We start from the raw sequence: 230,686 nt of genomic DNA, 5'->3' as shown, positions 1-230,686 counted from the left end.
ACATCTTTTAGCAGCATATCGCCAATATCGTGCCCAAGTGAGTCATTCACCTCTTTGAATTTATCCAAATCTAAAAACATGAGCGTCACAATTTGCCCGGTGCGCTGAGCCTTCTTGATATCCTGCTTAAATCGATCAAGAAACAGTACGCGGTTAGGTAAACCTGTTAATTGGTCATAGTGCGCTAAATGGGTGACTTGTGCTTCTGATCTTTTGCGATTGGTAATATCGGTGTGGGTACCAATCATTCTCAGCGGTTTTCCATCTGCAGATTTGCTTACCGTCATGCCGCGCGCTAAAGTCCATTTCCAAGAACCGTCCTTGCAGCGTAGACGAAACTCTGAAATGTAGACGTTACTATTGCCGGCAAAGTAATTTTGTACATCGCTAATGAGGATAGCTAAGTCATCGGGGTGCACTAGCTCTCTTCCTGCGACAGCAGTGGCGATGATTTCATTTTCGGCATAGCCGTAAATTTCACTCCAGCGGGCAGAGCGGAACACATGGTCGCTTGGTATGTCCCAATCCCAAACGCCGTCACCAGAACCTTCTAGTGCAAATTTCCAGCGTTCTTCGCTGGCCTGTAGCGACTGTTCTATGGATTGTTGCTTTTTTAAGGTTCTGCGGAATAGTGAGTAGAGCAGCAGGGCAGTGACGAAAATAAAGGCGACACCTTTATAGGTGTTTAGTATCGAAAACTCTTCATAGCTTGAGATCAAGCTAAATAGCGCAGAGTCTGTTGCAAATATCCAAAGCAAGCCAAACGCAAGGTAAATGCCGACAATACGCAATACGATCAAATCTAATTTGGAGATTCTTTTACGGAAAAACTGGTTCACTGCATTATGCCTTTGCCCACATATGCAAGCATTGTAAAGCGATTTGATATAGATACAAGGTTTAATTATATGATTCTATGGTGATTTTGTGACACTGTCATGTTAGGCCGCGTCATGGCTAAATCAAGTTTATATGACATTTTAAAGTTGGATGTGGACGATGTGCCTAAAGTAGATTAGGCAGAGTGTGATTGTCGCTAGGACAGCTAAGGCAGTCGCTAAGATAATAGGTGCGCTTATGTGCATTGATATAAGCGCACCAAATTGATTATACAAACTCTTTTAGTAGGCTTTTCACAAAGTCAGCCCGTAGATTGATGGCTTCCAGAGCAACAGATACACGTAATTTGTCTGGTCCATTCATGCGGCATCGTTTATCGCGCTGTAGCAAGTTAATTAATTTTAACGGGTCAATATCAGCTCTAGGGTTGAACTGTAATTGAATCGCTGCGTCCGACGCATCAATCTTAATAATGCCTAAAGGTTTTGCTGCGATACGCAGGCGGTGACATGCCATCAACGCCTCACCTTGTTCAGGCAGTAGGCCAAAGCGGTCAATCAACTCTTCTTGCAGACTGTCCAGACTGTCATCATCGTTACAGTTGGCTAGGCGTTTATAAATCACCAAGCGTTCATGTACATCCGGGCAGTAGTCATTAGTGAGCAGTGCAGGGGTGTGCAGGTTAATTTCAGTGGTCACGCCTAGTGGCGCATTTAAGTCTGGCTCTTTGCCTGCTTTCAGTTGCTTCACGGCATGGTTGAGCATATCGGCATATAAGTTAAAGCCGATTTCCTGCATTTCACCGCTTTGTGAATCACCCAGCAGTTCACCAGCGCCGCGAATCTCTAAATCGTGCATCGCCAGGTGGAAACCTGCGCCTAGGTCTTCCATCAGTTGAATCGCATCCAAACGTTTTTGCGCTTGCACGGTAATTTTACGGCCAGCTTCGGTCAGCAGGTAAGCGTAAGCTTGGTGGTGTGAGCGCCCAACACGGCCACGCAGTTGGTGCATTTGCGCCAAGCCAAACATATCGGCTTTGTTCATGATAATCGTGTTGGCAGTCGGTACGTCAATACCGGTTTCAATAATGGTGGTACATAACAGTAAGTTATAGCGCTGGTGGTAAAAATCACGCATGACATGCTCTAGCTCGCGCTCGCGTAGCTGTCCGTGTGCCACGGCGATACGCGCATCCGGCAAGATGCGTTCCAGCTTTTCACGCATGGAGTGTATGGTGTCTACTTCATTGTGCAGGAAGTAGACCTGACCACCACGTTTAAACTCACGAGTCACCGCTTCGCGGATAATGCCCTCTGAATATTCGGTATGGAATGTTTTAATGCTTAAGCGTTTTTGTGGTGGGGTAGCAATCACGCTGAACTCGCGTAAACCTTCCATTGCCATGCTTAGTGTACGTGGAATCGGTGTTGCAGTAAGCGTGAGTACATCTACCTCTGCACGCAGTGCTTTGAGCTGTTCTTTTTGGCGTACGCCAAAGCGATGCTCTTCATCCAAAATTACTAGGCCAAGATTTTTAAAGCGTACGTCTTTTTGAATCAAGCGATGGGTGCCGATGATAATGTCAATCTCGCCCGCCTCTAAGCCACGCAGGGCTTCTGCTTGTTCTTTTGCGGTTCTGAAACGTGAGATTTCAGCGATTTTGATAGGCCACTCGGCAAAGCGGTCGCTAAAGTTGTTAAAGTGTTGCTCGGCAAGCAGGGTGGTTGGCACCAATACGGCCACCTGACGCCCGCCCATGACCGCCACAAAGGCCGCGCGTAATGCAACCTCGGTTTTACCAAAGCCAACGTCACCGCATACCAGCCTATCCATCGGGCGACCAGACTGCATATCTTTAATCACGTTTTCAATGGCTTCTAGCTGGTCTGCGGTTTCCTCAAACGGAAAGCCTTCGCAGAATGCCTCGTAATCCTGCAGACTTAGAGTAAAGGCATGGCCGCGTCTGGCGGCACGCTGTGCATAAAGGTTAAGCAACTCTGCTGCGGTATCGCGGATTTGCTTTAAGGCTTTTTTCTTGGCTTTTTCCCAGCTGCCGCTGCCTAAGCGGTGCAGCGGTGCAGATTCTGGCGGCCCACCTGAGTAGCGTGAGATAAGGAATAGCTGTGAAACAGGTACATACAGTTTGTCGTCACCGTAATACTCTAGCAGCAAGAACTCGGTTTCACCTTCACCTAGGTCTAGGTTAATCAAGCCTTTGTAACGGCCTACGCCGTGCTGTTCATGTACCACAGGGTCGTTAATGCGCAGCTCGGATAGATCTTTGAGCATGCCTTCTGTACTACGGGCTTTTTCTTTCTCGCGGCGGCGTTGCTGGCGCACGGTGGCGGCGTAGAGCTCTGCCTCGGTGATAACAGCAATAGACTGCGCATGGTTATCGTGAAATGCCATGCCTCGATGTAGCGTGCTGACGCCTAGCATGACGTGCGCGTCGCTGCTTTGGAACTCAGCCCAAGTCTCACAGATGGCGACTTTAAAACCATGCTCGGCAAATAACTGTGCCATGGTTTCGCGGCGGCCTAAGCTTTCAGCCACAATCAGGATACGGCCCTTAAATTCACTGATAAATGCGGTTAGTTTATTCAGTGGCTGCTCGGCGCGACGCTCAATATCAAGCGCAGGCAAGGTGGCTGTGGTCTTGTCGGTTTCTGCACTTGTGCTGAGTACTACTCTGGCAAAAGAGTGTGTGGCAGCGAAAAAGTCTTCGGTTTTAATCAGTAGTTTCTCTGGCTGCAGCAGCGGGCGTTCTGCATCATGAGCTAAAGTGCGATAGCGTGATTGCGCCTCACGCCAAAACTGCTGTGCGCTGAAGTCTAGGTCGCCATGCAGGCATAGCAGGCTATCTGCTGCTAGATAATCCAGTAAGGTGGCGGTTTGCTCGAAGAATAAAGGTAAATACCATTCAATGCCGCCGGAGGCGATGCCTTTGCTCACATCTTTGTAGATTTTGGCGCGTTGCGGGTCACCTTCGAACGCTTCACGGAACTGGCTACGGAATAAGGCGATACCGGTTTCATCCAGTGGAAACTCACGTGCGGGTAGAAGTCTGATTTCAGGTACTGGGTACAGACTGCGCTGCGTGTCTACATCAAAAGTGCGGATGGTTTCAATTTCATCATCGAACAAATCAATTCGGTAAGGTAGTGCAGAGCCCATCGGGAACAAATCAACTAAGCCACCCCGCACACTGAATTCGCCATGTGAAATTACCTGCGTTACATGATGGTAGCCAGCTTCTGCACATTGCAGTCGCAGCGCTTCAATATCTAGTGTCTGCCCTTTTTTGAGCATAAAGGTATTGGCGCTTAAATATGCCTTAGGACTTAAACGGATCAGCGCGGTGGCTAGTGGCACAATCACCACATCAAAGGCATTCTGCGCAATATGGTAGAGCGTTGTGAGGCGGTCTGAAATTAAGTCCGGGTGCGGTGAAAATTGGTCATAAGGCAGCGTTTCCCAGTCCGGTAATAAATGCACGGATAACTCAGGCGCAAAATACGGAATCTCTTCTAGCAGTCTTTGTGCATCAAAGCCGCCTGCGGTGATGATCACCAATGGTTGATGTGGTTTTTGTGCTTTTGATTGCTGTGCTAGTATCGCTAGGGCAAAAGCATCTTCGCCACTGCTAGCAAGCGTGAGCCGGTTGGCTTGGCCTTTATTGGGAATAGGCAGGGTGTTCTGCGTCATGAGCTTATGATTGTGTTGCGATGAAAAGGCAGATTATAACGGCTGTTAGGCACTCGCCGTTATAAAATCTGCGTTATTTAGGCGGTGCCGCCTACGGTTAAGCCGTCAATCTTAAGCGTGGGCTGCCCTACGCCAACCGGTACGCTTTGCCCCTCTTTGCCACAAGTACCTACACCTGAATCCAGTGCCATGTCATTGCCTATCATGGATACTCTTTTCAGCACTTCTGGACCATTGCCAATCAGCGTTGCGCCTTTTACCGGGTAGGTGATTTTGCCGTCTTCAATCATGTAGGCTTCTGCGGCGCTAAATACAAACTTTCCGCTGGTGATATCCACTTGGCCGCCACCGAAGTTTGCTGCGTACAAACCTTTTTTCACTGATTTGATGATTTCTTCAGGGGGTAATGTGCCGTTGAGCATATAGGTGTTGGTCATGCGCGGCATCGGCACATGGGCGTAACTTTCGCGGCGCGCATTGCCGGTTAGCGGCATGTTCATCAGGCGTGCGTTGAGCGTATCTTGAATATAGCCGCGTAAGATGCCATCTTCAATCAATACGGTTTTATTGGTCGGGTTGCCCTCATCATCTACGCTGAGTGAGCCACGGCGGTCGGCAATGGTGCCATCATCCACAATGGTGATGCCTTTTGCCGCCACTTGCTGCCCAATCATATTGCTAAATGCTGAGCTGCCTTTGCGGTTAAAGTCGCCTTCCAAGCCGTGGCCAATCGCCTCATGTAGTAGGATTCCAGGCCAGCCTGCACCTAATACCACGGTCATGCTACCAGCCGGCGCCGGGCGTGCATCTAGGTTAACAATGGCTTGGTGTACAGCTTTTTGAGCATACTCATGCAGGACTGCATCGGTGAAGTAGCTATAATCAAAACGACCGCCACCGCCAGCAGAGCCTTGTTCGCGGCGGCCATTGCTTTCGGCAATCACGTTAATGCCAACGCGCACTAAAGGACGAATGTCAGCCGCCATCACGCCGTCATGGCGTGCCACCATCACGACCTCATACTCACCGGCAATCGATGCCGTGACTTGGGTAATGCGTGGGTCTAGTTTTCTTGCGATTGATTCTAAATGCTCTAGCAGCTTTACTTTTGCATCTGCAGAGAGTGAAGCAATCGGGTCGTGTGGTAAATATAATTGTGGCGCTTGTGGCTTAATAATGGCGCCAGCAGTTTGCTCATTACCTAAGCTGGAGATAGATTTAGTCGCTTTAGCGGCTTCTAGCAGCGCTTTTAAATTAATATCATCTGAATAGGCAAAAGCAGTTTTCTCGCCACTCACCGCACGTACACCTACGCCCTGGTCTATAGAAAAGTTACCTGATTTAACCTGGCCTTCTTCCAGCCCCCAGCTTTCACTGCGACTGTATTGAAAGTACAAGTCAGCATAGTCGATTTGATGCGACATCATATCGGCGAGCACGTTTTGCAGCTTTGCTACGTCTAGGTTGGCAGGTGCAAGCAACGCCTCTGTAGCTGCATCAAAATGCGTGCCTTTAATAGATTGGGCGTTAGTGTTTGGTTCTTGCGTTTTCATGGGTTTCTTTTCAAAAAGAACTTGGTAAATACCAAAACTTACATTGCAATAAGCGATTAACATTACTAGCTAATACACATGGCTGCCTAATGACCATGTCTAGCAATCTAACTGGGGCAAAAGGCCACTAACTTAGCTAGCTTAATATTGTTAGCATCTATTGAACGCAACGTTGTAATGAGGATGCCTTTTCAACGTTGCGTTATGGGTAACGCTGGATATGTAAAGCTATTGTTGTCCGACAACCTTAATAGTGCGATGTTTCAATGCCGGTAAACTTTTTCTTAAGCTATCTTGATAGGTTGGGTTCATGGTTGCCATTACTACTCCAGAGCCACGAGGTAACCTGTCCAGCACGACGCCCCATGGGTCTACAATCATACTGTTACCGTGAGTTTCACGCCCTGAAATATGATAGCCACCTTGTGCCGGTGCAATTACATAACTTAAATTTTCAATCGCACGTGCGCGGATCAAGCTTTCCCAGTGTGCTTTACCGGTTGTGTCGGTAAATGCTGAAGGCACCACAATAATATTCACCTCACCCATCGCTCTATATAGCTCAGGGAAGCGCAGGTCGTAGCAAATGGATAGGCCGATTTTGCCAAATGGGCTATCTATCACTTTGACTGTATCGCCTGCTTCAATTGTTTTTTCTTCGGTGTAATGCTCGTTGCCTAGCTTTAAGCCAAACAGATGGATTTTATCGTAGCGCGCAACTTGCTTGCCTTTATCGTCAAATACTAAACAGCTATTTCGTACTTTATTGGGAACGCTGCTAACCAATGGCACTGAGCCACCAATTAGCCAGATTTTATGTTTTTTTGCAGTTTTGCTTAAAAAATCCTGAATCGGGCCTGTGCCTTCTTCTTCACGTGCGTTCACTTTGTCTGACTCTTTCAAGCCCATGATGGCAAAGTATTCAGGCAGCGCAATTAGCTTGGCACCTTGGTTGGCGGCAATTTCAATTAGGCGCTCGGCTTCACTTAAATTAGCACTAACATGAGGGCCTGACGCCATTTGAATTGCGGCCATTTTAATCATGCCTTTGGCGGTATTTTGGCTGCTGAGTTTTGCTTTAGTAGTTGTAACGCGAGAGGTGATCGCCATGTAATATCCAAATAGTTTTAAATTATTCTTAAAGCCGATGTGCTGGCCTGTTTATTAACTAATTAATGAGTGGGTTACTTTGATTTTTTTTCGACTCATCTTCAGGCTTCACTTCCTGTGGGGTATCCCAAGTCCCAATGATTTCATAATCAGTCGATGCAATTTTATTTAAAGGGTCTTTCAACACTTTTTGAGCCAAAAAAGCGACGGCGCCAACTAATGGCCCGCCAGCCAATGCAGCAAGCGAAATGCTATCACTAATCCTCGGTGACACGTTAACAAAAAGATGTTGCGTCTCTTTCGGGATACTGATTTCACCTTTGATGCGTACATCAGCTGCTGGGCCAGCCATTCTAAAGTTGTCGCTGCGCATGGTGCCTTGGTCAATTTTAACGGTTGCATTGATTTTGTCAAAAGCAAAGCCATTGCTGAATAAGTCTCTAAAATCCAAGGTCAGGCGCCGTGGCAAACTTTGCAGGCTGAGTAAGCCTAATAGGCGACCTACACCTGGTTGCACTTGTAAAATCTGACCTTTACGTACTTCAAATTTCAGTTCGCCGCTTAAGCGTGTGGTATCAAATTGGTGCGGGCTGCCAGGCCAGCGCAATTGACCGGTGAGCTTGCCTTCACCCTCCATAATTGTATCGGCATAGCCTAGCCGCGCCAGTGTTTGCCCCAAGTCTTTAATGTCCCAACGCACGTTAAGCGAAGTGTTGGCGTTTCTTACCCAGTTGTTCCATTGGCCCTCTGCACTAATCGTGCCTTCTGGCGTGTTGAACTTGATTTTCTGAATATCCCAGTTGTCATTCTCAGGGTAAGCAATCAGCTCTAGGCTACCCAGATTTTTCTTCTGAAATACAAAATTATCGGCAGTAATGTCTAGTGCTGGGTAGTCTTGGGCTAACTTGGTAAATTGTTTTAAGCTTTTATTATCCGTTGCACTGCTCGCAGCAGAGAGTTGATCTGGGGCAGTTTCTGGGATAGTAAAGTTGCTTAGGCGCGCGATCAGCTTGCCATTTTTATGGTCTATCCACTGTAAGTTGCCGGTAATCTCTTTGCTTTGCAGCGTGAGGCGTAAATTATCCTCGGTATTGAGCTCGCTGATATTTACTTGGTTAATACGTCGGTTAAAAATATCGAGCGCTTTAATCGTGACAGCTACTTTTTGAATAGGTAACTTCACCGATTGGCTAGACGGGTCTACCAAGTTCTTCGCGACAAAACGCCATGCATCAGCGTTCAGGTAGTCTAAATTACCGCTTATCGCAATACCAGGCGGCTTGCCCGCATCATTATTGGCGGCAGGGTCTAGTTTTATATCACCGCCAAGCTGAATATTGGCATTATTCAGCGCAAATTTACCATCCTTCAATATGCTGGTGATTTTTGCGCCAGCCTTATTGCCTAGATTGACGAAAAGGTAGCTAGTATTGCCGTCTATTTTTTTATCAACACGTAGGCTGAGTGGCTGATTTGCATTTTTATCAAACGGTATGGGTAGGGTGGAGGTAATGCCGACCAAATCAGAGCGTATGCCAATGTTGACGCGTGGTTTTTGAATCAGTATATCGCCTAGCCATTCAGCACTACCGCTGATGTAATCACTCGCTTTAGGCAGTGATTGGTCTTTTAGCATCTGTTTGATGCTGCTGTCGCTGAGTTTGCCTTTTACCTGTACTCGTATGGATTTGTCTTTGGCTGAACTCAAGTTAAATGCAAGCGGGGAGCCGAATGCGTAGGCTTTAATGTTTTTAGCGCTAAGGCTGGCTTCCGTAAATTCCAAATTGCCGTTAATTTGCGTCAAGGTTGGAATGTCATCGCTTTCCATCTTACCGTTAGTAATCTGGTAAATGCCTTTGTATTTAGAGGCGTCTACGTCTGCCAGTGGGATGCTTAGGCCTAAACCAAGTTTGCCGCTACCGCTGGTTTTAAGCGTATCGGTAAAGCCTTCGGTTAGTGTGTGTACCGGGCTTTTGTTCACAAACACAATGCCTTCGCTCACCGGGCCTTGTAGTTCGGATTGCACGTTAAGAATAGGGTAGTCCGCATCCAATTGTGCGATGGTGGTTTTATTCTTAATAATTTGGTTACCAAATATGTGCCCGCTATGTGCATTGAGCTCCATGCGGTTGCCTTCAAACAGTAAGTCTAAGCCTAGTTTTTCAATCACTGGCCAATCTGTACCGTACTCTAACAGTGCATCGCTCACCTTGGCGGTGACTCTAAATAAACCGAGCTTGGGGTCTAGGTGGTTTTTACTATCCACAAATGGGAAATCTGCCAATCTGCCTTTCACCGTGACGTTAATATCGTTGGCTTTGCCTTCTAAAATAGAGGTATCCAGCCAGTTGATGGTGGTTTCCCCCAGCATGGTTGGGTAATAAAATTTGGCATATTTAGCATTGCCGTTATTAAACTTACCTTTTAAATCTAGATGGCCCCCTTTTTTGCCGTCCATCAGGTAGCTTGCATCCAGCGTGCCGGATAGGTGAGGGCTGCTCATGCTTAATGCGTTAACGTTGATTTTGGTGTTGCTGGGCTTGATGTCCCATGTGATTTTTCCCTCAAGCGTATCAAAAGGGATGGGCCAGCGTAATGTGCCTTTTGCGTCGACATATGCTTGTTTGCTATCCAGTGATAGTACGCCTGATTTTTGATTCGCTTTCAGCTCACCGGATAAATTGCTAACGCCTGGGATGTGTTGATAGGCGCTGGTTGTTAATTGGTTAAACTTGGTCGCCACTTGGTAGCTTTGGGTGACGGTGTTTTGTGCTTGCCACACCACGTCGAGGTCTTTTAACTCACCTTGCGGATTAATTGCGCTGATGGGCGTAACGAGTGGCTCAGGCAGTGGCAATTGCGACAAGCTGGCCTGAACGTTAGCTAAACTCAAGTTAGGTACGCTTAAGTTAAAATCTTGCTTGCCGTCTATCGTTTGCGTGTAGTTGGCTTTTACGTCTTTCAGATTAAGGCCATTAAGCGCGCTGGCATTAAATTCAGTCACACTGAGAGATTGGCCAAATTTAGTCTCAGATTTCGATAGTGCGCTCAGCAGTGAAGTTTTGCTAAGGTTTTTCCAAACAATATTGCCTGATAGCTTGTCTAGCATCAGTGGCGCAAGGTGTGGCTTGGTTAATAGCTGAATATTGGCTAACGCCACGTGACTATTGATGGATTGCACCTCATGCTGTGCGAAATCGATTATAAGATTGGTGCTGCCGATGCCAGATTTAAGGTCAACAGGGTAGTCTACCCAGGTTTTATAGGCGGCTAGGTCAGCACTTTTGAGTTGTAAATGAATATTTCCATGCCAGTTCTGCGTTTGGCGCACATCATTACCATAGAAGCTACCAGTGATTTGTATTGGGTAACGGCTGCCGGTAGATGGCAGTGCGCTGACCGTGAAGCTGTGATTTCTGACCAAACTTCTCCACGGCGGGCTGAGTAACTCTACATTCAGTTGGTTGAGGCTTAGTTCTGGGGCATGTTTCAGCTCGTCCAGCCACAGCACTTTGGCGTTGGTAATGGCTAATTTATTTTGCCTTAACAGCCAATTAGCTAAATCAGGGTTGGACTCCCCAGCCATGCTGATGCCAGCTACAAAAATCTCACCATCCGTGGTGCGGCGTATAGTAAGCGCTGGGTCGCGAATAACAAGCTCGGCTAAATGGGGCTCCAATAACGGTACGCTTAGCCATGATAAACGTACATCAATCGTTTTTAACTTTAGGGCGACACGGTCTTGTGCATCGAAAAGGTCAACATTGTTGAGTAGCAAGTGCGGGTTGATCCCTTGCCAATCGGCTTGAATATCGCCGATGGTGATTTTTTGCTTGGCAGATTGACTGGCAAAACTGGCGATTTGATTTTTGAGTTCGCCAATATTTGGCATTAGCCAAAAATGAATGGTGAGCGCAACAGCCACCATGATGATGGCTGTAATGCCTGTCAGCCAAAGCAGTGTGCGATAAACCCAAAGTAGAGATTTTTTAACCATTGATTATGTGGGTTTTATTGTTAAATGTTTAGACCGCACATTTTACTAGAATATTGACCGTCATTGATTGATATTCAAGCGCTTGCAGTGGTAAAACTAAGTAAATATTTATAAATCAGGCTTAAAAGCAAAAGAGAGTTTAAGACTATGCACGTTAATCATTTAGAATAGCGGGTTTAGTGGGTTAGCGGTCATGAATATTCATGTTTTGCTGCTCCCTTGTAGTCAGTATTTCGCCATGTCAGCTGCACATTGACCGGCTTGGCTCAATTTAATTCAATATGGTTATCACTTGATTCAATTTAAACAACTTACATTAGCGCGCGGCCTTAAAGTTTTAGTGCAAGGCGCATCCATGCAGTTGCATCCTGGGCATAAGGTGGGCTTAACCGGTGCGAACGGCGCTGGTAAATCTTCGTTATTTGCCATGCTGCGCGGTGAAGTGCATCCCGAACATGGCGATTTGGAAATACCAGCCAGCTGGGTAGTGGCGCATGTAGCGCAGGAAACGCCAGCGCTTGCCATACCGGCAATTGAGTTTGTGCTGGATGGTGATGTTGAGTTACGTGAAATTGAAGCTGCTTTGGTTGCCGCAGAGGCTAACCATCAAGGCGAACTGATTGCCGAGCTACACCAACGTTTAACTGATATCGAAGGTTACAGCGCTAAAGCGCGTGCAGCCGAGCTGCTCAACGGTTTGGGTTTTAGCCAAGCTGCATTGCAGCAAGCTGTTTCTACGTTTTCTGGCGGTTGGCGTGTACGTTTGAACTTGGCGCGCGCGTTAATGTGTCGCTCAGATTTGCTATTGCTAGATGAACCGACTAACCATTTGGATTTGGATGCGGTGATTTGGCTAGAAGGCTGGTTGCAGAGCTACCGCGGTACGTTATTGCTGATTTCTCACGATAGGGATTTCTTAGATGCGATTGTGAACCACATTGCGCACATTGAGCAGCAAACACTTACGCTTTATCGCGGTGGTTATTCTGATTTTGAGCGGCAGCGTGCAGAGAAGCTAGCGTTGCAACAAGCCATGTTCGAAAAGCAGCAGCGTAAAGTGGCACATTTGCAAAGCTATATTGACCGTTTCCGCGTACAGGCTACCAAGGCGCGTCAGGCGCAGAGCCGTATTAAAGCACTTGAGCGCATGGAAATGATTTCTGCTGCGCACATAGATTCACAATTCAGTTTTGAATTTAGGGCGCCGATTGCCGCGCCAGATCCTTTACTGGTGTTGGATGGCATGAGCGTGGGTTACCAAGATAAGCCCTTGATCAGCAACATTGAGTTGGCGATCAGGCCAGGTGAGCGTATCGGTTTACTGGGTAAGAATGGCGCAGGTAAAACCACGCTGATTAAATTATTAGCGCATGAACTGGCGCCGTTAAGCGGTAAGCGTGTAGAAGGAAAAGACCTCAATATCGGTTATTTTGCGCAACATCAGCTTGAGCAATTACGCCCGGATGAGTCACCACTGCAGCACATGATGAAGCTGGATCCGCTGACACGTGAGCAAGAACATCTTAATTATTTAGGCGGCTTTGATTTTAAAGGTGATATGGCAAGGTCACCTTGTGCTAATTTTTCGGGCGGTGAAAAATCCCGTCTGGCATTAGCTTTATTGATTTGGACTCGCCCGAATTTACTATTGCTCGATGAGCCGACCAACCACTTGGATCTGGAAATGCGTCACGCACTCACGTTAGCCTTACAAGACTTTGAAGGTGGCGTGATTTTGGTTTCGCATGATCGCGCCTTGTTGCGTGCGACCTGTGATGAGTTTGTGTTAGTGGCAGATGGCAAGGCCATGCAATTTGATGGGGATTTAGACGATTACAGTCAATGGCTGAATGAGCAGCGCTTAAAGGAAAAGCAAGCGAATCAAGTGGTTGCCAGCGATAAACCGAATAAAAACGACCGTGCGCAGAATAAGGCTGAGCGTCAGGCCAGAATCGCGGAGCGTCGCCCACTGCTGAAAGAGCTTGAGCAAATTGAGCGCAATATGGCACAGTGGCAAACGGATAAAAAAGCCTGTGATGAACAGTTGAATGATACAGACCTTTATACCAGTGCAGATAAGTCAGTATTGCAAGCGTTATTAAAAACACAAGCAACATTAACCCAGCAATTAGAAACCGCAGAAGAGCGCTGGCTGGAACTGCATGAAATGCTAGAAGCAATGCCGACACTAGATTAATGTGCTATAGATTTTTTAAGTGATTTTATTTAAGAGTTTTGTTTAAGATGATTAAGGATCCCAAATGGAAATAACGTATTCACAACGCTTAAAGCTGATGCATGCATTATGCTTGGCGGCAACGCATCGCGATGACGAAACACCTAATACCAACTTAGATGAATACGATGCATTGAATGCAGCTGATTACTTGAGCTGCTATGTGACGTTTAAGGCGATACAATCTGCTGACCGCTCACCTTTAGCTGAGCGCAGTGACAATTTTGATATGCTGAGCGTGTATCAGGCATTTGCATTATTGAGTTATGCATTCTTTACAGCACCGCTCGTGCAAGAAGATATCAAACCTGATTTTTCAACCGCACAAATTACCATTGCAAAAACACTCTTTGCAGGCTTGCCTGATGCTGAGCTGGTTGAGATTGTAGAGTCTGGTCTTAATAAGTTCCAGCTAATTGCAGATGCAGAGGCTGAGCACTGGACACAATTTAGAGAGAATGTCGATAAATTGGTGATTGCCTTGATTGTCGCTGGTACTGATGACGATAGCCCGCATGATGTGGAAGAAATTTTACCGATTTTCGGTCAGTTGCTTAGCCAATTATGTGAGGCATTTGAAGGCGCTTAACTCATCATGGCCTGTTTGGCTTATGGTTTATTAGCGTGCTTCCGCAGTAGTTAATGCTGGGGTTGCGCGCTGCTTGTGGCGTCAATGATATTGCCCTCTAGTGTCTGATGTATCTGCTCCATTAAGAAACTGGCAGATTCTCGCCCGAGTTTAGATTCACGCATTGCCATATGCCAGCTTGAGATGCATTGTCTTAAGCTGGTTTCATTTTCGCAGTTTTCGATTTTAGTTTTAATGCTGCGTCCCATCATGCCGAGGTAGTCGTCCGTTGCTTCTATCAATATGCTTTTTACTGAGGCTAATTTTGTAGGGCAGATTGGTGCTGCTTGGTCTGTCGTTTCTAGCAAAGTTATTGTAACCGGAGGCGTGTGCGTAGCTGCTAGTATCGTTTTCTGTTCCTGTGGGCGTTGAATGTAGCCCTCGGACTCCAGTTTTTTAATCGTGTCTAGCAGTTGGTCTTGCTTAAAAAACTTGTTCAGGTCGTCTAGATTGCGTACACCATTTACCAGCAATAATACCTGACGCTCGCGCACGCTTAATGTGCGTTGGTTATTGGCAAACTCATTTAAGCCACGCGTGGATTTTTCATACACCATGATGTTGATCTCATGTGGGCTCTGCCATTGCTTTAAATGGGGTAAGAGCTGATGTGGTGCATCTTAGTGTGGGAATATGAAGCTGGGGTGACGCTTTTATGTCACGTTAATGACGGTTGTGTGACTTTGATAAGGTGTTGTTAGCTTCAGCAAGCTGGATTTAGCAGTGATACTCAAGTGCGCTGCGCGTTCTAGCTTACTGATAATCACCGTCCAGATAAAACCAGCAATTTTCAATACGTTTAAAACGGCTGGTTTCCTGCAGCCTTTCTGCTTTGCCGCCTAGATTGTTGGCATATTTATAGCGTGCAACGAAGCTGACTATTGCATTGTCTACATCTATGGTTTGATGACTTTTTACTTGCAAGCCCAGCCATTTTATAGCGTCTTCACCCTCTAAGTTCAGCTGTGCAGGCCGCGTATCTGGGTGCCAAGTTTGCAGTAGGTAATCTCTTAAGTTGGCATGCTGCGTTGCAAGTGCATAAGCGCTGTAACGTGAGCGCATCAGTGCTTCTGCATTGGGGGCAGGGGTGCCAAGATGATAAATCTCACAGCAGTGCTGATAAGGTTTCCCGCTATCGCATGGGCACAATGTCATGAGCTTGCACTTTCCTATAGAGCTACAATCAATGATGAGATGGCGCTTATTTATATCATCGCTATCTCATCGCTATCTCATCGTTAAACTATTGTTTTGTTATCAGCTAATACGTTTGCGATTAGGCTATTTCACGCGTTTCCAAGAATTGAATATCTGGGTAGCGCTCTTGTGCCATTTGCAGATTAACGCGGTTAGGCGCTAAGTACACATAATCATCAGCACCATCTAAAGCTACGTTAAAGCCATATTTATCTGCAATTGCTTTTAAATCTGCATCAGAGCCGCGTAACCAGCGTGCTGTGTAGCAATCGTATGGTTCAAACACCATATCCACGCTATATTCATGCTCTAAACGATGGGCAACCACTTCAAACTGCAACATACCAACCGCACCTAAAATCAGGTCGTTTGACAGCAGCGGGCGGAACAACTGAGCAGCGCCTTCTTCTGCTAACTGTTTTAGACCGATTTGCAACTGTTTCATCTTCATCGGGTTTTTAATGCGCGCGCGGCGGAAAAACTCTGGTGCAAATGATGGAATGCCAGTGAATTTAAGGTTCTCGCCTTCAGTAAAGGTGTCGCCTAATTTCACTGTGCCATGGTTAGGAATGCCGATAATGTCGCCAGAGTAGGCTTCATCCATGGTGGTGCGGTCTTGTGCCATAAAAGTGATGGCGTTATTCACGCTCAATGTTTTGCCGGTGGCAACCTGTTTGACCTTCATGCCACGCTCAAAGCGGCCTGAACACACGCGTAAAAACGCAATGCGGTCACGGTGTTTCGGGTCCATATTCGCCTGAATTTTGAATACAAAGCCAGAAAACTTGCCTTCATTGGCTTCTACCGGACGGCTAGCCGTATTGCGTGATTGTGGTGCTGGCGATAAATCTACCACTGCATCCAGCAATGATTGCACACCAAAGTTGTTAATGGCAGAGCCAAAGAACACTGGTGTTTGTTTACCATCTAGGTAACGATCTTTATTAAACTCATGAGATGCACCACGCACCAATTCAATATCAATGCGTAGCTCTTCAGCCTGTAGGCCTAGCAGCTCATCAAGGCGTGGGTTATCTAGGCCTTTGATGGTTTCAGATGTGCCTTTTTCTGCGCGTGGGTCAAAGAATGAGATTTCATCATTGTACAAATGATAAACGCCACGGAAAGTTTTACCCATGCCGATAGGCCATGTCATCGGCGCACACTCCATGCCTAGCGTAGTTTCAATTTCATCTAGTAATTCAATCGGGGCGCGGCTTTCACGGTCTAGCTTATTGATAAAGGTGACGATAGGCGTATCACGCATACGGCACACGTTTAATAGCTTAATGGTTTGTGCTTCTACACCGTTGACGGAGTCAATTACCATCACCGCAGAATCCACTGCGGTTAATGTACGATAAGTATCTTCAGAGAAGTCATCATGGCCAGGGGTATCGAGCAAGTTAATCATGTGCTCGCGGTAAGGGAACTGCATCACAGATGAGGTGACGGAAATACCACGTTGCTTCTCAAGTTCCATCCAGTCAGATGTTGCATGACGAGCTGCCTTGCGGCCGCGTACCTCGCCTGCTACCTGAATCGCACCACCGAACCAAAGCAGTTTTTCGGTGAGTGTGGTTTTACCAGCATCGGGGTGGGAAATAATCGCAAAAGTACGGCGGCGGGAGATTTCGTCTTGAAGCAATGACATGTTTTGTTCGGTTTGATTTTTAAAGGCGCTATTTTACCTTAAATCTGCGTGAACTCGTTAAAACGGATATCTGCTCAGCCATAATATGCCGTGCAAACTGGTGCTTGTGACTTCCTAGATTAGGGCCGGCTAACGTCTAGTTGAGGCCTCATTTTTAAGTTCGCGTGAGATGAGTTTGGTGAGTGTTCCCATTTCTTTTGAGAGTAATACCAATAAATCATCTAGCGTGACGATACCAGTGAGTACACCTGTGCCGTCCACAGTCGGCAGTCTTCTTACGCCTTTTGATGTCATGGATTGTATGGTTTCAAATACGCTAGCACTTTCTTCTACAACGGATAGGTGCCTAACCATAATATCACTCACGGTGATCACTTTGCAGTCCAACGCGGTTGCCACTACCTCTATCACTAAGTCCCTGTCGGTCACGATGCCAACTGGGATTAATTTTCCCTGATTTTCTTCGACTACAACTACATCACCCACATGATGATTGCGCATTAATTGCGCTGCTTCAAATACCGTTGCATCTTCTTTTACTGTGATGACTTCATGGTTGCAAATGGCACGGATAGTCATGATAGATTCCTTTATTTTAAGTATTTTTAAAGGTTAAATCGGCTATATATTTGTTTTAATTTATGTGTCTTTTTCAGCTACGTATTTGTTTTAACCAGTAGTACCGGTACATGACTTTGCTTAACCACGGCATCGGCATCGCTGCCCATCATAAAGCGTGCAAAACCGCGTAACCCGTGCGTCCCCATCACGATTAAATCTGCCGGCCACTCTTCTACTTGTTTAATAATCAGTGTTGATACACGTTCGCCTATGCTTTCTACGATGACACTTTCAACTGATACTTCAGATTGGAGTGCGATATCTTCAGCGGCTTTCAGTATCTTTTCACCTTGGCTACGCTGAATGTCGGCTAGGTAAAGTACATTGAAGTCGCCATTGGCATCTAAAATGGGGAAGTAGGTATCAACTACATGAAAAAACCTAACTTTTGCATGATGGACTTTGGCAATATTAATTGCCTCCAGCATGCCATAGTTTGAGGTTTTGCTTCCATCTACCGGGCAGAGAATTTGTTTGTACATTGTTATTCACATCCTCTCCATTCGCATCAAGTATGGTAAATATGAGTTACTCACCATGTAGAATAAATTTTATATACTTAGTTGGTTTGAATATTGGATAAAACCTTAGGGTGTTTACGTGGGCTGCGCACTGGCGTGTCGCTAGGGTGGCCAACAATAATGGGGGCAACCACTGTAAACTCACTAGCAATTCCTAGCTTAGTTTTGATCTCAGATAAATTTAAAACAGGTGCAGCACAGCCAATGATGCAAGTACCTAGCCCCATGGCACATGCTGCTAAAATAAGGTTCTCAGCTGCTAACCAACAGTCTGCTTCAGATGCAGTTAAACTAGTGTTACTGCAAATTAAAATTAACGTGCTAGCGTTATAGAAAATATTAAAATCTTGTTTAATTAATTGCTCAAAAAACTTAACTGAGGGCTGTTGTTGTTCTGATTGTGTGTGTGTGACTAGCATTACTTTGATTTGATCAGATAGTTCTTTCAGTATCTTTTTACCTTGTATGATGACAAAAGCCCAAGGCTCTATATGCATAGCTGTAGGCGCACGTATGGCTGCTTCAAGTAAGCTTGGAATCGTTTCCTTATCTAGCTTTTGTGTGGTGAAGCTACGTACGGAGCGCCTAGCTAATATGGCTTCGTAAAGGCTCATTTCTACTTCGAGCACTGCCATTTTACATACTCCCAATAATCATTCTGATATTCTGTGTTTTAGTGTTTGTTCGAACACATTACCAAGAATAAATGCATTAAGTAATCCGCGCGAACACGTATAAAATAAGTGGTAGGAGCGCACTTAGATGTCTATTGTTGTGCCTACATAGGTAGCGACTTAAATTGCGGAGCGTAAGCCTAAAATTTAAGGACTAAAATTAAAGTGTCAACTTAAGTAGAAAACAAGCCTGGACTCACTCTTTTAGGCCGCTTTTATGGGCGATGCGCGCTAAGTCCAGCACGTGATTTGCCCCAGTTTTATGCATGATATTAGATTTGTGGATTTCTACAGTGCGGTGACTAATCCCAAGCTGACGTGCTATATCTTTGTTGTGGTGCCCTTGAATCGCCAGCAGCATAACGTCGTACTCTCGCTCGGTTAGGCTTGCTATGCATTTTACTGCCTCTTTGTAGCTGGCGTTTTCGGCGTGTGTTTTTTCTGACTCGATCATGGCGGCCATCACCACGCTGATTAGTTTTTCACGTCGGACCGGCTTGGTTAGAAAATCAATGGCGCCAGCTTTCATTGCTTTTACACTGGTTGGAATATTGCCATGGCCTGTTAAAAAGATAATGGGCAGGTTAATGTCGCGCTTAGCTAGTTCAGCTTGCAGTTCTAGCCCATCCATTTCCGGCATTCTGTAATCAACAATTGCGCAGCCTGAACACTCTTGTGGGCAAACATTTAAAAAGGACTGTGCGTTTTCAAATGCCATGACGGGAATGTTCTCTTGCGCAATCATTAGCGTCAATGAGTCACGAATCGCATGCTCGTCATCAATAATATACACGGTAGGAGGTGTGGTTTTCATGGTGCGAATGGGAGTGTGAAGTGAAAAGTTGCGCCTAGTTTTGCATCAGGATCCAACCAGAGCTGTCCGCCATTAGCTTCCGCCAGACTTCGGCTAATGGCAAGCCCCATACCAATTCCTTTAGGTTTTGTTGTAAAAAATGGCTCAAAAATATGTTTCGCAACTTCATAGTTTAAGCCCGGCCCAACATCCTGTACCGACACATGCGCCATATTGATATTTGCGTTAGTGCGCACAGTAATGCTGATTTCAGAGGATGCTATTTCTGCCTCACGCATTGCTTCTACAGCGTTTCTTAATAGGTTGACCAGTATTTTTAGCACTTGTGTTTTGTTACCTAACACGGGTTTTATATTACTTTCTAATTCCAGTACGGGATGGAAATCAGAGTAACCGTAACTTTTTGCTATGACAAGCGCCTCTTTGACGACATTGTTAACATCCAACTGCTCTCGTGTCATCTCACCTTTATGCAGAAATGAAAGTAGCTCATGCAGGCTGCTGCCAGCACGCTGTGCTTGTGCCACACAGCCCTCAAGTGCACGTTTCAGGCTGACTGAGTCGATGACTTTTTGTTTTAATGCGTGCAATGCAACTTCGCTGTAAGCCGAAATGGCTGTTAATGGCTGGTTTATTTCATGTGCAATGGCGGAGGCGGTTTGTGTTGCCACCTCTTTGGCAAACAGTGTTTCGGTTTCTGCGTGCTGGTCTTGTAGTTTTTTTTCGAGTATTTTTTGCTCAGTAATATCTCTTACTACGCCTAGTAGTCTGGTAGCGTGCCCATCCCTAAAGTGCGCACGCCCTGTGGCTGATACCCAACGCAAGTCACCAGTAACCGGGTTAATGATACGGTACTCTACCTTGAGTTCACCATTGCCTCCTGGGTCTGTCGCGTGGCGGATAGCTGATGCTCTAATCGCACTGTCCTCTGGATGAATGATAGGTACAGCAACGATATCGATTTTTTCTGATTTTTGCTCTATGTTGGCTTGCTCTGCGCCCCAATATGCGAGCAATTGTTCATTTGTGTCACGCATTTTAAGATCAGCATCAAAATCAAAAGCAACAAGTCCAGCTGCTTTTTTTGCTAGCCTTAAGCTTTCTTCACTAATCCGTAGGGCTTGCTCTACGCTTTTGCGCTTAGCTACCGTGTAAAAAGTGACTAATGTGTAGGATTTTTCTTGATAGCTGATTGGACTAAGGCCGATATCTACCTCTAGTTCTTTACCGTCTTTCGTTAATACAGAAAGTTCGTTACCACTACCCATAGGGCGTTTTTCAGGGTTTCGTATGAATTTTGTTCGGTGTTTAAGATGCTGGGCTCGATAGCGCTCGGGCACGAGCACTTCAACTTTGAGGCCGGCAATCTCTTTAGCTGTGTAGCCTAAGAGTGAGAGTGCTGCTGCGTTGGCTTCAGTAATTATGCCAGTGTCAGTAATGAGCAACATAGCGTCTGCTACTGCATCAAACAGCGATTGAAAGCTTAAGCTTTGTAATGGATGCGCCAAGAAAAGTCCTTTAACAAGACAAATTTAACACGGCTATGTCAACGATTATAGATTAAAAGTAAACGGGTGTGTGTGCCTCTAATACTCCCAATAGACTAAGGGTTCGCTCGTATATAAGTCGTCAATTAATTGCAGTAGATTACGCATATCGGCAAAGGAATCAAGCTGATAAAAGAATAATAAGCACTAAGGGAATCGACCCGCAAGGTGAAAAAACGCAAGAGCAGTAAGCGATTGTAGTTTTGTACAAGGTGTTTTTCAATAACAAGGAGTTTTAAAATGAAAAAGCTATATTTAGGTGTACAGCGTTTTATTAACGATGAAGAGGGCGTTACTGCTATTGAGTATGCATTGATTGCGGCATTGATTGCAGTCGTGATTATCGCTGCAGTGACCACAACAGGTACTCGTGTTTGTGAAACCTTCAGATCTGTTGCAACTGCCCTAGGTGGTGCTCCTGTTGCTTGTCCTTAGTGGATAACAGTATAGGAAGGCGATTGTGGTCTTGATGTGCTGTCTGGCTTGCTTGCTATTAACAGCTACAAGGGTGATAGCCGACATTAATCAAGACCACGGTTGCTGACCGCTATCGGTTGTTTGCACGACTTAACGAAAGAGAAATAAAAATGACGCCGAAACTAATGGGATTATTAGCGTTAGCACCAATGTTGGTGTTGCTGTTGTTGGCAGCTAAACAAGATGTTAATAGCCATCGTATCTCAAACAAATTAGTGCTAGTTGGCGTGTTTATAGGATTAGTTCTAAATGGATTATTACCTGAAGGCTTGGGATTTAACTCACAGGTTCCAGGGGCTTTGGGTTGGTTGGCGGCACTAAAAGGATTGGCTGTAGCAATGGCGGTGTTTTTACCACTGTATCTATTGAGAGCCATGGGTGCTGGCGATGTTAAGTTGATGGGGATGGTGGGGACTTTTATTGGTCCCAATGATGTATTGGGTGCTGTGTTAGCTACATTAGTTGCTGGTGGAGTAATGGCGTTATTGGTGACAATGTGGTCAAAACAGCTCGGCGCTATGTTGCAAAACGTTAAGCTCATTTTTTACGGTAGTGCTGTTAAGTTAAGTATAGGACAAGCACCGTTGATGAACGATTTACCAGTTTCAGTAAGAAAGTTGCCTTATGCGTTGGCGATTACTTTAGGCACCTTTACTTACTTGATTTGGCAGCGCTTGTACTTGTAGTGGTGGTATTGATTATGGGTAGGTGTTCATGAGTCAGTTTCATGGAGAGTGAATAAGCGCTATTTATGTAAGTTTACGTATTGGTTAAGTGAGGGTGTAAACCCTAGTAAGAAAAAGATAATACAAGAATAAACAAATAAAACTAACCGAAAAAGTGAATTGAATCATGACAATAGGCATGACAGAATATAAGAAAGAAGCGCATGAGGAACGCCGCCATACCTTGGTGCCTATGCAGCCGAGTACTATTGAAGAAACAGGCCTGGGTTTCCAATTCATCGTAGAGCTATTAACAAAAGCGCTATTCTTACGCGGCCAGATGCGATTGATGGATCTGGTTTCTTACGCAAAACTTCCAGTTGCAGTACTTGAGCCATTGCTTGCCTTTATGCGGACAGAGCGCATGTGCGAGGCTGTACGTAGTAGCGAGGCAGAAACTGCGATTGCCTATAATCTAACTGAGTTAGGCAGATTGCGGGCTGAAGATTACCTACGTAAAAATCAATATGTAGGCGCTGCTCCAGTCAGTCTGCTGGCTTACATCAAGCAAGTGCGTCAGCAGTCCATTACCAATATGCATGTGACTAGGCCACAGTTATTAGAAATTTTTGATGGCTTAGTGATTAAAGAAGGGCTGCTCAAACAGTTTGGCGCTGCCATGAACTCAGGTCGAGCAATCTTTGTATATGGGCCTGCTGGCAGCGGTAAAACATTTATTGCTGAGCATCTAGCTAAGTTGCTTTCTGGTGATGTGGCGATACCACATGCCATCGTGGTGGATAACGAAGTGATACAGGTGTTTGATCCGCTTACTCATCGCCCGTCTGTGCCAGCCGATGAAGTTGGTGGGCTGGGGTTGGATCGTCGGGTATTGTCTGATCAGCGGTGGGTAACATGCCACCGCCCTGTGATTAAAACCGGCGGTGAATTGACGCTATCCATGCTGGATTTGGATTTTGACGAGAGCGCTCGCTTTTATCAGGCCCCACCACAAGTAAAAGCCAATAACGGGTTATTGATTATTGATGACCTTGGTCGTCAATTGACACCTGCTGTCGATATTATGAATCGCTGGATTGTGCCGTTAGACCGCCATGTGGACTACCTAGCCCTGCATACCGGCAAAAAATTCATGTTGCCATTTGATGTGATTGTGGTGTTCTCCACTAATTTAGCCCCCAGCAAACTGACCGATGAGGCGTTTTTACGCAGGCTTGGTTACAAAATTTATGTTGGGCCATTAAGTGAAGATGAATATCGCGTAATTGCACAACAGGTTTGCGAAGAAATTAATATTCCTTTCAGTGAAGAAGGCTTTAATTACCTGTTGCACGAACATCATTACAAAACAGGTAGACCGCTGTTTGCCTGTATTCCTAGAGATATATTGGAGCAGCTAAGAGATATCGCACGATATGAAGGTAAACCGGCAATTATGAGTAGAGAGTTGCTGGATTGGGCTTGGAACAATTATTTTGCCCACGATTAATAGTGGAATGCGTCACGATATGTTGATGAGAATAAAAGATAAAGGGGATGACAGATGAAAAATCCAAGAGCATTTTTGATGATTGTGGTTTCAGTCGGCATAGGCTTAGGTGCTGTAGTGTTAGCCTCACGCTGGATCTCTCAACAAGCTGCTACGGTAGCTTCTAGCAAGGTGGTTGTGGCTGCCATCAACATTGATTTGGGCACACCGCTTACACCGCAAATGCTTAAAGTGGCAGATTGGCCAAGAGGCAGCGTACCGGTGGGTGCGACTGATGATATTAAAACTTTAGATGCGAGGGTAGTAAAAACAAGCTTATTACAAGGTGAGCCTGTGCTGGAGTCTAAATTAGCTCCGCTTGGCGCAACCGGTGGTTTATCTGCGGTGATTGCTGAGGGAAACCGAGCAATGACCGTTAGGGTGAATGATGTGGTGGGGGTGGCAGGTTTTGCATTGCCTGGTAACTATGTAGATATTGTAGTGAATACCGAAGATGAAAGCGTGAAAGCGGAAAATGTGAACAAGAGCATTTCAAAAATTGTACTTGAGCACATTATGGTGTTGGCCGTAGCGCAAGAGCAGAACCGTGATGAAACAAAACCAAAAGTGGTGAACGCTGTAACGCTTGAGGTAACACCAGCACAAGCTGAAAAATTAGATTTGGCACGTAGTGTTGGTACTTTGTCATTGGTGTTGCGTAATCAGATCGATAAAAACGTAGTGACTACAGAAGGCTCAACCAAGAAAAACTTGCTTAATCGTGTAGATGAGCCACCTGCTCCAGTCATGGCTGCGGCTGCACAACAACCTGTTGCTAAGACTGAGGTTAAACATGTTGTTAAGAAATCTGCAGCACGTAAACCTGTGGTGCAAAGAGAAAGTTATGAGCAGGTTGAGGTAGTGCGCGGCGCTACCAAGACAGTTGAGGAGTTTAAACCATCTGTTCAGTAAAACTGTGAATGTAGTCAGTGTAAGTAAATAGAGCATCTTCGAATTGAAGCGCTTAGTTTCAACAGATAGCGAGATAGAGCAAATGGCGATGTGTAGTAGTGATGAGTTAAGTCACAACCCAAGCAAAACCTAGTTCGTATCGAAATTTGAAAGAGAAACGGCATATTGTCAGGGAGAAATGAGATGAACAAGCACAAGATCAAACGTGATCAGTTTTTACACAGTCAATTAAGGTACTGTGTCAGTAATCTTCTGGCGGCTATGCTAGGCGTGACGCTACTTTCAATAGCACCGCTACATGCAGCTGAGCCGCAAGCGAATATGCAGAATATCTTGGTAGCTGCGGTAACGCCTAAAAAAGTAGCAGCAAGACCTACACCGTCTTCTACGGAGATTGTGCCTAGCGTTGAGCTCTCTTTAGGGCAGTCGCATCTGGTGAGGTTGCCTGCCGGCGTGAACTTGCAACGCGTGAAAGTAGATGATGACAAGATTGTACAGGTAGATGTGACCAGCCCTCGAGAGGTGGTGCTGCATGCTAAAACCATCGGCTCGACTATGGTGATTATCTTGGATAAATCTGGTCAGTCTGCGGTGATGGATGTGAGGGTGGTTGCTGCGGCCACAGCGATGGATGCGGCATCATTGCAAACTAAACTGCAACAAATCATGCCTAATGAAAAAGGTATTAAAGTCAGTACTGCGGCCGAGTCATTAGTGCTGAGTGGTACCGTGAGTGATGCGGTGAAAGCCGATAAAGCCATGGCGCTAGCGGAAGCATATGGCGGCAAAGATAAAGACAAGAAAGTCATTAATATGCTTCAAGTAGCAGCACCGCAACAGGTGATGCTTGAGGTGAAAATGGCTGAAGTGTCAAAAAATCTGTTAGATAAGCTAGGTGCATCGTTTGGCGCATCTCGTAGTAATGGCGGTGTAGCCTATGCAATTGCTTCCGGCTTTTTGAGTTTGACAGGGGCAGATCCATTGTCACCAGGTGGTTTGTTGACTATTACCAAGGGCAATACGGCGATTAAGGTTGACGCCGAAAATAAAGATGGTGTCGTTAAGATTTTAGCTGAACCAAATATTATTGCCATTAGTGGTCAAGAGGGCAGCTTTTTAGCTGGCGGTAAAATCTTTATTCCTGTGCCACAGAGTAATACAGGTGGTGGTTCTAATGTGCTTACCTTAGAAGAGCGTGATTTTGGTGTTGGTCTTAAATTCACGCCTACCGTGCTAGAAGAGGGAATGATTAACTTAAGAGTGGCGCCTGAGGTTTCTGAGCTTAATCAAGGCGGTACTACAGTGGGTGGTAGTGTGTTTCCATCCTTTACGGTTAGACGTGTCGCTACTACTGTGCAACTCCGTGATGGTCAAAGTTTTGCCATTGCCGGTTTAATCAAAAACAACGTGACAGAAAACGTTCGCCGCTTCCCAATATTAGGGGAGATTCCAATTCTTGGGGCATTGTTCCGTAGCAGTTCGTTCCAGGAAGATAAGACTGAACTGTTATTCGTGATAACACCACGTTTGGTTAAACCACTACCACCTGACTTTGCGTTACCTACTGATAAATTTACCCCACCAAGCAAAGCAGAGTTTTTCTTGAACGGTAAGTTAGAAGGTAAACCAGCAGAGCCAGCAACAGAGGAAAGCCCAGCACAAAGTCAGCCTAATACTGCAGCGCCGGAACAAAGTGGTGCTAAAGATGGCTTTGAAATGAAATAAGGAGATAGTCATGCACACTTTAACAATCAAATACATTCTATCTGCCTTGATTGCATCCTCCGTTCTGGCAGGTTGTGCAACTAGCAAGACACCTGTGTTGGATGAGCATTTTGGGGAAGCGGTGAAGGCGGCAAGAGCGCAGCAGACAATTAACCCTGATGCATCAACAACTAATGAAGCAGTGTTTGGTGTGGATGGTGCGGCTGCAGATGCTGCGATAGATCGCTACCACAAATCCTTTTCTCAACCACCTGTCACTACCAACGTGTTTACGATTGGCGTTGGCAATAGCGGTGGTACGGGTTCTGGAACAGGTAGTACAAGTAATAGCGGGACAAGGTAAGGCTTTGGCGCCTACTGGGCAACGAAGGAGAGTCACATGAGCAAGCATATAAAATGTAATACGCACGGCATGCAACGTCAGCGAGGTGCGGTAGCGTTAATCGTTGCAATCTGCTTGGTGTTGCTCGTCGGTATGTTGGGTTTGGTGTTGGATTTAGGTCATCTTTATGTGACTAAAACTGAACTACAAAATGCAGCAGACTCCTCTTCGCTCAGTGGTGCCAGAGAGCTTAATGGAAAGGTAACAGGCATTAATAGCGCGATTACCAGAGCGATTGAAGCAGCAGGTAAAAATAACTTCAATCTGAATAGTACTGCAGTTACTGTTAATGCCAGCAATATGTGGGTAGGTAGTTGCCCAAGCGATGGCTGTATGGTGCCAATTAGCTCGGTTACCACAGATGCCTTGGCTGGGGATAAGACGTTTTTAAAAGTAGATACAGGCTTACGCACGATCAATACTTGGTTTATTCAGGTATTGCCTGGAGTGGCAAATACTACACAGACATTCGGTATGGCAGTTGCTGGTAAGTATGCCGTAGACATTACCCCGATTGCTATCTGTGAGCAGCCAGATCCGGGTACTGTGCATGAGTTAGGGTTTGAGCGCGGTGTTTCTTATAATGTCCAATACGCTAACCCGCTTGGCCCAGGTACCTTGTTTTGGATTGATCCTGAGTCAAATGCCCCTGGGGTATGCCCTGTAATCAGTACCAATGCAACGTTGCCATACGTGTGTACAGGCAAAGTTGGTTTTACACCGATTATTGGCGATACAGTAAACACCAATACTGGGGTATCTGTTCCACAATTGGCCGCACTTAACTCAAGGTTTGGTGATTACACACCTCAAAACAAATGTGACGTAGCTACTGCTCCGCCTGATACCAATGTCAAAGAGTATATTTATAGCAATACAGGAGTGGGTGCACCTAGGGATTGGATGGGAACAGACCCCGACAAACAAAGCATTTTGTTTGTGGACAGAGCGACCAATGGTGCATGTAAACCAAGCGCCCCATGTAAACCAGTACCTTACAGTTTAAGAGCAGCATCAGGCACAGATTACGGTGTGCTGTGGTCTGGCTTTCGCAGAGCTGGTGCAACGGTAGCACAGTGGCCAACTTTATACCCAGGTAATACGGCTACGTCTTACCCAGAGCCATCGCCCTATGCACAAGGGAGCGGAAACTTCTTTACAGCGCCGCCTGTGTCTGTCCAACCGGGTAAACAAGGACGTAGGGTGCTGAATATGGTGATTATTGACTGCACTACTGCCGGCGGTGTTTGTAGGCCAGCTACCGTGCTGGGGGTAGGCCGCTTTCTGATGCAGACAAGGTCTGTTCCGACGGCGAAAGATGTTTTCGTTGAGTTTGGTGGATTGTTACCAACTCCTTTACCAACGAGTGATATTAAGCTTTACAGATAATCATGAAAATCACACAACTAAAATTTAACAGTAGGCTGGGGCTAGCAAGGCAGCAAGGCGCTGCAGCTATAGAGTTTGCCCTGCTATTGGTGTTATTGCTGATGTTTGTGGCAGGGATTGTGGAGTTTGGCCGAGCTTTCTGGTACTACGATGCTTTAACCAAAGCCACGCGTGACGGGGCGAGATACCTATCTAATACTAGAGTCAGTGCTTTGGTTGCGCTTGATACTGCAACGCAAGATCAAGCAAAAACTATGGTGGTGAACGCGGCAACACAGGCACAAGTGCCAAGCTTTACATCAGCAGACGTAACAGTGACCTGCGAGCCAAATTGCGACACACCAGTGTATGTCATCGTTGCGATTAATGCTTACCCCATTACGATTGGTGGGTTAATTCCAATCTTTCTGCCAGTTGGGTCAACGACCTGGGCTACAACGCTATCGCCTTTTACTGCTATGCGGTACATGCATTGAAGGGAATTGATGATGCTTAAGATGATGAAAAGTTACAGCAAACGACAACGGCAGCAAGGCGCTGCAGCGGTTGAGTTTGCGATTATTGCCCTACTGTTATTTACCATACTGTTTGGCATTTTGGAGTTTGGGCGTCTGTTTTATGTCTATAACACCGTGCAGGAGGTGACGCGTCATGCAGCACGTGAGGCAGTGGTTAGATGGGTGGATAACTCCAACACTAGTCCAGCAAAAATATTGGCACTCTTTGGTGGCGCATCAGTACCAGCCGGTGCGGAGATTACGGCAGCTAATATTGATATTCAATATTTGACCGCCAGTGGTGCTGTGCCTAGCCCATTTCCTTTAAGTGCCTCAGACAATATTTCGGCTTGCTTAACAGGTCCAGCAGGCTGTATTGCATTAGTACAGGTTTCTATTATTGGCGCAAATTATGCACCAATGGTTGGGCTGTTTCCGTTTCTGAATTTGCCGATTCCGGCATCTACAGTCACGATGCCAGCTGAGAGTTTAGGTTATACCGGTTCATAAAATAAGAATGGCGGCAGAAAAATGAAAATAATAGTGATTTCGCCTAACAAGGTGTTGCGAGAAGAGGTTCTACTAAGCATTAAGGGGATAGATTCGTCTAAACACGCCTTGGTCTTTGGAGATGGGTTTAGTAATTTAGGGCAAATGGTAGAGGTTGAGCGCCCAGACCTAATGATTATTGACAGTATTTGTGTAGAGAACGGCAACCTTAGTATTTTAGAGGGCATCAGTCTTCGCTCTAATCATATGGCTATTATCCTTTTATCGCAAAATGCATCATCAGAGTTTTTAATGACTGCAATGCGCAGCGGGGTGAAAGATGTACTTAGTCTGCCGTTGCAGACCAGTGATTTACAAGCGGCTGTGAATAGGGTTGAGCTTAAGCTTAGTCAATCTTCACAAAAAAACAAAAAAGGTAAGGTTATTGCATTTGTTGGCAGTAAAGGGGGGAGTGGGGCTACTTTTCTAGCGTGTAATCTAGCTTATATTTTGGCTGAAACCAGCAACGTTAAAGTGGCATTGCTCGATTTAAATTTACAGTTTGGTGATGCTGTATTGTTTGTTAATGATCATGTTCCATCCAATACGCTCGCAGATGTAGCCAAGAATATCAGGCGCTTAGATGCTTCATTTCTTAAATCTTCTATGGTACATATTTTGCCAAACTTTAGTGTGTTGGCTGCACCAGAAGATGCTGAGTCAGCACAAGATGTGAAGCCAGAACATATTGATGCGTTACTTAAATTGACAACGTCAGAGTTTGACTTTGTTGTAATGGATATAGGTAGAACGTTGAATGCCACTGGGGTTAAAGCATTAGATTATGCAGATTTGATATTTATCGTATTGCAAGAAACATTGCCTTTTATCCGTGATTCAAAACGGCTACTACATGCTTTTCACTCACTGGGTTATGCAAAAGAAAAAATTAATATCATGCTTAATCGGCATGAAAAAGGTGGTGATATCCGATTAATTGATGTAGAAACCGCGCTAGGTATGAAAGTCTATAAAACCATACCGAACAGCTATTTAGCAGTATCTGCATCTGTTAACCAAGGAGTTCCTATCTTAAAAATAGCTAAGCATGATGCTGTGACTAAAGCTTTACAGGAGGTTGCAGAAAGCTTAGTCGAAGTTTCTAAAGCCAAAAAGTCTGGCTGGCTAGACAATTTACTACATCATGCATCACTTTGAACGAGGTTGCGGCATGCACGATTGACGGGATGTTGATAAGAATAAATGCTGAATTAAGGAAGGAATTTAATTATGTCATTACGTGATCGATTAGAAGATGTAAAAAAAGATGCGGTGTTGGAACCGCAGGGCAACCAGACCGATGGTTTGATGGGTAATAAAATGTATCAGGAGTTGAGGTCAAGAATTCATCGTAAGCTGCTTGATCGCGTTGACCTTTCTATGATGGAAAACATGCCACCCGAGCTGCTAACGGCCGAGCTTAAAACGCTAGTGGAGCGGCTGCTTACAGAAGAGGCTGTGGCCATTAATGATATAGAGCGCATGAATCTAGTGCGTGATATCCAACATGAAGTACTTGGGTTAGGGCCGTTGGAAATTTTGATGGTTGATCCAACTATCTCCGACATATTAGTTAACACTTATAACCAGATTTACATTGAACGCAAAGGTAAGCTGGAACTGAGTGATGTCCGTTTTGAAAGCGAGGCACACTTACTGAAAATTATCGATAAGATTGTTTCAGGCGTGGGGCGGCGGGTGGATGAATCTAGCCCGATGGTCGATGCACGCTTACCAGATGGCTCTCGTGTGAACGCAGTGATTCCGCCTTTGGCGGTAGATGGTGCGATTCTTTCGATTCGTCGTTTTGCAATCACACCATTGATGATGAACGACCTGTTACGCAACAGAAGCCTCACACCAGAAATGGCAGAGGTGCTTGAGGGTTTAGTCAAAGCTAAAGTGAACATCTTGATCTCTGGTGGTACTGGTACAGGTAAAACAACCTTGCTTAATGTGCTGTCTGGCTATATTCCAGAAACTGAACGCATTATCACCATTGAAGATGCGGCTGAGTTACAACTGCAACAGCCACATGTCGTGCGCTTAGAGATTCGCCCCCCCAACATTGAAGGTAAAGGTGAAGTAACACCACGTATGCTGGTGAGAAACAGTTTGCGGATGCGTCCTGACCGTATTATCGTCGGTGAGGTGCGTGGCCCCGAAGTGGTAGATATGTTGCAGGCGATGAATACCGGCCATGAAGGCTCAATGGCGACTGTACACGCCAACACGCCACGTGATGCTTTAACTCGTTTGGAGAACATGATGGGGATGGCTGGGTTTAACCTGCCAACCAAAGCGATGCGCGAGCAAATTAGCTCTGCGCTGACTGCCGTTATTCACATCACCAGATTGAGCGATGGTCAGCGTAAGGTTACCAGTGTGAAAGAAATTACCGGCATGGAAAGTGAAGTGATTACCATGCAGGATATTTTTGTTTACGAGCAAACTGGTGTGTCTGAAAAAGGGGTGGTGCAAGGCCATTTTAAAGCGACAGGTATACGGCCAAAATTCATTGAGCGTTTGCGGGTGCATGGTGTGCAAATTTCTGACAACCTGTTCGACCCGACAAAACTGTATGAGTAGGAGCTTAATATGGACTATCTCTACTATTTATTTGCAATATTAGCGTTTTTGGCGGTAGTGCTATTTTTAGAAGGCGCGTACTTGGCTTGGAACGCTTACAAGGGGCCAGAAGCAAAACGCATTGAAAGACGCTTAGAGGCAATGACGCTTGGCAAAGAGCACGAAAGCACCTTAGTTAAACAACGCATGCTTGCCAATACACCAGGTGTTGCCAGTATGTTGCAACAAGTGCCACGGATACAACAGCTAGATAAAGCACTTTTACAGTCAGGGCTTCAATATAGTGTGGCAAAGTTTCTGGGTATTTGTCTGATGTTCGCAGTAGTTGGTTTCGCAATAGCGTTGTATTTTGGTGCGAATGTATTGGTGTCTATCATCGTTGCGGCCGTTGCAGCATGCTTGCCGCTGCTTCACATGTTCAGTGCTAAGCAAAAACGCATTAATACGATAGAACAGCAATTGCCAAGTGCGCTGGATTTAATGGGGCGTGCGATGGTGGCTGGGCATGCTTTTCCTAGTGCATTGCAGATGGTAGGTACTGAAATGCCAGAGCCGATTGCTTCTGAGTTCCGCATTGTGTTTGATGAAATCAATTACGGTATTCCAACATCAGAGGCGTTGATGAACTTAATCCAACGTGTACCAAGTACCGATGTCAGTTATTTTGTGATTGCAGTGCTGATACAACGTGAAACTGGTGGTAACTTGGCCGAGCTCTTGGGGAATATCAGTGAGTTGATTCGAGCTCGTTTGAAACTACTGGGTTCTGTGCGTGTGTTGTCAGCGGAGGGGCGTTTGTCGGCTTGGATTCTAACATTGTTGCCATTTGCATTAGGTGCGGTACTGCAGCTAGTGAATCCTAAATTTCTGAGCATACTATGGACAGATCCGAATGGTCTGAAAATGGTCATCATAGCGCTAATATTGATGGTTTTTGGTATTTTTGTGATGTGGCGGATTATCAAAATTAGGGTCTGATACAGATTAAATAAGTGAGAACATCATGAACACAATTCAAATAATTTATCTGGTTCTTATTTTTATCACAGTATTTGTTGTAGCGATGGTCATTATTGGCCAGTTTAGTACCAGCCCTTTAGGGGCCAGATTGAAGGTATTAAAAGATGATAAGCCAGACGAAAACGATGATGAACCAGTCTGGATCAGTCGTATTGTTAAATTAACTGGGCCAATTGCCAAGCTGTCTTTGCCTAAGGAAGGGTGGGAGCATTCACAGCTTCGCATTCGTTTTATGAATGCAGGCTTACGTAGCCCCAGCGTGCCTATCTTGTTTTTTGCGGCTAAAACTATCTTGACCTTAGCATTGCCAAGTTTGTTTCTTTTATACACTGTTATTTCCGGCTCTGTAGTTAAGCCTAATAATCTGATGATGATGCTGATTCTATTAGCAGCGATTGGTTATTTTCTGCCAAACGCCGTGTTGTCACATCGTATTGATAGCCGCAAACGTGAAATATTCGAGAGCTTTCCTGATGCGCTTGACTTGATTATTGTGTGCGTTGAATCAGGTTTGGGGTTAGATGCTGCGCTCGCTAGGGTAGGGGAAGAAATGCACGTAAGAAGTCCGACACTTGGAGAAGAGCTGCATTTAATTAATCTGGAGTTGCGCGCCGGTAGCTCACGTGAAAGGGCCTTGCGTAATCTGGCCTTGCGTACTGGTGTAGAGGAAGTTGATACCTTAGTTGCGATGCTGGTTCAGTCAGATCGTTTTGGTACCAATATTTCAGATTCATTAAGGGTTCACGCGGATAGCTTACGCACCAAACGCCGCTTGTTAGCCGAAGAGGCTGCGGCAAAAATTGCAGTTAAGTTATTGTTTCCGCTTATTTTCTTTATTTTCCCGTCGATGTTGCTAGTGTTGTTGGGACCTGCATTTATTAACATACACAATATTTTGTTACCAACGCTCGCCGGGCAGTAAGTTGATCAGACGATCAACCTATAAGTAGGATAAGTTAGGTTAATTATAGTCAGTTAAGTTATTCATTGAAGTTTTAGCTTAAGTAGCGGTTGGAGGTGAATGATGAAAAGCAAACGCAAAATCTTACCTATGGCATGCTGTGTTGCAATACTCAGTGCATGTGCGTCTAACCAGCAGGTAAGTGAGGCACCATCTTGGGCGATTAGCCCTAATGTTAAAACAAGCAACGCGCAAGCCAGTGCAAATGCGATGTACAAGCTAGGCCGATATTACCAGGGGCAGCGACGTGATGAACTGGCGATAGAGGCTTATCAGAAGTCCATTTATGCTGATGCAAGCTTTGTTGAGGCTTACAACGGATTAGGTGTGATTTATGCAAAACATGGTAAGTACCAAAAGGCCATCGAGGCATTTAAGTCAGCACTCAATTATGCACCAGCCGCCGCGCATTTATATAGCAATATGGGCTATGCCTATTACTTACAGGGACAATACGCCGAAGCGGTTGCTACACTAAAACAAGCCACTACGCTGGACCCAACTAATCTCCGTGCACTTAATAATTTAGGCATGGCCTATGCTAAATCAGGTAGTCAGGGTGAGTCTGTTCAGGCCTTTACTCAGGCAATCAGTGTAGAAGCTAAAGCTGCTGATGCTGAGGCTCCTGTACAAAATGCATTAGCACAAGAACATGCCGCCGACCAAAGCGAGGCAAAACCCACCAATGTTTCTGAGATTTTTACTGCAAAAGTGAGCACGCCCAAAGTGATCGCACCTCAGGCTGATGTACAAGAGCTTGTGCTTCCTAAAAACCAAGGGGTTGTCCGGTCAGCACCACTACCTGGAGCAGTGCCAGTAGTAGATAGCAGTGTTACCTTAGTGCAGGTGGCGCCCAATGTGTTTGAGCTACAGTCACAACAATTGAGCGCGATGCCTATGCAACAAGCTGAGGAAGCTGTGGTGGTAAATTGGAAACAAGCACACGTAGAGGTTTCTAATGGTAATGGTGTGACAGGGATGGCTGGCCAAGTAGGTAAATTCTTATTAGGGCAAGGCTACCAAGTGACAAGGTTAACTAACCAAAAACCGTTTAACGTGAAAAGATCACAAATTCAGTATCGAGATGGGCACCATGATGAAGCTAAAGTTTTGAAAGATAGCTTACCTGACTCTCCAGACTTAGTTCAGCGTAATGATCTACGTGCGGATGTTGGCGTGAGAGTAGTGCTAGGTAATGATATGCGTACACATGTTGCATATTTTGGCACTAAACAAGATAAAACTCAGTTGGCTTTAACATTGAACAAGCCTAAAACTTAACGGGCGTGTGATATCAATGTTGCTGTAGTAGTTGGTTGTGTAGTGCAGGGCAGGTGTTATGTTGTTTAACTTGATAACTTAAGGGAGTGAAACATGGCTAATATGGACAATATGATTGAACCAGGAAGACAAGGCACCTGGATTGCTGCAGCTTTTGTGATAGCGTTATTGGCATTAGTGGTGGCGATTGTCGGCGTTAAGCGAAATAGTGAACTGCTGTACATGACGCAAACGGAGCTTTTGTTGGTGAATCAAAAAATTGAGGCGCTACAAGGCGGCAAGGCACCCCCAGCCGTACCTGCAGCGCCAGCCGCACCTGCGGCAGCAGCTGAATAATTATTTTTAGCTGTGCTGTGTCACTATTTGGCGTGTTCTGAAATATTGGCGACAAGTCAGTATTTTAGAGCATGCTGATTGTGTCATCTCGATGTGCCTTATCCCTCTAGAGGGTATGTTTTAAGTGTCTAGATGATAGTCTAAGTTGTAGTGCAGATAGATACGATAAGAGAGATAGGAGGTTTGTGATGAAAGTGTCTGTTTTAAAACTAAGTGATGCCCTTAATATTTTATTACTGGGCGTCGTCCTTTCTGTTGCTGTACTTCACCCTCAACCTGCATTTGCAAGAAAGCAATCTCAAAGTTATGAGGAGCAAGATAGAGATTACGGCGATGATCGCTATGAGCGCCGCGACCGTGGCTACAATGATGGTCGTGATACCAATGTGAGTGTCAGCCTACGTTTTGGCGATAGGCAGCGCACTGTTGTACATGACTATTATGATGGTAATCGCCGGTCAGGATTTTGTCCGCCAGGGTTAGCTAAAAAGCACAACGGGTGCATGCCGCCAGGGCAGGCCAAGAAGTGGAGGGTAGGTTCTCCTCTGCCTAGAGACGTTGTATATTATGATTTGCCGCCAAGGCTCGTGGTTGAACTGGGAGTTCCACCTGCTGGCCATCGCTATGTCAGAGTGGCTGCAGATATTCTATTAATTGCGGTGGGCACTGGTATGGTGATTGATGCAATTGACGATTTAGGTGATTAACCATAGCGTTTTTACTCTTACTTACCTTGTAGGCTTAATACTTACGTGTTTACCCGTATGTACCAAATATCTGAATCGGGTTAAATTAGCACACGTACAGAGGCAACACTAAATAAGTGATTGGTTGCAACATTTAATTTAGTGGTGCCTTTGATTTTTTTAACGCTTTTAAATCTAGGGGCTTATGGTGCTTATAAAAGAAACCATTAAAGTAAGGATAACGCCCCTACTCAGCAAATTATCAAAGCTAGATACTCAATATACATTTCAAACATCTATAGATGGAACTTTATCTATAGAAAAAACATCACACAAAACAGATAAGCAGCACGTATTGCCGTGATTGCACGTTTCACGACGGAGCTTCATGGGTTTGGACTTGGGCGCAAGGTAATGACTTGGTAGCACTACAAACGGAGACGATACAATGAATACATCATCCAATGTATATCAGCTGAAAAACATGATGCCTAGTGATCTTTTAAACAAACATGAGGATTATGAGAACACTGGGTTGAATCTGCCGGAGTTGACTGTTTACGATAACGGTATGATTAGGAGTTGTAGTAAGGATGCTACAAAGCTGCTTGGATGCTCGGTAGATAAACTCAGATGGCGTCACGTATCTACGATACTGCCGCAATTGTCAGGGATGGCAATTACAGAAGGTGGCCAGATTAACCAGAATTTACGCTACTTATCGCACATTGGATATCACTTTGATGTTGTCGATATGCAGGGCGAGCATATAGCGTGTGCCTTATTTTTTAATGAGGTAGAGTGTTATGGTAAGCATTATTTAAGAGTGATATTTCGCCCGGCTGGGACTCAATATTCTGTCGTTTAACTGGGTTTGACCTTATTGATCGTGTTGCGGCAAACATGTCATCTTAAAGGCATGTGCCTATGATATAAATTGTTGTAAGCTCTAATTGCTTTTAATATTAATAAGGAGAACATCAATGAGCTATTTAAAGCATATTCTGATTGCTGCCGCTGTGCTGGTAAGCATATTAACCGCTACGACTACATATGCTTACACGACCGTGCCGGAAGAAATGATTCCTGAAGACGCCGCAGAGCCTGATATGAGTGCGGTGACCCCTGTTACTGAAGGTGATGTTACTTACCTCACGGGTGGTATCGGCAAGGCCGAGTCTGTTGCCATGCGCGGTAACGCAAAGAATTACGCACTAGAAATCGTCTTTGTGGAAAAATCTGGCGCCTTAGAAGAGTATTTATCCGAGGTGAAGCTACAGATTATTGATAGCAGCAAAAATACCGTGCTGGATATTGATACGCAAGGCCCTTATTTTTTAGCAAATCTACCGCAAGGCAAATATCAAGTAAGTGCTGAGTATAACGGCGTGGTTAAAACGCAATTAGTTAGCGTCAGCAAAAAGAAACACTCCAAACTAATATTTTGGTGGCGCATGGCAGAGTAGTTCCATCACCGCGGCAGTTCGCATATCACGTAAGCTGAGCTGATTCCCTCCATGGCCGTGGCTTTGAGGCTAGCCCTTAAAGTTGTGGCTATGCGAGCTAAATGTGTTCTGCGCCTCTAGTTATTGCTTACCGGGGCGTCCTTCGATCTTACAGTGCGCGTCTTTGTATGGCCCACTGGTTAGTACCCAGCCATCACCGGGGCTGATTTGCGTACACCACACTTCACTATTTAACCTGCTTTTCCACTTGTACCAAGCTGCGGGTGCAGCTAGTGCGGTGAGCGATACCAATACTCCAGCGGCTAACAATATAATACTTTTTTTCATGGTTCAGGCGTGCCTGTATCTTGCTTGCCGCGTATTAGCTCAGCGCGGTCTGTGGTTGCAAGTGTTTCATACTTCATCTTAAATGCATTCAGGTTTTCTTCTTGAATTGATTCTAAAAGTCCATCTCTGAGTTGTTGGTAAGATACAAGGGGCAGCCTTTAGGCTGCCCCGCTTGGATAATGGGTTAGCGAAAATTATAGCCATCTCGGAACCATAGATTTGTACTCTAGGTACGCTTGACCAAACTGTTTTGCCAAATAACGTTCTTCTCTAAAAATAACGCCCCAATGCATGACAGAGAGGAGTGGCACCAACAACACCAAAGACCATAAAGAGTTGGTGAAAAATGATATTCCTAGATACATTCCTGTCATTGCCAAATAAATTGGATTCCGAGATATGCGGAATGGCCCGTTAATCGCTAGTGCTGTTGAAGTTTCGCGAGGATTGCCAGATGTCCCAATCTTACGCATTGTAATAAACGACCAGCGAGCTAAAAAACTGCTTAAGACAAACAGAAGCACTCCGACCTCTCGGCAGACAAGAGTTGATGAGAGAATTGGCTGAGGCAAAAAAACTTGAAAAACGAACCCAATAAAAAGGGTAGTGAGATATAGAAACGGGGGAGGGGCAATGATTTCTGCAGTTTTTGGTGAATCGCTATTCATAGATATGTCGCTAACGTTTGAATTAAGGGGCGCCGTTAGGCGTCCCGCTTGAATGATGGGTTAGGAATCTTTTTCATTACTTTTCTCGGATGGAGGAAGCTTTGAACCAAAATTAACTGACATGCCATATGTATTTACTCCAGCGACTGACAATAATGTTACCCATAATATGAGTTCACTCATAGCTCCTGATGAGCCGCCTGCACCGCCAGTAATTAAGTAACCAAAACCAAAAACTGGAATTGATATCAGTGACCTTGGTAATCCTAATATTCCGCTCACGAAAATGTAAATAACTAAAGCAGTACCCAAGTCGATTCCTAACGTTTGACATAAGGGGCATGCTTTAGCGTGTCCCGCTTGATGGATGGGTTGGGCATGGATTGTAAATACGGCCCTTTTATTACCATGCTACAAACCCTAAGGCTTTCTTTACCCATAGCAATGCTATTAAAAACAATAAGAAGCCAATAAAACTAGCATGTGCAATTTTGATTACAACGTATATGTAACCTAAAAATTTTTTAGAGCGTGTTATGTTGCTGTTAATCTTTGTAAGGAAATAAGTATCCTTGACTACCCACCCAGAATTAGTTGTAGGTAAATATTTACGCCCCAACTCATATTTTTCATAAAAACATCTGGTAATAGGATAATAAGCAATTAGTGTAAAAACTCCTGCGTAACCTATTTTTTTGAGCCAAATTTTATGGATCTGAGGGTCTGCTATATATGTATAAAGAGCTGCTGTTAGTGAACCGATAACAAGTATATAAGTTACTGCATGAATTTTTGCCAATACTGCAAAAAATTTATTGATTTCGGCAATTATGAATTGAGAGCTGTTTAGTTCACTCATGATTTATTTGTAATGCCCAACGTTTGAATTAAGGGGCGCCGTTAGGCGTCCCGCTTGAATGATGGGTTAGAGCCTATTAGACGCATTTTTGAGTGTTTCATCAATAGCGACAATAAGCTTGCTGAAGCTAGAAGAAACATCATTTCTTGCTTCCTCAAATTCAGTTTTAGTTTCATGTTTCATATCTTTAGCTATGTACCAACCCGCTGAGTGGTTTATTTCTCGAAGAGCAGCCGCAATTTTTGGATAGCGAAGAAAGCGCCCAGTTGCTCCACGCAACACATGGAGTTTTTCAAGAGCCTCTGAGCGCTCTTGTTCTGTACGAATGTTGAAAGAAAGTAAATCTTCAACAAGTCTACCTGCAGTATCTTCAAGCTCTGAAAAGCGATTAAGTTCTCTTTCCCAGAGGACTTTCCGTCGGTCACGCCCTTCATTAAGACGAGTGCTCCACACTAAGCTCACAATAGATACAGATGCTGCAACACAGGCAACAACTATTGCAGTGTAATCTTTCATAATAGTTAGCAATTGTTCCATGGCTCTAACGTTTGAAATAACTGGCTGGCTTTAGCCAGTCCATGTTGATTGATGGGTTGTGCATAGCAACCTTAAATAAAACTACAGATGGGGCGAGGAATAAACCCCGCCACACTATAGTTAGGTGAGTAGCAACAGTACTAACAACTGAACCAAAACTTTGCAAAGCTTGATTAGTTGCTTTGTGCTGATTTTCACCGAAAACGCAAACTCTATCATTGGATGTACCTTTGAAAGAGCGAGCGCCGAGCGCCCAGCACTCGCCATTAAGGGAGTGTTGGTTGGTGGTTACGAGGTCTTTTCTCGGTTTACGTCCGATAACGGCTTGCCCCTCTTGACCACCTGCCACGAAGTAGCAAGCTTCGTGGGGTTTGCGTTGCTCTACTCTGCGCAGAGTATTGTTTGTGGCGGTGAACCCACATACAACCAAAGAGCAACGCTTACCAATTCTTTGATGCACAACGTATGACATAAAGGGCGCGCTTTAGCGCGTCCAACTTGAATGAGGGGTTGTGCAAACACATTACTTATTACCTGCAAAGGATAAAAGTTTGGAGACGTTAGCATGAAATGTTTTATTTCTTCTAGCCGTTGCAATTTCTTGAGTATCAACGCTTGGGTCAAAACTTGCCATGTAATGGTGATAGCACTCTTCCTTGCGTTCGGGATAGGCACAGTAGTAGCGCAGCCAAGCATTATCAAAAGCCCTGCGGCGATAGCAGGGGACGAAATGACGAAACTCAGTAACGGCGGCTTGCATGTTAGGGAAAGCGGCTTTGAAGAAAGCGTCCTCGTTTTTAGGCCAGTTAGTAGCGATAGGGTAGAGAGTGCCAAGCTCGGCAATGATAGCGGAGCGGAACTTGGCGGAAGCGGTGTTAAATTCATTGAGCCTGAAGTTAAGGTAAGCCACGTAGCCGACAAAACAGGCAAGCAAAATAGAGCCGATAACGATGTAGCGGTTAGTAATAATGTAGGTGATAAATTCTGGCATTGGATTGTAATTTTTCTTATTTGTATATCGCCTTATATTGGATATGCACAACGTGAAGTAGACACCAATTTAGGTGTATAACTTGGTGAAGTTTTGTATTTATATTTAATCATTATATTTTTTAAGTTATTAATTATTATTAGATTAATTACGTAATTTAAAATTATTACTCGTTTGAAAAATACACCTACATGGATAAACCATCAATACAGCTTAGGCTAGTTCAAAAAAGTGATTAAATTATGATGATAATAGGCGGATACAGCAAAGCATCCACCCATCTTTATTACTTAACGACTTCTTTTAATTGCTCCAAAATAGCCGGGTTATCTAGTGTTGAGATATCTGAGGTAATCTCTTCACCTTTTGCAAGTGTGCGCAATAGTCTGCGCATGATTTTTCCTGAGCGGGTTTTTGGTAGGTTGTCACCAAAGCGGATTTCATCTGGTTTGGCGATAGGGCCAATTTCTTTACCTACCCATTCGCGCAGTTCTGCAACGATTTTTTTCGCTTCGTCACCCTCTGGGCGTGGGCCTTTTAGCACAACGTAGGCAACAACAGACTCACCTTTTACATCGTGAGGTTTGCCTACTACAGCAGCTTCTGCAACCAAGTGGTTAGCCACTAATGCAGATTCAATTTCCATAGTGCCTAAGCGGTGGCCAGATACATTGAGCACGTCATCAATGCGGCCCATGATGGTGAAGTTACCGGTTTTGGCATCGCGGATCGCGCCATCGCCAGCTAGGTAAATCTTACCGCCTAAGTCTACTGGGTAGTAGCTGGTTTTGTAGCGTTCTGGGTCGTTGTAAATAGTGCGAATCATTGATGGCCATGGCTTTTTAATCACCAATAAGCCACCAGTGCCCCAAGGCACGTTTTTACCAGTTTCATCTACTACATCAATATCAATACCGGGGAACGGCAGGGTGCATGAACCCGGTACTAGCGGTGTGACGCCTGGTAGCGGTGTAATGACATGGCCGCCGGTTTCTGTTTGCCAGAAGGTGTCGGCAATTGGGCAGCGGCCGCCGCCTACGTTTTCAAAGTACCACATCCAAGCTTCAGGGTTGATTGGTTCACCTACTGAACCAAGCAGGCGCAAGCTGGATAAGTTGTAATTTTTTGGGGCTACTTCTGGTGTAGTTTCAGAAGCTTTAATCAATGAACGAATTGCGGTTGGCGCAGTGTAAAAGATAGAGACTTTGTGTTTTTCTATCATTTGCCAGAAGCGGCCAGCATTAGGGTAGGTTGGGATGCCTTCAAAAATAATTTGTGTAGCACCCATCGCCAGTGGGCCGTAAGCTACGTAAGAGTGGCCGGTAATCCAGCCCACATCTGCTGTACACCAGAACACATCATTTTCATGAATATCAAAAGTCCAGCGCATGGTGTTCATGGCATGGAGCAAGTAACCAGCTGAGCTATGCTGTACGCCTTTTGGCTTGCCTGTTGAGCCGGAGGTATAGAGTAAAAATAATGGATGCTCTGCGCTTACCATCACTGGTTCGCAGGTGTCAGTCACGTCTGCAATCAGGTCATGCCACCAGATGTTATTGCTGTTCCATGCAATGTCTAGTCCGGTTTTTTTTAGTACTACTACTTTTTCGATCACATCACAGCCGCCCATGGTAATGCCTTCATCGACGGCTGATTTTAATGGTAGTGTTTTGCCACCGCGGAACTGCCCGTCAGAGGTGATTACTGCTTTTGCACCGGCATCAATAATCCGCTCGTTTAAGCTTTTGGCTGAAAAGCCGCCAAATACCACAGAGTGAATCAAGCCGATACGCGCACAGGCTTGCATGGCGACTACGGCTTCAATGCCCATCGGCAAGTAGATAATGACGCGGTCACCTACGCTAAGGTTTAGCTTTTTTAAGCCGTTTGCAAACTGGCAAACGCGGTGGTATAAATCTTTATAGGTGACTTCTTGCGTGTTGCCATCATCGCCTTCAAAAATAATGGCGACTTTGTTCGGAATTGTGTTTAAGTGTTTATCTAAACAGTTGGCAGAAACATTAAGCTCGCCATCTTCAAACCATTTGTAGAAAGGGGCGTTATCTTGATTAAGGGTTTTGGTGAAAGGTTTGTTCCAGACCAGTAGTTCCCGTGCGAGCTTTGCCCAGAAACCTTCATAATCAGCGGCGGCTTCTGCGCAGAGCTGATTGTAAGCCACCATGCCTGAGACATTCGCATTTTTAACAAATTCTGCGCTTGGCTCAAATACACGGTTTTCGTGAAGAACTGATTCGATTGACATGCTTAAAATCCCCTTAAATCTTTGTGACCCGTTTATAATTTGGTTCAAAGTTATATAACTTATAAAAGATAGATAACCATTAAAAGTAAGTTAGTTACGTATGTGTAACTATGCCATATTACATGAAAAAATCTTATGCTAACACTCGATAATTTATTATCCATAAACCGCGCCCCTGCTAGTGATGAGGCTTATGTATTGCATGCAGTCGCTTGTAGTCCATTTGTAGAAAGATTGTTTAGGAAAGATGCGCTTTTACTGCAAGATTCGTTACAAAATCATCAGCAAATGTACCTGTTGGAAGAGATGCAGAATTTTTTAGCGGCACAGCAAATTGTTGATGAAAATAGTTTAAAAAAGTCTCTACGCTTACTGCGTAGCCGGGTTATGGCTCGGATGATAGTGAGAGATTTGAATGGTTTAGCAGACTTGCAAGAAGTGATGACGACCACCTCGCAGTTGGCTGAATGTGCGATTAATACCGCAATTAAATATCTGCATGAATGGCAGGCCGCCACTTACGGTCAGCCTGTTGATGCACAAGGCAAACAACAGCAATTGATTGTGATTGGGATGGGTAAGCTAGGCGGTGGCGAGCTTAACGTGTCATCTGATATTGATTTGATTTTTGCATATGAGTCAGACGGAGCAACACAGGGCGCCAAATCAATCAGTAATCAGGACTTTTTTGCACGCTTGGCCAAAAAATTAATTGCCGCGATTGATGAAATTACCGAGGATGGTTTTGTGTTTCGCGTAGATATGCGTTTGCGGCCATTTGGTTCAGAAGGCGCCATAGTCTGCAATCTAGATGCGCTAGAAGATTACTATCAGAACAATGGGCGCGAGTGGGAGCGCTACGCTTGGATTAAAGGGCGTGAAGTGACGGGTGGGGATGCCGTGTCGCGCTTATTAAAACCATTTGTGTTCCGCAAATATTTGGATTTTGGCGCGTTTGCCAGCATGCGCGACTTGAAAATACAGATTCAACGTGACGTGAACAGCAAAGGTATGCATGACAATATCAAGCTAGGACGTGGCGGCATTCGCGAGATTGAGTTTATTGCGCAGGTGTTTCAGTTGATACGCGGTGGGCGAGATGTCAGTTTGCAAATCAAGCCTACATTGTCTGTGCTGCGCTTATTAAGCAACAAAGGGCTGCTCCCTGAGCAAACGGTAGCCGAGTTGAGCGAAGCCTACGTGTTTTTAAGAAACCTAGAGCATCGCTTAATGTATGTGGATGATGTGCAAACACAAGAACTGCCTAAGTCAGACGAAGCTAAGGCACGTGTTGCCAAGGCTATGAATTATGAAAACTGGTCAGTATTCTTGCATCAGTTAGACCATTATCGCGCACAAGTGCAGCAACATTTTGACGCTACGTTTAATGACGCAGAGGCCGCTGATGATGTGCTAGAAGCAGAAAAATCTGTTTGGAATGCATCAGTGGGGGAGGCTGAAGCCGTTGAGAGCTTGTATCAAATAGGCTTTACCGAGGCCGGTGAAACTTATCGCCGATTAAATATTTTGCATCAAAGCAGCCGGTACAAACAATTGCCAGAGCTAAGCCGCCAGCGTTTTGATGCGGTGATGCCGCATGTGATTTCACAGGCTGGCAAGGTGAACAATGCAGATATCACGTTAACGCGTGTAATGGATCTACTAGAGAGCATTTGTCGGCGCGCCAGCTATTTAGCGCTGTTGGCTGAGCATCCGCAAGCGATGCAGTTGTTGGTTAAATTGTGCAGCAGTAGCCCGTGGCTTGCGAACTACTTAACCAGTCACCCCATATTGTTGGATGAGTTGCTGGATGACCGCACATTGCATGCTGCGCCTGACTTTGTGGCGATGCGTACTGAACTGTTGCAAAGATTGGCAGAGGTAACAGGCGATGTGGAGCGACAAATGGATGTGATGCGCCATTTTAAGCATGCTTATATCTTTCGCTTTGCGGTGCAGGATATTAATGGTGAGCTCCAGTTAGAAACTATTTCAGACTATCTAAGTGCATTAGCTGACTTGATTCTGAGTGTAGCCTTAGAGGTGATATGGCCTAACGTGCGTGGCAAACATTTAGATGTGCCTAAGTTTGCGGTGATTGGTTATGGAAAGCTGGGGGGTAAAGAGTTAGGTTACGCCTCAGATTTAGACATTATATTTTTATATGATGACGAAGCCCCAGAAGCCAGCGAGGCCTACGCTCGCTTTGCGCAGCGTATCAATAACTGGTTTAACAGTTTAACTTCGGCTGGGCTGCTTTATGAAACCGATTTACAACTGCGCCCGGATGGTAATAGTGGTTTGCTAGTGAGTAGAGTCGATGCTTTTAGAGACTATCAACTGAACAAAGCCTGGGTATGGGAGCATCAAGCCTTAACGCGCGCGCGCTTTGTTGCTGGTGACGCTGCAATTGGCCAAGTTTTTGATGCCATTCGTGCCGAGGTCATGACGCAAGCACGAGATGCATCTGTACTTAAGGCTGAAGTGTTGTCTATGCGCCAAAGAATGCGTAAAGCCCAGCATGCGAGCGAAGGCATGTTTGATTTAAAACATGGCATTGGCGGCATTATTGATGTGGAGTTTTTGGTGCAGTATCTGGTGCTATTGCATGCGCCTAGTTACCCAGTGCTGACGGTAAATATCGGCAATATTGGTTTGCTAAAGCAGATGGGAGCGCTAAACATTATAGATACGGCATTAGCAGAAAGTGTAGCCGCTGCGTATAGAGAGTACCGCCATTTACAGCACATGCTTAAATTACAGGGCGCTAGTCAGCTTAATATTCAAGAGGGTGAGATTGCTGCACAAATAGCTAATGTTACGGCGTTATGGCATCAGGTATTCGGCAATTAGGTGTTGGTAAGCGAAGTTTCTGCTTAATGCGGCGCTGAGCTATTAAGTAAACTGTAACAAGTGGAAGTGGTAAGAATAAAACTACTCACCTGAGTAGGTTTTAGGTAGGTTGTGTTTGTGCAGAGTTTTATATCAACCTGAACACTTTTAGACTAAGCTAGAACAGCTCGATTTCGCCTTCTTTTTTATTGTCTTGTAAGCTGCCATTGGCGATCAGCAGCTCGTAAGAATCTACGCGGTTGCGGCCATGATTTTTGGCGTAATAGAGTGCGGTATCGGCACGATCTATAATCTGGCTTGAGGTGTCAAATGGAGATATCTCGGTAAAGCCGGCACTGACGGATACTTTGCCCACTTGTGGAAACTCGAAGTTGGCGACTTTTTGTTTAAAGCGCTCAAAAATATTCTGAATATCAGGAGTGCTGTTGCATTCAAAAAAGCCAACAAACTCTTCTCCACCAAAACGGAATAGCGGGTCTGCCTCTCGAAAACTCTGGCGCATTAACTGAGAAAACATGAGCAGCACTTCATCGCCAATCAAGTGACCGAACTGATCGTTAATCCTCTTAAAGTGATCAATATCAAAAATCGCTAAAAAGTATTTTTGATTAGCTTTATCGTCTTTGCGATTAGTGCCGCTGTGCATTTGTGCAAGAATTTTGCTGATTTTAAAATCAAAGGTTTTACGGTTGAGTAAACCAGTCAGCGTATCACACTCATTTTCGTTATTGAGCAAAATGAAATTTTGGTAAATATCTAATATCATACAAACGGGGTTGTATAAGTGCTCATTGGTATGATCGGCATCAATCGCAATCACGCTGTCTACGTGCCCCATGGTGCCTGTAATTGGGTGAAGTTTGATTGCATGCTGTGCGTTCACTTGGTACGTGTGCGCAGCGCCAGCTTGCAAGCAGTTGAGGATAGCCCGTTTAAAGTCGGCAGGAATTTCTGCATTATTGGTGTTGCCATCATCCGTTAGCGCGGTGATGACTTGCTTTTTTACGTCAACCACATGATAGATAACGACGATACGTTTTGACTCGTTATGGTTGAAGTTAATGAAGTCTGTGAGCGTTTTGATGAGTGCAACTTGCAGCGATAGGTCATCGCGCTCTTTTGTGAGTGTTACTAACTTACCCAATAACGAATTGATGCAGTACGTTTGCAAAGTTTTATTTGATATTCGCGATTAAATGGCTAAAAATCTAATCAGTAATCAAGCTGTTTGATGACCGATTTTTTCTCATACTATCATAACTTTTCACGTTGCAATGCTTAAGTAAATGCCATTGTGAGAAGTGCGGTGAAATAATGTTTTAGCATAACCCTTTCGGGTGGTAACGTCTTGTCAAAATTGTTTTTTTCTAGGTTTATGCGTGGTGCTTAGCGTCCCCACCTTAGGGCGGCAGTATGAACTGGGCTATCCCAATGTTGTTTGATTTCGTCATCCAGTATGCATAGCGTAATAGATGCGCCTGCCATATCTAATGCCGTGGTGTAATTACCGACTAAAGAGCGCGAAATTTTAATGCCGTGTTCCGTGAATAGTTTAGCCGCTGTGTTGTAAATGAGGTATAGCTCCATTAATGGGGTGGCGCCAAAGCCGTTAATCAAGAGCAGCGCTTCGCTGTTTGCGGTTGGCTTTAACGCATCCAGTATAGCATTCACTACATCTTGCACAATGGTATCGGCTTCACGCATGGTTTCGCGTTTTCGGCCTGGTTCTCCATGAATGCCCACACCCATTTCAAGCTCGTTATCGTTAATATCAAAAGTAGGGCGGCCAGCGGCAGGCACAGTGCAGCTAGTGAGCGCAACGCCCATACTGGCAGTGCGGCTGTTGACTTTGTCTCCCAATGCTTTGCATGTCTGTAAGTCCGCGCCAGTCTCAGCTAAGCTGCCTACACATTTTTCTACAATTACAGTGCCAGCCACGCCACGTCGCCCCGTAGTGTAGGTGCTGTTAATCACTGCGCAGTCATCACTGGTGAGTACGGTGGCAGATTCAAATGGCAACATTTCTGCTGCCATTTCAAAGTTCATTACATCGCCTGCGTAATTTTTAACAATAAACAAAACGCCTTTATCTGCATGCACCGCTTCTGCAGCTGCTAGCATTTGATCAGGCGTTGGTGAGGTAAATACATGCCCGGGGCAGGCAGCATCTAACATACCATAACCAATATAACCCGTATGTAGCGGCTCGTGCCCGGAGCCGCCGCCCGAGATGATGGCGACTTTATTCGTGGCTTTTTGCTGACGGATTAAAAAATTAGGGTCGAGATTTAGCTTAACCAAATCATGGTGGGCTGAGGCAAAACCACTGAGACTTTCAACTAATACATCGTCAACTTTATTGATAAACTTTTTCATCTCATGCCCTTTTTGCTGTTGGCTAGATTGTCGCTGGCTAATTTAAAGTTGGCTTGCCAGCACTTGATTACAAACGGCGTTAATCATTAATTGGCAGCTTTTGGCACCTGGGTCTATATGCCCAATCGCACGTTCACCCAAGCTGGCCGCACGCCCCTTGGTGGCAATCAGCGCTTTAGTTGCAAGCATGCCTTCTTCAGCAGTTTGCATCAATGCCTGGCAGGTTGTTTTGATATCGGCATTTGATGCAGCCAGTGCAGAAAATTGCTGCGCTACGGGAATAAGCACATCGAGCATGGTTTTTTCACCCAAGCCAGCCTTGCCGCGTTGCTGAACTGCCTCGACTCCAGCGGTAAACGCCGCAGCATAAGTAGTGATGGTATCGTCGTTTTTTTCTTTGAGTATTTTGGCCATGCTCATGAAAAAACTTGCCAGTAGTGGGCCGGAGGCGCCGCCTATGGTGCTGAGTAATTTAAGGCCAATTTTGTTGAGGGCCGCATCAGCGGAGAGTGCGGCAAGCTCTGCATGTAGCTCAACAATTGCGCCAGCACCGCGTTTCATATTGATATAGTGGTCACCATCTCCAATCGCGCGGTCTAGTGATTCTAGCTCTGACTCGTGGTCGAGAATGGCGTCACGTATTGATTCTGCCGCGGATAAGATAAATGATGTTTTCATGAATAACACTATATAGCGAATTGATTAAAGTTGTTAAACTCTACACATGTCATAAAGTGATTTCAACTCATGAGCTTACGTTTTCGTTTAAATTTACTGATCACCTTATTGTCGCTGGCATTCATCTTGGTGGTAGGGTCAATCTTAGTGACAGATACCAGAATTTCAATTCGCGAACGCGTTGAAGCTGCCAGCCGCGTTACTGTGCAGTTGCTGGATACGGTGATTATCAGCTCGACGTTAAATCCGGAAATGGGGCCTACACACGTGGTGCTACAGGGTTTTTTAGCTTCTTTGGGTTATGTGCGCAGCAGCCATATTACACTCTATGATTATCGTGGTTATGAGCTGTACCGCTCGCCTGAGTCTACCTTTAAAAGTGATGTAGTCCCGCCACAATGGTTTGTAAAATTAGTACAGCCCAAAGTTGAAACAGTAGAGCGCAGGATTCGTTACGGTACTTTAGTGGTGCAATCCAGCGCGGCAGGTTCTATCCGTGAAGCATGGGCTGGTTTTAATCAGCTGATGTGGGTTGGTCTGGCGTTTTTTATTATTCTGAATACCTTGGTGTATTTGCTGCTAAGCCATTCACTTAAGCCGATTGGGCGCATTCTTGGCGCAATTAACCGTATTGAACAAGGTGATTTAACCACACGCTTGCCGACTTTTCCCTTGCCAGAGTTTGATACCATAGGCCACAGCCTGAACCGTATGGCAGAGTCGCTAACTGCAGAGAGATTGCTGGAAGAGAATAGGCAGCTCACACATTTGATACAGAAGCATATTGAAGATGAGCGCCGTAGCTTAGCACGCGAACTGCATGACGAGCTTGGGCAGTACGTGACAGCGATTAAAACTTTTGCGGTAAGCATCGCTAATAAAGCCAAGGCTAATAGTAGTGGTGCCGGAATGACGGAGATTGCATCCAGCGCGCAGGTGATTGTGTCGGCCGCCAATCAAATTTATGATGGTATGCATAATATTGTGCGCCAATTGCGGCCTGGGGCGTTGGATAATCTGGGCCTGGCGGAAACGTTGAAAGATTTGGTGAGCAGCCACCAGGTGCAACACCCTAAACTTAATATTCAGCTCTATTTGTCTGAAAATCTGCAGTCGGGCAACCTGCAAAGCCTGGGTGAAACTATCAGTATTAATCTGTATCGAATAGTGCAGGAGTCGCTGAATAACGCTTTAAAATATGCAGAGGCCGCTACAATAGAAATACGGCTGGTAAAAATGTCTGATGGCGAACTGCAGTTAAGTATTAAAGACGACGGTGTCGGTATGGATATTGGTGCCGTTGACCAAAGCAGCCACTTTGGGTTGCTTGGGATGCGCGAGCGCGTGCAAGCCTTGCATGGCACTTTTGCCATAGAGTCTGCGCCTAAGCAGGGCACTACAATTACTATTCGCGTGCCGCCTGCTGGCACTGTGAACTAGTGCGTGTTTAGCGCCATGAATTAAAGCTAGGAATTAATGTAATTTATATGCCCAAGGGTAGAAGGTCAGTCAATGAGTCAGATTAATGTGATGTTGGTAGATGATCACGCGGTGGTTCGTATGGGATTCAAAATGCTGCTTGAATCTGATGTCGATATGAAAGTAGTGGCAGAGGCCGAGAGCGGTGAACAGGCGATTCAACGTTATGTAGAGCATAAGCCTGATGTGGTGGTGATGGATATCACGATGCCCGGTATTGGTGGTCTGGAAGCCATTGAACGTATTCTGGCAAAAGACAGTAATGCTAAGATTTTAGTGTTGTCTGCGCACGAAGACTCTGTACACCCCAAACGTGTACTTAATGCTGGAGCCATGGGTTATCTCACCAAGCGCAGCGCAGCTGAGGAACTGATTAAGGCGATTAGGACGGTAGCTGGCGGTAAGAAATATCTGGAGGCCAGTGTTGCGCAGCAAATGGCGATTCAGCAACTATCCGGCGACCAAAATCCGGTAGATGTACTTTCACCGCGCGAGTTTGAGGTGTTTATGGCGCTGGCTAAGGGTAAAACTACCAATGAAATCGCTGAAACCCTGTTTTTAAGCCCGCGCACAGTAGGTACGCATTTGTACAATATCAAACAGAAGCTTAATGCCAACAACTCGGCTGAAATCGCTTTAATTGCGATGCGTAGTGGTTTGCTCGATGCCTAGCCTATTAAATACCTAGCTTGCTAGATGCTTGGGTTTGCCAAGTACTTAGGTTTGCTCGGTATTTGGTTCACTGCTATTGCTTTGTATGTAGTAGGCTGCTTTAAGTGCTAGCGGCCGCTACGTATGCTGATAATGCCGCTGGCGATAATCAAACCGATTGCCAGCCATGCGTCTACGCTTAGGTGCTCATGCCACCAAATGACGCCAAATATACTGGCTAATAAAATCGTAACATAGGCGAGACTCGCCACTACCAAGGTATCGCCGGTGCGGTATGCACGTGTAAGTGCAAGCTGAGCAATGGTGGCAGAAACGCCTAAGCCTATCAAAACAGGTAAGTCTGACCAAGTGATGGCGTGAAAGCGGTCAAACAGCATCCATGCACCAGCACACACGGAAGACACTAAGGTAAAGTAAAACACAGTGCGCCAATCAGGTTCATTGGCTTGCCCCAGCTGTTTAACGTGAATGTAAGCCAGTGCTGCGCCTATCCCCGATAATAAGCCTAAGGAACCAGCCAGCCATTGTGATTGGCTGATGGTGGGTTTTAAGAGCAAGCTTACCCCAGCAAAGCCAATTGCCAGTGCGATCAATAGTATTCTTTTAGGCTTTTCATTCAGCAGTAATGGCGTGAGCAACGCCAAAAAGAGTGGTGAGGTATAGTTGAGTGTGATGGCGGTGGCCAGCGGTAAATGCGCAATGGCATAGAAAAACAAAATCAGTGCAGTGAAGCCAACGGCAGCACGTGACATTTGTTTGCGCATGACGGGGGTGGCTAGCGGTAATTTGTGGTGCACAATAAACAAGCCTATAAATACCAAGCCGAATAACGAACGGTAAAACACTAGCTCGGCACTGCTAAATTTTTGGGCGCCAAGTTTAACTAGCGCGCCCATGATGGCAAAACCTAACGCGGCCACTAGCATCCATAAACTACCTAGATTGGGCAGACTGAAGCTGGCTTTTTTCATGCGCCGTGCTCAGGTGGCATCAGGTTGACGGGTAGCATCAGATTTAAATCGGTGCGAGGTGCTGCTGCATTTGCTGACGATACCACTGATGAAAATGCTCCATGCCAGTTTCCATCGGATGCTGATATGGGCCGCGTTCATCAATGCCTTGCGCAAATAGCGCATGGCGTCCATCGTGCATGCGTTGGCAGATATCATTGTCTTCAACGGCGGTTTCATCATAAGCGGCTTGTTGTGCCGCCACGTATTCGCGCTCGAATAAGGCAATGTCTTCCGGATAATAGAACTCCACCACGTTGGTACACGCGTTAACGCCGCGCGGGATAATGTGCGATACCACTAATACGTTGGGATACCATTCAATCATCAGGAACGGGTAGTACACCATCCAGATTGCGCCGTATTTAGGTGTTTTTTCGCCGTGGTATTGCGCAACTTGCTGTTGCCATGCCTGATAGGTAGGCGAGCCTGCTTTGTTCACGGACGGTTTAAAACCCACGGTCTGTACGCTGTAATTAGCGCCGAACTCCCAGTTCAGCTGCTCACAATTTACAAATTGGTTAAGGCCTGGGTGGAAAGGGCCAACGTGGTAGTCCTCTAAATACACTTCAATAAAGGTTTTCCAGTTAAAGCTGTACTCTTCAACAGCTACGCGGTCCAGCATGTAGCCAGTAAAGTCGAAATCTTGCTTGCAGCCTAAGTTGGCTAGATCTTTTGCAATGTCGCGTTTGGTATCAAACAATAAACCTTGCCAATTTTGTAAGGTTTTTTTATCCAGATTCAAGCAAGGATTTTGCTCAAAATGCGGCGCACCAAGTAGTTTGCCTTCTAGATCATAAGTCCAGCGATGCAGAGGGCAAACGATGTTTTTCGCTTGACCGCGGCCTTTAAGCATTAAGGCTTGCCTGTGCCTGCACACATTGCTCAGCACGTTAATGCCGTCCTGTTGGCGTACTAAGCTTTTCGCTTGTCCCATCCAGTCTAGTACATGGTAATCACCAACGTTAGGCACCATGAGTTCGTGGCCAAGATAATGTGGCGCATGGGCGAACAAATGCTGTTGCTCTAAGGCGTAAGTATTTTCATCAACATACCATGAGACAGGTAGTTGGAATGCGGTGTCTTGTTGGGAAGCTAAAGTCAAAGATGCCATAAGAAAAAATGATTGGCAGTTAAAATTTCAGGGATGGCGATTTTTGCCTAAATTGCTATTTTTATCAAGTCATTATTATATAATTATCTGTAAGTTTTGTGCGGTAAAACTTGCCAATAGTGAGGTTTTCGGCTACTCTCGTGAGAGTTTCTTTACCCTTCAATTAAAATTTAACTACCATCTTTTTAAATTAAATAAAGCAAAGATGTTGTCGCGATTCTTCATTAACTGACGAGTTGCGGGATTTTTATTTTTGTAGGTTTCCTACATCGCAGAGAATGTAGGATTTGCATTGCCTAATAATTAGTACGTCTAAATAACTTGTATTTGAGTAAATAAAAAAATGTCAGACCATTTAATGAATACCTATATGCGTCAGCCGGTTACCTTCACCAAAGGTAACGGCGTTTGGCTATGGGATAACAACAATGAACAATATCTTGATGCACTGTCAGGCGTTGCGGTAAATGGCTTGGGTCATGCGCATCCTAAATTGGTAGACGCTATTGCCAAACAAGCCGCTAATTTGATTCATGTCTCTAATATCTATCAAATTGCCGAGCAATCAGCACTGGCTGATAAGTTGTGTGAAGTGTCTGGCATGGATAAAGTGTTTTTCTGTAACTCTGGCTGTGAGGCCAATGAAGCGGCAATTAAAATTGCGCGCTTATACGGAAACAATAAAGGGATTCATAACCCTGAAATTATTGTGATGGACCAATCTTTCCACGGACGTACTTTAGCTACGCTATCTGCAACAGGTAACCGCAAAGTGCAGGCAGGCTTTGAGCCATTGGTAAGCGGCTTTATTCGCGTGCCGTATGATGATGTAGAGGCTGTAAAACAAGTAGCTTTGCACAACCCAAATGTGGTAGCCGTACTAGTGGAGCCAGTGCAAGGCGAGGGCGGTGTGAATATCCCTAAAGATGCCAGTGGCTATTTAGAGCAACTGCGCCAGATATGTGATGCCAATGATTGGCTATTAATGTTAGATGAAGTGCAAACGGGGATCGCGCGCACAGGTACTTGGTTTGCATTCCAACATACCAGCATTAAACCTGATGTGATGAGCTTGGCTAAAGGCCTGGGTTCTGGCGTGCCAATTGGCGCTTGTGTTGCCAGCGGTAAAGCTGCTGAGGTGTTTACCTACGGCAAGCACGGCTCCACTTTTGGTGGTAACCCGTTAGCGACGGCTGCAGGTTTGGCTACACTGAATATTATTGAAGAAGAAAAGCTGCGTGAAAATGCTGAGAAAATTGGCAATTTGATTCGCGAAGGTTTTACAGCAGAGCTGAAAGGTACGCCAGGTGTGGTAACCGTGCGTAATGCTGGCATGCTGATCGGTATTGAGTTGGATCGTCCATGCGGTGACTTGGTTAAAATGGCATTAGAAGCCAAGTTGCTGATTAATGTGACGGCAGACAAGGTGGTGCGTTTATTACCTCCGCTTGTGATGAGTGAAGCTGAGGCAAAAGAGTTGGTGCAACGCTTATCTGCCTTAATCAAAACATTTTTATCACAATAAATCATTTATAACATAACTAACTGTAGTCGGTTTTAATAAAACTTGAACTACCAAAGATGATGGCAATAAAACACTTTTTACAATTTAATGATTTAAACCGTGACGAGCTTGAGTATGTGTTCGAGCGTACTCGTTGGATCAAAAGCCAATTCAAGGATTATCAGCAATATTGGCCTTTACAAGACCGTACATTGGTAATGATTTTTGAAAAAGCCAGCACACGTACACGCTTGTCATTTGAAGCTGGTATGCAGCAGCTAGGCGGTTCTGCGATTTACTTAAATACTAGGGATTCGCAATTGGGTCGTGGTGAGCCGGTGGAAGATGCCGCACAAGTGATCTCGCGTATGAGCGACCTGGTGATGATTCGTACCTTTGAGCAGGAAATCATCGAGCGCTTTGCTGCCAACTCACGCGTGCCGGTGATTAACGGTTTAACCAATGAGTATCATCCGTGTCAGATTTTGGCGGATATTTTTACTTATATTGAGCACCGCGGCTCAATTAAAGGCAAAACCGTGGCTTGGATTGGTGACAGTAATAATATGTGTCATACATGGCTACAGGCTGCCGAATTATTAGACTTTAATGTGCATGTATCTACGCCACCAGGATATGAAGTTGAGCCTGAGCGCGCTAATTTGTATGGCACAGATCACTTTGAAGTATTTGCTGACCCAATGGATGCCGCGCGCGGTGCTGACTTGGTGACCACTGATGTGTGGACCAGCATGGGTTTTGAGGCAGAGAACGAAGAGCGTATGCGCGACTTTGCAGATTGGCAAGTAGATAGCGACATGATGCGTGTTGCGGCCAAAGATGCCTTATTTATGCATTGCTTGCCGGCGCACAGAGGCGAAGAAGTTTCTGCTGAAGTGATTGATGGCATGCAAAGTGTGGTGTGGGATGAAGCTGAGAATAGGCTGCATACTCAAAAAGCACTGATGGAATATTTGTTGTTAGGAAAAATTTAGTTAGCAGCAAACATGCTGTTTGTTGAGAGCTGTGTTTGCAAGCATTGACCTTGACCTTCAGTAGTGAATTGCGAAATATCTATAGATAGAAAGAGATCATGAGTAACGTAAATAAAGTAGTGTTGGCCTATTCAGGCGGTTTAGATACCTCAGTTATTTTGAAATGGCTGCAAGATGAATATAAATGTGAGGTTGTGACTTACACGGCTGACTTAGGTCAAGGTGAAGAGTTGGAGCCAGCGCGTGCCAAAGCTAAGGCGGCTGGTGTTAAAGAGATTTTTATTGATGACGTGCGTGAAGAGTTTGTGCGTGATTTTGTATTCCCAATGTTCCGCGCCAACACCGTGTACGAAGGCGAGTATTTATTAGGTACGTCTATTGCACGCCCATTGATTGCCAAACGTTTGATTGAGGTAGCTCGTGATACTAAAGCCGATGCAATCTCTCATGGCGCAACAGGTAAAGGTAACGACCAAGTGCGTTTTGAGCTAGGTGCTTATGCGTTAAATCCTAACATTCAAATCATTGCTCCATGGCGCGAGTGGGATTTACTCAGCCGTGAAAAACTGATGGCATACGCTGAAAAACACGGTATTCCTGTGGACATGAAGCATAAGCAAGGCGGTAGCCCATACAGCATGGATGCAAACTTGCTGCATATTTCTTATGAAGGTCGTCATCTAGAGAACCCAGCTGCAGAAGCTGAAGACTCAATGTGGCGTTGGAGCGTAAGCCCAGAAAAGGCACCAGATGCAGCGGAGTATTTAGACATTGAATACGTAAACGGCGACCCAGTCAGCTTAAATGGCGTGGCAATGAAAGCACACGAGTTGCTGGCACAGCTTAACCAAATTGGTGGTAAGCATGGTGTAGGCCGTTTAGATTTGGTTGAAAACCGTTATGTGGGTATGAAGTCACGTGGTTGCTACGAAACCCCAGGCGGTACTATTTTGCTTAAAGCGCACCGCGCGATTGAGTCTATTACACTAGACCGTGAAGTGGCACACCTAAAAGATGATTTAATGCCGCGTTACGCTAGCATGATTTACAACGGCTACTGGTGGAGTCCTGAGCGTATTGCGTTGCAAACCTTGATTGATCACACACAAAAAACAGTCAATGGCTGGGTGCGCGTGAAGCTGTATAAAGGCAATGTGATTGTGACTGGTCGTGATAGTAAAACTAATTCACTATTTGACCCTAACATCGCTACTTTTGAAGACGACAAAGGTGCTTACGATCAAAAAGATGCAGGCGGTTTTATTAAGCTTAATGCATTGAGAATGCGTATTGCAGCAAATTTAAGAGATAAAAAATAAGCGCTAAAATAGCTGCAACATTAAGTGCAGGTGCTTCAGTTGTGGTTGGCCGATGGTGACCAAAAATTGAAGTTCCTGTTGGCGTTGGAGCAGTCTGCTTAATGAGATAGCTTTGATTACATAGTGCAGTAGATAAAAGCACCTAGTGTTAACTAGGTGCTTTTTTTGTTTGTGGGGGGGTAGTAAGCGTATCCGATGCTTAATCAACAATTAGGCGGCCATTCAGCGGTTGTACTGGACGGTTGTTGTTTTGTGTCAGTGCTGATAATGCCTCAATTTGCTCTTTGCTCGCAGTCATTGGTGTTTTAATCAATATCCAGCGTACGCCTTCAGTACACGGTGGGGTGGTGAGTGAGCCGCTAAAGCGGTAGTAGTCCTGATTGCTCGGCATCAATTCACTTGCCAGCAGCCTTGATTTGAGTGTCACTGCATTGTTACTCTCGTTAGGTAACTGTTTTAGCAGTTTGTCTAAGGCAGTGTTAGGCTTACCTTCCCTGAATAAAACGGCAACGATTGCAGTGCTGCCTTTAACGTCGGTGTGTAAAAATTGCGCTTCCAACGGGAAGGATTTGCCTTTAAAAGTATGTTCGCTAGGCGTGCGAAAATTGGCTTGTTTCAGCTTGAATGTGATGTTGTCTATAGCGACAAGATTACCATCTCTAAAGTTTAGCTGTATTGAATGATTGGTTTGTAATACTTCTTTGGCCGGAAACTTCTGCAACAATTTTAATGGTTTTAAATTTGCATCCAGACTTTCGTCGATATCAATCGGTGATTGTGTGCTGCCGGCACTGCACATGGAGAACTCGTCACTTAGCTTAGCCCAATGCTCAGGGCCTTCTTTGCCATCATAACCCCAAGCGACAGGTTTTTTGGCTTCTTCAGTTTTCTTGTTATTGGGTTTGGCTGGCGTTTTGCCAGCGGGCTTTGCATCTACCGGTTTAGCCTCTGTTGGCTTAGCGTCTGTAGGCTTGGTTTCAGCGGGTTTACTATCTGTATCTGCAGGTTTAGCAGTTGCGTTGGTTTCGGCTTTAGGGTCTGAAGGCGCTTTGCTTGGTGCTGTTGTTTTAGGTGTTACGCTCTTATGGCTTGTGCATACATACTGCATGGCTCGATCAAAGTCTGACTCCGGCACCGGTTCAATAAATTTAGCATTCTTTACATTATCAATCCCAGCCGAATGCACAAGCTCACCATTTAAGTATTGGAACACTTGGGTCGCCGCAGATTTTTGTGATGGGCAATCAAAATACCAGAGTAGTTTTGAAAGGTTATATTGCGTATCGGGTGACTCTATATTTTTCTGAATAGTTTTATATTCAATTTTTACCCAGGCACGCTTTAGTTTGTCTTTCTCTAGGATAGATTGTTTGTCTATCATCAATTTCGAGGAGCTGCTCTCATTCAGTTTTGCCCAATTGGCGGCCGAGCATATGCTGATGCTCATGAAAAAAGAAACGAGAAATAGGGCTAAATAAATTACCGCTTTTTGCATATTGCGTTCCGACTTTATTGTTAATGCCTAGCGTTAATTAGCTTTTAACGTAAATTTGGCACTTATTTAGTATTGATGAAAGTGGTATTAAATTCATATATATTTAGTTAACGGCTGAATTGCGCATTTGTTTAATAAAATTGCACATCTTTTCTATACAGATTTAGGTACAGACTTTTTATGTTGAAATCATGTTGGCGATATGAATATTTATCTGCTTTAGCCATGCTAGGCGCTGCGATGTTCTATAATCACCATTAATTCAAAGTAAAGTGAAATTTGATTGATGACGACAGCAGTGGCAAGCCCTCTCGTGGAAATTTATGCCGATGGTGCATGTAAAGGGAATCCTGGCCCGGGCGGCTGGGGAGCATGGATTAGCTATGAGGGGCATGAAAAAGAATTGTTTGGCGGTGAGTTAGTTACCACCAATAACCGTATGGAGCTCACAGCCGTGATTCGGGCGCTAGAAGCCTTGAAGCGTACATGTCATGCAAAAGTGTTTACGGATTCTGTTTACGTACAAAAGGGAATTTCTGAGTGGATTATTGGCTGGAAAGCGCGTAACTGGCGCACTGCTGATAAAAAACCTGTCAAGAATGATGATTTATGGCGCGTGTTGGATGTGTTGGCGCAGCAGCATACAGTTGAGTGGATATGGGTTAAAGGGCATGCTGGTAACGTAGGCAACGAGCGTGCGGATTTGCTGGCAAATAAAGGTGTAGAGCAAGTGTTGCAAAAAGGGAGGGGTGCATAATGAGGCAAATCTTTTTAGATACGGAAACCACAGGTTTGTACCATGCCCAAGGGCATCGTGTGATTGAAATTGCGGCAGTTGAGGTGGTAAACAGACGCTTAACCAAGCACCATTTTCATTATTATTTAAACCCAGATCGTGACATAGACCCCGGCGCTCAAGAGGTGCATGGTATTTCCCTAGAGTTCTTGCAAGATAAACCCCGCTTTGCTGATATTGCTAATGAGCTGATTACGTTTATTGCCGATGCTGAACTTATTATGCATAACGCGCCATTTGACGTGGGCTTCTTAAACTGTGAGCTTGGACTGATTGGTCAGAAGAAAGTGGAGGAAATTTCCGCTAAAGTGACCGACACCCTCAAAATTGCAAAAGAAATGCGCCCTGGTCAGCGTAATAACCTAGATGCGCTATGTAAGTATTTTGGCATAGATAACTCTAAGCGCACGCTGCATGGCGCATTGCTGGATGCCGAGTTGCTCGCAGATGTATACATGGCAATGACCCGTGGCCAAGATAGTTTGATGATTGCATTGGATCAACCTAGCCATGAAACTGTAGAGGTAAGCGCCGTGAGCCATGCACCCTTACAAGTAAAACTGGCGAATAGTACCGAGCTTGCCGATCATGAGGCATATTTGGCTGGTTTGGCGAAGTCAGGTAACTGCGTCTGGAATAGTTAATGTTGAGTTTAGGTTAATGTTTAGTTTTAAAGAGCTAGTGATTAGTTAATTGAAGAAAGTAGCAAATAATGAATAACACAATTCTTGTAACAGGTGGCGCTGGCTTTATCGGCTCTAATTTTGTGCTAGCTTGGGTGAAGCAGGGCTTAGGCACTGTAGTCAATTTAGACAAACTGACCTATGCCGGTAATTTGGACAACTTAGTTAGCCTAGAACATAGTGCGCACCATGTATTTGTGCACGGCGACATTGGCGATCAGCATTTGGTTGCTAAATTATTAGCTGAGCACAAGCCGCGTGCAGTGGTAAACTTTGCGGCAGAAAGTCACGTAGACCGTTCTATCCACGGCCCGGAAGACTTTATTCAAACCAATATTGTGGGTACGTTTCATTTGTTAGAGGCAGTACGTGCTTATTGGGGAGAGTTAAATACGGCGGATAAAGAAAATTTCCGTTTTTTGCATGTCTCTACCGATGAAGTTTATGGCTCATTAGGTAAAAATGACCCTGCATTTACAGAAACTACGCCATACGCACCGAATAGCCCTTACTCTGCATCTAAAGCATCTTCAGACCATTTGGTACGTTCTTATCATCACACGTATGGTTTGCCAACGTTAACTACAAATTGTTCAAACAACTACGGGCCTTATCACTTCCCTGAAAAACTAATTCCATTGGTGATTCATAATGCTTTAGCTGGTAAGCCTTTACCTGTGTATGGCAATGGTTTGCAAGTGCGTGACTGGCTGTACGTAGAAGATCATTGTGCGGCAATTAGGCGTGTGCTGGAAGCGGGTAAGGTGGGTGAGGTTTATAACGTCGGTGGTTGGAACGAGAAAACCAATATTGATATCGTCAGAACACTGTGCCGTATGCTGGATGCGAAGCAACCACGTGCTGACGGACAGTCTTACGCCGATCTCATTACCTATGTCGCTGATCGTCCAGGCCATGACATACGCTATGCGATTGATGCAACCAAAATTGCAACAGAGCTAGGCTGGAAACCAGCAGAGACTTTTGAAACTGGCATAGAAAAAACTGTGAACTGGTATTTGGCGCATCAAGATTGGGTTAATAATATTACCAGCGGTGATTACCGCAATTGGATTCAAACACACTATTCAGAACGCGGTGAGGAAATGGCATGAAGGGAATTATTTTAGCAGGTGGTTCTGGTACGCGTCTGCATCCAGTCACCCAAGTGGTGTCTAAGCAACTGTTACCGGTTTATGATAAACCGATGATTTATTACCCGTTAACGACGCTGATGTTGGCTGGGATTCGGGAGATTTTGGTGATTTCAACACCGGAAGACACACCACGTTTTCAGCAGTTGCTGGGTGATGGTAGCCAATGGGGGATATCCATTCAATTTGCGGTGCAGCCTTCTCCAGACGGTTTAGCCCAAGCTTTTATTATCGGTAAGTCGTTTATCGGCAATGATAGTTGTGCGTTGGTACTTGGCGATAATATTTTCTACGGGCATGAGCTAGCGATTAAAACGCAAGCGGCATCAACGCTCAATAAAGGCGCCACTGTCTTTGCTTACCCAGTGAGCGACCCGGAGCGTTATGGCGTGGTTGAGTTCAATGCCCAAGGGCAGGCCGTGAGTTTGGAAGAAAAGCCAACTCAGCCTAAATCTAGATACGCGGTTACAGGTTTGTATTTCTATGACAACGATGTGATTCGTATTGCTGAACAATTAAAACCATCCCCGCGTGGTGAACTGGAAATTACGGATGTGAACCGTGCTTATCTTGAGCGTGGTGATTTGCAAGTAGAAGTCATGGGGCGCGGCATTGCGTGGCTAGATACTGGTACGCATGAGTCGCTGCTAGAGGCTTCAATGTTTATTGAAACCATAGAAAAGCGTCAGGGCTTGAAAGTAGCTAGTCCTGAAGAAGTGGCTTATCGTATGCAATATATCGATGCCGCGGCGCTAGATAAGCTGGCTAATCGTTATATTAAGAACGCCTACGGACAATATTTGAAAATGCTACTGACGGAGCAGGTGTACTAAATGCAAGTGATTAAGACAACAATTCCTGATGTACTGATACTGGAACCTCAAGTATATGGCGACGAAAGAGGTTTTTTTTTCGAAAGCTTTAATCAGCAAAAGTTTGAGCAGCTAACCGGCGTTAAAACACAGTTTGTACAAGATAACCATTCTAAATCTGCAGCCAACGTATTACGTGGCTTGCATTACCAAATCTCACAGCCGCAGGGTAAGTTAGTACGCGTAGTGGCTGGTGAAGTGTTCGATGTTGCGGTAGATTTGCGCAAGCATTCCCAAACCTTTGGGCAATGGGTTGGTGCAATATTGTCTTCGGATAATAAACGTCAGATGTGGGTGCCAGAGGGTTTTGCGCATGGCTTTCTAGTGTTGAAAGATAATACTGAGTTTTTGTATAAGACCACAGATTATTACGCGCCGCAGCATGAGCGCTGCATTCGTTGGGATGATGCCGATATCGGCATTGAGTGGCCCACCGCTAGCTTGGCTGCGCATGCTATCCCAGTCCTTTCCGCTAAAGATCAGCTAGGTTTGCGTCTTGTGGATGCTGATGTGTTTGTATAAGGCCCACAATCGTAATGCAAATACCTAAAGTAAACCAAACTCCTAAAGTAATCCAAACACCAAAGTATAAAAAAATATTATTGACTGGCGTGAATGGTCAGGTCGGGCATGCCTTGCAGTTAGCATTAGCAAATCAGTCTGGCTTGTTTGCCGAGCTGGTTTGTCTGGATAGAAGCCAGCTCGACTTATCCAATCCGCAGGCCATACGTGATGTGGTGCAGGCCATACAGCCTGACTTGATTATCAATCCGGCAGCTTACACTGCAGTAGATAAAGCAGAGTCAGAGCCTGATTTAGCCTATGCGATTAACGCGACGGCACCCGGAGTGTTAGCTGAGGAGGCGGCAAAGCTGGGGGCTAAATTTATCCATTTTTCTACTGATTATGTATATGCCGGTAATAAAATTGGGGTGTATGTAGAAGATGATGCCACTGCACCGTTAAGCATATATGGGAAGTCTAAATTAGCCGGTGAAGAGGCGGTTCGTGCGGTCGGGCTACCATCTCTGATTTTTAGAACATCATGGGTCTACGGGGCTTACGGCAAGAACTTTTTGCATACGATTCTGCGTTTAGCAAAAGAGCGTGAGCAGTTGCGCATCGTGGCTGATCAGATAGGTGCGCCAACCAGTAGCCATAGTATTGCGCAAGCGGTAGTGGAGGTGTTGGCGCGCTGGGATGGTGAGCATTCTGGCGTGTATCATTTGGTGAATGCTGGACGTACAACATGGCACGGTTTTGCAACAGCGATTGTGGATGCCTATGCGCAGTTGCAACCAGCACGTGACTGGCCAATGCTAAAAGCCAAGGTTGCCAATATTGGGCCAATCACAACTGCAGATTATCCAACGCCTGCGGCGCGCCCTGCTAACTCTTGTTTGGATTGCACGAAGTTAAGTAGCGATTTCTCAGTGCAGTTGCCAGATTGGCGTGATGCATTAATGGCCGAGCTTGAAGCGTTGCCAACTAACTAATTGGTCTAGGGTTTTTAACCTAGACTAGCTCAGGGTTAGCCTAGGGCATCAGCCCAGCTGTTAGGTGTTTCATATAAGCGTACTTTTTCTAGCTTGAGGTGGTTACCGTAAGTATCTTGGTAGCGCGCCTTTAAAATTCTGAAAGCCTCTGCCGCCATGTTTTCTGCCGTGGGCACAGTCGGGAACACTACTGTTTTATGGTTGGGCAGGGTGTTCAAGAAGTTTAAGACGTCCGTATCGTGCTCGTATACCAAGAACGCATGATCCCAAACGTTGACCACTGCTTCTTTTGCAATCGTTTTTACATCAGAAAAATCCATCACCATCCCGTTATCTGAGCTATTTTCAGCAGTGATAATGTCACCAGATAGCGTGATTTCGATTGCATAGCGATGCCCATGCAAGTTTTTGCATTGGCTCTTATGGTGTGGAATCCGGTGGCCTGCGTCAAATTCAAGGCGGGTAGTAATGTGCATATTGATGTCATCAAAGAGTGATTTTAACAGCACGTTCAAACATGTTGAACGTAACAAACTAGCGCCATTATACCCTCACTCCGTAGAGTTGTCGGTGAGAGATGCGGGCTTAAAATTGCATCGGCAATTATTCATGTTTATGTGACTATTCATGTTTATGTGTAAGTGGCGTGTATTGATTCTGAAAGTTAGCCAGCCATACATTGAAGTCATTGAGCGACATGGATTTTGAGTAGTAATATCCTTGTATTTTGTCGCATTGCATTTCGGTCAGTATGTTAAGGCAGCTTAAATCTTCCACACCTTCTGCGACTACGGTTTTACCTAGGCTATGTGCGAGTTGGATAATGGAGAGCACAATTTCTCTGTCTTGCGTGGATTTATCGATTTGCTTCACAAAAGATTGGTCAATTTTAACCAAACTAATCGGCATGTTGCGTAGCCTGGTCATGGATGAATAGCCGGTGCCAAAATCATCCAGCGCAAATGAGCAGCCCAGTTGTGAAATACGGTTAATCACCGACATGGCTTTTTTCTCATCCAGCAGCAAATCACTTTCAGTGATTTCAATCACCAATGATTTAGCTGGGATATCCCATAAGGCAATGGATTGTGCAATTAGCTCGGGCAGGTCAGCATCCAGCAAATCTGGTGAGGATAGGTTTACGGTCAAGGCAAAGTCATTTTGGTTAGTTGCGATAACCTCAGCGATACGCTGGCAGGCAGTGTTAATAAGCCAGCGGATGAATATCTTACCAAAGCCTTTTTTGTAGATGGTGTCGATCAGGCGCATCGGCGAAATGCCTACCCATTCTTCGTTATGCCAACGTAATAGCATTTCGGCGCTGACGCAAGTGGCGTGGCCTAGTTCATGCTTAGGCAAGCTGACAATCGGCTGTAAATACACCTCCAGCTCATTGTTTTGCAAAGCCTCGATAATGGCTTCCTCTAGCGAATGGGTGCTGGAGAAGACGCTGGTAATGTGCTGATCATACATTTCAATCTGATAGTGATTGATCATTGCATGATGTAACGCTAATTTAGCGCATTCATATAGTGAGTGCGCTTTAGAGGTGTGTTTAAATGTTGTCACGCCACCAAAATAGGGTTTCACAATTAGGCTGTTATTCACGAGCGGCAATGATGACTCAAAAGCATGAATCAGCTCTGATGCAATCAGATTGAGCTGTGCTGGGAAGTGTAAGTCTTCGATAATAATCGCAAACTCATTGGGACTAATGTGAAATAGCCTAGTGTCTTTACTCAGGTGCTGCTGGATAAGGTCAACCGCAGCCAATTCTAGTGTTGGTTGATCTGTACTTATTTTTCTTTCTTTATCTGGATTGATATTTAAATTAAGTAAAAGCAAACCCAGATTGATATTTTCGGCCTCTGCTTTTTTAATCAGCTTATGCATGAGCTGATGATTGGGTAGACCAGTAGTTAAATCAAAGCTCTTTGAATAGTTATACCGATACTGATCAAATTGGTTGGTTGCGAGCGACAATAAATGCGTTAGCACTAGGTGAAACTGAGGGTTGTATAGAGACAACGCGCTATCCGTATGCGTTGCTGTCTGCAACTGTATGCATTGCGTCAGCATCAGCGCATGGCCTAGATCCCCCCCCGCTTTGTAATCCAGCAACCAATGGTGTAGCAGTTCGTCTATGGCTTGATTAAGCTGTGACCAATTTAACTGTTGAGGCCAATCTTGCAATACTTGCAGCATATTGTTAGGCGTAGTATCGGGGTTGGCTGCTGCTAATTGTGGGTTGTAGTGATAAGGCCCAGCTAGATCTTTGGGGCTTAGTTGATAAGCCTGCATAATGGTTAGTAGCTCATTGGGCGATGTATTCAGTGTAAATTCATGATCTATTAAACTGTAGATTTCTTCTTGGATTTTCATCATCGGGCGGTGATCGTTTAGCTAAAGTAAGTGTTGATATTGAGGCCATAGCTGTCAGGCGGTAGACCCCTGACTATTTTGTATGGCTCACCGCTGGGTGTTAGTGGCGCATTGATTAAATTAAGTGTGGGTGGAAATTCGTTTTTTGTTTTATCGGGGTTGAGTAAAATCATTAGCTTGGGCTGCAGGCGGCGTACGCTATTTTGCTGAATCACTACGCCAACTTCTCCAGAGTTGAGTTCAACTAACGAACTGACCGGATACATTCCTAAAAACTGTACCAACTGATCAATTAAATGCCCATCAAACTTAGTGTCCCGCAGCGCATGTATTTTTTCTAGTGCAAACTGATTGTAAACACTTTTAGCATAAGCTTTGTTCGTAGTGAGTGCACAGTATGTGTCAATTAGCCCAGCCATTTGCCCAGCTAGGCTAATTTGCTTACCTTTAAGCTCATAAGGGTAGCCGCTACCATCAATGCGCTCATGGTGCTGGGTGACTGCAATCATTGTGGTGCTGGAGATGTTGTCGGTGACTTCTAATAACGCTAAAGCGTAATCTACGTGTTTTTTAAAGATTTCATATTCTTCTGCAGAGATTTTTTCTTTTTTTTGCAGTAGTTCTTTAGGAATTTTCACCTTGCCTATATCTTGCAGCAAACCGGCCATGCCTAGGTCTTTAATCTGCTTTTTGGGCAGTGCCATAAAGTTGGCAAGTGCCATCAGCATGATGGAAACATTGAGCGCATGGTTGTATGAGTAGTCATCCGTTTGTTTTAAGCGTGCCAGCCACAACAGTGCGTCAGAGTTACGCTCAATGCTGTCTACCATATCATTCAGGGTTTCATCTACTTTGGTTAAGTCTACCAACTGGCCTTCTGCCATGGCATTAAAGAACTCACGCGTGACTAGCTGTGTTCTCTCGTAACTAGGATAAATGGTACTAATTTCCTGCTCTACCGGATACTTTTCTTCTAATAATGCCTGGTGCAGATGTGTCGCTGTGTCGGCAAATGCTTTATCGTGGTTCTGCTGTGCAGAAGTGTTGTGCGACCCTTTTCTCATGCCTGGTCGCCAGCTTTTTAAGCCGGATACAAAGCGTGATAAATCAGCCTTAATTAGCTTTGATAAAGGCAGGCTAGCCATTGTGTCTTCTGCACTCAGATCAGCTTCTTGGCTCAGGTAGCTTAGATTGAGGTTGGGGTTGTTGTGGTTAACCGCTTGCTGCGTATGTTGATTGAAGTCCCGAATTTCCCTTACCACATTAAAAAATGAGCGTTGTTCTTTGCTCTCGCTAGATTTAGTTTCTGCTGGGCGTACACTCGGTGTGGACGGTCTGGATGCTACTGAGTGATTGATAGTATTAGAGGCCTGACGATTAACGGCAATCGACTTTTTCTCCGCTGCCAGATAATACTGACCAAGTGATACGGTACGATCTACATAGACAAACTCGCACAAACTAGCCAGCGTGGTGATTTGCTCTTCGTCTTCAATTAATAAGCCTTCCAGCAAGAAGGGCGTCCCAAGCCAAGGCCGATCCAGCTCACATACAAACATGCCAATTGCCAGTGCATGTACAGGGGTCTGCTCTTTGCGAATATCAGTCAATTGATAAGGTCCTGAGTATTGTTTTCTTACACGGCTTGGTAGTGATTACTTGAGGCTTGATACATAGCTAGTATTATCGTTTCATTCTTCGCATGATTCAATGTCTTATTTATGTTTGCATCATTACGCTAATGTGCGTACTAGCGGCTTGCGCTAATGCTGGCAGGTGATAGCCGCCCTCTAGTAAGGAGACTGTTCTGCCTTGCGCATGCTGCTTAGCCACTTGTTTAATAAAGCTGGTGATCCATGCATAGTCTTGGTTAACTAACTGCATGCCTGCCAGCGGGTCGTCAATGTGTGCGTCAAATCCTGCTGATACATAAATAATCTCAGGCTTAAATTGGTTAAGTGCAGGTAAAAACTCCTGATTGAACGCTTGCTGGTATTGCTTACCTTCTGCGTTGGCAGCCAACGGTACGTTAATCATGGTGGCGGTGCGGGTATCAAAGCCACGGTGCGGATAAAATGGGTGCTGAAATGTTGAGCAGAGCATGACTTGTGGATTGCTTTTAAAAATATCTTCTGTACCGTCACCATGGTGCACATCAAAGTCAATAATCGCAACGCGTTGGACTTTGTATTGGGCTAAAGCATGGGCAACGCCAACTGCTATATGGTTGAAAATGCAGAATCCTGCGCTATTGGCACGGCCAGCATGGTGGCCTGGCGGTCTAACGCAGCAGAAGGCATTGTCTGCTTTGCCTTGCATGACGAGATCAGTGGCTAGCACCGCGGCACCGCTGGCATGCAGGGTTGCGGATAAGCTCATGGGGCCCATGGCGGTGTCCGCATCCAGCCGTACTAAGCCAGCCTTGGGTGACAGCGCACGAATGTGCTGGATGTAATCTGAGTGGTGAACGCGTGCCAATTGTGCGCCGGTTGCAGCCGGTGCTTCATACACGGCTAGATGCTGGTAGATGCCTTGCTTTATCAGTGCGTTTTTAATGGCAGTGATGCGCGCTGGCGATTCTGGATGGTTGCCATCCATGATGTGCAATAAAGTGTCAGGGTGAGTAATGAAAGCGGTTGTCATACTATACCTGTGGCTGATTGCTGTAATTTGGTTAATGCTGTATCTGGTGAGAAATCTCAGTACGTAACATCTTATAAATCGCTAATCTCTCTGCCGATATTTTATCCTGTGATAGCGCTTCGGTAATCGCACAATCCGGCTCTTGCAGGTGCTTGCAGTTGTTGAATCTGCATTTTCCTAAAAATGGCCTAAATTCAATAAAGGCATGTTCCAGCTCATCTGTGTTCAAATGGTGTAAGCCAAATTCTTGCAAGCCCGGGGAGTCAATCAGTTGGCTGCTTGCGTCTAAGTGATATAAATGCGCAGCTGTCGTGGTGTGTTTGCCGCTATCCAGTACATGGCTCACTTCCTGTGTACGCACAGCCTCAGATGGCAATAGCGCATTAATAATAGTGGATTTTCCCATGCCGGATTGTCCGACTAGTATACTTACTTCATCTTGCAGATATGGTCTCAGACTAGAGATGTCTAGTTTTGCCGATAACGGCAATACCTGATAACCCAGCTTGCTGTACAGCTCCAGTTTTCTCAGTGCATCATGATTGTCTGTCAGGTCGCATTTGTTAAGTACAATCAGTGCTTTAATGCCAGCTGCTTCTGCCGCAATTAGGCAGCGGTTGAGGAGAGCCTCATAAAAGCTGGGCTGCGTCGCTAGTACGATAATAATTTGCGTGACATTAGCTGCCAACATCTTGCTTTTAAACGCATTGCTACGAAACAGTAGTGTCTTGCGGGGCAGGGTAGACTCCACCACGCCTTCTTCTTTATCTGTAAGTTTGACTAAAACAAAATCACCGCAGGCAAGGTCGGTCTTTTTGCCACGAGTAACACAGCTGATACGCTGTTTGGTGTCGGTGAGTTCTACTTGGTAGCGTTTGCCGTAAGCGGCCACTACTGTGCCTTGCAAGCCTGTTTCATCTTGCGCATTAATTGAGATACCCACGTGCTCGCTATTCTGTAAATTTGTAGTATTGTTGATTGAGGTATTTTGCAACGTTAAGCTCTTCATCTTCAAACCATTTCAGGCCTAACATGGTGTTGCAATTACGGACTTGCGCGGCAAGCGCACTTGAGCTCTTTACTTTACGAAACTCTCGTGTGTAAATGCCCGAGCCATCACCACCAAAGCTAGCCGCATGGCAGCGGATGCAGTGTTGGTTAACCAGCACTTTACCCGCAACTGCATCTGCAGCTTGAAAAGGTTCGGCATGCGCGTTGCAACTGATGAACAGCAATACTAAATATCGCAACAGTTTCATCTTGCTCACCTTTTTAAAGAGGATGTTAGCTAGTATACGCCGCTAATTTTGAAATTCGTATACTTGCCGGTGGATGTGAATCATAAAAAGCCGAATGTAGCGGATCTGGCGTTAATGTAGACGCGTTGTCGCGATACAGCTTCACTAGTGCTTCGATTAAATATTTGGCATTGGCGTGTTTAGCAGCGTAGCTGTCAGCTTCAAACTCATTTTTGCGTGAATAGCTTGCCATGATAGGCCTTAAAATGAATAAGAACACCGGTGATACCAGCAAAAATAATACGAGTGCCATGTGGTTGCTTACTTCGCTTACACCAAGTCCGGTGTAGAACCAATCCTGTTTCATGAGCCAGCCTAGTAATGCTAAGCCAACGAAGCTAATAAAGAACATCATGGCAATACGTTTAATTACATGGTGGTGCTTAAAGTGGCCAAGCTCATGTGCCAATACCGCTTCAATTTCATCTGCATTTAATCTAGCGAGTAAGGTGTCAAAAAACACCACACGTTTGGATGCTCCAAAGCCGGTAAAGTAAGCGTTGCCGTGGCTGCTACGTGCAGAGCCGTCCATTACAAATAGACCTTGAGATTTAAAACCGCATTTGGTTAGCAATGATTCAATTCTTTGTTTTAGCGCTTGGTCTTCTAACGGCGTGAATTTGTTGAAAAATGGCGCGATAAAGGTTGGATAAACTGCGAGCATCATTAAATTAAACGCACTCCATACAATCCACAGGTAAAGCCACCAGTAGTCGCCGGCACCTTGCATTAACCATAAAGCTGCAAATAGGATAGGTGCGCCTAAAACGATGCCCACGATGCTTTGTTTTACCAAGTCGCTAAAAAACATGGCTGGCGTCATTTTGTTGAAGCCAAATTTTTCATCCACCACAAACGTTTTATAGTATTCAAATGGCAAATCTATCATGCTGCTCACCAGCATGGCACTCACAATCACAACTGCACCACGTGCAATGTCATGGTTCACAATTAGGTTGTGCCATAAGTCGTCTATCCATTGCAAACCACCACCTATGGTTAATGCTGCCAATAACACAGCCTGCACTGTAGTTTCCAGTAACGCTAATTTGGTTTTGTCTGTAGAGTAATCCGCAGCTTTCTGATGCGCTTCCAATGCGATATTTTCGCTAAAAGCTTGAGGCACTTGGTTGCGATGAGATTGCACATGCGCAATATGGCGTCTGCCAAGCCAAATACGCACAAATGTAGTGATAACCAGCAAGCTAATGAAAGTAATGGTGAGAGTTTGAGCCATTTTATCGTTCGTTTTAAGAATTGAATTAAGTTAATATACGTATTGTGAAGCATTTTAGATGTGATGGTTCACACTGTTTACTTAACAATACTCATTTTAATGGAAATCATGATGGCAGCTGCAGACAATACGACGAATCAGAATAATTTAATTTGGCTTGATATGGAAATGAGCGGTTTACTGCCAGATTCTGACCGTGTTTTAGAGTTGGCAGCGGTGGTGACCGATGCAGATTTAAACGTATTAGCTGAGTCACCGGTGTTTGTCGTGCATCAATCTGATGAAGTGTTAGACGGCATGGATGCTTGGAACAAGGGTGCACATGGCCGCTCTGGCTTGATTGATAAAGTAAAGGCGTCTACATTAAGTGAGGCTGAAGCTTCAGCACAAATGATAGAGTTTCTTAAAGCGCATGTGCCATCAGGTAAGTCACCGATGTGTGGTAACTCCATCTGTCAGGACAGACGCTTTATGGCGCGCTATATGCCTGAACTGGAAAGCTTTTTCCATTACCGCAATTTAGATGTCAGCGTATTTAAAGAGTTAGCACGCAGATGGAAACCAGAAATTTACTCAGGTTTCAAAAAGGCAAGCCGTCACGAGGCATTGGCTGATATTTATGAGTCTATTGACGAGCTTAAATATTATCGCGAACACTTTATTGTTAAGTAATGCAGCTTAGCCATTAAGTACGATTAGTAGTTAATGGCTCAATGTGTAGATGTTCAATCTACAGATATACAGCATTTAGATAAAAAAAGGCGCCAACTAAGGGCGCCTGAAGGGGAGAAAATCGGCTTAGGAGATATATGTAAGCTTGATTTTATATAAGCATCAAGCATGCCAACTTTTCACCCCTTTTTCTTTTCAATTGTTTTAAACGAGAGATTGGTACAAAGCCAAGTACTCTTGCGCGCTTTTAGCCCAGCTTAAATCCTGTGACATCCCCGTGGTTTGCAGCTGCTTCCATAGCTTAGGATTGGTTCTGAACATTTCTAACGCACGTTGAATGCTGGCAATTAAACCATCTGCACTGGCTTCTACCATGACAAAACCATTGGCTGTTTTATTTGCCAAGTGCGTTGCATCTGCGTCAATAATAGAGTCCGCAAGGCCGCCAGTGGCGTTAACAATGGGTGGCGTGCCATAAGCTAAACCGTAGAGTTGGTTCAGGCCGCAAGGCTCAAAACGAGAAGGCATCACAAACATATCGCAGCCCGCCATGATTTGGTGGGAGAGTGATTCGTTATAACCTATGGTCACGCTGGCGCGGTTAGGGTTTTGTGCTGCAATCTCTAAAAATGCTGATTCCAGCGCCGTTTCACCACCACCTAATAAAGCAAATTGGCAACCTTGGTTGATCAGGCTTTGCAGATGGGGCAGCAGCATGTCCAAACCTTTTTGGTGGGTAAGGCGGCTGACTACGCCCAATAATGGTGCATCTGCATCGATATCGAGCCCAAACTGCTGTTGTAGCGCCTTTTTAACTTGCTTCTTGCCTGCTAGTTTACTTGCGCTGTAATGTTTGGTTAGATATTGATCGGTTGCAGGATTCCATTCATCGGTTTCAATGCCATTCAGTATGCCTTTGATTTCATGACCGCGTTTGCTGAGCAGGCCTTCTAAGCCAAAGCCAAACGCTGTGGTTTGAATTTCTTGTGCATAGCGCGGGCTCACGGTAGAAATTGCATCCGCATAGAAGATGCCTGCCTTTAAGAATGACAGTTGATTGTGATATTCAAAGCCTTCAATCGTAAAGTTTGTGCTAGGTAAACCCAAGCTGGCTACCCACTGTTGTGGGTAGCAGCCCTGAAACGCCATGTTATGCAGGCTAATAATGGATTTAGCGCGTGAATGCTCGGTGAGCTTCATGTAGGCAGGGGTTAAGCCTGTTTGCCAGTCATTGCAATGAACAATATCTGGCCGCCAATTCTGGATAGGGGAGTTGTCGCTGGCTAATATCGCTGCAACTTTGGACAATACACCAAAACGCGCTGGGTTATCCTGCCACTCCAACCCTTGCGGGTCTGCATATGGCCCACCATCACGCTCATATAAATCGGGCGCTTTAATGACCAGTATTTTAACTTGTGTGCTCTCTATGGTGCCAAGTTGCAATTCAGCTTGGCCTATTTGTGGCAGATAATCTAGCGATGCAACGGTTGTTAAGTCTTTTAATGCGGCTAATACGGCATTGTAGCCCGGTACCAGTATCCGAATATCAACTCCTAACCCCTGTAAGGCCGTGGGTAGAGAGCCGCTAACATCAGCTAATCCACCGGTCTTGATCAGTGGAAAAACCTCAGAGCTCACAAATAACACTTTCATTGCCATGATTTTCTCGCTAAAGTTCTTATGTTTATTTTAGTATTGGCTAAATCTGATGAAAAGATTTTACTATACGATGCTGCTAATCTGGGTTTAAGAATATGAATTCCGCGATAAATTTTACAAATACGCTAGCGGTTGGTGCAGGCGCGGCATTAGGCGCATGGAGTCGCTGGGGCTTAGGTATTGCCTTTAACGTTATTATGCCTAACCTGCCGTTGGGCACGCTTATTGCTAATCTCGGTGGGGGGCTGTTAATGGGGGTAGCAATGGGCTTGATTGGGCTAGGCGGGTTGGATAACCCAAGTTTGCGCCTATTTATTACCACAGGTTTTTTAGGTGGGTTGACCACATTCTCAGCCTTTACCGGCGAGAGTTTATCTTTGTTACACCGCCATGATTATTATCTAGCTGCATTGCACGCATTTACCCACATGTTTGGCGCATTGCTGATGGCAGCGCTTGGGGTTGCCGCTGTACAGTACATTAAGCAATAGGAGGCACGATGGAATTTAATATAAAAAGCCTAGTCACAGTATCATCTATATTATTGATAGTTAAGTGAGTGGAAATGTACTTTTCATCTAGCGCTTCAAAAATTGGCTTATCAGCATTACTTTCAATACTTATGTTATCAACGACCAATATGGCAAATGCTGCTTGTTCTGCGTTGTACAACCATCAGTTTTCCACTTTGCAGGGTGGAAAAATCAACCTGTGTGATTATCAGGATAAACCCATCTTAGTGGTGAATACTGCCAGCAAATGTGGCTTTACGCCGCAGTTTGAGGCGCTAGAGAGCTTGTATAGCCAGTACAAAAAGCAAGGTTTGCTAGTGATTGGTTTTCCATCCAATGATTTTAAGCAAGAGTTAAGTGACGATAAGCAAATTAATGATTTTTGTAAGTTAACCTATTCGGTGAAGTTCCCAATGATTAGCAAGTCTTCCGTCAGCGGTAAAACTGCCAATCCATTTTATCAGCAGTTGATTGCCAAAACCGGACAGTCCCCAAGCTGGAATTTCTTCAAATATGTGATTTTGCCAGGTGGTAATGATGTATATGCATACAGTAGCGATGTAAAGCCGAACGCGGCAGAAATTTTGAGTAAGATTAAGCCCAGCTTGAAGTAGGGGCGACAGGTAAGAGAAAACTCAATAGGTAAGCGCAAATCTGATACTTAAGTGCAAATTTAGTAATGCAAAATAAAAAAAGGTGCTGATTCAGCACCTTTTTTATTTGTTTTTTGTAAAGCTCAAACGATTATTTGCTACTGGCTGGATGTCGCATTTTTTCCAGAATAATGGCAGATAGTTCTTCTACTGAGCGGCTGGTTGAGTCTGCCCAGGTGATGCCTGCATTACGCATAAGTGTTTCAGCAGTTGCAATTTCCTGACGGCAATTATCCAATGAGGCATAGAAGCTACCAGCTCTGCGCTCATTGCGTACTGCATGTAGGCGTTCGGCTTTAATGGTTAAGCCAAAAATCTTACCTAAATGTTTATTGAGTACTGCCGGTAGGGTGCCGCGCTCAAAGTCTTCAGGAATCAGTGGGTAGTTTGCAGCTTTTACGCCAAATTGCATCGCGAGGTAAACGCTGGTTGGCGTTTTGCCACAGCGAGATACGCCGACTAGAATGACTTCGGCTTCTTCTAAGCCGTTGTTGGTCATCCCATCGTCATGGTTGAGTGTGAAGTTAATCGCCTCCATACGCTCATTGTAGCTACTGCCCATCACGCTATGGGCAATGCCTGCACCGGTCAGTGGCTTTTGTTCAAGTTCCAAGCCCAACGGGTCAATAAAGGTGTTGAATAGGTCAATAAAGTAGGCGTTACATTGTTTGAGCGAGTTACGCAAAGCAATGTCGCCCAAGGTCATAATCACGACTGGGCGACCGCCGTCTTCTTCTGTGGCATGCACGATTGCTTCTTGCGCTAGCTTGATCTTCTCTAGCGTGTTGGTGAACGGTAAGCGCACTTGGGTAAAGTGAGTGCTGGGGAAATGCTCCAGTAACTTACCCAATGCGCCTGCCGTAATGCCAGTGCCGTCAGAAATGAAGAATGCGGTACGCTTAATCATGACAGTCTGCTTATGTTATTGACTATTTTGTAAGACGTTGCCAAGTTGCTACCACGGTATCAGGGTTAAGTGATACAGATTGGATACCTTCTTCAACCAGCCATTCCGCAAAGTCAGGATGGTCTGATGGGCCTTGACCGCAAATACCCACGTATTTACCTAAGCGATTTGCAGTGGTGATTGCCATTTTCAGCAATACTTTTACCGCATCGTTACGCTCATCAAAGCCATCAGCAAGGATGCCTGAGTCACGGTCCATACCTAAGGTTAGTTGGGTAAGGTCGTTTGAGCCAATTGAGAAGCCGTCAAAGTAAGCCAAGAACTGCTCAGCAAGCAATGCGTTAGATGGAATCTCACACATCATGATTAGACGTAAGCCATTCTCACCTCGTTTCAGGCCGTTTGCAGCCATAATCTCAGTCACTGCTTTCGCTTCAGCTAAGGTGCGAACGAAAGGAATCATCAACTCAACGTTGGTTAAGCCCATTTCATCACGTACTTTTTTCATAGCGATACATTCCATCGCAAAACACTCTTTGAAGTCTTCTGCCATGTAACGCGCTGCACCACGGAAACCGATCATTGGGTTTTCTTCATCTGGCTCGTAGATCTCGCCACCCACCAATTTTTTATACTCGTTTGATTTGAAATCAGAAGTACGCACAATCACTGGTTTTGGATAGAACGCCGCTGCAATGGTTGCAACGCCTTCTGCCACTTTGTCGATATAGAACTGTTTAGGTGAAGCATAGCCGCGTGAACGGTTTTTAATGGTGGTTTGAATCGCACTTGGCATGGCTTCCATATTCAAAATTGCTTTTGGATGGATGCCGACCATGTTGTTGATTACGAACTCTAAACGAGCCAAGCCTACGCCATCGTTAGGTGTATTAGCAAAGCTAAATGCCATGTCCGGGTTGCCAACGTTCATCATGATTTTGCATGGTGCAGGTTTCAGTGCCGCTGCCGCTTGTGTGCTTACGTCATACTCGATTTCACCGTGGTAAACAAAGCCTGATTCGCCTTCTGCACATGACACGGTAACTACTTCGCCTTCACGCAATACATCAGTCGCGTTTACCGCACCAACAATCGCAGGAATACCTAATTCACGCGCAATAATTGCTGCGTGGCAAGTGCGGCCGCCACGGTTGGTGACCAAAGCGCTAGCACGCTTCATCACTGGCTCCCAGTTAGGGTCTGTCATATCAGCAACTAATACGTCACCAGGCTGTACCAAGTGCATATCTGCTGGGTCTAACACGATACGTACTGGGCCTACGCCTACTTTTTGTGTCACAGCGCGGCCTACCACTAGTGGTTTTTCGCTGTGTTTGTTAAGTTTGAATGTCTCAGTAACGTTGCTTGCTGCTTCTTGTGATTTAACAGTTTCAGGGCGCGCTTGCAGGATGTAGAGTTTGTTGTCTACGCCGTTTTTACCCCACTCGATATCCATTGGACAGCCGTAGTGCGCTTCAATAATCATCGCATAGCGTGCTAGTTCTAGCACGTCATCATTTGATAATGAGTAGCGGTCGCTATCAGCTGGGTCAACCTCTACGGTGTGTGTACTTTTGCCTGCGCGAGTTGCATCACTGAACACCATTTTGATCAGTTTAGAACCCATCGTGCGTCGCACGATAGATGGTTTGCCTTGTGCAAGTGTAGGTTTGTGTACATAGAACTCATCAGGGTTCACCGCACCTTGCACCACTGTTTCACCTAGACCGTAAGATGATGTGATAAACACCACGTCTTTAAAGCCAGATTCAGTATCAATGGTGAACATCACGCCAGCACAGCCAATGTCGCTACGTACCATTTGCTGTACGCCTGCTGACAATGCTACATCTGCGTGTACAAAGCCTTTGTGTACACGGTATGAGATTGCGCGGTCGTTATATAAAGAAGCAAATACTTCTTTGATAGCGTGCAAGATGTTATCTAAACCGTGGATGTTAAGGAATGATTCTTGTTGGCCAGCAAATGATGCGTCCGGTAGATCTTCTGCCGTTGCAGATGAGCGAACTGCAAATGTAGCGCCGTTACCTGATTTAGCAATCAACGTTTCATAGTTTTCAGCAATTGCTTTTTCCAGTGCGGCAGGAAATGGTGCAGCCATAATCCATTCACGTACTTGTTTACCACAAGTAGCAAGGGCTTGTGTGTCGTCTACGTTCAGTTTATCAAGCTCAGCATTGATTTTGGCATCTAAGCCATCTTGAGCTAAAAATTCACGATACGCATCTGCTGTAGTAGCAAAACCAGTAGGGACGCGTACTCCTTTTGCAGACAGTTGAGAAATCATTTCGCCTAGCGATGCATTTTTGCCGCCGACTGAAGGGACGTCTACGTTGCGTAAATTTTCAAATGGAATAACGTGGGCTGACATGATAGTTCCTTAGTTCAAACAAATGATTAATTTTCTAACTATATACTCGACACTCGCGCTTCATTTTAAAGCTAATTGACCCGTTTGGGTGATGCCTTGTGCGTAGAAGGGGAGGTGAACGCGTTAGATTATTTTAATAATCCCTCATTTTGCCTAATTATGTTGGGGTTGTCACCTGAAAAACTACAGATTGAATAAAATCTTTGGTTTTTTAAACTAGCTCTAACACTAAAATTATTAGGGCAAGAATGTTTTGCGTATGAAAATTGCTTAGCCTAAGTTAAAATAAATTAAAGAAGCTAAATTATCACCATTAATACGATTATCACTATGCAATGTTACACCCATGCAATGTTACACAGAGCGAAGCGTTCGCATCAAGCCGGATTGCTAAAAATTAGTTCAGCAGGAATGATCAATGGCCACTAGCGTTGAGGTGTCAACTAGCGGTCGCTTGCATATGGGTTTTTTCGATTTGCATGGTGGGCTTGGGCGCAAGTTTGGTAGTATAGGCTTGAGCCTGAGTGAGCCCAATTTGGTGCTCACTGCCAAGCGATCAAAATCGCTTCAGGTGTCAGCTGCGAGTGTTGTGCCGGAGTCGGTCGTTGCGCGGATTGCTAAAGTTTCGCAGCAGATTTTAAATGCAATGAACATTACAGATGCTGTTGAAGTTAATATTAGCGAGGCTGTGCCTGAGCACTCAGGCTTAGGGTCTGGTACCCAAATGGCACTGGCGGCTGGTGCTGCGATAAGTCATTTGTACCAGCTTAATTTAACTAGCATGCAAATAGCCACATTAACAGGACGCGGTAGGCGTTCTGGGGTTGGTATTTCTGCTTTTGATTACGGTGGTTTACTGGTGGATGGCGGACGAGTAGTTTCTGCTGTAAATGCTAGCCCACCACCAATGCTGGCGAGGTATGACTTCCCTGAAGAGTGGGCTATCTTGTTAATTTTTGATGCAAGTGAGCCAGGTATTCACGGCGAGCAGGAGAAGATAGCGTTTAACGAATTGCCGACTTTTCCGGAAAGCTTGGCCGCCCAGTTGTGTAGGCATGTGCTGATGCAGGCGCTGCCCGCATTAGTTGAGCGAGATTTGCTCGCTTTTGGCCAAAGCATTCAAGTGCTGCAGCAGCATGTAGGCGATTACTTTTTACCGGTGCAAGGTGGCAGGTATGCCAGCCGATTGGTAAGCGCGGTGCTGGAGCGCCTTGAGCTGATGGGCGTGCCATGTTTTGGCCAAAGTTCTTGGGGGCCAACTGGTTTTGCTATATTTGCGAATAAAAACCAGGCAGAGCTGCATTTGCAGCAGCTAAAAACAAGTTTCACCGATAGTGCACTTTCATGGAAAATTTGCAGTGCGTGCAATCATGGTGCAAAATTCAATAAATTCGACGTAACCGTATAAATTTACAATGGTTAGGTTAGTGAAAATTAACACAAACAAACTAAAATTAAGGAAAGTAACAATGGAAAAAGCTAGCATTTTGCATGTATTCACGGCCGCTAAGAACGCAAGTCCGTTCGATGTCAACATGGCGTTTGACGCTGGTTTTGATAAAGTTGTACCGTATACGAATGTTGAACTCTCTGAGGTAACTGGTTTAACGCAAGATGCAATTTTCTCACGTGGCCTTTCAGGTGTTAAGCGTGAAGCAATTTTTATTGGTGGTCGTGATATCGATTTGGCGATGGATATGCTAAATACTGCTAAGAAAGCAATGTTTGCACCTTTTGCCTGTTCAGCATTTGCTGACCCATCAGGCGCGTTCACTACTGCAGCAGCAATGATTGCAAAAGTAGAAGCTAGCCTTAAAGAAAACTTTGGTGAGAGCCTAGCTGGCAAAACTTTGAGCGTATTTGGTTCTACTGGCCCAGTTGGTAGCTGTGCATCAATTATTGCAGCACAGCAAGGTGCTAACGTACAAATGGTTGCACATAGCTCAGTAGAAGCAGTAGTACCTAAGGCTACTGCTTGGAATGAAAAATACCAAGTAAGCATGAAAGTAGTTGATGGTACAACTGAAGCGAAAAAAGAAGAGATTTTAGCTGAATCTGACATCGTGATTTGTTCAGCTGCTGCTGGTATTCAAGTGATTAGCAAAGAACAGTTAGCCATTGCGAAAAAACTAAAAGTTGTTGCTGACGTAAATGCAGTTGCACCACTTGGCGTGCAAGGCGTGAGTGTAAGTGATGACAGCGTGCAAATTGAAGGTACCAACATTTACGGTATTGGCGCGATTGCTGTTGGTCAGTTGAAATACAACACGCAACATCAATTGCTAAAACAAATGTTGCCATCAGACCAACCGTTTGAAAAACCAAAATATTTGGAATTCTCAGCTGCATTTAAGTTGGCGCGTGATCTATTAAAAGTTCACTCTTAATCATCGCATTATCAGCGCGGCCTTATGTTGAGGCCGCGGTCAGCGCTCGCTATAGGGTTGTAGCGATTGATGCATTTTCTGATGCGCAAACGGTTGCTTTGGTAGAGAAAGCGCTGATAGTAAAGCATGATGCTTTTGGATTTGATGCAGAAGACTTGCTACAAACGTTGAATGCACTAGATGTCGAAAATTTAGATGGTGGCTTGCAGCTTTGTCAGTTTGCAGGCGTTGTGTATGGTAGTGGGTTTGAAGCGCAACCAGATTTGTTACAAAAGGTGGCTGCGTTAATTCCAGTAGTTGGTAATGCTCCTGCCACTTTGGCCTCAGCCAAAGATATGAACGTGTTTTTTGCAGTGATGCAAAAGCTAAATATCCAGCATCCTGAAACTTTTGAGCAGTTGCCTGCTGATGTCGATTTAGATTTGTATGTAAGTAAACTCTCTGGCGGTAGCGGTGGTGTACATATCAAACCCGCCGCGTCGACACCGGGTCGTGCACTAGCGCATCATTATTTTCAACGCAAGCTTGCAGGTATGCCAGTTTCGCTATTGTTTATTGCCAATGGCACTGATGTTGAAGTGGTGGGTTTTAATGAGCAATGGATCTGTGCCAGTGCGCAGTTGCCGTTTCGGTATGGCGGTGCAGTGAGTCATGCTGTGTTATCTGCTAAGGTACAGCAGCAATTGTTAGATGCAGCTAGGCAGTTAACTTTGGCATTTGGACTGCTCGGTTTAAATAGTTTGGATGCCATTGTGCATCAAACAGGGACTGGTGTAGAGCAGGTATATGTATTGGAAATTAACCCGCGGTTAAGCGCCACGATTGATTTATACGATAATGGTGGTGTTTTGTTTGAACGCCATGTGCAGGCGTGTATGCATAGGCGATTAGCTGGTGTGTATGCGTGGCAGCATGAGTATAAAACGGTATCTAAAGCGCATGCGATTGTGTATGCCGATATTGATGTTACATTAAATACAGAAATGGTTTGGCCTGACTGGGTGACGGATACGCCTGTCCAGTTGGATGCACCATTAAAGATTGTAGCTGGTGCTCCAGTTTGCAGTGTGCTGGCGTATGCAGATAGTGCGGACGCGGCAAAAAAAGAAGTGCTGACTAGAGTGCAGCAGATTAAAAATTTATTACAATCTACTCATTAAACAAACCTTGCTTCCACGAGGCTGGTGAGTAGTGCAAAGGAAAAAAAATGCAAAATACCTCTTCAACCCAAACATCGGCGACAGCGCCTAGTGTTAATCAGCTTAGTGCGCCGTTGGTAAAAAGGCTAATAGAGCAAGCGGAGACTTTGCACGTTGGTGTATCTCAACACGCTTCTGGCTGTACCATCGTGGATGCTGGCATCCAGTTTCCTGGCTGTGCAGAGGCTGGTCGTTTAATCGCTGAGATTTGCATGGGTGGTTTAGGCGAAGTTAGTTTGCAAGCGGATGAACGCTTCGCTGACTGGCATGACGCAATTGCCGTGAGTTCAACACAGCCTGTGCACGCTTGCTTGGCCAGCCAATACGCAGGTTGGGCGCTCAGCCATGAGAAGTTCTTTTCATTAGGTTCAGGGCCTGCACGTGCTTTGGCACAGCGTGAAGAGTTATTTAAAGAGCTAGCTTACGTAGATAGCGGCACCAGCACTTGTATCGTGTTGGAAACAGACAAAGTCCCGCCAGTGGAAGTGATTGAAAAAATCTTGCGTGACACCAAAATGTCTGCAGAGCAGTTAACCATTATCTTGACGCCAACTACCAGTGTGGCTGGCGTGGTACAGATTGTAGGCCGCGTATTGGAAGTTGCGTTGCACAAAGCGCACACCTTGCACTTCCCATTAGAAAATATCGTGAGTGGCACAGGCTTGGCGGTATTGCCGCCAGTGGCAAGTGACTTTATGACCGGTATGGGTCGTACTAACGACGCTATTTTGTTTGGCGGTTTTGTAAGCCTGCAAGTGAAAGGTGACGATGCAGCGGCAGCGAAATTAGCGCAAGATTTGCCAAGTAGCGCATCTAAAGATTACGGCAAAACATTTGCTGAAGTATTTAAATTCTACGAGATGGATTTCTACAAAATTGACCCAATGTTGTTTAGCCCAGCTAAAGTAAAGGTAACCAACGTTGATACTGGCAATGTGTTTGAAGCTGGTCAGTTAAATGCAGATTTGATCAACATCTCATTCCGCTAATTCTTCGCGTGTGAATTAAACCCTGAATCATATTAATTATTAGTTTTACGCACACTTGAAAATACCTATTTTTACCGATGATGCTGGTTGGCAGGGCAACCAGCTCAAGCTTGCCTTCGCAAAGCGTGGGGTTGAAACCAGCTTTGTATCACTGCAGGACTGTGTGATTGACCTTTCACAGCCACGTTCGCAGATCCATATTCCAGGTTTTGATAGTAACCCGCGTGCAGCTTTTGTACGTGGTGTGGCCGGTGGTACTTTGCAGCAGGTGATTACACGTTTGAATGTACTGCATCTGTTAACTGTGCAAGGCGTACGCATTTACAATCAAGCGCGTGCCATTGAGCGCACCGTAGATAAAGCCATGACCAGTTTTTTGCTGCGTGAGCATCAGGTGAGGACGCCAGCTACTTGGGTGTGCGAATCAAGACAGCAGGCGGCAATAGTGCGTCAGCAAGCTGCGAAAAATCATCAGCAGCTGGTATTGAAACCATTGTTCGGCTCACAAGGGCAGGGTGTGCGTAAACTGGAGGCATATGAGCCTTTACCTGTGCCCATGCAGCAGTACGTAGATGGCATTTATTACTTTCAGGAATTTATAGAAACCGCCGATGCGCCACATGATTACCGTGTGTTTGTGGTGGCTGGCAAAGTGATCTCTACGATGCGCAGATTAGGTGATGGCTTTGTGAATAACGTTGCCGCTGGCGGGCGCTGTGAAGCAGTAGAAGCTGATGATGCTATGGTGGAAATCGCGCTAAAAGCAACTAAGGCGGTTGATATAGATTATTGTGGTGTTGATGTGATTCAAGCTGCGAGTGGTGAATATTACGTGTTGGAAGTGAACAGCATCCCTGCATGGCGCGGTTTGCAAAGCGTAACCAATTTTAATATTGCGGAAGTGTTGGTGGATGACTTTTTGCATAAATTAAACGGGCCTGTTGAATAATGGCTAGTCAATTCACACCTACGCAATTGGCTCTAGCCTATAAAAATTCATGTATGGGAGAATTGCAGGCATTGAAGCCTGGCAATGTGCATGCATTCTCTGATGGTCACGGCATGACTATTCAAGACTTTATTCAAAGCGCGGATGTGTCGGCAGAGCCGATTGCTAAGGCGAGTCTTTCTGTAGGTGAACGCGTTTTTTATGCGGTAGAAGCTACGCAAAAAGCGGTAGGGCAAAACACCAATTTAGGCATGCTTTTATTATGCGCACCTTTGCTTCATGCAGCTTCAAACTTGCAAGCTAACCAATCTTTATGGGGCCAGTTGTACCAAACGCTAAATCAACTGAGCTTAGATGATGCAGTTTGGGTTGCCAAGGCGATTGTGCTGGCAAATCCGGGTGGATTGGGTGCATCTAGTCAGCATGATGTTCATGAGTCGCCTAGTGTTAGTCTTCTTGAAATGATGCGTTCAGCACAAGATAAAGACCGCGTTTCTTGGCAGTATTCAAATTGCTTTCAGGATATAGTGGATTTTGGTGTTAATTTATACGCTGATGCATTACTCAAATGGGAGAATGCGGCTTGGGCAACAACGGCTTTGTATTTGGGATTTTTAACTAAACATGCCGATACGCACGTGGTACGTAAGCACGGAGAAGGTGTTGCCAATATCCTGATGCAGGAAGCGAAAGAAATGCAGTCTAACTATTGGGCAACACACAATCCCAAACTAATGCAGAAGCAATTGCTTGTGTGGGATGCCTCTCTTAAAGCAAGAAAAATCAACCCTGGTACTAGTGCAGACTTAACTGTGGCTACTTTGCTAGCGAGTGAATTGGCGTTTGCAATATAACAAGTATTTCACTACCTCACTCTAACTCAGCGATTGACTCCTAGGCATTCCTTGAGTGCTATAAACAGTTCGGTGTAATTGGGTAGTAAGCATCAACAATTCGGAATAAAAATATAAATGAAAATTGCATTGTTGGAAGATGACTTGGCCTTTGCCGATGTGCTGATTGAGTGGTTGCAGCAAGATAATTTTGAGGTGGATCACTTTAAAACTGGATTGGATTTCTTACGTCAGTTTTCACACGGGCAATATGATTTATGTGTGTTTGATTGGGCTTTACCTGATATGGAAGGGCCGGATGTCATGGTGAGCATCAAGCTTAGAGCTAAAAAGTTACCCCCAATTATTTTTTTTACTGGCAGGTCTGAAGAACAGGATATTGTTCGTGTGATTGAAGCCGGTGCCGATGATTATGTTGTTAAACCAGCCAGTCGACCTCTACTAATGGCGCGCATCCATGCACTACTAAGGCGCACATCGAATCAGCTTGTTGATAAAACTAATTATGAGTTCTATGCGCTGAGGTTTGACACTAAACTGAGAGTCGCAACACTTGCCGGAGAGGCGGTAAGGCTAACCGATAAAGAGTTTGATTTGGCATTGTATTTTTTGAAAAATGAAGGTGTTTTGTTATCAAGAGTACACTTAATGAATGTGGTGTGGGGTGCTACGTCAGAAGTAGAAACGCGCAAGGTTGATGTGCATATTAGTCACTTACGTACTAAACTAAAACTGACGTCAGAATATGGTTGGAGATTAACTTCAATTTACCAGCAAGGCTACCGCCTAGAGCGCAATCGCTAGCGATTTACTATTGTCAGTTGCTGACAATTTACAAAACTTAACAAATCAGTGCGGCTTGATATTGAAAAAAATAGGGTTGTTCGTGGTACTTTGTGTGTCAGTTCCAGTTTGAAAAAATGACTTGCATGAACACCATTAAAATAACAAAAATTTCGTGCTGTACATTAGGTTTGCTACTAAATTTGGCAAATATTGCCATTGCCGATGATTTGGTCCAATCTTGCAATTTAGTGCCCAATTTACATAAACCCTATCAACTAGTAAACGATTTATGCAAATAAATGATAGATTGTTTACTGCCATTGCCCTAGCCCTTATAGCTTGTGCATTTACTTTAAGTGAGGTTTTAGTTCGGTTTGATCATTTTTATTATGATCTAGGGCAGCGCCTAAGTTTCAAAAATGCACCAGATAATATAGTGATTGTTGCAGTTGATGAGGCGAGTATTAATGCCATTGGTAAATGGCCTTGGTCTAAGCGATTCCATACGGAGCTTATTAATCATTTAGTCGGTCAGCAACCGAAGGTAATAGGTTTTGGTGTCGTATTTTCTGAGCCAGAGCGCGATGCTGAAGAAGTAGACTATGCTTTTGCGCAAGCGATTAGACGTGCCGGTAATGTTGTTTTACCTGTTTTGCTTGAGGCGCCTTATGTTGGTGCTGCTGTTAAGCAGAGTTTACCTATTCCGCCATTAGTTGGATCAGTTGCTGGTTTTGGTCGACTTAACGTTTTGCTTGATTCTGATGGCGTCGCACGTAGCTTTTACCTATGGGAAGGTTTGTCGTCATCAGCCCTCACCTCAGTAGGACTGCCACATTTTTCACAATCGGTATTGCAGGTTGCTCATATGCTTCCTGCCTATGTGAATACTGTTGCTCCAGTTATTCATCCATCGAACCCGAGTGCGCTAAATTATGCCGGAGATGCTGCGCAGCGCTTGATTTCATATTCACCGCGGAAAGTTGATTTCTTTGGACCACCTAGACACTTTAATCAGATCTCCTATGTGGATGTTTTGGCTAATAAGTATTCATCTGATTTTTTCAGGGACAAAATTGTACTGGTTGGTGTGACAGCATTAGGAGGCGGTGATGTGCTGTATACGCCAGTTTCAAGCTACTCGCAACCAATGCCGGGGATAGAGTTTCACGCTAATGCGATTGCCGCGATGCAAGATGCATCATTGGTCGTGGATGCGCCAGGTTGGCTCGTCAGTTTGCTATGTGCGCTATTGGCAATGTTTCCATTGTTATGGTTGCCTAGGATGCAGCCTTTGAAATCTGTGGTGATGATTGCAGTATATTTCCCCATGATTATCTTAGCTTCACTTTCTATTGTGCACTGGTGGCAAGTTTGGATCCCTGTTTCAGGTGCTTTAGCGGCTATCTTGTTAGCTTATCCAATCTGGAGTTGGCGTAAGCTTAATTCTGCCCAACTGTCCTTAGATAAAGAGTTGCAAAGGTTGCGTGATGAGTTGGCTGCCTTGGGTATGGTGACAGAAGACAGTTTAGATGAGTCTAATGTTGATCCGTTGCAGTCAAGAATTTTAAAGGTGAATTTAACAGCGCAGCACTTACGAAACTTACATAAGAGTAGAAATGATACTTTAGCGTTCATCACACATGATATTCGAGCCCCCCTTGGCGCAGCAATGATGTTGTTGGACAAGTTTGAGGCCAATAAATACTCCCAGCGTATGAGCAAAATGTTAATTCGTGCGCATAGTATGGCGGAAGGATTTTTGCAGGCATCGCGAGCGGAGATGGCAAATGTGAATAGATTTCATGAGCTTGATATGGTTAGCCTCACGCAGCAGGCGATTGATGATGTGTATGAAATATCTGTGGCAAAAAGACTAAAGTTGCATAAAGATTTTCCAGAGGAGTGTGTATGGGTAAGGGGGGATTTTGGTTTGCTACTTAGGGCAGTTTCAAACATTTTGCTCAATGCTGTTAAGTACTCACCAGAGCGCGGTGTGATCAGTGTAATCATAGAAAATAATCAGCAATCAATCGTGCTAAAAGTGATCGACCAGGGACCGGGAATACCAGCAAAAAAAATTGCCAAAGTGTTTAAACGTTTTAGCAGGGCTGAAGGCGAACATCAGGCGCAGGAAGGCAGTGGTTTAGGTTTATATTTTGTGAGTGTGACTATTAAAAAGCATCGTGGCAGCGTATCTGTTCATAGCGAAGAGGGGCGTGGAGCCACCTTTATTGTTTCACTACCGTTGGAGCGACGCAAAACTCATCAACCTGTTGAATCTGACCGCAGAAAGCATTATGTGTCGCCATTTAATGACACCATATAGTTTTTAACATCATCACTTTTAAGATATAATCTTGCACTTGATTTTGTACAAGAGTTGTATTCAGATAATTTTTTAGGAGGCAGTAATGGCTAATTTGTTAGAGCAATTAAAATCTATGACCACTATCGTGGCGGATACTGGTGACGTTGAAGCGATCAAGGCAGTTAAGCCTGTTGACGCAACAACAAACCCATCATTAGTGCTAAAAGCAAGCCAATTGCCACAATACGCGCCTTTAATCGAAGCTGCGGTTGCTTACGCAAAAGCACAAGGCGGTACTAAGGCTGAACAAATTGATAACGCTGCTGACAAATTAGCAGTGTTGATTGGTGCAGAAATCACTAAAGAAGTGCCAGGTCGTATCTCAACAGAGGTTGATGCACGTCTATCTTTCAATTTAGATGCAATGGTGGCTAAAGGCCGTAAATTGATCAAACTATACGAAGAGTCAGGCATCAGCAAAGACCGCGTGTTGATCAAACTAGCATCAACATGGGAAGGCATCAAAGCCGGCGAAATCCTAGAAAAAGAAGGCATCCAATGTAACCTGACATTGTTATTCGGTTTCGGCCAAGCACGTGCATGTGCTGAAGCTGGTGTATTCTTGATCTCTCCATTTGTTGGCCGTATCTTAGACTGGTACAAAGCTAAAAACCCAACAACAGAATACACACAAGAAACTGACCCAGGTGTGGTTTCAGTACGTGCTATTTACCAATACTACAAAGAGCATGGCTACAAAACAGTGGTAATGGGCGCTTCATTCCGTAACACAGGCGAGTTGGTTGCTTTAGCTGGTTGTGACCGTTTGACAGTTTCACCAAACTTGTTGCAAGACCTGGCTGCTACTGAAGGCACATTGACCCAAGTATTGAAAGACACTGGCGCAACTAAACCAGCACCGGCAAAAATGACAGAAGCTGAGTTCCGTTTTGAATTGAACCAAGACCCAATGGCAACAGAAAAACTTGCTGAAGGTATCCGTGGTTTCGTAGTTGACCAAAACAAACTTGAAGCAGCATTAAGCGAAAAACTGTAATACTTTGGTATTATTTTTGTAATTAAAGCGTAATCGTTGCGCTTTAGAATTGACATAAATTAGCTGGGCATTTACCATGAGTGTCCAGTTTTTTATGAGGCCGAATTTAGGCACTTAAATTCGAACGAGTGAAAGTCGAAGCGCAGTTATTTTTAGTTAATTATTTCGTAATTTATTGCGGATAAAATTAGCTAAACTTGATGTGAGTCGAGTTTCGCAAAATAGTAATAAATGTAATTCTTAAAATTATTAAACGGAGAAACACCATGGCATTAACACAAATGGCATTAGATTCATTAGATTTCGACGCAACAGTTGCATTAGCAACAACAGTTGCTCCACACGTGGACATCCTTGAAATCGGTACACCATGCATCAAGCACAACGGTATCAAATTGCTTGAAACATTACGTGCTAAATTCCCAAACAACAAAATCTTAGTTGACTTGAAAACAGCTGACGCTGGTTTCTACGAAGCTGAGCCATTCTACAAAGCTGGTGCTGACATCGTTACTGTATTAGGTATTTCTGATATGGGTACAATCAAAGGTGTAATCGATGCTGCTAACAAATACGGCAAAAAAGCACAAATCGACTTGATCAACGTTGCTGACAAAGCTGCTGTTACTAAAGCTGCTGCTGCTGCTGGCGCACACATCATTGGCGTGCACACTGGTCTTGACCAACAAGCTGCTGGTCAAACTCCATTTGCTGACTTAGCATTGGTTGCTGCTTTGAACCTAGGCGTTGAAATCTCTGTTGCTGGTGGCGTTAAAGCTGCTACAGCTAAACAAGTTAAAGACGCTGGCGCAACAATCATCGTTGCTGGTGCTGCTATCTACGGCGCTGCTGATCCTGCTGCTGCTGCTGCAGAAATCACATCTATCGTTCACGCTTAATTTAAGCTCTTTTCAATAAGTTTTTTATTGAAATGAACGGTTAAAAAATCCTGACTCAGTAATGGGTCGGGATTTTTTTTGGGATTTTAAGTATTCACTAAAATCATTGATTCGATAAGGAAATATCATGAGTAGTAGTCAAAAACTAATTTTAGACAAGTTAACAAGTATCTTGGCTGAAACAGACAATTCTAAATCAGCTGAGTTGTTAAAACTGGTTGAAGGTGCAGGCCGTACATTTATCGGTGGCGCTGGCCGTTCATTGTTAGTATCACGTTTCTTCGCTATGCGTTTAGTACACGCTGGTTACAATGTAAGCATGATCGGTGAAGTGGTTACACCAGCAATCAAAGCTGGCGACTTGCTAGTTTTGGTTTCAGGTTCAGGCGGTACAGAAACACTATTGCCATTCGTGAAAAAAGCAAAATCTGTTGGTGCTAAATTGGTAGTGATTTCTATGAAGAAAACTTCACCAATGGCTGATGCAGCTGACTTAACCATCCAAATTGGTAACGACAGCAGCTTCCCGTTAACTAACGGTATGCCTATGGGTTCACAATTTGAACTTTCAACATTGCTATTCTTAGAAGCTACTATTGCTGATTTGATTTTTGCAAAAGGCCTAACTGAAGAAGGTATGCGCGCTATCCACGCAAACCTAGAGTAGTCGAAAGCTTGCGGTGTAATCGCCGAAAAATTGCAGTATAGTCACAAGCTGCTATAGCCATACGCTATAGTCGTTAGTTAAAAAAAGCCCGATGATTCGGGCTTTTTTTATTGCTGCTGAAGTAACGTGAGTTGTTGCTGTGTTAACTGCTTGCTATGTATAGCTGTGGCAATGAGTGCGCCATGGATACCTAAAGATTTTAGTGTATTTAAATCTGCTATATCTCTAACGCCACCAGCCGCATATAAGTTAAAATCGCCAGCCTTTGCTTGAGTTTGTGTAAGCAACTGCAGATTAACCCCTTGATTGGCGCCTACATGTGCAAGTGACATGATAATCACCGCTTGTGGCCAGTAAGCAGTGCTCTCTAGTAAGGCTTGTGGGCCCTGGTAGCCTGTAGGCATAAAGTCCAGTGAGAGTATGGTTTGCTCACTTATTACATGATAGATAGCCAGATACTGTTCCATACTTACAAAGTTCTCACTACCTAGAATGAGCTTTACACCTGCTTGTGACGATAAATCTGGTTGTGAGGATAAGTTTAGTTGTGACCATAAATCAAGCTCGGTTAAATTGCTGATACCGGCATCCACCCAAAGCGTTAGGTTGGGATAGTGTTGCGCGATAGATGCAATCACGTCAAAGTTGTTGCTTTGAGTGCAGTCCTGAGTGTTGCCAAGTTTTTGTATAGCATTTAGATCTGCAATGTATAGTTGCTGAAAAGGATGTAAAGCAAGCAGGGCGGCAACAATCGCTAAAGGTTCGCTTGAGGGGGTAAGTGCTGATGTGATTGCCTGATAGCGGTGGCGCTCACCTTTTTTTGCGTGAACGACAATGCCGTTAAGTAGATCAATCACTGGAATTATTTGCATGAGTATCTCAAGAAAGGTAATGGCTGCTTTGTTTAATTGGCATCTTAGCCTACACTTTCAATGGCTATAAAGATTGGTTGACTAGGACGTATTATCCCAGCTTCTGTGTGCTTTGGCATGCATCTCGTTAGGGCGGCTTTGGGTTGAGCGTATCAGCGTGATGCGTCGCATAATGTAATTAAAGAGGAATATTCATCATCGAAGCATTAAAAAAAATATTAGTCTGTGAATATATTACCGGCGGTGGTTTGGGCACAGAAGCGTTACCTGAGTCTTTGGTGAATGAGGGTTCGTTGATGCGGGATGCTTTACTGCGTAATCTGACAGAGATGAGTCAATTTGAAATCGTGACATTGCACGATGCCAGGCTTACTCCCTCACCATTGGCGAATCATAGTATTGCAGTGGAGTCTGGGCAGTTTAATCGCATTTTTGCTGAAACACTGCCTAGCGTGGAGTTGGTATGGCTCATTGCGCCGGAAAGCAATGGTGTTTTGTTAGAGCTGAGCGAGTTATGTTATGCAAGCCACGATAAAGGTGCATTATTTTTAGGTTGCGGGTTTGATGCTACTTTAATTGGCACCAGCAAGACTTTGTGTTTTGAGGCTTTGCGTGATGCAAATATCTATACCTTGCCAGTGTATGCGGGGGAAGATCTCGTAGCGGGCAAATGTGAGCAGCTAAGTACAGAACATGTTAGCACTTGGGTTGCTAAACCAGAGGATGGCGCTGGCTGTGAGGGTATTAACTTGTTTGATTCTATCGATGACTTAACGCATTGGGTTAAGCAGGGTGAGCGTTATCTGACCTATTTGGCTCAACCCTATCAAGCTGGTGTGGCGGCCAGTTTTTCGATGTTGTGCCGCAATGGCAAGGCATGGCTGTTAAGTTGTAATGAGCAGCATATCACGCGTGACGGCAACCATTTTAAGTTGTCTGGCATCACAATTAACGGCATGTCAGCTTATTGGCAGCGTTTTGAAACCATCGCCAGAAAAGTTGCCAAAATGCTACCAGACGCGCTGGGTTATGTCGGTGTTGATGTGATTGTGGATACCGAGCATGACCATAAGATTTATGTGATTGAAATTAATCCGCGCTTGACCACCAGCTACGTAGGGCTGGAGCAGGCCTTAGATTATAATCCTGCTAAATTAATCATGGATTGTGTGTTGACCGATAAGTTTGTTATGCCGAATCTAGCCAAAAAACAGGTATTTATCCCACTATGAGTCAGCAAGATATTATTGGTTGGGATGTCGGTGGCGCGCACCTGAAAGCGGTATTAATCAATACGCAGGGACAAGTGCTGCATGCAAAGCAGGTCTATTGCCCTTTGTGGCGTGGGCTAAACGAGTTGGAATCAGCGATTGATGCTATTTTGTCTGAAATGCAGGCTGAGTCGCACATGGTGACTATGACCGGTGAGCTGGCTGATATTTTTGCAGATAGGCATAGCGGTGTGTTAGCTATTGCGCAAACCATGCAGCGCAAACTCAATACAGCTAACCGTGTCGTTCAGCTTAAGTTTTTTGCAGGAAATAAGGGCCTCATAGCGCCAGATGCTGTTGCGCAGGTGACGAGTGAGATAGCATCGATGAACTGGCTAGCCAGCATGCAGTATTTGGCGCAGCAATTACCGCAAGCGATTTTTCTTGATATTGGCAGTACTACCACGGATATTGCGTTGTTAAGTGATGGTAAGCCAGATGTGCAGGGTTTTACCGATGCAGCACGTATGAGGTTTGATGAGTTGGTTTATACTGGGGTTGTGCGAACACCATTAATGGCGTTGGCGCAAAAAATCCCGCTCGCAGGGCAATTAGTGAATGTGGCTGCCGAGCATTTTGCGACCACAGCCGATGTTTACACCCTAACTGGTGAGTTGGCGCCAGAAGATAATATGGCTGATACGGCAGATGGTGCCGATAAAAGCGTAGCATCCAGCGCACGCCGTATCGCCAGAATGGTCGGGTGGGATGCGCATGACGCGCCTTTAGCTGCCTGGATAGGGCTTGCCCATGCATTCAAACATGCGCAGCTCAACATGGTGCGACAGGCTGTATTAAGCAAGCTATCATCTCAACAAGATGCTGTGGCTTCGTTACAGTTGATAGGCGCAGGTGCCGGTGAGTTTTTAACGGCATCTCTTGCCCAGCAGTTAGGGCTTCCATATCGCTCGGTGAGCGAGTTTATTAGTGCAGAAAGTAGTGTAATCAAAAATATGGCGAAGGTTTGTTTTCCAGCTTTTGCAGTTGCTTCACTGGGGCTGTCTGGATGAGTTTTTTAAAGCATGAGTTGCATTACCTAGCGGATAGTGCGCAATATTTTGCACGGATCGCACAGATGCCATGGGCAATGTTTTTGGATAGCGGCCAACTACTGAATCCGCTAACAGGCAAGGCTGGCAGCCAATATGGCCATTATGATATTTTGGTGGCGAAACCGTTTATTACGTTCACTAGCAATGGTCAGCACACCGAAGTGGTGAGTAGAGATGGAAAGCATACTTCACTTGAGGACCCCTTCAAGTTGGTAAATGATGCCTTACAGCCACTGCGTGCCGCTCAATCAGCGTGGCCATTTACCGGAGGTGCGGTTGGTTATTTTGGCTATGATTTAGCCAGACGGTTGGAAAAGCTAGAAAGTACCGCTGTGGATGATGGATTGGTTCCGCAACTGCAAGTCGGCATTTACGATTGGGCGGTGATCGTGGACCACCGCGCGAAAACTACGCATTTGGTTTCTAATGGCTTTGATCGCCAAACGCATGATGATTGGCAGTCGTTATGTGAACTGTTTGATGGGGTAGGACAAAGTGAGGCAGCACAGACTGCTGACTTTGAAATCACATCGGCGGTACGCTCTAACATGGATAAGGCGGCTTATAGCGCGGCTTTTAACGCGATTAAAACCTATATTCATGAAGGCGACTGTTATCAGGTCAATCTGGCGCAGCGATTTTCCGCTACGGCGCACGGTGATGCCTGGGCTTTTTATCAAAAGCTAAGAGAAATTAGCCCTGCACCATTTATGGCATATATGAATTTAGGGCATATGCATGTGGTTTCCGGCTCACCTGAGCGGTTTTTGCAAGTGGTCAATGGGTATGTGGAGACGCGACCAATTAAAGGCACTAGGCCGCGCGCTGCAGATGCGGAGCAAGATGCAGAGTATGCGCAGGACTTGCTTGAAAGCCTGAAAGATCGTGCAGAGAACCTGATGATCGTGGATTTGCTGCGTAATGACATCAGTAAAAACTGTAAAACAGGTTCAGTTAAGGCAGATAAGCTATTTCAATTACAAAGCTTTGCCAACGTGCATCACTTGGTGAGCATCGTAACGGGGGAGTTACTGGCAGATAAATCTGCCATAGATTTATTGCGTGGTTGTTTCCCAGGTGGTTCAATTACTGGCGCGCCTAAACTACGCGCCATGCAAATTATTGAAGAGTTAGAACCGCATCGGCGTGGTGTATATTGCGGCGCGATTGGTTATATCGGCTTTGATGGCAATATGGATACGAATATTGCGATACGCACTGCGGTTTATGTAGAAAAGAAAAATGGCGAAGGTGAAGTCAGCTTTTATGCCGGCGGCGGTATTGTTGCAGATTCAGATGTTGAAAAAGAGTATGTGGAAACTTGGGATAAAGCCTCCAGTATGCTAAAAGTAGTAGAGTGTTTTAGCCGCAAGCCTGAGTAGTTTTAAATAAGCCCTAGTTTTAGATATGAGCGTTAAACCATCGCTTTAAACAGTAGTTTTAAACTTTAGCTTTAGACTTTAGCTTTTAAACCAAGGGGTCGCCTATGTGGGTAGTAAAATTAGGGGGTAGCTTGCTGGGCTCACCAGAGCTGCCGCGTTGGCTGGAAATGTTGGTTAAAATCAGCGATGGCAAAGTCATTATCGTACCCGGTGGCAGTGTATTTGCTGACGCTGTGCGTGTGGCGCAGCAGCGCTCCGGCGTGAGTGATGCCATGGCGCATCACTTGGCATTGCTGGCTATGGACCAGTTTGGTTTATTACTGACTGGCATTAACCCTCATTTGGTCACCGCTAGCAGTGAGTTAGAGCTTGCCGAACGCGGCTGGCAGCATAGGGCTATTGTCTGGTTACCTAGCAAGATGGTATTGGCTGATGATGCCATTGCCAAGAATTGGCAAGTAACCTCCGATAGCTTAAGTGCATGGCTGGCACATAAAATAGGAGCGGAGCGCTTGCTGCTGGTGAAGTCCAAGCCGCTGAGTGACTATGCAAACTCAACATCAGTGTTACTGCAAACCTTGGTACAAGATGAGCTAGTGGACAGTGCCTTTAGTGATTATTGTCTGCAACAGCGCTTCCAAACTTATGTAGTACATAAAGCCAATTATGCCGCGGTTGAACCTATATTAAGTAAGCGCCGTATGGAAGATGTGAGCGTTGCCACCGATCATGTGCTGCTGGTTGATTATTAAATTGGCTTATTAAAAGAAAGTTTTATTATGTCTACAACCCCTGTATTTTCTGAGCAAGAAGTCGAAGCAAGATTAGCGGCAGAACTCCCGCATTGGTATCTGGAAAATGGCTGGATACGCCGCAAGTATAAAACCAGTGGCTGGAAAGCCACGCTGATGGTGGTGAACACGGTAGGGCATTTGGCCGAGGCAGCGTGGCATCATCCTGACTTAACCGTGTCTTATGCGTTTGTTATCGTTAAATTGTGCACACATGACGCAAAAGGCATTACCGAAAAAGACTTTGAGTTAGCGAAAAAGATTGAATCTGTGATTGCTTGGCAGCCCGCTAAGGAAGGTGGTGCCTTAACGGGAACGCCAAACGAAGACGTGCGCTTCAAATACATCAAATACGACGATAAATAGCATTCAGCCTGCTGGCTGTGCTGCTGTTGGTAGTGCTTTAGCCTGCGTGTGGCTCAAACTTGACGCTACGCTCAAATTTACCAAAATGCAGCATAATTGTTGGCAATATCAGCAAGTTAAGTATCGTAGAGGTCACCAATCCACCGACAATAATGGTGGCCATTGGCCCTTCAATCTCTCGACCAGGCTCACCACTGCCAACCGCCAGTGGTAATAAGCCCAAAGCAGTTACCAGCGCCGTCATCAAGATAGAAGGCAGGCGCTCCGATGCTCCGCGGATGCATGTTTCCAGGCACCATACGCAGTTTTCCTCATCCACCAGATGCTGAAAATGTGAGGCCATCATAATTGAGTTGCGCAGGGTAATACCAAACAGCGTCACAAAGCCTACTAGTGAGCCTAATGAAATCCATCCCCCTGTGAGCATCACCGCAATTACGCCGCCTATTAGGGCAAATGGCAAGTTGGCAAAGGTCAGCAGTAGGTTACGTAAGCGCCCAAATGCGATATACAACATTAACAATACACTCACGCCGGCGATTGCCGATTGTAAAATCAGTTTTTCCCTAGATTTGGCATTGGCCTCTGCTGCGCCGGTAAACTCCAAATAGGTGCCTGGGCTCAGCGTTAGTTCGGAGTTCAAGCGAGTTTTTAATTCACTGGTGAACGAGTCAATGTCACGCCCTGAAACATTGGCAGTGACAGTCTGAATGCGTTTGGCACCGGCATGCAGTATTTTTGAGCGGCCGTTTTCTTGCACGATGTCTGCCACATCGCGTAATCTAAATAACTTACCTTCAGCATTGAATAGCGGTAGGCTGCCTGCTTCCTGTACGTCATCCCTAGCCTCCAAGTCCAGCAGCACACTAACGCCAATGACGCGGTTACCTTCATAAACTTGTGTGACAGGTACGCCTTCATAAGCCGCGCGAATATTGTCCAATACATCTGTCGGGTACAAGCCCAGTTGTGCCATTTTCTCTGGGCGTAAGCGCACAACCAGTTGCGGCGTGCCTGGAGGTGATTGCACGGTAACATCTGCCGCGCCTTTAATATCATTCAGGATTCTGGCTATGTTATTTGCATCGCTATCTAACGCGTCTAGGTTTTGTCCATAGATGTTAATCACTGTGCTGGCTGCGTAACCCGAGATGGTTTCTTCAATGCGCTCGGTTAAAAAGGTATTAATGGCAAAGTTGACGCCTACAAAGCCGGTTTCGGCCACACCATCACCGTCGCGATCAACATCTTCACCAGAAAGTTCTTCTCTGATATCAGCTAAAATGCGGCGTTGTTCCTCTCCCGAAATAGCACCAATTTCAATCTCAAACTCGCTATAGTGCGTGCCAAAAGTATCTGCGGCATTAGGTGCGCGGCCTACCCATTGGGTAACGGATTTAACGCCATCAATTTTGCGAATGGTCTCTGAGACTTTTTTACCGATACGCAACGACTCTTGCTCTGAGGTGCCAGGTACCGCTGTCATATGCATGATGTAATGGCCTTCATGAAGTGCAGGGATAAACTGGCTTTTAAATAACGGTAGGGTACCTAAGCCAATGGCAATTAGGATAAAACTGGTGGCAATCACTACTTTGTAATGCGCATCCACCTTCATCAGCACTTTTACATAGATTCTTTTGAAAAATTGAATCAATGGTGGGTCTGTATCGTCAAGTTTGGCATTACCTAGCATGATGTAGCACAGCGCAGGGGTTAGCGTTAGTGCAACAAACAATGAGGCCATAATCGCAGCAATGTAAGCCAGGCCTAACGGCGCGAATAGTTTGCCGGCAACGCCACCTAAGGTGAGTAATGGTAAAAATACTAATGCCACAATAAAGGTTGCATAGACCACAGAGGTACGCACCTCCATCGATGCATTAAACACCACCTGATAGGTAGGTAAGGGTTGTGCCAGCAAACGGTTTTCACGCAGGCGTCTAAAGATGTTTTCGGTATCGATAATTGCATCGTCCACCACTTCGCCAAGTGCAATGGCAAGGCCACCCAGTACCATGATATTCAAGCCAATATTAAAGTAGCTCATGACTACAATCGCGGTGAGTAGTGATAGTGGGATGGCGGTTGCAGAGATAAATGCGGTACGTACATTAAACAAAAATAGAAATAGAATGGTAATCACCAGTACTGAGCCGATAAGAATATCCGCTCGCACACCGCTGATTGCTACTTCAATAAAGTTAGCTGGCCGGAACAAACCTTGATGCAGCTTGATATGTTCAGCGGTCAGGTTAGGTTCCAGTTCTTTTAATGCGCGCTCTACTGCAAGCGTTACACCATGCGTGTTGGCGCCCAGCTGACCTTGTACGGAAAGGTAAACGCCGCTTTCTTCATTAATGGCTGCTGCGCTGATAGAGGGTGCTGCTCCATATGCAACCTTACCTATATCGCCTAGTCTGATGGTTTGCCCATTTTTATGGAGCAGCGTAACTAGTGCCAATTTTTCTGGCGTCGTGGATTGCCCTTCGGTGTTAATCACGATGCGCTGGTTTTTATTCTCAATATAGCCACCACCACGCACCCCTGTGGCTTTTCTCACGGCATCCTCTACTTGCAGTAGTGAGATGCCGTAGCGGATCATTTTTTCAGGGTCAACTTGCACTTGTAGCTGCTTGACTTTGCCGCCAAACACATTGACATCTGCTACGCCGGGTATCGCCAGCAAATGCGGCACGATGGTCCAATCTACCATGGTGCGAAGTTCTGTAAGCGAGCGTGTTTTTGATGTTAAGCCAAAGCCTAATACCGTGCTGGCAGAGGAGGTAAGTGGCGTGATGTTAGGGGTAATACCTTGCGGCAGTTTATTGCCCAAGGTGGAAAGGCGCTCTGCAATGACTTGGCGATTACGATAGATATCGGTCGATTCATTAAAAATAATGGTGACGATAGAAAGGCCAGGAATGGACTGTGAGCGCATGCTTTTAATGCCAACAGTACCGGCAGCGCTGGTTTCAATAGGTTGCGTAACCAGACTTTCCACCAGCTCTGCAGATAGGCCGGGTGACTCAGTTTGAATGATAATCTGGGTGGGTGCAAACTCAGGAAACACATCAAGATTGCTGCGCGTCAGGCTAAACAAGCCATAAACAATAATGAGTGAGGCTAAACCAATAATCACGCCACTAAAGCGGATGGAGAAGCGAACCAAGGCTTGCATCATAGTGAGCGAGCCTCGAGTGATGTTTGGATGCAGTCTGTATGATGGAAGCGATGAACTGAAATAATTGTTCGCATTGCTAGTCCCTTGTTTTGCGGCATGATGGTGTGCCGCATTATTTTTTATCTAAATGCGCTTAAAGCAGCGTGCTAGTCATCGTTCTCGTTCATGATTTGTGATTTGAACTCTTCTGATAGCAATAACTGCGCGCCGCTAACCACCACCTCATCATTGGCTTTTAGGTTACCTTGGTAAAACCAGCCATTTTCCACCTCAATGTCGGTTTGTATCGGCTTGCGTTTAAATGCAGCATCTCCGGTTTTTTGGTATACCCACGGCTTTCCTGCATACCAAATAATAGCGTTGTTAGGGATCACCACGCCGCTGCTCTTCTTGTTAGATGTGGCGGTCACGGCATTGATTTGCATGCCGGTACGCAACTCATTGGTCACCGCGTGGTAAAAGTAGGTTTTACCTTGTATCGTGCTATTGGTGATAGGGGCAGGGGAGATGTAGTCAGCGCGCATGGTGTGTGACGGCGCGGCGGTTGGCGCAATGGTGATGCTGCTATTGGCTTGCGGCTCAGCAGCGTCAAACGGCAGTGTGGTTTGAATCAGCACTTTTTTATTGGAGATAAGCGCTTGCAGCAACTCACTGGCTTGCGGTTTGGTTGCCTGTTGTGCCAGTGTGTCGCCCCACAGTTGGCGCATGCTGTCTACAATATTTCTGGCGTTGGACTCTGCTGCGGTGATTTTTGTCTCATCCGCTTTTGCAGTGGCTGCGGCATTAGCTACTACTTTATCGGATATGTTTTTGTTGTCTTGATTCAGCGCTCTAAAGCGTTCTAACTCATTTTTATTATGGTTAAACGATGCTTTTAACACGTCAATTTCAGACTTCACTGCCAAATAACGATTGCGCAGTTCGATCAGACCGTCAATGCTCACTACATTACCATATGTACTGATGCTGGCCTGATGCGAGCTGGCCTTGAGTTGCGCCGTGAATATATCGCTTTGCTTTTGCGCGGCAGGGCTCACGCTGACAACGGCTATGCCATCTTTATTGGCAACACGGCTGATGGTTTCAATTTCTTCTTCCGTTTGTTCAGAAATAGTCTCAAATTCATCTTTGCCATAAAAGACTAATAGCCAGAACAACAAAACAATTAAAAAAGCTTGTAAGCCTATAATAATGGCAAGTTTACGATTCATTCAGTTTTTCTCCATCATGCGGCTAGGATTTAGCGCCTCAGCTTATCAATCGGTGCGCACAGCATTTAAAGCGTTAGGTTGGTTGCCCAGTTCATGCAAAGGGTGCTGTAAGGTGTTTTCCAGATTGTTAATGGAGCTGTACAGTTGGAAGTTGGCAAGCAAGACGCTTTTCTCAGACATTAAGTCTTCAAGCTTTGCCATGGTGAGTTCTAGTCTATCAATTTCACCACCTGCAAATAAGTGTTGCATACGATTGGTATTATCTTGCTGCAGGGCGTACAGTCTTTTGTAATCAGCCAGTGACTGCTGGGTTTGTGTCAATTTAGCCCGCGCTGCATGTGTCTCGCTAATCACACGGCTTTGTAAAGCTTCGAACTGCGCGGCCTCTACTTCACGCAGTTGCGTAGCCTCAGCAATTGCGTACTTGTTTTTATTCAGTATGGTCATCAAACCGGATAAGCCTAATGACCACACCTGACTGCCAAACTCATAGGTGTAGGACGGGCTGAAAGTAAGGTCGGGGTATTGCTTTGCGATCTCCAGTTTGAGCTTGCCTTCTGCAACTGCGTAGCGCTCTAGTGCCGCACGTAAATCCAAGCGGTTTAATAAAGCGGCGGATTGTGCGTTAGCTAGCAAGTCTGAAGGCGCGTTCTCGATGATGCTTTCCGCGCTATGTGTTTCAGCAAATGTCATTTGCTGCACCAAACTTAACGGCAAGCCTAGATTGCTGGCCAGCTTGGTGGTGAGCACCAGTTTGTTTTGTTGTTGCGTGTTTAAGTCTGTATTGGTGGTTTGCAGCAAAAGTTTGGCATGACTTAATTCAACTTTAGAAGCTAAGCCTAAGTCTTGACGCTTTTGGTACACAGCAACAATGTCTTGGCGGTAGGCTAGCTCTTGCGATAGCGCCCGTATTTGCGCTTGGTTAAATTGCAGTTCGTAATAAGTGGTGGCCACTTGTGCACGCAGACTCCATGCTGTTTGCGCCACATCCAACTTGGCGGCCTCAGACAAGTGCTGTGCATTTTCAATGCGAATGTGGAGCTTATTGGCTGTGATAACCGGGATGTCTATGCTTAAGCCGTAAGTGTAAGGGCTAATATCACCGTTGACATTGTCGCTTTTGCCATAGTTGCCACTAAGCGTGGGCAATGGCCTAGCACCTGCAGTGGTTTGCGCTGCTTCAGCGGCACGCCATTGCGCACGTGCCAGGTCTAAATTCGGGTGGAAAAACAGTGCGCAATAGATGAGTTCATCTAAATTCCACTGCTTAATCGGGAAAGTGCTCGGTGTGTAGTTGTTGTCAGCTAAATACTGCTTAAATTCCGCATTGTCAGGATGCTTGCTTTCAATCTTGTGAATCAGCGCTTGCTGGTCAATCGGCTTGGCAAAGTACTCCACAAAGCCGCATGCTGATAATGTCAGCGGCAGGCATGCTAGCCAGAGACTAGTGTGCAGAAATTGAAATCTAACTTTGCAAGAGATTAAATGCATGCGCCGATTGGGTTAGTCGTGCTTTAAAGCTAACTTACAATTTCTGCATGTACTGCATCTAATGCATCCTGTAGCGTTTCTTCACTTAATTGATTGATGGAGGTTGCAAGAATATCCGCTGCTTCAACGGTGGCAATAGGTAAGTTATGACTATCCATTTCAGCAATTAACCCAGCAGCAACGCCAGCAATCTTTAATAAAGCTTGTCGCTCGCGCATAAGGAGCTCAAGCTCGGTGCGCAGCATGTTGATTTCGTTTTGATTGATTGTGTTTGGCATAATGGAATAACTTTTATTTATAAGTTGAGTATAGTACTAAGTGTATTTTCTCACAATCATTAGCCGTACTGCTAGATATTCCAAGCTTAAACAGATTATTCATGATTCAAAATGGTCTAAAAATGGCAATCTGAAAATAAATAGCATATTTTTTGTATTATCCCTTTTCGGAATGGGATAACTTGATATACAATGGCGTCCTTGTTTGAACGACAGCACTTAAACGTTATTCAAACACTACCTTGCGAGAGTGGCGGAATTGGTAGACGCACTGGATTTAGGTTCCAGCGCCGTGAGGCGTGAGAGTTCGAGTCTCTCCTTTCGCACCAGAATTTAGCAGTAAATTGGAACCCCATTTATTTGTGACTTTGGTCATTGAATAGTGGGGTTTTCTTATTTCTAGGTTAACTTTCTAGCTCAACAATTTTCCAGGCTAATAATTGCTTTGCCACTGGCACGATTGCTGAGCAATAGCTCGCTGGCGTCAATTGGACTGCTCGCTTAGCGGTGATTTCTCCTTAACTTAGTCGTGTCTGAGCTTAGCCGGGTAGAGCGATCTCAATTCTAAAGCCATTCGGGCTGAGATTGTCTGCACGTACATGTCCGCCATGCGCTTCAATTACTTGCTTGGTGATGGCCAGCCCAACGCCATGCCCTACGGTTTGGCTGCCGGAAACGCCCCTCACAAACGGTTTGAATATATCCTCCAGTTCTAGTGCGTCAACACCAGCGCCTTCGTCTGTTACTGTGATGTGAAGGCAGTCATCTGTCGCGTCTTGATGGCAGTTGATGTCAATCGCGCTGTGCTCAGGGCTATACTTAATGGCATTGCGCACTACGTTTTCAATTGCTCGATATAGCAGGTCTGGCTGTCCTTGCAGCGAATATTCACGCGCTAAGTTCATGCCTAGCTTGATATCTTTAGATGCTGCCTCAAATTGGGCGTCTTCCACTATGCTATGCAGAAGCTGATTTAACGCCAGCGTTTCCTTTTTAATTTGCACGGCACCTGACTCTAGCCTTGAGAGTGTGAGTAGTTCTCCGATTAATCCATCCATACGGTTGGCTTCTAGCGTGATGCGGTCAATAAATTCGGTAATCTTGTGTGGTGCTTGTGTTACTAGCCCTAGCGCCATTTGGATTCTGGCAAGCGGCGAGCGCAGCTCATGAGAAACATGGTGCAGTAGCTTGGTCTGACTTTGCAGTAAGCTTTCCAGGCGCGATGCCATTGCGTCAAAATCATGGCCTAGGTCTGAAAGCTCATCGCGCCGCCCACCCATCGCGTTGGCGACGCGCACATCCAGTTTGCCATGGGACGCCTGCTCAAATGCACTACGTAAAATGTTAATCGGCTTAGAAAAATACCAAGCCAGCAGTGCTGCAAATAAAAAGCTTACAACAACACCGCCTAATAATGGCATTAACGGAAAGCGTACCGGCGGCCTGTGCGGTGCGCTTCTGTATTGTTCCATATTGTCCGCGGCTGGCATGCGTGCATCGCTTACAGGGCTCCGGTGATTGTGGCTACGCTCGGTAGGAGCTGGTGCAACGACGGAGGGGCGCCCATTGTCCGGTACAAACAGCAAAAATGATTGCCCATTGTTCAGTTTTATCTGTTTTACATGACGTTGACGCTGGTCTTCGCGCACTAATGCAATGGCCGTATCAAAGCTTGCCTTGGTGTAGCTGCGCTGTAATAGTTCTTGCCCTTTGTTATCTATCGCCAGTAGCTGCGGCATTGGGCGTTTTTGCCAGCTTTGCAATAAATGCCTGAGTGCTTCTACACCGCCAAATTGCAGTGTGGAGGCTGAAGCTTCCACCAATGAACGTGCTGGCGGTGACATTTCCACCCCAGTACTTTGCAAGGCCTCATGGCGATGTTGTAGCCAGATTGCAACACTGACCCCAGTGACCGCGGTGAGCTGAGCCACCAGCAGGAACATAAAGAACTTCCAGAATAGCCTGTTCATGATGATTTAATCGGTAGTGTTTTAATGAGCTGATAGCCCATGCGATACACGGTTTGGATACAGTCTCTACCATCTTTCAGTGTGCCAATTTTTTGCCTAATACTGCTCATGTGTACGTCTATGCTGCGATCAAATCTTGCCAGCGGTTTGCCCATGCCTAGTTTGGCCAGTTCTTTCTTACTTACGACATGACCGGCATTCTTAGCCAGTACTTCTAGCAAGTTAAATTCGGTGCTGGTGAGGTTGATGGTATTGCCGTCTAACTCTACGCGGCGTTGTTCCGGCCAAATGGTGAGGTCGCCGACAGTGAGCTGGCTCTCGGTTTGTAAGCTTTCTTGCGTTGGTTTTGCGCGCCTCAATATCGCACGAATGCGCGCAGTGAGCTCACGCGGTGTGCATGGCTTAGGTACATAATCATCCGCACCTAGCTCTAGGCCAAAGAACCGATCAGACTCGTCTCCTCTGGCAGTGAGCATGATTACCGGAATTTGGCTGCTTTTTCGGATGAGGCCTAGCGTTTCAATGCCATTCATTTTAGGCATCATGACATCTAGCACCGCGAGGTCAAATTGATTGCTAAGGGCAAGCTGCGCACCGCTAACGCCATCGCTAGCGGTGGTTACGTCAAAACCCTCCGTGCATAAAAACTCTTTAAGCATTGCGGTGAGCTCAATATCATCATCAATTAGCAGTATTTTGTGCATGGCGGCATGGAAAATCATTATAAAGATACAACATCATAACGACGACACTAAGCTCGCGACAATAGTGTTGCTGGACATTTACCTAACTTTACTATTGCTTAACCTGCATTTACAAGCGACCAAGGCAAAATGCAACTGTCATTTGATTGGTCATGTTCCAACCATGATACTTAATTTATTCATCAGGAGACTGTAAATGAAAATCGCAACCCCAATTTTAGTATTAGCATTAGCCACAATGGCTATTCCTTTAGCTTCGCAGGCTGATCCAGTGAAGCGTGACCGTTGTGAGCATGCGCTAAAATCACATGGTGCAGGAAGACTCCCGCATGATGCATTTGGCGCAAGAGGCTTGCCACCGCACTTGTCTGCGTTGAACTTGTCTGATAGCCAGCAAGATAAAGTGTTCGAAATTGTTTATCCGCAAGTGCCAAAAATCAGACAATCTGAGAAGCAGCGTGAGCAGTTAATGACTGAGCTAAGAGCGCTGTCCAACTCTGCTACGTTTGATAGCGATAAAGCCAAGCAGCTTACAGAAAAGTTAGCAGAAATTGAGCAGGAGTCTATGTTTAATCGTGCTTCTACAGATAATCAGATCTTTTTGATTTTGAGCCCAGAGCAACGTAAACAGCTGGCTGAAATGAGACAGCATCATGCTGAAGGCTTTAGCAAAAGCAGATTTCATCACGGCTCAGATCAAACCAAAAAGCTAGAGCGCTTGCTGTAAGCTAGGCGTGATACAAAGCAGCGGATACTAATCGGTGCTATGAATAACTGCAGCTAGTGGTTGGCTAGGGTGCATCCAATCTAGCTACTAGCTGCATTATATAGATGAGGTTGCGTTATAGCCGGCTTAAGCTTTCGTATCAATTACATTGCCAGCTGAGCCCTGGCCTGATAACTTGCTTGATAGTGCTTGTAAAAACGCTTCCAAATCACTGCTGGTGGAAGATTGTTTGCCCAATGCACTCATTAGGTCGCTAAAACTGGTGCTTAATGCATCACTGCCTGTATCGGTGCTATTACTGGATGTGATGCTGCTTGCATTGTTTAGTTGTGCAATCAAGCTTTGCAGTTTGTCTTCTATATCACCTTTACCCATGCCCATTGGTGGAGGAGGTGGCGGTGGCATATCGCTGGTTTCTGACGAAGCATCAACGCTTTTGCCATTTTGTGACTGTAACGCTGCCATCAGATTGGCCATAAATTCACTTAGCGCAGAACTAGCATCGGTTGTGGAGGCTGTGTCTGTGCTTGATTCAGTATTGCTGGTAGATGATGTACTTGTACTGTCAGTTTCTTTTAATATAGATGAAAGACCGCCGCTGATGCCGGCAGCTTTAAGGGCGCTATCAATAGCGCCTAGCAATACACCGCCATCTTTACCGTGATGCGACGCATCGTCTGGTTTGAATCGTGCCGCTGTAGTGCCAGAGCTCACTTGTGAGGTTTGGTATATGTTGCTTGAGGATGAAATACTATTAATACTGGTCATCTTAATCGCTCCTAAATAAATGAAACTTTAAAAACGCTACCTGTACTAATCAAACAGCATGCGATGCTTAGTCTTTTGCTTTATGAAGCGCAAACCTGTTCAATTTGCCATCGGTAACTATGTCGCTACTGGCTATGTCAGCATGTTTAATGTGTGCGGCTCTAAACTCAAGTCTTGTTTAGTTTCAGTGGTTTGGGTTAAGTTAAAAGTGCTGTGCTTGTTTTTAGTTACTGTTTTTTAGCCGCAATTTTCAACGCAGTATCGACAAATAGTATGTTATTGAAATAGATGTAAACTTTTGTAAGGTTGTGTAAAGGTTCGCATCATGGCGGTTGTGATTAGGTTGTGATTAGATAGTGTTGATTGTTTGTATGGCGCTAAGACCGTAGTGAGGGGTCAAATCCATGATTAAGTGACTGTTTTGCAAAAACTGATTCGCGCTATGCATCAATTTTTATAAATAGGCCTAATCCCTATATTTATATATGTTTTTTACTTGCTTTATTCATCTAGACTTCATGGGTTTTCTTGTGTAACATCCACAGTCTTTCAACCTTAATTGTTGAGTAAGGTTTTGAATTTTTCAGGTAATCTACCTGAGTCTATTAAAACATTAAGTGACAAAATAGGTTGTAGGCGTTAAAGACTAGTTTGATATCTAGATACCATCTGGTGTGATAGCAAACGATAACTTTTTCGTCCCCACTTTACTTTATAAATAGCATGATTGTAGATAGCGCTTCATAACGGACGCTTATTTGTGATGTGCAGTTAAGAATTTAGGAATGACAGCATGGCTCTGAATGTTGAAACCCTCAGCAATCTTGAACGTAGAATTTCTATCAGCGTTCCTTTGCAACCGCTAGAGGCGCAAATTAAACAAAGATTAAATCAAGTTGCACGTACTGCAAAATTTTCTGGTTTTAGACCAGGTAAAGCGCCTATGGGCTTGGTTAACCAACATTACGGCAATCAAGTACGTGATGAGGTTTACTCAGCAGCAGTAGAAAAAAGCTTTGGTGAAGCTGTAGATGAAGCAAAGTTGCGTGTTGCCGGCTTCCCTAATATTCAACACAAACCATTTGATGCTGCATCAGAAACACTAGAATACACAGCAACATTTGAAGTATTCCCAGAAGTTGTGTTGGGTGATTTGTCAAAAGTTAAAATCGAACGCCCAGTGCTTGAAGTTGGCGAAGCTGACGTGAAAAAAACTTTAGACGTGTTAGTAAAACAACGCGTTAAGTTTGAGCCAGTAAAACGCGCAGCTAAAAAAGGTGACCGCGTTAACGTAACGTTAAAAGCCTTTATGGATGGCGAAGAAGTTGAGTCTACCGGTGATAACGGTATTGATTTAGTGCTAGGTGAAGCTGGCCGTATGTCTGCATTTGACGACGAGTTAATCGGTGGTAAAACTGGCGCAACTAAGAAGTTCGACATTACTTACCCTGAAGACCACAACCCAGCACAATTAGCTGGTAAAACAGTTGGTTATGAAGTGACTTTTGTTTCTGTTTCTCAGCCAGTATTGCCAGAAGTGGATGCGGAATTTGCAAAGAGCTTAGGCGTTGAAGATGGCGACGTTGAAAAAATGAAAGCAGAAGTTGCTGAAAGCCTAAAGCAAGAAGTAGCTAAACGTGTAAGCGCAAAATTAAAAGAGCAAGTATTCCAAGCGTTAGTGGAATCAGCAGATTTTGATATTCCACGTATTTTGCTAGAAACTGAAATCAATCGCATGATGCAAACAACGCAGCAAAATCTGAAACAACGTGGTGCAGATTTAGCTAACATCCAGTTAGAGCCTGCAATGTTTGAAGATCAAGCAAAACGCAGCACTAAACTACGCTTGCTACTAGGTGAGTTGATTAACACAAATGGCCTGCATGCAAATGCAGACCAAGTGCGTGCAATGGTAGATGTATTCTCACAAAGCTTTGAGCGTCCAGCGGATGTAGTAACTTGGTACTATGCGGACCACAAACGTTTAGACGAACCTGCTGCATTAGCAACTGAAGAGAACGCAGTGAGCTGGGTGTTGTCTCAAGCTAAAGTGACTGATAAAAAAGTTAAATTTGATGATCTAATGGGAAACGCGTAAATGAATAAGCACCTGCAACCTCAAGCTCAATCTGAGTTAATCACCACTGGTTTGGGCTACATCCCAATGGTGATTGAGCAAAGTGGTCGCGGTGAGCGTTCATTTGATATCTACTCGCGCTTGTTAAAAGAGCGCGTGATTTTCTTGGTTGGCCCTGTGAACGATATGTCTGCGAACTTAGTGGTTGCGCAGCTATTGTTCCTGGAGGCAGAAAACCCAGATAAAGATATCTCGCTCTACATTAACTCACCAGGCGGTTCAGTAACAGCGGGTATGTCTATCTACGACACAATGCAGTTCATCAAACCAGACGTGAGCACTTTATGTATTGGCCAAGCGGCGAGTATGGGTGCGTTTTTATTAGCGGCTGGGGCAAAAGATAAACGTTACAGTTTGCCAAACTCTCGCATTATGATCCATCAGCCTTCTGGTGGGTTTCAAGGACAGTCTTCAGATATCGAGATTCACGCGAAAGAAATTCTTTACTTACGTGCGAAACTGAATGATATCTTAGCCCATCATACAGGTAGAACAGCAGAAGAAATCGACCGCGATACAGAGCGCGATAACTTTATGAGCGCAGAGCAATCTGTCGCTTATGGATTAATCGACAAAGTCATCGGTAGCCGTAACGAAGCTGTTTAAACTATTAATTTGATTATAGGCGACTATGCTCATTGAAGAGATTCAGTGGGCTAGACGCCTGTCAATCAGCGCGCAACACTACTTTAGGAAATACTAAATGGCGACTAAAGCCGACGACGATAAATTACTTTATTGCTCATTTTGTGGCAAAAGCCAACATGAAGTAAAAAAGCTGATAGCAGGCCCATCTGTATTCATTTGTAATGAATGCGTAGATTTGTGCAATGACATCATCAAAGAAGAAATTCAAAATTCAGATGGATTGAAATCCACTGACACCAGCCTGCCTACCCCGCAGGAAATTTGCAAAATATTAGATCAGTACGTGATTGGTCAAACGCAAGCCAAGAAGAACTTAGCGGTTGCTGTTTATAATCATTACAAACGCCTTGGTCATAACAACCTTGCTAACGGTGGTCAAAAAGATGAAGTGGAAATTGCAAAAAGCAATATTCTGCTGATTGGGCCTACGGGTTCAGGTAAAACCTTATTGGCGCAAACACTGGCAAGACTGCTAGATGTGCCGTTTGTCATGGCTGACGCCACTACGTTAACCGAAGCTGGTTATGTCGGTGAAGACGTAGAAAACATCATGCAAAAACTGCTGCAAAAGTGTGATTACGATACTGAAAAAGCGCAGCGCGGCATTGTGTATATTGACGAAGTAGACAAGATTTCACGTAAATCAGACAACCCATCCATCACGCGCGATGTGTCTGGTGAGGGTGTGCAACAAGCGTTGTTGAAATTGATTGAAGGTACGGTTGCTTCAATCCCGCCACAAGGTGGTCGCAAGCATCCTAATCAAGAGTTTGTGCAGTTAGACACTACCAATATCTTGTTTATTTGCGGTGGCGCATTTGATGGTTTGGAAAAAGTCATTCGCCTACGCTCTGAAAAAGGTGGTATTGGTTTTGGCGCAGAAGTGAAAAGCAAAGCTGATGTGCGTGAAGTTGGCGCGGTATTACGCGATGTAGAGCCAGAAGATCTTATTAAATTTGGTTTAATTCCTGAGTTTATCGGCCGCTTGCCGGTAGTTGCTACATTAGAGTCACTCGATGAAGCAGCTTTAATGACGATTCTCACTGAGCCAAAAAATGCACTGACTAAACAATATATCAAGTTGTTTAAAATGGAAGGTGTTGATTTAGAGTTCAGAGAGTCTGCTTTATTACTAATTGCGAAAAAAGCATTAGAACGTAAAACTGGCGCACGTGGTCTGCGTTCTATCATGGAACATTCGCTACTGGAAGTGATGTACGAATTACCATCATTGAAGAACTTGAGTAAAGTGGTGATTGATGACGGTGTAATTCGAGGTGATAGCCCACCGCTGTTAATTTATGAGGACAAGCCAGCCGACGAGGCTTCAGCTTAACTAAAAAGCCAGCAACTTAAATTGCTGGCTTTTTAGTTTTTTTGGGGTCTAGTTTTTTTGTGGCTCAGTTTTGTATGTATTAGCTTTCTAGGGCATGTCTTTCAAATTTAACGTACTTAATTCATATTACACTTAAATGCTCTCGTTTTACACTTGTGGTGCATTGACTGCGCTCATTAGTCTAGATGCGACCATGATGCTCATCAATCTAGCTATATCAACCTAGTAATTTAGTATCTATGTCTAGCTGGATTTTGCTATGCAACCATCAAATTTCTTTAAACTTTTTACAATTACTTGCTAAATTTAGTGTTAAATACTAATAAATACTTGAACTGTTAATAGTTATCCCCATCAATCAGTATATAAGCTCACTTGGGCTTAACTCTTAGCTTAATTTTGGAAGTTTACACATGGCACAATCATTACCTTCATACAATCCAGATAGTGGCTTATTGCCATTATTACCTTTGCGTGATGTCGTTGTATATCCGCACTTGGTTATCCCTCTTTTTGTTGGGCGCACGAAGTCTGTTAAAGCCCTTGAGATTGCGTCAGAAGGCAATAAGCAAATTTTATTGGTTGCGCAAAAGTCTGCCAATAAAGATGACCCTGAGGCCAGCGACTTACATGAGGTTGGCACAGTAGCGACTGTGCTGCAAATGCTTAAGCTGCCAGACGGCACAGTAAAAGTGCTGGTTGAGGGCGTACAGCGTGCACGTGTCAGCGAATTCACAGAAACTGATGAATGCTTTGCCGCACGTGCAGAGTTAATCGCAGAGTCTGTAAGCGATGTGGAAATCCAAGCATTGATGCGCACCGTGTTTGCGCAGTTTGACCAGTACGTTAAGCTGAATAAAAAAATTCCACCAGAGATTCTCACTTCACTTGCCAGCATTGATGAGGCGAGCCGCCTAGCCGATACTATCGCTGCGCATCTCACCTTGAAGCTGGAAGAAAAGCAAAAAATCCTGGAGATGATTGATGTTGCCGAGCGCTTGGAGCACTTGCTACGCCTGATGGAGGGTGAAATTGACATCCTTCAGGTAGAAAAGCGTATCCGTGGCCGTGTAAAACGCCAGATGGAAAAAACACAGCGTGAATACTATTTGAATGAGCAAGTGAAAGCGATTCAAAAAGAGTTAGGCGAGCAAGACGAAAACGCCGAAATGGATGAGCTTGAAAAGCGCATTGATGAAGCTCGTATGCCTAAAGAAGCACTGGCTAAAGTGTCTAGTGAGCTTAAAAAGCTAAAACTGATGTCGCCTATGTCTGCAGAGGCTTCTGTGGTGCGTAACTACATTGACACCTTGATCAACTTGCCTTGGAAGAAAAAAACCAAAATCAGCAAAGATTTAGTCAAAGCCGAAGCAGTATTGGACGATGACCATTTTGGTCTGGAAAAAGTGAAAGAGCGTATCGTTGAGTACCTCGCAGTACAACAACGTGTAGACAAAATTAAAGCACCTATTCTGTGCTTGGTGGGGCCTCCTGGTGTTGGTAAAACTTCATTAGGACAAAGCATTGCTAAAGCGGTGAATAGAAAGTTCATTCGCATGGCGCTGGGCGGCGTGCGCGATGAATCTGAGATTCGCGGCCATAGACGTACTTACATTGGCTCTATGCCAGGCAAAATTCTGCAAAGCATGTCCAAGGTAGGCGTGAAAAACCCATTATTCCTGTTGGATGAAGTGGATAAGTTGGGCCAAGACTTTAGAGGTGACCCATCTTCAGCCTTGTTAGAGGTGCTGGATCCAGAGCAAAACCATACATTTGCGGATCACTACATAGAGGTTGAGTACGATTTGTCCGATGTGATGTTTGTGGCGACAGCAAACTCAATGAATATTCCTGCGCCTTTGCTGGATCGTATGGAAATCATTAATCTTTCTGGTTACACCGAAGATGAAAAAGTAAATATCGCGATGCGTTATTTGTTACCTAAACAGCTTAAATCACATGGTCTGAATGAACTGGAAGTGCATATTTCAGAACCCGCGATTCGTGACATCGTACGTTTTTATACACGCGAAGCTGGTGTGCGTAGATTAGAGCAAGAAGTGGCGAAAGTTTGCCGCAAAGTGGTAAAGGAATTGCTCACGACTAAAGCGAAGCAGGGCGCAAAAGCACCTAAAAAGATTAATGTGACACCGAAAAATCTGGATAAATATTTAGGTGTGCAGCGTTACGACTTTGGTGTTGCAGCCAAAGAGAACCAAGTGGGCCAAGTAACAGGCCTGGCGTGGACTTCTGTAGGTGGCGAATTGCTAACTATTGAAGCAGTACTGTTACCAGGTAAAGGTAAAACCACAACTACAGGTAAGCTTGGTGATGTGATGAAAGAATCTACCCAGGCCGCGATGAGTGTAGTGCGTAGTCGCGCTGAACGCTTAGGTATAGAGGGTAATTTTTACGAAGAGCATGACATTCATATCCACTTCCCAGAGGGTGCTACGCCAAAAGACGGACCAAGTGCAGGTATTGCCATTACTACCGCGCTGGTTTCAATTTTGACTGGTATTCCTGTGCGTGCTGATGTGGCGATGACGGGTGAGATTACCTTGCGTGGTGAAGTATTACCAATTGGCGGCTTGAAAGAAAAACTGTTGGCTGCGCATCGTGGTGGTATTAAAACCGTGTTGATTCCACAACAAAACGTGAAAGACTTGGCTGATATACCGGAAAACATTAAAAACCATCTGGATATCCACCCTGTGCAATGGATCGATGACGTATTAGCGCTAGCTTTAGCTGCAAAACCGGTGCCGCGTTCAGAGGCGGTTGGTGTTGCGAATGAGGTTCAAGCTACTGATAACGCTAAGGAAAAATCAGAGCTTGCACTAGAAACCACTAAACATTAAAAAATAAGTGTGTTTTAACCCGTATTAACGCTTGACACGGCCTTTGTTGGCTTGATATAAAGTTGATACGGGTAGTTTGTTACCTAAGACTGTCTGCCGAAGTTGTTATTTTATTTAATAAACCTTGAGAGGGGATTACACGTGAATAAATCAGAACTAATTGACGAGATTGCTAGTGCCGCAGGTATTTCAAAAGCTGCTGCTGGTCGTGCGCTAGATGCAACAACTGCTGCAATAACAAAAGCAATTAAAAAAGGTGATCTAGTAACATTGATTGGCTTTGGTACGTTTTATGTAGGTAAACGCGAGGCTCGTAATGGCCGTAATCCACGCACAGGCGAGACAATTAAAATACAAGCTGCAAATTCTCCTAAATTTAGGGCTGGTAAAGCGCTTAAAGATGCTGTAAACTAGCGTTTTCGTTGGTTAGGCAGGGTGCTTAGCTCAGTTGGTAGAGCGTCGCCCTTACAAGGCGAATGTCAGCGGTTCGACCCCGTTAGCACCCACCAAAAAACCAGCTATAATGTGACTAAGCCGTTTCTAATTTTATAAATTCAGAGTGCTGGTAATTTAGGCGCTCTTTATTTTGTAAAAAATTTGTAGTGTTAATCACTGCAATAATTAGAAGCGCAAATTTTTAGGTATGTTATTAAAATAATATACTGAGTTATGGAGTGGTAGTTCAGTTGGTTAGAATACCGGCCTGTCACGCCGGGGGTCGCGGGTTCGAGTCCCGTCCACTCCGCCAAATAAAAAAGCGAGCCATTAGGCTCGCTTTTTTATTTCTATCTTACCTAATGCTTTTTTCTAGGCATCTCAATTCCCTAGCATCTCTTTTTTATGTGTTAAGTCTGATGATTAGTCATCATAACTTGTTGTGCTAATCTCTTGTTATTACTCACTCTAATCATGTTTCAACTATAACTTGTGATATATTAATGACCCTTGGCTTGTGGTTGATTTTCGATTGTAAGCTTTTACATTTTTAATGATTTTTCAGCATATTTTAAGAAGAGAACTTTATGTTAGATGGTATCCGTTCTGTAGCTAAAGGCTGGGTAGGGAAAGCTATATTAGCTTTCATTACTGTGCCTTTTGCTTTATTTGGGATTGACTCTTATTTGAGCCAAGCCGGTAATAATGCGGCAATTGCAAAAGTTGATGGTAGCGAAATCTCTGTGCAAGCATATGCAAATGCAATGCAGAATTTACGTAGTCGGATGCAGGCTGAAGGGAAAGCAGATCAGGCGCAATTGGACAACCCTGAAGTGAAAGCAATGGTGTTGGATCAGTTGATTAATGAACAATTGCTAGAAAAAGAAATTCAACGCGCTAACTATAAAATTAGCGATGCACAGTTAGCAACTTATATTACGGCGATGCCATCTTTCCAAAAAGACGGTAAATTTTCACAAGAGTTGTACGATGAGCTGTTGCAGCAAAACAGATATACCCCGAAAAAATTTGAGGCGGAGATTCGCGCGACTTTATTAGCGCAGCAAGCGCAGGATGGTATCGCTAAGCTTGGTTTTATCTCTACCGCGCGTGCAGACAAAACATTAAAACTGTTAAATCAAAAACGTGTAGTTACTGTGTCTGAGCTTAAAACTAAGGACTATTTAGACCAAGTTAAAGTATCTCCAGAAGAGGTAAAAGCTTACTACGATAAGCATAAAGACAAGCTACGTGACCCTGAGCAAGTGAAAATTGAGTTCTTGTTATTATCTGCAAGCAGCTTGGTGCCGGGTATTAAAGTAGACGATGCTGAAGTGAAGCGTTATTACGATGAAAACTCAGCTAAATTCAAAGGCAATGAGCAAAGACGTGCTAGTCATATCTTGATTGGTTTTGGTGTGAATGCCACACCAGAGCAAAAACAAGAGGCTAAAAATAAAGCGCAGGCTTTGTTAGATACTATTAAAAAGAATCCTAAGTCTTTTGAAGAGTTAGCGATTAAAAACTCACAAGACCCTGGCTCTGCTACTAAAGGCGGTGATTTGGGTAGTTTTGGCCGTGGCGCAATGGTAAAACCATTTGAAGAAGCTGCGTTCAAAATGAAGGTGAATGAAGTTAGTGATTTAGTGGAGTCTGAATTTGGTTACCACATTATCAAAGTAACGGAAATTACCGGTCAAGGCTCTGATTTTGAGTCATTGAAAGCGCAAATTAAAGGTGATTTGATTTTCCAAAAAGCGCAGGCTGAGTTTGTGGAAAAAGCAGAAAGCTTTAGCAATGCAGTTTATGAGCAATCGGATAGCTTAGCGCCTGTTGCTAAAATGTTTGGCGGCCAGTTACAGCTTTCAGGTTGGACTTCACGTGAAGAAGCGGCTAAGTTCTTTAAGAACGATAAAATTGTTAGTTTGATTTTCTCACCAGAGTCTATCAAAGAACACCGTAACACCGAGGCTGTTGAGATTTCACCTAACAACTTGGTTTCAGCTCGTGTGCTAGAGTACAAACCTGCAGCGACAAAAACATTTGATGCGGTAAAAGCAGGTATTGAAGACTTGCTTAAACTGGAAGCTGCTTCAAAATTGGCAATTGCTAAGGGTGAGGAAGCGTTGAAAACCTTACGTGCTGGCGGTTCAGTAGCGAATTTAGACTGGATCCCAGAGGTGAAGGTTGACCGTAAAAATGCACAAGGCCTGACACAATTAGCGATGACGCAAGTATTTAAAACTGATGTGAGCAAGTTGCCAGCTTATTCTGGCTTGGCGGACAGCAAACTTGGCTACTTGATTGTAAAAATCATTGCAGTGGATACAGAGAGTATTGCTGATGCTGAATCAGTGAAAACAGCTAAAGGTGAGCTGAGCCAAGTGTTAGTAGATGAATACTTGTCAGCGTATAAGCAATCGTTGCGTGAAAAAGCTAAAGTGACGGTTAACCAACGTTTGCTGTTAGAAAATACTAGTCACTAATGATATTGATGGCCTCGGGATGAGGCCATTCTACCAATGGTGGTGCCAGTGTTTAGCTGGTGTCATAAGTTTAAGCTGTAAAAACAGGGATATTATTTAAAAATAATATCCCTGTTTTTTTATTCTAGCTCAACTATCTATTTACCTTCATTATTCGTCTTGTATTACTTTATCTAGAAGACTTATCTTACTAATTACTCAAGCTTCATTTAACGCGGCCAAGCATTAAGTGCTAAGTTAGCTATTTCTATCAGTTCATCTTTAGATGCGCCACTGGTGGCTTGTACCGACATGCCCTGATGCAATGCTGCAAGGTACTTTGCCAAACACTTAGAGTTGGCATCGTTGGTTAAGTCTCCATCTATTTTTGCTTTTTCAAAACGTTCTGTTAATAAACTCTCATACGAGGCTCTATATTGTATGAGTATAGCTTTCACCAACTCTGCACCTTCGCCGCTAGATAGTGCACCTTGTACAATCATGCATCCCTTGGGGTGTGATGAGTCGGTTAAAAACTCAGCAGCCTGATATAAGAAACTCTGCGCTACTTCATAGGCGGTAGGCATTTTGATGACCTCTCTTACAAATGCGACGTGATATGTTGTATATCTTGTCAGCGCCTTTTTGAACAGCTCTTCTTTATTACCAAATGCGGCATACATGCTCGGCTTATTAATGCCTAAAACTTCTGTTAGTTCTGCCAAAGAGGCGCCTTCATAGCCTCTATTCCAAAAGATTTGCAATGCTTTTTCTAGCGCTTCATCCGTATCAAATACTCTAGGGCGGCCGCGTGTTTTTTTGGTTTCAATGGTCATGATTAAACTGTTCATTAAATAATATACCAATTGTTACAAAAAAAGATTGACAAAGCAAGTGCGATTAAATACTATTTATTTACCAATCGGTATTTAAATATAAATTTCACAGGAGTTAGGATATGAATAAGGCAGTAAAACAAGGGAAAGCCCTAGTAACAGGAGCATCAACTGGTATGGGTGCTATCTATGCTGACCGTATTGCTCAGCGCGGTTATGACTTGATTTTAGTTGCACGCGATGAGGCTAAGCTTACTCAAGTGGCAGATGATCTAAAGAGCAAATATAAAGTTGGAGTAGAGATTGTTCCAGCCGATTTAACCAATAAAGTGCAGTTAATCCAGGTGGAAAATATTTTGCGCTCAGATGAAAACATTTCTCTATTAGTGAATAACGCTGGTCTGGGTGCGGTCACTACGCTAGCAGAATCAAACATGAATGCAATCGAAGCTATGATAGATTTAAATGTGATTGCATTGACTAGGTTATCTGCCGCTGTTGTGCCTAGCTTCATTGCGCGTGGTAATGGTGCAATTATCAATATTGCATCAATCGTTGCGCTGGCACCTGAGCTGCTGAATGGTGCATATAGCGGGTCAAAAGCTTATGTCGTTAACTTCACGCAGTCAATGCATCATGAGTTATCTGATAAGGGTATTAGAGTGCAAGCCGTGTTGCCTGGTGCGATTGACACTCCATTCTGGGATAAAGGGGGGTTACCTATTAGCAATCTTCCATCACAAATAGTGATGCAGCCGGAAACGTTGGTAGATGCTGCGCTAGCCGGGTTTGATTTAGGTGAAGTGGTTACGATCCCATCACTACCTAATATTGCAGATTGGCAAGCGCTAGAGGCTGCCCGTAAAAACTTGGCGCCTAACTTATCTCATACCACGCCCGCAACACGCTATATCAACTAAAAATTAAATACACTTTTTTCAAAAATATACATTCAATATAAAAGAGATAAACATGACTAAATTATTAAAGTCACTATTATTAATCACTGCTGCATTTTCTATTATTGAGCCTAGCATTGCCTTGGCATCAGAAAAGTTAGAAGATGTGCCCACACGATATATAGAAGCCAATGGTATTAAGTTCTCATATCGTACTTTAGGGCCAACGTCAGGTACGCCTTTGGTGTTTTTGCAGCACTTTACGGGAACAATGGATGCGTGGGATCCGGCTGTTGTAAATACTTTAGCAAAAACCCGCCCTGTAGTGGTATTTAACAACAGAGGTGTTGGTGCTACAAACGGTGTGGTCGCTGACAATATCGGTCAAATGACAACTGATGCTTATGCCTTTATTCAAGCACTTGGTTATAAGCAAGTCGATTTATTAGGTTTCTCTATGGGTGGTTTTATTGCACAGGAGTTGGCAGCTCAACATCCTAAGTTAGTCCATAAGGTGATTCTTGCAGGAACGACCTATCAAGGCGGCGGCAACAATTTAATGCAGGTACTTGGCGAGGCTTTCTCTAGGGCCAATGCACCTGATCCACGTGATTATTTATTTTTCTCCCAAACAGATGCAGGCAAAAAAGCCGGCGCAGAGTTTTTGTCTAGAGTCTATGCAAGAACCAAAGATCGGGATCCGGAAAGTGGTAAAGAAATAGCAGATGCGCATGGCAAGGCTTTGATTATGTGGACCAGTACGCCTGATCATTACAAAACACTTAAAGCAATTCATCAGCCTGTATTAGTGGTAACAGGCAGTAATGACACAATGCTGAATACTGAAGGGTCCATCACCATGTACAAGCAATTAGAAAATGCGCAATTGGTGCTGTACCCAGATTCAAATCATGGCTCTATTTTTCAGTATCACGATGCATTCGTCAATACGACTAACTATTTTTTAGACCATTAATTTTAGTTGCTTATTTAAGGCTGGCCACATCTAGTAAAGATTGTGGCCAATAACATTTTCTATTTACCCGAGATAAAACATGGCACTAGTTGATGCGACATATATTACTAACGATAAAGTAATGGCAAACGCATGGCGTGTATTTGCGATTACCTGTATTGCGATTTTTATGGTGTCGCTCGATACCACGGTACTATACGCAGGGTTTAACAATATCTTGCACAGTTTTCCTACATCGACAGCGGCTGACTTATCGTGGGCGATGAATGCATATTCAATTGTCTATGCGGCTATGCTGATTCCTGCCGGAGGTATTGCCGACAAGTATGGCAGAAAAAAGGTATTCCTCGTTGGTGTGCTACTTTTTGTGACAGCTTCCTTTGCTTGCGGCGCTTCACCTAGTGTATTTTGGTTGATCGTGGCTAGGGTTGTTCAATCGATAGGAGCATGTTTACTATCGCCTGCGGCATTGGCAATAGTGCTGGAAGCCTTCCCTAGAGAAAAGCGTATGGTGGTGATGGGAGCTTGGGGTGCCGTGGGTGCATTGGCTGCAGCTTTAGGACCCGGTATTGGATCACTGATTATTGAGTTGGGTGGATGGCAGTGGGCATTCTTTATCAACATTCCGATTGGCTTGTTTTGTATTTGGCAAAGCGTAGCTACGCTTCAGGAGTCTGTACAACTAAGAGATAAAATGCGCTTAGACTGGGTTGGCGTATTGCAGCTCATGATTGGTGTTGGTGCGGTTGCATTTAGCATTGTTGAGCTTAATTCTGTTAGTTGGTCAAAATTGGAGCTAACCAGCATTGCCGTTGTGGGATTGGTTATTTTGCTGAGCTATATTCCTTGGGCAAATGCGAATGCTGAACCACTGTTTGAACTTAGTTTGTTTAAGCACAAAACGTTTTTATTTTCCAATGTGGCAGGGTTTGTATTTGCGATTGCATTCGCCATTATGTTTTTTTCATTCTTTTTCTGGATGAAAAATATTTGGCACTTTAGTCAGTTTCTGGCAGGGGCTTCCATTATGCCTGGCCCGTTAACCGTGGTGCCTACAGCAATTATCTCAGGCAAGATCGCTTCAAAAATAGGGCATCGACCATTACTCATTACAGGCACCATCACTTATGCATTAAGTAGCTTGTGGTTTATGACGGTGCCAGACGCCAGCCCTAATTATGTAACAGAGTGGCTACCAGGCTTGCTATTGAGTGGATTGTCGGTAGGGTTAGTATTGCCTTCATTATCTGCGGCTTCTGTGTTCGGGCTACCTACAAAAGATTACGCGGTGGGCAGCGCAATCAATCACGCCGTGCGTCAGATTGGTACAGTCATTGGCGTTTCTATCACCGTATTGTTGTTAGCAAAATATGATTTACAAATTGCTGACTTTCATCGCATGTACTCTATACACATTATGTTGGCGCTCACCAGCATGCTATTGTGCATTCCAATCAATACGCACCCTAAAGCAGTGACTCACTAAGCCTTAATGTTATGAATTAAAAGATAGAGATATGAAAATCATTATTACTGTACTACACACGGTGTGATAGATATATAGCCTTGTTTATACCATGCTTATCGCAGCACTGACGGACTCATTCAGCTATACGCTATAGTTTAACTTAGTACTGTTTAGCTAGACCTACTGATCGAAGACAACAAAAAAGGCACCTAGGTGCCTTTTTTGTTGAGCGTGAATCTCTTATTACTTAATCAATGCTGCCAGCAGCAGTGATGTTCATGCCGCCGTCTACATAGGTGATTTCGCCAGTGATACCAGAAGCTAGATCGCTGCATAAGAAAGCTGACGCGTTACCTACTTCTTCGATAGTAACGTTTCTGCGTAATGCTGCGTGTTTCTCGTTAAAGCCAATCATCTTGTCAAAGTCTGCAATACCAGACGCTGCAAGCGTTTTAATCGGGCCTGCAGACACTGCATTTACACGGATGCCACGTGGGCCTAGGCTTTGTGCTAAATAGCGTACATTCGCTTCTAAACTCGCTTTAGCCAAGCCCATTACGTTGTAGTTAGGCATGGTGCGCTCTGCGCCAAGATAGCTCAATGTTAATAAACTGCCTTTACGGCCTTCCATCATTGGGTAAGCGGCTTTAGCTAGTGCAGAAAAACTGTAAGAGCTAATGTCGTGCGCAATGCGGAAGTACTCGCGGTCAACAGCTTCCAAGTAGTCACCAGCAAGTGCGACTTTAGGTACAAATGCAACAGAGTGTACCAATGAATCTAAGCCATCCCAGTGTTTGGCTAGTGCAGGGAACAGTGCGTCTATTTGTGCATCTTCTGCAACATCACATGGCAACACAATTTTTGAGTCAAAATCTGCGGCTAAGTCTGCAACGCGTTTTTCATGTTTGTCCACTTGATAAGTGAAAGCAAGTTCAGCGCCTTCTCGTTTCATTGCTGCAGCAATGCCGTAAGCGATTGAGCGGTTACTTAATAAGCCCGCGATGAGTACTTTTTTACCAGCTAAGAATCCCATAGTTATTTCCTATTTACTTGTCATTAGAGGAAGGGGTGGTTTAGCGTCCGCTAAACTCGATAGCTGCGTGATCATGTAGATTCGATAGACGTGTGGAACTAACGATTACTTCCACTTCGTGGGTCTAGTGCATCACGCAAACCCTCACCGAGCAGATTATAACCTAACACGGTAATTAAAATCGCTAATCCTGGAAACAAGGATAGCCACCATGCAAACTGTATGTATTCTTTGCCATCGGTGAGAATATTGCCCCATGATGCTTGCGGCGCTTGCACACCTAAGCCTAAAAAGCTGAGGCCTGACTCCATGAGGACGGCACCAGCTACGCCTAATACTGCGCTGACAATGATAGGGGTCAGGCTATTAGGCAATAAGTGAGTGAAGATTAGCCTTGCGTTTTTTGCACCTAAAGTACGTGAAGCCATGACAAATTCACGTTCATTCAAGCTTAAGAACTCCGCACGTACCAGTCTGGTCACCCCCATCCATGAGGTGAGACCGATCACAATCATGATGTTAATGATAGAGGGCGTTAAGAATGCAATGACCGCCAGTATCAGAAAGAAGCTGGGGATAGAGAGCATGACGTCTACGATGCGCATGATGAGTGTATCTACCCAGCCGCGGTAGAAGCCAGCAAGTGCACCAAGTAATATGCCAATGGCGGTGGATATGCCGACAGCTACCAGTCCCACCAGCAATGAGATACGGCCGCCGTAAAGCATGCGGCTCAGAACGTCGCGTCCTAATCCATCTGTACCCATCCAGTGCTGCATAGAGGGCTGTAATAAGATGGCTTTCACATCAATATAGTTAGGGTCGTAGGGTGCCATGACGGGGGCGAGCATGGATAATACGAACACGCACATAATAATAATGAAGCCCGCTAGTGAGAGTGGGTTGGCTAATGCTTTTTTCATCAGGCTAGTCTGCATATTCATTGGCTTATGTCCTTGCCACGCCACGACGTACACGCGGGTCTGCCCATGCGTATGCAACATCGGCCAGCAAGTTTCCGATAAGCGTTAATGCTGAGCCTATGGTCAATATGCCCATCACCACCGGGAAATCACGCATCAGGACTGCATCGTAAAATAATTTACCCATGCCCGGAATGGCAAAAATGGTTTCTGCAATGACTGAACCGCCGATCAGGCCGGGGATGGATAAGCCTACAATGGTAATCAGCGGCAACAGCGCGTTACGTAAGGCGTGCGTGTATACCACTTTGCGCTCACCTAGACCTTTGGCGCGTGCGGTGGTGATGTAGTCTTGCTGCAGTACGTCTAGCATACCGTTTTTTACAAACAGGGTAATGCCTGCTAACCCTGTGATAGACGGTATCACAACGGGCAGCCATAAGTGGCTGAATGAGTCTTTGATTTTGTGCCAAGTGTCCATCGACTCATAATTGAGGCTGTGTAACCCTGAAATAGGAAACCAGTTGTGCACCACGCCTAACCAGTACATAAGCAGTAACGATAGCCAGAAGCTAGGGATAGAAAAACCGATAAAGTTAAAAAGGGTGATAGATCTGTCCTGCCAGCCTTGATATTTACGCGCGGCAATAATGCCCAGCGGTATGGCCAAAAGTAAGGTAATACCTAGCCCGAGCAGGTTGATCATCAGGGTAATAGGTAGGGCCTGCTGAATCATGCCTTCGGTCACGTTGCCATCTGCATCTACAGTTTGCCAAAACACCGGTTTCTGGTGAGATGCAAACGAATTGCCAAAATCTAATGTGGCCATGCGCTTTAACCATAAGCCATACTGCACGATGACGGGCTTATCTAAATGATACATCTCACGTAGTTTTTGCCTGGACTCTTCGCTCGCTTTGGGGTTGAACGCGGCTTCATTATTAGTAATGTCACCAGGCGCCAGATGCATGATAAAAAATGAGATCAGGCTGATGCCTATCAGCATCGGTATCATCCACAACACACGTTTGACTAGATATTTAAACATAATAGTTATTGAGTGCTAATTTCATTTCTTCTTAATGATTGTGGAATATACCAATCTTGTGAGTTGTGGCCTATACCAGCCGGTGGTGCGGGGTCATCAATGCCTTTGACGCGTTTATGGATAGCAGTCAAGCCGTAGCCAGCAGAGAGGTAGATGATAGGGCTGTCTTCCAGCAATATTTCTGCGAACTTGTGATAAATTTCCATGCGTTTATCAGGGTTGAGTTCTAAGCGCCCTTGTTCTAGTAGTGCATCCACTTTAGGGTTGTTGTAGCCAATAAAGTTAAACTGGCCTGGCGCCTGCTGGCTGGAATGCCAGATATTGTATTGATCAGGGTCTAAGCCCAAGCCCCAACCTAAGACGACCACATCAAAGTCACCGGTTTTGATAAAGCGACTGATAAAGCTTGCCCATTCAATAGCGCGGATTTTGACATCAATCCCCACTTCTTTCAGCCTGCGTTGAATCAGCACGGCAGATTTTTCACGCTCTTTGTTTTGGTTGGTGATGATTTCAAAACTGAATGGTTTGCCATCACGTTCCAGGATGCCGTCGCCATTGCTGTCGCTAAAGCCTGCTTCTTTGAGTAAGGCGCGTGCTTTAGCTGGATCATAAGGGTAAGGTTTGAGGCTAGGGTTGCTCCAACGCGTGCCGGGCTTGTATGGGGAGGCGATGTTAATGCCTAGGCCTAGATAAACACCGTCTATGATTTCTTGCTTGTCGATAGCATAGTTGATGGCACGGCGTACGCGCACGTCGTCAAATGGTTTGTGTTTGAGGTTAAACCCCATATAGGTGTAGCTGTTGCCCAGCTCTTTATACAGGGCGAGTTTTTTGAGTAATTCAGGACGAGCAGGGATGATGCGCGAATATTTAATCGGGTCTAAACCCATGAGGTCGATATTATCCGCCATTAACTCTAAAAACTGTGCAGAGTTATCAGGAATGATGCGTGTAATCAGGCGGTCGATTTGCGCTTGGCCCAGCACGGAGTTTGCGTTTCTGGAGAGTATCAGGTGTTCACCGTGCTTCCAGCTATCCAATTTGTAATAGTGACTGCCTACCGGGTTGCGCGCGAACGCGGTAGTGTGCAGGTCTTTGCCTGCAAGCAAGTGTTTTGGCAGTATTTGCAGGCCTGCCCAGCTATCTAAGGCTGGTGCATAGGCTTGCTCGTAAGTGACGCGAAAGGTCTGCGGGTCCGGCGTTTCTGCTTTTTTTACCAGTAAGAAATCTGAAGCATAGGGGCTGGCATTTTTTTCATTGGTTACCGCTTGCCATGTAAATAGTACATCTGCGCTGGTGAGTGGCTGATTGTCTGCCCATTTCAGATTGGATTTAAGCTTGAAAGTAATGGTTTTTTGGTCGGCGGAAATTTGCCAGCTTTGGGTTAAATCACCCTCTAGTTCCAAGTTCTTGTCGTACTTGAGCAAACTATTGAAAATGTTGCTGCTGATGGCAGAAGATGCTGACTCCCCGGCAATCATTGAGATCAAGCCACTAGGCTCACCGGTCATGGCATTAATTAATGTGCCGCCTGATTCTTTAGGAGAGCTGACGTTGTAATCAATCTGGTTGGCTTGGTCTGCCGGCGCACCACACCCAGCAATAAGCAAGGTGAGTGACAGGCTGATTGCAGTTTGTAAACGAAAGAGTGGGGGCATCGGCAGTATGATAGCTTAAACGTTATGCAGTTATTGAATGATCAGTTTGGCACCAGGTTTAATATGGGCGGATGACTTTTTGTTCCAGCGTTTTAGGTCTACCACCGCTACATCAAATTTATCTGCAATGCTGTGTAGGGTATCACCACGTTTCACGATATAAGTTTGCTTCTTCTCTACAGATTTGCTCTTATCTAGCGGCTTGCTCTTGTTTGCAGATTTTTTAGCGTCAGCTGCCTCTTTTGCGCTAGAAACATTGATGTTTAAGATTTGGCCAGTTTTTAATTTGCCATTACGCAGCGCATTGGCCGCCAATATTTGTTTAACACTCACGCCGTAATACTTGGCGATAGATTGCATCACTTCACCTTTTTTCACCTTGTGCGTGATGGTTTGCTCTTGCGGCGCAGTTTCTTTTTCTACTGCTGGCTCTTCAATCACCGTGAGTGGTGCATCGTCATTGCCATCCGCTTTAGGTACCAAGATGGTGGTGCTCTTTTTCATTTTGGCTTGCGCAGACAAATCATTGACGTCTCTGAGTTGCGCTAGATTCATCCCGAACTTGTTGGCGATTTTATCCATGCTCTCGCCGCGCTTTGCCTGGTAAGTTTGCCAGTTCACTAGCGGCTTTTCATAGTTAGCCAAGTTGGTTCTAAAAGTCTGTGCCGCCATGATAGGCAGCAATAGTTCAAGATTGCCGTTATCGCTATTAATGAGTGGGCGGTCATAGCTTGGATTAAGCGCCAGAAACTCTTCATGGTTAATCTCTGCCAGTTTTGCAACCAAGTGCGTATCAATACGTGCCGGTGCGCTCACTTTGGCAAAGTAGGGTGTGTTGGCGATGGTCGGTATTTTTAACCCATAATTGCCAGGGTCGGTCATCAGGTTCTTTACTGCCTGTAATTTAGGTACGTAGTTCTTGGTTTCATCTGATAAGTTGAGGCTTTCGTAGTCTGTCGGCAAGCCGAGTTTACGATTACGCTCGATGGCGCGACCTACGGTGCCTTCACCGGCATTGTAAGCAGCCAATGCTAAATCCCACGCGCCAAACATGGCGTGCAATTTCTGCAGGTAAGTCAGCGCGGCGTCGGTTGCCATGGTGATGTTGCGTCTATTATCTACCCACCAGTTTTGTTTTAAGCCAAAATGTTTACCGGTAGATGGAATAAATTGCCAGATGCCGGATGCACTGCTTTTGGAATAAGCCTTAGGGTTGTATGCGCTTTCAATCATTGGTAATAGCGCGATTTCGGTTGGCATGCCGCGTTTTTCAACTTCTTCAACGATATGAAATAGATAGCGCTGGCTACGTTCTACCATGCGTTGCACATAGTCTGGGCGTGAGCTGTACCACTCTTCATGTTTGGTGGTGAGTGCGGAGGTTGACTCCGGCATCGCGTAGCCGTTTTTAATGCGTTGCCACAGGTCATCATGCTGTGGGTTAGACTGGTCTGAATTGGCTGTGTTGGTTTCGCTACCAGCGTTGGTTTTGTTATCTTTGATATTGATTTCAAAGCTATCGGCCAGGCGCCCGCCACGAGTGCTTTTCTGGCTTTGCAGATCTTTGCTCGCTTCCGGTTTGCTGCCTAAATCACGGATGGCTGGTTTAAACGAGTCGTCTGAGAAGATAATAATCTCATCGCCAGCTACGTTGGAAATGGTGTTGGTTTCTGCCTGTAATGCAGGGCTGAACAATACACCTGCAGAGGCTAAGCTGATGAACAGTGTGGCATGAAATGTGCGCACGAAATTAACAGTGTTTTGGGCAGGGGTTTGGATGGATTGACCAATGCGTAAGAAAAATTGAATACCCATAGAAACGCTCTTGTTCATCATAATGCAACATAGTAACGAACGTGCGTTCGGTAAGTCAAGTTAAAATCACCGTAAATTACTTTATAAATATTGCCTATCTTCATGATTAATATGAGTTTCTAAGCCCTCTCATTGCGCTGAATGTTTGTAGTAAATTAGTGTTTTCTGTATGCAGGGATGCTTGAATTTCAGGCATATGGCAACGCAGAAATGGATTGGTTGCAAGTTCTAAGGCAAGATTAGATGGGAGCGTAGGCTGACCAGAGGTAATGCGTGCTTTCGCATCCTGCTGGCGCTTGATTAGTGACGCGTTGCCAGGCTCAAGCGTGAGTGCAAAGCTGATGTTATGCAATGTGTATTCATGTGTGCAGTACACTTGGGTGCTGGCAGGCAGGGCTGTAAGCTTTTGCAGAGATGCCTGCATTTGCGCCGGTGTGCCTTCAAACAATCTGCCGCAACCGGCGCCAAACATAGTGTCACCGCAAAATAGCCACTGTTGTGCGTCATGCTCAATGTAATAAGCAATATGTCCAAGCGTATGCCCTGGTACGTCTATCACTTTGGCGCTACTGACCCAGTCACCCAGATACACCTGCTGTGGTTCGCCCACCGGAGTGTGCTTAAATGGGTAGTGTTCCAATTTAGGGGCAAAAACTTCTGCATTCGGATATGTTCTTAGTAATAACTCCACTCCACCGATATGGTCTTGGTGATGGTGGGTAATTAAGATGGTTTGTAAATCCAGATTAAGTTTTTTTAGCGTATTAATCACAGGCGCAGCATCGCCTGGGTCTACCACAATTGCCTTGCGCTGGTTATGAATCAACCACAGGTAATTGTCGTTAAACGCCGGAATTGGAATAATTTGTACGGGATGTTGCATATCGTCTATCATCTGTTTCTAAGTATATTGCCTGACAAAGTTTATTTTAATTCAATTTAAAGTGATATCAACGCTATGAGCCAGCTATTGAATACAACAGCGTCGCAGCATCCAGAGCATCAATGGCTAAATTCCGCACTAGGTCGTTACTTACGACAAGAGGAGCAAGTGCTGTACGATCAGGCTGTGGTCGATTTGTTTGGGTTTAATGCATTGCAAATTGGCTGTTTGCAAATGGACTTGCTGCGTAATTCACGCATTGCACACCGTTACAGCTCTACAGAGTACGCTAACGTGGCAGAGTTCCCACATTTGTACTGCTGTGATGACTTTTTGCCTATTGCAGACGCAAGCCTAGACTTGTTGATTTTGCCACATCGGCTTGAGTTTAGTGAACGTCCCCACCAAACCCTACGTGAGGCAGAGCGTGTAATGATGCCGGAAGGGCATTTATTGATCTCCGGCTTTAATCCCTTGAGCTTGTGGGGTATGGCGTTATTTCTGAGAAACTTACTGCACAGCAATGATGCTGCTGCGAAATCTTTTCCGTGGACAGGTAGTTTTATCGGCTTAGGCCGCCTGAAGGATTGGCTGGCTTTGCTGGGTTTTGAAGTGGTTTCCGTGCAAATGTGCTGCCATATTCCGCCGTTTGAACAGGAATCCTGGCATCGCCGTTTTGGTTTTATGGGTAAGCTGGGCGCAAAATGGCTATCGGCTATCGGCGGGGTGTATTTTATTGTGGCCAAAAAACGCGTGGTAGGCATGACCCCCCTGAAGCCTAGCTGGAAAGCGCAGCCTGTTACATCCCCACTAGTGGTGCGGCCTACACAACGCAAGCCAAGTCAGCGTGAGCGTGCCGAGTGATTTATGTTGTAAGGCCTTTGTGCTCGCTATCAGCGTGCTCAGTTGCTGTTGGCTAAATCTGCATCAATGCTTTTCTGATTTCAGCTTCATCAATATCTTTACCAATAATCACGATGCGCGACATGGCTTCTTCTTCATCCCAGCCCTCAAGCAGCGTTGGCGGGTAAGGGGTAAAGTGCACAGCATGAATAGCGAGCGGTGCCGGCTGGTCTTCTGCGTGAATAATGCCTTTTAGGCGCAATAGTTTTGCGCCATGGGTTTGGCATAGCTTCAAAATCACAGGTTTCAAATCGCGCCAGTTGAGTGGCTTGGGCATGGTGACGGTAAAGCTGGTGATGCCATCCTGATGTGGTTTTTGCGGTAACGTACCTTTAGGCGTGCTAGCTTTGCCTGGTGTGCGTAGCCAGCGCTGAGGCGTTGCCGTTTTGCCGGTAGGGTCAAATAAGCCAACATCAATAATGCTATCCGGGTTGATTTCACCATGCTGAATCAAATGCTGGGTGGCTCCTGGGTTAATTTCTGCGAGTTTTTCCTGCAGCGCCTGTGTTGTCTCTGGGCTTGCGATGTCGGTTTTGGTGAGCAGTAATACATCGGCCACCGCTGCCTGCTTGAGTGCCTCGGGATTGCTCTCCAATTGTGTTAAGCCATAAACGCTGTCAATGGTGACCACAACTGCATCTAACCTGAAGGTTGACTCAATCACTGGCTCATTCATTAAATTGCCTAAAATCGGGCCAGGGTCAGCCATGCCGGTGGTTTCTATCACTAAGCGATTAAATTGCGGAATCGCCTGTAGCGCGCGCTTAAAGAATAAATCGCGCATCGTGTCTGCCAGCTCATTTTTTAGGCTACAGCAGATGCAGCCTGAGTTTAATAGCACTGTATTGTCTGCAATATGTTCACTATCTACCTGCATGGCTAAAATATGGTCCAAGCCTGTTTCGCCGAGTTCGTTGATGATGACGGCTGAATCATGCATTTTGGCGTCACTTAGCAGTTTGTTAAGTAAAGTGGTTTTGCCTGAACCTAAAAAGCCTGTGAGCAGCGTAACGGGGATGCGTTTATCCATAGTTTGAGATTGGTCTTAATGTTGGGTTAATCTGGTGTTCGAGTTGATTAAGCGTTGCTTCAGTTTGCAAATCAGTGTGTCTGTGTGGACGTATTGCAGTGTTGGCACAAGCCTTTGATATTAATGTCAATCGATTCCACATGGTAAAGCTTGAGCACCTGTTCCGGAAACTGCGGTTTTACTTCATGTATGCATGTTACTGCACCGCAGGCTGTGCAGTGCAAATGGGCATGCTGGTGTGCATTAGGCAATAACTGTTTTTGGTCAGTGCTTGCTTCGCTACCTTTACTATGTGTATAGGTGTTGCGTGAGTACTGGAATTTCCATGCGCGATTTTCACCTGAAATTTTATGGATCAGATGATGCTCGGTGAGCCAATCGAGCACGCGATAGATGGTGACACGGTCAAACTCTTTTTGGCTGGCCATTTGCTCTAAAATTTCAGAGTGGCTGAGCGCGTTGCGCGTGCTGATTAGCACAGTTAAAACGGCAAGGCGTGCTTTGGTAGGGCGCAGGCCAGCATCAATAAAAATTTGTTGTGTGTTCATAAGTAACTATGATGAATTAGGGGCGGATTATGAACTACACGAGAGCATGGAGCAACCCGCCTTATGCCTTGCCCAGTCTGGGCGTTTATCTTCAAATTTCTCCATGCCCGCTTGTTGGGTGTATGGGTTTTTTAATAACTTAAGCAGGGTTTCAATCATGCTGGAGTCACCTTGCTCTGCTAAATCAATCGCTTCTTGAGCTAAGTAATTACGCAAAACATAACGCGGATTATGGCTAGCCATGCGTGCCTGCCTAGCAGCAATTGATTCTGTGCTTTGCAATATGCGCTTGGCATACTGGGCTAGCCAAGCGTTAAAGTCGCTCTCGAAATTGGTGTAACCTTGCTCGGTGTAAAACGCGATTTTTAAATCTGCGATATTAGGTGAGGCTAAATTGATATGTGATAAATGGGTGAAGAATAATGTCATGTCCACTTCGGCACGGGTCATCAGCTCAAAGCAGCGGTTAATTAATTCACCATCGTCATCTTGCCATGTGTCTAAGCCAAACTTGCCTACAAGTGCATCAATGAGGCTTTGCGTGTAAACGGTTTCATACTGGTCTAAAGCGTGATTTAAGCCAACAGCATCTGGCAAAATAGTGGATAGTGCATCAGCAAGACGTTCCAGATTCCAGCGCCCAATATCATGCTGCCTGCCGAAGCAGTAGCGCCTGCCTTGTGCGTCGGTAGTGTTTGGGGTCCAGCCTGGGTCAAAATTATCTACCCAGCCATAAGGGCCATAATCAATGGTGAGGCCGATAATCGACATATTGTCTGTGTTCATCACGCCATGTACAAAGCCGACGCGCATCCAGTGGGCGATCATGCGTGCTGTGCGTTCGCAAATCTCGGTAAACCATGCTTCAATCAGTGCTGTAGAGGGTTCGTCTTTGGATAAGGTATGGTTTTGTTGTTGAAGCCAGTCGCTAAAGTCGCGGTCTATCGTAAAACCAATCATTTGTTTTAAAAGTGCTAGGTTGCCACGGCTGGCTAGTAGCTCAAAATGTCCAAAGCGCGTAAACGAAGGTGCCACACGGCATACAATTGCGCCTTGTTCCATTTGTGGGTTGCCGTCGTAAAACATGTCACGTACTACTTGGTCGCCGGTGCAAACTAAGCTTAGCGCGCGAGTGGTGGGTACGCCTAAGTAGTACATCGCTTCACTGCATAAAAACTCACGTAATGATGAGCGTAAGACCGCACGCCCATCGGCACGGCGCGAGTAGGGGGTCTCGCCAGCGCCTTTAAGCTGCAATTCAAAGCGCTGGTTGTTGTGTACCAGTTCGCCTAGGTAAATGGCTCGGCCATCACCTAATTGGCCTGCCCAATTACCAAACTGATGGCCGCCATAGCAGGTCGCGTAAGGCTGCATACCCGGCAGTAGTTGATTGCCACCTAAAGCGTTCACCATGTCTGGGTCGTGCATGTCTGCATCTGAAAGCCCCAGCATCTCCGCCACATCACTTGAGTAAGCCATTAGAGAAGGAGCTTTAACCGGTGTGGGCATGACGCTAGACCAAAGTGCGTCTTTTACCTGGCGTGTGTAGTTGTCTGTGATGGCATCGCCAGGAAGTTCTCTGTAAAAGCGATTATCAAAATTAAGTGTTCTCATACCTGCATTTTAGATGGTTTGGCTTACTTAAAGTTACAATTTTTTGCAGTGAATCATAGGCCGGCTCATGTATCATTGCGGTTATATTGGAAATAGAAAAAACGGAATGAACGTATTTTACGAAGAAGACGGTAACTTTAAGGTTGCCAGCATCATGAGCGAGGCTGAAAGCTCGATGCAAATTGAATCAATTAGCGGCAAACGCAGCAAAATAAAAGCGGCTAATGTGTTGTTACGCTTTGACGCGCCATTGTCTGGCTTTTTAGAAACCGCACAAGCTGAGGCCGATAAGCTTGAGCTTGATTTTCTGTGGGAGTGTTGCGGCGAGGACGAGTTTAACTTTGAAGATTTTGCACAAGAATATTACGGTAAAAAACCTACAAATCTAGAGGCTGCAGCCGTTGCTATTCGCCTGCATAGTGCACCGGTTTACTTTAACCGCAAAGGCAAAGGCCGTTACAAGGCTGCGCCAGCAGATATTTTAAAAGCAGCATTAGCCGGGCTAGAGAAAAAGCGTTTGCTGGCAGAAAAAATGGCAGGCTATGTGGAGCAGCTAAAGGCGCTCACCATGCCAGATGAAATCATGCAAAAGCGCGATATGCTGCTGTACGAGCCTGATAAAAACGCATTTGAATATAAAGTGGTAGATACCGCTGCCGGCGCCTTGCATTTAAGCCACCTTAAATTGTTGCATGCTTGTGGCGCGATTCCCTCTGTGCACGACTACCACCTAGGCGCTTTTTTACGCGAGTATTTTGCCAAAGGTACTGCGTTTACGGATGAGCAAATCTCGGCAGTGTCTAGTGATATCAGTTTCGATTTACCTATGGCCGAAGCTGAGGCGTTTAGTATTGATGACAGCACCACGACTGAGATTGATGATGCATTCTCCATCCGCGAGCTAGAGGATGGTGTGATATGCGTAGGTATCCATATTGCAGCGCCAGCATTAGGCATTAATGTGGATAGCCCTTTAGATCTTGCTGCGATGCACCGTTTATCTACGGTCTATATGCCTGGTCATAAAATCACCATGTTGCCTGAGTCTGCGATACGTCCGTTCAGCCTAGATGAGGGGCAGATTAAACCAGTGCTGTCGATGTATCTGCACGTGAATCCTGACCTGACGATTGCTCAGCGCCATAGCAAAGTGGAGCTGATTAAGGTGGCAGAAAATCTGCGACATGATGCGCTGGAGCCATACTTTAATGAAACAACGCTGGCGGCAGATAGTGGTCACCCGTATTGGTCTAAGTTATTGTTTTTATTTAACTTGGCCGAGTCTTTGGAAAAAGCGCGCGGCAAGTATGACCCGACTAAACCGCCACAAGTAGATTACAATTTCTACGTGAATGATGGCAAAGTCAGCATAGTAGGGCGCCACCGCGGTTCGCCGATGGATAAGTTAGTGGCGGAGTTGATGATTGAAGCCAATGGCCAGTGGGGTGCGCTCTTAGCTAGCCACCAAGTGCCGGGTTTATACCGCGCGCAAATGGGCGGTAAGGTGTATATGACCACCAAAGCTGAGCCGCATCAGGGCTTAGGTGTTGCACAATACTCGTGGAGCACATCACCATTACGTCGTGCGGTCGATTTGATCAATCAAAGGCAAATTATCAGCGTGGTGCAAAATCAGCCACCGGTTTATCCGCAAAATAGTGATGCGCTCACCACGCACATGCGTAATTTTGAGCTTACCTATAAGGCGTATAGTGAGTTTCAGATACGGATGGAGCGCTATTGGTGCTTGCAGTATCTAATTCAGGAAAATATCCAAGAAGTACACGCGACTGTATGGCGCGAAAACCTAGTGCGCTTAGACAACTTGCCGTATATGGCCAAAGTTTATGGTCTGCCAGAGTTAAAGGTCGGTACCCGTGTCAGCCTGCAAGTGCAGGAGGTGGATACGCTAATGATGGAGCTGAAAACTAAGTTCCTACATGTGTTAGAGAATGAAGCCGTTGTCACTGAAATGCCTGCTGAGGATGAGGCTAACGAAGTGGAGGCGGCTTAGTGTTCACTGCAGCTAAAAAGATGCTAAGAGGGCTGGCAAACGCTGCTTTGAATGAAGCTGTCGATGTCAGTGAAATTAATGGTGTACGTGCGCTGCATTTAGGTTCAGCCACGGTACAAAGCGCGATGCGGATTAGAGAGCCGTTTGAACTTGAGCTCACTTACACGCGCGCCATTATGTGTTTTTTATTGTTTCACAACAATATTAAACACATGCTGACAATAGGCTTGGGTGGCGGCTCAGTTGCCAAATATGTGTATGCGCATTGTCCGGAGATTAAAGGCACTGTCGTTGAGATAAACCCAAGAATCATTCAAGTGGCTAAAAATCAGTTTTTTGTGCCAGAAAATGACGAAAAACTTGAAGTGATCGAAGGCGATGGCTTGGCTTATTTGGCTGAGCATACCGAAGTTGCTGATGTCTTATTTATTGATGCTTTTGATAGCAATGGCATTCCCCCTGATTTTTGCAGCCAGGACTTTTTTGACCAATGTGCCAATACCTTAAAAGAGGAAGGCATATTTGTGATTAATCTCTGGGGCAGTGATAAAAAGTTTGATGTGTATCTGGCCAGAATCGAACAAAGCTTTAATCAGCGCGTATTGATATTGCGTACGGGTAAACCGGGCAATATCGCCGTATTTGGCTTTAAGCAAGGCATTGCAGACTTAAGGCTCAATAGCCTGCGTGAGCGTGCCAAATCGCTAGAACAAACACACAAAATTGAATTTATGCAGTTTGTAGAAAAACTGGCAGACAATAACAACAGCAGTAATAACCGAATATTTATGAAAAGCGATCGTTAATTTATGGCATTTGATACCAACAAACCACGCGTTCAAAACAATACGCGTGAGCAACACAATCAGCGCGCACCACAAGGCCAGCAAAGCAGACCACCACAAGCCAGTAGACAAGCACCTAACCGCTATTTTGCAACCTGCCCACGTGGTTTAGAGCAGCTACTGGCAGATGAGTTGAAGCAAATCAGCGCAAAAGTGGTGAATGTGACGGATGGTGGTGTGAGCTTTGATGGGGATTGGTCAATTTGCTATGCGGCTAACTTACACTCACGCCTTGCTACCCGTATTTTGTGGCAAGTGGGTCGCGGTAAGTATTTGAATGAAGAAGATTTGTTCAATGCGGCTTACAAAATGAACTGGCCGCAATGGTTTGATGTAAAGCATGACTTTATGGTGAAAGTTACCGGCGTAAAGTGCCCGTTAAAAAGCTTAGAGTTTGCCACGTTAAAAATCAAAGATGCGGTGTGTGATAAATTCAGGCAAGCCGTTGGTAGCCGCCCTTACATTGATACTAAAACACCAAGCGTGCGTATTCATGCCTACCTCACTACTGATGAGTATCAATACTACGTGGATACCTCAGGCGCAGCGCTATACCAGCGCGGCAACCGTGGTGCCAGTATTGAAGCGCCGCTCCGTGAGAACTTGGCCGCTGGTATTTTAAAACTCACAGGCTGGCAAGTAGGGCAACCGCTGTTAGACCCAATGTGCGGTAGCGGTACCTTCTTATTAGAAGCCGCTATGGTGGCACTAGACATGGCGCCAGGTATTAAACGTGAATTTGGTTTTGAGAAACTGAAAACGTTTGAATCAGATACTTGGAAAAAGATTAAAAACCAAGCGCTGAGCAAAGTTAAAAAAGTCAGTTTTCAAAAAATCTATGGCTCAGATATGGATTTACGCGCAGTACGCGTGACTAAACAAAATTTGGAAGCCGCGGGTTTGTTGGAGGCTGTACAAGTATCGCACGTAGATATGCTGAATGTAATTCCGCCAGTTGATCATGGCGTGTTAGTCGCCAACCCACCTTACGGTGTGCGTATTGGTGAAGATGAAGTGCTCACCTTGCTCTACCCAAAAATGGGCGAAACGCTTAAACATAAATTTGCGGGCTGGAACACTTACTTCCTCACCAACGATTTACGCATGCCTAAGCTGATGCGCCTTTCACCAAGCAAAAAAACACCGCTGTTTAATGGTCCGCTAGAGTGCCGCTTGTTTGAAATTAAAATGGTGGCAGGGTCTAATCGTAAAGATAAACCAGAGGTATAAGGAAACCACATGGCAGACTCATTGGATGCACTCATAGCCCGCGTTAATGCCTTTGTCACTGAGCGTGATTGGGCACAGTTTCACTCACCCAAAAACCTCGCCATGGCCATGATCGTAGAGGCGGGCGAGGTGGTAGAGCACTTTCAGTGGATGACCGAAGACGAAAGCCGCAATTTGGATACAGAGACTAGAGAGCAAGTCGGGCAGGAGCTGTCTGATACTTTGGTTTATTTGCTGCGGATTGCCGAAGTTTGCGGCATTGATTTAATTGAAGCAGCGAATAAAAAAATAGACTTAAACGCGCAAAAATATCCAGTAGATAAATGCAAAGGCAGTAACGCTAAATATAGCGCGTACGAATAACCAACTAGGCTATTAGTCCAACACTAGTTAGCCCTATATTAGCCAGCGTTATTGTTGTGAGGAGCAAAAGATGAGTGATGTAATTCAATCTCCAGTGACCCAGTTGCTTCAACAGCAGGCCATTCCTTTTGACGTTATTGAAATCCCCTTAAGTGAAGATAAAAAACCAATTCGCAGCTTAGAGGAACTACTCACTAGCAAAAGCTTAAACCTAAATGCAGTCGTACGCAGTGTGGTGTTTAAAGCGGACTCTGGTAGTTACACTTTACTCGCGACAGCAGGCGGTGGTCGTGCCGATTGGGGTATATTACGCAAACACCTAAACGAGCGTAAATTACGCATGGCGGAGTATGACGAAGTGCCTGAAGCTACGGGCTATGTGGTTGGTGCAGTGCCGCCGATAGCACTGCCAGAAACTGTGCGTGTCTTGGTAGATAAAAGTGTCCGCCAATATGAAACAGTGGTGATAGGCAGTGGCGTGTTAGGCTATGCCATCGCACTTAAATGCAAAGATCTACTCACTTTATTAGCTGGTGCAGATGAAAGTGAGTTCGTAAAGGTTTAAGCTAGCCTAGAAGCTGCTATGCTTCTTTAAAGCATCGGCTTAGTTGGAATGTCCCTAAGGGTCACGTTAGTGAGGGAGGGCAAAGGTACATTAGATCTTCACTACTAATGTCGATGCCATAAAATCACCCAACCTACGATGCGACCCGAAAAAAATAAATACCCAGTCAAAAATTCCTAGCGGAAAAGTAATGTTTCTTAAAAATGACTGGACGCATGAGCAGGGTTGCATTGTTAAGTGATCAATAACCTTTATTTTTAAGAGTTTTTTACCAATACTTTGACCATTTGGCAGTGCATCTGAAAAAAGAAAGTATGTTAGACCAATGATGACTGCCAAAAAGAGCGCAGCATCCTTGCCGATGGTGGTATGCAATAAGTAAAAGGTAAAAATGCTCAAAGAATAGGTGATTAAACCATCAATAAATTGACCTAGAAATCGCTTGCCTGGGTGCGCTAATTTTATTGTTGTATCTTGCAAATCCAACTCTCCTTATATGCATCAAGCTCTACTATGGCTGCTTAGTTCTATACTGATAAACTGATTGGTATTAAATAAAAAAAGCCCAGCAAACTAATCTGCTGGGCTTTGATTATTCAAGCTTACAACTTATAAAACAGCTAAAGCTGCTTCGTAGTTTGGCTCGTCTGCAATTTCAGCTACTAACTCGCTGTGTAGTACTTTGTTGTGCTCATCCAGCACTACTACTGCGCGTGCTGTTAGGCCAGCTAGGCTGCTGTCTGTGATGAATACGCCGTAATCTGTTGCAAATTTAGCGGTGTTGCGGAATGTAGATAGTGTTACTACATTTTCAATGCCTTCTGCACCGCAAAAACGGCTTTGTGCGAAAGGTAAGTCTGCAGAGATGCATAGCACTACTGTGTTAGCTACGCTGCTGGCTTTTTGGTTGAATGTGCGTACAGAAGTTGCGCAAGTTGGTGTGTCGATACTTGGGAAAATGTTTAACACTTTGCGTTTGCCAGAGAATGCGTCGAGTGATTGTGTCACGCGCTTTGCATCGGCTAGTTCAAAGTTTGGGGCTGTTTGGCCTACTTGTGGCAGGTTACCGCCTACGTTAACTGGGCCGCCTTTGAGGGTCACTGTTGCCATGCTTAATTCTCCTTATGTTTAAAGTGGCTAACTTTATCGTTTATAGTTAAACCAATCAACCATAAATTCATTGTGGGTTAGTAACAGGCTAGGTATCTTACTAGCCGTTTACACACTTGTTTGATTGGTTTTTTGAGCTTATTACGCGAGTAGGTCTTCGCTCAAGTAACCAATCGTCATGGTTTGATTATGTAATACGCTATCGTTAGTGTCTGGTCTTGGCGCAAATTCGCCGTATGAATAAAAACCGGTGATTGCTGTTTGGTTGCCTAAAATTTGCTGGACTAGTTTAACCTCGTCCGCCACTAGGTCTGCCATTACACCTTTACGGCCAACACAGCTTACACAGATAGCTAGCCCTGTTTGGTTTACATTCGCATGACTAGATACTAAATGCGCAGCATCGCCAGCGCCTTCTACTAAGCGGTCGTGCGTAGATTGGCATAAGCGCACGGTTTCACCTTCATCTACGTTGCCAGCAAAGGTCAGGCTGTTGGTTTTCGGGTCAATAGCGAGCAGGGTGCGAATCTTCTCAATGTCGCGTTTACCTTCCTCAATCACAGCAAACGGGAATTTTAGGCCGCTACCTGGCAGCTCTTTAGCAGAGTGTGCACCGATGTACATGTTGTACAGCGGCAATGCAGGCTTGCCATCTAACTCAAGCACCACGTTTTTATCGGATTTAGTTACTTTGCGTGGAGGGCCGTAAGGTTTCCAGCCTCTGCCTACGCCTGTGGCGGCAATTAAGCTGTTGCCGTATAAGCCCACGGCAATCACCAGCCCATCAGATGATGTGTCGTTAAATAACTGTACGGTTTTGTTAAAGTTAAAGCCATCACCAGCCATGCCGCCCATAATTGGCGTTTCACCGAGTTCACTTTTAAAGCCTTCTAGCAACTCAGAGCCGTTGACGTTTAAACCATCAGAATACACAAGCACTGCTTTTAGACTGTCTGATTTTAATTGTTTTGCCAGGGTCACTGCGGTTTCAAATGAGTTTTGCATGCCGGTCATTTTGGTGTGGGTAACACGCTGTACCGCTTTTTCCCACAAGATTGCAGTGATTTGCAAGCTATCATCGTAAACACCTGTAGCGGTGATTTCACCAGAGGTAGAACAGCCTATGATTTGCGCTGCTGGGTAACGTGCTTTTAATGTGCTCTGAAGCTTGGCTTCACTAAAGCGCTTTACTGACCCGAATACCAATACCAAGTTAGCGGATGGTAGAGGTGAAGTGGCGGCTAAATCTTTGAGTGACATTTTAGCTGTTAATGATTCTTGTCTGATTATCATGCTTATCCCTTGGTGACCTGCATCGACCTTTAAAAATATTTATTACCGCTTAAGATTTTTATTGTATTCTGCCAAATGTAATAAATTGTAATGAATTGTAACTTTCTTCATTATAGATTACCCTTTAGAGGGATTGAAATAGATATTATTATTTTTTTTGATTATAGAATAATGGTATTGCTTATTAAGACATACTGTATATAAAATGAAATATAACAAGTGCAGAATTGATACTTAAGTAGCAATGCATACAAAATAAAGGAGCTTACTGGTGAGCCAGGAAAAGCCGTTTCAGGAAAAGCTGACATTAGATCAGCTCTCAACAATCAAAGTGATGGTGATAGATGATAGCAATACGATTCGTCGTAGTGCTGAGATATTTCTTAAAGCATCTGGCTGCGAAGTGATTCTCGCGGAGGATGGTTTTGATGCATTGGCAAAGATATCGAATGAGCATCCCGACCTGATTTTTGTTGATATCATGATGCCGAGATTAGACGGCTATCAAACTTGTTCCCTCATTAAAAGAAACGCACGCTACAAGGCAACACCTGTGATTATGCTGTCTAGCAAAGATGGCTTGTTTGACCGTGCGCGTGGCCGCATGGTCGGTTCCGACCAATACCTTACCAAACCCTTCACTCAAGAAACACTGATAGAAGCAGTGCAAATCTATGGTGCCAAGGCTAAAAGTTATCAAAAAGAGGTGGATTGAATATGGCAATACAAACTATTTTAGTTGTCGATGATTCTGCAACAGATCGTTTTTTTCTGACTGAAATGTTGGAAACTGCGGGCTACCGAGTAATAGGGGCAGAAAGCGGCGAGGAGTGTTTAACTAAAGTGACTGCTAGTCCGCCTGATCTTGTGTTATGTGACGTAGTGATGCCTGGCTTAACTGGTTTTCAGGTGACGCGCACACTGACTAAGAATCCTGCCACTGCACATATTCCGGTTGTACTGTGTACAGGTAAGTCACAGGCTACAGATTTAGCTTGGGCGCTGAAAATGGGCGCTAAAGCCTGTGTTACCAAGCCAGTGGTGGAGTCTGATTTACTGGCAATCATTAAAACACTAGAGTAATAAATTTTTAAAGTAAGTGGTTCACCATACGCTTTTCTTTTAATGGTAATGACTAGGACTAATAATTAATCGTGGCGCAAACTTCTAATTTACGTGAGTTTCAAGAGGCGATTCTTTCTAAGCTGAAAGATGCCGCTAGCCAAGTTGGAGGTGAGTCTTCGTCTCGTTTAGGCGTTGTGGTCGGCGGTAAGAGATTTTTAATCAATTTGCAGGATGTAAAAGAGGTGCTGCCAGTGCCGCCAATGCAATTAGTGCCATTTACGCAGCCATGGTTTTTGGGTGTTGCAAACGTTCGCGGTAATTTATACAGCATCTCAGATTTGGCGCAGTTCATGGGTATGCCAGCGACGCCTAAATCGGTTAATAATCGAATTTTATTGCTTAGCACAGAATCTACGGTGCAGGTGGCGTTGCTAGTGGAAAGCTTGATTGGTCTGCGTAGCGTTCAAGGGATGCAGTTGCAATCTGCAGAAGTCGATGCAGGTTTCTTTAGCATGAATGCTTATCAGGATGCTGAGGGTGGGGATTGGCTGGAGCTTGATGTGGAAGCGCTGGTGCAAAATAAGAGTTTTGTACAGCCAACTTAAGATATAACCAGCATGCGGATGTAGCTCACAGTTGGCAGAGTTCAATGATTATCTTGGTGAAGTGTGCGCACTGCAAGTGAGGCTGCTGTAATCGCGCTGAGTTATGTTGATGCTGTATTAGTGCCGTGGTTAAATGCAGAACAGTAGTGAAGTGTAGATATTTTAAGTGTAGATATTTAGTGATTGAATAGTGGTTTAGTTAAGCATAATAAATTTAGAAATCGGGGTTCATAATGGCATTAAATATTGCAGCTATCAAAAGCCTGCCACCGCAAATAGGGTCGTTGATGGGTGGGTTCTTGACGAACGTTAAGGAAAAAATTTCTAACTCAACCATCGTCAAAAAGACTAATTCTGATGGCGGTAGCATGAGTGCTGGTTATCGCCAGCTTTTCCTGCAGATTGTTGCATTTATTTTGTTTGCTTTGCTGAGCTTCTGGGTAATTAATCAGGTGCGTGTGAACGGCCCTATTTATAATATTCTAGATACTTATGATCGATTAACGGCAGATACGAATCCGCCGCCGATGTTCCCGTTAGACGCTTTTGCTTCTTATAACGAGGCTTATGTTGCTTCTACCAGCTTTAATAATCAGAAGCGTGATAATGCCTTGGCCAATGCTGCAAAAAGTGAGGCCATGTTTAAAGAGCGTTCTGAATACTGGCGTAAGAACTTAAGCAATAAGAAACTGGCCGCGCCTTTAGAAGCAGTGATTAGCGCTGGTGCTAACTTTTTTGAGGTGGCCAATAAGCGATATATTCCGGCATTACCATTAGGCACCGTAGCAGCATCTGCGCCATTGCTGGAATTGACGGCTGCTTTTGAAGCCTCGAAACAAGCGGGTAATACCTTTACCCAAATGATTGTTCAAGAAAACAAATCATTGATTGAGTCGCAAACCAGATTTATTCAGTTGGTATTGTTAGGTTTGTTGTTACTGGGTCTGGTGTTGTTAGCCTTGATGTATTTTTACGGTAAGAAACAGGCTGTGCAGTCAGTAACTTTGACCAGCCAACTTGCTAAAGAAGGTCAAGAGAACCAAGAGGCAGTATTGCAGTTGCTTGATGAGATGGGTGACTTGGCCGATGGTGACTTAACGGTAAAGGCGGAAGTGCGCGATAACATTGCCGGCGCGATTGCTGACTCTATTAACTATACAATTGATAGTTTGCGAGACCTTGTTGTTGAGATTAACCGTGCAACGGAGCAGGTGACTTCGGCGACCTCTGTGGCGCAAGGTACTTCGGAACAATTGCTAACTGCTGCTGAGACACAAGCAGCTCAGATTACGCAAACAACACAAGCGGTTAACGATATGACCCGCTCTATCTTGCAAGTGTCCAGCAATGCGGAACAGGCTTCTCAAGTGGCGCAGCGCTCACTAGAAGCGGCGATTCAGGGTTCGCAAGCGGTGCAGAATACGATTTCGGGGATGAACGAGATTCGTACTCAGATCCAGGAAACTTCTAAGCGTATTAAACGTTTGGGTGAAAGCTCACAAGAGATTAGTGAGATCGTGGAGCTGATTTCAGACATTACTGAACAAACTAATATTTTGGCGTTGAACGCGGCAATTCAGGCGGCGTCTGCCGGTGAAGCGGGTCGAGGCTTTACTGTGGTTGCGGAGGAGGTTCAGCGTCTGGCAGAGCGTTCATCTGAGGCGACTAAACAAATTAGTGCGATTGTGAAAACGATTCAGACCGATACCCACGGCGCGGTGGCAGCGATGGAAAAATCAACAGAGGGTGTAGTTGAAGGGGCGCGAGTTGCGGATGCTGCCGGGCAGGCACTGAACGAGATCGAGTCTGTTACGACTAATCTTGCGCGCTTGATTCAATCTATTTCTACTGCAACTAATGCGCAAACAGAGTCAGCGACCACTGTGGCAAATAACATGCAGATGATTCAAGAGATTACAACGCAGACTACAGAGGGTACTAAGCTGACTGCAGAGTCTGTAGGTCAACTCACCTCATTGGCGGAAGAGTTACGTGATTCAGTAGCTGGTTTTAAACTTTAAGACATGGACTATTTTGCATAGAAGTTTAATTGTTAGCATAAGACACATAAAAAGCCATGAAAAACTACACACCGAAAATGGAAGTAAATAATGCCTGAAGCATTTGATACTGGCCCGTTGTCTTGGGTTAAAGATGAGATTGATCAGTCACTGCAAAAAGTGCTGGAAAGCTTTAATGAGGTAAATCAGAATCCAAGTGAGTTTGCCAACTTGAGGTTTACCATTGCCCACCTGTATCAGGTGAGCGGTGCGTTGGATATGGTTGGATTGGAAGGCTGCAAACGTTACTGTAACGAGCTGGAAAAACTGGCTGACAGTTTAGCCAAACAGCAAATTGCAGTCAGCCAAGAGTTGATGGAGCATTTGATTGGTGCGGTTGAGGCATTATCCAAGTACCTGCAAGATTTGTTGAATGGGCAGCCTGATCAGCCCATTCGTCTATACAAAGCGTTAAAACCTATCGTAGAAGCGCAAGGCGAGACTCTGGATGAAAGTGAGTTGTTCTTCCCAGATGTAGACAATAGCGCACCTAAGGATTTACCAAGTAATCCGATTGAAGAGTCTTCAATCCCGATTTTTGTCTCAGAGCAAAGAGCTGCTTTTCAAAAATCTTTACTGGACTGGTTACGTACTAAAGATGCGGTGGCGCTAGAGGGCATGCGCGTTGCGGTTGCCCAAGTGCAGCAGGTGCAATCAAAAAGCGCGCCGAGAACGCTTTGGTGGGCTGCATCAGCCTTTACTGATGCACTTGCGCAGCAGAAGTTAGCAGATAATCCCGGCGCAAAAAAACTGTGCAGTAAGCTAGATCGTCAATTACGCAATGTAGCGATGGGTGATGCTAAGGTTCCATCTCGTTTGCTGCGAGATTTACTGTATTACGTTGCGATTAGTGATAGAAGCACGGACACGATTTCAGCAGTTAAAAACACCTTTGAGCTTGATGCTGCCTTGCCTTCAGCAGCGCAAGTGGTGGAAGCCGCTAGCTCCAGTGCGGCTGAGCAGGCAGCATTGGCTCAGCTGATTGCAGATATTCCAACGCTAAAAGATTTATGGGCAAACATTAGTGTGAATGATGCACTCACTAGCGCGCTTGATTTAGCTACCTTGGTTAATAAGTTTGAACATATCCTGAACACGGTGCAGCAGGGCATTAACCATGAGGGTGTGGTTAATTTATTTAACGTAAGCTATCAAACAGTGCAAGATTTGCAAAATGATGCAGCCAAGCTGAATGATGTGGCCTTTATTGAGATTGCAGCTTCGTTGAACTTACTGGAGTCTAGCTGCGATCATTATCAGCAGCTAGATGCTGAAGCTAACCAGAAAATCAATACGCAAATTTCACGCTTACAAGCGGTAATGCGCGGCGAGACACTGGCTCCTGCTGTGGATGCGTTTGCGCAGGCACAGCATGACGCTACCTTGGTGGAAGCGGTTGCTAAACAAGTGTTGGCAGCTCTGGCTATTGTTGAGAAAGCATTAGATAGCTTCTTCAGAAATCCAGAAAACACGAATGAGTTAGAAGAAGCCAGCAAACCATTGCAACAAATTGCAGCCGCATTTGATATGTTGGAAATGCCGGTGCCGACATCTATTGCTCAGTTGAGTGCAAACTTCGTTGAACACTTTAAAGATCACGACAGTACAGGTCACTTATCGATATTTGAATTGATTGCTGAAAACCTGAGTATGTTAGGGTTGTATGCAGAAGAATTGCCGCACGTGCATACCGAAGCTGAACGTGCGCTGGCTGATGCACTGTTACGTTTGGAAGATGCAGCTGCAATGTTAGGCCTTGCGCCTGCGGGGCTAGTTCAAGCGGAGTCCACTGCGTCTGAGCTTGCTTCATCTGCGCCTGATCGCATTGAGGATGTGTTGCCAATTGATTTGTCAGCGATTGATTTAAACCTGGGTGACGCAAACGATATCGCTGAGGCACAAGCCAAAACACCGGCGGTACCTGATGCAGGCGAAGCACTAGATCAAGCCTTTGATCCTGAGTTGCTGGATATATTCTTGGCGGAAGCTGAAGAAGTGCTTGCTACGTTAGCGCAGAACTTGCAGGCGTTGCGTGTTAACGCAACGGATAGCGAGGCTTTTGTCGAGGTGCGTCGTTCTTATCACACACTGAAAGGTAGTGGGCGTACAGTTGGCTTGGTGACAATGGGCGAAGTGGCTTGGGCTGTAGAGCATTTACTTAATGTTGTGTTGGATCGTAAGACTTTTCCTACACCGGCTATTTTGGCTTTTGTCGAGAAGGTAAGTGCGGCGTTTGCTAATTGGATAGCAGAGCTGCAACAAGCACAAAAAGTTAGTCTAAACCCAACTCCATTCCAACAGCAGGCCTCAGCACTGATTAACGAGCTTGAGCAGAATTTAGCCACGGTTCAACCTACCGTGCAAAAAGAAGAGGTGCTGATCGGCGGCACACGTAAATTAAGCAAGGCCTTCTTTAATATATTCTTGGGTGAAGCACAGCAGCACTTGCTGGCATTGCAGGAAGCACATGCGGCATTGGTTGTGGATTCTACCGATTTGCCTACAGCGGAAAGCTGCCGTGCTGCGCACACCCTAGGCAGTAATGCACTTACCGCAGGCTTTAAAGCAATTGGCGAGCTTGCTAGGGCTCTAGAGCATTGGTTGGATGAGCACCATAGTACTTGGACCGAGCAGCATATTGCACTGTATGGCAATGTGGTCAAGGCATTGGCAGATGGCTTAGAAAAAGCCAAGGCGCTTAAAAACCCAAGATCATCACGCGCACTGATTTTAGCTTTGGGTGAATCCACTGCTGCAATGCAGGCATCTGCGGCGAAAGAGGCAGAAGCCGCTGTGCTTGAAATTGAGCGTGCAGAAAAATCCAAGAAAAAATCCAAATCTAAAGTTAAGGCAGCAGCAGAGCCGGCTGAGACTGAGCTCGCGCCAACTGCCATGGTTGAGCCTGATCTTATCCAAGCCGCAACTACACAGGTTGAGCCGTTGACCGAGCTATCTGGTGAGTCCTCTGTTGAGCTTGCTCAGTTGCCAGTGGAAACTGACGTGTTACTAGCTGCAGAGCAGGCGTTGCAACGTAAAGATGCTATCGTCAATGACGAGTTACTTGCTTTGTTTGTAGAAGAGGCACGTGAGCTGATTCCGCAAATCGGTAAAGATTTAAGAGGTTGGCGCATCAATCCTAAGGAGGCTGAGTATCCAGACTCTTTACAGCGTGCACTGCATACACTGAAAGGCAGTGCGCGTATGGCTGGGCAAGCCGCAATTGGCGATAGCGTGCATGGCATGGAAGATCACGTGATTCGCGCGTTAAGGCATCAAGTAACCATGGATGATTTTGATGCCATGTTTGTTGAGTTCGACCGTATCGGTTACATGCTGGAAGACGTAGTAGGTGATATGAGTAGCGCTGTAGTGAGCGACACACCAGCACAAGCTAAAGTAAAAGCGGCTACACCAAAATCAACCAGACAGAGCGAGCGTAAAACGCAGTTCCTGCGTATGCGTGCCGATGTACTGGATAGGTTGATTAACGAGGCTGGTGAAGTTTCGATTATGCGTTCTCGTATGGATAGGGAAATGCAGAACTTCAAGCAGTCTTCTACTGATTTGACCGATAGTATTAGTCGGTTGCGCACTTATCTGCGTGAGCTGGAAATTGAGGCGGAAACACAGCTGCAATCTCGTATGAGCTTGCTGCAGGAAGCCAATGAAACGTTTGATCCGCTAGAGTTTGACCGCTTTACACGTTTGCAAGAACTGACTCGCATGATGGCCGAAAGCGTAAACGACGTGGCCACCATTCAACATGGTTTGCTGCTGAACCTTGACCAGACTGATGCTGCATTACAACAGCAAAACCGCATGAACCGTGAGTTGCAACAAGGTTTGATGACGGTACGTATGTTGCCATTCTCGACTATATCTGAGCGTTTGCAGCGTATTGTGCGCCAAACGGCTAGGGAGTTGAATAAACGCGTTGAAATGACCATCGAGGGCGAGAACATCGAGCTTGATCGTGGCGTGCTTGATAAAATGGGTGCCCCTCTGGAGCACTTGCTGCGTAATGCGGTGGCGCACGGGCTGGAGTCTGCCAGTGAGCGCGTGAAGCTAGGTAAATCTGAGGTTGGTCATATCAAGCTTAAAGTGAGCTTGGAAAATGACGAAATTACCTTAGTGATTACCGACGATGGCGCAGGTGTGAATTTAGCTAAGGTCAAACAGAAAGCTGTTGAGAAAGGTTTATTTGGCGCAGATCAGGAAGTTTCTGATCAGGCGCTGATGACCATTATTTTTGAGCCAGGGTTCTCTACTGCTGATAGCGTTTCTCAAATTGCAGGGCGTGGGGTAGGGCTGGATGCGGTGCGTAGCGATATTGCTGCGTTAGGTGGCCGTATTGATGTAAGCAATGCATCAGGTTTGGGTGCAATGTTTAACATTTACCTGCCGGTGACATTGTCTGTCGCACAAGTGGTACTGGCACGTGTCGGTACGCAAACTTATGCGATTCCATCTGTAATGGTGGAGCAGGTGCAAAAGCTTAAATCATTAAACTTAAGCGATGCCTATAATGCGGGCAAAGTCAGTTGGGCTGGGCGCGAATATCCATTGCATTTCTTATCTAAATTGGTGGGCGATGTTGACCATATTGCTCAGGCGCATACCTATACCCCGGTAGTGTTGCTACGCAGTGGTGCTTATCGTACTGCGCTGCATGTAGATGAATTGATTGGTAACCAAGAGGTGGTGATGAAGCCGATGGGCACCCAGCTCTCGCATGTGCCGGGCATGATTGGCGCGACGGTAATGGGTGACGGAGCCATTATTTTGGTGATTAACCCTGTGTTGCTGGCAAACAGAGAAGAACTGTCCAGCGGCGCAATTAAGGTTACTAATGTCGCACCTATTGTGGAAAAACTGAAAAAAGTAGCTTTGGTGGTGGATGACTCACTCACCATGCGCAAGGTGCTATCACGTGTATTGGAACGTGATGGATTTGAAGTGGTGACGGCTAATGACGGTATGGATGCGATCCAGAAGTTACAGCAGATCTCCCCAGCGATAATTCTGTCCGACATCGAGATGCCGCGTATGGATGGTTTTGAGTTCTCGCGCTATGTGCGCGATAACGCACAGACCTCGCATACACCATTGATTATCATCAGCTCACGTACCGCAGAAAAACACCGTAATGTGGCAGCTGAAATCGGCGTGAATGCGTTTTTGGGTAAGCCAGTGCAGGATGAGGTGTTGATTGAGCAAGTGCATGCCTTGCTTAACCATTAATAGCCGATGTGTATAAATCAGGTGCCGGCATCAGGTGTTTTTCACCTTATGCTGGTACCTGTATCGTGTGCTACCCATCATTAAAAAGTATGATTTAGCAAGCCTTAAATCATACAAAACATATGGTTTTGAGTAAATATTTTTGTCGAGTTAACGCCATACATTGCCGACAACGCTATCCGTAATAAGGTAAAATTACCTTATGTTAGAAACAACACCCACCCCTCCAGCTTCTCCAAGTTTTGTCCATTTGCGCTGCCATAGTGAGTATTCTGTGGTGGATGGTATCGTGCGCATAGACGACTACGTGAAACAGGCGGTGAGTGACAAAATGCCAGCGCTGGCATTGACCGATTTGAGTAACTTATTCGGTGCAGTCAAATTTTACAAGGCTGCGCGAGGTAAGGGTGTCAAGCCTATCATCGGTTGCGATATCTGGCTGGAAAACACTGAAAATCGTGAGCTTCCTTCGCGCTTATTATTGCTGTGCCAAAGCCATACTGGTTACTTAACTTTATGTCATTTGCTAAGCCGCGCTTATTTAACTAATCAATATCGTGGCCGTGCTGAGTTTAAGCGCGCATGGTTTGCAGAGGCTGGTACTGAAGGTTTGCTGTTGTTATCTGGAGGTCTTGCTGGCGACGTAGGGCAAGCTTGTGCCCAAGGTAATGTGGTTTTAGCTAAAAAACTTGCCAACGAATGGCAGCAGCTATTTCCAGAGCGCTTTTATCTAGAAGTGCAACGCATTGCAACCGATGCAGGCAAAGCTAGTGAAGAAATGTATATTCAACATGTGCGCCATATTGCGCATGAGTTGAGTTTGCCTATTGTTGCAACGCACCCTATACAATTTACCTCTCCAGATGATTACCGCGCACACGAGGCCAGAACTTGTATTGCAGAGGGCTATGTACTCGCGGATAAGCGACGTCCGCAGAATTTTACTACTGAGCAGTATTTTAAAACACAGGCAGATATTGCCGCGTTGTTTGCCGATATGCCAGAGGCACTTGCCAATAGTGTAGAAATTGCCAAGCGCTGCAATTTAAGTCTCACTTTGGGTAAAAACTATTTACCGCAGTTTCCTACGCCTAATAATGAAAGCCTGAACGATTACTTAATCTCAGAGGCACGCCTAGGGCTGGCTAAGCGCCTGGAGGTGTTGTTTCCGAATGAAGAGGTGCGTGCCAGTAAGCAAGATGTCTACGCTGCACGCTTGGATTTTGAAACCAACGTGATTAACCAGATGGGCTTTGCCGGCTACTTTTTAATCGTTGCTGACTTCATTAACTGGGCGAAAAATAATGGTGTGCCGGTAGGCCCTGGCCGGGGCTCGGGTGCGGGCTCTGTAGTTGCCTATAGCTTGGGCATTACCGATTTGGATCCGCTGGAATATAACCTGCTGTTTGAGCGCTTCTTAAACCCAGACCGCGTATCCATGCCTGACTTCGATATTGACTTCTGTCAGGAAGGGCGCGACCGCGTCATTGACTATGTAAAACAAAAGTACGGGATAGATGCTGTTTCACAGATCGCCACCTTCGGTACCATGGCGGCAAAGGCCGTGATTCGAGACGTAGGGCGCGTGCTGGACTTGCCGTTTAATTTTGTCGATGGTATCGCAAAGCTTATTCCGTTAGAGCTGGGGATTACCTTATCCGATGCACTGGAAAAAGAGCCGCAGCTAGCCGAGCGCCGTGAAAACGAAGAGGAAGTAAAAGAACTGCTAGAGCTGGCATTACGCTTAGAGGGCTTGGTGCGTAATATCGGCATGCACGCGGGCGGCGTATTGATTTCACCCAGCAAGATTGCTGATTTTTCACCGGTGTATTGCCAACCTGATGGCGCCAGTTTGGTCAGTCAGTATGACAAGGACGATGTTGAAGCGGTCGGCTTGGTTAAGTTCGACTTTTTGGGCTTACGCACGCTGACGATTTTAGATATGGCGTTGGAAAATGCGAATAAACAACGTGCTGAGCGTGAGCTACCACCGCTGTTTTTTGAAACCTTGCCGATTGATGATAAACCCACTTTTCAGTTGTTAAAGACCGCTAATACCACAGCAGTGTTCCAGCTGGAGTCGCGTGGTATGAAGGACATGCTGAAACAGGCGATGCCCGACTGCTTTGAGGACATTATTGCGCTGGTGGCTTTGTATCGCCCAGGTCCGATGGATTTGATTCCGGATTATTGCCGCCGTAAGCATGGTAAGCAGCGCGTGGAGTACCCACACCCACTGACAGAGCCGATTCTAAAAGAAACTTACGGTATTGCGGTTTACCAAGAGCAGGTGATGCAGATTGCACAGGTAGTGGCCGGCTATAGCTTAGGCGGTGCTGACTTGCTACGCCGTGCGATGGGTAAAAAGAAAAAAGAAGAGATGGATGCCCAGCGTAAGATATTTACCGAGGGCGCAACCAAAAACAACATGACTGAGCAGCAAGCCAGTGATTTGTTTGACTTGCTGGAAAAGTTTGCCGGCTATGGTTTTAACAAGTCGCATGCTGCGGCTTATGCACTGGTTGCTTACCATACAGCGTACCTGAAAACGCATTATCCAGCAGCGTTCTTGGCTGCGACCATGTCTGCCGATATGAACAACACAGACAGTGTGCATATCTTCTATGACGATTGCGCACCAAATCAGGTGGAAGTGCTGCCGCCTGATGTGAATGAAAGCGAGTTTAAGTTCAAGCCTGTGAGCAAGAATCAAATCCTTTATGGGTTGGGTGCTGTGAAGGGAACAGGCTCAGCCGCGATTGATGTGATTTTGCAGGCGCGCGCTAAAGACGGCCCGTTTACCAGTTTATTTGATTTTTGTAGCCGTTTAGATTTGCGCAAGGTGAATAGGCGCGTGATTGAGTCACTGATACGTGCCGGTGCGTTTGATAAGCTGGAGCCTAACCGCCATGCCTTATTGGCGGGGGTGGCCTTAGCGATCAGTGCGGCTGAACAAACTAATGCCAATAGTAATCAAAATAGTCTATTCGGTGAGGCGTCAGACCAATCTGTACATGTGCTGCCTAACGTTACACCTTGGCCGGAGCAGCAGCGGCTGCAAGAAGAGAAAATCGCCTTAGGCTTTTACTTTAGCGGTCACCCATACTGGTCTTACCAAAAAGATTTAAGCCAGTTTATCAGTACTACACTAGCCAATTTGGCGCCTAAAGAGCAGCCGCAGTTATTGGCCGGTATTGTTTCTGGTGTACGTGTCCGTATGACTGCCCGTGGCAAAATGGCCATCGTCGGTTTAGATGATGGCACCACTAGAATTGAGGTGGTGGTGGGCAATGACTTGTTAAACCAATCGCAGCAGCTGCTGAAAGATGACCAGTTGGTGATTGTGGAAGGGCGTGTAAGCCATGATGAGTTTTCTGGCGGGGTGCGCGTGAATGCACGCAAGATGTATGATCTTTCTGCGTTAAGAAACACCCGTGCTAGCTTTCTGAAGATTATGTGCAATGGCCAGTCTGATGCTGCGAAGTTAAAGACTTTATTAAAACCTTACTGCGTAGGACTCTCTGAGGAAGTGCGCGGTTGCCCGATTAAAATTGAGTACCATAATCAAACCAGCAAAGTTGAACTGATGCTAGGGAATGATTGGCGCGTGGATTTGCATGATGAGCTGATTGCGAGTTTAAGCGAATGGTTGAGTAAGAATAATGTAAAAATCCTATATAATTAGCGCATTGTGGATACAGCTATCTAAGTGGTAACGCCGCTGATAATACGGATTTATGCAAACTTAACGTTTCTTTAATGGGCTTGTGTTGAGTGCAAGCCTGCACCTGGCAATAAATTCAGGCATTAATAGAATCAGATTATTTGAGACAAAACATAACGATATGAAAATTACTTATTTAGATTTTGAACAGCCAATCGCTCAATTAGAAGCGAAAATTGAAAGCTTGCGCTCATCACATGATGACCACGATAACTTGGATATCTCAAAAGAATTGGCAGCATTAGAAAAGAAAAGCAAAAAACTGTCTGAAGATACTTATGGTAATTTAACTGCTTGGCAGATTTCCCAAGTGGCGCGCCATCCACAGCGCCCATACACGCTGGATTATATTCAGGCTTTATTTACAGATTTTGAAGAGTTGCACGGTGACCGTGCATATGCGGATGACCCAGCTATTGTGGGCGGTATCGCTAGATTTGAAGGTCAACCAGTCATGGTGATTGGTCACCAAAAAGGCCGCGATATCAAAGAGCGCCAGTATCGTAATTTCGGTATGCCACGTCCTGAAGGTTATCGTAAAGCTTTGCGCTTATTCCGCTTGGCTGAAAAATTTAACATGCCGATTGTGACGTTTATCGATACCCCAGGTGCATACCCAGGCATTGGTGCTGAAGAGCGTGGTCAATCCGAAGCGATTGCACGAAACCTATACGTGATGGCTGAGTTGAAAACGCCTATCATCGGTGTGATTATCGGTGAGGGTGGCTCTGGCGGTGCATTGGCATTAGGCGTTGTAGACCAATTGTTGATGCTGCAATACGGTACTTATTCAGTGATTTCACCAGAAGGTTGTGCTTCTATTTTATACAAGAGTGCAGATAAAGCCTCTGTGGCGGCCGAAGCATTAGGCATTACGGCAGATAAGCTCAAAGCACTAGGTTTAGTGGATAAGATTCTTCCAGAGCCTTTGGGCGGCGCGCACCGTGCCCCTGATGAGATGATGGCGACATTAAAAGCTGCGTTAAAAGAAGAACTGACGCGTTATAAATCTAAATCAATTAAAACTTTATTAGTGAGCCGTTACGAGCGCTTAATGAGCTATGGTAAATTCAAAGAAGTTGCTGAAAAATAAAGCAGCTGCCCAACGGGCTGGTAAGCAAACTCAAGCCAGCCAGCCTGTTTCCGCTTTACCTCATCCCGTATTATCCGAGTTACATTCTTTTCTAAGCCAGCATTTATTTTCAAGTCATCACTTACTTGCAAATCCTGACTTATTTCCAAACCCTCATTTGACACCTGATACAGGTCTGCCTGCGTTGGCAGCACCGCCCAGACTGTTGCTTGCCTTGAGTGGCGGTTTAGATTCCGCCGTATTACTACACTTATTGGCTGGACTTAGGTCATCGCTTGGCTTTGAGTTGTACGCTTTACACGTGCACCATGGCTTAAGCCCCAATGCCGACGCTTGGGCAGCTTGGTGTGAGCAGCAATGTCAATTGTTACAAGTGCCTATCAGTATTAGTCGAGTCAAGGTTAATCAGGCAAGCGGCTTAGGCATCGAAGCGGCGGCGCGCCTGTTACGCTATCAAGCTTTGTTTGATGCGCGGCAGGCACTTGAGGCCGACTTTGTGGTCACCGCCCATCATCAGGATGATCAGGCAGAAACGTTGCTTTTGCAGCTCTTTAGGGGCAGCGGGGTGAAGGGGCTGAGCAGTATGGCGGCTGTAGACCATACGCGTAGCCTGATGCGACCATTGCTAGGTGTTTCCAGGCAATCGCTTCATGCCTATGCAATACAGCATGCGCTTACATGGTGTGATGACGAGAGTAATGACAACACTAGGTATGAGCGTAACTTTATACGCCATGATGTGATGCCTATTTTGCAGGAACGTTACCCTAGCGTGCAGTCCGTTATTGCAAGAACAGCCTCGCACTTAGCCGAAGCAAGCACATTGTTGGAACAGTTGGCTGAAATTGACGCACAGGTTTTAGTCGCTAACGATAGCCTCTGTTTGCAGGGTTTAGCGTTGCTAAGCCAGGCGCGTGCCAAGAACTTGCTGAGGTGGTGGCTGGCGCAACATAAGCTTGTTATGCCTACATCGGAGCATCTTGGCGAAATGTTGCAGCAGTTACTTAACGCGAGGGCGGATGCAGAGTTGAGCATCCAGATTCAACATTACACCTTAAGGCGTTATCAGCAGCGCGCTTATCTTTGTGTAGTGCAGGTCTGCGAGCCGTTTGATTTGGTGTGGAATGGTGAGGCGACATTGATGATGCCCGATGGCGGTTTGCTCACATTTAAGCAGGTGCAAGGCGCTGGCTTAGCACTTAAGTTTGGCATGACTAGGCTTAGAATTACTAATCGCAGTGGCGGCGAGCGTTTTAAACCCGATGCTGCCAGACCAACCCGGACATTAAAGCATCTATTGCAAGCCGCTAATATCCCACCGTGGCAGCGTGACCATTTACCGCTAATATACTGGCAGGACAGCCTTGCCTGCGTGCCGGGCGTCGGTATTGCGCATGAGCTCAAAGCCGCAGGCGGGGAGCCGGGGATAGCCGTTACCTGGCAACCTGCTACAGATGCAATGCATCAATGATTGGCTTAGTAGCTAGTTGTTTACTGAGCTTATTTATAGAGATTACTTTTTAAGTAGCTGCTTAAGATGTGGCCAAATATTATCCAGTACTAATGGCTGTGCAATGGCGTTGGGGTGTAGTCCATCATCCTGAATCAAATTGGCTTTAGCGGCGATGTTTTCCAGCATAAAGGGTACCAGCGGTACATTGTGTTCTTGACTGAGCTTGAGGTAGCTCTGGCTAAATCGCTTCGTGTATTGCGGTCCGTAATTGGGCGGTATTCTCATCCCCACCAATAATATTTTGGCGCCAGATTTTTTACTTTGCTCAATCATGATGTTGAGGTTGGCGGTCATGTCTTGGATAGGTAAACCACGCAGACCGTCATTCGCGCCTAGTTCGATAATTACAATATTGGGTTTAGTTTGGTTAAGTGCTTGCTGAATGCGGCTGACCCCGCCACTGGTAGTTTCACCGCTAATGCTGGTATTGATGACTTGGTATTGATAGCGCTCCGCATTCAACTTTTTTTGTAGCAAGGATGCCCAGCCTTGTTGCTGTGGGATGCCATACGCCGCAGATAAGCTATCGCCGTACACCATGATTTTTGCGTTTTCTGCAAAAACCGGGCTAGACCATGCAACGAAATGCAAAAAGGACAAACTAAGCAATACGGTTTTAAATACTAACAATAAACGGAACAACATGAATGCAACAGCCTCCTATGATACAAGCGCAAGATTTACATTACGAAATTACCAACCATGATAACCAAATTCGCATACTCAGTGGTTTAAATCTCAGCGTGGCGCAGGGCGATCAGGTAGCAATCATTGGTAGCTCAGGTTCAGGTAAGTCAACATTGCTTAGCATGCTTGCAGGATTGGATATCCCAAGTAGCGGAAGCGTTCAAATTAGAGGCAAGGCATTTAGCGCGTTAAATGAAGATAGCCGTGCGGCAGTGCGTGCTGCGGATATGGGTTTCGTGTTTCAGTCGTTCCAATTATTACCGGCATTAACTGCGCTAGAAAACGTGATGTTGCCTCTGCAACTAAAGAGCCGTGCAGATGCAGAGAAGCTAAGTCTTGAGGCGTTAGCAAAAGTGGGTCTGAGCCATCGTGTGCAGCATTATCCTAAGCAGTTGTCGGGCGGAGAGCAACAGCGCGTAGCTATTGCGCGTGCTTTTGCCACGCAGCCAAGTATTTTATTTGCAGATGAGCCTACCGGTAATTTAGATAGCGCCACAGGGCAAATGATTATCGAGCTGCTGTTTAATATGAATCAAGAGGCTGGTACTACCTTGGTATTAGTGACCCATGATATACAGCTGGCAAATCGCTGTAAGCGCCTGCTTAAGTTGGATGGCGGTGTTTTGCGTGAAGTGACGCAATCATGATATTAGCTACTAAATTGGCATGGTCGCAGACCGTGAGTTTGTGGCGGGCTGGGGCGTTAAGGGTGCTGGTATTTGCTTTGGTATTAGCAGTTGCTGCCATCACCGCTGTGAGTTTCTTTACACAGCGTATTGAGTCTGCGCTTAATCAGCAGGGCAGTTTGCTGATTGGAGGTGACTTGGCGGTTGTGGCGGATCATCCCATCCCGCAAATTTTTGTTCAGCAGGCAATCACACAAAACATACTCACCACCCATACCTATGAGTTCCCTAGTATGGTGGTGTATGGAGAAGCTAGCCAGTTAGTGGAAATTAAAGCAATTGAGGCTAACTTTCCATTACGTGGTCATTTAACTATTGGTTTGCATGGCACAGATACTGGGCGCACGGCAAAGTCTGCGCCACAACCCGGTGAGGTGTGGATAGAGCCGCGCTTAGCCACATTGCTAGGTGTTAAGGTGGGAGAGCAGTTAGAAGTAGGGGAGCGTAGCTTGGTGGTGGCTGCTATCTTGCTACGTGAGCCTTCGCGCGGCGGTAATATGTTTAGCTTTGCGCCGCGCGTCATGATGAATGCATCTGACTTAGCCTCAACCCAGCTGATTCAATACGGCAGCCGCGTGAAATACCAACTGCTGCTGGCATCTACACCTGAAAAGTTCAACGATTATGCCACGCAGGCAAAACTTAGGCTGAGCCGCGGTGAGCGTATTGATGATGTGCGTAACGCACGCCCGGAAATTAAAACAGCGCTAGATAAAGCGCAGCAGTTCTTGGGCTTATCGGCTATGGTGAGCGTAGTGCTGGCGATGGTGGCTATGTTGCTGTCTAGTCTGCCTTATATTCAGCAAAGCCTTAATACGTTTGCATTGATGCGCTGCTTCGGCGCACAGCAAAATACGGTGCTGCAAATCCTGACTATTCAAACCTTAATTATTGCCTTACTCAGTGCGTTAGTTGGTGCATTGCTGGGGTTTGTTGCGCAACTAGGGTTGGCACAATTGGCTGGCAGCTTGTTTGTTGAAATCTTGCCACCTACCTCCGTAACGCCGTTGTTGATTGGTATTTGCGCCAGTATTGGCATGATGGTTGCGGTGGTGTTGCCGCATGCATGGCAAATGAGAAACCTATCTGCGATGAATATACTAAGGATAGATACGTTAGTGCAGCCACTGTCTGCACAAGCCAAGTATCTGCCTGCTGCACTGATGATGGTGCTGATGATTTTCTGGCAGGCGCATGATGTGAAAATTGCACTATCTACGATTGTGGCAGTGCTGGCATTGAGTCTAGTGGTACTGGGTTTTGTCTATGTGCTGACTTTTATACTGCAGCGCTTCTTAAAAATCACCCCCAAAACTCAAGTGCTAGCATCGGTCAATCTGGGTATACAAGGCTTAAAGCGGCGGCTAGGGCTGTCAACTGTGCAAATGATAGGCTTTTGTATGGGGCTGATGGTGATTATGCTGCTGACATTGATACGTGGTGACCTTATTCGTAATTGGCAAGCCTCTTTGCCTACGGATGCGCCCAATCGGTTTGTGATTAACATACAGCCAGACCAGATTAGCCAGGTGGGTCAGTTTTTCACTGTTCAGCACATTAAAGACACGGCTATTTTTCCTATGGTACGTGCGCGTTTGGTCAGCAAAAACAAGCAGTTGATTAAAACTGCAGAGTGGCAAGACGAGCGTGCCAAAAGGTTAGCTGAACGAGAGTTCAACTTGTCTTGGGCGGCAGAAATGCAAAGTGACAATAAGCTGGTTGCCGGGCGCTGGTGGTCTGGCCACGATGAAGGTAAGCCATTAATATCGCTAGAAGAGGGTTTAGCACAAAGCTTGAATATCAAGCTCGGCGATGAGCTGCAGTTTGATGTTGCAGGCAGCCCACTTACATTGACAGTAAGCAGCCTCAGAAAAGTGGAGTGGGATACCATGCGTGCTAACTTCTTTGCGGTGACACCACCGGGGGTGTTAGATAAGTTTGCAGCTAGCCATATCAGTAGCTTTCATTTACCCATAGGCGCAGAGCAGCCCCTTAATCAATTAATTAAGCAGTACCCTAATTTAACCGTAATAGATATAGCTGCGCTGATGCAGCAGGTGCGCGGCATTATGCAAAGGATGAGCCAAGCGGTTGAATACGTATTTGCTTTTAGCCTGCTAGTGGGTGTTGCTGTGTTGTATGCTGCGCTGGTGGCAACGCGAGAAGAGCGGGTTAAGGAGGCAACGTTGATGCGAGTGTTTGGCGCATCACGGTTGCAGGTGAGCGTTGCCTATATTGCTGAGTTTGCTTGTATTGGTTTTATTTCTGCGCTGATAGCGTCTGTTGCGGCAAATTTTTTAGCGTATTACATCAGCGTACGTGTACTCAGCATTCCGTTCCAGTTTAATCTCAGTGTATTACTATTGGGTACCCTGATTGCGACGGTGCTTATCCCTGCCGCTGCCTGGCTGGGGCTACGTAGTTTTTTGAATATTCCACCAAGACAATTGCTCAATAGTATTTAACGGTAAAGGCTAAGGGTGTAGTCGGCCAGATGGTCTCTTAATGTATACGCGATTTCATCGCGCGTGTATAAACGTAAGTGGATATGAAGTTCGTGTGGATATAAAAACAGGTGGATAAAAAAAGGGGTGACAGCATGCTGTCACCCCTTTTTGAAGTGGTCATTCAATCAATGACCTTTGCGGCTTATTTGCTTATGCCGCTTATTTGTTTGCAGAGGTTTTTGGGCCGCCAAATTCATAACGGGCACCAATCCAGGCTGCACGAGGTGCACCTGGCAATAGACCAAGTTGTTTTGACTCGGTGCCATATGTACCGTCAGCGGCAAACATTGTTTCAGCTAAACGGCCGCTCACATTGTATTCACGGTCAAAAATGTTAGTGGCTTTAGCAAACGCTTTCCAACCATTGCCAATGTTGTATTGCGTATCTAAGTTAACAATGAAATAGCCGCTAACTTTACCGTTGCCTGTAGCGCACTCTTGGTTATCTGCAACACAAGTAGCGCTATTGGCTTGGTGCTGATTATTTTCATTACCCCAAACATAGGCATTAGAGAAGCCAATCACGCTAGTGCCAACAGTCCATGCTGGCGTTACAGTATATTGACCGCGCAGTTTTAACTGATGCGCTGGAATAGACGGAATACGATCGCCTGGTTTTGCGTTAATTACGTGATCAGCGTCTTGTGATGAGTTTGATGGACTGACAAACGATACATCGGAGTCGTAAGTGGCACGTACATAGCTATATGAAGCGCTCCATTTGAATTTGTCGGCATCCCCTGCTAGGCCCATATCTATGCCTTGGCGTTTGGTTCTGCCTACGTTTTTATAGTAGCCAGCACCATTCACTGAGCCGGCTGCAGTAAATTGAATATCATCATGGTTAACAGCTTGATAAACGCCTGCATTCCAACGAATGTTCTCAGTAAGCAAGCCGCGGCCACCAAACTCATAAGTTTTTGCAACCACTTGGTTTAGAGGAGGGTCATCCGCCATTGCTGATGGGAGTAAGCATGGTGCTGCAGGGTTAGAACAGCCAAGTTCAATTGCCGTTGGCGCACGGCTAGATTCGCTATAAGAGGTGTAGAACGTTAAATTGTCGTTAGGCGTGTGAGTCAGGCCAACGCTTGGATTTAAACGTGTATAACTATCTCTTGCCGTTAAACTGTTTGGGTTGGTCGTTGAACGGTCGCCTCTTAATGTGTCCACGTTGTCAACACGAGTGAAGTTCCAGCTTGCACCACCGGTTAAATGCCATTTATCGTTGAGGGATAAAGTATCTGTGGCAAATAAGCGAGCAGTATATTGTTTGCCAGTAAGGCCTGTGGTTTGAGTGTTAGGTAATACACCAAACTCATCAGTAGAGTTATAAGCTGGACTGTTGAAAATTGGGGCGCGACTAGCGTCAAACACTTCATTGTCACCTGCGCTGTAAACATTGATAAGCGCTGATTGCTTAAATCGCATTAAGGTGTAGTCATAACCAGCACCAATCACAAATTGATTTTTCTTGCCCATCCAGTCTTGGTCAAATGTTACTTGGCCAGTTGCACCATAGGTATCTTGTGTGGTTTTACTGCGATTCAGTACTGAACCAGTATATTCTTCATCGGCGTCAAACTGACCTACAAAACTGCCAATGGTGCCACTGCTATCAGATTCACCTTCCCATAAGTCACCATTTTTTGTATGGCGATTAGATTTTCTGTAATAAACGTTACCAGAGAACATTGTGTCTTCATTGATCCAATGTGACCCGTTCAGCGCCAAGAAGTGTGAGTAGTTGTTGGTTAAGTCTGGGCGCGTGTGAATCTGATCACGGTCGCCGCTTAATAAGTTTTCAGGTGCGAAACCATTACCAATCAGGCTATTATCTGTACCAATATAGGTGAGGTCTAATTTACTAGTTTCATTTTGCCAGCCGAATTTACCAAATAACTGATTCAGATGAGAAGGTGATTGTTTTCTCCAGCCATCCTCCGTTGTATGTTGATAGCCTAGCATGTAGTCAGTAGAGCCATCTTTTGATACGCCACCAGCTTCAATTAATGCACGTTGACGCCCCCATGAGCCAGCTTCGTACTCCAAGGCCATGCCTTGGTTGTTACGCCCGCTCTTAGTGTGGACTACAATTGCGCCACCTAAGGTGTTTAAGCCGAATAAAGGGTTAGAGCCAGGCACCATCTGCATATTGTCGATGGCAAAACTTGGAATTTTGTCCCAAAGTGTCACGTCACCAAATGGCTCATTAACACGCACGCCATCTACATAGGTAGATAAACCCTGCGCGTTGCCTAGTAGTGATGATGCTGAGTAACCGCGGAAGTTAATTTCTGGTTGCCATGGGTTACCTGACATATCAGATACGGTCACGCCTTGCATATTGTTTGTCATGTAATCTGCAATTGAGACGCCAGATTGATTCTTGATTTCTTTTGGTGATGCCATTTGTATATTGGCTGGCACTCTATTTAACGGCAACCCAATACCAGGTAGTGGTGTTGTTCCGTATACCTCAACTTTTTTTAGGTTGATTGCTGTATCTTCTGCCAATGCTGATGTGTTTGCAAACGCGAACATTACCGCAGCAGCGCTCAGTTTCATTACTGGTTTCTTCATTTTTGCTACTCTCAATAAAAAATCTAACTTATCGTCTTGTGGATAATTATTTAAAATTAATGCAATAAATATTCCATGTTGCTAATTTGGTTGAAATTTCTACCTAACTATATGAATTTTATAAAATATATTAAATATTTTATATTGTGATGTTTGCTATTGATTATGGTTGGTTGGTTGTTATTAACCATTAATTGGTTGTTTGTAACCAAAATTTGGTTGTAATGAACCATATTTTGGTTGAATATGTCATGATGTGATGAATAAATCATGTCATGAAAATAACCTACACATTTTCAATGTTTGCTAGCCTCAGGCATGGTGGATAGGCATTTAACGCAGTTGTTTTATTGCTGTTTAGCGTAGTGTCGTTTGGTTAATTTTTAATTGGATTTCAGAATAAAACTGTTTGGAATGTTTTTTGCTAACGTTATCGCTATACGTAAACCTAACACATGCATTTCAGGAGTAAGCATTGCAACTAGCGCACCTTAATACCAACGAAAAATTAATACTAGGGAAACAGCAATCAAACATACTGATTGTTGAAGACGAAGCATTGTTTGCGCGCGCAGTGGTGCGTCGTTTGCAAAAGTCAGGCTATGAATGTGCGCACGTAGAAAGTTTGCAGGGTGCCCGTGATATCGTCAGGCAATTTACCCCGGATGTTGTTTTGCTTGATATGCGTTTGCCTGATGGTAATGGCCTCGATCTGCTATCTGAATTTGTGGCTAAAGGTGCCGTGGTGATTGTGATGACTGCGCATGGTGAAATTAGCGATGCAGTCAACGCCATGAAACAGGGGGCGATGGATTATCTTAAAAAGCCGATAGATTTAGAAGAGCTGCTGTTGTCGATTCAAAAAGCTGAAAATGCGGCGAAGCAAAGTAAGAGTTTAGATTACTCACGTCAGCGCAATGCGCATGCATCAGAGGGCGTTGAGCTATTGGGTGATAGCCCTGCCATGCAGAATGTAAAAATGCAGATTACGCGCATTGCACAGTTGGTTTCAAATGATAGTGTGCCGCCAACGGTGCTGATTGGTGGTGAAACCGGTACTGGTAAAGATGTGGCGGCGCGTTTATTGCATTTATCATGCGCCAATAATGAAAAGCCGTTCGTACAGGTTGATTGTGCATCGCTACCTGCAGAGTTGATGGAAAGTGAGCTGTTTGGGCATGAAAAGGGCGCGTTTACTGGTGCAGTAGGTGCAAGACCCGGATTGATAGAAGCGGCTGAAGACGGCACTTTATTTTTGGATGAAATTGGGGAGTTGCCATTAGCCCTGCAAGCCAAATTACTTAATGTACTTGAGCGTCGTGTGGTTCGGCGTATTGGGTCGACTAAAGAACGTGCTGTGCCTGCTAGATTTGTCGCTGCGACCAATCGCAACCTGCATGAAATGTCGCAGAGTGGTCGTTTTAGACAGGATTTGTACTATCGACTCAATATGATGAGCATATCTATGCCGCCATTGCGTGATCGTGGTCAGGATGTGATGTTACTCGCCCAGCATTTTGCGGCGCAAACGGCGCGGCGCTATGGCTTGAACAGCCCGCATTTTACGCGAGAGGCAATTAGCGCTGTGCAGTCCTACAGGTGGCCTGGCAATGTGCGCGAACTTAAGCATCAGGTGACACGCGCTATGCTGCTTTGCCATAACGGCGAGTTAACCGATGCCGACTTGGCCTTACCCAATATGCGTCCTGTTGAATCAGTTCCGCTCATGTCTTTGGACTCGCATCAATCTGCTTTAGATTCTGCGGAGCGAGCGATACTGTTACAGGTGTTAACAGAAACGAAGTTTAATGTGTCTGAAGCTGCGCGTAAGCTTGGCATCACGCGCATGACAATGCGTTACCGCATGGATAAGCATCAAATCAAAGCCTAATCTAGCCTATGCTCAACGTCTTGGTCGTCAAAGTTTAGTGTGATCAAGACACGCTGCATTTGGACACATGTATTCAAACGTGTGAGCATTACTGCACGGCCTGTTGCTTCACTATAAAAGTTTTCTTCTATTTTTGATTAGCCTCCATTTCTGATTTTCTTGTGAATTAACCTACATCTTCAATTTTCTTAAAAATAGCTGCGTGGTATGATTCTAGTAATCGTCAAACGAAAGAATCCCTATGCGAATCGGTACCCCTTTAAGTCCTAATGCAACCCGTGTCATGCTCTTGGGTAGCGGCGAGCTTGGCAAAGAAGTGATTATCGCTTTGCAGCGCTTAGGTGTAGAAGTGATTGCGGTTGACCGCTACGAAAATGCGCCTGGCCATCAGGTTGCGCATCGCGCGCATGTGATCGATATGACCGATGATCATGTATTGCGTCAGCTCATCGCGCTTGAGCAACCGCATTTAATCGTGCCTGAAATTGAGGCCTTAAACACAGCAACGCTTGCCAATATTGAAAAATCCGGAATTGCAACCGTCATTCCTACTGTTAAAGCAGTGCAGCTGACGATGAACCGTGAGGGGATTCGCCGACTTGCCGCTGAAGAACTTAACCTGCCAACCTCACCGTATGCATTTGCTAGAAGTGAAGCTGAACTTCAAGCTGCTATTGATGGTGGCATTGGCTATCCGTGCTTTATTAAACCGACCATGTCATCCTCAGGTAAAGGGCAGTCACGCATTACCCAAGCGAGTGAGGTATCTACCGCGTGGAGTTATGCAGCATCGGCTGGTCGCGTTAATCAAGGTGTGGTGATTGTTGAGGGTCAGATTGATTTTGATTACGAAATTACCTTATTAACAATACGTGCTAAAGATGCGCAAGGTGAGATTAGTACCTATTTCTGTGACCCAATTGGGCATAAGCAGGAAAAAGGTGACTATGTCGAGAGCTGGCAGCCGCAAGCGATGGCAAGCAAAGCGCTAGAGGAGTCTAAGCGCATCGCCAAAGCCGTGACCGATAGCCTAGGTGGTTTGGGCTTGTTTGGTGTGGAGCTGTTTGTGAAGGGTGATCAAGTGTGGTTTAGTGAAGTAAGCCCACGCCCGCACGACACTGGCATGGTGACCATGGCGACGCAGCGTTTTAGTGAATTTGATTTACATGCACGTGCGATTTTGGGCTTGCCAGTAGATGTGAGTTTGCGTGAAGCTGGTGCGAGCGCAGTGATTTACGGCGGCCATAATACCAAGCGATTGGCGTTTGAAGGCGTAGAAAAAGCTTTGGCTGTGACGAATGCAGATGTCCGCTTGTTCGGTAAACCAGAGTCATTCACTAAAAGACGTATGGGCGTGGCATTAGCCACAGGCAAAGATGTTGATGAAGCCAGAGCCAGCGCAAAGCTCGCTGCCAGCTTAGTAACTCCGGTCGATTTGTAATCCCAGTCAATCCGTAATCACGGTAAGTATTTGAGTAAATATGCAATTAAGTGCTGCGTCCATTGCCTTAGTTTTGATGATTGAGACTGTTGGCAAGCGGCAATCAAGGTTTTAAGATAATGTTGAATGAAATAGAAGAAGCGGGCAGCGATAAACGTACATTTTTTGAGCTGCTCGGTGGTGCGAAAAATGGCACACAAAATATACGCCTGTTGGTAGAAACGTTTTACGACATCATGGATAGCGACCCTAAGGCGAAGCCGCTACGTGATATGCATCAGCCAGACCTAACCTCGGCGCGCGAGAAGCTCTTTATGTTCCTCACTGGATGGACAGGTGGGCCGCAGTTGTATATTGAGCGTTATGGCCATCCTATGCTGCGTAAACGGCATTTGCCTTTTGAGATTGGCGAATCTGCGCGCGACCAATGGATGTATTGCATGATTAAAGCGATGCATCAACTGGAGTATGACGATGACTTAATGAAGAAATTAGCAAATCAGCTTTATGGTGTTGCTGACTTTATGCGGAATAAACAAGGGCAGTAAATAATAAAGGGCACTGATGTGCCCTTTATTATTTTGTATGTTTTGTTGCTTAATTTGTATTGTTAACTTACCAACTTAAAGTTGGATAACTTTATTTTCTGGATAAGCCACCAAGCAGGGCCGCAACAGGGGCTTTCTTAGTGATAACTGCTTTATTGCCGGTAGTGCTTTTGCCGCGCTGCGCGTTTGGCTCATAAGGCTTATCAAACCATGGGTCTGCGCTTTTCTTCTTAGCTGGCATGCGTTTAGCTACCGGTGCTGCTGCCTCTTTATGGCTGCTGGCGTGGCTGCGTACACGTGCGCTTGGTCTGTCCAAAGTGACGGTTTCTTTAGTAATTTGGCGCTTGATTAGCTTTTCAATCTCTACCAGGTATTTTTCTTCATCATCGCTGACAAATGAGATGGCAACACCTAACGCACCGGCACGTCCGGTACGGCCAATACGGTGTACATAGTCTTCTGGCGCGCTTGGGATTTCATAGTTAATTACCATTGGTAACTCACTAATATCTAAACCACGTGCGGCAACGTCTGTTGCGATCAGCGCTGAAACCGTACCAGCTTTAAAAGCATCCAGCGCTTTAATGCGTTCTTGCTGGTTTTTATCACCATGAATCGCGTCTGCGGCAATGCCTTCACGTACTAGGCTGCGGCTTAAACGGCTGGCCGTTAATTTGGTTTTGGTGAATACGATGACTTGTTTTGCATCGGCTTCTCTTAACAGCTGAATTAACAAAGCCTCTTTGTCTGATTGTGCAACTTGATACACTTTTTGCGTTACATTGTCATTGGTAGCATTGCTGCGTGCCACTTCAATCAACTGCGGTTTTGTTAAAAAGTCATCTGCTAACTTTTTAATTTCGTTGGAGAATGTTGCTGAGAACATTAAGTTCTGACGCTGTTTTGGCAGTAAAGCCAAAATTCTCTTTAAATCAGGCATAAAGCCCATGTCTAGCATTCTGTCTGCTTCATCAAGCACTAACATCTGTACTTGGTTGAGTTGCAGCGTTTTTTGTTCAATATGATCCAACAAACGGCCAGGCGTCGCTACCAATACTTCTACCCCGGTTTTAAGGTGAGGCGTCTGTGTTTTGATATCTACGCCGCCATAAACCACCAGAGAGCGCAATTGCGTATGCTTGGCATAGGCTTTCACGCTTTCTTCCACTTGAATCGCAAGCTCACGTGTAGGCGTCAAAATCAACGCGCGCACCGGGTGCTTAGCAGGAGAAGTGCTGTTGTTGGCTAGCGGTAGTAACTTCTGTAGCAGGGGCAGTGAAAAAGCTGCAGTTTTACCTGTGCCTGTTTGTGCACCTGCCATCAAATCCCCGCCAGCTAAGGCAACAGGAATTGCCTGTGCCTGAATTGGGGTTGGGGTAGTGTAACCAGATTCAGTTAATGCACGTAGAAGCTCGGGTGCGAGTCCTAATGTGCTGAAACTTGGGCTGTCAGTTGTTACGATGTCTGTCATTTGTTGGGTACTGTTCAATTAAAGTCTTTACTTAAATTATGCAAAACTACGTGAGCGACGTGGTGCGCCGTTGCCAGCGCCTGCATTTGCGCCGCCAAAGCCACTACGTGCTGGGCTACGGCTGTCATTGCGAGCGCCATCACGACGTGCAGGTGCTGCGCCACGATCATTACGACCTTCGCTGCGTTGGCCGTCACGTGCGTATGGTTTTTTACCAAAAGCTACGCTATCACCAAAGCTGCGGTTAGGTGCGCCTGCATTGTTGCCGCGGCTACGGTCACCTGAGCTTTTATCAAAGGCTACACGGTCACCAAAGCTACGTGCTCGGTCGCCTGCTGGGCGCTCTGAGCGGTTAGCATCAGATCTGCCAGCATAACCAGCTGAATTGCCATTCACTTCACGTGGTGCTGAGTCACGATTGCCACGACTTTCATTGCTGTCACGGTTAAAGCTTGGGCGTTCACTGCGGTTGTCACCACGTGACTCATGACGGCTACCGCCACGATTGTCACCACGGTTACCGTCGCGACCACCAAAACCACCGCGGTCATCACGCGATTTGAAACCACCACGGCCACCTGCTTTATGACCGTCACGACGACCGCCGCTTGGACCATCCATCTTAACTGGACGCTTAGGTTCAAAACCTTCAATCACAGATGCTTCTAAACGGTTGCCAGTGTATTGCTCGATTTTGCGCAATAAATGTCTGTCCATGTTTGATGCAAATGAGATTGCAATACCTGTGTTGTTTGCACGGCCAGTACGACCAATACGGTGCACATAGTCTTCTGCAAATTTAGGCAAGTCGTAATTGATCACGTGAGTAATACCGTGAACGTCGATACCACGTGCTGCAACGTCAGTAGCTACCAGTACTTTTACATCGCCATGACGCAATTTAGTCAATGTACGGTTACGTGCACCTTGAGTCATGTCGCCGTGCAAAGCCGCGGTTTTGTGACCAGCTGCATATAAGTCTTCTGCCAATACGTCAGCATGACGTTTGGTTGAAGTGAAAATGATGGTTTGGTTAACTTCCGGTGCAATCAACAAATGCTCAAGCAATTTGTTTTTGTGTGTCATGTCATCCACAAAGTGCAAGCGTTGCTCAATGTTTGCGTGTTTTTCTTTTTGCGCAGCCACTTGTACTGTTTTTGGATTTTTAAGAATTTGTTGCGCGATACGTGCGATATCGCCATCTAATGTTGCTGAGAACAATAGTGTTTGGCGTTCAGCAGAAAGTTGCTCACAAATACGCTCAACATCAGGCAAGAAACCCATGTCCAACATACGATCAGCTTCGTCTAAAATCAACATTTGTAAGCGTGATAAGTCAATACGACCACGCTCCATGTGATCCAATAAGCGGCCTGGTGTCGCAACTAGAATATCTAGAGGTTGTGACAATAATTTGTTTTGTAGTGGGTAAGGCATACCACCAACGATACTTACCGTACGAGCGCGTAAGAATTTACCGTATTTACGTGCTGCTTCGTTCACTTGTGCAGCTAATTCGCGAGTAGGGGTTAATACCAAGATACGTGGGCCGCGGCTTCTTGATTCGTGTGGCGTTGCAAGTAAGTTAAGTGCTGGCAACATGAAGCCAGCTGTTTTACCAGTACCTGTTTGTGCTGAGGCCATCAAATCGTGGCCTTCCATTACTACAGGAATTGCCTGTGCTTGGATAGGAGTAGGGGTGGTGTAACCTGTTTCTTCAATAGCACGAAGGATGGCAGGGTTAAGGTTTAATGATTCAAAAGACAAGGTAGTCCCTTTCAAAAGCAGTTTTATAAAAACAATAAAAGGGCGCGAGCAAATACATGTATGTTTACAGTGATGTTGTAAAAAACAACATAACGCAAAAAGCAAGTTTCAAATATATAGTTTCGAGATGCTTTATTTACCAGCGCACGGGCATAGCCGCTAACCAGTAAAGATAGATTTAAAATTAAATCTAAAGATAGCCACTTCAAAATTTCACGAGTGACTGAGGGTCAGGGCGATGAATCTAAAACTTCTAGAGCTATTTGTTTAGCTATTTAAAGTTCTAAGTTGTGCGCATTATATGCATTTATGACACTTTGTCAAAGAGTTTTTTCTATATTTGCATATTCTTAAATCATTATTGGGGCTTAATGTGTTAAAATCGCCGCCTTTCAATGAACTGGTAGCAAGACAATGTCTCGTAATTTAAGAAATATCGCAATTATTGCCCACGTTGACCATGGTAAAACAACTATGGTTGATAAACTTCTACATCAAGCAGGCACATTCTCATCTCATCAGGCAGTGTCTGAGCGTGTGATGGATAGTGGTGATATTGAAAAAGAACGTGGCATTACTATTTTGGCGAAAAACACTGCGCTGAACTACGAAGGTACACATATTAATATCGTAGATACCCCAGGCCACGCGGACTTCGGTGGTGAGGTAGAGCGCGTATTGGGTATGGTGGACGGTGTGGTATTGCTGGTTGATGCTGTAGAAGGCCCAATGCCGCAAACACGTTTTGTAACGAAAAAAGCACTAGCGTTAGGTTTGAAACCTATCGTGGTAATTAACAAAGTTGACCGTCCAGGTAGCCGTACGGACTGGGTGATTGACCAAACGTTTGATTTGTTCGCTAATTTAGGCGCAACAGATGAGCAGTTAGACTTCCCAGTTGTATTTGCTTCAGCATTGAATGGTTTTGCAACATTAGATATGAGTGTTGCTAGCGATAATATGCGCCCATTGTTTGAAACGATTTTAAGCCACGTAGAGCCACCAAAAGGTGACAGCAATGCACCATTGCAAATGCAAATTTCTGCATTAGATTATTCTACTTACACAGGTCGTCTTGGTGTTGGCCGTGTGCGTAACGGTAGAATCAAGCCAGGTCAGGTTGTTGTAGTGATGAATGAAGACAACCAAATTGCACAAGGTCGTATCAACCAAGTGCTAGGTTTTAGAGGCCTTGAGCGTGTGCCGGTGGAAGAAGCTGAAGCAGGCGACATCGTGATTATTTCTGGCCTTGATGATATCGGTATCGGTTTCACTATTTGTGACCGTGAAAATCCAGTAGGCTTGCCGCACCTAGGTGTGGATGAGCCAACTTTGACCATGGACTTTATGGTGAACACTTCACCATTGGCTGGTACTGAGGGTAAATTTGTGACTTCACGTCAAATCCGTGACCGTTTAACTAAAGAATTATTGGTTAACGTGGCATTGCGTGTTGAAGATACACAAGACGCTGATGTGTTCCGCGTTTCTGGTCGTGGTGAGTTGCACTTGACGATTCTTTTAGAAAATATGCGTCGCGAAGGTTTTGAGATGGCTGTTGGTAAGCCACGCGTGGTGTACCGTGAAATCAATGGTGAAAAATGTGAGCCATATGAAATCTTGACGGTAGACGTAGAAGATGAAAACCAAGGTGGCGTAATGGAGGAATTAGGTCGTCGTCGTGGTGAAATGCAAAACATGGAGTCTGACGGTAATGGCCGTACACGTTTAGAGTACAAAATCCCTGCACGTGGTTTGATTGGTTTCCAAGGTGAGTTCTTAACTCTAACGCGCGGTACCGGCTTAATGGCACATATTTTTGATGAATATGCACCTGTAAAAGCTGATATGCCTGGTCGTCGTAATGGTGTGTTGATTTCAGCTGAACAAGGTGAAGCAGTGGCTTATGCGCTGTGGAAGTTGCAAGACCGTGGCCGTATGTTCTCAGTGCCAGGCGACAAGTTATACGAAGGTATGGTGATTGGTATTCATAGCCGTGACAACGATCTGATTGTTAACCCAATTAAAGGTAAACAACTGACTAACGTGCGTGCATCTGGTACCGATGAAGCTGTGCGTTTGATTCCGCCAGTCGCATTGTCATTAGAGTCTGCAGTTGAGTTTATTGATGATGATGAATTGGTAGAAATCACACCTAAAAACATCCGTATCCGTAAACGTTACTTGCTTGAGCATGAGCGTAAACGCGCATCAAAAGAGTAATTAAAGTAATTTAAAAACCCAGCCATGTGCTGGGTTTTTATTGTGCCTAGCGCGTTAATCAGCACTCCTAGTACCGCAGTAATACTTAAATTGGTTGATTACAACCAGAAATGTAATAATTGTGTAAAACAATCAAGTGCTTAGTGCAAGTTTGGTAGAATCGGTGGCAGTAATAGATTTTTCTAGCTACTTGTCGTACTTCAACAATAATTTAGTATTTAACTAACAATAATAGGAGTTAACTATGTTTCGTTTATCTTTAGGTGCAGCTTTAGTCGCTGCTGTGTTTTTTGCAAACTCTGCAGTTGCTGGCCATGAAACAATCAAACCGAAAGCTTATGATAGCTTGGGTAAATGCGTAAAAGCCGCATTAACTAAACACGAAGGCACGATTGTAAAGACAGAGTTCAAGTCTGAGAAAAAAGTGGGTGTTTATGAGTTTGATATTGAAACTGCAGATGGCAAAGCATGGGATGTTGAGTGCAATGCTAAAACTGGTAAAGTGACTGAGATCGAAGAAGAGGTTAAAGCTGATGATCCTAGATTCAAAGCACTTGCTAAAGTGAGTGAGGCCGATGCTAAAGCAACTGCATTAGCTGCGCATCCTGGTACAGTCGTTGAAACAGAGTATGAGCTCGAGTCTGATGGTAAAGCTTCTTACGAGTTTGATATTTTAGAAGCTGACAAAGAAGAAGTTAAGGTAGAAGTGGATGCGGCTACCGGTAAGATTGTAGAAGTGAGCTACGAAGAATACCAAATCGGTAAAGAGTAATTTAGATTCAATAAAAAAAGCCAGCGATAGCTGGCTTTTTTTATTTTGGGTATCTCATTAAATAAATTCAATAATTTTATTTAATAGTTAAATTCAATTTTATAAATTGCATTTTTATATATTTGATTTAGCTCTTCTTCATTAATTGTATTGTTGTATATTCTTGATGTTTTTCTATCCAATTTTTCATTGTATTGACATGGGTTGATGCAGTGGGAGGTGTATGAGCAAGCTAACAAGTATTTATTGTTTTTTTTACCTACAATACATAACCAGTGATCAAGTCCTTCGGTATGCTCAGTCTTTGCTTTTTCTTTGGTGCAGAAAATAACAGCAGAACTTTTAAAATCTAAGCTCGAAATTTCTGATCTACTTATCCTTACTGCAGAAATCTTTTGTTTCTCATTTTTTTTGGTCAGAATTGAAAAGCTGGTATTAATAAAAGTATCTAATAACGGTAATTCAGTTTTTATATTAACGTTCACGAAGTTACTACCATTGCCGTTGGCAAACTCATGAATCGAAGGTGTAATGCTGATTATGTTTTTCCATTCAGTTGAGTATTTATAAGAGAAGTATTCTGCCGATGCATTAGATTCAGTAATGGATTTAAATGAATTCATAATAGCGTAGAGTAAGCAGAATCCATCAAAGTGACCTTGTTGTAATATTCTAACTTGATCCAAAATCATCTCCTGATTAATACAAAGTATAGTTTTATAATAGCAGCTAATATGAGTGGGTTAGTTTTATAACTTGAAATAAAGGAGTGTTATGAATCAAGGTTATTCTGAATCAGAGTGCGATGAAGTTTATGAACATTTCAAACAGCATTTACCACAAGTGACTGATTGCTTGCTAAGAGAGTTAGCTTACAATTTTAAAAATGACGCTTTTGTTGGTACCGATGCGGATGATTTCATATCCGCGCTATCACACTCAGAGCCAATAAATAGTTATGCTATCAACGTTCCTGAAATTAAAAGTGTAGAATTAGAACTTGAAAACTTGATTGCTGATATAACTTCTAATGGGATTAGATTTGATAATGTTTGTGGGGTATTGTTGGTTGTTGTTAGCAATACAATGACACATAACACTTTATTTAACTTGATAGAAATTTTAAGTTCAAAAGTCAACTCTGATGCAGTTTTTATTCCAGCTTTATATTCAGATGAATCTATTGGTGCTTTTACTAAGATTAGATTAGTGCTTTCTGGTGATGCATCTTAGAGATATATTTGTTATCAATTATTTATATTTATTCTATATATAGTTTCAACGATAGAAGCTGATTTTGGCATGTTTCAGTTTAAAGACAAATTAATGTGCTTAGTTTCTCGGAACCTTAGAAGAGTGCCTTTGGTGTAATCACATTAGAGGTGTCCTCTTGTATAGGCAACTCATAGGTAATGATGATGGATACGCGCCTATTTTTGGCGCGACCAGCTTCTGATTCATTTTCGCTAATCGGCTGTGATGCACCTAGCCCGGTAGCACTCAAGCGTTGTTCGCTAATACCCAAAGCACTTAGTAAGCGTACGACGCTGCTGGCACGCACTGCGGAGAGCTCCCAGTTCGAGAAGAACGTAGCGTTATGAATGGGAGTGTTGTCGGTGTGCCCCTCTACCTGAATTTTGCGCTGATTGTCTTTAATTAAAGGCACAATTTCACTGATAATTGCATTTGCGGTGGGGGAGAGGTCAGCTGAGCCGGCACCAAATAGTAGGTTATCCTGAATATCAATACGAATACCGCGGCTGGTTTGTATGACTTGAATCTTGCCTTCGTTAATCATCGGTGCAAGTTTGTTGGACACTTCTACGCCAGTTTTAGCCATAGAATCACGCTCTCTACGCAATTTCTCTGAATATAAATGACTGAGTGGGAGTGGCTTTACAATCGAGCTATTTGCCTCAGTAATGCCTTTCGCACCCAGGCCTTTTTCTGTGCTGGTCTGGTTGACGCCAGAGCTGCCATTCCCGCTAAAAGCAGTGCCGATTGAGTTGGTGAGCTGTTTGTACTTGCCTATCTCAACCGAGGAAATTGAGTACATCACGACGAAGAACGCGAATAAAAGCGTGATGAAGTCCGCATAAGAGACTAACCACCGTTCGTGGTTCTCTTGGTCTTCTTCTACTCTTTTACGGATGAGTTTCGACATGGCCTGTATTCAAATTGTTTTATTGGTATATTAGCTAATGTGGCTTATCAAGATAGCTGTCTAAGCGCTCTTCAACGATTCTCGGGTGATCGCCATTGGCAATAGACACCCAGGCATTAAGTAACATTTCACGTCTTTTTAATTCAGCTTGGATATAGGTTTTTAGTTTGTTGGCAATAGGCAAAAATATCAGGTTGGCAAAGCCAACACCGTAAATCGTGGCCACAAACGCAACAGCAATACCGCTACCTAGCTTGCTAGGGTCAGATAAGTTCTCCATCACATGAATCAAGCCTAGTACGGCGCCTAGAATACCTACAGTAGGTGCATAACCGCCAGCTGCATCCCAAATTTTTGCGGCACTACGCATTTGCACTTCATGGAAATAGATATCAATTGCGCATATCTCGCGAATTTTCTCCGGTGGAGTGCCATCAATCATCAGGCGCATGCCTTTAATAATAAAGGGGTCTGTCTCTTTTTTTAAAAAAGGTTCCAGCATGAAAATACCTTCTTTGCGCGCAAAATTGCTCCATATCAAAATACGCTTGCTCAGCTCTTTTTTATCATCAATCGGTTTTTTAAACACTAGTTTTAGCATTTTTAAACCTTGAATAAAAGTTTTGGCCGGGGTTTGTACAAGCACCGCACCAAAAGTGCCAAACATGACGATAAGAAAAGCTGCGTATTGCAGCAGGGAGCCTACGTTGCCGCCCTCAAGTTTTTGCCCTAGTATAATCCCTGCTACAGCAAGGATTAAACCGATTAAACTGCCCCAGTCCATGACTTCTCTCTTAAGTTGGCACGTAGCCTGGCGACCGCCTGGCTATGTAGTTGACATACGCGCGATTCTGAAACACTCATTACCGCACCAATTTCCTTTAAGTTTAGCTCTTGTTCGTAATATAAACCTAGCAGGATTTTCTCGCGCTCGGGTAGTGAGTCAATAGCGCCGATTAACGCATCTTTAAAGTCGCCAATGAGCAGGCCTTTAATCGGGTCGTTATCATGGTCAGTTTGAAAACGGTCTAAAAAGTGCTCACCGCTGTCAGCCTCATGGAAATCTTCGTAATAAATAAGTTGGTGCCCGCTACAGTCGCCTAGCATTTCATGGTATTCCGCGAGCGACATGTTAAGTTTTTTGGCAACATCGTTTTCAGTAGGGGATTGACCAAGCTGTTGCTCCAGTTGGCTAATCGCATTTTCAACATCACGCATGTTTTTACGGATGCTACGGGGTAGCCAGTCTGAACTGCGTAGTTCGTCTAGCATTGCCCCGCGGATTCTTTGTGCGGCGTAGGTTTCAAACTGGGCGCCGTGCGTATCTTCATAGCGGTTAACAGCGTCCAGTAAGCCCATCATGCCTGCTTGGATAAGGTCATCAAGCTCTACACTTGGTGGAAGTTTTGCTTTTAATTGATAGGCGAGTTTTTTAACTAAGATAGCGTGCTGATCCAGCAAAACGTCTTTTTGATCTTTTTTCCCGTGCGCTGTGTACATAAATCGTCTTTAGCTTAGTTGTGCCTGTTTATTGTTAAAAATATTATCGTGCTTGTAATCTAAGCGTTGTGCAATTTGTTTTAATGCGGTTGACGCCATTGCGAGCGGAAACGCATCAATCACGGAGCGACCTAATTTAGAAGCTCGGCTGATGTGGCTGTCAGCAGGAATTGCACCAAAAAACTCTAACTCAATCTGCATATAGCGTTTTGCCACCTGCGCTATATTACCAAATACTATTTGTGCCTGCGCGTCTGTTGAGTCATCGACAATGATACCAAAAGAACGCCTGCCAAGCTCACCGCAAACTTGTTTAATCAATGAATACGCCTCTGTGATCGATTCTGGCTTGCGTGAGAGTTGGATAATAATTTCACTCTCATTGAGTTGATGCAACGGCAATACGCTATCTGCGTTCAGCATGGTATCAACCAGCACGATGTCATATTGCTGGGCTAATTGGTTGAAGAGCAAGTTAAGCTGACTAGCACTATGGGCATCATTTGCTTTTTTGAACAAACTTTTGTGCATTAACTTCACACTAGCGTAACCATTGGTGGTGGTTTTGATGGCTTGCGCTAGTGTATGTGTATCAGAAATTACATCCAGTAGGGTTGGGGATTGTGCTAATTCATAATGGTGCTCGAACGCGTGCTCAGATGCATGCATGACCAACACTTCATTACCCTGGCTCACCATGGTAGCGGCAAGGTTTGTGATGAGGCGAGGCTGCGCTTGTGTAGATGATGCAGATAGAACTGACACTATCCTAGGCTTCGGTTTTGCCATAATCCGCCTTAATCCGGCGGCTTGGTCGTTAGGCATGACGATATGGTTATAATTAGCCATGATTAAATCTCCGCTAGCGAGATATTTGTTGTGTTGTTGGCTTGTCCCATTATAAATGGCAGTTCATTTACTAAAAACTCAAAAGGGCGATTAGCTGGTGATTTCGAGTTTAACGCTAGGGCTATCAGCGTTTTTTTATCGGCCAGATTGATATCTTCTGGCACGCGTTGTCCGGTGGCCGTGTAATAAAGTTTTAACTTTTCACGAATAATCACATCAAGCGTATTACCGATGGTGGCGGCTTCATCCAGCTTGGTAATGATGCAGCCATCCAGACCTTTTCCCTTATAAGCACTAATGACATCGGTTAAAGTCTCCCCCGTGTTGGTGGCACTTAAGCACAGCAGTTTTTTAATGGGCGTGTTGCCGGCTGAGAGTAGGGCGATTTGCTCGGTAACCATGCGGTCACGCTGGCTGACGCCAACCGTATCAATCAAAATAGTGTGCTTATGTTTTAGCTCATTAAGCGCAAGTGCAAGATCAGCTTCATCTTTCACGGCATGCACAATAACACCTAAAATTTTGCCGTAAATTCTGAGTTGTTCGTGTCCGCCAACGCGGTAGGCATCCGTTGTAATTAAGCCCAGATTTTGGGTGCCGTGTTTCATGACGTAACGTGCAGCCAGCTTTGCCGTGGTGGTGGTTTTACCAACACCAGTTGGGCCAATTAATGCAAATACGCCGCCTTGGTCTAATATTTCGGCTTCATTTTCTACCGTGTTCAGGTTTTTACTCAGGATATATTTGACCCATGCTTGAGCCTTGTCACTATCCAGATTGGCAGGTAGTTTTTCTGCTAAATATCTTGATAGTGCCGGGCTAAAACTTGCACCTAGCAAAGTGCCAAGTACTTCAGCCTTTATCGGCTCGCGCTGCTGTATATTGCTCCAGGCAATAGTAGCAAGTTGTGATTCAATTACGTTACGCATACTGCGCATTTCTTTGAGTACCCACAGCATTTGTTTGCTGGGCATGGTATTGCTAGCCTTGGATTCAGCTTTTGCGTTTGTGGCTTCTAAGGGATGATTTGGTTCATCTGAATTTTGCTTTAGCAATGACAGCCAAGGCGCAGATTCTGCACGTTGTGTATTCGGCTCGCCATCATGTGCACGTATTAATGGAGTGTTGTTAACGACGGTGTTCATTTCTTCTGCACTGAACGCCATAATTTCATTACCGTCGGACACAGCTCGATTAGAGAGAATCACCGCATCATCGCCAAGCTCTTTACGCACGATTGCTAACGCCTCTCGTGAGTTTTTGCCAAAGTATCGTCTAATGTTCATGCAGAACCTCCAATCAGACTAGTCACTCGTATGGTTTTGGAATCCGGTAATTCTTCATGTGAAAGTACGCGTAAATTTGGTACAGCCCTGCGCAGGAATTTGGCTAGTGCAGCTCGCAATGGGGCTGAGACTAGCAGTACAGGCGTTAAGCCCATTTGTTCTTGTTGTCTTGCTGCCTCCTCGGCCTGTCTGGATAAAGTTTCTGCCATTCCGGGCTCCATTGCCGAGCCGCCGGTGTTATTTTGCATTGCCTGTAACAGCAGGCGCTCTAGGTTATTGTCCAGTGACATCACCGTGACTTCATTGCCGGTAGGGAATAGCTGCTGCACAATGGCACGGCCTAATTGCACGCGCACCAATGCCGTTAGGTCGTTTGTATCTTGAGTTTGGCTTGCGTGTTCTGAAAGCGTTTCAATAATCGTGCGCATATCACGAATGTGTACACCTTCCGTCAACAAGTTTTGCAGCACTTTTTGCACGACAGACAGTGGCATCAGTTTAGGTACTAAATCTTCAATCAGTTTTGGCGATTCTTTGCTGATATGGTCTAACAACTGCTGTACTTCCTGACGGCCTAATAGCTCAGCCGCATGCATGGAAATAATATGGTTGATGTGAGTGGCAATGACGGTGCCAGCATCAACCACGGTGTAGCCCATGCTCTGTGCTTCATCACGAAGACCGGCATCAATCCATACTGCCGGAAGGCCGAAAGCTGGATCTGTAGTAATTTGCCCAGCAAGCGGGCCGGTGACCATGCCAGGGTCTATGGCTAGGTACTGGCCATAATTCGATTCACCTGTCGCTATTTCTACCCCTTTTAAGGTGATGCGATAACCCGATGGTTTGAGTTCAAGATTGTCACGAATATGCACAGTAGGGGCGAGGAAGCCAATTTCATTAGCAAACTTTTTACGCAACCCTTTAATACGTTTGAGTAAATCGCCACCTTGCAGTTTGTCTACCAATGGGATCAACCGATAACCGACTTCCAAGCCTACTGTATCTACAGGCGTTACATCGTCCCAACTGGCTTCTTCTACCTCCAGTGGTGCTGGCGGTACTTCTTCTATTTGCGGTTCCGCATCAGTGATCTTCTGGCGCTCATCAACTAGGTAAGCAATACCCGCAAGCAAGGCAGCCAATGTTAAAAATGCAACATTCGGCATGCCTGGAATCACGCCCATGCCGCCCACGATGGCAGCGGTGACATAAATGACTCTAGGGTTGGAAAATAACTGTGTGGTTAACTGGCCGCCAATGTCTTCATTGTTAGCTACCCTAGATACCACCACACCAGCTGCCACAGAAATTACCAGAGAAGGAATTTGCGCAACTAAGCCATCACCAATCGCAAGCAGCGTGTAGATTTTAACTGCGTCATCAAATGCCAGACCATGCTGTATCATGCCAACAAACAAGCCACCTACAATATTGATGATGGTCACTAAGATGCCAGCTACAGCATCACCACGCACGTACTTACTCGCACCGTCCATAGCGCCGTAGAACTCGGACTCTTGGCTAATTTCAGCGCGGCGTTTCCTTGCTTCATCTTCACCGATTAAGCCTGCATTTAAATCGGCATCAATCGCCATTTGTTTACCTGGCATTGCGTCCAAAGTAAACCGTGCGCCAACCTCAGCAATACGACCCGCACCCTTAGTGACCACGGTAAAGTTGATGATTGTTAAGATAACAAACACAACGATACCTACTGTGTAGTTGCCGCCAATCAAAAAGTGACCAAATGCTTCAATCACCTTGCCTGCAGCATCCGGGCCAGTATGGCCTTCGGTAAGCACCACACGTGTAGATGCTACGTTTAATGATAAACGCAGCATGGTGGTGACTAACAGCACAGTTGGGAATGCGATGAAATCCAGCGCCTTCTTGGTTTGTAATCCAATTAGCAAGACCATGATAGATAAGGCAATGTTAAAGCTGAATAACACATCCAATGCAATCGCCGGCAGCGGCAAAATCATCATTGATAAAAGCAAAACAATGATGAGTGGCGCCGCAACGGAGCGGCTGCCGAGGTTGGTCATCCAAGCCGGTAAGTTAATTGGATTCATGCAACAATTGCTCCAGATTCATTTTATACATCATCCACTCCGGGAAGTGGTATCAAACTATGCGGGTCCAGCTCATCAGGCACAGGCAGCGTGCTTGGAATTTCGGGTTGATAACCACCATTTTTATTGAAAATACGCATCTGAAAGACGTATGCCAACACCTCTGCAACGGCTGTGTATAGCGCTTCCGGAATCTCATGCGTTAATTCAGTGTGTGTGTAGATGGCACGTGCCAACTTAGGCGCTTCAACAATAAGCACTTTATGTTCCTCTGCGGCCTCACGTATTTTTAGCGCAATAGCGTCTGCACCTTTTGCCACAACAACAGGTGCTAGCATACCACCTTCTTTATATTTAATAGCTACGGCATAGTGCGTCGGGTTGGTAATTACAACATCCGCATTAGGAATTTCCGCCATCATTCTGCGCCTTGCCATCTCACGCTGTTGCTGACGGATTCTTGATTTAATTTCAGGGTTGCCGTCAGACTCTTTAGACTCGCGCTTGACTTCCTCTTTGGTCATTTTAAGTTTATCTGCGTATTGGTACAGTTGAAATGGCACATCGATTGCAGCGATAAGTACCAGCACGCTAACGATAGCCAAAAAACTGGTGAGTAATAGATGATTTAATTCAGCAATGCTTTGATCCAAAGGTAGTAATGACAGTGAAAGTATGGATTCCATGTCATGCGAAATAACAACATAAGAAACAAAGCCAACTAATATGGCTTTAGCAATGGATTTAATCAGTTCAGCAAGCGAGTTTTTGGAAAACATATTGCTGAATCCTGTGATCGGATTTAGCTTTCCAAATTTGGGTATAAGTGCCTTTTCGCTGAAAACCCAACCGCCAATAAGCGCAGGCGATGCAATCGCTACAAAAAACAATATAAGTGCAAGTGGGGAGAATGCTAGCAGCAAGTTATAAATGTTATCTGAGATTTTCATCAACAGTAACATCGGATCATAAGCATATGCACGCTGAAAACTAAGCCCGGAGCTCATGGATGTTTTTAGCGCATCAGCCAGTTGTCCACCCATCATCAGCATGGCAAGGCCTGCGGCCAGTAATACAGTGACAGTAGCTAGCTCTCTAGAGCGCGGGACATCGCCTTCCTCACGCGCCTGTTCCAGTCGCTTGGGGGAGGCGTCTTCCGTCTTTTCTAAGTCGCTTTCTTCAGCCATTCCGCGTCCTGTTGTTTGACCTTACTAATAGATCCATTACTAAAAAACTAATTACTTCTTCAATAACTAAATTATTCATTGAAACACTGCTGTTGTATCTTGAGAATAAGGGGTGAAACCCCTGCCTTCTTCTAGGTTATTGGTGACTGTAAATGATTTTTAACGGTTTTTAACATTATTTAAAACTTTTTTAAAAATATTTAAAATAAATATAATAATTAAAACAATAGCTTATAATTTATTTTGAAATTTTATTAAAATTTTTTATAAATCACCCTAAAGTTTCCTAAAGCGCTGCCGATAAGTGTTTATTGGATGATAAGCGTTAATTTTTTATAAGTGGCTAGCTGATGTTGGTCAGTGTATTTTTAACGGTAATTCATCGCGTAAACTTTAGGAATTTTATCGACTGTAGCCGGTTAAAGAATTTTTTTTGTATTTTTTTATCACGCTAATTAATGTGTGAACAGATACAAATACATTTTAGGTTTCAATTAAGCCAGTGTAGGTGCTTGTAGGACAAGCACCTACACTGGCTATTCTTGTTTGCTCACAAAAAATACCGACAGCATATTCTTGTTAATTGCCTTAAAAGAGTTCAAAGTGCAACTAACCATATTTAGGTGTGGTTTTAATAACTGCAGGATATTTAGAATCGGGATTTAACATGACTGAAATAGAATTGATGTCGGAGATCAGAGATGCCAACCTCAACTATTTAATGTTGGCGCAGCAGCTTATTCGGGCTGATAAGGCTACCGCAATTTTCCGTTTAGGTATTAGCAGCGAGATTGCAGACTTACTAGAGGGTTTGAGTAATATGCAGTTGGTCAAATTAAGTAGCGCAAATGTTATGTTGGCAAGGTTTCGCTTTGATGATAGCGCAATTCTGGGTATGCTTACCAACTATACAAAAGATCGTTCACAAGCGCATTTGCATGCGGCCATTTTGATGTCCGGTCAAGTGACTGAGGCGATTGGTTAAGTAGTGATTGATTAAGTGTAGCTAGGTTGATTTAAGTACGCAGCTTAAGAATAAGAAGGAAATTATCATGGAAAATAAAAGCCCAGTGACTTCTGTTAAAAGTGTGGTCAATGAATCCGAGCAGATTCAGCTTGCTATCCAGATGATTAAGTTAGGTGCAAGGCTGCAATTGTTGGAGTCGCAAACCACTCTGTCTCGTGAGCGCCTGATTAAATTATACAAAGAGCTTAAAGGTGTATCGCCACCTAAAGGTATGTTGCCTTTCTCTACTGACTGGTTTTTGACTTGGCAGCCCAATATTCACTCATCTATTTTCTATAATATTTACAAGTTTATGCTTGATTACACAGGTGAAACTGGTATTCATGCCATCATCAAAGCATATAGCTTGTATTTACAACAGGTGGAAACGCCAGAATCTGCAGAGCCTGTATTGTCAATGACGCGTGCTTGGACGCTGGTGCGGTTTGTTGAAAGTAAAATGTTGAAATTGCAAAGTTGCAGTTGTTGCGGCGGTAATTTTATTGTGAATGCATACGATTTAAACAACAGTTACGTTTGTAATTTGTGCCATGTGCCATCACGTGCCGGAAAGACAAAAAAGACCAAATCTGTCACTTATAAGGTTGTAACAATGACAGCCTAACGGGTGCTTGTAATGTTCTTATATTGTGTTAAAGTTTTGACTGCCTAGCAGTACATAAAAATAATATAAAAACATCAATACATGCTCTGCATACTGGGGAGATGAGCGTGTATTGGAATTAATTTGGCATCAAAATGCTGCAGTTATTTTTCAATAAAATCCATCTAAAGCCTGCAACACTCGCTGTTTTGATACAGGTTGTTGCGTTTTTCTTCGTATTTTCATTAGATTACACCCTCCAAACGCAGTCTTTATATGTTGCTGATGCGGTTAGCTATCAGTTCTCATTTTATTTCGTGTTAATGCAGGCCAGTGTTGCGGTATATTTAGCGTATGTCGCTAATATGGCTAAATGGTGGCGTTGGATACATTTTACTTTCCCTATGGCCGTCTGGCTAATGTCTGAATGGCAGATATCCAATACATTTTACCTGATAGGTTTTTTGCTTAGTCTTAGTCTGTATTGGACCACGTTTCGCACACAAGTCCCATTTTATCCATCCATGCCAATTGTATGGCAGCAAGTTTTAACTTTAATTCCTGCGCATCAATCTATGCGTATCGTGGATATAGGCAGTGGCTTGGGTGATATGTCTATGTTTATTGCAGAAAAAAGGCCGGATTGCTTAGTGGATGGTACAGAAATAGCGCCGCTACCCTGGCTAGTTAGTGCTGTACGTTCCAAATTTAAGGGTTCTAGAGTAAATTTCAAGCTTGGTGACTACCATGCCCTAGATTTTGCGGATTACGATATTGTTTTTGCTTACTTGTCACCGGCAGCAATGCCTGCTTTGTGGCAAAAAGTGCAAGCGCAAATGCGTACTGGTTGCTTATTGGTCAGCTATGAGTTTGAGATTGAGGGCGTTGAGCCGACAAAGGTTATTCAATTGCCTGACCATCAAAGGATGCTGTACGTGTGGGAAATCTAACAAATTTAATGCGACTGCATTCGTCGTCAGGCTGTAGCCGCTTTTTTATATAACCACATGATTATTAGGTATATATCTAGTTTGATAGTTGGTCAGTCCGTGTTGACTGGTTTTGAATTGGTTGCGCAGTTAGAAAAAATTACTTTATTCTAGTAATTAAATTACGTTATATTGGCTGTTCTATTGGGAATGTTTGAAAATCGTCGTATCAAAACCTGGGGTGCGTAAGTATGTTTGTAATCATTGGTTATGTTGTAGTTTGCGGTACCATTTTTGGTGGTTACGCACTTGCAGGTGGTCACTTAGGTGGGTTGTGGCAGCCTTTAGAAGTGTTGATGATTTTTGGCGGTGCAGTCGGTGCATTTATTGTGGGTAACGATTCTAAGGCGCAGAAGGCGACACTGAAAGCTTTGCCAACCTTGTTTAAAGGCTCAAAGTTTAATAAAGCGCTGTATATGGATCTATTGGCGCTGCTATTTGAAATTCTCACCAAGATTCGTAAAGACGGCATGATGTCAATTGAGAATGATGTAGAGAATCCTGAGGCCAGCCCACTATTTAGTAAATATCCAGCATTGCAGCACGATCACCATTTAATCGAGTTTATTACAGATTACTTACGATTAATGGTTTCAGGCAACATGGATGCTTTCCAAGTTGAGAATTTAATGGATAACGAAATTGAAACCCATCATATGGAAGGGCATGTGCCTGCGCATTGCGTAGCCAAATTAGGGGATGGCTTACCTGCTTTTGGTATCGTAGCAGCGGTAATGGGGGTTGTGCATACAATGGAGAATGTTGCCTTGCCTCCTGCTGAGTTAGGGATTCTGATTGCACATGCATTAGTTGGTACGTTCTTGGGTATTTTACTTGCCTATGGTTTTATCGGACCTCTTTCTGGCTTGCTAGAGCAGAAGCTAGAAGAAAGTACCAAGATGTATCAAACAGTTAAAGTGACGCTGTTAGCTAGCCTTAATGGTTACGCACCAGCCATTGCAGTTGAGTTCGGACGTAAAGTGCTTTATTCAACAGAGCGCCCAACCTTTGCCGAGCTTGAATCGCACGTTAAACAAGCTAAAGGTAAATAGGGGAGCTTGTTATGGCAGAGGAATTGCGCAAGCCGATTATCGTTAAAAAAATCAAAAAGGGCGGCGGCGGCCATCATGGTGGTGCCTGGAAAATTGCATATGCTGACTTTGTAACGGCAATGATGGCTTTCTTCTTGCTGATGTGGCTGTTGGGCTCAACATCCAAAGCACAAAAAGAAGGTATCTCTGAGTACTTTAAAACACCGCTGAAAGTAGCACTAATGGGAGGGGACTCCGTTGGTGCCAGTGACACCTTAATTAAGGGCGGCGGCGGTAAGGATATGACGAAAAAACAAGGCCAAGTAAAGCCGGTTGATGGGCCGCCAGGTAAGCAAAAGGCTGTTGATATTAAAGATGCCAAGGCTGCACTAGAGAAAGCTGAAGAGCAAAAGCTAGAGTTACTAAAAGAAAAGATAGAAAAAAGTATCGAGGATAGCCCAACTTTAAGTAAATTCAAGAAGCAATTGCTGATTGATATCACCACAGAAGGCTTACGTATTCAAATCGTCGATGAGCAGAATAGGCCAATGTTCGAATCGGCAAAAGCGGAAATGCAGCCATATGCTAAACAGATTTTGAAAGAGATTGGGCAGATGCTCAATGGCGTGACTAATAAAATTAGTTTGTCAGGTCATACTGACGCCGCGCCATACTCTAGCGGAGAAAAAGGCTACAGTAACTGGGAGCTCTCTTCCGATCGTGCGAACGCGTCACGCAGAGAGCTTATTGCAGGTGGCATGGATGAAGCAAAATTGTTGCGTGTAGTAGGCTTATCCTCTGTTTCGTTGTTTGATAAAGATGATCCGCTCAACCCTATTAATAGACGTATCAGTATTATTGTGATGAATAAGCAGGCTGAATTGGATGCATTAAAAGATGACGGGGAAGCAAAATTGCAATCAAATGCTGATCAAGCTGCTGTGGGTAACGTATTGAATAAAAATAACTGATAGGCCATTGTTGTGCCGGCTCTGCTAGTTAAAAACACTAGAGCTATAGATTTTATGGTTGTTGATAGGTAAGCTTAATTAAACGGAATTAACGCGTTAGGATTGTTGCTGTATGGAAACAAAAACATTACCAATAGCTGAGTTACGAAAGTTGCTAGCTGCGGTCTCTGACCACGGTAAGCAGCACTTGGTTGAGGTTGAGGCAGATTTGTTGCAAACAACCTTTTTGTTGAGTGAGGCAATTGAAAAGCTTAGTACTAGCTTTACTGCAGTACATGACGCGGTTTGTGCTCAGCAGCAGGTTTTGGATGCATTAGTAGCGAAGTACGCAATCGAAGAGCCGATCTTAGAAAAACTGGACTCATATAAGTCTAAAATTGGAAATGAGGTTAATGTGGTCATTACCAGTCTTCAATTTCAAGACCTTACCAGCCAGTTAGTCGCAAGAACAATCAAAAGAGTTAACGGTTTGAAAGATTTACTGCATGAATTGGAAGCCCATAGTAATGAGATGGATCCTGGTCATGAACACGAGGAAATAGTTAAATTTTTAGAAGAAATGAATCGTAGTTTACAGGTTGGTAGTAGTGCATTGTCTGGTGGGCTACGTAAGTCAGTTGGTCAGCAAGACATGGCAACGGGTGAAATTGACCTTTTTTAATGAACGGCACTAAATATATTAAATTTAGTGCCGTTAAGCATTGTAGGTTAAGCATAAAAACGCTCTGGTTTTAGTGATTTGAGTGATTGTTTGTTAACAGTAATAAAGTGAGTAGATAAATGGCAAAAACAATATTAGCAGTAGATGATTCAGGCTCACTACGCCAAATGGTGGCATTTAGTCTCAAAGCTGCAGGCTATGATGTAATTCAAGCGGTAGATGGCCAAGATGGTTTGAATAAAGCGAAAGAGAAAACTGTAGATTTGGTTTTAACAGACCAAAATATGCCGATTATGGATGGCTTGACCTTGATTAAAAACTTACGTGGCCTAGGCTCGTATCAGAAAGTGCCAATTTTGATGTTAACAACTGAGTCTAGTGATGAGATGAAGGCCAAAGGCAAAGCGGCTGGCGCTAATGGCTGGTTGGTAAAGCCGTTTGATCCAAAACGTTTGATTGAAGTTGTGCAGAAGGTCATTGGCTCTTAACTATTAGTGTTTGGCTTTATTGTAGTTTAAGCAGCATTTTAAGGTTTTAATAGTTGAGAAGTTTAAACCTGCCTTGCTAAAAATAAAGTGTCTGAATAAATGCGATAAATGTGGTAATGAATATTGACGTGGGCTGTACATTTTGTACGTTGACGTCCGTAAATAATTGGAGTGCGGCAATGACAATTGATATGAGTCAGTTTTACGAAGTCTTCTTTGATGAGGCTGAGGAGCTACTAGCTGAGGCTGAGCGCTTGCTTCTGGGTATTAACATTGATGACCCTGACAATGAAGAATTAAACGCAATTTTCCGTGCGGCTCACTCAATTAAAGGTGGAGCCGCTACTTTCGGCTTCATGGATATGACTGAAATTACGCATGTCCTCGAAAATTTGTTAGATAAAATTCGTAAACACGAGATGGCGCTGACCTCAGAGCATGTCGACGCGTTTCTTGCTGCTAAAGACGTGCTTAAAATGGAGCTGGATGGGCATAGACTAGCTACCGATGTAGATCAAGATCAAGTCGCTGATGTCAAAATGATGCTGAAGCAGCTGTCTGAGGCGGATGCTGCATCTGCTCCAGCGCCCGCCCCAACACCAGCCCCAGTTGTTGCAGAAGCGCCGCCGGTATTTCAGCCTGTTGAAGTTGCATCTGCGCTACCTCCTGACGGGATGAGCTGTTTCAATATTGTGATGCCGGACATCACAGAAAAAGATGCTGAGAATCTAAAAGAAGAGCTCGGTTTATTGGGTGATGTTGCCGTAAGCAAGCAAGCTGATGGACACTACGTCATTACGTTGACGACAGACTCGTCTGAAGCAGACATTATTTCTATTTGTTCCTTCATTGTTGATCCTGACGATTTGGTTATTTCACTGAAGACTAATACAGCCACGCCCTCAGCAGCAACCCAGATTGAAGAGATTAAGCCAATAGTCGCAGAGGCGGTTGTAAGCAACGTTGAATCTAGCACCAAGGTGCTTATTCACGAAGAAGTAGGTTATGGCCTCTTTGAAGATGAAGGTCAAGAGAAGCAGGAGGAGGGCTACGGTTTTTTTGCGCCATTCCAGCCTCATCCAGATGCAGTTAAATCAGAGTTGATTGGTGATGACACCGCGCTTACTTTATCAAATAGTGGCATGACCAAGCTTGCAGCTGATGCTGTTAAAACGGAGATTGTGGCGACTAAAGTACCAGCACAGGATGAGCGTAAAAATCTTGGACGTCGTGAATCGGATAAAGCACCTGCAAGCGCGGAAGCCTCATCAATAAGAGTTGGTGTTGAAAAGGTCGATCAGTTGATCAACCTGGTGGGTGAATTAGTCATCACACAAGCGATGATTGAGCAGCGCATCAGCATGCTGGATCCTGTGCAAAATGAAGCGTTAATTAATAGTGTTGGACAACTGACTCGTAACACTCGCGACTTGCAAGAGTCTGTCATGTCTATTCGTATGATGCCAATGGACTTCGTGTTCTCTCGCTTCCCACGCATGGTAAGGGACTTAGCTGCAAAGCTAAACAAAAAAGTGGACTTTGTCACGGTTGGTGCGACTACAGAGTTAGATAAAGGCTTGATTGAGCGTATTGTAGACCCGCTTACGCATTTGGTTAGAAATAGCGTCGATCACGGTATTGAAATCCCAGAAAATCGTAGAAAAACAGGTAAGAGCGAGACGGGGACATTAACATTGTCTGCTGCACATAAAGGCGGCAGCATTGTGATTGAAGTGACGGATGACGGTGCTGGCTTGAATCGAGACAAGATTCTAGCCAAAGCCCACTCAAATGGCTTGGCGGTAAGTGAGAGCATGACTGATGGCGAGGTTTTCTCACTAATTTTCGCCCCAGGTTTTTCTACCGCTGAAGTTGTGACCGACGTTTCAGGTCGAGGTGTGGGTATGGATGTAGTAAAAAGAAACATTACCTCGATGGGCGGAACTGTGGATATTCGCTCGGCGCTTGGTTTTGGTACCACGATCTCAATCTCATTGCCACTGACACTTGCAATTCTGGATGGCATGTCGGTTTCACTAGGTGAGAGCATTTATGTGATCCCACTGAATTTGATTGTTGAAACCTTACAGCCACGTGCTGAGGATATTAAAACCGTGACAGGTGAGGGGCGCATGGTGCACGTGCGCGGTGAGTATCTGCCTATCATCGCGTTACATAGTCTGTTTAATCACGCGACCGATATTACTGACCCCACCGAAGGCGTGTTGGTGTTGTTAGAGTCTGATGGTAAAAAGTCGGCTTTATTTGTTGATAGATTAGTAGGGCAGCAGCAGGTTGTGATTAAGAGTTTAGAAACAAACTTTAAAAAAGTGCTCGGTGTGTCTGGTGCAACCATTATGGGTGATGGTTCAGTTGCTTTAATCTTGGATGTTGCTGCTTTGATACAAATGGGGCAAAACACCAATTATATTACCGGCGCAGCCTCATTTTCAAACCAAAATAATCAGCATATGCAACGCAATGCATAAGGAGCTTAAACAATGAGTACAGATAATGTAATAAATAATGTGAGTTCAAGAGCGAAAAGCGCAGAGGGCGAGTATTTAACCTTTGTGTTAGGCGCAGAAGAGTACGGCCTGGAAATTTTGAAAGTGCAGGAAATCCGCGGATATGATGCGGTAACGCAAATTGCAAATACACCTGAGTTTATTAAAGGTGTTGTTAATTTGCGCGGCAAGATTGTGCCGATTGTAGATTTGCGTATTAAATTCAACTTAGGGAAAGTTGAATATAACGAATTTACTGTCGTCATCATTTTAAATCTGCATGGTCGTGTCGTTGGCATTGTGGTGGATGGTGTCTCAGATGTGATTGCGTTAAAAGATGAGCAAATCCGTGATGTACCTTCTTTAGTGACAAGTATCGACACTAAATACATTGTTGGCTTGGCAACACTAGATCAAAGAATGCTGATTTTAGTTGATATTGAACAGTTAATGACTAGCCAGGAGATGGCATTAGTTGATGCTGTTGCAGCATAGGGAGTTAGCGCTAAGTTAATGGAGTATAGGTGCTCAACTTTGAAAAGTGAGAATTTAGAACAGTTTAATGTAAGCATCGCGAACATTTGATTGGTTAATTTTTAATCAATATGCTCAATATAAAAATAAAATATTAGTTCCGACTAAATACTTTGTTACATCACTTTTGGGAGCTCACACATGATTGCCGCATTAATTAATGGATTAACAGGTAAAACATCAAAAGAATTAAAAGAGCAAAAAGCGCTGATTGAGCAAACTGCTTTAGAAGTCGCTCAGAAAGATGTAGCAATTGCGGAGTTAAAGCAACAACAAGCAATATTGGCAACTATTAAAAATGCGATGGATAGCTCCTCTTCAGCCATTATGATGGTTGATCGTAACTTCATTGTTACGTATGTGAATGTCGCAAGTATGAGTCTCTTTAATAACAATAGAGCTGAGTTTCTAAAAGTATTTCCATCATTTAATCCGGCTAAAATTATCGGTACTTGCATTGATGTATTCCATAAAAACCCACAACACCAGCGTCAAATGTTGGCTACTCCAGCACGTTTACCATTTTCAACAGAAATTAAAGTAGGTTCACTTACCATTTCACTTTATGTCACCGCTACCTACGATGCTAAAGGGGATTACATTGGTAATGTTTTAGAGTGGAGAGATGTTACTGCGATTAAAGCGCGTGAAGTCGCTGATTTTGACAGTCGTACACAAAATGAATCAATTGCAAGATTTCAGGCAATGATAGAAATGGATTTAGATGGCAATATCATTCATGCTAATGATACTTATCTTAAATTGCTTGAGTATCAGTTGCCTGAGTTGTTAGGCAAACATTCATCAATGCTACTTGATCCCGTGGATGTTAAAAGCCCTGTATATGCAGAAAACTGGAAAAAGCTAATCTCGGGTGAGTATGTGACGGGCCGGGTGAAACGTATAGCCAAAAGTGGCAAGGAAGTTTGGGTACAAGCGTATTTAAGCCCAATTAGAGATATGAGTGGCAAGGTAATTAAAGTCGTGAATTATGCGATAGATATTACAGAACAAAGTCTACGAGAAGCTAGTAACGCGGGGCAACTAGCTGCTATTGATCGTGCTTATTCAGTGATTGAGTTTAGTATGGATGGCAGGGTAACTAGTATTAATGAAAATTTTGAAAATGTTGTGGGGTACTCAAAGGCAGAACTAATTGGACAATACCATAGCAAGTTGGTTGATCCAGCCTATGCTAATAGTCAAGAGTATAAACAGTTTTGGGAAAATCTAAATAAGAGTTTGTTTGATCACGGGATTTATAAGCGAGTAGGTAAAGGTGGTAAGGAGATTTGGTTACAAGCGAGTTATAACCCAATTTGCGATGTGCAAGGCCGTCCAGTTAAAGTTTTTAAAGTTGCCATCGATGTTACACAGCAACATATTGCAGAAATCGAATTAGCAGCTGCAGTTGCAGAGACTGATCACATAATCGAGGCTGCTAAAGATGGGGACTTAAGTAGCCGCATTCCTCTAGCAGGCAAGACTGGAGCAATTGCCAGCTTATGTGATGGAGTGAATGCGCTCATGGATAAGTTAACCGAAGTGATTATCCAAGTACACGAAGCTGGAGAGACGATTAACACAGCCGCAGGAGAAATATCCTCTGGTAACACAGATCTCTCTAGTCGCACTGAGCAACAAGCCTCAAGTCTTGAGAAAACAGCTTCTAGCATGGAGGAGCTTGCATCGACCGTAAAACAAAATGCAGAGAACGCTAAGCAAGCCAACCAACTAGCTTCAGCAGCATCAGGTGTTGCGGTTAAAGGTGGCGAAGTAGTCGGACAAGTCGTGAATACGATGAGTGATATTAATGCCAGTGCTAAGAAAATTGAAGACATTATTTCTGTGATTGACGGCATTGCGTTCCAAACTAATATTCTGGCGCTTAACGCAGCAGTGGAAGCTGCCAGAGCCGGCGAGCAAGGCAGAGGATTTGCAGTGGTGGCAGGTGAAGTACGTAACTTGGCGCAACGCTCAGCCAGTGCAGCAAAGGAAATTAAAGAGCTGATTACCGATTCAGTCAACAAAACTGCACAAGGTACGGCACAGGTGGAAACTGCTGGTAAAACCATGCAAGAGATCGTGAATTCAGTACAACGAGTGACAGATATCATGGGCGAGATTGCTGCAGCTTCTATCGAACAAAGTGCCGGTATTGATCAAGTGAACAACGCTATAACTAGTATGGATGAGGTTACCCAGCAGAATGCTGCGTTAGTTGAGCAGGCAGCTGCTGCGGCGGAGTCGCTAGTAGATCAAGCGATGGGGCTGATGGATACGGTGAATGCGTTTAAGTTGAGTCAAGGTTCAGTGTATGCAAATAAGCCCAATACTGGGCGTGGCAGCCCTAAGCCTGTTGCAATGGCTAAAATTAACGGTGCATTAAAACAGCCATTAACTAAGGCTTCGCAAGCGCAATCACTCAAGGTAAACGGTGCTAGTCATGATGGTGATTGGGAAGAGTTTTAATAAATACTCAAAATGAACGCGTATAAATAACTAAAAGCATGCGGTTTTATTTAGTGATGGCGTTAGTTTTATTGTTTTAAATATGTAATAAAAATGGAGATGTTGGGATGAAGCTACTTAGAGCGCTAACTGTTGCGCAGCGATTAATGGTAATTATTGCTCTCGCTGTTGTAGTGGTTATATCACAAGCTGCAATTGGTCTTTTTGAGCTTAGCCAAGTAAAAAATAGTTTGAAGTCTGTTTATCAGGATCGAATGGTGCCAGTTGGCACGTTAAATCAGATTGCAATCAATATGCTGAAAAATCGCGCTCGATTAAATGCTGCGTTAGGTCACTATAAAGCTACATTGGGTGAAAATGGGCAAGTGACTATTGAGTTGGACGCACAATATTCAAATCAGCAAGCTGATTTTATTGAAAATAGAATGAAAGAAATAACGGAAATATGGGATACATATATAAACAGTAATTTATCTCCTGAGGAAAGATTGCTTGCAGAGAAGTTTGCAAAAAGCCGTGGTCAATTTGTTTCTTTAGTTTTAAAGCCAGCTGTTACTCAATTACGCGCCAATAATTATGAGGCCTTAAAACCAATTAGTGATCAGGCTGAAGATTTGTATGAGGCAGCAGAAGCTGACTTAAAAGTATTGCTGAAATTTAATCTGGAAATAGCTGAAAACGAATACATCACAGCATCCAAGAATTATGAAAAAGTGCGTTTGTTAACGTTTTCTGGGCTAACCTTAGCGTTGTTAATGCTGGTTTGGTTAGGGTTCGCAATTACTAGGTCTATTACGAAAGCGTTAGGTGGTGAGCCTGATACGATGTATGACACAGCTAAGCGTATTGCGTTAGGAGATTTGGATTTTACTATTCCGCTAGAGAAGAATGATCGTAGTAGCACCATGGCTGCAATGAGTACTATGCAAGCTAATATCAAGCTATTAATCTCAGATATTGCTCTGCTATCACAAGCATCACAACAAGGTCGCCTAGCCACACGCGCTGAAGTTGGGCGTCATCAGGGAGATTTCCGTAAAGTACTAAGCGGTGTGAATGATACTTTAGATGCGATTGTTGGGCCGCTTAATGTCGCAGCAAATTATGTGGACAGAATCTCTAAAGGCGATATTCCTGAGAAAATTGTAGATCATTACAATGGCGACTTTAATACGATTAAAAATAATCTAAATACTTGTATTGATGCAGTCAAAAACTTAGTCAATGAAGCGATTAGCTTAGAAAATGCTGCTATTGCAGGCCATTTGAATAACCGTGGTGATGTTGTTAAATACCAAGGCGATTTCCGTAAAGTTGTTGAGGGTTTCAATAATTGTTTAGATGCGGTTGTTGGTCCATTAAGTATAGCTGCTGGTTATGTTGATAATTTTGCAAAAGGCATTATCCCCGCCAAAATTACCGAGCATTACAATGGTGATTTTAATATTATTAAGAATAATCTGAATGCTTGTGTTGATGCTTTGAGTTTACTGGTGTCAGATGCAAATATGTTGGCACAGGCTGCGCAAAACAATAAGCTAGACACGCGTGCAGACGTTTCTAAGCATTGGGGTGACTATCGAAAAGTAGTTGAAGGCGTGAACGGTACATTGGATGCCGTGATGCAGCAAACTGCTGCAGATGCGGCTGAAAAAGCACAAGAAGCACAATTGTTATCGGATGCTGTAGAAGAGACACAACTGATTATTGAAGCTGCTAAAGCAGGTAATCTTAGTAACCGTGTTTCACTCGCAGGTAAGGCAGGTGCAATTTCCAGCCTCTGTGATGGTGTGAATGCGCTGATGGATAAAATGACAGAAGTCATTATTCAAGTCAAAGAAGCTGGAGAGACAATCAACACAGCAGCTGGCGAAATTTCATCAGGCAACACTGATCTTTCAAGCCGCACGGAGCAACAAGCATCAAGCCTAGAAGAAACTGCCTCAAGTATGGAAGAGCTTGCCTCTACTGTGAAACAAAATGCCGAGAACGCAAAACAAGCTAACCAGTTAGCTAGTGCCGCTTCAGGTGTCGCCGTAAAAGGTGGTGAAGTTGTTGGTCAGGTTGTGAGCACCATGAACGCGATTAACCAAAGCGCTCACAAAATTGAAGACATCATTAGTGTGATTGATGGTATTGCATTCCAAACTAACATTCTTGCACTCAACGCAGCGGTAGAGGCTGCACGAGCAGGAGAGCAAGGTCGTGGATTTGCAGTGGTGGCCGGAGAAGTGCGCAATCTGGCCCAACGTTCAGCGAGTGCAGCGAAAGAGATTAAAGAGCTCATTACTGACTCTGTGAATAAAACTGCAGAAGGAACCAAGCAAGTAGAGAATGCCGGTGCCACCATGCAAGAAATTGTCACTTCTGTACAGCGTGTAACAGACATTATGGGTGAAATTACAGCTGCCTCTATTGAGCAAAGTGCAGGTATTGATCAGGTGAACAACGCTATTACTAGCATGGATGAGGTGACTCAACAGAATGCAGCTTTGGTTGAGCAGGCAGCAGCAGCGGCTGAGTCATTGGTAGATCAGGCTGTTGCCTTAATGGATACGGTCAGTGCGTTTAAGTTAAGTGGTGATCATGGTTTACAAAGTAGACCAAATCTAAGAACAATTCCACAGCCATCGCGTATTTCAGGTGTAACTACACCAAAATTAACTCATGATTTTTCATTTGAAGAAGCCAAGCAGGCACATATTAAGTGGAAAACGCGTTTGGTAGATTACATTGCCGGCCGTTCAAAAGAGCATCTGGAGGTGGATATAGTTTGTCGTGATGACAAGTGCCCATTAGGTGGTTGGATATATGGTCGCGCGCAAAAGCATGCACATACTCCAGAATACAAAGAGCTTAAAACTGCACACGCAGAGTTTCATGAGAGCGTAGGGCATATTGTGCGATGTGTGCATGACCAAAATCAGGTGAAAGCAAAGCAACTATTGGGAGGTGAGTTCTCCAAGACCTCAAAACGAACAATTAATGCTATCGATGCAATTGAATCTAGTGTGCATGTGCGTAAGGCTTCAACCAAGGTAGTCACCAGTCAGTCTAGTGACGACTGGGAGGAGTTTTAGTTGTAATCAACTGGAATGACTTTCTCTGTTGTTATGAGTAATCATCACTCAGTATTTTGAATTGTATTTATTAACATTTAATTACATAGTATTTAGTTAAGTTAAAAACGTTTTTTGCAAGATTAACATTTGTTTAAAGTGCCTGAAAGAATAAAACCATGAAAATCAATATGCCAGTGACGCAGAGAGAACTGGAGCTTAATAGCACTCACCAACTGGTTTCTAAAACAGACTTAAAAGGCAGAATCACATTCGTTAATAGAGACTTTATCAGAGTCAGTGGTTTTGCTGAGGACGAATTGATTGGGCAGAGCCACAATATCGTGCGCCATCCTGATATGCCACCAGAAGCGTTTGATGACTTATGGAGTACTGTAAAGTCTGGCAAGCCATGGATTGGAATTGTTAAAAACCGATGTAAAAATGGCGATCACTATTGGGTAGAAGCGGTTGTTACTCCTGTAAAAGAAAATGGTGAAGTTTCTGGTTATATCTCAGTACGTAAGAAGGCGTCTCTAGAGCAGATACAAGGTGCGCTTAATTATCATCGTTACCTTAAGGAGCACCATTCATGGCTAGAAGGGGTGATGACTAAGGTTAATAACTTTAAACGGAATTTCTCACTTAAAGCGAGAATTGTATGTATTTTTATGGCAGTGGCACTTACCTGTTTTTCTTTAGGTGTCAATGGGTTGTATGGTATTCAATACAGTAATGAAAGGTTGTCGACGGTCTACAATGATCGTGTTGTACCACTTCAACAATTGAAAACTGTTGCTGATATGTATGCGGTCAATATTGTTGATACTTCTCATAAAGTCCGTAATGGCAATATCACTTGGACACAAGCAGAGCAAAACGTAGATGATGCAATTAAAGCAGTAGATAAAAACTGGGAAGCATATACAAATACCTACTTGGTAGCTGAAGAGCAAAAGCTAATCTCTGAAACCAAGCCGCTTTTTGTGCAAGCAAATTTAGCAACAGCAAAATTAAAAGAGATTTTAAAAGCCAGGGATGAAGCATCAATTACTGAGTTCACGGTTAATCAACTGTACCCAGCGATTGAACCTTTGTCTGAAAAGATTAGCCAACTCACATTGTTGCAATTAGATATTGCTGCAAAGGAATTTAATCAGGCTCAAGAGAATTACATTTTAAAACGTAATTTAAATATTCTGTTTATCTTGCTGGGGCTGTTGATTACAGGTTTCCTCGGATGGCAACTTTATCATGCCATCATGCCTCGTATACGTATGGCAATCGAATATCTGATGGCAAGTGCACAAGGTGAAGATCATGACTCAGTCCTACGTACAGGTCACCGCGATGAAATGACCGACGTGATGGATGCTTATAGAGCATTAAAAACACGGATGGACTTTAACTATACAGACACACTGGCTGGCGTAGACCGAATTAAGTCTGCGCTAGACAATGCTTCTATCCCAGTCACTGTAGGAAATGAGAATAATAAACTTATTTACATGAATAAGGCTGGCTTTGCGTTATGGGAAAAAATGAGCGCAAATATCAAAAAACTACATCCTGACTTTGCAGTAGATAAATTAATTGGCGGTACACTGGGCAAGTATATTGAGAGTGAAGAGGACCGAGCGTCTTATGTTGCAGAACTTAAAGGCAGCAAAGTACTTAATACCGCAATGGGTGGTCGCCATTTAAGGTTAACTTTTAATCCAGTACATAACGCTGAAGGACATTACTTAGGTCGCATGATTCAATGGGATGACCGCACGGAGGAACTCATTGCTGAGCAAAGTATCGCTCGCTTAATTGAGCAGACAGTAGCTGGCGATTTAACAAATAGAATCGATGCAACACAGTATCCGGAGGGCTTCCTTAAAGAGATCAGTGAAGGCATGAATAAATTGTTAGAGGCTGTAATAGGCCCTCTTAACATGGCCGCAAACTATGTTGATAGTCTTTCAAAAGGTGTAATTCCTGTAGAAATTACCAAAGACTACAAAGGTGATTTTAATATTATTAAAAACAACCTTAACGCTTGTGGTTTGGCAATCAAGTCTCTAGTCGCAGATGGTAATCTACTAGCGCAAGCTGCTGAGGCTGGAGATTTAACTGCACGTGCTGATGCATCTAAACATTTGGGAGAGTACCGTAAGGTAATTGAAGGGCTTAATGCTACACTAGATGCAATTGTTGAGCCTTTAAATATGGCTGCAAATAGCGTGGAAGATATTGCAAGAGGCGATATACCTCAGCAAATCACAAGTCGTTACAACGGTGACTTTAATAAAATTAAAGATAATTTAAATACCTGTTTCTCATCAATTAATGCATTGGTGGCCGATGCAAGGAAACTCTCTGATGCTGCGGCAGAAGGTGATGTGTTAGTACGTGCTGATGCAGACAGACACCAAGGTGACTACCGCAAGATTGTGAACGGCATGAACGAAACACTGGAAATGATCGTCACCCCGATCGTCACCGTGCAGCAATCAGTAGAAACCATCAACACAGCTGCAAGAGAGATTGCGCAAGGTAATGCGGATCTATCACGCCGTACAGAAGACCAAGCGGCATCGTTAGAGAAAACAGCAGCCAGCATGGAAGAACTCTCATCTACCGTGAAACAAAATGCTGACAACGCTAAACAAGCCAACCAACTCGCCTCAGCAGCATCAGGCGTAGCGGTAAAAGGCGGTGTAGCCGTATCAGCAGTTGTCAACACCATGGCAGAAATCAACGAGAGTGCCAAAAAGATTGAAGACATCATTTCCGTGATTGACGGCATTGCCTTCCAAACCAACATTCTCGCGTTGAACGCAGCGGTAGAGGCAGCCAGAGCCGGCGAACAAGGTCGTGGCTTTGCGGTGGTTGCAGGAGAAGTACGCAATCTAGCTCAACGCTCAGCCTCAGCTGCAAAAGAAATTAAAGAACTAATTACCAACTCCGTGAACAAAACTGCAGAAGGCACCAAACAAGTAGAAACTGCTGGTGAAACCATGCAAGAGATCGTTAGCTCAGTCAAACGTGTATCTGACATCATTGGTGAAATCTCAGCGGCATCACAAGAGCAAAGCGCGGGCATTGAACAAGTGAACGAAGCCATCATGAAAATGGATGACGTAACCCAGCAAAACACTGCCTTGGTAGAAGAAGCGGCAGCGGCAGCCGAATCCATGATGGAACAAGCGGATGAGTTGATGAACGCGATTAGCGTATTTAAGCTAGGTGGTGGCAATGAAAGCCGAGTAGCGATACGCCCTGTGTCTAAAGTTGCTGTTAGTAAAGTTGCGCAGTCGACAAGACCTATACCGGTCAAACTGAGCGTAAAAACGAACAGTGATGATGGAGATTGGGAAGAGTTTTAAAAAGGGATTTTATGGTTTGGTACCTAATGGTTTATAATAGCTGGCTGATGGTTAGCAAGCTGCTAGCTATGACCGATAAGGTAAGGTGGTGAGTGTAACGTTATCCACCATATGCAAGAAAAATTGGCAGTAACGCTACACTCGGCTGCCAAATGTAACAAAGTAGTTAATTTTGAAATTTATTAAGAAGTTCTAGGAGACTGAAATGGCTGTTATTGATCGTGTATTAATTGGTGAAGCATTGGTGATCGAAGATCGTCCAGATGGTAGTGGTTTAGATCTGAAAAATGTAGCTCACATTGACCTAGTAATGGGTCCACGTGGTAGCGCTGCAGAAGATGCATTTTGCCGCACATTAACTGATCAAAAAGAAGGTGTTAATGGCTTGTTAGCTATTGTTGCACCTAACATGATGGTTAAACCAAACACAGTAATGTTTAACAAAGTGACTTTGAAAAATACTAAACAATCTGTGCAAATGTTTGGCCCAGCACAACGCGGTGTTGCGATGGCTGTGATGGAGTGTGTTGAAGATGGCACAATTCCAGTTGAAGAAGCTGATGACGTATTTATTTCTGTTGGTGTATTTATTGACCAATCTGCGGATATGGACGACCGTATTCAAGACTGGAACTACCGTGCTACTAAACAAGCGATTAAGAGCGCTGTTGCACGAGAGCCAAAAGCTGCTGATTTGTTGAAAGTATACAAAAATTCAGCACACCCTTTTGCTGCACCAGACAAAAACAGAAGAGCAACAGACAAGTAATAAGTAGTAGTAAGTAAAAAGTAATAAATAGTAAGTAAAATAAGTAAAAAATGATGTGGAGCAATGTTTTAAGATGAAAATGTCAAAAAGCCAGTTTTAATTAACCAGTTTAATTAAAAGGTTTTGTCGATATTTACATCTTGCATTGCTGCATAATCATTACGTTAATATTGCTGATAAACAATTAAGTTGTAATTATGCAGTTAACCGCAACATATTAATAACTAATAAATTAAAAGTGCCAAAAGCATATTGCTAAAGTGCTTTGTACCAAACCGGTGCAGTAAGTAACTTACAATAATTACGTGGTGAATATTGAATGTTGAAAAAAGAGCAGCACGATGAGGGGCGAGAGTTTAGTTTTACTGCTCAAGATTTTGCTAGGGTACGTCACTTAATTTATCGTCATGCAGGTATTTCTTTATCAGATGCTAAATCTGATATGGTTTATAGTCGTATTGGCAGAAGGTTACGCGTTTTAGGTGCAACTTCCTTTAAGGAGTACCTGGACACCCTTGAAAGTCAAAGCGACTCTGACGAATGGGAGGCATTTACTAATGCACTCACAACAAACCTGACTTCTTTTTTTCGTGAAGAACATCATTTTCCCATCCTTGCAGAACATCTGCGATCGCTCAAAAAGCCTATTCGTATCTGGTGTTCTGCCGCGTCTACAGGCGAAGAGCCTTACACAATTGCCATGACCGCTTGTGAAGCGTTTGGCAGCCTAAATCCCCCCGTTGATATTATTGCTACAGATATCGATACCAATGTATTGTCTACAGCAGCACGCGGCATCTATCCCTATGAGCGCGTGAGCAAACTGTCAGAAGAAAGACGTAAACGTTTCTTTCTAAAAGGCACCGGTCCGAATGATGGCTTGGTTGCCGTTAAAAAAGAATTAAAAGCAATGATTACTTTCAATCAGCTTAATTTGCTTGATGAGAGTTGGGCTTTACACGAGCCTTTTGATGCAATTTTCTGTAGAAATGTAATGATATATTTTGACAAGCCAACACAGGCAAAGATTTTGAGCCGATATGTACCTCTAATGAAGCCAGATGCATTGTTATTTGCAGGACACTCAGAGAATTTTCTTTATGTATCAGACGCTTTCCATTTAAAAGGTAAAACTGTCTACACGTTAAGTGACGGGGGGCAATTGAAACGCTCTGGCCATCAGGCAAGAGAGAAAACGTCATGAGCATGCTAGAAGAAGAAGTCTCTACTACACTTTATTTTGACCGGACTTTCGACTGCGATGCAGCAAAAATAGCGCCTGGGGAGTACTACTTTACTGATAAAGATATGTTGATTGTGACAGTGTTAGGGTCATGCGTGTCTGCATGTATACGTGATAGCAAAACCGGTGTAGGTGGTATGAATCACTTTATGTTGCCAGATAGTGCGGCTGCGGATAAGGATAGCCCAGTTTCTGAATCGATGCGCTACGGTACTTATGCCATGGAGGTTTTGATTAACCAATTGCTACGCAATGGTGCGCGTCGTGAGAACTTGGAGGCTAAGATATTTGGTGGCGGTAATGTTTTGAAGAGTTTTACTACGACCAATGTAGGCGATCGTAACGCTATTTTTGTGAGAAAGTATTTGAATGCTGAAGGAATACGGATCACAGGTGAGGATCTATTAGATATTTATCCTAGAAAAGTTTATTTCTTTCCTAAAACCGGCCGAGTTTTAGTGAAAAAACTGAAACAAATGCACAATGACACCTTGTTTAAACGTGAAGAGGTTTACGCAAGCAAGCTTAAGACTACTGACGTCGGTGGTGCAATTGATTTGTTTTAATTGAATGGGCAACAAGACACGAGAATAAGCAAATGAAAATAAAAGTACTTGTTATAGATGATTCAGCACTAATTCGAAGTTTACTCACTGAAATTATTAACGATCAGAAAGATATGATGGTCGTTGGGGCTGCACCGGATCCATTGATTGCAAGAGAAATGATCAAGCAGTTAAATCCTGATGTATTAACGCTTGATGTAGAAATGCCTAAGATGGATGGTCTGGATTTCTTGGAAAAGCTGATGCGTTTACGTCCGATGCCGGTGGTGATGGTGTCTACACTGACTGAAAAAGGTTCGGAAATCACGATGCGCGCATTAGAGTTGGGTGCAACCGATTTTGTGACTAAACCTAAAATGTCCATCACAGAGGGAATGCGTGAGTATACGCATGAAATCACCGATAAAATCCGGGCGGCTTCACAAGCAAAAGTTTCATCACCTAGCCGTCATCCTATAACAGCAAACGCTGAGGCGCGCCCAGCTCAGTTGCGTAATCCATTGATTAGTAGTGAGAAGCTGTTAATTGTCGGTGCCTCTACAGGCGGAACTGAGGCAATTAAATCGTTTCTACTGCAGATGCCGTCAGATTGCCCTGGGATATTAATTACACAACACATGCCTGCAGGTTTTACTAAATCTTTTGCAAATAGACTAAATTCTTTATGCCAAATATCCGTTAAAGAAGCTGAAGGTGGTGAGCGCGTGTTGCCTGGGCATGCTTATATTGCCCCTGGTGATAAGCACTTGTTATTGGCAAGAAGCGGCGCTAACTATGTCACAGAACTAAGTGATGCACCTCCAGTGAATCGCCATAAGCCATCAGTTGATGTGTTGTTTGATTCTGCGGCATTACATGCTGGTAAGAATGCTATTGGTGTCATCTTAACCGGTATGGGTAAAGACGGTGCGGTTGGCATGGCGCAAATGAAAAATGCTGGCTCTTACAATTTTGCTCAAAACGAGGAGAGTTGTGTAGTGTATGGTATGCCAAAAGAGGCCGTGGCGCATGGCGGTGTGGATGAAGTTGCACATTTGAATGACTTGCCAAAATTAGTGCTGAATCATTTAATGGTGAATAGTACTCGTGCTCTACGTGTGTAAGTTTTAGTGAAACTAGCGAGCTCATTGATTTAAGTCTTAGTATGCTCTAGGTTATGTTGATGAAGCAGGCAGTTCCTTGTTGATCATAGTGCCTTTAGTTAATACTGCAGGCTTTGTCATAAGTCAGTACAATAGATAAAAGTTATAAATTTATTCATAGTGTTTAATTCTTAAGTCTTCAAATTTAAGTGTTCAAATCTAATTGAGCGTTTTAACACTAAGAGTAATTAATGTTAATGGAGTGGAGCATGGCAAATACAAATACTAAATTTCTTGTTGTGGATGACTTTTCTACGATGCGTAGAATTGTTCGCAACTTGCTTAAAGAGTTGGGTTACACCAATGTGGATGAAGCTGAAGATGGTGTTGCAGCACTAAGCAAACTGAAAGGTGGTGGGTTTGAGTTTGTGGTATCCGATTGGAATATGCCTAATATGGATGGTTTAACACTGTTGCAAAACATCCGTGCCGATGCAGAATTATCCAAGTTGCCTGTGCTCATGGTAACGGCAGAAGCAAAGAAAGAAAACATTATTGCGGCAGCGCAAGCTGGTGCTAATGGTTACGTGGTAAAACCTTTTACTGCCGCAACACTTGATGAAAAATTATCAAAAATTTTCGAGAAGCTTGAGAAAGCAGGGGCTTAACTATGACTAGCGAAGCTACACCACAACAAGCTTCAAATGTAGAGTCTGCATTGGGGCTATCGTCAAGTGACGAGATTCTTAACCGTGTAGGCCACGTAACAAGAACATTGCACGATAGTTTAAGTGGTTTAGGTTTAGATAAAATATTAGAGCAAGTTGCGCAAGATATCCCAGATGCGCGTGATCGCTTGGCTTATGTTGCACGTATGACGGAACAGGCAGCAGAGCGTGTTTTAAATGCAACTGACGTAGCGATTCCGCTACAAGAGGAGCTTGCCGCTGGCGCAACAGCGCTAGAGCAGCGATGGCAAGACGTGATGCGTGAGCCTTCGCTAAAGAGTGAGTACAATTTAGCAGCTACCGAAACGCTTACTTATTTGAAAATGGCAGGTAAGAACACCGCGGACACCAAAGCGCTATTGATGGATATCATGATGGCGCAGGATTTTCAGGATTTAACTGGGCAAGTAATTAAAAAAATCACTGGGCTAGCACAAGATCTAGAGCAGCAGTTGGTACAGTTGTTGATAGACTTCTCGCCAGCAATTCCTAAAAAAGACACTGAAGCAAATAAGGCGGATGTTGTGAATACCCACTCAAGTCTTCTGAATGGTCCGCAAATTGACCCTGATGCAGTGGATGTTGTGGCCAGCCAAGAGCAGGTAGACGACTTGCTAGATAGCTTGGGTTTTTAACTAGTTATTATTTTTAATTAGTTATATCAGCCGTATCATTTAAGGCTCATCAAATAGCAAAATTGCTATTTGGTGAGCCTTTTTAATTTGTGGGCTATGTAAGTTGTTGGCCAATTGTAGTTCGCTAATTTTAGTTAGCTTGAATGTTGGTTAAGTCATCGATAATTTGCTGAGAGTGGTTAGAAACATTCACATTGTCATAAATCTTAATCACTTTTGAATCTGGGCCGATTAAAAATGTATAACGTTTTGCAATTTTAATAAAGATTAAATTAGTGAGCGCGTGGTATGCGTTTGCAACGTTGCCATCTGTATCCGCCAGCAAGGTGAAAGGCAGGTGATATTTTTCTGCGAATTGCTGATGAGATGATTCTGTATCTACGCTAACGCCAATCACTTTGGCATTCAAGTGCTCTAATTTAGATAAATCATCCCTAAAGCTGCAAGCTTCTTTCGTGCAGCCTGGCGTGTCGTCTTTAGGGTAGAAGTAAAGCACAACATACTTTCCCTTATAGTCTGATAATGTATGCTGAGTTCCTTTTGTATCTTTCAATGCAAACTCAGGTGCATTTTCACCAATAGTTAAACTTGGTTGCTTGATTGAGTAATGACGATAGCCGATAAACGCAACCAATATAACCGCTGCGTAGAATAGAGTCTTAATTAACATGTGATCACCTTGCTTAGTTTTTATGCTGGGATAAAACATTCTGCTGGGATGTTAGCACTGTTTAGAGTTGATTCCCATGCGCTTTAACAGATTGGTATGGGTTTGGATTCAAAAAGACTGGCTGATATTGATAGCAAGCACATGATTCATTCTATCAGGTGAGCTAATTGCTACGTACTGGTTTAAATAGCCGACTTCTAAATTAGTTGCATTCAGAATTTTTCTGCCTACGCCTAGGAATAACCTATTTTGGTCAAAACCAGATTGCACCTGAGCAGTTTTATTTAGATTGAAATAGGCTTCATCAGAAATAATAGCAGTGTAGGTCGGTGATAATAGAACGCTGACTTTAAGCAATTGCCTCAAGCCGGTTGATATTTCACCTTGATGTTCAAATTGCCTATGCTCGAAACGGCTGCGTTCCTGAACTTTATACGTGTTACTTTCAAATAACGTTAAACCAATATCCTCCCATAAGCGTTGTTCATGGGTATGTTGATTGTTGTTATTAAAACCAAGGTTGTACGCATAACCACCCCCGACAAAAGCACGGTCGGTGATTTGATAATACAGTCCTGGTCTAATGGTCACTTGGTCTCGATGGCTGCCTTCGTTCCGCCAATAGGGCTGGATTTGAATCATGGCTTTGAGTTGAGGTGATAAGCTGTAATCAGCTTGGTATGTGAGCCATATACGGTCATCCCGTTCTATCTCCGCATATACACGGCTGGACATGGCTAACAATACAATATAAATGATAAACTTCATATTAACTTACAAATGATAATCATTATCAATTATATCAAAAATTAACGGCTGTTATTGGTAATTAACTTTATGTTTTAACCAATCTCCATGTTGAACATGAGCTGAAATATGCAGGTGTTTTTAAAATTAGGCATCAATACATCGCAATCAGTAGCGATTAAGTAGGTGAGTAGCTATTTTTTGATAAAGTTTAATCTCTTGATGCTAAAATGTGCGGCTGTTGAAAATATGTTTTGCGGAGCAAGCGAGTGTTTGGGAAGCAAATAATTTTAGCAGTTGCCTGCACACGTTATAAAATAAGGCTTGCAGAGTAGTTGCCCCCGTAGCTCAGTGGATAGAGCATCCCCCTCCTAAGGGGAGGGCCACACGTTCGATTCGTGTCGGGGGCGCCATTGATTTAGCGGATTCTAGAATTAGTATTAGCATTAAACTACGCAACACATTAGTTTGGCTGTACTTCATTAACGGTGCTTAAAATAGATGTATTTGAAAATAAGCGTACTTTAAGTGTATTTGGGAATAACTGTACTCCTTGCGAGTGGCTATTAGAAAACCTATAAAATGACATCAACAGTATTTCAACGACTATCCCTGGCGCTATTTTCATTTCTTGCTGTTTTTATTGTGGTGACATTTAAACAGTATGGTATTAGCAATGACGAACAAGTGCAGCACGTTTATGGCCAATTGTTGCTTAAGTTTTACAGCACAGGTTTCGTTGACCACGCAGCATTTACTTATAAAAACCTTTACCTCTACGGCGGTTTGTTTGATTTAATCGCCGCCATTCTTGAAAAGCTTTTGCCGCTGTGGGTGTGGGATATCCGCCATTTACTTTCCGCATTATTTGGCTTAGCGGGCATTGTTGCCGTGCAAAAAATTACCCATACGCTTGCAGGTGCGCGAGCTGCTTTTTTCGCTACCTTTTTGCTTGCTATCACAGGAGCATGGACTGGTGCCATGTTTACGCATACCAAGGATGTGTCTTTTGCTGCTTGTATGGTTTGGGCGCTATATTACACATTGCTAATTTCTAAACAGCTACCGCGTATTCCGTTAGCGTTGAGCCTGAAACTGGGTGTGGCAGTGGGTCTGGCTTTAGGTTTAAGAATAGGCGGTGCATTTGCCGTTATCTATTTGCTTTTAATGGTGTTCATCGCAGGCTTTCTTACCGTAGGTAACTACAAACAAAAACTTGCATTTTACTGGCAGAGCTTTGTTGGTCTTGTGCCGGCAGGCGCTGTCGCCTTTGGCTTAATGGCTATTTTCTGGCCTTGGTCAGTGATGGGCTTTGGTCATATTCTGATTGCTGCAAAGTCGTTCTCACACTTTGCTTTTGATATGAACACCATTGTGAATGGCAAGTTTATTAACATCGGTGATGTGCCACGCACTTACCTGTTTCAATACCTTAGTATCCGCTTGCCAGAAGTTTTCTTACTGGGCTTACTCAGTCTACTTGTGGTATTGGGGGCGAAGCTAAAGCAAGCATCGTGTCTGAAGTTTTGTCAGTTGCCCGAGATTACGGTTAGCATTGCTTTGCTCACGCCTTTGTTATTTGTGCTTTGGGATCGCCCAGCACTCTATAATGGTGTGCGACATTTTACTTTTGTGATTCCAACCTTAGCGATTGTTGCAGGTATTGGTTTATCCAAAATGTTGGATGTTCTAGTTGATTGTAAGAAGTGGCGTTTAGGTTTTGCGGCTGTATGCTTGCTATTAAGTGCGAAAGCGATATGTACGCTTTACGCGTTGCATCCGTATCAATATCTATACTACAACCATTTTGCCGGCGTCGATTTTAAGCATGCTCAGCATAATTGGGAGGGAGACTATTGGTCTAGTAGCCTGATTGATGCGACAAAAATGCTAGAACAATACGTGGATGCTGAAGAAGTGAAGTCACAAAAGAAAAATGCCACCCCCTATTCAGTAGCAGTGTGTGCTGAGGCTTTTCAGGGGCAGGCATATTTGGATAAGCGTTTTAATATCACTGAAGATTGGGTGACTGCAGACTTCTTTATGTCTAGTACCAATATGAATTGCGATAAAGTGTTACAAGGTGAGGTGATTGGTGTAGTGGAACGTTTGGGTGCACCGCTTGCCGTAGTTAAAGATCGTAGAACATTAATAGGCGATGCGCGGATTCCGCGTGCCGCACCACGGGATTAGGGACATGAATAAAAACATTTTTCCACGCGTAGATGCTGAAGCGCACATTAGCATCATCGTCCCAGCCTTTAATGAAGAGGCTGCGATTGTTAGCACGATTCACACCATCGTAGATCGTGTTAAACAGCTGAGTGCAAATTGGGAAATCATCGTGATTGATGATGGTAGTCGTGATCAAACCGCGAATATCGTACGTAGTCTGCCTGAAAGTTTACAAACAACCTTGGTGCGCTTTTCGCGCAATTTTGGCAAGGAATATGCCATTACTGCGGGTTTGGAGTATGCAACAGGTAATGTGGTGATCTGCATGGATGCAGATGGCCAGCACTCATCTGAACTCTTGGTTGAGATGTTAGCGAAGTGGCGTGCAGGTTACGATATGGTCTATGCCTACAGGCAAGATCGTGACGTAGAGTCTCGGTTTAAGCGTTGGGGTTCACGTATTTTTTACCGCGCAATTAGCTTAGGTGGTCAGATTCATATTCCGCGCGACGCGGGAGATTTTCGCTTAATGGATAGGCAAGTGGTCAATGCATTGCTTTCATTGCCTGAGCGTAATCGCTTTATGAAAGGTATCTATGCATGGGTGGGCTACCACTCTATTGGTATTCCGTACATTCCATTACCTCGCTCTCATGGAGAAAGTGCGTTTTCAAAGTTAAAGCTGATTCAGTTGGCTTGGACTGGGGTGACTAGTTTTTCTGTCATGCCATTGCGTTTAGCTAGTGCGGTAGGGGCCTTGCTTGCGCTATTGTCGTTTACCTATGGCATGTATGTCGTGGTCGATCATATGTTTTTTGATAAGTCGGTGCCTGGTTGGCCAACGATTATTGCCAGCATGATGTTCTTTGCAGGGGTGCAGTTATTATTTATTGGCATCTTGGGTGAATATTTATCTCGTATTTACGATGAAGTGAAAGGGCGCCCGCCTTACATCGTGGCGGAAGTGCTCAAACCGAAAGCTATCGCAACGCAGCAATGATGCAAAAACATCGACATTCAATTTCTTGGTTTGCAGTGGTAGGCGCATTGGCCGCTGGCGTACATTATGTAGTTGCCGTGGGCTTAGAGTATAGCCATATGCTTACTGCAATCTATGCCAATACCGCCGGTTTTTTGTTTGCCTTTCCTGTGAGTTATTTTGGGCACCGTAAATTAAGCTTTTCTGGGCACTCATCTACGCATGCGCATGCTTTCCCACGCTTTTTTGCTGTTGCCGTTTCCGGCTTTTTAGCCAATCAGTTTTTAGTGATTAACGCGATTTATTTCACAGCTATTCCATTTTGGCTGGTATTGGGTGTGGTGATGGTGATTGTTGCAGTTTCCACTTATTTTTTAAGCCGTTTCTGGGCGTTTAAAGGCAAGCCGTCATGAAGCTGATTATTTGTGCTGACGATTTTGCGCAAAGCCCGGAAATCGATGCGGCTATTGTGCGCTTGATAGAAAATGGCAGGCTGACTGCAGCCTCCTGTATGGTGAATAGTCCATACTGGACTTCGTCTGCCAAACTGCTGACTGCCGACATCCGGGACAAGGCGCACATAGGCTTGCATCTTGATTTTACCTTGTTTGGCTACCGCTATCCGCACGCGGTATTGACTGTGTTGAGTCTGCTGCGTTGCCTGCCTAAGGCTGCGATTAAAAATAGCATTGAGCATCAGTTAAATCAATTTGAAGTCGCGTTAGGTACACAGCCAGACTATGTGGATGGGCATCAACATGTGCATCAACTGCCACAAATTCGCGAAGTGTTATTGGCGGTATTAAAGCGGCGTTATCATCATCAGTTGCCTTGGATACGCATTGCCAAGCCTAATGATGAAAGTGGCTTTAAAGGACGCATCATTAAAATGCTTGGTGCTAGTGCACTGGAGCGCGAAGCTAAGCAGTTAGGGTTCAAGTATAGCAGTGCGTTATTGGGTGTTTATAACTTCAGCGGAGATATGCACGACTATAAAACGCGTTTAATGGATTGGGCAAAGCAGGCCAAGAAAAGTGTTGGTACCTCTGTGCTGATGTGCCACCCAGCCATGGAAGGGGCAAATGGGCACATCAATGACCCGATTTACCCGGCAAGGCTGAATGAGTTTAAGGTGCTGAATAGTGATGCTTTTGGCACAATCTTTAATGAAGTGAGTCTTGTGCGTGAGCCTTAGCTAATATGAGTGCTGCCGTTAGTATTGCAGCACTATGTTTAGTTGACGGTTTCTACTTACTTAAATTGAGTGCTGATTTAGACCGATTTTGCTGGTTTTTTTGCTGTTTTAGTACTCTTTTGCATGACGCAAGTTTCTTGGCCATAAGTGCCAACATTAGAGTCTACTTCGTAGTAGTGATTGGTGTATGAAAACTTGCCAGCACCGCTTTTACTGATATTTGCAATGCCGGTGCTGAATTCTGCTGAACTGACTTCAGACATGCTTAAATTGAACGCGATCTTGTTGGCATTGGCGACTGCTTTGCCTTTATAAGTGAAAGAGTTTTCGGTTTCTAGCGCTAAGTCGTAAATGCCTATGCTTCCTCTGCTGACTGCGCGATTGAGTGTTAGTTTTGCCACTACTTGGTAGTCGCCAACTTTGCTGTTGTTGCCCTTACATAAATATGTGCCACTGTAGTTTGCACCAACAAAATTAGGTTTTGCTTCGGCTAGCTGAATGGTGCTGATAGTGATTAATAAAGAAGTAAGAATCGCACGTTTCATGATGGATATTTTAGAATATTTTAAAAGGGTCTATTGTAGCGTGAGGCTGGCATGCGATGGAGCTTACTTTTTATATTTTTTTATGCCTTAATGTTTTGTTTTGTGGTGGTGCTTGCATTATGATGGGCGCCTCAATCAATTTATAATCGATTATTTGACTTAGTAGATCAAAATTTTATGCAAATCCCCTCAGTTAAGGCATTATCTACCAAGTTACTTTGGCGTTTCAGTATCTTCAATATTGCTTTGCTATTGGGGTTGATTCTCTGGCTTTGGCAGGCAAGCCAAGCTGTCAATGTGGTACAGCCACAATTGCCTAGTGATGGTAAATTGCAGTGCGTTTCTTATTCTCCGTATTATCATCCGGGGCAAACCCCGTTAAATCCGAATAGTTTTATCCAACCGGCACAGATTGATCGCGATTTGGCTGCGCTTTCCAAGCAATTTAACTGTGTGCGCATTTATTCGGTATCTCAAGGTCTGAGTTACGTACCGGAGGCTGCTGCTAAATTGGGGATGCAGGTTTACCTGGGTGCTTGGATAGGCTGGGTTGCCGCAAATAACGATAAAGAGCTTGATTTAGCGATTAGCATTGCAAACAAGTATCCGAAAACGGTGAAAGCGCTGATAGTCGGCAATGAGGTATTGTTGCGTGGTGAGCAGTCAGAGGCTGCGATGCAGACGTATTTGCAAAAAGCACAACACGCAACAAAGGTGCCGGTGACTTACGCCGATGTTTGGGAGTTTTGGCGTAAGCACCCCTCGCTGGAAGCTCATGTGGATTTTGTAACCGTGCATATTCTGCCATATTGGGAAGATGATCCGCAGGCCATCACAGAGGCAGGGCAGCATGTGGTGACGGTGATGAGTCTACTAGCCGATACCTTTAAAAAACCTATTTTAATTGGTGAAACCGGCTGGCCTTCCGTGGGCAGGCAGCGTCAAGGTTCGGAGCCTAGTTTAATTAATCAGGCGAGTTATTTACGTGGCTTCTTACAGCTTGCGCATGAGCACGCTTGGCAATATAACTTGATTGAAGCGATTGATCAGCCATGGAAGCGTGATCTGGAAGGTACGGTAGGCGGGTATTGGGGCATTTTTGATACTGAGCTGACTCCTAAATTTACGTTCACTGGTGATATACAGCCTCGCCATGATGCCACTCAGATTGCATTATCCGGTGCACTGGGCTTGGTTTTATTTATGGGCTTGGCCTTCTTGTTTAAAACGCGTGCAGCTTCTGTCAAACTAGGTTTGTGCGCAGCTGGTGCCGTGTTTGGCATATCAGCTTGGCTGCAGTTTCAATACTTAGCCAGTGCTTGCCGCAATATGACAGAGTGGTTAGCTTTGGGTGGTTTAGCTTTGCTTGGCTGGATGCTAATGATTGGCTTGATATGGCGCATCTGCCAACCAAGCAAACACCATGCACGGCTGTTGAAAACCGGCGTGCTGATACTTGCGGCCGCGGCAGTGAGCGCAACTGTATTATTAATTGTTGATGGTAGATACCGCGACTTCCCCATTAGCTTATATGCGTTACCAATCTTACTGTTCTCATTTTCTACAGGTTTTCTAGACATAGACGTTAGGCCACCTCGATGGTTGGGCTATGCATTGAGCGCAGTGTTAATACCCGCCGCGTTGTACTGCGTTTACTTGGAAACAGAAAATATATCTGCTTATTATTGGCTTGGACTGTGTGGCTTAATGGTGGCTACACTATGGCCAGCGTCACGTAGACCACAACCTCAAACCTCTTCATTACTTTGATAGAAACCCTCAGCGTAACTCTATGATTAACAAAACTAAACGCTATTTAATTCCACTTTTTTTCGCAGTGCTGGTGGCCGCGATTCATTTTAGTCTTTGGTACATTTCCAATCGCGCATTACCTTTGATTAATGCACCAGCGATTGTGAACGGCTTTGCCTTCAGTGGATATCAAGAAAACCAGAGTCCATTAAGAAAAGAGTACCCAAGTACGGCAGAGTTGGAAAAAGACTTACGTCTACTCAAGCCTTTGACTAACCGCGTCCGTATCTATGGTGCGCTTGAGAATAGTGAAGTCACTGCGCTGGCTTCTAATCTAGGCTTTTATGTGACGGCCGGTGCATGGCTGGGTAGTGATGCGTCTGCAAACTATCGTGAAATTGAGGCGTTGAATGCCAAGATTAAAATCTACCCAAAAATTGAGCGTGCCATTGTAGGTAATGAGGTGTTACTACGTAATGACCTGACGCCAGATCAGTTGATTGGTTATATTGAAGAGGTACGTAAAACCACGAAATTGCCAGTTTCTACCGCAGAGCCTTGGCATGTCTGGCTAAAAAATCCAGAATTGGTCAAACACGTTGACTTTATTGCGGTGCACTTGCTGCCTTACCATGAAGGCGTGCCGGTAGATAGCGCGGTGGAATACTCCCTGAAGCGTTATCAGGAGCTAATGGATGTGTACCCAAGAAAAAAAATCGTGATTACGGAAATCGGTTGGCCTAGCAATGGGCCTACATTAGGTGCTGCGGTTGCATCCAAGGTGAACCAAGCGCTGTTTGTACGTGAGTTTTTGGCTAAAACTGCGCATAAAAATTATGATTATTATTTAATGGAAGCATTTGACCAGCCATGGAAAAAAGAGCTGGAAGGTTGGGCTGGTGCGTATTGGGGTATGTTTGACGCTGAGCGTCATGAGAAGTACTCCTTGCAGGGTGCTGTACCTAAAGATGACCGCTGGAAGGAGAAGGCCTTATGGGCGACCTTGCTAGGATTGTTGCCTATATTCTTTATTGCTTATCGTTTTAGGCATTGGGGTTTGCGTGCGCGTATCTCTATGGCCGTGTTGCTGCAAGCTTGTATTACAACTCTGGTAGTTGCTTGGAACCTGCCTGGTGACTACTACTATACGATGAAGGATTTTGTCGTATTGATCGCGCTACTGGTTGGTATGGGCTTAACATCAGCCGTATTGATGATTTACGCAGTAGAGTTCAGTGAGGTGATGTTTAAAAAAGGCTGGAACCGTGCCTACAAGCGTGCGAAACCGTTACCTGCCAACGATGAATTGTTTGTCTCTGTACATCTGGCCTGCTACAACGAGCCGCCGGAGATGGTGATTACCACTATTGAAAGCTTGGCTAAACTCAACTACACCAATTTTGAAGTGATTGTGGTTGATAACAACACTAAAGATGAAGCCAAATGGAAACCGCTTGAAGCTTATATGGCAAAAATGCCGGAGAATTTTAAATTCTTCCATCTGCCACAGTGGCCGGGCTTTAAGGCTGGTGCTTTAAACTTTGCCTTAGAGCAAACCAATCCTAATGCGCAAGTGGTAGGGGTGGTAGATGCTGACTATGAGGTGACGCCTGATTGGCTGTCTGACTTGGTGCCGCATTTCCTTGAGCAAAAAGTTGCCGTAGTGCAGGCGCCGCAGGCACATAGGGATTGGGAGCATAGCTTCTTCCGCAGTATGGGTAACTGGGAGTTCGAAGGCTTTTTCCGTATAGGTATGCACCATAGGCACGAACGTAATGCGTTGATTCAGCATGGTACGATGACCTTGGTGCGATACCAGGCGCTAATGGCTAGCGGCAAATGGTCTGAGTGGTGCATCTGTGAAGATACCGAGTTAGGTTTGCGCCTGCTGGAAGACGGTTACGAACTACGCTACATTGATGATACGTTTGGACGTGGCCTAACACCAGTAGACTTTAAAGCGCTGAAGTCACAACGGTTCCGCTGGGCGTTTGGTGCGATGCAGATTCTCAAGCGCCACTTACCTAAGCTACTAGGAAATTCAACCCTTACATTTGGCCAGCGTTATCACTTTTTAACCGGTTGGTTTGGTTGGTTGGGCGAGGCTCTGCAGTTAGGCTTCACCATAGGTTCAATCGGCTGGTCAGTCGCCATGCTGGCGTTCCCAGAAGAGGCGAGCTTGCCAGTTTCGCTGATGATTACCACCATTATTTGCTTCTTGGTGATTAAAGCGATTATGGGCCCGATGCTGTATATCAAAACCATGACCTGCCGATGGATTGATATCTTTGGTGCATCGATTGCTAGTTTGGGGCTTTCACATGCGATTGCGCGAGGCATTATCAGCGGCATCGTTAAAAAAGACGGTGTATTTAAGGTAACAGCAAAAGGCAAAGGGCTCAAAAAAGCCAATTGGTTTGACTGGATTGCACCAATCCAAGAAGAACTGTTTTTACTGACGGCGTTAATCTTGTGTAGTGTTGCTATGCTAGCCACGCGCGGCGTAACAAATAGCGATGCACAAATCTGGGTGGCTATGCTGAGCTTGCAAGCGTTACCTTACTTAAGTGCGGTTGCCTGCCAAATCATCAGTAAAAGAGAAAATGGTTAATAGCATTTGATGAACATGAATACACAAGCGTCACATCAAATGAGTGCGCATCATCGCAGGCGCCACGTGCTGCGTGGTGCGATTCGATTTATCACTTATTTATGTGCATTTTTCTTAATGGCGGTTGCCGTATGGATAGCTGATAATTTTGGCGAACCATCACTGGAGCAGCTGTTATACCACGCACAGTTTGGCATGGGTGGTTTGGTTGATACAGATGCCGCCATTATTAAGAGCTTTGTGCTTTGGTGTATTGCTTTACCTATCTTTGCCTCTTTGTTTTTGGTGTTGATTGAATATTCAATTGCGCTATTCCTCACGCATGGTTCTTCACATTGGCTAACCAAACCAGCAAGACTTGCCAATATTCATTTTATCAAAGTGTTTTATTGGTTTATTGGGCACAGGGCACCTTTATACGCATTAACCGCGGCCACGGTGTATTTTGGCGTACAGTTTTCCGTCACCATTTTTCTACACAATCTGTTCGGTAATGATTATTTTGCAGCGCATTACCTGAACCCGGCAGAAGTGAAGGTTGAAGCCATTAAACCTAAAAATCTGGTGTTGATTTATGTGGAGAGCTTAGAAAATAGTTATAAAGAACCTAAGCTGTTTGGTAAAAATCTGCTTAGTAGCCTAGACCATCTAAAAGGCTTAAGTTTTGCCGAGTATAGAAAAGCGCCTGGCACCTGGTGGACGATTGCCGGCATTACCGCAACGCAATGTGCGGTGCCGCTAAAGAGCGTTAGCTTGTATGACGGTAATGATCAGGGTGAAAAGATGAAAAGCTTTTTGCCAAAAGCCATTTGCCTAGGCGATATTTTGCATGACGCTGGCTATCACAATGTGTATCTGGGCGGCGATGCGCTTGGCTTTGCAGGTAAGGGTATGTTTTTTCAAGACCATCACTATGATGAGGTGTATGGCCGTGATGAGCTGAAAGGCAAACTCACTGATGCACAAATGAACTTTTGGGGCTTATATGATGATGATTTGTTTGCTGTAGCCAAAGCTAAGCTGATTGAGCTGCATAAAAGTAAACAGCCATTTAACCTGACGGTGACCACGATTGATACGCACGGGCCAGACGGACATTTTTCTAACTATTGTAAATCTATGGGTATTAAGACCTTTGAAGGTATCGTTGAGTGCACCTCAAATCAGGTCACTCGTTTTGTAAAGTTCATGCAGAAAAGTGGCTATCTGAAAGATACCAACGTACTGATTCTTGGTGACCATTTGGCGATGGAAAATCCAGTGAGCGAAAAGTTAGATCGAATCAAAGAGCGCCATATTTATAATCAATTCATTTCCAATGACCATTTTGAGAAAAATCGTGATCAGATTTTGCCGTTCGATATGCTACCAACTATTTTAGACTTCATTGGTTTTAACGTGCCGGGTGGAAAGCTGGGGCTAGGTTATAACGCTTTATCTAAAGATGTAGACTTGTCGTTATTACTTAACTATGAAGAAATGAATCAAGACCTGTTGAATAAATCAGAGTTGTATCTTGATCTTTGGCGACATGAGCCTAAGCTGTAGTTGCTTGATGGTCGTTAGCGTCTAGATGGTGCTGATTAAGCTAGAAAGTCGATAGTGTGGAGTAAGGGAATAATAAAAAAGCCAGCTAAGTATTAGCTGGCTTTTTAGTTTCAGCCTGTTTAGGCTGTATGCTGCTAAGCTTTGCGTTGATCTAGCTCTTCCCAAAGCATCATTTTGGCTTCAATTTCCACATCTATTGCAGTTATTCGAGCTTGCAGGATTTTAACCTGGTCAGGGTTTTCATAGGTGCTGGGCTCTGCCAGTGTGGTATTGATGCTGTTTTGCTCTGCCTCTAATGCTTCAATCAATGCTGGCAGTTCATCTAGCTCTTTTTGTTCTTTAAAGCTGAGTTTGCTGCTAGCGGCTTTAGGGGCAGCCTCTTTGTTTACCGGCTTATTGGCCTGTGCTTTAGCTTGTGCAACTTTCTCTGCCTCGCGTTTGGTGCTGAAGCGCTGCCAATCATCATAGCCGCCGCCAAACTCGGTTAACACGCCATTGCCCTCAAACGCAATCACTTGCGTCACCGTATTTTCCAAGAATGCACGGTCATGGCTCACTAGGAACAGTGTGCCATTAAAATCTTGCAATAGATTTTCTAATAGCTCTAGTGTGTCGATATCTAGGTCATTGGTTGGCTCATCTAGCACCAGAATGTTGGCAGGGCGCGCAAACAGACGTGCTAACAGCAAACGGTTACGCTCACCACCAGAGAGTGATTTAACTGGTGAACGTGAGCGTTGCGGTGGAAATAAAAAGTCTTCTAGGTAACTAATGACGTGTTTGCGTTCTTCGCCGATTTGTACAAAGTCTGAGCCTGGGCTAATGGTATCGGCCAAGGTGGCTTCTTCATTCAGCTGTTCGCGCATTTGGTCAAAATAGGCAACTGTTTGTTTGCTGCCACGTTCAATTGAGCCGCTATCCGGCTCAATGTCACCTAATATCAGTTTGAGCAAGGTAGTTTTGCCTACGCCATTCGGGCCTAGTAAACCAATTTTGTCGCCACGCAGTATGCGTGTGCTAAAGTCTTTAATCAGTACTTTATTGCCGTAGGCCTTGCTTACGTTTTCAAGCTCGGCGATTAACTTGCCGCTACGTTCACCTACATCGATATTCAACTTCACGTTGCCTTGGCGTTCGCGGCGTGCGGCACGCTCCAAGCGCAGTGCTTCCAGCCTGCGCACGCGGCCTTCATTGCGTGTGCGACGTGCTTTAATGCCTTGGCGTATCCATACTTCCTCTTGCGCGAGTACCTTGTCAAATTTGGCAGCATGGGTCTCTTCTACAGCGATTAACTCTTCTTTTTTTACTTGATACGCACTGAAGTTGCCGATAAAGTCAGTCAGTTTGCCGCGGTCTAACTCAGTGATGCGCGTCGCCAGTTTGTCCAGAAATCGTCGGTCATGGGTGATAAACAGTACGCTGCCATTAAAGCCGAGTAATAAATCTTCCAGCCATTCAATCGCGCTTAAATCCAAATGGTTGGTTGGTTCGTCTAGCAGCAGGACTTCTGGCTCGGCCACTAGCGCGCGACCTAAAGCCACGCGTTTACGCCAGCCGCCAGATAGGGTGTTGATAAGTGCATCTGCATCTAGGTTTAAGCGGCTAAGCACTGCCTCCACACGCGATTGTGCTGCCCAGCCATTTTGCGCATCCAAATCGTGCTGAAGTGCCTGCATTTTTGTCATTAGCGCGTCAATATCTGCATCTGGCAAGCCCATATCATGAGTGACCTGATGGTAATCCACGAGGATTTGCTGCAGATTGCCCAAGCCTTCTGCCACCGCTTCAAACACGGTGTGGGTCGCGACCAGCTCTGGTTCTTGCGGCACATAGACCACACGTGCGTTAGGTGCGCGCCAGACTGTACCATCATCAAGTTTGGTCGTGCCGGCAATAGCCTTGAGCAGGCTGGATTTACCTGCACCATTGCGGCCAATTAAACCAACGCGCTCACCCGCATCTAGCTGAAATGCAGCATGGTCGAGCAGGGCATGGTGACCAAAAGCGAGGCAGGCGTTATCGAGAGTAATGTATGGCATGAGTGGCTTTCAAATTCTTTACTTAATTAATTGTTACTTAAATAGTTTAATGCTGACAGATTTAGTTTTTCAGCTAGTTTTTGACAAACAGCTTACTGTTTATTTAGCATGGCTTTAATGTTAGCCATTTTGGATTTACCAAAATCTTTACTGGCTTCTGGGTCTTTATTAAATGGGTTACCGAAGTGGCGCACGTCATCTTTAGGAATCTCGGCAATAAAACGGCTAGGTTCGCACATTTCCATTTCACCTGCACGTTTACGTTTTTTGCACCATGAAATATTCAGTGATTTTTGAGCACGGGTAATCCCCACGTACATTAAGCGGCGTTCTTCTTCGATTTTGTCGTTATCGATAGACTCACGGTGCGGCAGTATGCCTTCCTCGGCGCCAATCAAAAACACATGACCGAATTCTAGACCCTTAGAAGCATGCAGCGTTGATAGTTTCACAGCATCGGGCTCGCCGTTTTCACGGCCTTCCAACATGCTCATGAGTGATACCATCTGCGTGAGTTCTAGCAGGTTTTTGCCTTCTTTTTCATTACCGTACTCAGTACTAGGCTCACCTTTTTTAGATAGCCAGCCAGTGAAGTCCAGCACGTTAGCCCATTTTACTTCTGCGCCGCGCGGCTCTTCAGTGTCGTATAAAAACGCTTCGTAATTGATAGCTGTCAATAAGTCATTCAGCACTTCGTTGGCCGGGTCTCGCACCGCGCGATCTTGTAGTTTATTGATGTACTGACAGAAGTTAAGCAAGTCTTCTAGTTGCTTGTTGCCAATTTCGCTTTGGAATCCACCTTCGAAAGCTGCTGCAAATAACGAGATTTTGTGTAGGCTGGCATATTCACCCAAGCGCTCTAGCGTGGTGTTGCCAATTCCTTTTTTCGGCGTGGTGGCGGCGCGAATAAATGCAGGGTCGTCATCTTCATTGGCAATTAACCTTAAATAACTGATGAGGTCTTTAATTTCGGCTTTATCAAAGAAAGATTGTCCACCAGATACTGTGTAGGGGATTTTATGGTTACGTAGATGTTGCTCAAGTATGCGAGCTTGGTGGTTGCCGCGATAAAGAATGGCGTAATCTTTATAAAATGTGCGATGCTCAAACCTATGTGCTTGTAGCTTCATGACTACGCTTTCAGCTTCATGCTCTTCGCTCATCGCCGCGGTGACTTGAATTAAATCGCCGGTGCCTAGCTCGCTCCAAAGTTTCTTTTCAAATAATTTAGGGTTATTAGAAATGACTTGGTTAGCTGCACGTAATATTCTTACGGTAGAGCGGTAATTTTGCTCCAGCTTAATTACTTTTAGTTTGCTAAAGTCTGTGGTTAATTGACGCAGATTTTCAACGTCGGCACCACGCCAGCCGTAAATGGCCTGATCATCATCCCCCACTGCGGTAAATTGGCCGCGTAAACCTGTGAGCATTTTTACCAGCTTGTACTGGCAGGCGTTGGTGTCTTGGTATTCGTCAATTAGCAGGTATTGCAGTTTACGCTGCCATTTGTTGAGTGCATCTTCGTGTTGCTCAAATAGTTCTACAGGTAGCTTGATTAAGTCATCAAAGTCTACAGCCTGATACGCTTTTAAAGTTTGCTGGTAAATCTGGTACACCTTGGCAGCGGCGTGCGTCAGTTCTTCATCTGCCTGTGCTTTAGCTTGGTCCGGGTTAATAAACGCATTTTTCCAGCTGGAAATTTGCCACTGGGTTTTACGTAGCAGTTGTTTATCTGTGGTGGCCAGTACATCTGCCAAAATTTTAAAGCTATCGGATGAGTCTAAAATCGAGAATTGTGGCTTATAGCCAAGCAAAGTTGCCTCCGCCCGTAGCATTTGCAAGCCCAGCGAGTGAAAGGTGGCAATGGTTAACCCTTTGATATTGGTGCCTTGCATCAGCTTACCCACACGTTCTTGCATCTCTAATGCTGCTTTGTTGGTAAAAGTAATCGCGGCAATTTCTTTCGGTGCATAGCCCGCCTCGTTAATGAGGTAACTGATTTTTTGGGTAATGACGCGTGTTTTACCGCTACCAGCACCCGCTAGCACGAGAAGTGGGCCGTCTAAATACTTTACCGCCTCGCGTTGAGGCGAATTCATCGAATTTAACATTGCAGATTACTGTTATGCGGAGGTTGAGTCGTCGGTTGCTTCAACTTGTGTTTCGACTTGTTCTGCGTTATCAACTGGGTTGACTTGAGAACTGGACATCATGGCGGCTCTGGAAGCTGGCGTTTCTAAACTTACTCGGCCGATAGCGCCGCTGCGGTAATCAGTTAAAAATGCAACCGCTGTTTTTTCCATATCCCATAAGCCATCGTGACGTTTGTAAGACCTGCGTTTGGCAATTGCCTCAAGTAAGTCAACGCCATCCATTTGTGTTACATCAAGTTTCATCGCGTCTAGCTTATAACGTGCATTCACCAGAGCAGGGTAGCTTTTTAATAGGTTGTTGGCTAAAAAGGTGGCTACATCTTCATCAATCACTGCATTTCTGCCAATGGCGTGGCTGGCAGCCAGCATGTAGCCATCTGACTCGTAAGCGATTCTAGGCCACATCATGCCCGGTGTATCGGTAATGCTCATGGTGTCGTCTAGATCAAAACGCTGTTGGCTCTTGGTAACAGCAGGCTCATCGCCCACTTTTGCCACACGGCGGTTAAGCAGGGCGTTCATGAGCGTAGATTTCCCTACGTTAGGGATACCCATAATCATCATGCGTAATGGTTTTAAGTGGGTGCCGCGATGCGGGGTGATTTTCTTGCAGATAGCGGGAATTTTTTTAGCATCGCCGGCTTTTTTACAGGAAAGAGCAACAGCTTTAGTATTAGGCTGCGCGTTAAAGTAGTTTAGCCAAGCTTGTGTGGCGGCTGGATCTGCCAAGTCTGCTTTATTTAAAATTTTAAGCTGCGGACGTTGGCGGAATAAGCGCATTTCATCAATCATTGGGTTATGGCTGGCTGCAGGTACACGCGCATCTAATACCTCAATCACCATGTCGGTAAATTCCATGGTCTCTTCAGCTTTTTTACGCGCTTGGGTCATGTGCCCTGGGTACCATTGAATTGCCATGTATTTTATTCCCTCAATAATTCTGACTATGTAACCTATTGCTTGGCTACATAAAAGTGTAGTGTCTAAAGTATGGTTTCTTTGGCTTTGTGCCTTGCTATCTTGAAACGAAAATTGCTTTAAACGAATTTCGTTATTTTAGCATTGACGGCTTCAATTCAAGTTTTTATCTGTGACTCTCCATAGAATATTTATATAAGTATCTGATTATTGAGGTTGCTCTATCTTTCTTGCTTTAATTTTTTCGCGTAATTCTTTGCGTTGTTCTGGGCTCATGTTTCTGATACGGTTTTTAAACGTTTCTTTTTGCTCAGGCGACATATTTTTCCAGCGCTCACGCAACGCAGCACGCTGCTCTGGTGGGAGTTGTCTAAATTTCTGTATATGCTCTTTTACCAGGGCTTTATCTTCTGGCGACAGGTTTTTGAAACGCGAGATGTTTTCCTGAGCACGTTCTCTTTGTTCCGGTGGCATATTTGCCCATTTTTCTGCTCCTTTGCTCAGCTTTTCCTGCCGATGTGGAGGCAATTCATTCCAGTGCTCTTTGACTGCGCTTAGCGTTTGTTGTTGTTGCGCATTGAGTGACTCCCAGGCCACGCCTTCTGCCCAAGCATAATTTGCAAATAAGCTGAATCCTACTAACAGGGTGTGCGCAATGATTTTTTGCTGAGAATGCAACATGGGATACAGTATGGAAAAGAAAGTGCTGTTCATTTTTTATTGCCTCCTGCAGGTGTGGCGGTATCAGTGTGCTGTTTACTGCTGATTTCTGAGCTGTTTATGTTGGCAGTTTTGGCTGGTTTCTTATCCAGCTCGGTCAATGCTGCGGCTAGCATGCTGTCATCCTCCATTTCACCCAACAGTTCTATGATATCTAAAGGTGGGTTAGATGCTGCCATCACTGCTGCGGAGTAGGCCGAATTGACGAGTATTAATACGGTTAAGGCAATTAATTTAAACCGCATTATTTTTACCCTCAGTTGCCAATACCTCGTCTATCCAGACATAAAAATCCGGATCGGTAGCGGTTTCCATATCTTCTGCATTAGTAAGCAACTCCAGCATGGTAAGTTGCTCTGGCTGTGCATGACTAATATTTTGCTGGATTGCCAACGGTGGCAATGTGTCATTTATGTACTTAGGCGGGGAAACGAACAATATCGCCAGCAACGCAGTTAGCGCAAAGGCGCTTGCCGACCCCCATGCCTTAAAGTCTAACCAAGTGCGTGTCGGTTGCTTTTTGAGCGCACTGGCGCGCATGGATGCTAATCTGTGTTGTGTATCTTGATCCAAATTCAGAACGCTGGCATCTAGGCCGGCCTTGATTTTGGACGCTAATTCTATAGGATTGGTACTCATTGGTGATCCTCTAGCTTCTCACGTAGTTTTTCTAATGCACGTGCATAGTGGGTTTTTACACTACTTGCTGAACAGCGCATGATGGTGGCGGTTTCATTGATATCCATGCCTTCCCAAACGCGTAGTAAAAATACTTGTTGCTGGCGTAACGGCAGTGCGCTGAGTGCGACATTTAAACTTGTCATAAACTGACTGTCCTGCAATTTAACGTCTGGTGCATGGCCGCCATTGCCAGGGTGTTGAGCCAGCAAATCTTCTGCTTCCTCACCTTCGTCATCACCCCAATTCAGCCAGCTTCTAAAACGGTTGCGTACCGATTGCCTGCGGTGCCAGTCTAAAATGCGTGTATTCAGTATGCTGTAAAATAATGCTTTCCATTCTGTGGCCGGGTGTTGGCTGTACTTCTGTACTAGCTTTAGCATTGTGTCCTGTACTATTTCCAGCGCATCGTCACGATTGCCGGTGGCGAACTGTGCCATGCGGAAAGCGCGACCCTCAACATCTGCAAGAAAATGATTCATACTGAGATATTGTTTGTCGAAATCGCGCTCCATATGCATGAAATATTTGTGATGGCTATTTGCGTTTAGCGTGTCTATCCATACGGTTGTTAATGCGTTCACCTTGTCTATCCATGCGGTTATCAATGCGCTCACCACGGTTATCTAAACGCTGATCAATAACATCACCTTTGTTTTCCAAATGATTAGCGCGCTTCGTATTACCTTTTTCACGTGCTTTATCTGCTTTGGCATCTAGGTGGTTTTCAATGGCATCACCGCGATTATCAAGACGTTGTTCAATGCGGTCACCTTTGTTATCAAGGCGTTGTTCGATACGATCGCCACGTGCATCCAGGCCTACTTTTTCGTGGGTGGCTTCATCCGCAGTTGCAGATGCGGATGCCAGTATGGTCAGTAAAATAGTTGTGATTGAGAGAATGTTTTTCATCATGATGTCCTTATCTAGTCTTATTAAAATCCAGGCATATTTAAATCTAGGTCTGTTTGAACTTTGCTACCTGAACACACATGCCCAAAACACAAACGTCTGGAACAGATGTTGAGTGCTCATGCTATACAAAACGCAGTTGCGATTAGTTTGACGACAAGCCAGATAAAAATATTATTTTCCATTAAAATAACGATATGCAAAATATTCCAGAAATTAAGCCTAATCAATCGATTGAGCTACTCAAAGCGCTACATATCCTGACCCGTGATGGCAAGCTTAACCAAGATAGCCGCCGTAAACTCAAACAAGTGTATCACTTGGTGAATTTTATCGAGCCATTATTCAACGATGTGTTGGCGCATAATCCCGACCCAGTGCTGGTAGACCATGGTGCCGGCAAATCCTACCTTGGCTTTATCTTGTATGACTTATTGCTGAAACAGTTAGCGGCAGGGGAGGTGGTTGGCATTGAAACGCGAGCGGAACTGGTTGCTAAGTCTAAAGAGTTAGCACAGCAGCTTAGCTTTGCACGTATGCGCTTTGAACATTTAACCGTAGAAGAGTCGACTAGTTCCGATGTTGTTCCTAGCAAGGTAGATATTGTGACAGCTTTACATGCGTGCAATACGGCAACGGATGATGCGATTCAATTTGCACTAAAAAAACATGCCAAATACATGGTGCTAGTGCCGTGCTGTCAGGCTGAGGTAGCGGAGGCCTTAAGGCAGCATAAAAATGAAAGCTTCGGTAAAACGCCATTGAGCGAAATTTGGCGTCACCCGATTCATACCCGAGAGTTTGGCAGCCAAATTACCAACGTACTACGCTGCCTGCAGTTAGAAGCTGCTGGATATAGCGTAACCGTCACCGAGTTGGTGGGCTGGGAGCACTCGATGAAAAACGAGTTAATCATTGCCAAATATACGGGGCATCCACGTAAAAACGCGAACGAACGCATAACTAATATTTTGAGTGAGTTGAATCTAGACACGATGAAATCTAGATTTCTAACGCAGTAAGTAGGGGTTTAGAGATGAAATACTGGATTAGCGTTTTATTGCTTTCTGTTAGCTTGAGCACTTACGCCGAACAGACCTCCGTGCAGGATTTTAGCGGTGTATACAACTGCGTGGGCGATGATGCGCATGAGGGGCAATATACCGGGGTGGTGACCATGGCACTAAAGCCTGCACATAGTAAAGGTAGTTATGCGAGCTACGATTTCAAGCTAGAAGTACCGGGTTATGGCCTATATTTAGGCCACGCTGCCGCCAATGGCCACCACGTTGCTATGCACTTTGCGTTGCAGGATCAAAGCACTAAAGACTACGGCACTGGCATTGCCGAAATGAAAAAGAATGCCAAAGGCCAGTGGAGCTTTCATAAGTTCTACTTTGAACCTGAGTTTAAAGGCGGCAATACCGGCATTGAAGACTGTAGCGTTCAATAATGCTCATGAATAATGATTGAATTGATGGTTTGAAAGGGTGTGTATACTGAGAGCTAAACTTGATTTTTAGCGTCTAACAACCACACCGTTTATAATGGTACCTGTATTCGGGAGATTAGCTCAGTTGGTAGAGCAGTGGACTCTTAATCCATTTGTCGCGAGTTCGATCCTCGCATCTCCTACCAGTAAAATCAAAGGCTTGTGCTTATGCGCAGGTCTTTTTATTTTGGGATGTGACGTAAACTCGATAAAAATTTACACGCTCGGGGCGTGTTCTGACGTTAATTTTAAATGCAGTGATAGTTTATGATTTGTTGCATACTTAACATAGTGATTTGTGATTTAGTATCATTTTTCATCCGGTTAAGACTGTGTTATGTATCCTGCATGTATTTGTCTTAATTTGTTTTCAAACGCGTCAATAGGCAAAGGCTGGCTAAACAAGTAGCCTTGGCACAAGTTGCATTTGTTTTGCTCTAGAAACTCACGCTGAGTCTCTGATTCTACGCCTTCTGCAATGACTTCAATTCCTAGATTGTTTGCCATGCCAATAATCGTTTGCACGACTACGGCATCTCTATTATTCATACACATATTCCGTATAAAAGACTGATCGATTTTTAATTGATCCAGCGGCAGTTTAGTTAAATAAGATAGTGATGAAAAGCCGGTCCCAAAGTCATCCATGGAAAAAAGTACACCATAAGATTTGAGTGCCTGCATCTTCATAATGGCTTCTTCTACATTGTCTAACACTAGACTTTCTGTAAGCTCAAGCTTGAGGTTGCCAGGTTTTATTTTGTGTCGGCTCAACATTTCAATCGCGCGCTCGACAAAGCTTGGATCGTGAAACTGGCATGCGCTAACATTAACCGCAACTTGTAAATTACGGGTAAGGGGGTCGCTTTCCCAACGTTTAATTTGAGCACATGCTGTTTCCATTACCCAGTGCCCTATTGGAATAATTAGCCCAGTTTCTTCTGTGAGAGGTATAAATTGTAACGGTGGTACTAGCCCTTTTTGAGGGTGTTGCCAACGAATGAGTGCTTCTGCACCATGCACATTCCCTGAATGGTCAACTTGCATCTGATAGTACAGCCTGAATTGATTTTTTTTGATTGCTAACCGCAAATCACTTTCTAATGCAGCGCGAGCCTCCAGTGCTGCCTGCATAGTAGGGTCGTAGAAACGTTGTGTGTTGCGCCCGGCACTTTTTGCTTGATACATGGCTATGTCAGCTCTTTTTAGCAACTCATCCACTGTAAACTCTTGGTTGCGAAATAGACATACACCAACACTGGTAGAGCTGTGATATAGGTAACTATCTAAGTAATAAGGTAAGTTGATTGCAGAGATAATTTTGGCACAAACTGTTTCTGCTTGGACTGCTGCTTGGGATGAATCTTCACTCAGGTCTTGCAGGATCACCACAAACTCATCACCGCCTAGTCTTGCTAATGTATCACCCTCACGCATGCATGTTTGTAATCGTTTAGCAACCTCTACTAGCAATAGGTCACCAACGCTATGGCCTTTGGTGTCATTTAAGGTTTTGAAATGGTCTAAGTCAATAAAGAGCAGGGCGCCATGGTTTTGATGTCTTGCGCTCATTGCTAATGTGTGTTGCAGGCGATCAATCAAGAGTAGTCTGTTTGGCAGGTTCGTTAATAAATCATAGTAGGCCAAATGTTGGATTTTATCTTCAGCCTCTTTCCTTCTGGCTATGTCTTGCTGTAAAAATTGGTTAGCTTCTTCTAATTGTAGTGTTTTCTCTTCTAACTTACGGATAAGTATTACGCTGTAGTCTTTGAGCGTATCACTATGGCCGCTATTCACCTCGCTGGCGATATCAGGTGAGGCTGCTACGCCTTTAACCAGAACGTCAATAAATCGTGCAAGAAAATCCTCTGGCTCGCATGGTTTAAGAATGAAAGCATCGGCACCCAGACTGAGCGCCAGCTTTTCATCTTCAGGCTCTGTGTAAGTGGCTGTGTAAACGATAAACGGAATTTTTTTAAGCTTAGTATCACTCTTCCAGTGGCGCAGTAGCGTGTAGCCATCCATGACTGGCATAAGTAGATCAGAGACGATAAGCTGAGGTGGATTCTGGCGCGCCTTAACTAGTGCCTCAGCACCATGACGAGCGAGTTCAACCATATACCCGTTACCTGTTAGCAGCGCTTGTAGGTAATAAAGGTTCTCCTCTTTGTCGTCAACAATCAAAATATGCTTCATAAACTTCCTTGTACAACTCATCAAGTGGTTAGATAAAGGGAAATCTCAGCTACAAAAGTTTCAGGATTGATTGGTTTTTCTATATAGCCATTACAGCCGGCGGCCAAGCATTTTTCACGGTCGCCAACCATTGCGTATGATGTGACAGCTATAATCGGAACTTGTTTTAATGATTCTATTTTTCTTAGGGCGTTAGCAACAGCGTAACCATCCATCATGGGGAGTTGTATATCCAGCAGTATTAAGTCAGGTAGTAATTTTTTTGTTAAATCAATACCTGTCGCGCCATCTGCTGCGGTGACTACATTCATGCCATTCGTTTCTAAAAGAAAAGTGGTTAGATAGCTATTCTGTTCATTATCTTCAATGAGTAGGATAGTTTTTTTCATGATTTAACCTCAGTTCCCATTGGCAATAAAACAGTAAACTTGCTACCAGTTGACCACTCACTCACAGCGTAGATTTGACCGCCCATAAGCTCTAACAGCCGTCGGCAGATGGCTAGCCCTAGCCCAGTGCCTTCATGCAAGCGTGAAAGACCACTGTCAATTTGGTGAAATGGCTTAAATAGCAAATCCAGGTCGTCAGGCTTAATGCCTATGCCTGTATCAATGACGCTCAATTTTAAAAAACGGGTAGGGGTGGTGTCTAATGAGTCTTTTAAGTCATTGACTATTTCTGCGGTAATAGTGATGCTGCCTTTTTCTGTAAATTTGGCAGCGTTGTTAACTAAATTGATGAGTATCTGCTCAAGTCGTCTGCGGTCACTCACAATTTCGCCTAGCTCTTTGCTGATCGATGTGTGCAGGACTAAGCCTTTTTTTTCTATCATTGGTGTTAATGAGTTAACCACTCTCTCAATAAGTGCCACCAGATTAAATGTTTCTGAGTTTACCTCTAATTGACCAGCTTCTATTTTAGAAATATCGAGCACATCATTAATTAGCTCTAGCAGATGCCTGGCGCTACCTCTTACCATACCTAACTGTTTAGTTTGCTCATTATTTAATGGGCCAGCCAAGCCTTGTAGAATAATGCCGGTAAAGCCGATAATAGAATTTAATGGCGTTCTAAGTTCGTGCGACATCGTCGCTAAAAAGGCTGATTTGATTTTATCTGCTGCTTCAGCCCTGATCAGCGCAGTTTGTAATTCTTCTGTACGTTCTGTCACACGCTTTTCTAGGCTTGCATTCAGTTCTCTAATCTCTTGTTCGGCGAGCAATCTCTCAGTGATGTCGTTACCAATGCTAAGTATTTCTACCACGTGGCCTTGTCCATCTAACACTACCTTGTTTGTCCAGGAAATCCAGACGCGTTCGCCATTGCTGCGTGTATTCTCATTGATGTTTTGTTCAAATACCTTTGTATCCAAGCAGATTTGCTGCATCAGCATTTGTAAGTCACGTCCGGCGCTATCCGTATTTGGCACGATTGTCCCAATCACATGCTTGCCGACGATTTGATCAAAAGCATATCCAAAAAAATGCAGGCCGAATGAATTAAGAAAAGTGATGTAGCCTTGTGCATTCCAGCGCAAAATGATGCTATTTGCCGACTCTACCAGTTCACCATACTTTTGCTCGCTTTCATTAAGCTTTAACTCTGCATTTTTTCTTTCGCTAATATCTATACCCATACCAACTAAACAGTCAGTGCCTTTGAAAGTAACATTCCGACCGGTAAAGAAATAAGGTGTTTTCTTACCATCTTTGGATAATAGCGACGCCTCAACAAATGCTTGTCCTTTGGTAAATACTTCGGATATTTTATTTGCAACAGCAGCTTTTTCTTCAGGCGCAAAGAAATCCAATGGGTGCATTTTTGTGATTTCTCTATTTGTGTAGCCAGAAACAGATTGAAAGTTATGATTCCAACGTAAGAACCTGCCTTCGTAGTTATAAAAATAGAGAATTCCAGGCATGCTCTCAATCATCATGTCTGAAAATAATGATTCATTTTTAGCATTAATTTCTGCTTCTTTACGTTTTTCTTCGCGTTCTAGATTTTCTAGAGAGAAGGATATGTTGCCGGCGGCTTCTGCTAATAATGCAATTTCTTTATCATGGAAAAATAAAGTTTGGTTGGTGTATACGCTTAAAATGCCACTTACTTTATCTTTTGCCTGAATCGGAAAAGCGGCTAAAGCGCGAAAGCCTAAGCGAACTAAATCATCACACCAAGTTTGCCTTGCTGGATCTTCCAGCATATTGTTGCAAATGTAGGGCTCGCCAGTGCTAAAAGCTAAGTTGATTGGTCTTTTGTCAGCACGCTTGCTGTCTACATAAATTTTGATGTTGTTAAAGTAATCGCAGTGTTCGCCCCAAGAGGCTACTGGTGTTAGTTGTTGAGTTTTGCTGTCATGCCAGTTAATCCAAGCCATTTGAAAGCCGCCTTCATTCACAAGTATCTGGCATACTCGTTTAAATAGCTCTTCTCTAGTTGGTAGCCAAATGATGGCCTGATTGATTTTAGTCAGCGCAGCATAAAGCCGAGATAGTTGAGAGATTTCACGTTGCTGTTCTTTCAGCACTGTAATGTCTCGTATTAGCCCCAGAAGGCTTCCGTCTGGCATAGTGGTTGCCATGATTTCGGCGCTGAAAACTGAGCCATCTTTACGTCTTAACAGCCATTCTCGGGTATAGTCAGATTTTGTTTGAATGATATCCAGTGCGGATTGGATATGAGGTACTTCACTTTGAACAACGATATCTGTGGCATGCATACCAATCAGCTCGTCTCTAGTGTAGCCTAGCATATTGCAGATACTTGGGTTGGCATCCAGATAGTAACTTTGGGCGTCGGCAATAAGAATGCCATCTGGCGCATATTCAAAGAGTGCCCGATAGCTTGCCTCACCAATCTGATGCACTGATTGGTTACTTATTTCTCCAGTTGATTGATTCTTAACACTATGTTTTGTCAAGATATTTCACTCTTTAGAGTTTTTTGTTTTTCAGTTCTATAATCATAACGAAAATAAAACTGTGCATTGTTAACAATCTACACGTAATTTTATTCAAGTGGAATAAAAAATAGCATATATCCTTAATTATTATTAAGTTTTTTCTCTAATAGAAATGAGATTAAGTGGTATGTATATGCATTAATCCATTAGTGAACCATCATAAATAGCAACACTCGAATAGTTAAATACAAACAACTAAAATATAAATAACAAAACTCTTCGCCAGACTTTAAATCAATATATTCATCCGGGTATGGTGTTGAGAATGAGTGATTAAACGTAGTCTTTATATACGTTTTGCACATATTTGGTGCATTATGTATACTGTAATGGGTTGAATGTTTTGATATTTTTTACTATTTAATGTAATTTAAATTGTTGTTGTAGGTTTTGGTGCTTTCAGAAGGGGAGTCTCTATTCTAAATTACCGAAAACAGATTCTACTACCGCCGATTGTTGCATCAGTCATACTATTGATTGCGATGTCATGGGTCTTTTTTAGCGCCCAGAGTTTGTTGGTGTTGAGTGATCGCAAAGTTAAAATTGCAGACACCCGTTACGAAGTAGTTAAACTCATGAACACGATTGTGAATGCGGAAACTGGGCTGCGAGGCTACCTTCTCACAGGTAGTGTACAGTTTCTTGAGCCATACAACCGCGCTGCTAAAGATACAGCTTTATTTTTTTCTCAAATCAAAAATCGTGAAAAAGATTTCGCCGAATTTACGCCTATTCTAATTACGCTTGATAAACTGATTCAAGAAAAATTCAGTGCTATTGAATCTACGCTCCAAGTTCAGCTCACGGCAGGGTCATATTCTCCTCATTTGAAATTTTCGACAGGCGCTAGCAAAGTGCTTACAGACGAAATTTCTAATGAGGTGAATAAACTCGATAAGATTTTGCGAGATGAGAATGATCGTATAGAGGTGACACTCTCTTTAACCATTAATCGTTTGAAATTAGCATCGTTAGTTGTTGTGTTCTTAATTATCAGTATATTGCTGATTAATTACAGAAGAACTATTTCGTTGTTTGAGCATGCATCCTCAAGTCAAGAGCTTGCTGAGGAGTTTGGTTACCTTGCAATGCATGATGCTTTGACTCATTTGCCAAATAGAAGAAACTTTGAGCAGTATCTAAAGAAATCCATTTCACAGGCTGGTCGCAGTAAGCAAAAAATTGGTTTGTTATATATGGATCTTGATGGGTTTAAATTGATCAATGACCAATATGGACACGATGCAGGTGATGATGCGCTCGTCGGAGCTGTGGCTAAAATTAATCACGTATTGCGTGATTCTGATTTTATTGCGCGGGTAGGCGGAGATGAATTTGCGTTGGTGGCGCATAACTTTAACGATGCTAGTGAGTTGTTAATCCTTGCTAATCGTATTATTGAGGCGCTCAATACGCCAGTAATTAAGGTAACAGGTACTGATATATTTATGGGGGTTAGTATCGGTATTGCGATTTATCCTGACCAAGTGAAAAGTATTAAAGCTCTAATTTCTGCTGCAGATGAAGCAATGTATAAAGCAAAATCAACAGGG

Annotated in this window: 194 protein-coding genes and 5 tRNA genes (2 of these 199 running past the window's edge); 116 read left to right on the top strand and 83 right to left on the bottom strand. The window is 44.6% G+C overall.

Annotated features, from left to right (window positions below):
• From MMOL_RS07205 to MMOL_RS07185, 5 genes are all read right to left on the bottom strand, one after another.
• Positions 1-839, bottom strand: partial view of a putative bifunctional diguanylate cyclase/phosphodiesterase gene (locus MMOL_RS07205; protein ID WP_015832360.1) — the 5' end (the start) only. The gene continues 1,117 nt to the left of window position 1, outside the view; the window shows 839 of its 1,956 coding nt (coding positions 1-839); its start codon is at positions 837-839; its stop codon lies beyond the left edge, outside the window.
• Positions 840-1,107: 268 nt separating this feature from the next.
• Entirely contained in the window at positions 1,108-4,545 is a 3,438-nt protein-coding gene (gene mfd, locus MMOL_RS07200) for a transcription-repair coupling factor (RefSeq protein WP_015832359.1), read from the bottom strand.
• A gap of 77 nt (positions 4,546-4,622) precedes the next feature.
• Entirely contained in the window at positions 4,623-6,098 is a 1,476-nt protein-coding gene (gene tldD / locus MMOL_RS07195; RefSeq protein WP_041928554.1) for a metalloprotease TldD, read from the bottom strand.
• A 228-nt stretch (positions 6,099-6,326) separates the two neighbouring features.
• A complete protein-coding gene (locus tag MMOL_RS07190) occupies positions 6,327-7,208 on the bottom strand; it encodes a carbon-nitrogen hydrolase family protein (RefSeq protein WP_015832357.1) in 882 nt (293 codons plus the stop codon).
• A 58-nt stretch (positions 7,209-7,266) separates the two neighbouring features.
• On the bottom strand, positions 7,267-11,205 hold the full coding sequence (locus MMOL_RS07185) for a YhdP family protein (protein WP_015832356.1): 3,939 nt from the start codon (positions 11,203-11,205) through the stop codon (positions 7,267-7,269).
• A 292-nt stretch (positions 11,206-11,497) separates the two neighbouring features.
• Between MMOL_RS07185 and MMOL_RS07180 the strand changes: the two genes are divergently transcribed.
• Together MMOL_RS07180 and MMOL_RS07175 are read left to right on the top strand one after the other, a co-directional pair.
• Complete coding sequence (locus tag MMOL_RS07180; protein ID WP_041928553.1) at positions 11,498-13,402, top strand: ATP-binding cassette domain-containing protein; 1,905 nt, start codon at positions 11,498-11,500, stop codon at positions 13,400-13,402.
• Between the two features lie 64 nt (positions 13,403-13,466).
• A complete protein-coding gene (locus MMOL_RS07175; RefSeq protein WP_015832354.1) occupies positions 13,467-14,030 on the top strand; it encodes a hypothetical protein in 564 nt (187 codons plus the stop codon).
• A 50-nt stretch (positions 14,031-14,080) separates the two neighbouring features.
• Here MMOL_RS07175 and MMOL_RS07170 read toward each other — a convergent pair whose 3' ends face one another.
• The 8 genes from MMOL_RS07170 to MMOL_RS07135 all read right to left on the bottom strand — a co-directional run bounded on the left by MMOL_RS07170 (position 14,081) and on the right by MMOL_RS07135 (position 21,058).
• Complete coding sequence (locus MMOL_RS07170) at positions 14,081-14,626, bottom strand: hypothetical protein (protein ID WP_015832353.1); 546 nt, start codon at positions 14,624-14,626, stop codon at positions 14,081-14,083.
• A 196-nt stretch (positions 14,627-14,822) separates the two neighbouring features.
• Positions 14,823-15,224, bottom strand: a complete 402-nt coding sequence (locus MMOL_RS07165) for a YchJ family protein (RefSeq protein ID WP_015832352.1) — start codon at positions 15,222-15,224, stop codon at positions 14,823-14,825.
• A gap of 121 nt (positions 15,225-15,345) precedes the next feature.
• Positions 15,346-16,920 carry a peptide chain release factor 3 gene (locus MMOL_RS07160; RefSeq protein WP_015832351.1) on the bottom strand — a complete coding sequence of 525 codons (1,575 nt, stop codon included), beginning with the start codon at positions 16,918-16,920 and terminating at the stop codon, positions 15,346-15,348.
• 129 nt (positions 16,921-17,049) lie between these two features.
• Complete coding sequence (locus tag MMOL_RS07155; protein ID WP_015832350.1) at positions 17,050-17,499, bottom strand: CBS domain-containing protein; 450 nt, start codon at positions 17,497-17,499, stop codon at positions 17,050-17,052.
• Between the two features lie 77 nt (positions 17,500-17,576).
• Positions 17,577-18,023 (bottom strand): universal stress protein, encoded by a 447-nt coding sequence (locus MMOL_RS07150; protein WP_015832349.1) that lies wholly within the window; start codon positions 18,021-18,023, stop codon positions 17,577-17,579.
• A gap of 77 nt (positions 18,024-18,100) precedes the next feature.
• Entirely contained in the window at positions 18,101-18,697 is a 597-nt protein-coding gene (locus tag MMOL_RS07145) for a nitroreductase family protein (RefSeq protein WP_015832348.1), read from the bottom strand.
• A 235-nt stretch (positions 18,698-18,932) separates the two neighbouring features.
• Positions 18,933-19,550: a response regulator transcription factor gene (locus MMOL_RS07140; protein ID WP_015832347.1), complete on the bottom strand. Its 618-nt coding sequence runs from the start codon at positions 19,548-19,550 to the stop codon at positions 18,933-18,935.
• On the bottom strand, positions 19,547-21,058 hold the full coding sequence (locus tag MMOL_RS07135) for a PAS domain-containing sensor histidine kinase (protein WP_015832346.1): 1,512 nt from the start codon (positions 21,056-21,058) through the stop codon (positions 19,547-19,549). The genes MMOL_RS07140 and MMOL_RS07135 overlap by 4 nt, the downstream gene beginning before the upstream one ends.
• A 279-nt stretch (positions 21,059-21,337) precedes the next feature.
• Between MMOL_RS07135 and MMOL_RS07130 the strand changes: the two genes are divergently transcribed.
• The 18 genes from MMOL_RS07130 to MMOL_RS07045 all read left to right on the top strand — a co-directional run bounded on the left by MMOL_RS07130 (position 21,338) and on the right by MMOL_RS07045 (position 37,581).
• Positions 21,338-21,532, top strand: a complete 195-nt coding sequence (locus tag MMOL_RS07130) for a Flp family type IVb pilin (RefSeq protein ID WP_015832345.1) — start codon at positions 21,338-21,340, stop codon at positions 21,530-21,532.
• 152 nt (positions 21,533-21,684) lie between these two features.
• Positions 21,685-22,260, top strand: a complete 576-nt coding sequence (locus MMOL_RS07125; protein WP_015832344.1) for an A24 family peptidase — start codon at positions 21,685-21,687, stop codon at positions 22,258-22,260.
• Between the two features lie 166 nt (positions 22,261-22,426).
• Positions 22,427-23,749 (top strand): ATP-binding protein, encoded by a 1,323-nt coding sequence (locus tag MMOL_RS07120; protein WP_015832343.1) that lies wholly within the window; start codon positions 22,427-22,429, stop codon positions 23,747-23,749.
• Positions 23,750-23,803: 54 nt separating this feature from the next.
• On the top strand, positions 23,804-24,700 hold the full coding sequence (gene cpaB, locus MMOL_RS07115; RefSeq protein ID WP_015832342.1) for a Flp pilus assembly protein CpaB: 897 nt from the start codon (positions 23,804-23,806) through the stop codon (positions 24,698-24,700).
• Positions 24,701-24,883: 183 nt separating this feature from the next.
• On the top strand, positions 24,884-26,425 hold the full coding sequence (locus tag MMOL_RS07110; protein ID WP_015832341.1) for a type II and III secretion system protein family protein: 1,542 nt from the start codon (positions 24,884-24,886) through the stop codon (positions 26,423-26,425).
• A 10-nt stretch (positions 26,426-26,435) separates the two neighbouring features.
• Positions 26,436-26,768 carry a hypothetical protein gene (locus MMOL_RS07105; RefSeq protein ID WP_015832340.1) on the top strand — a complete coding sequence of 111 codons (333 nt, stop codon included), beginning with the start codon at positions 26,436-26,438 and terminating at the stop codon, positions 26,766-26,768.
• 36 nt (positions 26,769-26,804) lie between these two features.
• Positions 26,805-28,196 (top strand): pilus assembly protein TadG-related protein, encoded by a 1,392-nt coding sequence (locus tag MMOL_RS07100; RefSeq protein WP_015832339.1) that lies wholly within the window; start codon positions 26,805-26,807, stop codon positions 28,194-28,196.
• Between the two features lie 2 nt (positions 28,197-28,198).
• The gene (locus tag MMOL_RS07095; protein ID WP_015832338.1) at positions 28,199-28,672 is read left to right on the top strand and encodes a TadE/TadG family type IV pilus assembly protein; all 474 of its coding nucleotides are present in this window, start codon (positions 28,199-28,201) and stop codon (positions 28,670-28,672) included.
• Between the two features lie 21 nt (positions 28,673-28,693).
• Positions 28,694-29,203 (top strand): TadE/TadG family type IV pilus assembly protein, encoded by a 510-nt coding sequence (locus MMOL_RS07090; protein ID WP_041928750.1) that lies wholly within the window; start codon positions 28,694-28,696, stop codon positions 29,201-29,203.
• Positions 29,204-29,224: 21 nt separating this feature from the next.
• Positions 29,225-30,400: a CpaE/TadZ family protein gene (locus tag MMOL_RS07085; RefSeq protein ID WP_015832336.1), complete on the top strand. Its 1,176-nt coding sequence runs from the start codon at positions 29,225-29,227 to the stop codon at positions 30,398-30,400.
• Positions 30,401-30,472: 72 nt separating this feature from the next.
• The gene (locus MMOL_RS07080) at positions 30,473-31,831 is read left to right on the top strand and encodes a TadA family conjugal transfer-associated ATPase (protein WP_015832335.1); all 1,359 of its coding nucleotides are present in this window, start codon (positions 30,473-30,475) and stop codon (positions 31,829-31,831) included.
• A gap of 9 nt (positions 31,832-31,840) precedes the next feature.
• Positions 31,841-32,809 (top strand): type II secretion system F family protein, encoded by a 969-nt coding sequence (locus MMOL_RS07075; protein WP_015832334.1) that lies wholly within the window; start codon positions 31,841-31,843, stop codon positions 32,807-32,809.
• 25 nt (positions 32,810-32,834) lie between these two features.
• Positions 32,835-33,773 carry a type II secretion system F family protein gene (locus MMOL_RS07070; protein ID WP_015832333.1) on the top strand — a complete coding sequence of 313 codons (939 nt, stop codon included), beginning with the start codon at positions 32,835-32,837 and terminating at the stop codon, positions 33,771-33,773.
• Between the two features lie 99 nt (positions 33,774-33,872).
• Complete coding sequence (locus tag MMOL_RS07065; RefSeq protein WP_081433022.1) at positions 33,873-35,093, top strand: LytR C-terminal domain-containing protein; 1,221 nt, start codon at positions 33,873-33,875, stop codon at positions 35,091-35,093.
• A gap of 93 nt (positions 35,094-35,186) precedes the next feature.
• Positions 35,187-35,429 carry a hypothetical protein gene (locus MMOL_RS07060; RefSeq protein WP_015832331.1) on the top strand — a complete coding sequence of 81 codons (243 nt, stop codon included), beginning with the start codon at positions 35,187-35,189 and terminating at the stop codon, positions 35,427-35,429.
• Between the two features lie 188 nt (positions 35,430-35,617).
• Positions 35,618-36,136, top strand: coding sequence for a hypothetical protein (locus MMOL_RS12255; protein WP_015832330.1), 519 nt, complete (start codon positions 35,618-35,620; stop codon positions 36,134-36,136).
• A 427-nt stretch (positions 36,137-36,563) separates the two neighbouring features.
• A complete protein-coding gene (locus MMOL_RS07050) occupies positions 36,564-36,983 on the top strand; it encodes a hypothetical protein (RefSeq protein WP_015832329.1) in 420 nt (139 codons plus the stop codon).
• A 115-nt stretch (positions 36,984-37,098) separates the two neighbouring features.
• Positions 37,099-37,581, top strand: a complete 483-nt coding sequence (locus MMOL_RS07045) for a hypothetical protein (protein WP_015832328.1) — start codon at positions 37,099-37,101, stop codon at positions 37,579-37,581.
• A 120-nt stretch (positions 37,582-37,701) separates the two neighbouring features.
• Here MMOL_RS07045 and MMOL_RS07040 read toward each other — a convergent pair whose 3' ends face one another.
• The 7 genes from MMOL_RS07040 to acs all read right to left on the bottom strand — a co-directional run bounded on the left by MMOL_RS07040 (position 37,702) and on the right by acs (position 43,226).
• Positions 37,702-37,908 carry a hypothetical protein gene (locus MMOL_RS07040; protein ID WP_015832327.1) on the bottom strand — a complete coding sequence of 69 codons (207 nt, stop codon included), beginning with the start codon at positions 37,906-37,908 and terminating at the stop codon, positions 37,702-37,704.
• A 194-nt stretch (positions 37,909-38,102) separates the two neighbouring features.
• Positions 38,103-38,381 (bottom strand): methyltransferase family protein, encoded by a 279-nt coding sequence (locus MMOL_RS12315; protein WP_420794745.1) that lies wholly within the window; start codon positions 38,379-38,381, stop codon positions 38,103-38,105.
• A gap of 255 nt (positions 38,382-38,636) precedes the next feature.
• Positions 38,637-38,888 (bottom strand): hypothetical protein, encoded by a 252-nt coding sequence (locus MMOL_RS12145; protein WP_015832325.1) that lies wholly within the window; start codon positions 38,886-38,888, stop codon positions 38,637-38,639.
• Positions 38,889-38,979: 91 nt separating this feature from the next.
• Positions 38,980-39,435: a hypothetical protein gene (locus tag MMOL_RS07030; protein ID WP_015832324.1), complete on the bottom strand. Its 456-nt coding sequence runs from the start codon at positions 39,433-39,435 to the stop codon at positions 38,980-38,982.
• A gap of 66 nt (positions 39,436-39,501) precedes the next feature.
• Positions 39,502-39,972: a hypothetical protein gene (locus MMOL_RS07025; protein ID WP_015832323.1), complete on the bottom strand. Its 471-nt coding sequence runs from the start codon at positions 39,970-39,972 to the stop codon at positions 39,502-39,504.
• A gap of 523 nt (positions 39,973-40,495) precedes the next feature.
• The gene (locus MMOL_RS12140; RefSeq protein ID WP_148207852.1) at positions 40,496-40,963 is read right to left on the bottom strand and encodes a hypothetical protein; all 468 of its coding nucleotides are present in this window, start codon (positions 40,961-40,963) and stop codon (positions 40,496-40,498) included.
• 286 nt (positions 40,964-41,249) lie between these two features.
• Positions 41,250-43,226: an acetate--CoA ligase gene (acs, locus tag MMOL_RS07010; protein WP_015832320.1), complete on the bottom strand. Its 1,977-nt coding sequence runs from the start codon at positions 43,224-43,226 to the stop codon at positions 41,250-41,252.
• Between the two features lie 135 nt (positions 43,227-43,361).
• Here acs and glnE point away from each other — a divergent pair, with 135 nt between their 5' ends.
• Positions 43,362-46,079: a bifunctional [glutamate--ammonia ligase]-adenylyl-L-tyrosine phosphorylase/[glutamate--ammonia-ligase] adenylyltransferase gene (glnE, locus tag MMOL_RS07005; RefSeq protein WP_015832319.1), complete on the top strand. Its 2,718-nt coding sequence runs from the start codon at positions 43,362-43,364 to the stop codon at positions 46,077-46,079.
• Positions 46,080-46,236: 157 nt separating this feature from the next.
• On the opposite strand, the gene MMOL_RS07000 is transcribed toward glnE, so the two are convergent.
• From MMOL_RS07000 to dhaL, 3 genes are all read right to left on the bottom strand, one after another.
• On the bottom strand, positions 46,237-47,223 hold the full coding sequence (locus MMOL_RS07000; RefSeq protein WP_015832318.1) for a GGDEF domain-containing protein: 987 nt from the start codon (positions 47,221-47,223) through the stop codon (positions 46,237-46,239).
• Positions 47,224-47,465: 242 nt separating this feature from the next.
• Positions 47,466-48,455: a dihydroxyacetone kinase subunit DhaK gene (dhaK, locus tag MMOL_RS06995; protein WP_015832317.1), complete on the bottom strand. Its 990-nt coding sequence runs from the start codon at positions 48,453-48,455 to the stop codon at positions 47,466-47,468.
• 42 nt (positions 48,456-48,497) lie between these two features.
• Entirely contained in the window at positions 48,498-49,133 is a 636-nt protein-coding gene (gene dhaL, locus MMOL_RS06990) for a dihydroxyacetone kinase subunit DhaL (RefSeq protein ID WP_015832316.1), read from the bottom strand.
• A gap of 69 nt (positions 49,134-49,202) precedes the next feature.
• Between dhaL and MMOL_RS06985 the strand changes: the two genes are divergently transcribed.
• Positions 49,203-50,573, top strand: coding sequence for a HAMP domain-containing sensor histidine kinase (locus MMOL_RS06985; protein WP_015832315.1), 1,371 nt, complete (start codon positions 49,203-49,205; stop codon positions 50,571-50,573).
• A gap of 72 nt (positions 50,574-50,645) precedes the next feature.
• The gene (locus MMOL_RS06980) at positions 50,646-51,284 is read left to right on the top strand and encodes a response regulator (RefSeq protein ID WP_015832314.1); all 639 of its coding nucleotides are present in this window, start codon (positions 50,646-50,648) and stop codon (positions 51,282-51,284) included.
• A gap of 107 nt (positions 51,285-51,391) precedes the next feature.
• Here the strand turns inward: MMOL_RS06980 and MMOL_RS06975 are convergent, their stop codons facing one another.
• Positions 51,392-52,255: a DMT family transporter gene (locus MMOL_RS06975; protein ID WP_015832313.1), complete on the bottom strand. Its 864-nt coding sequence runs from the start codon at positions 52,253-52,255 to the stop codon at positions 51,392-51,394.
• A 43-nt stretch (positions 52,256-52,298) separates the two neighbouring features.
• On the bottom strand, positions 52,299-53,408 hold the full coding sequence (locus tag MMOL_RS06970) for an aromatic ring-hydroxylating oxygenase subunit alpha (RefSeq protein ID WP_015832312.1): 1,110 nt from the start codon (positions 53,406-53,408) through the stop codon (positions 52,299-52,301).
• A gap of 343 nt (positions 53,409-53,751) precedes the next feature.
• On the opposite strand from MMOL_RS06970, the gene MMOL_RS06965 reads away from it, so the two are divergent.
• The 3 genes from MMOL_RS06965 (at position 53,752) to MMOL_RS06955 (ending at position 57,226) form a co-directional block, all read left to right on the top strand.
• Positions 53,752-54,933 (top strand): aspartate aminotransferase family protein, encoded by a 1,182-nt coding sequence (locus MMOL_RS06965; protein ID WP_015832311.1) that lies wholly within the window; start codon positions 53,752-53,754, stop codon positions 54,931-54,933.
• Positions 54,934-54,992: 59 nt separating this feature from the next.
• Positions 54,993-55,907: an ornithine carbamoyltransferase gene (gene argF, locus MMOL_RS06960; RefSeq protein WP_041928748.1), complete on the top strand. Its 915-nt coding sequence runs from the start codon at positions 54,993-54,995 to the stop codon at positions 55,905-55,907.
• Positions 55,908-56,005: 98 nt separating this feature from the next.
• A complete protein-coding gene (locus tag MMOL_RS06955) occupies positions 56,006-57,226 on the top strand; it encodes an argininosuccinate synthase (RefSeq protein ID WP_015832309.1) in 1,221 nt (406 codons plus the stop codon).
• A gap of 199 nt (positions 57,227-57,425) precedes the next feature.
• Here MMOL_RS06955 and MMOL_RS06950 read toward each other — a convergent pair whose 3' ends face one another.
• A complete protein-coding gene (locus MMOL_RS06950; protein WP_041928747.1) occupies positions 57,426-58,673 on the bottom strand; it encodes a surface-adhesin E family protein in 1,248 nt (415 codons plus the stop codon).
• Positions 58,674-59,007: 334 nt separating this feature from the next.
• Between MMOL_RS06950 and rnhA the strand changes: the two genes are divergently transcribed.
• From rnhA to rfbD, 6 genes are all read left to right on the top strand, one after another.
• Complete coding sequence (gene rnhA / locus MMOL_RS06945; RefSeq protein WP_015832307.1) at positions 59,008-59,478, top strand: ribonuclease HI; 471 nt, start codon at positions 59,008-59,010, stop codon at positions 59,476-59,478.
• On the top strand, positions 59,478-60,161 hold the full coding sequence (gene dnaQ, locus MMOL_RS06940) for a DNA polymerase III subunit epsilon (protein WP_015832306.1): 684 nt from the start codon (positions 59,478-59,480) through the stop codon (positions 60,159-60,161). Before rnhA ends, dnaQ begins: the two co-directional genes overlap by 1 nt.
• A gap of 68 nt (positions 60,162-60,229) precedes the next feature.
• Positions 60,230-61,315 (top strand): dTDP-glucose 4,6-dehydratase, encoded by a 1,086-nt coding sequence (gene rfbB / locus MMOL_RS06935; protein WP_015832305.1) that lies wholly within the window; start codon positions 60,230-60,232, stop codon positions 61,313-61,315.
• Complete coding sequence (gene rfbA / locus MMOL_RS06930; RefSeq protein WP_015832304.1) at positions 61,312-62,187, top strand: glucose-1-phosphate thymidylyltransferase RfbA; 876 nt, start codon at positions 61,312-61,314, stop codon at positions 62,185-62,187. The genes rfbB and rfbA overlap by 4 nt, the downstream gene beginning before the upstream one ends.
• Complete coding sequence (rfbC, locus tag MMOL_RS06925) at positions 62,188-62,748, top strand: dTDP-4-dehydrorhamnose 3,5-epimerase (RefSeq protein ID WP_015832303.1); 561 nt, start codon at positions 62,188-62,190, stop codon at positions 62,746-62,748.
• 14 nt (positions 62,749-62,762) lie between these two features.
• Complete coding sequence (gene rfbD, locus MMOL_RS06920) at positions 62,763-63,722, top strand: dTDP-4-dehydrorhamnose reductase (protein ID WP_015832302.1); 960 nt, start codon at positions 62,763-62,765, stop codon at positions 63,720-63,722.
• Positions 63,723-63,757: 35 nt separating this feature from the next.
• On the opposite strand, the gene queD is transcribed toward rfbD, so the two are convergent.
• From queD to MMOL_RS06885, 7 genes are all read right to left on the bottom strand, one after another.
• Positions 63,758-64,198, bottom strand: a complete 441-nt coding sequence (queD, locus tag MMOL_RS06915; protein WP_015832301.1) for a 6-carboxytetrahydropterin synthase QueD — start codon at positions 64,196-64,198, stop codon at positions 63,758-63,760.
• A 145-nt stretch (positions 64,199-64,343) separates the two neighbouring features.
• Positions 64,344-66,107, bottom strand: coding sequence for a GGDEF domain-containing phosphodiesterase (locus MMOL_RS06910; protein WP_015832300.1), 1,764 nt, complete (start codon positions 66,105-66,107; stop codon positions 64,344-64,346).
• 14 nt (positions 66,108-66,121) lie between these two features.
• Positions 66,122-67,714 (bottom strand): cyclic di-GMP phosphodiesterase, encoded by a 1,593-nt coding sequence (locus MMOL_RS06905; RefSeq protein WP_015832299.1) that lies wholly within the window; start codon positions 67,712-67,714, stop codon positions 66,122-66,124.
• Positions 67,715-67,823: 109 nt separating this feature from the next.
• Positions 67,824-68,747, bottom strand: a complete 924-nt coding sequence (locus MMOL_RS06900) for a histone deacetylase family protein (RefSeq protein WP_015832298.1) — start codon at positions 68,745-68,747, stop codon at positions 67,824-67,826.
• Between the two features lie 31 nt (positions 68,748-68,778).
• Positions 68,779-69,756 carry a ribosome small subunit-dependent GTPase A gene (rsgA, locus tag MMOL_RS06895; protein WP_015832297.1) on the bottom strand — a complete coding sequence of 326 codons (978 nt, stop codon included), beginning with the start codon at positions 69,754-69,756 and terminating at the stop codon, positions 68,779-68,781.
• The gene (locus MMOL_RS06890; protein ID WP_015832296.1) at positions 69,698-70,006 is read right to left on the bottom strand and encodes a cytochrome c; all 309 of its coding nucleotides are present in this window, start codon (positions 70,004-70,006) and stop codon (positions 69,698-69,700) included. Before MMOL_RS06890 ends, rsgA begins: the two co-directional genes overlap by 59 nt.
• Before the next feature lie 25 nt (positions 70,007-70,031).
• Positions 70,032-71,282, bottom strand: coding sequence for a M48 family metallopeptidase (locus MMOL_RS06885; protein WP_015832295.1), 1,251 nt, complete (start codon positions 71,280-71,282; stop codon positions 70,032-70,034).
• Between the two features lie 111 nt (positions 71,283-71,393).
• Here MMOL_RS06885 and orn point away from each other — a divergent pair, with 111 nt between their 5' ends.
• Positions 71,394-71,954 carry an oligoribonuclease gene (orn, locus tag MMOL_RS06880; protein ID WP_015832294.1) on the top strand — a complete coding sequence of 187 codons (561 nt, stop codon included), beginning with the start codon at positions 71,394-71,396 and terminating at the stop codon, positions 71,952-71,954.
• Between the two features lie 204 nt (positions 71,955-72,158).
• Here orn and glgA read toward each other — a convergent pair whose 3' ends face one another.
• On the bottom strand, positions 72,159-73,616 hold the full coding sequence (glgA, locus tag MMOL_RS06875) for a glycogen synthase GlgA (RefSeq protein ID WP_015832293.1): 1,458 nt from the start codon (positions 73,614-73,616) through the stop codon (positions 72,159-72,161).
• Positions 73,617-73,711: 95 nt separating this feature from the next.
• Between glgA and MMOL_RS06870 the strand changes: the two genes are divergently transcribed.
• Together MMOL_RS06870 and MMOL_RS06865 are read left to right on the top strand one after the other, a co-directional pair.
• Positions 73,712-74,107: a CrcB family protein gene (locus MMOL_RS06870; protein ID WP_015832292.1), complete on the top strand. Its 396-nt coding sequence runs from the start codon at positions 73,712-73,714 to the stop codon at positions 74,105-74,107.
• Between the two features lie 149 nt (positions 74,108-74,256).
• The gene (locus tag MMOL_RS06865; RefSeq protein WP_238524362.1) at positions 74,257-74,742 is read left to right on the top strand and encodes a glutathione peroxidase; all 486 of its coding nucleotides are present in this window, start codon (positions 74,257-74,259) and stop codon (positions 74,740-74,742) included.
• Positions 74,743-74,872: 130 nt separating this feature from the next.
• Here the strand turns inward: MMOL_RS06865 and MMOL_RS06860 are convergent, their stop codons facing one another.
• Together MMOL_RS06860 and ppsA are read right to left on the bottom strand one after the other, a co-directional pair.
• Positions 74,873-75,688 carry a pyruvate, water dikinase regulatory protein gene (locus MMOL_RS06860; protein ID WP_015832290.1) on the bottom strand — a complete coding sequence of 272 codons (816 nt, stop codon included), beginning with the start codon at positions 75,686-75,688 and terminating at the stop codon, positions 74,873-74,875.
• Between the two features lie 22 nt (positions 75,689-75,710).
• Positions 75,711-78,080, bottom strand: a complete 2,370-nt coding sequence (gene ppsA, locus MMOL_RS06855) for a phosphoenolpyruvate synthase (protein WP_015832289.1) — start codon at positions 78,078-78,080, stop codon at positions 75,711-75,713.
• Positions 78,081-78,498: 418 nt separating this feature from the next.
• Here ppsA and MMOL_RS06850 point away from each other — a divergent pair, with 418 nt between their 5' ends.
• The 11 genes from MMOL_RS06850 (at position 78,499) to hxlB (ending at position 90,175) form a co-directional block, all read left to right on the top strand.
• Positions 78,499-79,488: a beta-ribofuranosylaminobenzene 5'-phosphate synthase family protein gene (locus MMOL_RS06850; RefSeq protein WP_015832288.1), complete on the top strand. Its 990-nt coding sequence runs from the start codon at positions 78,499-78,501 to the stop codon at positions 79,486-79,488.
• Positions 79,489-79,549: 61 nt separating this feature from the next.
• Positions 79,550-80,467 (top strand): NAD(P)-dependent methylenetetrahydromethanopterin dehydrogenase, encoded by a 918-nt coding sequence (locus tag MMOL_RS06845; protein ID WP_015832287.1) that lies wholly within the window; start codon positions 79,550-79,552, stop codon positions 80,465-80,467.
• Positions 80,468-80,565: 98 nt separating this feature from the next.
• Positions 80,566-81,627, top strand: coding sequence for an ATP-grasp domain-containing protein (locus tag MMOL_RS06840; RefSeq protein WP_148207851.1), 1,062 nt, complete (start codon positions 80,566-80,568; stop codon positions 81,625-81,627).
• A 47-nt stretch (positions 81,628-81,674) separates the two neighbouring features.
• Positions 81,675-82,655, top strand: coding sequence for a methenyltetrahydromethanopterin cyclohydrolase (mch, locus tag MMOL_RS06835; RefSeq protein ID WP_015832285.1), 981 nt, complete (start codon positions 81,675-81,677; stop codon positions 82,653-82,655).
• A 55-nt stretch (positions 82,656-82,710) separates the two neighbouring features.
• On the top strand, positions 82,711-83,604 hold the full coding sequence (locus tag MMOL_RS06830; protein ID WP_015832284.1) for an ATP-grasp domain-containing protein: 894 nt from the start codon (positions 82,711-82,713) through the stop codon (positions 83,602-83,604).
• Complete coding sequence (locus MMOL_RS06825) at positions 83,604-84,458, top strand: triphosphoribosyl-dephospho-CoA synthase (protein WP_015832283.1); 855 nt, start codon at positions 83,604-83,606, stop codon at positions 84,456-84,458. Before MMOL_RS06830 ends, MMOL_RS06825 begins: the two co-directional genes overlap by 1 nt.
• Positions 84,459-84,575: 117 nt before the next feature.
• On the top strand, positions 84,576-85,262 hold the full coding sequence (locus MMOL_RS06820; RefSeq protein WP_015832282.1) for a response regulator transcription factor: 687 nt from the start codon (positions 84,576-84,578) through the stop codon (positions 85,260-85,262).
• Positions 85,263-85,533: 271 nt separating this feature from the next.
• Complete coding sequence (locus MMOL_RS06815; protein WP_015832281.1) at positions 85,534-87,570, top strand: CHASE2 domain-containing protein; 2,037 nt, start codon at positions 85,534-85,536, stop codon at positions 87,568-87,570.
• Positions 87,571-87,655: 85 nt separating this feature from the next.
• Entirely contained in the window at positions 87,656-88,609 is a 954-nt protein-coding gene (gene tal, locus MMOL_RS06810; RefSeq protein WP_015832280.1) for a transaldolase, read from the top strand.
• Between the two features lie 266 nt (positions 88,610-88,875).
• Positions 88,876-89,508 (top strand): 3-hexulose-6-phosphate synthase, encoded by a 633-nt coding sequence (hxlA, locus tag MMOL_RS06805; RefSeq protein WP_015832279.1) that lies wholly within the window; start codon positions 88,876-88,878, stop codon positions 89,506-89,508.
• A gap of 127 nt (positions 89,509-89,635) precedes the next feature.
• Positions 89,636-90,175, top strand: coding sequence for a 6-phospho-3-hexuloisomerase (gene hxlB, locus MMOL_RS06800; protein ID WP_015832278.1), 540 nt, complete (start codon positions 89,636-89,638; stop codon positions 90,173-90,175).
• Positions 90,176-90,282: 107 nt separating this feature from the next.
• On the opposite strand, the gene MMOL_RS06795 is transcribed toward hxlB, so the two are convergent.
• The gene (locus MMOL_RS06795; protein WP_015832277.1) at positions 90,283-91,047 is read right to left on the bottom strand and encodes a HisA/HisF-related TIM barrel protein; all 765 of its coding nucleotides are present in this window, start codon (positions 91,045-91,047) and stop codon (positions 90,283-90,285) included.
• 248 nt (positions 91,048-91,295) lie between these two features.
• Here MMOL_RS06795 and MMOL_RS06790 point away from each other — a divergent pair, with 248 nt between their 5' ends.
• The 5 genes from MMOL_RS06790 (at position 91,296) to MMOL_RS06770 (ending at position 95,909) form a co-directional block, all read left to right on the top strand.
• Complete coding sequence (locus MMOL_RS06790; protein ID WP_238524361.1) at positions 91,296-92,279, top strand: ATP-grasp domain-containing protein; 984 nt, start codon at positions 91,296-91,298, stop codon at positions 92,277-92,279.
• Entirely contained in the window at positions 92,276-93,328 is a 1,053-nt protein-coding gene (locus tag MMOL_RS06785) for a hydantoinase/oxoprolinase family protein (protein WP_015832275.1), read from the top strand. Before MMOL_RS06790 ends, MMOL_RS06785 begins: the two co-directional genes overlap by 4 nt.
• The gene (pabB, locus tag MMOL_RS06780) at positions 93,325-94,752 is read left to right on the top strand and encodes an aminodeoxychorismate synthase component I (RefSeq protein WP_015832274.1); all 1,428 of its coding nucleotides are present in this window, start codon (positions 93,325-93,327) and stop codon (positions 94,750-94,752) included. Before MMOL_RS06785 ends, pabB begins: the two co-directional genes overlap by 4 nt.
• A 104-nt stretch (positions 94,753-94,856) precedes the next feature.
• The gene (locus tag MMOL_RS06775; protein ID WP_015832273.1) at positions 94,857-95,504 is read left to right on the top strand and encodes an amino acid kinase family protein; all 648 of its coding nucleotides are present in this window, start codon (positions 94,857-94,859) and stop codon (positions 95,502-95,504) included.
• 27 nt (positions 95,505-95,531) lie between these two features.
• Positions 95,532-95,909 carry a 4a-hydroxytetrahydrobiopterin dehydratase gene (locus MMOL_RS06770; protein WP_015832272.1) on the top strand — a complete coding sequence of 126 codons (378 nt, stop codon included), beginning with the start codon at positions 95,532-95,534 and terminating at the stop codon, positions 95,907-95,909.
• Between the two features lie 37 nt (positions 95,910-95,946).
• On the opposite strand, the gene MMOL_RS06765 is transcribed toward MMOL_RS06770, so the two are convergent.
• From MMOL_RS06765 to MMOL_RS06750, 4 genes are all read right to left on the bottom strand, one after another.
• Entirely contained in the window at positions 95,947-99,093 is a 3,147-nt protein-coding gene (locus tag MMOL_RS06765) for an efflux RND transporter permease subunit (RefSeq protein ID WP_015832271.1), read from the bottom strand.
• 146 nt (positions 99,094-99,239) lie between these two features.
• Positions 99,240-100,304, bottom strand: a complete 1,065-nt coding sequence (locus MMOL_RS06760; protein WP_015832270.1) for an efflux RND transporter periplasmic adaptor subunit — start codon at positions 100,302-100,304, stop codon at positions 99,240-99,242.
• Between the two features lie 45 nt (positions 100,305-100,349).
• A complete protein-coding gene (locus MMOL_RS06755) occupies positions 100,350-101,795 on the bottom strand; it encodes a TolC family protein (RefSeq protein WP_015832269.1) in 1,446 nt (481 codons plus the stop codon).
• A 29-nt stretch (positions 101,796-101,824) separates the two neighbouring features.
• Positions 101,825-102,073, bottom strand: a complete 249-nt coding sequence (locus tag MMOL_RS06750; RefSeq protein WP_015832268.1) for a hypothetical protein — start codon at positions 102,071-102,073, stop codon at positions 101,825-101,827.
• A 244-nt stretch (positions 102,074-102,317) separates the two neighbouring features.
• Between MMOL_RS06750 and MMOL_RS06745 the strand changes: the two genes are divergently transcribed.
• A tRNA-Leu gene (locus MMOL_RS06745) sits at positions 102,318-102,402 on the top strand.
• 210 nt (positions 102,403-102,612) lie between these two features.
• Here MMOL_RS06745 and MMOL_RS06740 read toward each other — a convergent pair.
• Both MMOL_RS06740 and MMOL_RS06735 read right to left on the bottom strand, forming a co-directional pair.
• Positions 102,613-104,043, bottom strand: a complete 1,431-nt coding sequence (locus MMOL_RS06740; RefSeq protein ID WP_041928550.1) for a sensor histidine kinase — start codon at positions 104,041-104,043, stop codon at positions 102,613-102,615.
• Positions 104,040-104,747, bottom strand: a complete 708-nt coding sequence (locus MMOL_RS06735) for a response regulator transcription factor (protein WP_015832266.1) — start codon at positions 104,745-104,747, stop codon at positions 104,040-104,042. The genes MMOL_RS06740 and MMOL_RS06735 overlap by 4 nt, the downstream gene beginning before the upstream one ends.
• A gap of 196 nt (positions 104,748-104,943) precedes the next feature.
• On the opposite strand from MMOL_RS06735, the gene MMOL_RS06725 reads away from it, so the two are divergent.
• Positions 104,944-105,474 carry a Spy/CpxP family protein refolding chaperone gene (locus tag MMOL_RS06725; RefSeq protein WP_015832265.1) on the top strand — a complete coding sequence of 177 codons (531 nt, stop codon included), beginning with the start codon at positions 104,944-104,946 and terminating at the stop codon, positions 105,472-105,474.
• Positions 105,475-105,600: 126 nt separating this feature from the next.
• Here MMOL_RS06725 and MMOL_RS06720 read toward each other — a convergent pair whose 3' ends face one another.
• Positions 105,601-106,242, bottom strand: coding sequence for a hypothetical protein (locus tag MMOL_RS06720; protein WP_015832264.1), 642 nt, complete (start codon positions 106,240-106,242; stop codon positions 105,601-105,603).
• Between the two features lie 793 nt (positions 106,243-107,035).
• Here MMOL_RS06720 and tig point away from each other — a divergent pair.
• From tig to MMOL_RS06680, 8 genes are all read left to right on the top strand, one after another.
• Positions 107,036-108,340, top strand: coding sequence for a trigger factor (gene tig, locus MMOL_RS06715; RefSeq protein ID WP_015832263.1), 1,305 nt, complete (start codon positions 107,036-107,038; stop codon positions 108,338-108,340).
• The gene (gene clpP / locus MMOL_RS06710; protein ID WP_015832262.1) at positions 108,341-108,985 is read left to right on the top strand and encodes an ATP-dependent Clp endopeptidase proteolytic subunit ClpP; all 645 of its coding nucleotides are present in this window, start codon (positions 108,341-108,343) and stop codon (positions 108,983-108,985) included. It abuts the gene before it with no gap.
• A 97-nt stretch (positions 108,986-109,082) separates the two neighbouring features.
• Positions 109,083-110,363, top strand: a complete 1,281-nt coding sequence (gene clpX / locus MMOL_RS06705; RefSeq protein ID WP_015832261.1) for an ATP-dependent Clp protease ATP-binding subunit ClpX — start codon at positions 109,083-109,085, stop codon at positions 110,361-110,363.
• Positions 110,364-110,776: 413 nt separating this feature from the next.
• Positions 110,777-113,224, top strand: coding sequence for an endopeptidase La (gene lon / locus MMOL_RS06700; RefSeq protein WP_015832260.1), 2,448 nt, complete (start codon positions 110,777-110,779; stop codon positions 113,222-113,224).
• Positions 113,225-113,365: 141 nt separating this feature from the next.
• Positions 113,366-113,638 (top strand): HU family DNA-binding protein, encoded by a 273-nt coding sequence (locus MMOL_RS06695; RefSeq protein WP_015832259.1) that lies wholly within the window; start codon positions 113,366-113,368, stop codon positions 113,636-113,638.
• Between the two features lie 19 nt (positions 113,639-113,657).
• Positions 113,658-113,733: transfer RNA gene (locus MMOL_RS06690), tRNA-Val, on the top strand.
• Positions 113,734-113,895: 162 nt separating this feature from the next.
• A tRNA-Asp gene (locus MMOL_RS06685) sits at positions 113,896-113,972 on the top strand.
• 274 nt (positions 113,973-114,246) lie between these two features.
• The gene (locus MMOL_RS06680; protein ID WP_015832258.1) at positions 114,247-116,145 is read left to right on the top strand and encodes a SurA N-terminal domain-containing protein; all 1,899 of its coding nucleotides are present in this window, start codon (positions 114,247-114,249) and stop codon (positions 116,143-116,145) included.
• Between the two features lie 209 nt (positions 116,146-116,354).
• On the opposite strand, the gene MMOL_RS06675 is transcribed toward MMOL_RS06680, so the two are convergent.
• Positions 116,355-116,975, bottom strand: coding sequence for a TetR/AcrR family transcriptional regulator (locus MMOL_RS06675; protein ID WP_015832257.1), 621 nt, complete (start codon positions 116,973-116,975; stop codon positions 116,355-116,357).
• 107 nt (positions 116,976-117,082) lie between these two features.
• On the opposite strand from MMOL_RS06675, the gene MMOL_RS06670 reads away from it, so the two are divergent.
• From MMOL_RS06670 to MMOL_RS06660, 3 genes are all read left to right on the top strand, one after another.
• Positions 117,083-117,880: an SDR family NAD(P)-dependent oxidoreductase gene (locus tag MMOL_RS06670; RefSeq protein WP_015832256.1), complete on the top strand. Its 798-nt coding sequence runs from the start codon at positions 117,083-117,085 to the stop codon at positions 117,878-117,880.
• 52 nt (positions 117,881-117,932) lie between these two features.
• A complete protein-coding gene (locus MMOL_RS06665) occupies positions 117,933-118,835 on the top strand; it encodes an alpha/beta fold hydrolase (RefSeq protein WP_015832255.1) in 903 nt (300 codons plus the stop codon).
• Positions 118,836-118,914: 79 nt separating this feature from the next.
• Entirely contained in the window at positions 118,915-120,321 is a 1,407-nt protein-coding gene (locus tag MMOL_RS06660) for an MFS transporter (protein ID WP_015832254.1), read from the top strand.
• 229 nt (positions 120,322-120,550) lie between these two features.
• On the opposite strand, the gene MMOL_RS06655 is transcribed toward MMOL_RS06660, so the two are convergent.
• From MMOL_RS06655 to gloB, 6 genes are all read right to left on the bottom strand, one after another.
• On the bottom strand, positions 120,551-121,336 hold the full coding sequence (locus MMOL_RS06655) for an enoyl-ACP reductase FabI (protein WP_015832253.1): 786 nt from the start codon (positions 121,334-121,336) through the stop codon (positions 120,551-120,553).
• A 98-nt stretch (positions 121,337-121,434) separates the two neighbouring features.
• On the bottom strand, positions 121,435-122,259 hold the full coding sequence (locus MMOL_RS06650; protein WP_187287241.1) for an ABC transporter permease: 825 nt from the start codon (positions 122,257-122,259) through the stop codon (positions 121,435-121,437).
• Positions 122,260-122,284: 25 nt separating this feature from the next.
• A complete protein-coding gene (locus tag MMOL_RS06645) occupies positions 122,285-123,307 on the bottom strand; it encodes an ABC transporter permease (RefSeq protein ID WP_015832251.1) in 1,023 nt (340 codons plus the stop codon).
• Between the two features lie 5 nt (positions 123,308-123,312).
• On the bottom strand, positions 123,313-124,968 hold the full coding sequence (locus MMOL_RS06640; RefSeq protein WP_015832250.1) for a peptide-binding protein: 1,656 nt from the start codon (positions 124,966-124,968) through the stop codon (positions 123,313-123,315).
• A 30-nt stretch (positions 124,969-124,998) separates the two neighbouring features.
• Positions 124,999-126,804: a LysM peptidoglycan-binding domain-containing protein gene (locus MMOL_RS06635; RefSeq protein WP_238524360.1), complete on the bottom strand. Its 1,806-nt coding sequence runs from the start codon at positions 126,802-126,804 to the stop codon at positions 124,999-125,001.
• An 85-nt stretch (positions 126,805-126,889) separates the two neighbouring features.
• A complete protein-coding gene (gloB, locus tag MMOL_RS06630) occupies positions 126,890-127,678 on the bottom strand; it encodes a hydroxyacylglutathione hydrolase (RefSeq protein WP_015832248.1) in 789 nt (262 codons plus the stop codon).
• A gap of 63 nt (positions 127,679-127,741) precedes the next feature.
• Here gloB and MMOL_RS06625 point away from each other — a divergent pair, with 63 nt between their 5' ends.
• Positions 127,742-128,530: a class I SAM-dependent methyltransferase gene (locus tag MMOL_RS06625; RefSeq protein WP_015832247.1), complete on the top strand. Its 789-nt coding sequence runs from the start codon at positions 127,742-127,744 to the stop codon at positions 128,528-128,530.
• 52 nt (positions 128,531-128,582) lie between these two features.
• Here MMOL_RS06625 and MMOL_RS06620 read toward each other — a convergent pair whose 3' ends face one another.
• The 3 genes from MMOL_RS06620 to MMOL_RS06610 form a co-directional block, all read right to left on the bottom strand.
• Positions 128,583-129,599, bottom strand: a complete 1,017-nt coding sequence (locus MMOL_RS06620; RefSeq protein WP_015832246.1) for a CobW family GTP-binding protein — start codon at positions 129,597-129,599, stop codon at positions 128,583-128,585.
• A 71-nt stretch (positions 129,600-129,670) separates the two neighbouring features.
• Complete coding sequence (locus MMOL_RS06615) at positions 129,671-130,147, bottom strand: Fur family transcriptional regulator (protein WP_015832245.1); 477 nt, start codon at positions 130,145-130,147, stop codon at positions 129,671-129,673.
• A gap of 27 nt (positions 130,148-130,174) precedes the next feature.
• Positions 130,175-131,761, bottom strand: coding sequence for a protein adenylyltransferase SelO (locus MMOL_RS06610; RefSeq protein ID WP_015832244.1), 1,587 nt, complete (start codon positions 131,759-131,761; stop codon positions 130,175-130,177).
• Between the two features lie 106 nt (positions 131,762-131,867).
• Between MMOL_RS06610 and MMOL_RS06605 the strand changes: the two genes are divergently transcribed.
• The 5 genes from MMOL_RS06605 to MMOL_RS06585 all read left to right on the top strand — a co-directional run bounded on the left by MMOL_RS06605 (position 131,868) and on the right by MMOL_RS06585 (position 136,778).
• On the top strand, positions 131,868-133,775 hold the full coding sequence (locus MMOL_RS06605; protein ID WP_015832243.1) for a ribonuclease catalytic domain-containing protein: 1,908 nt from the start codon (positions 131,868-131,870) through the stop codon (positions 133,773-133,775).
• Positions 133,775-134,581 (top strand): polyamine aminopropyltransferase, encoded by an 807-nt coding sequence (locus tag MMOL_RS06600; RefSeq protein ID WP_015832242.1) that lies wholly within the window; start codon positions 133,775-133,777, stop codon positions 134,579-134,581. Before MMOL_RS06605 ends, MMOL_RS06600 begins: the two co-directional genes overlap by 1 nt.
• 3 nt (positions 134,582-134,584) lie before the next feature.
• Entirely contained in the window at positions 134,585-135,850 is a 1,266-nt protein-coding gene (locus MMOL_RS06595; protein WP_015832241.1) for a THUMP domain-containing class I SAM-dependent RNA methyltransferase, read from the top strand.
• 9 nt (positions 135,851-135,859) lie between these two features.
• Positions 135,860-136,213 (top strand): nucleotide pyrophosphohydrolase, encoded by a 354-nt coding sequence (locus MMOL_RS06590; protein WP_015832240.1) that lies wholly within the window; start codon positions 135,860-135,862, stop codon positions 136,211-136,213.
• A gap of 70 nt (positions 136,214-136,283) precedes the next feature.
• On the top strand, positions 136,284-136,778 hold the full coding sequence (locus tag MMOL_RS06585; RefSeq protein ID WP_015832239.1) for an aminoacyl-tRNA deacylase: 495 nt from the start codon (positions 136,284-136,286) through the stop codon (positions 136,776-136,778).
• Positions 136,779-136,868: 90 nt separating this feature from the next.
• On the opposite strand, the gene MMOL_RS06580 is transcribed toward MMOL_RS06585, so the two are convergent.
• From MMOL_RS06580 to MMOL_RS06570, 3 genes are all read right to left on the bottom strand, one after another.
• A complete protein-coding gene (locus MMOL_RS06580; protein WP_015832238.1) occupies positions 136,869-137,258 on the bottom strand; it encodes an RDD family protein in 390 nt (129 codons plus the stop codon).
• Positions 137,259-137,387: 129 nt separating this feature from the next.
• Positions 137,388-137,888 carry a thiol peroxidase gene (gene tpx, locus MMOL_RS06575; protein ID WP_015832237.1) on the bottom strand — a complete coding sequence of 167 codons (501 nt, stop codon included), beginning with the start codon at positions 137,886-137,888 and terminating at the stop codon, positions 137,388-137,390.
• Between the two features lie 141 nt (positions 137,889-138,029).
• Positions 138,030-139,181 carry an FIST signal transduction protein gene (locus tag MMOL_RS06570; RefSeq protein WP_015832236.1) on the bottom strand — a complete coding sequence of 384 codons (1,152 nt, stop codon included), beginning with the start codon at positions 139,179-139,181 and terminating at the stop codon, positions 138,030-138,032.
• Positions 139,182-139,515: 334 nt separating this feature from the next.
• On the opposite strand from MMOL_RS06570, the gene MMOL_RS06565 reads away from it, so the two are divergent.
• The 8 genes from MMOL_RS06565 (at position 139,516) to tilS (ending at position 154,440) form a co-directional block, all read left to right on the top strand.
• Positions 139,516-139,896, top strand: a complete 381-nt coding sequence (locus MMOL_RS06565; protein ID WP_049764514.1) for a response regulator — start codon at positions 139,516-139,518, stop codon at positions 139,894-139,896.
• Positions 139,897-139,898: 2 nt separating this feature from the next.
• A complete protein-coding gene (locus tag MMOL_RS06560; RefSeq protein WP_015832234.1) occupies positions 139,899-140,264 on the top strand; it encodes a response regulator in 366 nt (121 codons plus the stop codon).
• Positions 140,265-140,335: 71 nt separating this feature from the next.
• Positions 140,336-140,851, top strand: a complete 516-nt coding sequence (locus MMOL_RS06555; protein WP_015832233.1) for a chemotaxis protein CheW — start codon at positions 140,336-140,338, stop codon at positions 140,849-140,851.
• Between the two features lie 233 nt (positions 140,852-141,084).
• Positions 141,085-142,872, top strand: coding sequence for a methyl-accepting chemotaxis protein (locus tag MMOL_RS06550; protein ID WP_041928546.1), 1,788 nt, complete (start codon positions 141,085-141,087; stop codon positions 142,870-142,872).
• A gap of 90 nt (positions 142,873-142,962) precedes the next feature.
• Positions 142,963-148,152, top strand: a complete 5,190-nt coding sequence (locus tag MMOL_RS06545) for a hybrid sensor histidine kinase/response regulator (RefSeq protein WP_015832231.1) — start codon at positions 142,963-142,965, stop codon at positions 148,150-148,152.
• A 202-nt stretch (positions 148,153-148,354) separates the two neighbouring features.
• The gene (gene dnaE, locus MMOL_RS06540) at positions 148,355-151,837 is read left to right on the top strand and encodes a DNA polymerase III subunit alpha (protein ID WP_015832230.1); all 3,483 of its coding nucleotides are present in this window, start codon (positions 148,355-148,357) and stop codon (positions 151,835-151,837) included.
• Positions 151,838-151,997: 160 nt separating this feature from the next.
• Positions 151,998-152,969: an acetyl-CoA carboxylase carboxyltransferase subunit alpha gene (locus MMOL_RS06535; RefSeq protein WP_015832229.1), complete on the top strand. Its 972-nt coding sequence runs from the start codon at positions 151,998-152,000 to the stop codon at positions 152,967-152,969.
• Positions 152,956-154,440, top strand: coding sequence for a tRNA lysidine(34) synthetase TilS (tilS, locus tag MMOL_RS06530; RefSeq protein WP_238524359.1), 1,485 nt, complete (start codon positions 152,956-152,958; stop codon positions 154,438-154,440). Before MMOL_RS06535 ends, tilS begins: the two co-directional genes overlap by 14 nt.
• Positions 154,441-154,482: 42 nt before the next feature.
• Here tilS and MMOL_RS06525 read toward each other — a convergent pair whose 3' ends face one another.
• Positions 154,483-155,127, bottom strand: a complete 645-nt coding sequence (locus tag MMOL_RS06525; protein ID WP_015832227.1) for an arylesterase — start codon at positions 155,125-155,127, stop codon at positions 154,483-154,485.
• A 2-nt stretch (positions 155,128-155,129) separates the two neighbouring features.
• Between MMOL_RS06525 and MMOL_RS06520 the strand changes: the two genes are divergently transcribed.
• Both MMOL_RS06520 and MMOL_RS06515 read left to right on the top strand, forming a co-directional pair.
• On the top strand, positions 155,130-155,816 hold the full coding sequence (locus MMOL_RS06520) for an ABC transporter ATP-binding protein (protein ID WP_015832226.1): 687 nt from the start codon (positions 155,130-155,132) through the stop codon (positions 155,814-155,816).
• On the top strand, positions 155,813-158,320 hold the full coding sequence (locus tag MMOL_RS06515; RefSeq protein WP_015832225.1) for an ABC transporter permease: 2,508 nt from the start codon (positions 155,813-155,815) through the stop codon (positions 158,318-158,320). The genes MMOL_RS06520 and MMOL_RS06515 overlap by 4 nt, the downstream gene beginning before the upstream one ends.
• Before the next feature lie 201 nt (positions 158,321-158,521).
• Here the strand turns inward: MMOL_RS06515 and MMOL_RS06510 are convergent, their stop codons facing one another.
• Complete coding sequence (locus MMOL_RS06510) at positions 158,522-160,942, bottom strand: TonB-dependent receptor (protein WP_015832224.1); 2,421 nt, start codon at positions 160,940-160,942, stop codon at positions 158,522-158,524.
• A 475-nt stretch (positions 160,943-161,417) separates the two neighbouring features.
• On the opposite strand from MMOL_RS06510, the gene MMOL_RS06505 reads away from it, so the two are divergent.
• From MMOL_RS06505 to MMOL_RS06495, 3 genes are all read left to right on the top strand, one after another.
• Positions 161,418-162,833, top strand: a complete 1,416-nt coding sequence (locus MMOL_RS06505; protein WP_015832223.1) for a sigma-54-dependent transcriptional regulator — start codon at positions 161,418-161,420, stop codon at positions 162,831-162,833.
• A 241-nt stretch (positions 162,834-163,074) separates the two neighbouring features.
• A complete protein-coding gene (gene purT, locus MMOL_RS06500) occupies positions 163,075-164,274 on the top strand; it encodes a formate-dependent phosphoribosylglycinamide formyltransferase (RefSeq protein ID WP_015832222.1) in 1,200 nt (399 codons plus the stop codon).
• 119 nt (positions 164,275-164,393) lie between these two features.
• Positions 164,394-164,822 carry a group II truncated hemoglobin gene (locus MMOL_RS06495; protein WP_015832221.1) on the top strand — a complete coding sequence of 143 codons (429 nt, stop codon included), beginning with the start codon at positions 164,394-164,396 and terminating at the stop codon, positions 164,820-164,822.
• Positions 164,823-164,913: 91 nt separating this feature from the next.
• Here the strand turns inward: MMOL_RS06495 and MMOL_RS06490 are convergent, their stop codons facing one another.
• On the bottom strand, positions 164,914-166,293 hold the full coding sequence (locus MMOL_RS06490) for a DEAD/DEAH box helicase (RefSeq protein ID WP_015832220.1): 1,380 nt from the start codon (positions 166,291-166,293) through the stop codon (positions 164,914-164,916).
• Positions 166,294-166,329: 36 nt separating this feature from the next.
• Positions 166,330-168,060 carry a DEAD/DEAH box helicase gene (locus MMOL_RS06485; RefSeq protein WP_015832219.1) on the bottom strand — a complete coding sequence of 577 codons (1,731 nt, stop codon included), beginning with the start codon at positions 168,058-168,060 and terminating at the stop codon, positions 166,330-166,332.
• A gap of 414 nt (positions 168,061-168,474) precedes the next feature.
• On the opposite strand from MMOL_RS06485, the gene typA reads away from it, so the two are divergent.
• Positions 168,475-170,283 (top strand): translational GTPase TypA, encoded by a 1,809-nt coding sequence (typA, locus tag MMOL_RS06480; RefSeq protein WP_015832218.1) that lies wholly within the window; start codon positions 168,475-168,477, stop codon positions 170,281-170,283.
• Positions 170,284-170,527: 244 nt separating this feature from the next.
• Positions 170,528-171,055, top strand: coding sequence for a PepSY domain-containing protein (locus MMOL_RS06475; RefSeq protein WP_015832217.1), 528 nt, complete (start codon positions 170,528-170,530; stop codon positions 171,053-171,055).
• A gap of 80 nt (positions 171,056-171,135) precedes the next feature.
• On the opposite strand, the gene MMOL_RS06470 is transcribed toward MMOL_RS06475, so the two are convergent.
• Positions 171,136-171,741, bottom strand: coding sequence for a hypothetical protein (locus MMOL_RS06470; protein WP_015832216.1), 606 nt, complete (start codon positions 171,739-171,741; stop codon positions 171,136-171,138).
• An 88-nt stretch (positions 171,742-171,829) separates the two neighbouring features.
• Between MMOL_RS06470 and MMOL_RS06465 the strand changes: the two genes are divergently transcribed.
• Positions 171,830-172,288: a hypothetical protein gene (locus MMOL_RS06465; RefSeq protein WP_015832215.1), complete on the top strand. Its 459-nt coding sequence runs from the start codon at positions 171,830-171,832 to the stop codon at positions 172,286-172,288.
• Between the two features lie 115 nt (positions 172,289-172,403).
• On the opposite strand, the gene motD is transcribed toward MMOL_RS06465, so the two are convergent.
• The 7 genes from motD to flhB are packed head-to-tail and all read right to left on the bottom strand — an operon-like array spanning position 172,404 to position 180,119.
• Complete coding sequence (gene motD, locus MMOL_RS06460) at positions 172,404-173,219, bottom strand: flagellar motor protein MotD (protein ID WP_015832214.1); 816 nt, start codon at positions 173,217-173,219, stop codon at positions 172,404-172,406.
• Between the two features lie 34 nt (positions 173,220-173,253).
• The gene (locus MMOL_RS06455; protein WP_015832213.1) at positions 173,254-174,003 is read right to left on the bottom strand and encodes a flagellar motor protein; all 750 of its coding nucleotides are present in this window, start codon (positions 174,001-174,003) and stop codon (positions 173,254-173,256) included.
• The gene (locus MMOL_RS06450; protein ID WP_015832212.1) at positions 173,985-174,719 is read right to left on the bottom strand and encodes an RNA polymerase sigma factor FliA; all 735 of its coding nucleotides are present in this window, start codon (positions 174,717-174,719) and stop codon (positions 173,985-173,987) included. The genes MMOL_RS06455 and MMOL_RS06450 overlap by 19 nt, the downstream gene beginning before the upstream one ends.
• 9 nt (positions 174,720-174,728) lie before the next feature.
• On the bottom strand, positions 174,729-175,568 hold the full coding sequence (locus tag MMOL_RS06445; RefSeq protein ID WP_015832211.1) for a MinD/ParA family ATP-binding protein: 840 nt from the start codon (positions 175,566-175,568) through the stop codon (positions 174,729-174,731).
• A 2-nt stretch (positions 175,569-175,570) separates the two neighbouring features.
• Entirely contained in the window at positions 175,571-176,854 is a 1,284-nt protein-coding gene (flhF, locus tag MMOL_RS06440) for a flagellar biosynthesis GTPase FlhF (RefSeq protein ID WP_015832210.1), read from the bottom strand.
• Positions 176,851-178,932, bottom strand: coding sequence for a flagellar biosynthesis protein FlhA (gene flhA / locus MMOL_RS06435; protein WP_015832209.1), 2,082 nt, complete (start codon positions 178,930-178,932; stop codon positions 176,851-176,853). The genes flhF and flhA overlap by 4 nt, the downstream gene beginning before the upstream one ends.
• Positions 178,933-178,955: 23 nt before the next feature.
• A complete protein-coding gene (flhB, locus tag MMOL_RS06430) occupies positions 178,956-180,119 on the bottom strand; it encodes a flagellar biosynthesis protein FlhB (RefSeq protein ID WP_015832208.1) in 1,164 nt (387 codons plus the stop codon).
• A 667-nt stretch (positions 180,120-180,786) separates the two neighbouring features.
• Between flhB and flhD the strand changes: the two genes are divergently transcribed.
• From flhD to cheZ, 18 genes are all read left to right on the top strand, one after another.
• The gene (flhD, locus tag MMOL_RS06425; protein WP_015832207.1) at positions 180,787-181,104 is read left to right on the top strand and encodes a flagellar transcriptional regulator FlhD; all 318 of its coding nucleotides are present in this window, start codon (positions 180,787-180,789) and stop codon (positions 181,102-181,104) included.
• Between the two features lie 67 nt (positions 181,105-181,171).
• Entirely contained in the window at positions 181,172-181,750 is a 579-nt protein-coding gene (gene flhC, locus MMOL_RS06420; protein ID WP_015832206.1) for a flagellar transcriptional regulator FlhC, read from the top strand.
• A 134-nt stretch (positions 181,751-181,884) separates the two neighbouring features.
• Positions 181,885-182,679, top strand: a complete 795-nt coding sequence (locus MMOL_RS06415; RefSeq protein WP_015832205.1) for a class I SAM-dependent methyltransferase — start codon at positions 181,885-181,887, stop codon at positions 182,677-182,679.
• 230 nt (positions 182,680-182,909) lie between these two features.
• Entirely contained in the window at positions 182,910-183,770 is an 861-nt protein-coding gene (motA, locus tag MMOL_RS06410) for a flagellar motor stator protein MotA (RefSeq protein WP_015832203.1), read from the top strand.
• Positions 183,771-183,781: 11 nt separating this feature from the next.
• Positions 183,782-184,720 carry a flagellar motor protein MotB gene (gene motB, locus MMOL_RS06405; protein ID WP_015832202.1) on the top strand — a complete coding sequence of 313 codons (939 nt, stop codon included), beginning with the start codon at positions 183,782-183,784 and terminating at the stop codon, positions 184,718-184,720.
• 112 nt (positions 184,721-184,832) lie between these two features.
• A complete protein-coding gene (locus tag MMOL_RS06400) occupies positions 184,833-185,381 on the top strand; it encodes a hypothetical protein (protein WP_015832201.1) in 549 nt (182 codons plus the stop codon).
• A gap of 119 nt (positions 185,382-185,500) precedes the next feature.
• On the top strand, positions 185,501-185,869 hold the full coding sequence (locus tag MMOL_RS06395) for a response regulator (protein WP_015832200.1): 369 nt from the start codon (positions 185,501-185,503) through the stop codon (positions 185,867-185,869).
• A gap of 179 nt (positions 185,870-186,048) precedes the next feature.
• Positions 186,049-188,358: a chemotaxis protein CheA gene (gene cheA / locus MMOL_RS06390; protein WP_015832199.1), complete on the top strand. Its 2,310-nt coding sequence runs from the start codon at positions 186,049-186,051 to the stop codon at positions 188,356-188,358.
• Positions 188,359-188,370: 12 nt separating this feature from the next.
• The gene (locus tag MMOL_RS06385) at positions 188,371-188,871 is read left to right on the top strand and encodes a chemotaxis protein CheW (RefSeq protein WP_015832198.1); all 501 of its coding nucleotides are present in this window, start codon (positions 188,371-188,373) and stop codon (positions 188,869-188,871) included.
• 180 nt (positions 188,872-189,051) lie between these two features.
• On the top strand, positions 189,052-191,382 hold the full coding sequence (locus MMOL_RS12300; RefSeq protein WP_015832197.1) for a methyl-accepting chemotaxis protein: 2,331 nt from the start codon (positions 189,052-189,054) through the stop codon (positions 191,380-191,382).
• Between the two features lie 107 nt (positions 191,383-191,489).
• Positions 191,490-194,462, top strand: coding sequence for a methyl-accepting chemotaxis protein (locus MMOL_RS06375; RefSeq protein ID WP_015832196.1), 2,973 nt, complete (start codon positions 191,490-191,492; stop codon positions 194,460-194,462).
• Between the two features lie 158 nt (positions 194,463-194,620).
• On the top strand, positions 194,621-197,815 hold the full coding sequence (locus MMOL_RS06370; RefSeq protein WP_015832195.1) for a methyl-accepting chemotaxis protein: 3,195 nt from the start codon (positions 194,621-194,623) through the stop codon (positions 197,813-197,815).
• A gap of 205 nt (positions 197,816-198,020) precedes the next feature.
• Positions 198,021-198,584 (top strand): formaldehyde-activating enzyme, encoded by a 564-nt coding sequence (gene fae / locus MMOL_RS06365; protein ID WP_015832194.1) that lies wholly within the window; start codon positions 198,021-198,023, stop codon positions 198,582-198,584.
• A 319-nt stretch (positions 198,585-198,903) separates the two neighbouring features.
• Entirely contained in the window at positions 198,904-199,788 is an 885-nt protein-coding gene (locus MMOL_RS06360) for a CheR family methyltransferase (RefSeq protein WP_015832193.1), read from the top strand.
• Positions 199,785-200,393, top strand: coding sequence for a chemoreceptor glutamine deamidase CheD (cheD, locus tag MMOL_RS06355; RefSeq protein ID WP_015832192.1), 609 nt, complete (start codon positions 199,785-199,787; stop codon positions 200,391-200,393). Before MMOL_RS06360 ends, cheD begins: the two co-directional genes overlap by 4 nt.
• 32 nt (positions 200,394-200,425) lie before the next feature.
• Positions 200,426-201,496 (top strand): protein-glutamate methylesterase/protein-glutamine glutaminase, encoded by a 1,071-nt coding sequence (locus tag MMOL_RS06350; RefSeq protein WP_015832191.1) that lies wholly within the window; start codon positions 200,426-200,428, stop codon positions 201,494-201,496.
• Between the two features lie 248 nt (positions 201,497-201,744).
• Positions 201,745-202,143 carry a chemotaxis response regulator CheY gene (gene cheY / locus MMOL_RS06345; protein WP_015832190.1) on the top strand — a complete coding sequence of 133 codons (399 nt, stop codon included), beginning with the start codon at positions 201,745-201,747 and terminating at the stop codon, positions 202,141-202,143.
• A 2-nt stretch (positions 202,144-202,145) separates the two neighbouring features.
• Positions 202,146-202,838: a protein phosphatase CheZ gene (gene cheZ / locus MMOL_RS06340; RefSeq protein ID WP_015832189.1), complete on the top strand. Its 693-nt coding sequence runs from the start codon at positions 202,146-202,148 to the stop codon at positions 202,836-202,838.
• Between the two features lie 130 nt (positions 202,839-202,968).
• Here cheZ and MMOL_RS06335 read toward each other — a convergent pair whose 3' ends face one another.
• Positions 202,969-203,508 (bottom strand): peroxiredoxin, encoded by a 540-nt coding sequence (locus MMOL_RS06335; RefSeq protein ID WP_015832188.1) that lies wholly within the window; start codon positions 203,506-203,508, stop codon positions 202,969-202,971.
• 108 nt (positions 203,509-203,616) lie between these two features.
• On the bottom strand, positions 203,617-204,276 hold the full coding sequence (locus MMOL_RS06330) for a DUF2490 domain-containing protein (RefSeq protein WP_015832187.1): 660 nt from the start codon (positions 204,274-204,276) through the stop codon (positions 203,617-203,619).
• Positions 204,277-204,592: 316 nt separating this feature from the next.
• Here MMOL_RS06330 and MMOL_RS06325 point away from each other — a divergent pair.
• The 5 genes from MMOL_RS06325 to MMOL_RS06305 all read left to right on the top strand — a co-directional run bounded on the left by MMOL_RS06325 (position 204,593) and on the right by MMOL_RS06305 (position 208,604).
• Positions 204,593-204,668 (top strand) — tRNA-Arg (locus tag MMOL_RS06325).
• Positions 204,669-204,837: 169 nt separating this feature from the next.
• Positions 204,838-206,448: an ArnT family glycosyltransferase gene (locus tag MMOL_RS06320; RefSeq protein ID WP_015832186.1), complete on the top strand. Its 1,611-nt coding sequence runs from the start codon at positions 204,838-204,840 to the stop codon at positions 206,446-206,448.
• 4 nt (positions 206,449-206,452) lie between these two features.
• Positions 206,453-207,430 (top strand): glycosyltransferase family 2 protein, encoded by a 978-nt coding sequence (locus MMOL_RS06315; protein ID WP_015832185.1) that lies wholly within the window; start codon positions 206,453-206,455, stop codon positions 207,428-207,430.
• Entirely contained in the window at positions 207,427-207,822 is a 396-nt protein-coding gene (locus tag MMOL_RS06310) for a GtrA family protein (RefSeq protein ID WP_015832184.1), read from the top strand. Before MMOL_RS06315 ends, MMOL_RS06310 begins: the two co-directional genes overlap by 4 nt.
• The gene (locus MMOL_RS06305; protein ID WP_015832183.1) at positions 207,819-208,604 is read left to right on the top strand and encodes a ChbG/HpnK family deacetylase; all 786 of its coding nucleotides are present in this window, start codon (positions 207,819-207,821) and stop codon (positions 208,602-208,604) included. Before MMOL_RS06310 ends, MMOL_RS06305 begins: the two co-directional genes overlap by 4 nt.
• A gap of 77 nt (positions 208,605-208,681) precedes the next feature.
• Here MMOL_RS06305 and MMOL_RS06300 read toward each other — a convergent pair whose 3' ends face one another.
• A complete protein-coding gene (locus MMOL_RS06300; RefSeq protein WP_015832182.1) occupies positions 208,682-209,149 on the bottom strand; it encodes a hypothetical protein in 468 nt (155 codons plus the stop codon).
• A 177-nt stretch (positions 209,150-209,326) separates the two neighbouring features.
• On the opposite strand from MMOL_RS06300, the gene MMOL_RS06295 reads away from it, so the two are divergent.
• Genes MMOL_RS06295 through MMOL_RS06285 form a run of 3 tightly spaced genes read left to right on the top strand, consistent with a single transcriptional unit; the run spans position 209,327 to position 215,060 of the window.
• Positions 209,327-210,919 carry a glycoside hydrolase family 17 protein gene (locus MMOL_RS06295; RefSeq protein ID WP_015832181.1) on the top strand — a complete coding sequence of 531 codons (1,593 nt, stop codon included), beginning with the start codon at positions 209,327-209,329 and terminating at the stop codon, positions 210,917-210,919.
• A gap of 22 nt (positions 210,920-210,941) precedes the next feature.
• Positions 210,942-213,512 (top strand): glycosyltransferase, encoded by a 2,571-nt coding sequence (locus MMOL_RS06290; protein ID WP_015832180.1) that lies wholly within the window; start codon positions 210,942-210,944, stop codon positions 213,510-213,512.
• A 15-nt stretch (positions 213,513-213,527) separates the two neighbouring features.
• Positions 213,528-215,060, top strand: a complete 1,533-nt coding sequence (locus MMOL_RS06285; RefSeq protein WP_187287217.1) for a sulfatase-like hydrolase/transferase — start codon at positions 213,528-213,530, stop codon at positions 215,058-215,060.
• Positions 215,061-215,194: 134 nt separating this feature from the next.
• Here MMOL_RS06285 and MMOL_RS06280 read toward each other — a convergent pair whose 3' ends face one another.
• The 8 genes from MMOL_RS06280 to MMOL_RS06245 form a co-directional block, all read right to left on the bottom strand.
• Positions 215,195-217,099 carry an ATP-binding cassette domain-containing protein gene (locus tag MMOL_RS06280; protein ID WP_015832178.1) on the bottom strand — a complete coding sequence of 635 codons (1,905 nt, stop codon included), beginning with the start codon at positions 217,097-217,099 and terminating at the stop codon, positions 215,195-215,197.
• A 92-nt stretch (positions 217,100-217,191) separates the two neighbouring features.
• Positions 217,192-219,210: a UvrD-helicase domain-containing protein gene (locus MMOL_RS06275; protein WP_015832177.1), complete on the bottom strand. Its 2,019-nt coding sequence runs from the start codon at positions 219,208-219,210 to the stop codon at positions 217,192-217,194.
• Positions 219,211-219,222: 12 nt separating this feature from the next.
• Entirely contained in the window at positions 219,223-220,170 is a 948-nt protein-coding gene (gene ylqF, locus MMOL_RS06270; protein ID WP_015832176.1) for a ribosome biogenesis GTPase YlqF, read from the bottom strand.
• Positions 220,171-220,377: 207 nt separating this feature from the next.
• Positions 220,378-220,884, bottom strand: a complete 507-nt coding sequence (locus MMOL_RS06265; protein WP_015832175.1) for a DUF3106 domain-containing protein — start codon at positions 220,882-220,884, stop codon at positions 220,378-220,380.
• Positions 220,881-221,135 (bottom strand): hypothetical protein, encoded by a 255-nt coding sequence (locus MMOL_RS06260; protein WP_015832174.1) that lies wholly within the window; start codon positions 221,133-221,135, stop codon positions 220,881-220,883. The genes MMOL_RS06265 and MMOL_RS06260 overlap by 4 nt, the downstream gene beginning before the upstream one ends.
• Positions 221,125-221,529: a hypothetical protein gene (locus tag MMOL_RS06255; RefSeq protein WP_015832173.1), complete on the bottom strand. Its 405-nt coding sequence runs from the start codon at positions 221,527-221,529 to the stop codon at positions 221,125-221,127. The genes MMOL_RS06260 and MMOL_RS06255 overlap by 11 nt, the downstream gene beginning before the upstream one ends.
• The gene (locus MMOL_RS06250; protein WP_238524358.1) at positions 221,526-222,152 is read right to left on the bottom strand and encodes an RNA polymerase sigma factor; all 627 of its coding nucleotides are present in this window, start codon (positions 222,150-222,152) and stop codon (positions 221,526-221,528) included. The genes MMOL_RS06255 and MMOL_RS06250 overlap by 4 nt, the downstream gene beginning before the upstream one ends.
• On the bottom strand, positions 222,106-222,483 hold the full coding sequence (locus MMOL_RS06245) for a hypothetical protein (protein WP_238524357.1): 378 nt from the start codon (positions 222,481-222,483) through the stop codon (positions 222,106-222,108). Before MMOL_RS06245 ends, MMOL_RS06250 begins: the two co-directional genes overlap by 47 nt.
• A 194-nt stretch (positions 222,484-222,677) precedes the next feature.
• On the opposite strand from MMOL_RS06245, the gene MMOL_RS06240 reads away from it, so the two are divergent.
• From MMOL_RS06240 to MMOL_RS06230, 3 genes are all read left to right on the top strand, one after another.
• On the top strand, positions 222,678-223,502 hold the full coding sequence (locus MMOL_RS06240; protein ID WP_015832170.1) for a class I SAM-dependent methyltransferase: 825 nt from the start codon (positions 222,678-222,680) through the stop codon (positions 223,500-223,502).
• Positions 223,503-223,516: 14 nt separating this feature from the next.
• Positions 223,517-223,933, top strand: a complete 417-nt coding sequence (locus tag MMOL_RS06235; RefSeq protein ID WP_015832169.1) for a hypothetical protein — start codon at positions 223,517-223,519, stop codon at positions 223,931-223,933.
• A 109-nt stretch (positions 223,934-224,042) separates the two neighbouring features.
• Positions 224,043-224,118: transfer RNA gene (locus MMOL_RS06230), tRNA-Lys, on the top strand.
• Positions 224,119-224,296: 178 nt separating this feature from the next.
• On the opposite strand, the gene MMOL_RS06225 is transcribed toward MMOL_RS06230, so the two are convergent.
• Genes MMOL_RS06225 through MMOL_RS06215 form a run of 3 tightly spaced genes read right to left on the bottom strand, consistent with a single transcriptional unit; the run spans position 224,297 to position 229,091 of the window.
• A complete protein-coding gene (locus MMOL_RS06225; protein ID WP_015832168.1) occupies positions 224,297-226,168 on the bottom strand; it encodes a two-component system response regulator in 1,872 nt (623 codons plus the stop codon).
• Between the two features lie 20 nt (positions 226,169-226,188).
• A complete protein-coding gene (locus MMOL_RS06220) occupies positions 226,189-226,557 on the bottom strand; it encodes a response regulator (protein ID WP_015832167.1) in 369 nt (122 codons plus the stop codon).
• Entirely contained in the window at positions 226,554-229,091 is a 2,538-nt protein-coding gene (locus tag MMOL_RS06215) for a PAS domain S-box protein (RefSeq protein ID WP_015832166.1), read from the bottom strand. Before MMOL_RS06215 ends, MMOL_RS06220 begins: the two co-directional genes overlap by 4 nt.
• Positions 229,092-229,615: 524 nt before the next feature.
• Between MMOL_RS06215 and MMOL_RS06210 the strand changes: the two genes are divergently transcribed.
• Positions 229,616-230,686, top strand: the 5' portion of a protein-coding gene (locus MMOL_RS06210) for a diguanylate cyclase domain-containing protein (protein WP_015832165.1). It continues 24 nt past the right edge of the window; 1,071 of the gene's 1,095 nt are visible here — the first part of the coding sequence; the start codon lies at positions 229,616-229,618; the stop codon falls past the right edge of the window.

The organism is Methylotenera mobilis JLW8, from assembly GCF_000023705.1.
Lineage (GTDB): Bacteria > Pseudomonadota > Gammaproteobacteria > Burkholderiales > Methylophilaceae > Methylotenera > Methylotenera mobilis.
Note: the sequence above shows the minus strand (reverse complement) of the source record. Positions and strands in the feature narration are given on the sequence as shown.

Coding starts and splice junctions, on each gene's coding strand:
- MMOL_RS07065 (WP_081433022.1), top strand. CDS start 33,873: ATGATGAAAAGCAAACGCAAAATCTTACCTATGGCATGCTGTGTTGCA.
- MMOL_RS06605 (WP_015832243.1), top strand. CDS start 131,868: ATGAACGTATTTTACGAAGAAGACGGTAACTTTAAGGTTGCCAGCATC.
- MMOL_RS12300 (WP_015832197.1), top strand. CDS start 189,052: ATGATTGCCGCATTAATTAATGGATTAACAGGTAAAACATCAAAAGAA.
- rnhA (WP_015832307.1), top strand. CDS start 59,008: ATGACGACAGCAGTGGCAAGCCCTCTCGTGGAAATTTATGCCGATGGT.
- MMOL_RS06220 (WP_015832167.1), bottom strand. CDS start 226,557: ATGAAAAAAACTATCCTACTCATTGAAGATAATGAACAGAATAGCTAT.
- MMOL_RS06395 (WP_015832200.1), top strand. CDS start 185,501: ATGGCAAAAACAATATTAGCAGTAGATGATTCAGGCTCACTACGCCAA.
- MMOL_RS06335 (WP_015832188.1), bottom strand. CDS start 203,508: ATGTTAATTAAGACTCTATTCTACGCAGCGGTTATATTGGTTGCGTTT.
- MMOL_RS06970 (WP_015832312.1), bottom strand. CDS start 53,408: ATGGCATCTTTGACTTTAGCTTCCCAACAAGACACCGCATTCCAACTA.
- MMOL_RS06890 (WP_015832296.1), bottom strand. CDS start 70,006: ATGAAACTGTTGCGATATTTAGTATTGCTGTTCATCAGTTGCAACGCG.
- MMOL_RS06315 (WP_015832185.1), top strand. CDS start 206,453: ATGAATAAAAACATTTTTCCACGCGTAGATGCTGAAGCGCACATTAGC.
- MMOL_RS06400 (WP_015832201.1), top strand. CDS start 184,833: ATGGAAACAAAAACATTACCAATAGCTGAGTTACGAAAGTTGCTAGCT.
- MMOL_RS06510 (WP_015832224.1), bottom strand. CDS start 160,942: ATGAAGAAACCAGTAATGAAACTGAGCGCTGCTGCGGTAATGTTCGCG.
- flhA (WP_015832209.1), bottom strand. CDS start 178,932: ATGAATCCAATTAACTTACCGGCTTGGATGACCAACCTCGGCAGCCGC.
- MMOL_RS06675 (WP_015832257.1), bottom strand. CDS start 116,975: ATGAACAGTTTAATCATGACCATTGAAACCAAAAAAACACGCGGCCGC.
- ylqF (WP_015832176.1), bottom strand. CDS start 220,170: ATGGCAATTCAATGGTACCCAGGGCACATGACCCAAGCGCGTAAAAAA.
- MMOL_RS06620 (WP_015832246.1), bottom strand. CDS start 129,599: ATGGATAAACGCATCCCCGTTACGCTGCTCACAGGCTTTTTAGGTTCA.
- MMOL_RS06795 (WP_015832277.1), bottom strand. CDS start 91,047: ATGCAAATAATTCCAGTGATTGATCTACTTAACGGCATTGTCGTTCAC.
- MMOL_RS06655 (WP_015832253.1), bottom strand. CDS start 121,336: ATGGGATTCTTAGCTGGTAAAAAAGTACTCATCGCGGGCTTATTAAGT.
- motB (WP_015832202.1), top strand. CDS start 183,782: ATGGCAGAGGAATTGCGCAAGCCGATTATCGTTAAAAAAATCAAAAAG.
- MMOL_RS06475 (WP_015832217.1), top strand. CDS start 170,528: ATGTTTCGTTTATCTTTAGGTGCAGCTTTAGTCGCTGCTGTGTTTTTT.
- MMOL_RS06965 (WP_015832311.1), top strand. CDS start 53,752: ATGTCAGACCATTTAATGAATACCTATATGCGTCAGCCGGTTACCTTC.
- MMOL_RS06740 (WP_041928550.1), bottom strand. CDS start 104,043: ATGAACAGGCTATTCTGGAAGTTCTTTATGTTCCTGCTGGTGGCTCAG.
- MMOL_RS06290 (WP_015832180.1), top strand. CDS start 210,942: ATGATTAACAAAACTAAACGCTATTTAATTCCACTTTTTTTCGCAGTG.
- MMOL_RS07140 (WP_015832347.1), bottom strand. CDS start 19,550: ATGAAAACCACACCTCCTACCGTGTATATTATTGATGACGAGCATGCG.
- flhD (WP_015832207.1), top strand. CDS start 180,787: ATGACTGAAATAGAATTGATGTCGGAGATCAGAGATGCCAACCTCAAC.
- MMOL_RS06310 (WP_015832184.1), top strand. CDS start 207,427: ATGATGCAAAAACATCGACATTCAATTTCTTGGTTTGCAGTGGTAGGC.
- MMOL_RS07150 (WP_015832349.1), bottom strand. CDS start 18,023: ATGTACAAACAAATTCTCTGCCCGGTAGATGGAAGCAAAACCTCAAAC.
- MMOL_RS07120 (WP_015832343.1), top strand. CDS start 22,427: ATGACAATAGGCATGACAGAATATAAGAAAGAAGCGCATGAGGAACGC.
- MMOL_RS12255 (WP_015832330.1), top strand. CDS start 35,618: ATGAAAGTGTCTGTTTTAAAACTAAGTGATGCCCTTAATATTTTATTA.
- MMOL_RS06955 (WP_015832309.1), top strand. CDS start 56,006: ATGAGTAACGTAAATAAAGTAGTGTTGGCCTATTCAGGCGGTTTAGAT.
- MMOL_RS07190 (WP_015832357.1), bottom strand. CDS start 7,208: ATGGCGATCACCTCTCGCGTTACAACTACTAAAGCAAAACTCAGCAGC.
- dhaK (WP_015832317.1), bottom strand. CDS start 48,455: ATGAAAAAGTTTATCAATAAAGTTGACGATGTATTAGTTGAAAGTCTC.
- MMOL_RS06385 (WP_015832198.1), top strand. CDS start 188,371: ATGAGTACAGATAATGTAATAAATAATGTGAGTTCAAGAGCGAAAAGC.
- MMOL_RS06360 (WP_015832193.1), top strand. CDS start 198,904: ATGTTGAAAAAAGAGCAGCACGATGAGGGGCGAGAGTTTAGTTTTACT.
- MMOL_RS07025 (WP_015832323.1), bottom strand. CDS start 39,972: ATGGAACAATTGCTAACTATTATGAAAGATTACACTGCAATAGTTGTT.
- MMOL_RS07130 (WP_015832345.1), top strand. CDS start 21,338: ATGAAAAAGCTATATTTAGGTGTACAGCGTTTTATTAACGATGAAGAG.
- MMOL_RS06815 (WP_015832281.1), top strand. CDS start 85,534: ATGCAAATAAATGATAGATTGTTTACTGCCATTGCCCTAGCCCTTATA.
- MMOL_RS06550 (WP_041928546.1), top strand. CDS start 141,085: ATGGCATTAAATATTGCAGCTATCAAAAGCCTGCCACCGCAAATAGGG.
- MMOL_RS06590 (WP_015832240.1), top strand. CDS start 135,860: ATGGCAGACTCATTGGATGCACTCATAGCCCGCGTTAATGCCTTTGTC.
- hxlA (WP_015832279.1), top strand. CDS start 88,876: ATGGCATTAACACAAATGGCATTAGATTCATTAGATTTCGACGCAACA.
- MMOL_RS06570 (WP_015832236.1), bottom strand. CDS start 139,181: ATGATAATCAGACAAGAATCATTAACAGCTAAAATGTCACTCAAAGAT.
- MMOL_RS06235 (WP_015832169.1), top strand. CDS start 223,517: ATGAAATACTGGATTAGCGTTTTATTGCTTTCTGTTAGCTTGAGCACT.
- MMOL_RS07125 (WP_015832344.1), top strand. CDS start 21,685: ATGACGCCGAAACTAATGGGATTATTAGCGTTAGCACCAATGTTGGTG.
- MMOL_RS07030 (WP_015832324.1), bottom strand. CDS start 39,435: ATGAGTGAACTAAACAGCTCTCAATTCATAATTGCCGAAATCAATAAA.
- glgA (WP_015832293.1), bottom strand. CDS start 73,616: ATGGCAATGAAAGTGTTATTTGTGAGCTCTGAGGTTTTTCCACTGATC.
- MMOL_RS06490 (WP_015832220.1), bottom strand. CDS start 166,293: ATGACAGACATCGTAACAACTGACAGCCCAAGTTTCAGCACATTAGGA.
- MMOL_RS06465 (WP_015832215.1), top strand. CDS start 171,830: ATGAATCAAGGTTATTCTGAATCAGAGTGCGATGAAGTTTATGAACAT.
- flhC (WP_015832206.1), top strand. CDS start 181,172: ATGGAAAATAAAAGCCCAGTGACTTCTGTTAAAAGTGTGGTCAATGAA.
- tal (WP_015832280.1), top strand. CDS start 87,656: ATGGCTAATTTGTTAGAGCAATTAAAATCTATGACCACTATCGTGGCG.
- MMOL_RS06975 (WP_015832313.1), bottom strand. CDS start 52,255: ATGAAAAAAGCCAGCTTCAGTCTGCCCAATCTAGGTAGTTTATGGATG.
- MMOL_RS06305 (WP_015832183.1), top strand. CDS start 207,819: ATGAAGCTGATTATTTGTGCTGACGATTTTGCGCAAAGCCCGGAAATC.
- MMOL_RS06980 (WP_015832314.1), top strand. CDS start 50,646: ATGAGTCAGATTAATGTGATGTTGGTAGATGATCACGCGGTGGTTCGT.
- MMOL_RS07090 (WP_041928750.1), top strand. CDS start 28,694: ATGATGAAAAGTTACAGCAAACGACAACGGCAGCAAGGCGCTGCAGCG.
- ppsA (WP_015832289.1), bottom strand. CDS start 78,080: ATGTCAGCCCACGTTATTCCATTTGAAAATTTACGCAACGTAGACGTC.
- MMOL_RS06445 (WP_015832211.1), bottom strand. CDS start 175,568: ATGGCTAATTATAACCATATCGTCATGCCTAACGACCAAGCCGCCGGA.
- MMOL_RS06565 (WP_049764514.1), top strand. CDS start 139,516: ATGGTGATAGATGATAGCAATACGATTCGTCGTAGTGCTGAGATATTT.
- fae (WP_015832194.1), top strand. CDS start 198,021: ATGGCTGTTATTGATCGTGTATTAATTGGTGAAGCATTGGTGATCGAA.
- mfd (WP_015832359.1), bottom strand. CDS start 4,545: ATGACGCAGAACACCCTGCCTATTCCCAATAAAGGCCAAGCCAACCGG.
- MMOL_RS06725 (WP_015832265.1), top strand. CDS start 104,944: ATGAAAATCGCAACCCCAATTTTAGTATTAGCATTAGCCACAATGGCT.
- MMOL_RS06670 (WP_015832256.1), top strand. CDS start 117,083: ATGAATAAGGCAGTAAAACAAGGGAAAGCCCTAGTAACAGGAGCATCA.
- MMOL_RS07080 (WP_015832335.1), top strand. CDS start 30,473: ATGTCATTACGTGATCGATTAGAAGATGTAAAAAAAGATGCGGTGTTG.
- motD (WP_015832214.1), bottom strand. CDS start 173,219: ATGTCGAAACTCATCCGTAAAAGAGTAGAAGAAGACCAAGAGAACCAC.
- MMOL_RS07185 (WP_015832356.1), bottom strand. CDS start 11,205: ATGGTTAAAAAATCTCTACTTTGGGTTTATCGCACACTGCTTTGGCTG.
- glnE (WP_015832319.1), top strand. CDS start 43,362: ATGCTAACACTCGATAATTTATTATCCATAAACCGCGCCCCTGCTAGT.
- motA (WP_015832203.1), top strand. CDS start 182,910: ATGTTTGTAATCATTGGTTATGTTGTAGTTTGCGGTACCATTTTTGGT.
- MMOL_RS06585 (WP_015832239.1), top strand. CDS start 136,284: ATGAGTGATGTAATTCAATCTCCAGTGACCCAGTTGCTTCAACAGCAG.
- MMOL_RS12140 (WP_148207852.1), bottom strand. CDS start 40,963: ATGCCAGAATTTATCACCTACATTATTACTAACCGCTACATCGTTATC.
- MMOL_RS06265 (WP_015832175.1), bottom strand. CDS start 220,884: ATGAACAGCACTTTCTTTTCCATACTGTATCCCATGTTGCATTCTCAG.
- MMOL_RS07145 (WP_015832348.1), bottom strand. CDS start 18,697: ATGGCAGTGCTCGAAGTAGAAATGAGCCTTTACGAAGCCATATTAGCT.
- clpP (WP_015832262.1), top strand. CDS start 108,341: ATGAATAAGCACCTGCAACCTCAAGCTCAATCTGAGTTAATCACCACT.
- MMOL_RS06900 (WP_015832298.1), bottom strand. CDS start 68,747: ATGACAACCGCTTTCATTACTCACCCTGACACTTTATTGCACATCATG.
- queD (WP_015832301.1), bottom strand. CDS start 64,198: ATGCACATTACTACCCGCCTTGAATTTGACGCAGGCCACCGGATTCCA.
- flhF (WP_015832210.1), bottom strand. CDS start 176,854: ATGAACATTAGACGATACTTTGGCAAAAACTCACGAGAGGCGTTAGCA.
- MMOL_RS06255 (WP_015832173.1), bottom strand. CDS start 221,529: ATGAGTACCAATCCTATAGAATTAGCGTCCAAAATCAAGGCCGGCCTA.
- argF (WP_041928748.1), top strand. CDS start 54,993: ATGGCAATAAAACACTTTTTACAATTTAATGATTTAAACCGTGACGAG.
- MMOL_RS06625 (WP_015832247.1), top strand. CDS start 127,742: ATGAGCCAGCTATTGAATACAACAGCGTCGCAGCATCCAGAGCATCAA.
- MMOL_RS06770 (WP_015832272.1), top strand. CDS start 95,532: ATGTCTACAACCCCTGTATTTTCTGAGCAAGAAGTCGAAGCAAGATTA.
- MMOL_RS06825 (WP_015832283.1), top strand. CDS start 83,604: ATGGCTAGTCAATTCACACCTACGCAATTGGCTCTAGCCTATAAAAAT.
- MMOL_RS06225 (WP_015832168.1), bottom strand. CDS start 226,168: ATGAAGCATATTTTGATTGTTGACGACAAAGAGGAGAACCTTTATTAC.
- MMOL_RS06845 (WP_015832287.1), top strand. CDS start 79,550: ATGGAAAAAGCTAGCATTTTGCATGTATTCACGGCCGCTAAGAACGCA.
- flhB (WP_015832208.1), bottom strand. CDS start 180,119: ATGGCTGAAGAAAGCGACTTAGAAAAGACGGAAGACGCCTCCCCCAAG.
- MMOL_RS06950 (WP_041928747.1), bottom strand. CDS start 58,673: ATGAGCATCAGCATATGCTCGGCCGCCAATTGGGCAAAACTGAATGAG.
- MMOL_RS06240 (WP_015832170.1), top strand. CDS start 222,678: ATGCAAAATATTCCAGAAATTAAGCCTAATCAATCGATTGAGCTACTC.
- cheA (WP_015832199.1), top strand. CDS start 186,049: ATGACAATTGATATGAGTCAGTTTTACGAAGTCTTCTTTGATGAGGCT.
- hxlB (WP_015832278.1), top strand. CDS start 89,636: ATGAGTAGTAGTCAAAAACTAATTTTAGACAAGTTAACAAGTATCTTG.
- MMOL_RS07105 (WP_015832340.1), top strand. CDS start 26,436: ATGCACACTTTAACAATCAAATACATTCTATCTGCCTTGATTGCATCC.
- MMOL_RS06755 (WP_015832269.1), bottom strand. CDS start 101,795: ATGCATTTAATCTCTTGCAAAGTTAGATTTCAATTTCTGCACACTAGT.
- MMOL_RS07170 (WP_015832353.1), bottom strand. CDS start 14,626: ATGGTGTATGAAAAATCCACGCGTGGCTTAAATGAGTTTGCCAATAAC.
- orn (WP_015832294.1), top strand. CDS start 71,394: ATGGCAGCTGCAGACAATACGACGAATCAGAATAATTTAATTTGGCTT.
- cheD (WP_015832192.1), top strand. CDS start 199,785: ATGAGCATGCTAGAAGAAGAAGTCTCTACTACACTTTATTTTGACCGG.
- rfbA (WP_015832304.1), top strand. CDS start 61,312: ATGAAGGGAATTATTTTAGCAGGTGGTTCTGGTACGCGTCTGCATCCA.
- acs (WP_015832320.1), bottom strand. CDS start 43,226: ATGTCAATCGAATCAGTTCTTCACGAAAACCGTGTATTTGAGCCAAGC.
- MMOL_RS07040 (WP_015832327.1), bottom strand. CDS start 37,908: ATGAAAAAAAGTATTATATTGTTAGCCGCTGGAGTATTGGTATCGCTC.
- MMOL_RS06515 (WP_015832225.1), top strand. CDS start 155,813: ATGATATTAGCTACTAAATTGGCATGGTCGCAGACCGTGAGTTTGTGG.
- rfbB (WP_015832305.1), top strand. CDS start 60,230: ATGAATAACACAATTCTTGTAACAGGTGGCGCTGGCTTTATCGGCTCT.
- rfbD (WP_015832302.1), top strand. CDS start 62,763: ATGCAAATACCTAAAGTAAACCAAACTCCTAAAGTAATCCAAACACCA.
- MMOL_RS07160 (WP_015832351.1), bottom strand. CDS start 16,920: ATGTCATTGCTTCAAGACGAAATCTCCCGCCGCCGTACTTTTGCGATT.
- rsgA (WP_015832297.1), bottom strand. CDS start 69,756: ATGAAGAGCTTAACGTTGCAAAATACCTCAATCAACAATACTACAAAT.
- MMOL_RS06275 (WP_015832177.1), bottom strand. CDS start 219,210: ATGTTAAATTCGATGAATTCGCCTCAACGCGAGGCGGTAAAGTATTTA.
- typA (WP_015832218.1), top strand. CDS start 168,475: ATGTCTCGTAATTTAAGAAATATCGCAATTATTGCCCACGTTGACCAT.
- dnaE (WP_015832230.1), top strand. CDS start 148,355: ATGTTAGAAACAACACCCACCCCTCCAGCTTCTCCAAGTTTTGTCCAT.
- dhaL (WP_015832316.1), bottom strand. CDS start 49,133: ATGAAAACATCATTTATCTTATCCGCGGCAGAATCAATACGTGACGCC.
- pabB (WP_015832274.1), top strand. CDS start 93,325: ATGAGTTTTTTAAAGCATGAGTTGCATTACCTAGCGGATAGTGCGCAA.
- tig (WP_015832263.1), top strand. CDS start 107,036: ATGGCTCTGAATGTTGAAACCCTCAGCAATCTTGAACGTAGAATTTCT.
- MMOL_RS07175 (WP_015832354.1), top strand. CDS start 13,467: ATGGAAATAACGTATTCACAACGCTTAAAGCTGATGCATGCATTATGC.
- MMOL_RS06665 (WP_015832255.1), top strand. CDS start 117,933: ATGACTAAATTATTAAAGTCACTATTATTAATCACTGCTGCATTTTCT.
- MMOL_RS06765 (WP_015832271.1), bottom strand. CDS start 99,093: ATGATGCAAGCCTTGGTTCGCTTCTCCATCCGCTTTAGTGGCGTGATT.
- mch (WP_015832285.1), top strand. CDS start 81,675: ATGCAAAATACCTCTTCAACCCAAACATCGGCGACAGCGCCTAGTGTT.
- MMOL_RS07095 (WP_015832338.1), top strand. CDS start 28,199: ATGAAAATCACACAACTAAAATTTAACAGTAGGCTGGGGCTAGCAAGG.
- MMOL_RS06860 (WP_015832290.1), bottom strand. CDS start 75,688: ATGATTAAGCGTACCGCATTCTTCATTTCTGACGGCACTGGCATTACG.
- MMOL_RS06645 (WP_015832251.1), bottom strand. CDS start 123,307: ATGTTTAAATATCTAGTCAAACGTGTGTTGTGGATGATACCGATGCTG.
- MMOL_RS07050 (WP_015832329.1), top strand. CDS start 36,564: ATGAATACATCATCCAATGTATATCAGCTGAAAAACATGATGCCTAGT.
- tpx (WP_015832237.1), bottom strand. CDS start 137,888: ATGGCAACAGTGACCCTCAAAGGCGGCCCAGTTAACGTAGGCGGTAAC.
- MMOL_RS06495 (WP_015832221.1), top strand. CDS start 164,394: ATGTTGAATGAAATAGAAGAAGCGGGCAGCGATAAACGTACATTTTTT.
- MMOL_RS06375 (WP_015832196.1), top strand. CDS start 191,490: ATGAAGCTACTTAGAGCGCTAACTGTTGCGCAGCGATTAATGGTAATT.
- cheZ (WP_015832189.1), top strand. CDS start 202,146: ATGACTAGCGAAGCTACACCACAACAAGCTTCAAATGTAGAGTCTGCA.
- dnaQ (WP_015832306.1), top strand. CDS start 59,478: ATGAGGCAAATCTTTTTAGATACGGAAACCACAGGTTTGTACCATGCC.
- purT (WP_015832222.1), top strand. CDS start 163,075: ATGCGAATCGGTACCCCTTTAAGTCCTAATGCAACCCGTGTCATGCTC.
- MMOL_RS06680 (WP_015832258.1), top strand. CDS start 114,247: ATGTTAGATGGTATCCGTTCTGTAGCTAAAGGCTGGGTAGGGAAAGCT.
- MMOL_RS06650 (WP_187287241.1), bottom strand. CDS start 122,259: ATGAAAAAAGCATTAGCCAACCCACTCTCACTAGCGGGCTTCATTATT.
- MMOL_RS07070 (WP_015832333.1), top strand. CDS start 32,835: ATGAACACAATTCAAATAATTTATCTGGTTCTTATTTTTATCACAGTA.
- MMOL_RS06865 (WP_238524362.1), top strand. CDS start 74,257: ATGGCAAATGCTGCTTGTTCTGCGTTGTACAACCATCAGTTTTCCACT.
- MMOL_RS07165 (WP_015832352.1), bottom strand. CDS start 15,224: ATGACATTGTGCCCATGCGATAGCGGGAAACCTTATCAGCACTGCTGT.
- MMOL_RS06295 (WP_015832181.1), top strand. CDS start 209,327: ATGCAAATCCCCTCAGTTAAGGCATTATCTACCAAGTTACTTTGGCGT.
- lon (WP_015832260.1), top strand. CDS start 110,777: ATGGCACAATCATTACCTTCATACAATCCAGATAGTGGCTTATTGCCA.
- MMOL_RS06245 (WP_238524357.1), bottom strand. CDS start 222,483: ATGATGAAAAACATTCTCTCAATCACAACTATTTTACTGACCATACTG.
- MMOL_RS06300 (WP_015832182.1), bottom strand. CDS start 209,149: ATGAAACGTGCGATTCTTACTTCTTTATTAATCACTATCAGCACCATT.
- MMOL_RS06635 (WP_238524360.1), bottom strand. CDS start 126,804: ATGATGAACAAGAGCGTTTCTATGGGTATTCAATTTTTCTTACGCATT.
- MMOL_RS07100 (WP_015832339.1), top strand. CDS start 26,805: ATGAGCAAGCATATAAAATGTAATACGCACGGCATGCAACGTCAGCGA.
- gloB (WP_015832248.1), bottom strand. CDS start 127,678: ATGATAGACGATATGCAACATCCCGTACAAATTATTCCAATTCCGGCG.
- MMOL_RS06750 (WP_015832268.1), bottom strand. CDS start 102,073: ATGCCAAACACAATCAATCAAAACGAAATCAACATGCTGCGCACCGAG.
- MMOL_RS07075 (WP_015832334.1), top strand. CDS start 31,841: ATGGACTATCTCTACTATTTATTTGCAATATTAGCGTTTTTGGCGGTA.
- MMOL_RS06535 (WP_015832229.1), top strand. CDS start 151,998: ATGAAAATTACTTATTTAGATTTTGAACAGCCAATCGCTCAATTAGAA.
- MMOL_RS07060 (WP_015832331.1), top strand. CDS start 35,187: ATGGCTAATATGGACAATATGATTGAACCAGGAAGACAAGGCACCTGG.
- MMOL_RS06455 (WP_015832213.1), bottom strand. CDS start 174,003: ATGGACTGGGGCAGTTTAATCGGTTTAATCCTTGCTGTAGCAGGGATT.
- MMOL_RS06520 (WP_015832226.1), top strand. CDS start 155,130: ATGCAACAGCCTCCTATGATACAAGCGCAAGATTTACATTACGAAATT.
- rfbC (WP_015832303.1), top strand. CDS start 62,188: ATGCAAGTGATTAAGACAACAATTCCTGATGTACTGATACTGGAACCT.
- MMOL_RS06660 (WP_015832254.1), top strand. CDS start 118,915: ATGGCACTAGTTGATGCGACATATATTACTAACGATAAAGTAATGGCA.
- MMOL_RS06525 (WP_015832227.1), bottom strand. CDS start 155,127: ATGTTGTTCCGTTTATTGTTAGTATTTAAAACCGTATTGCTTAGTTTG.
- MMOL_RS06450 (WP_015832212.1), bottom strand. CDS start 174,719: ATGTACACAGCGCACGGGAAAAAAGATCAAAAAGACGTTTTGCTGGAT.
- MMOL_RS06320 (WP_015832186.1), top strand. CDS start 204,838: ATGACATCAACAGTATTTCAACGACTATCCCTGGCGCTATTTTCATTT.
- MMOL_RS06735 (WP_015832266.1), bottom strand. CDS start 104,747: ATGCACAAAATACTGCTAATTGATGATGATATTGAGCTCACCGCAATG.
- MMOL_RS06330 (WP_015832187.1), bottom strand. CDS start 204,276: ATGAAGTTTATCATTTATATTGTATTGTTAGCCATGTCCAGCCGTGTA.
- MMOL_RS06885 (WP_015832295.1), bottom strand. CDS start 71,282: ATGGCTCAAACTCTCACCATTACTTTCATTAGCTTGCTGGTTATCACT.
- MMOL_RS06785 (WP_015832275.1), top strand. CDS start 92,276: ATGAGTCAGCAAGATATTATTGGTTGGGATGTCGGTGGCGCGCACCTG.
- MMOL_RS06910 (WP_015832300.1), bottom strand. CDS start 66,107: ATGATGAAAATCCAAGAAGAAATCTACAGTTTAATAGATCATGAATTT.
- MMOL_RS07110 (WP_015832341.1), top strand. CDS start 24,884: ATGAACAAGCACAAGATCAAACGTGATCAGTTTTTACACAGTCAATTA.
- MMOL_RS06870 (WP_015832292.1), top strand. CDS start 73,712: ATGAATTCCGCGATAAATTTTACAAATACGCTAGCGGTTGGTGCAGGC.
- MMOL_RS06720 (WP_015832264.1), bottom strand. CDS start 106,242: ATGACCAGTATTAATAGTATTTCATCCTCAAGCAACATATACCAAACC.
- MMOL_RS06280 (WP_015832178.1), bottom strand. CDS start 217,099: ATGCCATACATTACTCTCGATAACGCCTGCCTCGCTTTTGGTCACCAT.
- MMOL_RS06560 (WP_015832234.1), top strand. CDS start 139,899: ATGGCAATACAAACTATTTTAGTTGTCGATGATTCTGCAACAGATCGT.
- MMOL_RS06285 (WP_187287217.1), top strand. CDS start 213,528: ATGAATACACAAGCGTCACATCAAATGAGTGCGCATCATCGCAGGCGC.
- MMOL_RS06260 (WP_015832174.1), bottom strand. CDS start 221,135: ATGCGGTTTAAATTAATTGCCTTAACCGTATTAATACTCGTCAATTCG.
- MMOL_RS06760 (WP_015832270.1), bottom strand. CDS start 100,304: ATGAATCGTAAACTTGCCATTATTATAGGCTTACAAGCTTTTTTAATT.
- MMOL_RS06370 (WP_015832195.1), top strand. CDS start 194,621: ATGAAAATCAATATGCCAGTGACGCAGAGAGAACTGGAGCTTAATAGC.
- MMOL_RS12315 (WP_420794745.1), bottom strand. CDS start 38,381: ATGCGTAAGATTGGGACATCTGGCAATCCTCGCGAAACTTCAACAGCA.
- MMOL_RS07045 (WP_015832328.1), top strand. CDS start 37,099: ATGAGCTATTTAAAGCATATTCTGATTGCTGCCGCTGTGCTGGTAAGC.
- tldD (WP_041928554.1), bottom strand. CDS start 6,098: ATGAAAACGCAAGAACCAAACACTAACGCCCAATCTATTAAAGGCACG.
- cheY (WP_015832190.1), top strand. CDS start 201,745: ATGGCAAATACAAATACTAAATTTCTTGTTGTGGATGACTTTTCTACG.
- MMOL_RS06545 (WP_015832231.1), top strand. CDS start 142,963: ATGCCTGAAGCATTTGATACTGGCCCGTTGTCTTGGGTTAAAGATGAG.
- MMOL_RS06595 (WP_015832241.1), top strand. CDS start 134,585: ATGGCATTTGATACCAACAAACCACGCGTTCAAAACAATACGCGTGAG.
- MMOL_RS06615 (WP_015832245.1), bottom strand. CDS start 130,147: ATGAACACACAACAAATTTTTATTGATGCTGGCCTGCGCCCTACCAAA.
- MMOL_RS06610 (WP_015832244.1), bottom strand. CDS start 131,761: ATGAGAACACTTAATTTTGATAATCGCTTTTACAGAGAACTTCCTGGC.
- MMOL_RS06775 (WP_015832273.1), top strand. CDS start 94,857: ATGTGGGTAGTAAAATTAGGGGGTAGCTTGCTGGGCTCACCAGAGCTG.
- MMOL_RS06415 (WP_015832205.1), top strand. CDS start 181,885: ATGCTGCAGTTATTTTTCAATAAAATCCATCTAAAGCCTGCAACACTC.
- MMOL_RS06850 (WP_015832288.1), top strand. CDS start 78,499: ATGGCCACTAGCGTTGAGGTGTCAACTAGCGGTCGCTTGCATATGGGT.
- MMOL_RS06820 (WP_015832282.1), top strand. CDS start 84,576: ATGAAAATTGCATTGTTGGAAGATGACTTGGCCTTTGCCGATGTGCTG.
- clpX (WP_015832261.1), top strand. CDS start 109,083: ATGGCGACTAAAGCCGACGACGATAAATTACTTTATTGCTCATTTTGT.
- MMOL_RS07155 (WP_015832350.1), bottom strand. CDS start 17,499: ATGACTATCCGTGCCATTTGCAACCATGAAGTCATCACAGTAAAAGAA.
- MMOL_RS06350 (WP_015832191.1), top strand. CDS start 200,426: ATGAAAATAAAAGTACTTGTTATAGATGATTCAGCACTAATTCGAAGT.
- cpaB (WP_015832342.1), top strand. CDS start 23,804: ATGAAAAATCCAAGAGCATTTTTGATGATTGTGGTTTCAGTCGGCATA.
- MMOL_RS06985 (WP_015832315.1), top strand. CDS start 49,203: ATGAGCTTACGTTTTCGTTTAAATTTACTGATCACCTTATTGTCGCTG.
- MMOL_RS07085 (WP_015832336.1), top strand. CDS start 29,225: ATGAAAATAATAGTGATTTCGCCTAACAAGGTGTTGCGAGAAGAGGTT.
- MMOL_RS06640 (WP_015832250.1), bottom strand. CDS start 124,968: ATGCCCCCACTCTTTCGTTTACAAACTGCAATCAGCCTGTCACTCACC.